At 66.2% G+C, this 164,405-nt stretch carries 158 protein-coding genes, 1 tRNA gene and 3 pseudogenes; 81 read left to right on the top strand and 81 right to left on the bottom strand.

What is annotated here, in order from left to right; genetic code table 11:
- The 8 genes from ACLMAL_RS22480 to ACLMAL_RS22445 all read left to right on the top strand — a co-directional run.
- A partial coding sequence (locus ACLMAL_RS22480) for an FtsK/SpoIIIE domain-containing protein (RefSeq protein ID WP_412000872.1) occupies positions 1-1,187 on the top strand: 1,187 nt, incomplete at its 5' end.
- Positions 1,184-1,507 carry a hypothetical protein gene (locus ACLMAL_RS22475; RefSeq protein WP_412000871.1) on the top strand — a complete coding sequence of 108 codons (324 nt, stop codon included), beginning with the start codon at positions 1,184-1,186 and terminating at the stop codon, positions 1,505-1,507. The genes ACLMAL_RS22480 and ACLMAL_RS22475, both read left to right, overlap by 4 nt.
- Positions 1,504-1,677 (top strand): hypothetical protein, encoded by a 174-nt coding sequence (locus ACLMAL_RS22470; RefSeq protein ID WP_412000870.1) that lies wholly within the window; start codon positions 1,504-1,506, stop codon positions 1,675-1,677. The genes ACLMAL_RS22475 and ACLMAL_RS22470 overlap by 4 nt, the downstream gene beginning before the upstream one ends.
- Before the next feature lie 44 nt (positions 1,678-1,721).
- Positions 1,722-1,982, top strand: coding sequence for a hypothetical protein (locus tag ACLMAL_RS22465; protein ID WP_412000869.1), 261 nt, complete (start codon positions 1,722-1,724; stop codon positions 1,980-1,982).
- Positions 1,979-2,332, top strand: coding sequence for a hypothetical protein (locus tag ACLMAL_RS22460; RefSeq protein ID WP_412000868.1), 354 nt, complete (start codon positions 1,979-1,981; stop codon positions 2,330-2,332). Before ACLMAL_RS22465 ends, ACLMAL_RS22460 begins: the two co-directional genes overlap by 4 nt.
- 100 nt (positions 2,333-2,432) lie before the next feature.
- Positions 2,433-4,163 carry a replication initiator gene (locus tag ACLMAL_RS22455; RefSeq protein WP_412000867.1) on the top strand — a complete coding sequence of 577 codons (1,731 nt, stop codon included), beginning with the start codon at positions 2,433-2,435 and terminating at the stop codon, positions 4,161-4,163.
- Positions 4,164-4,219: 56 nt separating this feature from the next.
- Positions 4,220-4,414, top strand: coding sequence for a DNA-binding protein (locus tag ACLMAL_RS22450; RefSeq protein ID WP_412000866.1), 195 nt, complete (start codon positions 4,220-4,222; stop codon positions 4,412-4,414).
- Positions 4,414-5,712: a hypothetical protein gene (locus ACLMAL_RS22445; RefSeq protein ID WP_412000865.1), complete on the top strand. Its 1,299-nt coding sequence runs from the start codon at positions 4,414-4,416 to the stop codon at positions 5,710-5,712. The genes ACLMAL_RS22450 and ACLMAL_RS22445 overlap by 1 nt, the downstream gene beginning before the upstream one ends.
- 1 nt (position 5,713) lies before the next feature.
- Here ACLMAL_RS22445 and mmsB read toward each other — a convergent pair whose 3' ends face one another.
- Genes mmsB through ACLMAL_RS22425 form a run of 4 tightly spaced genes read right to left on the bottom strand, consistent with a single transcriptional unit; the run spans position 5,714 to position 10,359 of the window.
- Positions 5,714-6,616 carry a 3-hydroxyisobutyrate dehydrogenase gene (gene mmsB, locus ACLMAL_RS22440; protein ID WP_412000864.1) on the bottom strand — a complete coding sequence of 301 codons (903 nt, stop codon included), beginning with the start codon at positions 6,614-6,616 and terminating at the stop codon, positions 5,714-5,716.
- Positions 6,613-7,686, bottom strand: a complete 1,074-nt coding sequence (locus ACLMAL_RS22435; protein ID WP_412000863.1) for an enoyl-CoA hydratase/isomerase family protein — start codon at positions 7,684-7,686, stop codon at positions 6,613-6,615. The genes mmsB and ACLMAL_RS22435 overlap by 4 nt, the downstream gene beginning before the upstream one ends.
- A complete protein-coding gene (locus ACLMAL_RS22430; protein ID WP_412000862.1) occupies positions 7,683-8,822 on the bottom strand; it encodes an acyl-CoA dehydrogenase family protein in 1,140 nt (379 codons plus the stop codon). The genes ACLMAL_RS22435 and ACLMAL_RS22430 overlap by 4 nt, the downstream gene beginning before the upstream one ends.
- Before the next feature lie 4 nt (positions 8,823-8,826).
- Positions 8,827-10,359 carry a CoA-acylating methylmalonate-semialdehyde dehydrogenase gene (locus tag ACLMAL_RS22425; RefSeq protein WP_412000861.1) on the bottom strand — a complete coding sequence of 511 codons (1,533 nt, stop codon included), beginning with the start codon at positions 10,357-10,359 and terminating at the stop codon, positions 8,827-8,829.
- Positions 10,360-10,654: 295 nt separating this feature from the next.
- On the opposite strand from ACLMAL_RS22425, the gene icmF reads away from it, so the two are divergent.
- On the top strand, positions 10,655-13,873 hold the full coding sequence (icmF, locus tag ACLMAL_RS22420; RefSeq protein WP_412000860.1) for a fused isobutyryl-CoA mutase/GTPase IcmF: 3,219 nt from the start codon (positions 10,655-10,657) through the stop codon (positions 13,871-13,873).
- 6 nt (positions 13,874-13,879) lie between these two features.
- Here icmF and ACLMAL_RS22415 read toward each other — a convergent pair whose 3' ends face one another.
- A complete protein-coding gene (locus tag ACLMAL_RS22415) occupies positions 13,880-14,281 on the bottom strand; it encodes a Dabb family protein (RefSeq protein WP_412000859.1) in 402 nt (133 codons plus the stop codon).
- Positions 14,282-14,391: 110 nt separating this feature from the next.
- On the opposite strand from ACLMAL_RS22415, the gene ACLMAL_RS22410 reads away from it, so the two are divergent.
- Entirely contained in the window at positions 14,392-15,018 is a 627-nt protein-coding gene (locus ACLMAL_RS22410) for a TetR/AcrR family transcriptional regulator (RefSeq protein WP_412000858.1), read from the top strand.
- A 272-nt stretch (positions 15,019-15,290) separates the two neighbouring features.
- On the opposite strand, the gene ACLMAL_RS22405 is transcribed toward ACLMAL_RS22410, so the two are convergent.
- Positions 15,291-16,259 (bottom strand): hypothetical protein, encoded by a 969-nt coding sequence (locus tag ACLMAL_RS22405; protein WP_412000857.1) that lies wholly within the window; start codon positions 16,257-16,259, stop codon positions 15,291-15,293.
- An 80-nt stretch (positions 16,260-16,339) separates the two neighbouring features.
- On the opposite strand from ACLMAL_RS22405, the gene ACLMAL_RS22400 reads away from it, so the two are divergent.
- On the top strand, positions 16,340-17,419 hold the full coding sequence (locus tag ACLMAL_RS22400) for an amidohydrolase family protein (RefSeq protein ID WP_412000856.1): 1,080 nt from the start codon (positions 16,340-16,342) through the stop codon (positions 17,417-17,419).
- Between the two features lie 69 nt (positions 17,420-17,488).
- Here ACLMAL_RS22400 and ACLMAL_RS22395 read toward each other — a convergent pair whose 3' ends face one another.
- On the bottom strand, positions 17,489-17,800 hold the full coding sequence (locus ACLMAL_RS22395; protein WP_412000855.1) for a hypothetical protein: 312 nt from the start codon (positions 17,798-17,800) through the stop codon (positions 17,489-17,491).
- 324 nt (positions 17,801-18,124) lie between these two features.
- Between ACLMAL_RS22395 and ACLMAL_RS22390 the strand changes: the two genes are divergently transcribed.
- Both ACLMAL_RS22390 and ACLMAL_RS22385 read left to right on the top strand, forming a co-directional pair.
- Complete coding sequence (locus tag ACLMAL_RS22390) at positions 18,125-19,621, top strand: flavin-containing monooxygenase (protein ID WP_412000854.1); 1,497 nt, start codon at positions 18,125-18,127, stop codon at positions 19,619-19,621.
- 251 nt (positions 19,622-19,872) lie between these two features.
- Entirely contained in the window at positions 19,873-20,280 is a 408-nt protein-coding gene (locus ACLMAL_RS22385; RefSeq protein ID WP_412000853.1) for a DUF3224 domain-containing protein, read from the top strand.
- 109 nt (positions 20,281-20,389) lie between these two features.
- Here the strand turns inward: ACLMAL_RS22385 and ACLMAL_RS22380 are convergent, their stop codons facing one another.
- Both ACLMAL_RS22380 and ACLMAL_RS22375 read right to left on the bottom strand, forming a co-directional pair.
- Entirely contained in the window at positions 20,390-21,154 is a 765-nt protein-coding gene (locus tag ACLMAL_RS22380; RefSeq protein ID WP_412000852.1) for a helical backbone metal receptor, read from the bottom strand.
- Between the two features lie 169 nt (positions 21,155-21,323).
- A complete protein-coding gene (locus ACLMAL_RS22375) occupies positions 21,324-21,854 on the bottom strand; it encodes a TetR/AcrR family transcriptional regulator (protein WP_412000851.1) in 531 nt (176 codons plus the stop codon).
- Between the two features lie 74 nt (positions 21,855-21,928).
- Between ACLMAL_RS22375 and ACLMAL_RS22370 the strand changes: the two genes are divergently transcribed.
- Positions 21,929-22,417, top strand: coding sequence for an LIC_13387 family protein (locus tag ACLMAL_RS22370; protein WP_412000850.1), 489 nt, complete (start codon positions 21,929-21,931; stop codon positions 22,415-22,417).
- 7 nt (positions 22,418-22,424) lie between these two features.
- On the opposite strand, the gene ACLMAL_RS22365 is transcribed toward ACLMAL_RS22370, so the two are convergent.
- Both ACLMAL_RS22365 and ACLMAL_RS22360 read right to left on the bottom strand, forming a co-directional pair.
- The gene (locus tag ACLMAL_RS22365; RefSeq protein WP_412000849.1) at positions 22,425-23,192 is read right to left on the bottom strand and encodes a hypothetical protein; all 768 of its coding nucleotides are present in this window, start codon (positions 23,190-23,192) and stop codon (positions 22,425-22,427) included.
- Positions 23,189-26,113: a DEAD/DEAH box helicase gene (locus ACLMAL_RS22360; RefSeq protein WP_412000848.1), complete on the bottom strand. Its 2,925-nt coding sequence runs from the start codon at positions 26,111-26,113 to the stop codon at positions 23,189-23,191. Before ACLMAL_RS22360 ends, ACLMAL_RS22365 begins: the two co-directional genes overlap by 4 nt.
- Positions 26,114-26,305: 192 nt before the next feature.
- Here ACLMAL_RS22360 and ACLMAL_RS22355 point away from each other — a divergent pair, with 192 nt between their 5' ends.
- The gene (locus ACLMAL_RS22355) at positions 26,306-26,668 is read left to right on the top strand and encodes a hypothetical protein (protein ID WP_412000847.1); all 363 of its coding nucleotides are present in this window, start codon (positions 26,306-26,308) and stop codon (positions 26,666-26,668) included.
- A 254-nt stretch (positions 26,669-26,922) separates the two neighbouring features.
- Here the strand turns inward: ACLMAL_RS22355 and ACLMAL_RS22350 are convergent, their stop codons facing one another.
- Entirely contained in the window at positions 26,923-27,741 is an 819-nt protein-coding gene (locus tag ACLMAL_RS22350; protein WP_412000846.1) for a sulfurtransferase, read from the bottom strand.
- A 373-nt stretch (positions 27,742-28,114) separates the two neighbouring features.
- Here ACLMAL_RS22350 and ACLMAL_RS22345 point away from each other — a divergent pair, with 373 nt between their 5' ends.
- Positions 28,115-29,377 (top strand): benzoate/H(+) symporter BenE family transporter, encoded by a 1,263-nt coding sequence (locus ACLMAL_RS22345; protein WP_412000845.1) that lies wholly within the window; start codon positions 28,115-28,117, stop codon positions 29,375-29,377.
- Between the two features lie 4 nt (positions 29,378-29,381).
- Here the strand turns inward: ACLMAL_RS22345 and ACLMAL_RS22340 are convergent, their stop codons facing one another.
- The 4 genes from ACLMAL_RS22340 to pdhA all read right to left on the bottom strand — a co-directional run bounded on the left by ACLMAL_RS22340 (position 29,382) and on the right by pdhA (position 33,596).
- The gene (locus ACLMAL_RS22340; RefSeq protein WP_412000844.1) at positions 29,382-29,876 is read right to left on the bottom strand and encodes a nucleoside 2-deoxyribosyltransferase domain-containing protein; all 495 of its coding nucleotides are present in this window, start codon (positions 29,874-29,876) and stop codon (positions 29,382-29,384) included.
- A 243-nt stretch (positions 29,877-30,119) separates the two neighbouring features.
- Positions 30,120-31,484 carry a dihydrolipoamide acetyltransferase family protein gene (locus ACLMAL_RS22335; protein ID WP_412000843.1) on the bottom strand — a complete coding sequence of 455 codons (1,365 nt, stop codon included), beginning with the start codon at positions 31,482-31,484 and terminating at the stop codon, positions 30,120-30,122.
- 28 nt (positions 31,485-31,512) lie between these two features.
- Positions 31,513-32,487: an alpha-ketoacid dehydrogenase subunit beta gene (locus ACLMAL_RS22330; RefSeq protein ID WP_412000842.1), complete on the bottom strand. Its 975-nt coding sequence runs from the start codon at positions 32,485-32,487 to the stop codon at positions 31,513-31,515.
- Entirely contained in the window at positions 32,484-33,596 is a 1,113-nt protein-coding gene (gene pdhA / locus ACLMAL_RS22325) for a pyruvate dehydrogenase (acetyl-transferring) E1 component subunit alpha (protein ID WP_328409769.1), read from the bottom strand. Before pdhA ends, ACLMAL_RS22330 begins: the two co-directional genes overlap by 4 nt.
- Before the next feature lie 145 nt (positions 33,597-33,741).
- On the opposite strand from pdhA, the gene ACLMAL_RS22320 reads away from it, so the two are divergent.
- The gene (locus ACLMAL_RS22320; protein WP_412000841.1) at positions 33,742-34,275 is read left to right on the top strand and encodes an Lrp/AsnC family transcriptional regulator; all 534 of its coding nucleotides are present in this window, start codon (positions 33,742-33,744) and stop codon (positions 34,273-34,275) included.
- Positions 34,276-34,432: 157 nt separating this feature from the next.
- A complete protein-coding gene (locus tag ACLMAL_RS22315; protein WP_412000840.1) occupies positions 34,433-35,236 on the top strand; it encodes an SDR family oxidoreductase in 804 nt (267 codons plus the stop codon).
- Positions 35,237-35,333: 97 nt separating this feature from the next.
- Here the strand turns inward: ACLMAL_RS22315 and ACLMAL_RS22310 are convergent, their stop codons facing one another.
- On the bottom strand, positions 35,334-35,756 hold the full coding sequence (locus tag ACLMAL_RS22310) for an acyl-CoA thioesterase (protein WP_412000839.1): 423 nt from the start codon (positions 35,754-35,756) through the stop codon (positions 35,334-35,336).
- Complete coding sequence (locus tag ACLMAL_RS22305; protein WP_412000838.1) at positions 35,753-36,718, bottom strand: AraC family transcriptional regulator; 966 nt, start codon at positions 36,716-36,718, stop codon at positions 35,753-35,755. Before ACLMAL_RS22305 ends, ACLMAL_RS22310 begins: the two co-directional genes overlap by 4 nt.
- Positions 36,719-36,798: 80 nt before the next feature.
- On the opposite strand from ACLMAL_RS22305, the gene ACLMAL_RS22300 reads away from it, so the two are divergent.
- Both ACLMAL_RS22300 and ACLMAL_RS22295 read left to right on the top strand, forming a co-directional pair.
- Entirely contained in the window at positions 36,799-37,647 is an 849-nt protein-coding gene (locus ACLMAL_RS22300) for an SDR family oxidoreductase (protein ID WP_412000837.1), read from the top strand.
- Positions 37,648-37,842: 195 nt separating this feature from the next.
- Positions 37,843-39,078: an MFS transporter gene (locus ACLMAL_RS22295; protein WP_412000836.1), complete on the top strand. Its 1,236-nt coding sequence runs from the start codon at positions 37,843-37,845 to the stop codon at positions 39,076-39,078.
- Positions 39,079-39,102: 24 nt separating this feature from the next.
- On the opposite strand, the gene ACLMAL_RS22290 is transcribed toward ACLMAL_RS22295, so the two are convergent.
- Positions 39,103-40,020 carry a TIGR03620 family F420-dependent LLM class oxidoreductase gene (locus tag ACLMAL_RS22290; protein ID WP_412000835.1) on the bottom strand — a complete coding sequence of 306 codons (918 nt, stop codon included), beginning with the start codon at positions 40,018-40,020 and terminating at the stop codon, positions 39,103-39,105.
- 88 nt (positions 40,021-40,108) lie between these two features.
- Between ACLMAL_RS22290 and ACLMAL_RS22285 the strand changes: the two genes are divergently transcribed.
- Both ACLMAL_RS22285 and ACLMAL_RS22280 read left to right on the top strand, forming a co-directional pair.
- A complete protein-coding gene (locus ACLMAL_RS22285; RefSeq protein ID WP_412000834.1) occupies positions 40,109-40,648 on the top strand; it encodes a TetR/AcrR family transcriptional regulator in 540 nt (179 codons plus the stop codon).
- A gap of 41 nt (positions 40,649-40,689) precedes the next feature.
- The gene (locus ACLMAL_RS22280; RefSeq protein ID WP_328409751.1) at positions 40,690-40,935 is read left to right on the top strand and encodes a hypothetical protein; all 246 of its coding nucleotides are present in this window, start codon (positions 40,690-40,692) and stop codon (positions 40,933-40,935) included.
- Positions 40,936-41,070: 135 nt separating this feature from the next.
- Here the strand turns inward: ACLMAL_RS22280 and ACLMAL_RS22275 are convergent, their stop codons facing one another.
- Genes ACLMAL_RS22275 through ACLMAL_RS22265 form a run of 3 tightly spaced genes read right to left on the bottom strand, consistent with a single transcriptional unit; the run spans position 41,071 to position 43,972 of the window.
- A complete protein-coding gene (locus tag ACLMAL_RS22275) occupies positions 41,071-42,504 on the bottom strand; it encodes an NAD(P)(+) transhydrogenase (Re/Si-specific) subunit beta (protein WP_412000878.1) in 1,434 nt (477 codons plus the stop codon).
- Positions 42,504-42,854, bottom strand: a complete 351-nt coding sequence (locus tag ACLMAL_RS22270) for an NAD(P) transhydrogenase subunit alpha (protein WP_412000833.1) — start codon at positions 42,852-42,854, stop codon at positions 42,504-42,506. The genes ACLMAL_RS22275 and ACLMAL_RS22270 overlap by 1 nt, the downstream gene beginning before the upstream one ends.
- Entirely contained in the window at positions 42,854-43,972 is a 1,119-nt protein-coding gene (locus tag ACLMAL_RS22265; RefSeq protein ID WP_412000832.1) for a Re/Si-specific NAD(P)(+) transhydrogenase subunit alpha, read from the bottom strand. The genes ACLMAL_RS22270 and ACLMAL_RS22265 overlap by 1 nt, the downstream gene beginning before the upstream one ends.
- A gap of 406 nt (positions 43,973-44,378) precedes the next feature.
- Here ACLMAL_RS22265 and ACLMAL_RS22260 point away from each other — a divergent pair, with 406 nt between their 5' ends.
- Genes ACLMAL_RS22260 through ACLMAL_RS22250 form a run of 3 tightly spaced genes read left to right on the top strand, consistent with a single transcriptional unit; the run spans position 44,379 to position 46,351 of the window.
- A complete protein-coding gene (locus tag ACLMAL_RS22260; protein WP_412000831.1) occupies positions 44,379-44,870 on the top strand; it encodes an HIT family protein in 492 nt (163 codons plus the stop codon).
- A complete protein-coding gene (locus ACLMAL_RS22255; RefSeq protein WP_412000830.1) occupies positions 44,867-45,706 on the top strand; it encodes a maleylpyruvate isomerase family mycothiol-dependent enzyme in 840 nt (279 codons plus the stop codon). Before ACLMAL_RS22260 ends, ACLMAL_RS22255 begins: the two co-directional genes overlap by 4 nt.
- Positions 45,707-45,712: 6 nt before the next feature.
- A complete protein-coding gene (locus ACLMAL_RS22250) occupies positions 45,713-46,351 on the top strand; it encodes a Type 1 glutamine amidotransferase-like domain-containing protein (RefSeq protein ID WP_328409743.1) in 639 nt (212 codons plus the stop codon).
- Positions 46,352-46,358: 7 nt separating this feature from the next.
- On the opposite strand, the gene ACLMAL_RS22245 is transcribed toward ACLMAL_RS22250, so the two are convergent.
- Both ACLMAL_RS22245 and ACLMAL_RS22240 read right to left on the bottom strand, forming a co-directional pair.
- Complete coding sequence (locus ACLMAL_RS22245; protein WP_412000829.1) at positions 46,359-46,841, bottom strand: GtrA family protein; 483 nt, start codon at positions 46,839-46,841, stop codon at positions 46,359-46,361.
- A 71-nt stretch (positions 46,842-46,912) separates the two neighbouring features.
- The gene (locus ACLMAL_RS22240; RefSeq protein ID WP_412000828.1) at positions 46,913-47,224 is read right to left on the bottom strand and encodes a hypothetical protein; all 312 of its coding nucleotides are present in this window, start codon (positions 47,222-47,224) and stop codon (positions 46,913-46,915) included.
- A 231-nt stretch (positions 47,225-47,455) separates the two neighbouring features.
- Between ACLMAL_RS22240 and ACLMAL_RS22235 the strand changes: the two genes are divergently transcribed.
- On the top strand, positions 47,456-48,814 hold the full coding sequence (locus ACLMAL_RS22235; RefSeq protein WP_412000827.1) for an FAD-binding oxidoreductase: 1,359 nt from the start codon (positions 47,456-47,458) through the stop codon (positions 48,812-48,814).
- A gap of 61 nt (positions 48,815-48,875) precedes the next feature.
- Positions 48,876-49,163, top strand: coding sequence for a GNAT family N-acetyltransferase (locus ACLMAL_RS22230; protein WP_412000877.1), 288 nt, complete (start codon positions 48,876-48,878; stop codon positions 49,161-49,163).
- A 62-nt stretch (positions 49,164-49,225) separates the two neighbouring features.
- Here the strand turns inward: ACLMAL_RS22230 and ACLMAL_RS22225 are convergent, their stop codons facing one another.
- The 6 genes from ACLMAL_RS22225 to ACLMAL_RS22200 form a co-directional block, all read right to left on the bottom strand.
- Positions 49,226-49,639 (bottom strand): hypothetical protein, encoded by a 414-nt coding sequence (locus ACLMAL_RS22225; protein ID WP_412000826.1) that lies wholly within the window; start codon positions 49,637-49,639, stop codon positions 49,226-49,228.
- A gap of 14 nt (positions 49,640-49,653) precedes the next feature.
- Positions 49,654-50,478 (bottom strand): DUF6875 domain-containing protein, encoded by an 825-nt coding sequence (locus ACLMAL_RS22220; protein ID WP_412000825.1) that lies wholly within the window; start codon positions 50,476-50,478, stop codon positions 49,654-49,656.
- Positions 50,479-50,865: 387 nt separating this feature from the next.
- Positions 50,866-52,026 carry an acyl-CoA dehydrogenase gene (locus ACLMAL_RS22215; RefSeq protein WP_412000824.1) on the bottom strand — a complete coding sequence of 387 codons (1,161 nt, stop codon included), beginning with the start codon at positions 52,024-52,026 and terminating at the stop codon, positions 50,866-50,868.
- 169 nt (positions 52,027-52,195) lie between these two features.
- A complete protein-coding gene (locus ACLMAL_RS22210) occupies positions 52,196-52,858 on the bottom strand; it encodes a TetR family transcriptional regulator (RefSeq protein WP_412000823.1) in 663 nt (220 codons plus the stop codon).
- Positions 52,859-52,888: 30 nt separating this feature from the next.
- A complete protein-coding gene (purE, locus tag ACLMAL_RS22205) occupies positions 52,889-53,392 on the bottom strand; it encodes a 5-(carboxyamino)imidazole ribonucleotide mutase (RefSeq protein WP_328409727.1) in 504 nt (167 codons plus the stop codon).
- The gene (locus ACLMAL_RS22200) at positions 53,382-54,557 is read right to left on the bottom strand and encodes a 5-(carboxyamino)imidazole ribonucleotide synthase (RefSeq protein WP_412000876.1); all 1,176 of its coding nucleotides are present in this window, start codon (positions 54,555-54,557) and stop codon (positions 53,382-53,384) included. The genes purE and ACLMAL_RS22200 overlap by 11 nt, the downstream gene beginning before the upstream one ends.
- A gap of 232 nt (positions 54,558-54,789) precedes the next feature.
- Between ACLMAL_RS22200 and ACLMAL_RS22195 the strand changes: the two genes are divergently transcribed.
- Positions 54,790-55,332 (top strand): GtrA family protein, encoded by a 543-nt coding sequence (locus ACLMAL_RS22195; protein WP_328409724.1) that lies wholly within the window; start codon positions 54,790-54,792, stop codon positions 55,330-55,332.
- Between the two features lies 1 nt (position 55,333).
- On the opposite strand, the gene ACLMAL_RS22190 is transcribed toward ACLMAL_RS22195, so the two are convergent.
- From ACLMAL_RS22190 to ACLMAL_RS22180, 3 genes are read right to left on the bottom strand one after another with little or no spacing between them, the layout of a single operon-like run.
- Positions 55,334-56,641, bottom strand: coding sequence for an ATP-binding protein (locus ACLMAL_RS22190; RefSeq protein WP_412000822.1), 1,308 nt, complete (start codon positions 56,639-56,641; stop codon positions 55,334-55,336).
- Position 56,642: 1 nt separating this feature from the next.
- The gene (locus ACLMAL_RS22185; RefSeq protein WP_328409720.1) at positions 56,643-57,320 is read right to left on the bottom strand and encodes a response regulator transcription factor; all 678 of its coding nucleotides are present in this window, start codon (positions 57,318-57,320) and stop codon (positions 56,643-56,645) included.
- Between the two features lie 40 nt (positions 57,321-57,360).
- Positions 57,361-57,918, bottom strand: a complete 558-nt coding sequence (locus ACLMAL_RS22180) for a PH domain-containing protein (protein ID WP_412000821.1) — start codon at positions 57,916-57,918, stop codon at positions 57,361-57,363.
- Positions 57,919-58,123: 205 nt separating this feature from the next.
- Here ACLMAL_RS22180 and ACLMAL_RS22175 point away from each other — a divergent pair, with 205 nt between their 5' ends.
- The gene (locus ACLMAL_RS22175) at positions 58,124-59,077 is read left to right on the top strand and encodes an acyl-ACP desaturase (RefSeq protein WP_328409716.1); all 954 of its coding nucleotides are present in this window, start codon (positions 58,124-58,126) and stop codon (positions 59,075-59,077) included.
- Positions 59,078-59,131: 54 nt separating this feature from the next.
- Here ACLMAL_RS22175 and ACLMAL_RS22170 read toward each other — a convergent pair whose 3' ends face one another.
- Positions 59,132-59,932, bottom strand: coding sequence for a biotin--[acetyl-CoA-carboxylase] ligase (locus ACLMAL_RS22170; RefSeq protein WP_412000820.1), 801 nt, complete (start codon positions 59,930-59,932; stop codon positions 59,132-59,134).
- Between the two features lie 85 nt (positions 59,933-60,017).
- Positions 60,018-60,206 carry a hypothetical protein gene (locus tag ACLMAL_RS22165; protein ID WP_412000819.1) on the bottom strand — a complete coding sequence of 63 codons (189 nt, stop codon included), beginning with the start codon at positions 60,204-60,206 and terminating at the stop codon, positions 60,018-60,020.
- A gap of 216 nt (positions 60,207-60,422) precedes the next feature.
- Here ACLMAL_RS22165 and ACLMAL_RS22160 point away from each other — a divergent pair, with 216 nt between their 5' ends.
- The 3 genes from ACLMAL_RS22160 (at position 60,423) to ACLMAL_RS22150 (ending at position 63,243) form a co-directional block, all read left to right on the top strand.
- A complete protein-coding gene (locus ACLMAL_RS22160; protein ID WP_412000818.1) occupies positions 60,423-62,063 on the top strand; it encodes an acyl-CoA carboxylase subunit beta in 1,641 nt (546 codons plus the stop codon).
- A gap of 139 nt (positions 62,064-62,202) precedes the next feature.
- Positions 62,203-62,529, top strand: a complete 327-nt coding sequence (locus ACLMAL_RS22155; protein WP_412000817.1) for an acyl-CoA carboxylase subunit epsilon — start codon at positions 62,203-62,205, stop codon at positions 62,527-62,529.
- 78 nt (positions 62,530-62,607) lie between these two features.
- Positions 62,608-63,243, top strand: a complete 636-nt coding sequence (locus ACLMAL_RS22150; RefSeq protein WP_328409706.1) for a nucleoside triphosphate pyrophosphatase — start codon at positions 62,608-62,610, stop codon at positions 63,241-63,243.
- On the opposite strand, the gene ACLMAL_RS22145 is transcribed toward ACLMAL_RS22150, so the two are convergent.
- A complete protein-coding gene (locus ACLMAL_RS22145) occupies positions 63,169-63,984 on the bottom strand; it encodes a helix-turn-helix transcriptional regulator (protein WP_412000816.1) in 816 nt (271 codons plus the stop codon). The two genes, ACLMAL_RS22150 and ACLMAL_RS22145, sit on opposite strands and share 75 nt — an antisense overlap.
- 166 nt (positions 63,985-64,150) lie before the next feature.
- Between ACLMAL_RS22145 and ACLMAL_RS22140 the strand changes: the two genes are divergently transcribed.
- The 3 genes from ACLMAL_RS22140 to ACLMAL_RS22130 all read left to right on the top strand — a co-directional run bounded on the left by ACLMAL_RS22140 (position 64,151) and on the right by ACLMAL_RS22130 (position 68,087).
- Positions 64,151-65,065 carry a sulfurtransferase gene (locus tag ACLMAL_RS22140; RefSeq protein WP_412000815.1) on the top strand — a complete coding sequence of 305 codons (915 nt, stop codon included), beginning with the start codon at positions 64,151-64,153 and terminating at the stop codon, positions 65,063-65,065.
- A 155-nt stretch (positions 65,066-65,220) separates the two neighbouring features.
- On the top strand, positions 65,221-67,029 hold the full coding sequence (locus ACLMAL_RS22135; RefSeq protein WP_412000814.1) for an acetyl/propionyl/methylcrotonyl-CoA carboxylase subunit alpha: 1,809 nt from the start codon (positions 65,221-65,223) through the stop codon (positions 67,027-67,029).
- 107 nt (positions 67,030-67,136) lie between these two features.
- Entirely contained in the window at positions 67,137-68,087 is a 951-nt protein-coding gene (locus tag ACLMAL_RS22130) for a patatin family protein (RefSeq protein ID WP_412000813.1), read from the top strand.
- Positions 68,088-68,198: 111 nt separating this feature from the next.
- Here the strand turns inward: ACLMAL_RS22130 and ACLMAL_RS22125 are convergent, their stop codons facing one another.
- Both ACLMAL_RS22125 and ACLMAL_RS22120 read right to left on the bottom strand, forming a co-directional pair.
- A complete protein-coding gene (locus ACLMAL_RS22125) occupies positions 68,199-70,307 on the bottom strand; it encodes a protein kinase domain-containing protein (RefSeq protein ID WP_412000812.1) in 2,109 nt (702 codons plus the stop codon).
- Positions 70,308-70,571: 264 nt separating this feature from the next.
- A complete protein-coding gene (locus tag ACLMAL_RS22120) occupies positions 70,572-72,143 on the bottom strand; it encodes a protein kinase domain-containing protein (protein ID WP_412000811.1) in 1,572 nt (523 codons plus the stop codon).
- 323 nt (positions 72,144-72,466) lie between these two features.
- Here ACLMAL_RS22120 and ACLMAL_RS22115 point away from each other — a divergent pair, with 323 nt between their 5' ends.
- Both ACLMAL_RS22115 and ACLMAL_RS22110 read left to right on the top strand, forming a co-directional pair.
- Complete coding sequence (locus ACLMAL_RS22115; protein WP_412000810.1) at positions 72,467-72,892, top strand: DUF1707 domain-containing protein; 426 nt, start codon at positions 72,467-72,469, stop codon at positions 72,890-72,892.
- On the top strand, positions 72,892-73,260 hold the full coding sequence (locus ACLMAL_RS22110; protein WP_328409692.1) for a hypothetical protein: 369 nt from the start codon (positions 72,892-72,894) through the stop codon (positions 73,258-73,260). The genes ACLMAL_RS22115 and ACLMAL_RS22110 overlap by 1 nt, the downstream gene beginning before the upstream one ends.
- A gap of 1 nt (position 73,261) precedes the next feature.
- Here the strand turns inward: ACLMAL_RS22110 and ACLMAL_RS22105 are convergent, their stop codons facing one another.
- From ACLMAL_RS22105 to ACLMAL_RS22095, 3 genes are all read right to left on the bottom strand, one after another.
- Positions 73,262-74,323, bottom strand: a complete 1,062-nt coding sequence (locus ACLMAL_RS22105; RefSeq protein ID WP_412000809.1) for a hypothetical protein — start codon at positions 74,321-74,323, stop codon at positions 73,262-73,264.
- Between the two features lie 591 nt (positions 74,324-74,914).
- Positions 74,915-76,264 carry an L-lysine 6-transaminase gene (gene lat / locus ACLMAL_RS22100; protein WP_412000808.1) on the bottom strand — a complete coding sequence of 450 codons (1,350 nt, stop codon included), beginning with the start codon at positions 76,262-76,264 and terminating at the stop codon, positions 74,915-74,917.
- A gap of 65 nt (positions 76,265-76,329) precedes the next feature.
- The gene (locus ACLMAL_RS22095; RefSeq protein WP_040732134.1) at positions 76,330-76,782 is read right to left on the bottom strand and encodes an Lrp/AsnC family transcriptional regulator; all 453 of its coding nucleotides are present in this window, start codon (positions 76,780-76,782) and stop codon (positions 76,330-76,332) included.
- A 110-nt stretch (positions 76,783-76,892) separates the two neighbouring features.
- On the opposite strand from ACLMAL_RS22095, the gene ACLMAL_RS22090 reads away from it, so the two are divergent.
- On the top strand, positions 76,893-78,422 hold the full coding sequence (locus ACLMAL_RS22090) for an aldehyde dehydrogenase family protein (protein ID WP_412000807.1): 1,530 nt from the start codon (positions 76,893-76,895) through the stop codon (positions 78,420-78,422).
- A 63-nt stretch (positions 78,423-78,485) separates the two neighbouring features.
- Positions 78,486-78,559: transfer RNA gene (locus tag ACLMAL_RS22085), tRNA-Met, on the top strand.
- Between the two features lie 230 nt (positions 78,560-78,789).
- Here the strand turns inward: ACLMAL_RS22085 and ACLMAL_RS22080 are convergent.
- From ACLMAL_RS22080 to ACLMAL_RS22050, 7 genes are all read right to left on the bottom strand, one after another.
- Positions 78,790-80,028, bottom strand: a complete 1,239-nt coding sequence (locus ACLMAL_RS22080; protein WP_412000806.1) for an amidohydrolase — start codon at positions 80,026-80,028, stop codon at positions 78,790-78,792.
- A 6-nt stretch (positions 80,029-80,034) separates the two neighbouring features.
- A complete protein-coding gene (locus ACLMAL_RS22075) occupies positions 80,035-81,969 on the bottom strand; it encodes an alpha/beta fold hydrolase (protein ID WP_412000805.1) in 1,935 nt (644 codons plus the stop codon).
- A 62-nt stretch (positions 81,970-82,031) separates the two neighbouring features.
- Complete coding sequence (locus ACLMAL_RS22070; protein WP_412000804.1) at positions 82,032-82,574, bottom strand: TetR/AcrR family transcriptional regulator; 543 nt, start codon at positions 82,572-82,574, stop codon at positions 82,032-82,034.
- A 261-nt stretch (positions 82,575-82,835) separates the two neighbouring features.
- Positions 82,836-84,017, bottom strand: coding sequence for a flavin monoamine oxidase family protein (locus ACLMAL_RS22065; RefSeq protein ID WP_412000803.1), 1,182 nt, complete (start codon positions 84,015-84,017; stop codon positions 82,836-82,838).
- The gene (locus tag ACLMAL_RS22060; protein WP_412000802.1) at positions 83,975-84,439 is read right to left on the bottom strand and encodes an SAM-dependent methyltransferase; all 465 of its coding nucleotides are present in this window, start codon (positions 84,437-84,439) and stop codon (positions 83,975-83,977) included. The genes ACLMAL_RS22065 and ACLMAL_RS22060 overlap by 43 nt, the downstream gene beginning before the upstream one ends.
- Positions 84,440-84,707: 268 nt before the next feature.
- Entirely contained in the window at positions 84,708-85,835 is a 1,128-nt protein-coding gene (locus ACLMAL_RS22055) for an acyl-CoA dehydrogenase family protein (protein ID WP_412000801.1), read from the bottom strand.
- Positions 85,836-86,078: 243 nt separating this feature from the next.
- A complete protein-coding gene (locus ACLMAL_RS22050) occupies positions 86,079-89,552 on the bottom strand; it encodes an indolepyruvate ferredoxin oxidoreductase family protein (RefSeq protein WP_412000800.1) in 3,474 nt (1,157 codons plus the stop codon).
- A 771-nt stretch (positions 89,553-90,323) separates the two neighbouring features.
- Here ACLMAL_RS22050 and ACLMAL_RS22045 point away from each other — a divergent pair.
- Both ACLMAL_RS22045 and ACLMAL_RS22040 read left to right on the top strand, forming a co-directional pair.
- Positions 90,324-91,481: a lipase family protein gene (locus ACLMAL_RS22045; protein ID WP_412000875.1), complete on the top strand. Its 1,158-nt coding sequence runs from the start codon at positions 90,324-90,326 to the stop codon at positions 91,479-91,481.
- A gap of 140 nt (positions 91,482-91,621) precedes the next feature.
- Positions 91,622-92,101 (top strand): DUF3761 domain-containing protein, encoded by a 480-nt coding sequence (locus ACLMAL_RS22040; protein ID WP_412000799.1) that lies wholly within the window; start codon positions 91,622-91,624, stop codon positions 92,099-92,101.
- A 23-nt stretch (positions 92,102-92,124) separates the two neighbouring features.
- On the opposite strand, the gene ACLMAL_RS22035 is transcribed toward ACLMAL_RS22040, so the two are convergent.
- Positions 92,125-92,964, bottom strand: a complete 840-nt coding sequence (locus ACLMAL_RS22035; protein ID WP_412000798.1) for an SDR family oxidoreductase — start codon at positions 92,962-92,964, stop codon at positions 92,125-92,127.
- Positions 92,961-93,908 (bottom strand): patatin-like phospholipase family protein, encoded by a 948-nt coding sequence (locus tag ACLMAL_RS22030; protein WP_412000797.1) that lies wholly within the window; start codon positions 93,906-93,908, stop codon positions 92,961-92,963. The genes ACLMAL_RS22035 and ACLMAL_RS22030 overlap by 4 nt, the downstream gene beginning before the upstream one ends.
- A 69-nt stretch (positions 93,909-93,977) precedes the next feature.
- Here ACLMAL_RS22030 and ACLMAL_RS22025 point away from each other — a divergent pair, with 69 nt between their 5' ends.
- Positions 93,978-94,607, top strand: coding sequence for a TetR/AcrR family transcriptional regulator (locus tag ACLMAL_RS22025; protein ID WP_412000796.1), 630 nt, complete (start codon positions 93,978-93,980; stop codon positions 94,605-94,607).
- Here the strand turns inward: ACLMAL_RS22025 and ACLMAL_RS22020 are convergent.
- Positions 94,597-95,142: a histidine phosphatase family protein gene (locus tag ACLMAL_RS22020; RefSeq protein WP_328409656.1), complete on the bottom strand. Its 546-nt coding sequence runs from the start codon at positions 95,140-95,142 to the stop codon at positions 94,597-94,599. The genes ACLMAL_RS22025 and ACLMAL_RS22020 overlap by 11 nt on opposite strands.
- 142 nt (positions 95,143-95,284) lie before the next feature.
- On the opposite strand from ACLMAL_RS22020, the gene ACLMAL_RS22015 reads away from it, so the two are divergent.
- The 10 genes and pseudogenes from ACLMAL_RS22015 to ACLMAL_RS21970 all read left to right on the top strand — a co-directional run bounded on the left by ACLMAL_RS22015 (position 95,285) and on the right by ACLMAL_RS21970 (position 107,236).
- A complete protein-coding gene (locus ACLMAL_RS22015) occupies positions 95,285-100,126 on the top strand; it encodes an ATP-dependent helicase (RefSeq protein ID WP_412000795.1) in 4,842 nt (1,613 codons plus the stop codon).
- 99 nt (positions 100,127-100,225) lie between these two features.
- Positions 100,226-101,002, top strand: a complete 777-nt coding sequence (locus ACLMAL_RS22010) for a DNA-formamidopyrimidine glycosylase family protein (protein WP_412000794.1) — start codon at positions 100,226-100,228, stop codon at positions 101,000-101,002.
- Between the two features lie 12 nt (positions 101,003-101,014).
- Positions 101,015-101,335 carry a hypothetical protein gene (locus ACLMAL_RS22005; protein WP_412000793.1) on the top strand — a complete coding sequence of 107 codons (321 nt, stop codon included), beginning with the start codon at positions 101,015-101,017 and terminating at the stop codon, positions 101,333-101,335.
- 41 nt (positions 101,336-101,376) lie between these two features.
- Positions 101,377-101,936, top strand: a pseudogene (locus ACLMAL_RS22000) (TetR/AcrR family transcriptional regulator).
- On the top strand, positions 101,936-102,769 hold the full coding sequence (locus ACLMAL_RS21995) for an MBL fold metallo-hydrolase (RefSeq protein WP_412000792.1): 834 nt from the start codon (positions 101,936-101,938) through the stop codon (positions 102,767-102,769). The pseudogene ACLMAL_RS22000 and the gene ACLMAL_RS21995 overlap by 1 nt, the downstream one beginning before the upstream one ends.
- 70 nt (positions 102,770-102,839) lie before the next feature.
- Complete coding sequence (gene hpnE / locus ACLMAL_RS21990) at positions 102,840-104,201, top strand: hydroxysqualene dehydroxylase HpnE (RefSeq protein ID WP_412000791.1); 1,362 nt, start codon at positions 102,840-102,842, stop codon at positions 104,199-104,201.
- Complete coding sequence (locus tag ACLMAL_RS21985) at positions 104,198-104,860, top strand: TetR/AcrR family transcriptional regulator (RefSeq protein WP_412000790.1); 663 nt, start codon at positions 104,198-104,200, stop codon at positions 104,858-104,860. The genes hpnE and ACLMAL_RS21985 overlap by 4 nt, the downstream gene beginning before the upstream one ends.
- Before the next feature lie 98 nt (positions 104,861-104,958).
- Positions 104,959-105,159 carry a hypothetical protein gene (locus ACLMAL_RS21980; RefSeq protein ID WP_328409643.1) on the top strand — a complete coding sequence of 67 codons (201 nt, stop codon included), beginning with the start codon at positions 104,959-104,961 and terminating at the stop codon, positions 105,157-105,159.
- A 95-nt stretch (positions 105,160-105,254) separates the two neighbouring features.
- The gene (locus tag ACLMAL_RS21975; protein WP_328409641.1) at positions 105,255-105,929 is read left to right on the top strand and encodes a response regulator transcription factor; all 675 of its coding nucleotides are present in this window, start codon (positions 105,255-105,257) and stop codon (positions 105,927-105,929) included.
- Complete coding sequence (locus tag ACLMAL_RS21970) at positions 105,926-107,236, top strand: sensor histidine kinase (protein WP_412000789.1); 1,311 nt, start codon at positions 105,926-105,928, stop codon at positions 107,234-107,236. Before ACLMAL_RS21975 ends, ACLMAL_RS21970 begins: the two co-directional genes overlap by 4 nt.
- A 4-nt stretch (positions 107,237-107,240) precedes the next feature.
- Here the strand turns inward: ACLMAL_RS21970 and ACLMAL_RS21965 are convergent, their stop codons facing one another.
- Entirely contained in the window at positions 107,241-108,974 is a 1,734-nt protein-coding gene (locus ACLMAL_RS21965) for a glycerol-3-phosphate dehydrogenase/oxidase (protein WP_412000788.1), read from the bottom strand.
- Positions 108,975-109,250: 276 nt separating this feature from the next.
- On the opposite strand from ACLMAL_RS21965, the gene glpK reads away from it, so the two are divergent.
- Positions 109,251-110,750, top strand: a complete 1,500-nt coding sequence (glpK, locus tag ACLMAL_RS21960) for a glycerol kinase GlpK (protein WP_412000787.1) — start codon at positions 109,251-109,253, stop codon at positions 110,748-110,750.
- Between the two features lie 429 nt (positions 110,751-111,179).
- Here the strand turns inward: glpK and ACLMAL_RS21955 are convergent, their stop codons facing one another.
- The 4 genes from ACLMAL_RS21955 to ACLMAL_RS21940 all read right to left on the bottom strand — a co-directional run bounded on the left by ACLMAL_RS21955 (position 111,180) and on the right by ACLMAL_RS21940 (position 116,336).
- A complete protein-coding gene (locus ACLMAL_RS21955) occupies positions 111,180-112,361 on the bottom strand; it encodes a PLP-dependent aminotransferase family protein (protein ID WP_412000874.1) in 1,182 nt (393 codons plus the stop codon).
- 91 nt (positions 112,362-112,452) lie between these two features.
- On the bottom strand, positions 112,453-113,538 hold the full coding sequence (locus ACLMAL_RS21950; protein ID WP_412000786.1) for a hypothetical protein: 1,086 nt from the start codon (positions 113,536-113,538) through the stop codon (positions 112,453-112,455).
- Between the two features lie 73 nt (positions 113,539-113,611).
- Complete coding sequence (locus ACLMAL_RS21945; RefSeq protein WP_412000785.1) at positions 113,612-114,610, bottom strand: hypothetical protein; 999 nt, start codon at positions 114,608-114,610, stop codon at positions 113,612-113,614.
- 325 nt (positions 114,611-114,935) lie between these two features.
- On the bottom strand, positions 114,936-116,336 hold the full coding sequence (locus ACLMAL_RS21940) for an NAD(P)H-quinone dehydrogenase (protein ID WP_412000784.1): 1,401 nt from the start codon (positions 116,334-116,336) through the stop codon (positions 114,936-114,938).
- Between the two features lie 169 nt (positions 116,337-116,505).
- Between ACLMAL_RS21940 and ACLMAL_RS21935 the strand changes: the two genes are divergently transcribed.
- The gene (locus tag ACLMAL_RS21935) at positions 116,506-116,982 is read left to right on the top strand and encodes a gamma-glutamylcyclotransferase (protein ID WP_328409628.1); all 477 of its coding nucleotides are present in this window, start codon (positions 116,506-116,508) and stop codon (positions 116,980-116,982) included.
- Between the two features lie 79 nt (positions 116,983-117,061).
- Here ACLMAL_RS21935 and ACLMAL_RS21930 read toward each other — a convergent pair whose 3' ends face one another.
- The 3 genes from ACLMAL_RS21930 to ACLMAL_RS21920 form a co-directional block, all read right to left on the bottom strand.
- Positions 117,062-118,222 (bottom strand): M20 family metallopeptidase, encoded by a 1,161-nt coding sequence (locus ACLMAL_RS21930; RefSeq protein ID WP_328412760.1) that lies wholly within the window; start codon positions 118,220-118,222, stop codon positions 117,062-117,064.
- 95 nt (positions 118,223-118,317) lie between these two features.
- Positions 118,318-119,499: a M20 family metallopeptidase gene (locus ACLMAL_RS21925; RefSeq protein ID WP_412000783.1), complete on the bottom strand. Its 1,182-nt coding sequence runs from the start codon at positions 119,497-119,499 to the stop codon at positions 118,318-118,320.
- A 137-nt stretch (positions 119,500-119,636) separates the two neighbouring features.
- Positions 119,637-120,341, bottom strand: a complete 705-nt coding sequence (locus ACLMAL_RS21920; RefSeq protein WP_412000782.1) for an enoyl-CoA hydratase-related protein — start codon at positions 120,339-120,341, stop codon at positions 119,637-119,639.
- Positions 120,342-120,760: 419 nt separating this feature from the next.
- On the opposite strand from ACLMAL_RS21920, the gene ACLMAL_RS21915 reads away from it, so the two are divergent.
- Together ACLMAL_RS21915 and ACLMAL_RS21910 are read left to right on the top strand one after the other, a co-directional pair.
- Positions 120,761-121,540 carry a purine-nucleoside phosphorylase gene (locus tag ACLMAL_RS21915; protein WP_412000781.1) on the top strand — a complete coding sequence of 260 codons (780 nt, stop codon included), beginning with the start codon at positions 120,761-120,763 and terminating at the stop codon, positions 121,538-121,540.
- On the top strand, positions 121,541-123,043 hold the full coding sequence (locus ACLMAL_RS21910; protein WP_412000780.1) for a phospho-sugar mutase: 1,503 nt from the start codon (positions 121,541-121,543) through the stop codon (positions 123,041-123,043).
- 311 nt (positions 123,044-123,354) lie between these two features.
- On the opposite strand, the gene upp is transcribed toward ACLMAL_RS21910, so the two are convergent.
- Positions 123,355-123,978, bottom strand: coding sequence for a uracil phosphoribosyltransferase (gene upp, locus ACLMAL_RS21905; protein ID WP_412000779.1), 624 nt, complete (start codon positions 123,976-123,978; stop codon positions 123,355-123,357).
- 149 nt (positions 123,979-124,127) lie between these two features.
- On the opposite strand from upp, the gene ACLMAL_RS21900 reads away from it, so the two are divergent.
- From ACLMAL_RS21900 to ACLMAL_RS21875, 6 genes are all read left to right on the top strand, one after another.
- On the top strand, positions 124,128-124,451 hold the full coding sequence (locus ACLMAL_RS21900; protein ID WP_412000778.1) for a hypothetical protein: 324 nt from the start codon (positions 124,128-124,130) through the stop codon (positions 124,449-124,451).
- A 4-nt stretch (positions 124,452-124,455) separates the two neighbouring features.
- Positions 124,456-125,604, top strand: a complete 1,149-nt coding sequence (locus ACLMAL_RS21895; RefSeq protein WP_328409614.1) for an NlpC/P60 family protein — start codon at positions 124,456-124,458, stop codon at positions 125,602-125,604.
- A 73-nt stretch (positions 125,605-125,677) separates the two neighbouring features.
- Positions 125,678-126,028 carry a hypothetical protein gene (locus tag ACLMAL_RS21890; protein WP_328409612.1) on the top strand — a complete coding sequence of 117 codons (351 nt, stop codon included), beginning with the start codon at positions 125,678-125,680 and terminating at the stop codon, positions 126,026-126,028.
- A 67-nt stretch (positions 126,029-126,095) separates the two neighbouring features.
- Entirely contained in the window at positions 126,096-126,443 is a 348-nt protein-coding gene (locus tag ACLMAL_RS21885; RefSeq protein ID WP_328409610.1) for a YbaB/EbfC family nucleoid-associated protein, read from the top strand.
- A 26-nt stretch (positions 126,444-126,469) separates the two neighbouring features.
- Positions 126,470-127,738, top strand: coding sequence for a primosomal protein (locus ACLMAL_RS21880; protein WP_412000777.1), 1,269 nt, complete (start codon positions 126,470-126,472; stop codon positions 127,736-127,738).
- Positions 127,735-128,397, top strand: a complete 663-nt coding sequence (locus ACLMAL_RS21875) for a hypothetical protein (protein ID WP_412000776.1) — start codon at positions 127,735-127,737, stop codon at positions 128,395-128,397. Before ACLMAL_RS21880 ends, ACLMAL_RS21875 begins: the two co-directional genes overlap by 4 nt.
- Before the next feature lie 56 nt (positions 128,398-128,453).
- On the opposite strand, the gene ACLMAL_RS21870 is transcribed toward ACLMAL_RS21875, so the two are convergent.
- The 3 genes from ACLMAL_RS21870 to ACLMAL_RS21860 form a co-directional block, all read right to left on the bottom strand.
- Entirely contained in the window at positions 128,454-129,551 is a 1,098-nt protein-coding gene (locus tag ACLMAL_RS21870) for an adenosine deaminase (protein WP_328409604.1), read from the bottom strand.
- A 478-nt stretch (positions 129,552-130,029) separates the two neighbouring features.
- Positions 130,030-131,319: a thymidine phosphorylase gene (locus tag ACLMAL_RS21865; RefSeq protein ID WP_412000775.1), complete on the bottom strand. Its 1,290-nt coding sequence runs from the start codon at positions 131,317-131,319 to the stop codon at positions 130,030-130,032.
- 97 nt (positions 131,320-131,416) lie between these two features.
- Entirely contained in the window at positions 131,417-131,818 is a 402-nt protein-coding gene (locus ACLMAL_RS21860) for a cytidine deaminase (RefSeq protein ID WP_328409600.1), read from the bottom strand.
- 302 nt (positions 131,819-132,120) lie between these two features.
- Here ACLMAL_RS21860 and sdhC point away from each other — a divergent pair, with 302 nt between their 5' ends.
- From sdhC to ACLMAL_RS21840, 4 genes are all read left to right on the top strand, one after another.
- Complete coding sequence (sdhC, locus tag ACLMAL_RS21855) at positions 132,121-132,519, top strand: succinate dehydrogenase, cytochrome b556 subunit (protein ID WP_328409598.1); 399 nt, start codon at positions 132,121-132,123, stop codon at positions 132,517-132,519.
- A 5-nt stretch (positions 132,520-132,524) separates the two neighbouring features.
- Positions 132,525-132,956, top strand: coding sequence for a succinate dehydrogenase hydrophobic membrane anchor subunit (locus tag ACLMAL_RS21850; protein ID WP_364906174.1), 432 nt, complete (start codon positions 132,525-132,527; stop codon positions 132,954-132,956).
- 93 nt (positions 132,957-133,049) lie between these two features.
- Entirely contained in the window at positions 133,050-134,816 is a 1,767-nt protein-coding gene (gene sdhA / locus ACLMAL_RS21845) for a succinate dehydrogenase flavoprotein subunit (RefSeq protein WP_328409594.1), read from the top strand.
- A complete protein-coding gene (locus ACLMAL_RS21840) occupies positions 134,816-135,589 on the top strand; it encodes a succinate dehydrogenase iron-sulfur subunit (RefSeq protein WP_328409593.1) in 774 nt (257 codons plus the stop codon). Before sdhA ends, ACLMAL_RS21840 begins: the two co-directional genes overlap by 1 nt.
- Before the next feature lie 151 nt (positions 135,590-135,740).
- Here the strand turns inward: ACLMAL_RS21840 and ACLMAL_RS21835 are convergent, their stop codons facing one another.
- Genes ACLMAL_RS21835 through ACLMAL_RS21825 form a run of 3 tightly spaced genes read right to left on the bottom strand, consistent with a single transcriptional unit; the run spans position 135,741 to position 137,681 of the window.
- On the bottom strand, positions 135,741-136,487 hold the full coding sequence (locus ACLMAL_RS21835; protein ID WP_412000774.1) for an SDR family NAD(P)-dependent oxidoreductase: 747 nt from the start codon (positions 136,485-136,487) through the stop codon (positions 135,741-135,743).
- Positions 136,480-136,923: an SRPBCC family protein gene (locus ACLMAL_RS21830; RefSeq protein ID WP_412000773.1), complete on the bottom strand. Its 444-nt coding sequence runs from the start codon at positions 136,921-136,923 to the stop codon at positions 136,480-136,482. The genes ACLMAL_RS21835 and ACLMAL_RS21830 overlap by 8 nt, the downstream gene beginning before the upstream one ends.
- Positions 136,924-136,958: 35 nt before the next feature.
- Positions 136,959-137,681: an SDR family NAD(P)-dependent oxidoreductase gene (locus ACLMAL_RS21825; protein ID WP_412000772.1), complete on the bottom strand. Its 723-nt coding sequence runs from the start codon at positions 137,679-137,681 to the stop codon at positions 136,959-136,961.
- Positions 137,682-137,843: 162 nt separating this feature from the next.
- On the opposite strand from ACLMAL_RS21825, the gene ACLMAL_RS21820 reads away from it, so the two are divergent.
- On the top strand, positions 137,844-138,845 hold the full coding sequence (locus ACLMAL_RS21820; RefSeq protein ID WP_412000771.1) for a sigma-70 family RNA polymerase sigma factor: 1,002 nt from the start codon (positions 137,844-137,846) through the stop codon (positions 138,843-138,845).
- Positions 138,846-139,001: 156 nt separating this feature from the next.
- On the opposite strand, the gene ACLMAL_RS21815 is transcribed toward ACLMAL_RS21820, so the two are convergent.
- Positions 139,002-139,586, bottom strand: a complete 585-nt coding sequence (locus tag ACLMAL_RS21815; RefSeq protein WP_412000770.1) for a TetR/AcrR family transcriptional regulator — start codon at positions 139,584-139,586, stop codon at positions 139,002-139,004.
- 126 nt (positions 139,587-139,712) lie between these two features.
- On the opposite strand from ACLMAL_RS21815, the gene ACLMAL_RS21810 reads away from it, so the two are divergent.
- The gene (locus ACLMAL_RS21810) at positions 139,713-141,143 is read left to right on the top strand and encodes an MFS transporter (RefSeq protein ID WP_412000769.1); all 1,431 of its coding nucleotides are present in this window, start codon (positions 139,713-139,715) and stop codon (positions 141,141-141,143) included.
- 66 nt (positions 141,144-141,209) lie between these two features.
- Here the strand turns inward: ACLMAL_RS21810 and trpB are convergent, their stop codons facing one another.
- From trpB to ACLMAL_RS21795, 3 genes are all read right to left on the bottom strand, one after another.
- Complete coding sequence (gene trpB, locus ACLMAL_RS21805) at positions 141,210-142,454, bottom strand: tryptophan synthase subunit beta (protein ID WP_412000768.1); 1,245 nt, start codon at positions 142,452-142,454, stop codon at positions 141,210-141,212.
- Between the two features lie 143 nt (positions 142,455-142,597).
- Positions 142,598-143,275, bottom strand: a complete 678-nt coding sequence (locus ACLMAL_RS21800; protein ID WP_412000767.1) for a JAB domain-containing protein — start codon at positions 143,273-143,275, stop codon at positions 142,598-142,600.
- Positions 143,276-143,460: 185 nt separating this feature from the next.
- Complete coding sequence (locus ACLMAL_RS21795; RefSeq protein ID WP_412000766.1) at positions 143,461-143,667, bottom strand: type II toxin-antitoxin system VapB family antitoxin; 207 nt, start codon at positions 143,665-143,667, stop codon at positions 143,461-143,463.
- A gap of 261 nt (positions 143,668-143,928) precedes the next feature.
- On the opposite strand from ACLMAL_RS21795, the gene ACLMAL_RS21790 reads away from it, so the two are divergent.
- Together ACLMAL_RS21790 and ACLMAL_RS21785 are read left to right on the top strand one after the other, a co-directional pair.
- Positions 143,929-144,816, top strand: a complete 888-nt coding sequence (locus ACLMAL_RS21790; RefSeq protein ID WP_412000765.1) for a phenylalanine 4-monooxygenase — start codon at positions 143,929-143,931, stop codon at positions 144,814-144,816.
- Between the two features lie 261 nt (positions 144,817-145,077).
- Entirely contained in the window at positions 145,078-145,725 is a 648-nt protein-coding gene (locus tag ACLMAL_RS21785) for an ester cyclase (RefSeq protein ID WP_412000764.1), read from the top strand.
- A 15-nt stretch (positions 145,726-145,740) separates the two neighbouring features.
- Here the strand turns inward: ACLMAL_RS21785 and ACLMAL_RS21780 are convergent, their stop codons facing one another.
- Both ACLMAL_RS21780 and ACLMAL_RS21775 read right to left on the bottom strand, forming a co-directional pair.
- Complete coding sequence (locus tag ACLMAL_RS21780) at positions 145,741-146,364, bottom strand: TetR family transcriptional regulator (RefSeq protein ID WP_412000763.1); 624 nt, start codon at positions 146,362-146,364, stop codon at positions 145,741-145,743.
- Positions 146,354-147,895 (bottom strand): MFS transporter, encoded by a 1,542-nt coding sequence (locus tag ACLMAL_RS21775; protein WP_412000762.1) that lies wholly within the window; start codon positions 147,893-147,895, stop codon positions 146,354-146,356. The genes ACLMAL_RS21780 and ACLMAL_RS21775 overlap by 11 nt, the downstream gene beginning before the upstream one ends.
- Before the next feature lie 153 nt (positions 147,896-148,048).
- Here ACLMAL_RS21775 and ACLMAL_RS21770 point away from each other — a divergent pair, with 153 nt between their 5' ends.
- The 5 genes from ACLMAL_RS21770 to ACLMAL_RS21750 all read left to right on the top strand — a co-directional run bounded on the left by ACLMAL_RS21770 (position 148,049) and on the right by ACLMAL_RS21750 (position 152,283).
- On the top strand, positions 148,049-149,347 hold the full coding sequence (locus ACLMAL_RS21770; protein ID WP_412000761.1) for a D-alanyl-D-alanine carboxypeptidase family protein: 1,299 nt from the start codon (positions 148,049-148,051) through the stop codon (positions 149,345-149,347).
- 824 nt (positions 149,348-150,171) lie between these two features.
- Entirely contained in the window at positions 150,172-150,765 is a 594-nt protein-coding gene (locus ACLMAL_RS21765) for a hypothetical protein (RefSeq protein ID WP_412000760.1), read from the top strand.
- Positions 150,765-151,076 (top strand): hypothetical protein, encoded by a 312-nt coding sequence (locus ACLMAL_RS21760; protein WP_412000759.1) that lies wholly within the window; start codon positions 150,765-150,767, stop codon positions 151,074-151,076. Before ACLMAL_RS21765 ends, ACLMAL_RS21760 begins: the two co-directional genes overlap by 1 nt.
- 14 nt (positions 151,077-151,090) lie before the next feature.
- Complete coding sequence (locus tag ACLMAL_RS21755; protein ID WP_412000758.1) at positions 151,091-151,870, top strand: hypothetical protein; 780 nt, start codon at positions 151,091-151,093, stop codon at positions 151,868-151,870.
- Between the two features lie 2 nt (positions 151,871-151,872).
- A complete protein-coding gene (locus tag ACLMAL_RS21750; RefSeq protein ID WP_412000757.1) occupies positions 151,873-152,283 on the top strand; it encodes a hypothetical protein in 411 nt (136 codons plus the stop codon).
- Between the two features lie 10 nt (positions 152,284-152,293).
- On the opposite strand, the pseudogene ACLMAL_RS21745 reads toward ACLMAL_RS21750, so the two are convergent.
- The 3 genes and pseudogenes from ACLMAL_RS21745 to ACLMAL_RS21735 form a co-directional block, all read right to left on the bottom strand.
- A pseudogene (locus ACLMAL_RS21745) lies at positions 152,294-152,977 on the bottom strand (SDR family NAD(P)-dependent oxidoreductase).
- Positions 152,978-153,686: 709 nt separating this feature from the next.
- Positions 153,687-153,887 (bottom strand): DUF397 domain-containing protein, encoded by a 201-nt coding sequence (locus ACLMAL_RS21740; protein WP_412000756.1) that lies wholly within the window; start codon positions 153,885-153,887, stop codon positions 153,687-153,689.
- Positions 153,887-154,768, bottom strand: a complete 882-nt coding sequence (locus ACLMAL_RS21735; protein WP_412000755.1) for a helix-turn-helix domain-containing protein — start codon at positions 154,766-154,768, stop codon at positions 153,887-153,889. The genes ACLMAL_RS21740 and ACLMAL_RS21735 overlap by 1 nt, the downstream gene beginning before the upstream one ends.
- Positions 154,769-155,124: 356 nt before the next feature.
- On the opposite strand from ACLMAL_RS21735, the gene ACLMAL_RS21730 reads away from it, so the two are divergent.
- The 4 genes from ACLMAL_RS21730 to ACLMAL_RS21715 are packed head-to-tail and all read left to right on the top strand — an operon-like array spanning position 155,125 to position 158,241.
- A complete protein-coding gene (locus ACLMAL_RS21730) occupies positions 155,125-155,493 on the top strand; it encodes a hypothetical protein (protein WP_412000754.1) in 369 nt (122 codons plus the stop codon).
- Between the two features lie 2 nt (positions 155,494-155,495).
- Positions 155,496-156,137, top strand: a complete 642-nt coding sequence (locus tag ACLMAL_RS21725) for a DUF3558 domain-containing protein (protein WP_412000753.1) — start codon at positions 155,496-155,498, stop codon at positions 156,135-156,137.
- A 2-nt stretch (positions 156,138-156,139) separates the two neighbouring features.
- Complete coding sequence (locus ACLMAL_RS21720; protein WP_412000752.1) at positions 156,140-157,534, top strand: hypothetical protein; 1,395 nt, start codon at positions 156,140-156,142, stop codon at positions 157,532-157,534.
- Positions 157,531-158,241, top strand: a complete 711-nt coding sequence (locus tag ACLMAL_RS21715) for an ESX secretion-associated protein EspG (protein WP_412000751.1) — start codon at positions 157,531-157,533, stop codon at positions 158,239-158,241. The genes ACLMAL_RS21720 and ACLMAL_RS21715 overlap by 4 nt, the downstream gene beginning before the upstream one ends.
- A 125-nt stretch (positions 158,242-158,366) precedes the next feature.
- Here ACLMAL_RS21715 and yhjD read toward each other — a convergent pair whose 3' ends face one another.
- From yhjD to ACLMAL_RS21700, 3 genes are all read right to left on the bottom strand, one after another.
- The gene (gene yhjD, locus ACLMAL_RS21710) at positions 158,367-159,401 is read right to left on the bottom strand and encodes an inner membrane protein YhjD (protein ID WP_412000873.1); all 1,035 of its coding nucleotides are present in this window, start codon (positions 159,399-159,401) and stop codon (positions 158,367-158,369) included.
- 66 nt (positions 159,402-159,467) lie between these two features.
- Positions 159,468-160,502, bottom strand: coding sequence for a tryptophan--tRNA ligase (trpS, locus tag ACLMAL_RS21705; RefSeq protein ID WP_412000750.1), 1,035 nt, complete (start codon positions 160,500-160,502; stop codon positions 159,468-159,470).
- A gap of 21 nt (positions 160,503-160,523) precedes the next feature.
- Positions 160,524-161,492, bottom strand: coding sequence for an oxygenase MpaB family protein (locus ACLMAL_RS21700; protein WP_412000749.1), 969 nt, complete (start codon positions 161,490-161,492; stop codon positions 160,524-160,526).
- Positions 161,493-161,599: 107 nt separating this feature from the next.
- On the opposite strand from ACLMAL_RS21700, the gene ACLMAL_RS21695 reads away from it, so the two are divergent.
- Positions 161,600-162,229 carry a TetR/AcrR family transcriptional regulator gene (locus tag ACLMAL_RS21695; protein ID WP_412000748.1) on the top strand — a complete coding sequence of 210 codons (630 nt, stop codon included), beginning with the start codon at positions 161,600-161,602 and terminating at the stop codon, positions 162,227-162,229.
- A 66-nt stretch (positions 162,230-162,295) separates the two neighbouring features.
- Here ACLMAL_RS21695 and ACLMAL_RS21690 read toward each other — a convergent pair whose 3' ends face one another.
- The 3 genes and pseudogenes from ACLMAL_RS21690 to ACLMAL_RS21680 all read right to left on the bottom strand — a co-directional run.
- Positions 162,296-162,802 (bottom strand): barstar family protein, encoded by a 507-nt coding sequence (locus ACLMAL_RS21690; RefSeq protein WP_412000747.1) that lies wholly within the window; start codon positions 162,800-162,802, stop codon positions 162,296-162,298.
- Positions 162,802-163,314, bottom strand: coding sequence for a ribonuclease domain-containing protein (locus tag ACLMAL_RS21685; protein ID WP_412000746.1), 513 nt, complete (start codon positions 163,312-163,314; stop codon positions 162,802-162,804). Before ACLMAL_RS21685 ends, ACLMAL_RS21690 begins: the two co-directional genes overlap by 1 nt.
- 58 nt (positions 163,315-163,372) lie before the next feature.
- A pseudogene (locus ACLMAL_RS21680) lies at positions 163,373-163,498 on the bottom strand (exodeoxyribonuclease III); the annotation flags it as partial.
- Between the two features lie 106 nt (positions 163,499-163,604).
- Here ACLMAL_RS21680 and ACLMAL_RS21675 point away from each other — a divergent pair.
- Positions 163,605-164,405, top strand: an 801-nt coding sequence (locus ACLMAL_RS21675) for a recombinase family protein (RefSeq protein ID WP_412000745.1), incomplete at its 3' end; no start/stop codon positions are given.

Genomic DNA, 164,405 nt, shown 5'->3' with positions numbered 1-164,405 from the left:
AGCCAGTTCCGCGCGTGGAGACGGTCGCGGATTGGGTGGCTGCGGCACCGGCCGAATTGAAAGCTTCGATCCTGGTGTTCTGCGATCGCCAGCAAGAGCTGATGCTGTGGCGTGAACTGGATCTCGGGTCCGAAGATGACGGATTCCCCACGGTCCTGGGTGTCGAGTACACCGCCTACGGGCTGGATGTGGACGTGCAGATGCGCGGTGGACACAAACTGTCCGACTGGACCGATCAGAACACCCTGGACGCGTTCGCCCAGTACATCGGCGTCCCCGAAGTCACCGCGGCCTCGTCGTCTCCCGGATTCGTCCGTATCCAGGTCAGAGTCCACGACACCCTCGCTGCTGATGTGCCGGTGCCGACCGAAGTGCCTGATCACGTTGATTTGGAAGCGGTCACCGCAGGAGTGTTCGAGGACGGCCAGAGCTGGACTGTTCCGATCCAGGGCCGTCACGTCCTGATCGCCGGCGGAACGGGTTCGGGTAAGTCGAGCGTGTTGTGGTCGCTGGTCAACGGCATGGGTCCGGCGATCCGCTCCGGGCGGGTGGAGTTGCGGGTGATCGACCCGAAGGGCGGCATGGAGCTGGGGTACCTGGAACCACTGTGCACCCGGTTCGCCTGCACCGGCGAAGAGGAAATGGTCGGACTGCTCGAGGAGACCGTCAAAGACCTTCAAGAAGCCACGCAACGCTACCGCGGCAAGGTCCGCAAACCCGTTCCTACACCGCAGAACCCCTTGGTTGTCACGATCATCGATGAGGCGGCGACGCTCTCGGCGTTCTCGGACCCGAAAAAGCAGGCGCGGTTCGAACGCGCTCACGGTCTGCTGCTCTCGCAGGGACGCGCACCGCTGTATTCGGTGATCGAAACGGTCATCGACCCGTCGAAAGAGAACGTGCCACAACGGCAACTGTTGCCATACCGGGTCGGTATGCGGATGGACGAAGCCGCCCAGGTCGCCATGATCCACGGTCAGGGCGCCCGTAACCGCGGCTCCTACTGCGACCGGATCCCGCATACGACACCGGGCGTTTGCTATGTGCAGGAGGACGGTAAGGCTGGTTTCCAGCGGGCTCGGGCGTTCATGGTCACCGACGCCGATGTGGACCGGATCGTGGCGCAGTACAAGCCGATCCCTCGCCCGGTCGACCTGGACGCGTTCGCCCAGGGGCGTGCGGCATGAGGACAGGGTTTGTCATGGAGTGCCACGTGGTCATCTACTGCGACGGCTGCGGCGACACCTACACCGAGAACACCGGTGAGGGCATCTGTTTCGACACGGTCAATCAGGCTGTCGGCTACCTCAACGCCCGACCTTCGGGTGTCGGCTGGGCCTATGACGGCGACAAGGTTCTCTGCGACGGCTGCCAAGCATTGGCCCGCTGCACCGAACACGGTCACACCTTCCCCGAACGCCGTGTCTCCCTGCGGCGGCTCACCAAAACCACCCATTCCCGCACCTGCACCGTGTGCGGCATCTCCGAAACCGAGGTCCTGCCATGAACACCAGCCGTTACGACGACAACGTCATCGACCTGCAAGCCCGTCGCCGCTGCCAGCTGCAAGCACGTGGCCTCGACTCTGTCACGGTCGCGGTTCACGTACTCGCCGAAACCGGGACACTGCCGGCCTGGGGCAGCGATGACTACGACGGTGGGGACTGGGCGGCATGACCGGCCACGAGTCTTCACAGGGCTATTGGAAGCCGGAGCGGGGCATGGACTTTCACCGAGTGTTGGTCTCCGCCGATCGTGGGCATCTGCGCGAATCGTGTGAGGTGTTCGCCAACTACCTTCCCAGCGCTACGCAGGATCGGCAGATCCAGGTGACTCTGCACAAGGAGCACAACTTCGCCGCTGTGCTGCATCTGGCCATGACTGTGGACGACGCCATCGCGGTAGTTGGTGTGCTGCAAGCCGTCATCCAGGAAGCGACAGGCGGCGAGTACGCATTACCCGAGACAGGGACACCGAAATGATCCTCTCCCTGGTCCGTGCCCGCTATCTCGCCTGGTTTCGCTACCGGCGCCGTTGGACCCGCCTCATGACCACCGCCCGCCTCACCCGCACTACCGATGACGGCACCATCCGTGTTCCACGCTTGCTGTCGGTCCGTATCGGTGAGACCACCGACCGGGTTCGGGTGCGGATGCTCGACGGGCACTGCCCCGCCGACTACGAAAACCGCACCACCCAGCTCGCCGACACCTTCGGTGTCCACGGTTGCGATGCCGCCTTGATCGGCCCAGGAACGGTGGAAATCGTTCTCCACCAACAAGATTCACCAGAGATCGCCGCGCTATCGAACGACTTGGACGACGTGGCATGACCGACATGCTCGACGGAGGCCGGACCGGGGACACCACCCCTGATCCGGCCTCCGGGCACTGATCAGTCGAAGTACGAAACACGAAGGGGGACAACACGTTATGACCGCACCGATCATCGGCATCGCCCCCAACCGGGAAACAGCTGCCGACCGACGCGCGATGCCCGACATCAACGACATCGCCGAATCCGCCGCCGAGAAAGAAGGCGTCTGCGCTCGTGTGGTGCCTATGCGGGCGTTCGATCCGATCACCTCCCGCACCTCCTACGTCGGCGCCCCCTGCAAGTCCACCAACGGCACGACCTGTCCGGCGTGTGCCAAAGCCAACCGTTATCTGCGTATGACTCAGCTGCGCGAAGGGTGGTGCGCAGAGCGTGAACCTGTCGACGCCACGACTGAACCGACCGAAGCGCAGCAGGAAATATTGGCTGGTCGGGCAATGTTTTTCACTGACTATCACGAGGCTCGAGGCGAAGGTGATGACGAACTCGCCGATGCGATCAAAGCGTTGGTGGCCGATATGGATGTCGAGCTGCGTGCACTCGGTGTCCGGGGCAAACTCCCACCCCTGGACGCCAAACCCCGCCGCAAAGCCAAGTCCACCCGTCGCCGTGATGACGTGCCCGATCTGCCACGCAAGAAGGTCAACAAGGCGCTGACAGTGGGTGCCGCCTATGCGGACGGCAAGTATCGGCCCTCGACGTTCTTCACCCTCACCCTGGACTCCTACGGGCATATCAACCGCGTCTGGGACCCGACAGGGGGCAAGGACAAGAAGGGGGCGATGGTCTCCGATGGTTCCCCGCGTGACCCGCAGGCCTACGACTACACCCGTCAAGCCCGCGACACCATCCACCTCGCCCGGTTGTTCGACCGGTTCATGCAGAACCTGCGCCGGGCTGTGGGCTGGAACGTCCAATACTTCGCGACGGTGGAACCGCAGAAACGTGGTGCCCCGCACCTGCACATCGCTATCCGGGGTTCGATCCCCTCGCAGTTGCTGTATCAGGTCACCGCGGCGACTTACGTCAACATTTGGTGGCCGCACTTCGACACCCCCGTGTACACCGACGCGAACATGCCGCAGTGGGACTACAAGGCCGGCACTTTTACCGACACCCGCACCCACAAGCCGCTCACCTATTGGGATGACGCGCTGGAAACGATGGATTCGGTCGATGACCTCGAACCAGCCCACACCCTGAAGTTCGGTGGTCAGTCCAAGGCGGTGCAGATCCTCGGCGGCACGGAAGAGATGGACATCAAGGTTCGGTATCTGACGAAGTACCTGACCAAGTCCATCGGGGAAGTCCTCGAGACCGACTCGACTCGCGTTGCGGTGCATTACGACCGGCTCCATGCCGAGCTGCAGCAGACTCCGTGCTCGCCTCGGTGTGGTGTGTGGTTGCGCTACGGCATCGTCCCCAAGGGCGCCAACGAGAAGACCCAGCCGGGCAAATGCAAAGGCAAAGCACACCGCCGCGACACTCTCGGCCTGCCCGGTCGACGCTGTTTGAACTCGGGCAAGTGGTCAGGCAAGACAGTCCCCGATCACAAAGCTGATCGCCTCGACTTCGTCCGCGCCGAGCTCGCCCGCGTCGGGATCCTCAAGCCAGATACCTCGCACCTGCGGATCACCCCGGTCGGGCCTGCCGACAAGGACGCACCACCGCGGTCGCATCTGGTCATGGCGTTGGTCGCTGCCCGGATCAACCAACGCGCCGAGTACACGAAAGCTCGCCTCGCCATGACCGAGGGACCACCGGGCCATGTCCAAGGAACCGGTGTGTCACAGCATCTTTCAACCGTTCAGCAATCCGCAGCAGCATAGGGAGGAACCCATCATGTCCAAGCTTCTCGACAAGCAGGAAGGGAGGAAGGGTAGCGATGAGTGATGACCGAGTTTGGCTGACTCGCGACGAGCTCGGCGAACGGTGGAGGATCAAGCCGAAGACCTTGGCGAACTGGGCTGCATCGGTGCCGCTCAAGGGGCCGCGTTTTGTGAAAGTCGGTGGCTATGTACGGTATTCGCTGGCCGATGTCGTCGCGTACGAGGATGCACTGTTGGCGGAGGCGGCGTAATGCCTCGTGAAGCGCTGGAACCCGGTGGCTATCCGCCGAAGGACAAGCTCCAGCCGGTGAAGGGCACCGATGGCATCTGGCGACTGAGCGAGGTGCGTCATCGCGCAATCAACGGTGAGTATGTGCGTTCGTCCGGCAGCGGCCCGACGCGTGACCTGTGCATGGCAGCGTTCTGGGAGAACTTCGAGAAGAACCGCTTCAAAGGATCGGTGCGGCGCAAGCGGCGGACTCGAAAGTCCGTGTTGTTCAAGCCGACCGACAAGATGAGCGCTGTCTTCAAGCATCATGCGGATGTTCTGCGAGAGCGATTCGAGAAGGGAGAGCTCAAGGAGCGCAGTTATTACCTCTACCGAGCGGCGATCTACCCGAGTGACAGTCCACGAGCAAAGGAGGATGCGATCAAGCTCGACAACGAGCTCGGTGCGTTCACGATCGCTGAGGTTGGTCGTCCTTCCGAGTTGGCTTCGTATGTAGCGGATATCGCGGATATCGCTCCGGGTATGGCGTTGCGGCATCACACGATCCTCACCGCCGTGTTCACAATGCTGACCTTGCAGGGCCTCTACGACGATTCACCGATGCGGTTGGTGCCGCGGCCGGATTTGAACGGTGGCGGGCAACGCGCACTCGATGAAGACAACCGCGCCGGGTTCGTAAAACTGTTGTGCGACAAGGGAAGAACGCCGCGTAATCATGACTACGTGCTGCCGTTCGGTCTGACCGTACTGGGTACCGGTGTGCGTCCGGGTGAGGGCCTCGCGTTGCGTTGGATGGACATTCCGGACCTGGACGATGAGGCCGTGGAAAGAGTAGTGGCCCATATCTGCGGCACGATCGTGAAACCGGTCGGCAGGAAGCCCTATAGGCAGGATGGCCGCAAGGCTGGTGACTCGTACTACGTCACGTTTCCGCGATGGCTCACAAGTGAACTGAGGGCGTGGAAACGGGTGTGTGCGCCGACCGATGAGACCGTGCTGATATTCACGCTCAACAGTGAGCCGATCGCACCGGATGTTGCAGGTTACGCGCTGGGATGCCTGCGCGTTGGGACGGCCCTGGAGTGGATGACGTGGGGCAATCTGCGTGACACGGTAGCCACCGAGGTGAAGGGCAAGACCGGCGACAGTAAGCGTGCCAGTGCCCAGCTGGGTCACTCGGAGGGGTCCTCGATGGCTACCCGTCACTACATCGACCGTCAAGGGTACAAGCGTGCAGCGGTCGACAACACCGAGGCGCTAGAGGCCCTGTACCCGGAAAATGACGGTGATCTGACGGTTTCGGCCCGGTTCGGCCAATAGCCTAGGCTTCTGACCTGCCGTTATTGGTCCTATCACGGATATCGGTGACGATAGCCGAGAAGTCCTTTCCGGCCTCGGCCTGGTTGAACCTGGTGTAGATCTCGGCGGCGAGCATGCCGAGCCGGCCGTCGATGCCGTTGTCGCGCAGGGCGTTCGCGGCGAGACCGAGGTCCTTGGTCATCAGCGCGGTGGCGAAACCGGGCTGGTAGTCGTTGTTGGCCGGGCTGGTCGGCACCGGACCGGGGACCGGACAGTAGTTGGTCAGCGCCCAACTCTGGCCCGACGCGGTGGAGACGACATCGAAGAACGACTGGTGGCTCAGGCCCAGCTTCTCACCGAGCACCAGTGCCTCGGACAAACCGATCATCGAGATACCGAGCAGCATGTTGTTGCAGATCTTCGCGGCCTGGCCGACACCGGGGCCACCACAGTGCACGACCTTGCCGCCCATGACCTCGAGCACCGGCAGCGCGTCGGCGAAGTCCGCGGCACCGCCGCCGACCATAAAGGTCAGCGTGCCGGCGGCAGCGCCTGCGACACCGCCGGACACCGGGGCATCCAGTGCGCGATGACCTGCGCCGACGGCGAGCACGGCCGCGGCTTTGGCGTCGGCGACATCGATGGTCGAGGAGTCGATGAACAGCGTGCCCGGTGCGGCGGCGGGGAGCAGATCCGCGTAGACGTCGAGGACCAGTTTGCCGTTGGGCAGCATGGTGATCACGACATCGCGGTCGGCGGCTGCCGTGGCGGCGGTGTCCACCACGGTGGCGCCGTCTTTGCGCGCCTGCTCCTGCGCGGCGGGGACCGGGTCGAAGGCGATGACGTCGTAGCCCGCCCGCACCAGGTTGGCGGCCATGGGTCCGCCCATGTGGCCGAGGCCGAGGAAGCCGATCTTCTTACTCACTGTTGTCCCTCCGGAATCGTCGCACCCAGTTCGTACTCGCCCAATTGGGCGAAGTATGCGTCGACCTGCGCCGCCGTGACGTCGGCGAGCGTCGCGGGCGACCACTGCGGGTTTCGGTCCTTATCGATCACCTGCGCACGGATGCCCTCGACCAGATCATGCGAGGCCAACGAGGCGACCGAAACGCGGTACTCCTCGTTCAGCACTGCCTCCAGGCTCGACGCGGCGCGGGCCGCACGCAGTGAGCGCAGCGTAACCTTCAGCGCGACAGGTGATTTGGCGAGCACATCGGCAGCGGCCTTGACCGCAGCAGGGGAATCACTCGCGTGCAGTCGGGCCACGATCTCCTCGACGGAGTCCGCGCTGTAGCAGGTATCGATCCAGTCCTGCTGGGCGACCAACTCGGATTCCGGTGCGTCCGTGGCGAACTTGGCGATCGCGATCTCGGCCGTCTCCGAGCGCAGCGTTTCCAGCAGTGCCGGAATGTTTTCCGAGTGCACGTAGTAGTCGGCGAAGCCGGTGGCGATGGCGTCGCCCGCACTCATCCGTGCGGTGGTCAGCGCGACGTGCGTGCCGATCTCGCCGGGGGTGCGAGCCAAGAGGTAGGTGCCGCCCACGTCGGGGATGAAACCGATGCCGACCTCCGGCATGCCGATCTTGGAGCGTTCGGTGACGATGCGATGGCTGCCGTGGCCGGAAATGCCGACACCACCGCCCATCACGATGCCATCCATGACAACGACGTAGGGCTTGGTGTAGCGGCCGATCAGCGCGTTGAGGATGTACTCGTCGCGCCAGAAGGCGGCCGTCGCGCTGGTGGCGGCATCGCCGCCGGCCTTCGCGTCGTGGTGAATGGCGACGATGTCGCCGCCCGCACACAGCCCGCGCTCCCCCGCGCCGGTGACGACGACGGTGCGCACCTCGTCGTCCTCGGCCCACTCGCGCAGTGCGCGCGACATGGCAAGCACCATCTCGTGATTCAGCGCATTGATAGCCCTGGGCCGGTTCAGCGTGATCAGGCCGAGGCCGTCGCGCTTGTCGATCAGGATGTCGGGTTCCGTTTCGGTCATGCCGCTCCTACCACCGAGCGGGCGACAACCACCCGCATAATTTCGTTCGTGCCCTCGAGAATCTGGTGCACCCGCAGATCGCGGACGATCTTCTCGACGCCGTATTCGGCCAGGTAGCCGTAGCCGCCGTGCAGCTGAAGCGCTTTGTTGGCAACATCGAAACCGGCGTCGGTCGCGAATCGCTTTGCCATGGCGCACAACTCGACCTTGTCGTCGGAATCGGCATCCAGTGCCGCCGCAGCACGCCACAGTAGCGTGCGAGCCGCTTCCAACGAGGTGCGCATATCCGCCAGCTCGAATTGCAGAGCGGTGTTGTCCAACAGTCGGGCGCCGAAGGCTTTGCGCTCGCCCAGGTAGGCAACCGCCTTGTCCAGTGCCGCGCGACCTCCGCCGAGCGAGCAGGCGGCGATGTTCAATCGTCCGCCGTTGAGCCCGTTCATGGCAATCCGAAAACCGTTGCCCTCCAGGCCGAGTCGATTCGCAGCCGGCACCCTGACCTCGTCGAGGATCACCTGTCGGGTGGGCTGTGCGTGCCAGCCCATCTTCTTCTCGTTGGCGCCGAAGGAGATTCCCGGTGTGTCCGCGGGGACGATGAACGCCGAGATGCCACGCGCACCCGTATCACCGGTGCGCGCCATCACGACGTACACGTCGGTGCTGCCCGCGCCGGAAATGAATTGCTTCACCCCGGTGAGCAGATAGTCGTCACCGTCGCGAACGGCCTTGGTACTCAAGGCGGCCGCGTCGGATCCGGCGCCGGGCTCGGTCAGCGCGTAGCTGCCGAGCCATTCCATCGAGGCGAGCCGGGGCAGCCAGCGGTGGCGCTGCTGCTCGTTGCCGTAACTGTCGATCATCCACGAAACCATGTTGTGGATAGAGATATAGGCGGCGATGGCCGGGCAGCCGGTGGAGAGCTGCTCGAAGATGCGTACGGCATCGAGCCTGCGCAGCCCGGAGCCGCCGACATCCTCGCCCACGTAGATGCCGCCCATGCCCAACGAGCCTGCCTTGCGCACCACATCGACCGGGAAGTGTTTCTGCTCATCCCATTCGAGGGCATTCGGGGCGAGTAGCTCGTCGGCAAAGGAGCGGGCGGTCTCGGAGATCGCCTTCTCGTCGGCGTCGAGTACGAACATGACCTCAGTCCATCGTCGGGATGACGAAGGCGTTGGGCGTGGAGCCTGCGGAACGCCCAACCGGCCCAAGCTCCTTGAGTCCGGAAGGCCAACGCTGCGTCACCGTCTTCGTCTTGGTGTAGAAGCGGATCGAATCGGGGCCGTGCTGGTTCAGGTCGCCGAAGCCGGAACGCTTCCAGCCGCCGAAGGTGTAGTAGGCGATCGGGACCGGGATCGGGACATTGATGCCGACCATGCCCACCTGGACGCGGGCGGCGAAATCGCGGGCGGTGTCGCCGTCGCGGGTGAAAATCGCTACGCCATTGCCGTATTCGTGCTCGTTGGCCAGGCGCAGGCCCTCTTCGTAATCCTTGGCGCGCACCACGCTGACCACCGGACCGAAGATCTCTTCTTTGTAGATCCGCATCTCCGGGGTGACCTTGTCGAACAGGGTGGCGCCGACGAAGTAGCCGTTCTCACCGCCTTCCACAGTCAGCCCGCGGCCGTCGACGACCAGTTCCGCGCCCTCGTCGATGCCGATCTGGACGTAGTTGTTCACCCGGTTCACGCCGTCCTGGCCGACCAGCGGACCGAGGTCGGCGCCGGGATCGTCGGAGCGACCGATATTGAGCTTGTGCACCCGCTCGGTGAGCTTGGCGACCAGGCGATCCGCGGTCTCCTCGCCGACTGGCACCGCGACCGAGATGGCCATGCAGCGCTCGCCCGCGGAACCGTAACCGGCGCCGATCAATTGGTCTGCGACGTCGTCGAGGTCGGCGTCGGGCATCACGATCGCGTGGTTCTTCGCGCCGCCGAAGCACTGCGCGCGCTTGCCGTTCGCGGTCGCGGTCTCGTAGATGTACTGCGCGATCGGCGTAGAACCGACGAACCCGACGGCCTTGATCCTCGGATCGTGCAGCAGTGCGTCGACGGCCTCCTTGTCGCCGTTGACCACATTGAACACACCCGCAGGCAGCCCCGCCTCCAGGAACAACTCGGCCAAGCGCAGCGGCACCGAGGGGTCGCGCTCGGAAGGCTTGAGCACGAACGCGTTCCCACATGCCAGCGCCGGGCCGGCCTTCCACAACGGGATCATGGCCGGGAAGTTGAACGGGGTGATGCCCGCGACGACACCGAGCGGCTGCCGCATCGAGTAGACGTCGATACCGGTGCCCGCACCCTCGGTGTACTCGCCCTTGAGTAGGTGCGGGATACCGGTGGCGAATTCGATCACCTCGAGGCCGCGCTGAATATCGCCCTTGGCGTCCGGGATGGTCTTGCCGTGCTCGCTCGACAGCAACGCGGCCAGCGAATCCATCTCGTCCTGCACCAAGGTCAGGAACTTCATCAACACCCGCGCCCGCTTCTGCGGATTGAACGCGGCCCACACCTGCTGCGCCTCGGCGGCGTCGGCGATGACCGCCTCGACCTCCGACTTGCTCGCCAGCGGCACCCGCGCCTGCACCGCCCCGATGTTCGGATCGAAGACATCGCCGAACCTGCCCGACGTGCCGGCAACGTGCTGCCCGCCGATGAAGTGTGTGAGTTCGCGAACCATGCCAGTCCTCAGGTGTCGACAGCGGCGGCGTGGAATCCACGCCAGATTTAAGGTCATCCTATAGTTGGATGTCCAAGTAAATCCAGGCAAGGGTACAGATGTGGGATTTGCCACTCTACAAAAGCGCAGGTCAGACACAGAAGGGCCGGCACAGGGGTTCAGAGCGAGTACCGCGGGCGCAGGGGCACGCCACACAGGCCACCATGCGAGCTACATGACATCGTGACCGGCATCACCGTAGAATTAGTTTGACGTCCTAGTATCGGGCGCCAAAAGGACTCGACGGAGGACCACCGTGGCAGATAGCAGCGCGCTTCACACGCCCGCCAACCCCGTCCGACTCGTGACGTCCGCCGCCCTGTTCGACGGGCACGACGCGGCGATCAACATCATGCGGCGCATCCTGCAATCACAGGGCGCCGAGGTGATTCATCTCGGCCACAACCGAGCGGTGCACGAGGTCGTCGCCGCGGTGGTCGAGGAAGACGTGCAGGGCGTTGCGGTCAGCTCGTATCAGGGCGGGCACCTCGAGTACTTCGAATACCTGGCCACCGCGCTACGCGAGGCCGGGGCGGGGCAGGTGCGGATCTTCGGCGGTGGCGGCGGCGTGATCGTCCCCGAGGAGATCGCGCGGCTCGCCGAATCCGGCGTGACGATCTTCTCGCCCGAGGACGGACAGCGGCTCGGCCTACCCGGCATGATCAACGAACTGGTGCGACAGTGCGATGTCGATCTGTCGACCGACCGGCCTTCGATCGATGCGGTGCTCGCGGGCGAACGCACTGCGCTGGCCAGGGCCATCACCTGCCTGCAACAGGACAGCCTCACTCCTGCCGAACGCGACGCGCTGACCACGGCGGCAGCTGCGCGGGCCGTACCGGTGCTGGGCACTACCGGCACGGGCGGCTCCGGAAAGTCTTCTCTCACAGATGAATTGGTTCGCCGACTGCGCTCGGATCAGCAAGACAAGGTCCGCGTCGCGATCCTCGCTGTCGATCCGACTCGACGCCGCGGCGGCGGCGCACTGCTGGGCGACCGCATTCGGATGAACGCCTTGGACGGCGACCACATCTTCTTCCGGTCGCTGGCCACGCGCGGCAATCACGAACTGCCGCAGAATATCGACGTGATCATCGCGGCCTGCCGAGCCGCCGGGTACGACCTGGTGATTCTGGAGACGCCGGGCATCGGCCAGGGCGACGCCGCGATCGTCGACCACGTGGACGTGTCGATGTATGTGATGACACCGGAATTCGGCGCCGCCTCCCAGCTGGAGAAGATCGACATGCTGGACTACGCGGATGTGGTGGCGATCAACAAGTTCGAACGCCGCGGCGGCGCCGACGCACTGCGCGATGTCTCGCGCCAGCTGATGCGCAATCGTGAGGCGTTCGGGGCAAGCCCGGACGATATGCCGGTATTCGGCACCAGCGCTGCGACATTCAACGACGACGGCGTGACCGCGCTGTACCAGCACCTGACCGCGCGACTGGGCGAGCACGGCCTGCGACTGGAACCCGGGACGCTGCCCAGGGTCGAGACCCGAGCATCGACCCGCTTCGCCCAGATCATCCCGCCGGCCCGGGTGCGCTACCTCGCCGAGATCGCCGAAACAGTACGCGCTTATCACGCCGACACCGAGCAGCAGGTGCGTGCCGCGCAACGGGTTCAGCGCTTCGAACAGGTGCTGGCGGAACTCCCCGACGACACAGCGGTCGCCGCATTGCTCGACAACGCCCGTTCGGAACTGTCCACCGAGAACGCGGCTCTGCTCGCCGACTGGCCCGCCGTCGCCGAAAGTTACCGCGGCGCCGAGCAGGTGGTGCGGGTGCGCGATCGAGAGATTCGGACGCCATTGCGTCGGGAATCATTGTCGGGCAGCAGCATTGCCCGGGTCGCGTTGCCGCGCTACACCGATCATGGTGAGCTGCTGCGCTTCCTGCGCTCGGAGAACCTGCCCGGCCGCTTCCCGTTCACCGCGGGCGTGTTCCCGTTCAAGCGCGACAACGAAGATCCAGCCCGCATGTTCGCGGGCGAGGGCGATCCGTTCCGCACCAACCGCCGCTTCAAGGTGCTCTCCGAACATGCCGAGGCGACCCGGCTTTCCACCGCCTTCGACTCGGTGACCCTCTACGGCCGCGACCCCGACGAACGCCCCGACGTCTACGGCAAGGTCGGCACCTCGGGGGTGTCGATCGCCTCGGTCGACGATATGCAGGTCCTCTACGACGGATTCGATCTCACCGCACCGACCACCTCGGTGTCGATGACCATCAACGGACCCGCGCCGACCATCCTCGCCTACTTCCTCAACACCGCCATCGACCAAGCGCTGGCACGGTTCTCGGCTGCCGAGGGGCGCCGACCCACCGCCGACGAGGCCGCCGATATCCGGGGCAGGACCCTTGCCACGGTGCGCGGCACGGTGCAAGCCGACATCCTCAAGGAAGACCAGGGCCAGAACACCTGCATCTTCTCCACCGAATTCAGCTTGCGCATGATGGCCGATATTCAGGAGTGGTTCGTGCGCAACGGAGTTCGCAACTTCTACTCGGTCTCGATCTCCGGCTATCACATCGCCGAGGCGGGCGCGAACCCGATCAGCCAATTGGCCTTCACCCTCGCCAACGGCTTCACCTATGTGGAGGCCTACCTCGCGCGCGGCATGCGGATAGATAAGTTCGCGCCGAACCTGTCGTTCTTCTTCTCCAATGGCATGGACCCGGAGTATTCGGTGATCGGCCGTGTCGCACGGCGCATCTGGGCCGTGGCCATGCGCGACAAGTACGGCGCCGACGACCGCTCACAGAAGCTGAAATATCACATTCAAACCTCGGGCCGCTCATTGCACGCGCAGGAGATGAACTTCAACGACATTCGCACCACGTTGCAGGCCCTCATCGCCATCTACGACAACTGCAACAGCCTGCACACCAACGCCTACGACGAAGCGGTCACCACCCCCACCGAGGAATCGGTGCGCCGCGCGCTGGCCATCCAGCTGATCATCAACCGCGAGTGGGGCCTCGCGATGAACGAAAACCCGCTGCAGGGCAGCTTCATCATCGATGAACTCACCGACCTGGTCGAGGAGGCGGTGCTCACCGAGTTCGAACGGATCAGCGAGCGCGGCGGCGTGCTCGGCGCGATGGAGACCGGCTACCAGCGCGGCCGCATCCAAGACGAATCCATGCTCTACGAGCGCCGTAAGCACGACGGCTCGCTGCCGATCGTCGGTGTCAACACCTTCCGCAATCCGAACGGCGAACCGCACCGTGAACTCGAACTCGCCCGCGGCACCGAAACGGAGAAGAAGTCGCAACTCGATCGGGTCCGCGAGTTCCAGCAGCGTCATCGCGACGAGGCCCACGACGCCCTTGCACGCCTGGACGCCGTGGCCCGCACCGATGACAACATCTTCGAGGTCCTGATGGACGCGGCCCGGGTCTGCACGTTGCAGCAGATCACCGACACCTTCTTCACCGTCGGCGGCCAATACCGCCGCAACGTGTAGGACCGTTCAGAAGATTCGCACCTCGGGGACCGACTCCATGAGTCGCGCCCATTCCGGATACTTCGCGACCTTCGCCGCGTTCAGCGCCATGATCTTGTCGCGTAGTTCGGGATCTGTGTCATCCGAAACATCCGGCCCGATCGCGATTTTCGCGAGGTGCGGGATGATCTGCGGATCACCGTCGAGGTGCACCGGGTCGTGCATATAGCGCTCCAGTGCGTCGAGATCCTCGATGCCGACGCAGTAGGCATGGGTGAACCCGTCGGCGCCATCCCCCAGGTTCTGCCCCACCGACGAGAACGACACCGACTCCACGGCGGCGGTCCGCTTCATCAGAGCCAGCACCGCTGCCCGATCCGCGTCTGTGGCCTCGTCCCAGAATCCGAAACGCAACAGGTGAACGATCACGACCATCTCCTCACTTGAACCAACTAGTTCAAATTAATAAACGAACTAGTAGATGCACAAGTCTGAACCCATGAGTTCATTCGGGAGAGCGCGGGCGATACCATGCAGGAGTGACGCGAGCAACGGCCGCGCGGGGCCGCATCGACAAGCGGCAGGCCATCCTGAATGTGGCGTTCACTGTCTTCGCCCGGCGCGGGTACGAGAAGGCCTGTGTGCAGGAGATCGCCGACGAGGCGGGCGTCGCCAAACCGACGGTGTACAACCACCTCACCGACAAGGAGACGCTCTTTCGGCACGCCATTCTCGCGGCGGCCGACGCGGTGTCGGCCGAGATCCTCGCCATCGTCGAACGATTGCGCGATCCGGGCGAGGACCTGCCCGCGGCCCTCAGCGACACCGCGTATCGACTGCTCGAGGTTTGCGCGGGCGAGCGCGCCCGCGACCTGCGACGGCTCACCTACGCGCAGCACGCCAACCTGCCCGACCTGACGACAACCGTGCTGGAACGCACGGCACAGGGCGTCGCAGAGGCACTGGCCGACCGGCTGGCCCGACTGGCGTTGGCAGGCAGACTGCGCCCGTGCGACCCCACCGTCGCCGCCGAACAACTGCTCGCACTGCTCACCGGCCCACTGGAGCGGCGCTCGCAACTCGGTGCCCGAGTCGTGCCGGACACTGAATTGCGCGCCGTCGCCGAAGCCGCCGTGCGCACCTTCTCGGCTGCCTACGGCACCTGAGTGTGCTGCAGCCGAAACTACTGCACCACACCACTTCAGTGACCTACGACAGCCGAGAGCACCGAACCGAAACCACCGAACCCCCACCTCGACAGCCCGCAACACCGAACCGAAACCACGGAACCCACCACCTCAGCGACGTACAACGGCCGAGTGCGCGGTGGCCGAAACCACCGAACCACGCCGGCTCAGCGACCACCGCACATGAGTACGCCGCAGCCGAGGCCACCGTGCGCACTGCGCGGGCGACCTACCGCGCTGAGCAGCGACGGCTACGAGGACGTTTTCGACGCGCGCGCGAGCAGTACCGCGCCGATGATGAGAACTATTGCGCCGACGGCCAATACCGAACCCGCAGCGCCGACTGCTCCGTCGGTCCACTGCCATACCGCCTCCGCCGCGGCCAGGGCAACCGCGACGCCGCCCCCGATGACCAGAACGGCCGAGCGCTGCGCGGCATAGAGCGCGAAGCAGGCGACGGCCACCATGGCGGTGAGTGAGTAGGCCGGGGTCAGATTGTGGTCCCCGGTCAGTTGAGCGCCGAGCAGCGAGATCAGGATCGCCACCGAGTAGCCGGCCCAGAGCTCGGCGAATGCGCCTATTCGGGTGAGCGCGAACCAGATTCCGCCGAGCCCGAACAAGCCGACGCCGATCCACGGCTCGTCGATGCCGAAGGTTACATCGAGCACCGCAGGGACCATGCAGGCACTGAAAACAGCGCAGGTGAGCAAGCCGGTCAGCGAAGGAAGCGCGAGGTAGCCGAGGATGGCCGCCAGTGTCCCCGCGACGGTCGCACCGACCCACCCGGCGGCGCTGTCGCCGTTACCTATCGCGGTGCCCACCGTCACGGTCACTGCCCCCGCGGCAAGGGCGAACAACACTGTCGCGAGCCGAAGCCGCGCGGTGCTTCCGTCGACCGCGCGGTGGAACAGCGTGCAGAATCCACCGGCCACGGCGATCCCACCGGCCGTGAGCCCGCTCGTCACCACCGCGAAGGTGACAATCCGGGCGGCACGCGCCATGTCCTCCCAGGATCCGGCGAGCACGAGCCCGCCGCCGCCGAAGAGCAAGCCGGCACCGATATAGGCGGCGATCTCGGCGAGCAGCTTGCCCGGCGGCGGCCTATTGCCGGATTCCTCGGCAGCCAGCGCCGCTGCGACCGCCTCGAGCTGGGCCGCGGTCAACACCCCCTCGTCGACCAGCCGCTGCAAAGCGGCGGACGTCGGATGCTCTGCTTGCACCCGGTGATTATCGCCCCCGCTCCCGCGGTGACATGTGACAATCGCCGGAGCGGACGGTCGGCGTCGACGGGACGGGCACCATGGACCTCACAGGCATTCGCATCATCGATGCGCACATCCACCAGTGGGATCCGCTGACGACGCCACGAGACTTCAGCGCCATGGCGCGGCTGTTCAAGTATTTGCCGCTGCCGATCGAGATCGCGATCCGGCTCGCGCCGCGGCGGGACCGCGAATTCGTCGGTGATCCAATATTTTTCGCGCATCCCTACCTGCCGGCGGACTATCGCGCGGATGCGGAGGCGACCCCGGTCGAGGCGATCGTGCACATCGAGGTCGGGTGGTCGGGAGCGGGACCGCTGGCCGCGGCCGACGAAACCCGTTGGGTCGCAGAGCTACCGTTCGGCGGCGTGAATCCCGCGCTCGGCGCGATCCTGGGCCACGCGAATCCCGCAGCACCGAATTTCGCCGAGCTGCTCGACGCGCATCGCGCCGCGTCTCCCCTGCTGCGCGGCATTCGCGCCATGGTCGCCCACCACCCCGACCGTGATGTGCGCTCGTTCACCAAGACCGAAAGCGCCCTCACCACGAAGGCATTCCTGGACAGCTTCGCGGCGCTGGCAGAGCGCGGTCTCTGCTTCGAGGCGTGGGTGTATTCGCACGCACTGCCGGATGTCACTGCGTTGGCCGCACGATATCCCGAGGTGCCCATCGTGCTGAACCATCTCGGCACTCCCGCAGGCATTTTCGGCCCCGTCGGCAAGCACACCGGCACGAATCCGAGCCTGCGCCGCGAACTGTTCATCCGCTGGCGCGACAATCTCTCCGCGCTTGCCGCGAATCCGAACGTGTTCGCGAAGATCAGCGGCCTGATGATGCCCGTTCTCGGCCATCCCGTCCCCCGTCGGGGTCACCCGACACCGGTCCCCGCACTCCTGGACCGGATCGGCCCACTCGTCGAACACACACTCGACGTCTTCGGCGCCGACCGACTCCTGTGGGGCTCCAATTTCCCAGTAGACAAACCGATTACAAGTATCGGCAACAGTGTGGAGGTGATAGCCGCCGCAATCACCGGCCACGGCGGCGGCAGACCCGAACTCGAACAGATCTTCCGAACGACCGCGCTACAGCTGTACCGAATCGATACCGCAACCTGAGTTCCCAACCCCAACAGGAAATCGGCCCTCACGAGGATCTTTGTGACGGCCGATTCGGTGTGTCGGGGATCAGGCGGGGTGGGGTGCGCCCCAGCTGACATGGGCTGCGAAGGCGGGCATGTGGCGCAGTGCGAGCACTGATACCCAGCCCCAGCTGATGAGGGAGGCCACCGCGAGCAGCAGTCCGCCCTGGTCGGGGTTGACGAAGGGCAGGATCGGTTTCACCCAACTGACAGAGCGCGGATTGCCGTGGAAGGCATCGGACTCGATGTCGGTGGCAGCCCCGCGGACCTGCCGCCGGGCTACGCCGATCGCGTGCACGCAGCCCACCCACGGCTCGGCGGCACCCGTGCGCTCACCACCTCCATTGGAAACCAGCACTTGCCGACCTCCGGAAGGCACTCCCTGGCACGCTGGCGGGCGAGATAGTCCACCAACGTCATCCCGAACTCCCCTACATGACCTGGGACTCGATTCTCGACTCGAGCGGCTGGCGAGACTAGGAGGCGAGGGGCACGGCTGCGGCAAACATCGAGAAAGCTGCACGCTGAGGTCCTGCTCGTCGAGTGATCAGCCGGCCGATCGCCTGGTTGACCGTGGGCGCAGGCCGTACCGTGGATGGCATCGAGCACGGCGTCGACTGCGCCGAGGATTCGGACCGTGTGACGCGGGGGCGAGGTGAGCTTGCAGGCCAAAGGAGGTCGCATGAGCAGCAACGCGATCGATCACGAGGTGATCGTCGTCGGGGCCGGGTTCTCCGGGATCGGCGCGGCGATAAAGCTACGGGAGGCGGGGTTCGAGGACTTCCTGATCGTGGATGAAGCCGATGGGGTCGGCGGGACGTGGCACTGGAATACCTACCCCGGTGTCGCCGTCGACATACCGTCGTTCAGCTACCAGTTCTCCTTCGATCAGCGGGCGAGCTGGTCACGGGTGTACGCGCCGGGGCGGGAACTGAAGGCGTACGCCGAATCGTGCGTGGACAAATACGAGCTGCGGTCCCGGATCCGGTTCGGCACCACGATTACCGAGGCCGAGTTCGATGAAGACCGGCACTGCTGGCGATTGCACACCGGGGATGGCACCGAGCTCACCGCACGCTTCCTCATCAGCGCGACCGGCGTGCTGACCAGGCCGAAGCTGCCCGATATCCCAGGCGTCGCCGATTTCGACGGTGTCACCATGCACACCTCGCGCTGGGATCACGGACAGGATCTGCGCGGCAAGCGTGTCGCGATCATCGGGACCGGCGCGTCGGCGGTCCAGGTGATTCCCGAGATCGCACCGGCGGTCGACCGGCTGACGGTGTTTCAGCGCACCCCGATCTGGTGTTTGCCCAGACCGGATCTGCCGCTACCGAAGCCGGTCCGGTTGGCGCTACGCGTACCGGGTGGACGGACGCTGACCCGACTGGTCAGCCAGACCTATGTGGAGTTCACCTTCCCGATCTCGGCGCACTATTACGGCACGCTACCGATGGCCAAGCTCGCCGAGCGGGCGGGGCTCGCGCACCTGCGGCGCCAGGTCGCCGATCCCGTCATCCGTGAAAAGCTCACGCCGCGTTACGGTCTCGGCTGCAAACGGCCCGGCTTCTCCAACGACTACCTGGCCACCTTCAACCGCAACAATGTCCTGCTGGAAACCGACCCGATCCAGGAGATCATCGCCACCGGCGTCCGCACGTCGAGCGGCATCGAGCACCCAGCGGACGTGCTCATTCTGGCGACCGGCTTCAAGGTGATGGAATCGGGCAATATGCCGACTTACGATCTGCGCGGCGTCGGCGGCCGCGATCTCGAAAAGTGGTGGGACGACAATAGATTGCAGGCCTACGAGGGCGTCAGCGTGCCCGGCTTTCCGAACTTCTTCTCCATCATCGGACCCTACGGCTACAACGGCTCGTCGTATTTTGCACTGATCGAGTATCAGGTCAGGCACATCCTGCGCTGCCTGCGACAGGCCCGTGCGGCCAACGCCACCCTCGTGGAGGTCACCAAGGCAGCCAACGACCGCTTCTTCCAGGAAATGCTGGCGCGTCGCGACGGCCAGGTCTTCTGGCAGGACAGCTGTGCGCTGGCCAACAGCTATTACTTCGACGCGCACGGCGACGTCCCGCTGCGTCCGTCCACCACCGTCGAGGCCGCCTGGCGCAGCGGCCACTTCGACATGGCCGATTACCGATTCGCCACGGGTGGCCGATAAGTCCCGCAGATGGGGTTCGCCTTTCGGTGTGCGTCGAGCTGGGGCTCAGGCGTCTGCAGCCGGCCCATCGATAGTCGACAGGATCGGACCTTTTCTGGGTGCGACCAGCCGTGGACAATTCGCCGGCGATCCTGATCCGAGCCCTCGCCCCCGCAGCGGCCACTAGGTCTGTTCTGGGACCAGCGCATGCGAGGGCACGGACGGCCCGAGCAGCCCGGCACTTGTCGGTGCCGGTCGCTACCATCTGCCGCATGAAAGCAACCGGCACTTTTTCCGTCTCGTCCTTCGTACCGACCGATGTCGTACCCGACCCGGCCATCACCACCGCGCTACCAGTCGGCATCGCGCACATCCAGAAAGATTTCGAGGGTGAGATCAAGGGGCGCTCGGCAACGTTGTTCACCGCCGCGTTCGACCAGGCCACCGGTGCCGGCACCTATGTTGCGATGGAGTCCTTCGAAGGCACTCTGAACGGCGCGGCGGGGACATTCAACTTCGCCCACTCGGCAACCACACTCGGGACCGATCGCGGGGCCGAGTTTTTCATCATCGTCCCCGCCAGCGGCACCGGCGACCTGGCAGGAATCAAGGGCACCGGCGGCCTGACCGTGGACGAAGACGGCACTCATCATCTCTGGTTCGACTACGAGCTCGGCTGAGACACCCTACCGCCGCCGCGGTCACCGCTCGACGTTCAGCACACGCAGCGTTGATCGCACGGTACCCAGCGCACCGCCGCCAGCCGCCGGCGATCACCTCGCACAGCCGTCAACGCGCGCGGTCTATTCGATCGGCGAGCACAGCGCGGGCGGTGGCGAGAGAGGGTCCGTACCAGGTGAGTGCGCGACCTTCGACCAAGGCCACAGGGATGCCGGGGAAGGCGTCGGGGCCGTCGGTTTGAGTGAAGACGTATGGCTCGTCGGGGAGTACGGCCAGGTCGATGTCGGCGGTCAGTTCGTCGTCGGTGAGGCGTGGATAGCGGTCGGGGCGGTCGGCGTGCACCAGGTTCAGGCCGAGGCGGCGGGCGAGGTCGCCGGTGAAGGTGTCGCGGCCGACTACCATCCACGGGTTGCGCCAGATGGGGATCACGGCGTTACGGGCGGGCGCGGGTGGCATTGCGGCCCAGGAAGATTCGGCCTCGGTAAGCCAGCTCGGCACCGCGTCGCCGAGAGCAACGGTGAAAAGCCTGGTCAGCGAGGTGATGGCCGCGGGCACCGTCTCGATCCTGGTGACCCACACCGGGATTCCGGCGCTGCGCAGACGTTCGACATCGATGCGGCGGTTCTCCTCCTGATTACACAGCACCAAGTCGGGGGTCAGCTCGACAATGCGGCGAACGTTCGGGTTCTTGGTTCCTCGGACACGCTCGACATTCAGATCGGCCGGGTGGCTGCACCAATCGGTCGCCGCGACAAGGGTTTCCGGGCAGGTGGCTGCCACCGCCTCGGTCAGCGAGGGCACCAGGGACACTACCCGCCGTACCCGTCCGGCGAGCACGACTTCGACCCCGAGGTCGTCTGCAACCGACGTCATCGAATCACCGCCCGCTGCCACCGAAACAACGTCCGGGCCGGCCACGCCCGAGGCGACCTGAACACCCCCCGCCGCCACCCGATCGCGCCCGGGTTGTCCACGCCCGAGATCACCGCCCCCGAACCGGTTGCGCCACAGCCTGATTCGCGGCCGACCCGCCGGTCGATGCTCATCCCACGATCCGACGACAGAGCTCGCGAAGCTGCTCCGGTGGCACTGCGGGGAGCACACTGCCTGCTCCGAGCACGAGCAGGTAGAGGATCTGCGCGATGTCGTGTGCATCGGTCTCCGCATATCCGGACTCCATCAGAAGAATCCGCAGGAAACCGAGCCGAGCGTTGTCTACGCGTTCCTTGGCCGCGGCGGCGATCGGGTCGTTGAGTGCCCATGCCCGCACGGCCATTTCTACGTTGGCCGGCTCATCGTCTTCGAGCACCAAGTCGATCAACAGCTCGAGGCGGCCGCGTCCATCGAGCCGCTCGGCGGCCGCCCGCACCTCGCGCAGGTAGCGGGTGGTGTGCATTTCCTCGAAGTACGCGAGCAGCGCGGTCTTATAGCCGGACATGCCCGAAAAGTGGTGGTAGAAGGACCCGGTGCTGAGCCCGGTCGCCGCGACCAACTTGTCGATGGTGAGGCCGGTCGGCCCCGCTGTGCCAAGAATCACCAGCCCCGATTCCAACCATGAACTCTTGCCTGCCACGTCGCTCAGCCTATAACATAACTTTTGTTCTGTTTCTGGGAGCACCCCGAGTTTCCGCGTTTATGGAGGTCGCGATGACCGCGATAACAACCTCGTCCGCATCGAGCAGCACTACTTCCGCACGATGGGCCGCATCGGTCCATTTCACCGGCGCCGCACTGCTCGGTGCGATCGGCCTAGCGCACCTGCTCGTGGTGCATGCCTTCGGCGGCGCGGATACGCCGGCGGAGGAAGCAATCAACGAACTGTCGGCGCGGACCACAACGACCTTGATCGAAGGTGGCCGACAGCTCAGCGTGTTCGACCTGAACACCGGCTACAGCGTCGGAATGGGGCTGCTCGGTATGCTTTTCGGGCTAGTGGTGATCTTCGCCGTCCGCGCCGCCCCGCAATTGATTGCCCGCTGGTCACTGTTCAACGGCGTCTGCGTCGTCGCGGCAGCAGGCGTCTTCTGGATCGCCCTGCTGCATTTCCCCGAACCGGTCATCGTGATATCCGCCCTGGCCACCCTGTGCTTCGCCGCGGTGTTCGTGGCCGGGAGCCGGAGCGTTCGATCGCGGTGATGCGCCGTCAGCGACCGAGCTCGTCGTAGAGCGTGCGCAGATCACGCAGCCCGGCGGCGGCGATCTGTTCGTCCTCCGCGGTCATGCGCAATGCTCGTCGCAACAGCACCGGATCCAAATCATCCATGGCCGAATGGAATTCGATCTTCGGGAGCTTCGGCAGCTCGGCCCGGTCGCCGTAGGGATCATCGGACTGCGCCGGATTCGGGTCCCGTTCGATGCCCGCGATGAGCGTATCCAGATCGAGCCCACGCAGCGTCAGGATCTCGCGCGGGCGCTCGTCGAGCCGTTCGGCGAGCAGGTAGCAGGTCGCGGCGACGTGCTTACACGGCCAGCCGGGGTCCGGGCAGGTGCAGGCGAAATCCAGATCCGCGGCCGTGGTCGGCAATAGATGCGGGCCTAGTCCCGTCGGCAAGGCGCCGGAAGCGATCTCGGCGAGCATTCCCGGTGCCGTGCGGATGGTCTCGATGAGCAGCGCCAGTTCCTCGTCCCGCAGCGGTCGGACGGTGAACACTGCCGTGAACGGACGGGGCTGGCTGCCCTGCACTTCGGCGGTCACCGCGCCCGGCTCGATCCGATAGCTCACCACCTGCCCGGATCTGGCGTAGGTGCGGCCGCGGGCCAGCCGACCCGGCTCCGACATCGCTTCCACCGCCTCGATCAGTGCCTTCCCCCACCACGTGTGCCCGAATGCGCCACGGCGGCTGCGCGCCTCGACCCCGCCCGACACCGGGCGGCGCTTGCCGTACTTGCTGTAGTCGGTGTAGGGACTCAATCGCCCACCGCCTCCGACCCGAGGGCGAACAGATCACGCAATTCGTCGGTGCTCAGCTCGGTGATCCAGTTCTCCCCCGCCTCGATAGCCAGATCAGCGAGTTGCCGCTTGCCGCTGATCATTTCGTCGATCCGCTCCTCGATGGTGTCGACGCAGATCAGCTTGCGCACCTGCACATTGCGCTGCTGACCGATGCGGAACGCACGGTCGGTGGCCTGGTTCTCCACCGCCGGATTCCACCAGCGGTCCAGGTGCACCACGTGATTGGCCGCGGTGAGGTTCAGTCCGGTGCCGCCTGCTTTGAGCGACAACAGCATCAACGGCGGGCCGCCGGGCTCCTGGAACCGGGTCACCATGGTGTCGCGACGCTTCTTCGGCACACCGCCGTGCAGGAAAGGGATCTCGGTGCCGAAACGCTCGACGAGGTAGGGCGCGACGAGGTCGCCGAATTCGCGGAACTGGGTGAACAGCAATGCCTTCTCGCCGTCGGCGAGCACGGCGTCGAGCACGTCCTCCACCAGGGCCAGCTTGCCCGAGCGATGGCTGCCGCGATGCAGCACGCCGGAACCGTCGCCGAGGAAATGCGCCGGATGGTTGCACACCTGCTTGAGGCGGGTCAGCGCCCCGAGCACAGCGCCCTTGCGCGCCATGCCCTTCGCGTCCCTGATCTTGTCGATCATGTCGTCGACCACCGCTTGATACAGCGCCGCCTGCTCCACCGTCAGGTTGGCCCGCACCGTCATTTCCAGCTTCTCCGGCAGGTCGCTGATCACGGTGGGATCGGTCTTCACCCGGCGCAGCACGAACGGCTGGGTGATCATGCGCAGGCGGCTGACCGCGTTCTCGTCACGCTCCCGTTCGATGGGCACGGCGAACCGCGCACGGAAGGACTGCGGTGTGCCCAGCAGCTTCGGGTTCGCGTAATCCATGATCGACCGCAGCTCCTCCAGCCGGTTTTCCACCGGAGTTCCGGTGAGCGCCAGCCGATGCCGCGCCCGCAACGACCGTGCCGCCCGCGCCTGCCTGGTCGCCGCATTCTTGATGTGCTGCGCCTCGTCGAGCACGATCCGATCCCACTGCCTGCGACCCAGCTCCGTGGCATCCCGCGCCAGCAGCGCGTAGGTCGTGATCACCAGATCCGCGTCCGCCACCGCCGTGTCCAACTCCTCGCCCGCCAGTCGCCCGACCCCGTGATGCACCCACACCCGCAGATCCGGCGCGAACCGCTCGGTCTCGCGCTGCCAGTTACCCACCACCGACATCGGGCACACCAGCAGGGTCGGACCGGGCGAACCGTCGCCCGACTCTCCACCATCGCCAGGCCACCCGCCCGCCGCTTCGCGCTCATGCACCAGCAGGGCGAGTACCTGCACCGTCTTGCCCAGCCCCATGTCATCGGCAAGGATTGCACCGCAACCCAACCGGCTCATGGTGGCCAACCAGGAAAGGCCGCGCTCCTGGTAGGGCCGCAGTTGCGCCTTCAGTCCGATCGGCGTTGGCACCGGTTCGGGTTCGCGCGCCTGATCGAGCAGTTCCGCGGCCCAGCCGGTCGCGGTGACTTCGGTGATCGGCACCTTCGCGACATGGCCCGCGCCGAGTTCGCCGATCAGATCGGCGAAGGTGAGTTCGGTGTCGTCGGTGTGGGCGGCGACGTAGCGGGCCGCGGCGGCGAGCACCTTGTGGTCGGCCTGCACCCACTCGCCGCGCAGCTGCACCAGGTCGGATTTGGCGGTGATCAGTCGTTGCATCTCGGCCTTGGTCAGCACGGTGTCGCCGAGCGCGAGTTCCCAACGGTAGGAGACGAGTCCGCGCATACCGACCGTGCTCTCGGCGGCAGGCACGGCGCTGTCCACCCGCATGCGCATGGTCGGGGACGAAATGTTCCAGGCCCGCGGCAGCATCAGTCGAATGCCGTCCGCCCGCAGCGCGTGCGCACCATGGGCGACCAGGTCGACGACCACCTCGGTCGGCAGCAGCAGATCCAGCGCACGGGGGTCACTCGGCAGGTCGCGCAGCCGCGGATAGGCGCGTTGCGCGACCCCCAGCTTTTCCACCGCGGTGCGAACCAGACTCGGATCACCATGGAGCGGTACAGGACTCGGGGCCTCGCCCTCGGTCTGCAGGCACACCTCCAAGCGCCACAGGGCCACCGCCTCGTCCTCGGTGCCGAGTTCGCCGTCCGGCTCCAGTAGCCGCAACACCAGATTCGGCTCATCACCGGTCAGGCTCGCGCGCCACCGTTCGAGTGCCTCGGCCAGCCGGTGACTTCCGCCGTCCAGCGCCACATCACCGAGCAGCGCGGCCACCAGCGGATGGGTGGACTCCCCGAGGTCGAGCAGTTCTCTGGCAATGGGATCGGTGAGTTCGGCGACCATGTCGTCGAGCACTGCACCGGGCCGACCGGCAACGCGAAGGGCGGCGGGCATGGCCACGGCAAGTTCGGCGAGCCAGGCGCGTTGCCGCTCGCCGCCGACCAGCCGCCAGCGCACCCACCATTGGCCATCGTCGCGGCGCAGCTCCGGCACGATCCGGCCGGCCCGCGCCCAGCGTTCGATGCCGTGCGCGACATGGGCGAGGAAGCGCAGATCCCCCGCGACCGCCTCGGCGGGCAACCGCTGCCGCAACCCGACCGCCGCTGCGACCGGCGCCATGGCGTGCGCGCGCACCTGCTGGGTCGGCGCCTCGTGCGCACGCAAGTGCGCCGCCGTGTGTCCACCCGCTTGCCCGGTGGCCACCCCATGTGCGCGCTCGGCCGGCACTCCGGGCGTTTGCTCCGCATCCGACCCGATCACCAGCACCTCGGCCCGATGCCGGAATCGCGACGTCCGCAGCACACTGCCCAGCGGATCGGGTAGCGCGACGACCGGCGAGCGCTGCCAGAGCAGCAACCCCGATCCCGGCGACCACAGACCGTGCAGCATCAATCTATCCAAGCAGGCGGGTCCGACACTCCTGCGCCGGCCGTCGCGCCGGATTCCTGGATTTCTGAGCGCGGTCGGAACATACTGGGATATCCCCTGGTCATTGCGGCTGAATCGGAACTAGGTGCCAGCGGGAAGCTTAGGTATCTACCACAGAGTTTTAGGTATCTATGAAAAGCGGAGGGCAGCAGCATGACGATTCTGCTCCAGGCACTCGAGCAGAGCTTCACGCCTACGACGCCGTGGGAACGACGCAGATTCACCTTCGTGAATACCGCCAAGATCGTCGGTATGCGACTGGACGGACAGTGCGGCGTGTGGCTCGACCTGTCCCGTGCCGGTGAATCACAGCGCTTGGCCCGCACACTGGATCCGCGTGACGCGATCACCTTCCTGCTCACCGCCTTCGCCAAGATCGCGGAGTGCGAGGAACGCGGCGGATCGTGGCTTATCGGGCATGACGGCGTGCGCGTCGAATCCATCGCGGCCACCAGATTCCCGCCACGCTCGAGCGAGGTCACCGACGACGAGTTACTGGCTCGCGCCTGGTTATGAGGTCCGCCCGCGGCAATTTTTTGCCGGGCGCACGATCTCCGGATTCTACGAATGTCGGTTCGCGCGGGTAGATCCGACGCCCTGCCGACATTCGGCGATGGCTGCTGCTCTCAGCGCATGGCTGCCACCCGCCCGTGCAGGCAACTGTCTACGCAGGCAAATACAACACCGTCGCCATCCGATACAACCTGCCGGTGACCACCACCGACAACGCGCATTGAACGACGTCGCCTGCACCTGCCCGTGATCGAACCTCAGCTACCGGTGGCGACCGGGCGCTTGGGGTCGTTCGACCATTGCGACCACGAACCCGGATAGAGGGCGGCCTGCACACCGGCGACCGCGAGTGCCGCAACCTGATGGGCCGCGGTGACGCCGGAACCGCAATACACGGCGACCGGCCCGGAACCGAATTGGGCGAAGCGGCTGCGCAATTCGTCCGCAGCGCGGAAGCGGCCGGCGGCATCCAGGTTTGCCGAGGTCGGCGCGCTGTGCGCGCCGGGGATATGTCCCGCCTGCGGATCGATCGGCTCCACCTCGCCGCGAAAGCGCTCGCCTGCGCGCGCATCGAGCAGCACGCCGTCCCATTTGGCCGCCGCGTCGGCGTCGATGGTCGGCAGGTGCCCTGGGCTGAGCTGCACATCGCCGGGTTCGGGATCCGGCTCGCTGCCGGCGGCGATCGCACCGCCTGCACTCGTCCACGCGGGCAGTCCGCCGTCGAGGATCCGCACATCGGCGATCCCGGCCCAGCGCAGCAGCCACCAGGCCCGCGCCGCCGCCATGCCGCCGGTCGCGTCGTAGACGACGACGGGATCACCGGTCCGCACCCCCCAGCTGCACGCACACTTCTCCAGCTGCGCGACCTCGGGGAGCGGATGACGTCCACGCGCCGGCGAAGGCGGCGCGGCCAGTTCGGTCTCCAAGTCGACGAACACTGCGCCGGGAATGTGGCCGTCGAGATAATGCTGCGGGCCGTCCGGGTCACCCAATGCCCAGCGCACATCGAGCAGGCGAACCTGCTTGTCCGCCAAGGCTTCCCGCAACTCCCCTGCCGAGATAAGTACCGCGCCCACCACAGCTCCTTGTTCGGAATCCGTACCCTCGAGCACCGACTTTTCCCACCCTACGCAGTTGCGGGCGGCGGTGTCCGCGCGGATCGAAAGTACTCGGCGGTAGTACCGATCTGCCCCGCATCCGTAGTCTTGCCCACATCGCGGCCGGAATTCAGTCCAGTTCCGGACCACTGGCTGGTGACATGCGGTGGCGGGTGACGGCAGTATCCCGGAGATGCCCCAGGTTTCCCCGGCGTCCGAAACGACCGATCCGATGCCGGATTCAACGATGCCGCACGAACCTGCGGCACTTCCCGGATCAACGCTTTCGCCGGACCCGACCGACTCATATGAGCACCCAGCGCCGAGTTCGAGCGTTTCACCGGAGCCGACGATGCCGACCGCTTCGAGCGTGTCACCCGAGCCGACCAGTTCGAGCGTTTCACCCGAGCCGATCGGGTGGCCCGAGGCCGAGGGAGGGTCCACTGAAACAGGGCTCGCACACCCGCTCGGGGCCGGGGTGGTCACGGCTCTGGTCGGGTTCACCAGTTCGTTCGCGGTCGTGCTCGGTGGTTTGACCGCAGTCGGGGCCACCTCGGCGCAGGCGGCGTCGGGACTGCTCGCGATCTGTGTCACCCAAGCCGTCGGCATGATGTTGCTGAGCTATCGGTATCGAATGCCGATCACGCTGGCGTGGTCGACGCCGGGGGCCGCGCTGCTCGCGAGCACCGGCGCGGTGGCGGGCGGCTGGGCCGCGGCGGTCGGCGCGTTCGCCCTCGCCGGTGTGCTGATCGTGATCACGGGGTTGTGGCAGCGGCTCGGCCGGCTGGTTGCCGCGATTCCGGTGGAGATCGCACAGGCCATGCTGGCGGGGGTGCTCTTGCCCCTGTGCCTGGCTCCCGTGAAAGCGGTGCAGACCAGTCCGGCGGTGGTGGTTCCGGTGATCGTTGTCTGGCTGGTGCTGCAACGCGTGGCCAAGCGGTGGGCGGTGATCGCAGCGTTCGCTACCGCGGCCGTGGGTGCGGGGATCAGCATCACGGTGCAGCACAAGCACCTCGATCTCGCCGCGATGGCGCCCTCGATCGAACTGACACTGCCGCACTGGAATTGGCAGGCGATGATCGGCGTCGCGATCCCGCTCTACATCGTCACCATGGCCTCGCAGAACCTTCCCGGCATCGCGGTGATGAGTTCCTTCGGCTACAAAGTGCCATGGCGCGCGGCCATGAGCGTGACCGGCATCGGCACCATCCTCGGCGCTCCCGCCGGCGGCCACGCGATCAACCTGGCCGCGATCAGCGCCGCCCTGTCGGCCGCACCCGCGGCGCACCCGGACCCCAAACGACGCTGGATCGTGGCCTTCACCGCGGGCGTCACCTACCTGATCCTCGCGCTCGGCTCGGCCGCACTGGTCACCCTGATCGCGACCGCACCGAAGGGCACCCTGGAAACCGTTGCGGGCCTGGCTCTGCTTGCCACCCTGGCCGCGGCATTGGCAGGCGCACTGAAGTCGGAGCAGCACCGCGAAGCAGGCGTTGTCACCTTCTTGATCGCTGCGTCCGGCGTCGGCTTCCTCGGCATCGGCGCGGCCTTCTGGGCGCTGATCGCCGGACTGGTGGTCCGGCAGGTCCTCACCCGCCGCACGGCTCGGTCCTGAACCCTCAGCGTGCGGATGCGGCGCCGACCACTGCGAGCGCCGAAGTGACTGTGTCCGTGAGGTTTTCGATCACGGGCACCCCATAACGCCGCGCGGTCGACACCAGGTAGCGGTTGCGCTCCGGGTTCGGGCAATCCGGCGGACACCCGAGGACGACCCGGCCCGAGCGGGCATACAGGCCGAACTCCACGTTGGTCGTGAAGCCCGGCAGCCGCCGAATATCCCGCGGGATCCAGAACAGGATCGCGCTGGCGCTGTCGAGTCCGGCGACCTCCCAGTCGACCTGATCGTCGTAGTCCGATTCCCGCAGCCCGCCCCCGGTTTCCGGAGCAAGCACCAGCAGCGGTCCAGGACCTTGCCAGTGCGCTTCGATGGCGGCTATGGCAGCCGGACGCCAGGAAGGCGTGTCGGCGTCCCGTGGCGTCGGACCGGCGAGGAACACACTCGGCCCGGCCGGGATGGGCTCGCGCGCCCAGATCACAGTGACTCGGTCGTTCATGCGCGTTCCGCCTCCATGCCTTACTTTCGGGGACCGGTCCTATGAGACCACAGACCTGATCAGCGAGCGGGTAAGTGGTTGCGGCTCAGGCGGAGACGGGCACCGGGTCGGATTTCGCGGTCGGTACGCCGCCGGTGAGCAGATCCGTCCGAAACGCGGCAGCATGCCGAGCACCACCAGGATTACCCCCGCTCGTCCCGGTGACGTGGCGGCCGTGCACCCGTTGCATCGGCGAATGTGTGACTACATGCGGCCGAGGAGAGTGAGCGGGTCCTCGAGAAGACCCGCGACGGTCGCGAGGAATCGGGAGGCGAGCTCACCGTCGATCATGCGGTGATCGAAGCTGATGCCGAGGGTGGTGACCCAGCGGACAGCCACCTCGTCGCGCAACACCCAGGGCCGCTTGCGGATCGAGCCGAGGCACAGGATCGCCGCCTCACCGGGATTGACCAGCGGTACCCCGATATCGACACCGAACACTCCGACATTGGTGATGGTGAAGGTGCCGCCACGCAGATCGGTGGGCGTCGCGCTGCCCGACCGGGCCGTTTCGGCCAGCCAGCCGATCTCCTGGCACAGCTCGCGCAGACTCAGTGCCTGAGCTTCCTTGAGATTGGGCACCAGCAGGCCGCGGTCGGTGGCTACCGCGATGCCCAGATTCACATAGTGCTTGGTGACGATCTCCTGCTTCGCTTCGTCCCACCATGCATTGATATCGGGGAATTCCGCGAGGGCGGCGAGAACGGACTTGGCGATCAGCGCGAGCGGAGTCAGCGTCAGCCCCTGGAACGACTTCGTGGTGCGCAAGTGGTCGAGCAACTCCATCGATGCGGTGAAGTCGAGGCTGACGAAGGTGCTCGCCTGCGGGATGGTGCGAGCGCTCGCGACCATGGCCGCCGCGGTGCGCTTGCGGATGCCGCTGATCGGGGTGCGTTCCTCGCGGGCGGCGGGCCGGATCAGGCCGCCGTGCTGATCGCTGTCCGACCGCGGAGCCGCCGCTGCCCGAGCCGGGGCGCGGGTGGCCGCCGGGCGCGGCTGGGAGACCGGGACGGCGTCGCGGACATCCTCGACGGTCACCGCGCCGTCAGGTCCGGAACCCGCGACATACCAGAGGTCTATCCCGAGTTCGCGGGCGAGCCTGCGGGCCGCTGGTGTCGCCGCGGCTCGGGCGGTCTGCGGCACCGGTGCGACCGTATTATCCTGCGGCGCATCGGGTTCCACTGCGGCCGGAGCAGGCCTGCGGCGACGGGAAGCTGTCTCCCCTTCGGGACCGTAGCCGACGAGCACGGCGGTGCGTCCGGTGCCGTTCGCCGAACTGTCCGGCACCGAGTTGTCTTGTTCTGCGGCGGTCGGCGCGGGGGCATCCGCCTCGGTGCGCACGCGGATCAGTGGCGCGCCCACCAGCACGGTGTCGCCCGGCTGGGCGAGCAGCTCGACGACCGTCCCCGCGAACGGCGACGGCAACGCGACGACGGCCTTGGCAGTCTCGACCTCCGCGATCGTCTGATTCAACTCCACCGTGTCGCCGATGCCCACCGACCAGGACACCAGTTCGGCGTCCGCGAGCCCTTCGCCGAGGTCGGGTAGCCGGAATTCCAGATCTGCCACGGAGGCACCTCTCACTGAGCGGGCGAGGTCAGGCGGCGAGCGAGCGATCGACCGCCGCCAGGATGCGGTCGGGGTCGGGCAGGTGGTGCTTTTCGAGCTTAGCCGGGGGGTAGGGGATGTCGAACCCGCCGACGCGCAATACCGGCGCCTCCAGGTGATAGAAACAGCGCTCGGTGATGCGCGCGGCGATTTCGGCGCCGAGCCCCGCGAAAACCGGCGCCTCGTGCACCACGACCAGCCGGCCGGTCTTGGTGACCGACGCCTCGATGGTGTCGAAGTCGATCGGCGAGAGGCTGCGCAAATCGATTACCTCGAGCGAATGCCCCTCCTCGGCAGCGATTTTCGCCGCGGTCAGCGCGGTCCCCACGGTGCCGCCGTAGGCGACAACAGTCACGTCGGCGCCGAGTACGCACACTCGCGCCCGGTCCAGCGGGATGTCGTCGATCGCAGCGAAGTCGACGTCGGCCTTGTCCCAGTAGCGCCGCTTGGGTTCGAAGAAGATCACCGGGTCGTCCAGCGCGATCGCCTGGCGGATCATGAGATACGCATCGGCCGGGTTGCTCGGTGTCACCACCCGCAGTCCGGCGGTGTGCGCGAAATAGGCCTCCGGCGACTCCGAATGGTGTTCCACCGAACCGATCCCGCCGCCGAACGGAATGCGAATCGTGAGGGGCGCGATCACCTTGCCCTGTGTCCGAAAGTGAATCTTGGCAACATGCGAGACGATCTGGTCGAACGCCGGATACACGAAGCCGTCGAACTGGATCTCGCAGACCGGCCGAAAGCCGCGCAGCGCCATGCCGAAAGCCGTTCCGATGATGCCGGATTCGGCGAGCGGAGTGTCAACGACGCGGTTGTTGCCGAAGTCCTTTTGCAAGGTGTCGGTCACCCGGAACACGCCCCCGAGGTGGCCGATGTCCTCGCCCATCAGCACGACCTTCGGGTCGTCTTCCAGCGCCCGCCGCAACCCGGCGTTGAGGGCGGCCGCGAAGGTGGTGATCATGAGTGGACTCCTTCCTGGTGCACCGCAGCATCGCCGGGATCGCCGGCCAGATACTGCGCGTACTCGCTCCGCTCCTGAGTGATCAGCGGATGCGGGGTGGCATAGACGTGCTCGAACAGCTCCATCGGCGCCGGATCGGGCATATCGATCGTTGCGGATCGCACTTGATGCGCGACCTCGTCGGCATGGGCGGCAACTCGCCGCTCGAATGCCTCGTCCCACAGCGACTCCCGTTCCAGCAGCTTGCGCAGCCGGTCGATCGGATCGCGGCGCTTCCACTCCTCGGTCTCGGCGGCGGAGCGGTAGCGGGTGGGATCGTCGGCGGTGGTGTGCGGGCCGATTCGATAGGTGATGGCCTCGATGAACGACGGGCCGCCGCCCGACCTGGCCCGTGCGATGGCCTGCCTGGTCACCGCCAGCACCGCGAGCACATCGTTGCCGTCGACCTGGAGTCCGGGAATGCCGTAACCGTAGGCGCGGCGCGCGATCGGCGTCGCGCTCTGGATGCGCACCGGGGAGCTGATCGCCCAGTGGTTGTTCTGGCAGAAGAACACCACCGCCGCGCTCCAGCTCGCGGCGAAGCCGAGCGCCTCGGCGAGATCGCCCTGGCTCGTTGCACCGTCGCCGAAATAGGCGATGGTCGCGATTTCCGCGCCCTCGAGGTGGGCGGCGTAGGCGTAGCCGGTCGCGTGCAGACCCTGTGAGCCGACGATGATGTTCGGGTTGGTCATGTTCACTGCGTGCGGATCCCAGCACGAGTGCGCGACGCCGCGCCACAGCCGGGTCAGTTCGGTGGGATGGACGCCGCGGCAGTAGGCGACGGCATGCTCGCGGTAGCTGCAGAACGCGTAGTCGTCGGGGTGCAGTGCGCGCGCCGAGCCGATCTGGGCGGCCTCCTGGCCGAGCATCGGGGCCCACAGTCCGAGTTGGCCCTGGCGTTGCAGTGCGGTGGCCTCGATATCGATCCTGCGGGTGACGACCAGATCTTCGTACAGGTCGCGCAGCTGCTCGGGCCCGATATCGGCGACCAGCGCGGCATACTCCCTGTCGAACACGCGACGGCCGTCGGGCTGGATCAATTGGATGGGATACGCAGACTTGTCTGGCATCGTGATCGCCTCCTCACCACGGGCGCCGAGCGCGTGTGTCCTATATCACTCAGCATGCCTCAGATGTCGATCTGCGCAAGCGTTCGACACACGAGTGAGCAGAATGCCCAATTCGAGCGGGGCAAGCAATGTCATACTGCGTTGTATGTCCAGTAGAGAACCCGTCGACACCACCCTGGACGCCACCGATGCGCGGCTGCTGCTGGAGCTCGTCGCCAATCCACGCGCGACCGGTGTGGAGCTGGCCACCCGGCTCGGGCTGTCCCGCAATACCGTGCAGGCTCGGCTGTCGCGCTGGGAGGCGAGCGGTGTGCTCGGCAGCTTCGAGCGGCGGGTCCACGCGCGAGCTCTCGGCTATCCGCTGTCGGCCTTCGTCGCGGTCGTCGTCGATCAGCACCAGCTGGATTCAGTGGTCGACGAACTTGCCGAGGTGCCGGAGGTGACCGAGGTGTGCGGCATGACCGGGCCGACCGACCTGACCGTCCGGGTGGTCGCCCAGGACGCGGACGACCTGTACCGGATCGCCGGGCAAATCCTGAAGATCCCCGGCGTGGAACGGACCAATATGGCCTTGGTGATGCGGGAATTGGTCGGGCCGCGTACCGCTCCGCTGCTCGACCGGCTGGCCGGGTCGGGCTCCTACCCGCGGTCGGCGCTGGAACCCGGCATCCGTCCGTAACGACGACGCGCCCGGGTGACGCAGTGGGACAGCGCCGAGGCGTGGCGGGCGGCCCGGGACGAATCCCGCTTTCCAGCAGCGCCTTGCCGCGGCGCCGACCTACGCCACCGCCAATCCCGCGCTGTACGAGGTGGTCGCCGAGTTCTAGGGTGCGGGCATGGAGATTTCGGGCAAGGTTGCGATCGTCACCGGTGCAGGTGCGGGCATCGGGGCTGCGCTGGGGCGAGGGCTGGCCGCGAACGGTGCGCGGGTGGTGCTCGCCGACCTGGATACGGACGCCGTCGCGGGCGTCGCCGATTCGATCGGCGCGAGCGCGGTGGCGGTCGGCGGCGATGTTGCCGACGAGCAGACGATCCAGGGGTTGATCGATCGCGCCGCCGCCGAATTCGGCCCGGTGGACCTGTATTTCGCCAACGCCGGAATCGGCGGCGGACCAGGGCTCGACAGCACCGATGCGCAGTGGTCGGCCGCGCTGGAAGTCAATGTGCTCGCCCATGTGCGGGCCGCGCGACTGCTGATGCCCGGCTGGCTGGAGCGCGGCAGCGGCTATTTCGTCAGCACCGCGTCGGCGGCCGGACTACTCACCCAAATCGGCTCCGCACCCTATTCGGTGACCAAGCACGCCGCCGTCGGCTTCGCCGAATGGTTGTCGGTCACCTACGGAGACAAAGGGATCCGTGTCAGCTGCGTATGCCCGATGGGCGTCGACACCCAGCTACTCCGCGGCGGGCTCATCCCCGAAGACGCCGCCGCCGGCGAACTCGCCATCAAAGCCGTCACCACCGCAGGTGCCGTGCTGACACCCGAGCAGGTCGCCGAGGTCATCCTCGCAGGCGTCGACGCCGAACACTTCCTGATCCTCCCCCACCCCGAGGTCCTGAAAATGTACCGCCACAAGGGCGCCGACTACGACCGCTGGCTCGAAGGCATGCGCCGCTTCCAATCCGCCCTACAGAGCTAGCCGGTATCGAGGGCAGTCGAATGGCGCCCCCGGAGACCTGCCCCAACCACCATTTCACTACCGCCGATAACCTGACGGCCCGCGCCTGCCGGGAGGCCTACTCGGTGACGAGCGTGGCGGCAGCAGTGCGGATGACCTCGGGAATCTCTACCGGTTTGCGGGTCTCGGCGTCGACGTAGACATGCACGAAGCTGCCCGTGGCGGCAAGCTCGAGAGCGTCGCCGTCTTCGCGGAAGATCGCCAGGTCGTAGGTGATGCTGGAGCGCCCGAGCCGGGAAATGCGCAAGCCGACCTGGAGTCGGTCGGGAAAGCTCAGCGACCCGAGGTACTGGCAGGAAGTCTGGGCGACCACACCGAGCGCGGGCAGCTCCCGAATATCGGTGCCGGTGGCCTGAATCAGCCACGCATTGACCGCAGTGTCGAAATACGAGTAGTACGTCACGTTGTTCACGTGCCCGTAGTGGTCGTTATCGGCCCACCGGGTCGGCACCGGCCAAAGGACTGGATACTGCTGCGTCACCCAGCCGACGATAGCTCAGCCGGGGTCGCGCCCTGACGGTGGTCGCGAGGGCTGACGCCGAAGTGGCGTTTGAACGCGGTGCTCAGCGCGAAGGCGCTGCCGTAGCCAACTTGGCGGGCGATCGATTCGATGGTGGCGTCGGACTCCTGGAGATAGTCGGCGGCGAGTGCGAGACGCCATTCGGTGAGGAATGCCATCGGCGGTTCGCCGACCAGGTCGGTGAAGCGGCGAGCCAGTGCGGCTCGTGAGACGCCGACCGCCTCGGCCAGGCTGGCGACCGTCCAACCGTGCGCCGGGTTGTGTTGCAGGAGCCGCAGCGCCTTGCCGACCAGCGGGTCGCTGTAGGCGTGGTACCACGCGGGTGCGTCGTTGCGGGCGAACCAGGCGCGCAGCGCGGTGATCAGGACCAGGTCCAGCAATCGGTCCAGGACCGCGGTCTGGGCGGGCTCGTCCTTGGCGGCTTCGTCGACGAGCAGGTCGAGCAGCCGGTTGTCGAGATCGCCGCGCGACAGTACGACGACGGGCGGCAGGGCACGCAGTAGGCGCTGGCTGGCCGCACCCGCGGACTCATAGGTGCCGGTCACCATGGCGGTCGTGCCGTCCGCATCGGTTCCCCATTGACGCGTGCCGAGACTCAAAGTCTCGCACAGGATTTCACCGTCGGGAGTCTTGGTGACATTGCCGGGATCGATATAGATCTGCGGTTCGGTGGCGGGGTCGTCGGCGAGTGTGTAGTGGTCGGGTCCTCGGAATATGGCGACATCACCCGCACTCAGCTTCCGGGGCGCGGCAGCCTTTCTACCCGGCTCGGTCATCACCCACGCGGTGCCCCGGATCATCGAGACCACCGTCAGCGGGGCCTGGTCTTGAATACGCAGCGACCACGGCGGGTCGAGCAGCGAGCACATGACGAACGCACCTCTGGCGCGTGGACCTTCGAGCAGACTGGCGAGCGCATCCACACGACAACAGTAGACGAATACACATGATCATGAGCCGCTGAACTATGTCCCGTCTCGCGCTCGGCCGATGTACTCGAACCATGACAAACAGCACCGCTCACCAGCACCTCATCCTCGTAACCGGCGGCACGGGCAAGACCGGCAGCCGCATCGTGACCCGACTGCGTGCGGCCGGTCATCCGGTCCGGATCGGCTCCCGCACCGCGGATGTTCCGTTCGATTGGGAAGACCGCGCCACCTGGACTCCGGCATTGACCGGTGTCGACGCGGTGTACATCGCCTACCAGCCCGACCTCGCCGTACCCGGCGCACCGGTGGCCATTCGCTCGTTCGCCACCGCGGCCAGGGCCGCCGGCGTCAGAAAGCTCGTGCTGCTGTCCGGCCGCGGCGAACCGGAGGCACTGGAATGCGAGCAGATCGTGCAGGATTCCCGCCTCGACTGGACCGTTGTGCGCTGCAGCTTCTTCGCCCAGAACTTCAGCGAGGGCGCCTTCACCGACTATGTACTCGCCGGTGAGGTCGCGCTGCCCAACGGTGACGTTCCCGAGCCGTTCGTGCACGCCGACGATATTGCCGACGTGGCTGTCGCCGCGCTCACCGAGGACGGGCACAAGGGCGAGGTCTACGAGCTGACCGGACCGCGCGCGCTGACCTTCGCGGAGGCCGTCGCCGAGATCGCGGCGGCGACCGAGCGCGAGATCGCCTATATCCCGCTGTCCCGGACCGATTTCATTGCGGCACTGACCGAATACCAAGTTCCCGCCGATGTGGTCAGCCTGCTCGACTACCTGTTCGGCACGGTGCTGGACGGCAGGAACTCCGCAACCACGGACGGCGTGCACCGCGCGCTCGGCAGGCAGCCGAAGGATTTCTCCGAGTACGTCCGGGATGCGGCGGTCTCCGGGGTCTGGAACACACCGGGCCAGTAGGGAATTGGGAAGTCGGTTACCGGGTGGGCGGACGGCGCGATCCATCCACCCGGACCGTAGCGAGCCGACAGTGTCTGGTTCCGACCGGGCTCTACAGCCTGGGCGCGGCGAGTGTGTTGTTGTGGGAACAGCCCGCGACCACGGCCGCGACGCGACCGCTCGCCCCTCGGAACTATCGTCGGTACCGTCGAATCGGTGACAACCTCGACGATCGACCCTGCGACCCGTATCGCTCGTGTCGCAGTATTCGTAGTGTTCGCACTGAACGGTTTCCTGCTGGCCATGTGGGTGGTCCACATTCCGGCCGTCACCGATCACACCGGCGTTTCGAAGTCGACGCTTGGCATGTTCATCCTGCTGATGGCAGGCACGGGCATCGTCGGCATGCGGATCGCCGGCCCGCTCGCGGACCGCTTCGGCAGTCGCACCCTGGTCGGTGTAGCCGCGGCCATCGCGTCGGTCGCGGTGCTCGGCCCCGGCCTTGCCAACGGCCCTGTCACGCTGGCTATTGCGCTGGCCTGCTTCGGTTTCGGCAACGGAGCGCTGGACGTGTCGATGAATACCCAAGCGGTACACGTGGAACGCAGCTATGGACGTCCGATCATGTCCGCATTCCACGCGTTGTTCTCCGGCGGCGGACTCCTCGGATCACTGATCGGTGCGGCGGCATTGCGCGCAGGTTGGGACGCGCGACCGACCTTGACGCTCGCGGCGATCGCCGGCTTGATCGTCACCGCCGCGGTTGTCCCGCAACTGCTCCGCGATACCCGATCCGAATCGAGGACTCCCGAACCGTCCACCGCACCGCCCGACGGCGGCAGCCGAACGGACCCGATCGACGGTCCCGGAGCGCAGGCTGGGCAGCAGCCCAGTCGTGCAGATCAGCGCCGAAAGGTGCTGGCGCTGGCAGCTATAGCCTTCGGCGTGCTGCTCGCCGAGGGCGTGGCCAACGACTGGAGCACGCTGCAGATGCGCGAGCACCTCGGTGTCGACGAGGCCACCGCGGCGCTGGCCTACAGCGCCTTCTCGATCACCATGACCGCGGGCCGATTCACCGCGGACCGCATCAGCGGCGCGTTCGGCCGTGTCACGTTGGTCCGCTACGGCAGCGCACTCGCCGCCCTCGGCATGGGCCTGATCATGGTGTCCGGCTGGGTGCCGCTGTCCTTGCTCGGCTGGGCGATCGCCGGACTCGGCCTGTCCGGCACCGTCCCCCAAATCTTCACCGCGGCAGGCAATCTCGGTACCGACACCGCCGCCACCGACATGTCCCGCGTCTTCAGCCTCGGCTACTTCGGCCTGCTCGCCGGCCCCGCGGTGATCGGCTGGCTCACCGCCCTGGTGCCCCTCACGGTCGCGATGGCCGTCCCATTCATCGCGGTACTCCTATGCTGCCGCTACGCGGGTGTTGTTGCTCCGCAACGGAACTGAGTGCATCGGCGACAACCTGGCCGGTCACCCGAGAGCTGTCGGTCGAGCAAGCGCGGCCAGCTCCCGCCACTGCGGCAGTGGCAATACCGAGGGATCTGTCGAAAGCACTTGCAGGCATACGTGATCGGCCCCCGCGTCCAGATGTCCGCGCACCCGGTCGGCGATCGTGTCCACATCGCCGTACGCCACGATCGCGTCGACGAGGCGTGAGCTCGGGCCGCCCAGGATGTCCGCGTCACCGAAACCCAGCCGCCGGACATTGGCCACCTGGTGTGGCGCCGAATCGAGATAGCCCGCGATATGCGCCTGGGCGACCGCACGGGCCCGCATCCGATCGGTGTCGAGGACGACGACCTGCTCGACGCCGAGGAACGCATCCGACCCGATGATCCGCCGCGCCTCAGCGGTGTGCTCTACGGGCGCGTGGTACGGGTGCGCGCCCCAGGTACGTTCGGCCGCCAACGCCAGCATCTTGGGCCCCAAAGCGGCGAGTACCCGTCGCGGCGGCGGGTCGGGTGTCGGCCCGTACTGCGGAACAGCATCCATCGCGTCGAGATATCCGCGCATCAGCGCCAACGGTTGGCCGCCCGAGGGAATCGTGTATCCGCCGGCGTCGATCGAACGCCCACCGACCCGCTGGCCGCCGAGCCCGAGCAGGTATCGGCCGGGAAACGCCTCGCCGAGCGCGCGCTCGGCGGTGGCCAGCGCCATCGGATCACGCAGTGCCACATTGGCTATGCCCGCGGCGATCACCATCTTTTCGGTCGCACCGAGCAACAGCCACGCCTGCCCCACGGTGTCACGGCCGAACGCTTCGCCGAACCAGAGGGCCCCGTAGCCCAGTTCCTCGATCTCCGCGGCGGCGTCTCGGACCAGTCCCGCCGGTTGCCCGTCGAAGGCGAAGGTCCAGATACCAACCCTGCCGAGTGCCCGTTCCACCATCATCGTCTCCTACACAATCAAACGGAGAGGTTCTCCATTTACTGCACGGTACGATACGGAGAACTTCTCCGAATCACCAGGGGTGTGCATGCGAGTCGACGCACAACGGAACTACGAGCGGGTGCTCGCCGCGGCAGGCCGCGCGTTCGCCGAAGAGGGCCCCGAGGCATCGCTCAACGACATCGCCCGCCGCGCCGGGGTCGGCCCAGGAACCCTCTACCGGCACTTCCCCAACCGCCAGACGCTGCAGGCGGCCGTGCTGCGCGAGCGGATCGACACGCTGTGCGGATACGCCGAGGAACTGAGTTCGAGCGAGCCGACCTCCGCGCTCACCAGCTGGCTGCGCGCCCTGCTGATCCATGCCCGCACCGATCACGGCCTCGGCGGCGCGGTCCTGGCCGGGCCGGTCGAGCTGGGCTTCGACTGCCAGCTGGCCATCCACCAGGCCGGTGCGGTATTGCTTGCCAAGGCCGAGGCAGCCGGTGGAATCCGCACGGATGTCACCATCGACGATGTGATCCAGCTGATTGCGGGCATCGCCTTGGCGGCCCGGCACAGCACCGACCCCGACCAACCCGATCGACTACTCCAGCTCGTACTGGACGCACTGCGGCGACCGCGCGAATAGTGTTGCGCCGCAGCCGGCGGCGACCTCGGTATGTTCGTGGCATGTTCGACAACAACAGACTCGAGCGCAAGATCGAACGGCTCGAACGCAAGCTCGATCTGATCATGAAGCATCTGGGCATCCCCGACCCTGCCGCGACGCTCGGAAACACCGAGATCGATGAACTCATCCTGCAGGGCAAGAAGATCCAGGCCATCAAGCGCTATCGGGAACTCGACCCGAGCGCCGGGTTGAAGGAAGCCAAGGAGGCGGTCGAGGCGCGCGAACACCAGCTCCGGCACCGCTGACGCCGCAGCAAAGTCCATGACGCCGGGAAAGCCCGTCTCCGCGAACGGAAACGGGCTTTCCCGATCCCGGTGCGGCCTGAGAGAGCTTGTGCACCAGGGGTTCGGAGCAGTGCGAATGCTGCGCTTTTGCCGTCTTTACAGCGCCTTCAGTTCCTCGGTCACCGCGCCGACGGACTTCTTGGCGTCGCCGAAAAGCATGGAGGTGGTATCGGCGTAGAACAGCGGATTGTCGATACCGGCGAAACCGGAGTTCATCGAACGCTTGAGCACGATGACGCTCTTGGCCTGGTCGACATTCAGCACCGGCATGCCGTAGATCGGCGAGGACGAGTCCTCCCGCGCAGCCGGGTTGGTGACATCGTTCGCACCGATCACAAGGGCGACATCGGTACGGCCGAATTCGCCGTTGATGTCGTCCATTTCCTTCATGGCGTCATACGAGACTTCAGCCTCCGCCAGGAGCACGTTCATGTGGCCGGGCATGCGTCCCGCCACCGGATGGATGGCGTACTTGACTTCGACGCCCTTGGCCTCGAGCAGCTCCGCCATCTCCTTGACCGCGTGCTGCGCCTGGGCGACGGCCATACCGTAACCGGGCACCACGATGACCTGGTTGGCATACGCCATCTGGATCGCGGCATCGGCGGCCGAGGTGGCCTTGGCCTGCTTGGCCTCGCCGTCGCCACTCGCGCCCGGAGCCGTTGCGCCGCCACCGAATCCACCGGCGACGATGGCCGGGATGGACCGGTTCATCGCCTTGGCCATCAGGTTGGTGAGGATGGTGCCGGACGCGCCGACGATCATGCCCGCCACGATCATCGCGGTGTTGTTCAGCGCGAGACCCGCTGCGGCAGCCGACAATCCGGTGAGCGCGTTGAGCAGCGAGATGACCACGGGCATGTCCGCGCCACCGATCGGGAGCACGACCGCGAGGCCGAGCACGCCGGCGAGCACGAGCAGCGCGATCATCCACAGCTGCGACACACCGTCATCGGTGGCGCCGATACCGATCACCACGGCCGCCGTGATCGCGCCGAGCAGCAGCAACAGGTTCAGCGGTTGCTGAAGCTTGCCGAGGCCGATCGGACGGCCGGGCAGAATCTCCTGCAGCTTGCCGAAGGCGATCAGCGAGCCCCAGAACGAGATCGAGCCGATGATCGCCGCGAACAGCGAACCGACCACGATGTGCACGGTCGGCTCTTCATCGAAGCTCGAAAAGCCTTGGCTGTTGATAAATTCCGACCACGCGATCAGCGCGACCGTGCCACCGCCGACACCGTTGAACGCGGCGACCAACTGCGGCATCGCGGTCATTTTGGTGAACTTCGCGGGCGGCACACCGAGGGCGATACCGACCACGAGCCCGGCGATGATCAAGATCCAGTTACTGGTGTGGCGTACCGAGATCAGGGTCGCGACAACCGCAATGAACATGCCGACCGCGGCGATCAGGTTGCCGCGCACCGCGGTCTTCGGACCGGTCAGGCCCATCAGTCCGTAGATGAACATGCCGAAGGCCACGATGTAGAGGCCGTTGACCAGGTAGGTCACATTGTCGAAGGTGTGCATCACTTATCCGCCTTTACCGGCGCAGAGTCCCCGGGTCGCTCCGCAGGCTGCGCTCCCGCGGCCTTCTTGCCCTTGAACATGCCGAGCATCCGGTCGGTGACCACGAAACCACCGATGACGTTCAGCGTTCCGAACACGACGGCGACGAACAGAATGATCTGCGTCAGGATCGAGGGATCGGCCACATTGCCGAGGGTGACCAGCGCACCGAGCACGACGATGCCGTGAATGGCGTTGGTGCCCGACATGAGTGGGGTGTGCAGAGTATTGGGCACCTTGGAGATGACGGCGAAACCGACGAACCCGGACAGCACCAGGATCGCGATGTTCGCGAGCAGTTCGGTGTACATCAGGCATCACCCTCACGTGTCACGCAGGAATCGGCGAGCACCTGATCGTGGAAGTCGGGCGCGAGCTTGCCGTCGACCAGCATCAGTTCCAGCAGTGCCGCAATGTTCTTCGAGTACAGCTCGCTGGCGTGCTCGGGCATGGTGGCGGGCAGGTTCAGCGGTGAGGCGATGGTGACCTCGTGGGTGACCACAACCTCACCCGGCTCGGTGAGCTCGCAGTTGCCGCCGGTCTCACCGGCCAGGTCGACGATCACGCTGCCAGGCTTCATGCCCTCGACTGCCGCGGCGGTGACCAGGCGCGGTGCCGGGCGGCCGGGCACGAGCGCGGTGGTGATCACCACGTCGAAGCCCTTGATGGCGTCTTCCAAAGCCTGCTGCTGGGTGGCCTTTTCCTCGTCGGTGAGCTCGCGGGCGTACCCGCCTTCACCGGCGGCGTCGATGCCGAGGTCGAGCCACTGCGCACCGACCGAGCGCACCTGATCGGCGACCTCGGGCCGCACGTCGTAGCCGGTGGTGCGGCCGCCGAGGCGCTTGGCCGTGGCCAGCGCCTGCAGTCCGGCGACACCGACGCCGAGCACCAGCACGGTTGCGGGCTTCACGGTGCCCGCCGCGGTGGTGAGCATCGGAAAGAAGCGCGTCGATTCCGACGCCGCGAGCAGCACAGCCTTATAACCGGCGACGTTGGCCTGCGAGGACAGCGCATCCATCACCTGGGCACGCGAGATGCGCGGGATGGCCTCGACCGCGAAGGCCTGCACCCCAGCGGACTTCAGCGCACCGATCTGGTTCTCGGCGTTGCGCGGGGCGAGGAAGCCGATGAGGGTCTGTCCGCTGGACAGCTTCCCCACCTCGGCGTCGCTCGGCGGGGCCACCTTCACGACCACCTCGGCCGACCACGGGTCGCCGATCGTCGCGCCTGCCTCGACATAGGCGGCGTCGGGAATGAGCGCGCCAAGACCGGCGCCCGATTCGACCACCACGTCCACGCCGTGCTTGCGCAGGCTGGGGATAATCTTCGGCACCAATGCGACACGCCGTTCGCCCGCGTTAGACTCGCGAACGACTCCGACCCGCGCGCCACGTGGCGACTGATCGCCTACGCTCTGCGTTGTCTCCACTTGTCAGACTTCCTTCTCGTGCTGAGCTTCAAGCAACCGGACGACGGCCGGACGATGTTACTTCAGAGTAAGTTCGTCCAAATCCTCGCAACTGTACCCGGCTCGCGGTGAGCGTAGCTGAGATGCCCGTCACATATTGTTGCCGGATTCCACCGGTTTGCCGGTTTCGGGGTGTTGGGGCGGACATGGTCGGTACCTCCGGCACTGGCGATTGATCAGGACTTACCGCGCTCTGATAGTTGTCGCCGCAGGTGAACGCGACAAGACCGTACATAGAAGTCCTTTACTTACCCCGAGGTTCGAGAACTGGTCAGCAGCTCGACACACCGACCGACAGTGACGTGCATCACGCCGAATGCCGCATTCGGGGTATGCCGCGCTCGTCGTACGCCGTATGGTCGGCGATGTGAACGACTGCGTCTTCTGCCGCATCGCGGCGGGCGAAGCCCCGGCGACGAAGGTCTACGAGGACGACACACTGTGCGCCTTCCTCGACATCCGTCCCATCGCCCGCGGCCACACGCTGGTGATCCCGAAGCGCCACGCCACCGAGCTGGAGGACCTGGACGCCGAGCTCGGCGCACACATCTTCCGGGCCGGACACCGCCTGGCCCTGGCGATTCGCCGCAGCAGCCTGGCCGCCGACGGCGCCAATCTCGTCCTCAACGACGGCACCGCGGCCTTCCAAACCGTGCCGCATGTGCATCTGCACGTGATACCGCGCAGACACGGCGACAAGCTGCGCTTCGCGGCCGGACTGCTACTGCGCCGACCGCATGACCCCGCGACCACCGCCGTGGCCATCCAGGGCGGGATCGCGGCACTGGACAACGCAGAAGAGCCGAGCACCGACGAGGCAGCGCCGACCGGCCGCGCCGAGAAAGGACCACAACGATGACCGACCCGACCCTGGACCGGACCGAGCTGATCGGCACGCTGTCCGACCAGTGGGATGCCATCGCGACGCTGGTCTCGGATCTCGACGACGACCGCTGGCGTACACCGTCTGCGCTGCCGGGCTGGACGGTGTTCGATGTGGTCGCCCATGTCATCGGCACCGAATCGTGGCTGCTCGGCGAGCGCCCGCCCGCGCACGATCCGACCAGGGAGAAGACCGACGTGCGCGCGCTCCCCTACGTGCGCAACGAGACCGCCGTCCTCAATGAGATCTGGGTCGACCGGTTGCGCCCGCTGTCGGGTCCCCGGCTGCTCGGGCTCTACCACCATGTCATCGACCGCAGGCGCGCGGCGCTCGCGGCGCTCGGCGACCCCGAATGGCAGGCCGAAACCCCCTCCCCGATCGGCCAGGTCAGCTACAGCCGTTTCATGCGGGTGCGGCTGTTCGACTGCTGGATGCACGAATTCGATATCGCCGACGCGCTCGGCGTGTCCGTCGAGGAGGGCGGCAGGCGCGGCGAACTGGCGTTCGCAGAGTTCGCCGGTGCGATCCCGCGAGTGGTCGTCAAGCGCGGCAAGGCACAGGACGGTGCGCGGATCACCTTCGAGCTGACCGGCCCGCTGGCCAGGACGCTGCACATCCAGGTGGCGGGCCGGGCGGCGTACGTGGACGCGTTCGACACCCCCGCGGACGTCGAGATCCGCTTGGACTCCGGGCTTTTCGTCCGCCTCGGCGGCGGAAGGACCACCGCCGACAAGCACCTCGACGCGATCGCCATCAGCGGCGACGAACAGCTCGGCGGGCAACTGGTGCACAATCTGGCCTTCACGCTCTGAGACGCGGTGCGACTGTTCCTGTCGAGCTACCGATTCGGGGCGCACTACGACCGGCTCGCCGAGCTCGTCGGCAAGCCGGGCCGGGTTGCGGTGATTCCCAACGCCTGTGATGCCTGGCCCGCGGCATGGGCGGGCGCGGTCACCAGCGACACGGTGCCGCTACGCAAGCTGGGCTATACGCCGGAGACGCTCGACCTGCGCGATTACGTCGGACGCGCAACGGAATTGGAGCGGACGCTGGCCGAATACCCACTGGTGTGGGTACGCGGCGGCAATACTTTTGTGCTGCGCGCCCAATTCGCCCGCAGCGGAGCCGATCTGGCGCTGCGGAAGTTACTGGCCGCCGACGCGCTCGTGTACGCGGGATACAGCGCGGGGGCGTGCATCATGGCCCCGGATCTGCACGGCCTCGACGAGATGGACGATCCCGCCGAAGTGGCACCGACCTGCGGTGTCGAACCCCGGTGGGACGGTATGGGATTGGTCGATCGCCGGATCGTGCCGCACATCGACTCCGCGACGGACCCGGACGGTTACGGCAACCGGCTCGCCGCGCGCTACCGGGCCGAGGGCACTGCGCACTGGGCGCTCGCCGATGACGATGTCGTAGTTATCGATGGCGACAAGACCGAGGTGCTGCGCTAGTTGGACGTTAGGGCGCCTCCGTGCGGCGGAACACCACCCAGCGCATTGCGCTGTACATATAGACCGCTTCGCAACCACCTGCCAGCAGCCTCGACAGGTGGTACTCGAGGCCGAGGGCGGTCAGCCCACTGCCGACACCGAGGATGAACGCGACGTAGTTGATCGCGACAACCACCGTATACACCACCGCCTGCCTGCCGACCGGTGCATGCGAATGGAAATTGAAGGTGCGATTGAGCACGAAGCTCAATCCGAAGGCGCACACGTAGGCCACCGTCACCGACAGCCAGACCGGAAGCCCCCACCAACCGTGGAACACCGTCAGCAACACCAGGTCGACGCCGAAGGTGCAGCCGTTGATCAGCGCGAAGCCGAGGAAGGTCGGGGCGACAAGACCATCCAGGCCCCAGGGCAGGCGCACGACAACGGCCACGCACCAGCGGGTGAACCTATCGGCAACGGTGTCGGTGGTCGTGGCAAGGCCTGGCACGCCGCCAGCATGGCAGCGGCAGGTGTCCACGAAGTGATCGCCGGGCAAACCGGCAGGTCGAACGGCCGCAATCAGCCGATCTGGGTGAGCGGAGGCCGGCGGTCGAGCGCCGACCACGCGGCCAGACAGCGCTTGCGAGTCACGTCGTCGGCCTCCTCCAGCAGTGCGTCGAGCAGGACGAGCGGGTCTTGCCGCCATTGCTCGGCGACGGTCTTCAACGCCGCTTTGCCGAAGACCCCGGAACGATCCAGCGCGGTGAGCCATTCGCCGAACTGGCCGGCATGGATTCGGCTCAGCACGCTGGCATCGATGCCACCGTCGACGAACTCGTGCGAGAACATCGCCGCGACCAGCTCGCGGTAGTCCGGTGAAACGACCTGCATCAGTGCCTCCTCCAAACGCCCAACGCTCCCTCGCCTGGATTCTTACCACCACTGGGCCCGAGCACCACTCCCCACCGGCGAGGGCACCACCGCTAGCCGGCCCGGCCCGAGCCGATGCGCAGGTCTGCCCGGCACGGCGCGGGCCGCAAACCCGGCCGGCCGAAGATGCCGCGCGCTGCCTGAGCGCACGGCGCCGGGTCCGGCCACGGTCGAGCAGATACCGTGACCTGTGTGGAACTGGATGACCTGATCGCTCGGCTGCCCGACGGTGCGGTGCTTACCGACGCCGATCTGCTCGAAGGCTATCGACAGGACTGGGCGCGCGAGCCCGATGCCGGCGTTCCGCTGGCCGTCGTGCGCGCCACCAGCACCGACGATGTCGCCGCGACGCTGCGTTTCGCACACGAGCACAAGATCGCGGTGGTCCCGCGCGGCGCCGGGTCCGGACTATCCGGCGGCGCGACGGCCGTCGAGGGTGGCATCGTGCTGAGCACCGAGCGCATGCGTGCCATCGCCATCGACCCGGTCACCCGCACCGCGGTGGTGCAGCCCGGACTGCTCAATGCCGAGGTCAAGCGCGCGGTCGCCGAGGAAGGACTGTGGTATCCACCGGACCCCTCATCGTTCGAGATATGTTCGATCGGCGGCAACGCCGCCACCAACGCCGGTGGTCTGTGCTGCGTGAAGTACGGCGTGACAACCGATTACGTGCTCGGCATGGAGGTGGTGCTCGCCGACGGCACCGTAGTGCGTCTGGGTGGTCCCCGACTCAAGGACTCGGCCGGACTGTCGCTGACCAAATTGTTCGTCGGCAGCGAGGGCACCCTCGGCGTGATCACCGAACTGACACTGCGGCTGCTGCCCGCGCAACCGCCGCAGAGCACAGTGGTCGCCTCGTTCGCGACGCTGACCGCCGCCACCGACGCCATTCTCGGCATCACCGGAAAGCTGCGGCCATCCATGCTCGAGTTCATGGACGCGGTGGCGATCAACGCGGTCGAGGACGAGATGCGGATGGGATTGGACCGCAACGCGGCGGCCCTGCTGGTCGCGCGCTCGGACGCACCGGGCGAATTCGCCCGCCACGAGGCCGAAATCATGGTGGCCGTGTGCCAGCAGGCGGGCGCCACCGAGGTCTTCCACACCGAGGACCCCGAGGAGGGCGAAGCCTTCACCGCCGCACGACGTTTCGCCATTCCGGCGGTGGAGAAGCTGGGACCGCTGCTGCTGGAGGACGTCGGAGTGCCGCTGCCGCGCCTCGGTGACCTGATCAACGGCGTCGCGGCGATCGCGGCACACAACGACGTGATCATCTCGGTGATCGCGCACGCGGGCGATGGCAACACCCACCCGCTGATCGTGCACGACCCGACCGACGCCGCCATGACCGAACGCGCACACCGCGCCTTCGGCGAGATCATGAATCTGGCGATCGCGCTCGGCGGCACCATCACCGGCGAGCACGGAGTCGGCAGGCTGAAGAAGGCGTGGCTGCCCGATCAGCTCGGCCCCGACGTGATGGCGCTGACCCGGCGTATCAAGGACGCGCTCGACCCGCATGGCATTCTCAATCCCGGCTCGATTCTGTAGACCAGGCCAGACCCACACCACAGCCGCAGGAACATTCCCGGCCGAGAAGGAGTTTCACCAGATCATGACCACCAGGCTCGAGCACAACGCCGCCGATACCCGCTTCGAGATCTATATCGACGACACCCTCGCCGGGTACGCCGACTACGCCGAGGCCGAGGACACCAAGGTCCGCGACTTCCACCACACCATGACCTTCCCCGAATTCCGCGGCCGCGGCGTGGCCGCCCAGGTGGTCGAGTACGCGCTGAACGAGTCGCGCGATGCGGGCTTCACGGTCATCCCCACCTGCTGGTATGTCGAGAAGTACATCGCCGAGCATCGCGAATACGCCGACCTGGTCGCCTAGTTCCCGGCGCGCCCGACGGCCGACGCCTACTCCCCGCATATACCCCGCGAGGATCGGACCGATCACCTCGAGGCCCTGCGGGCTGTACCGGGCCGCACGCCCGGCCAGCGGACCGGCGGCCAGTTTGCCGTCCGCAACACCGGGTGATTGCAGGCCGTAGATGCCGCGACCTCCGGGCCCGCACCCGATTCGATCAGTCCGTGTGCCAAGCGATTCGACAGTCGGTCCAGTTCCCCGTAGGTCAGCGTGCGAGCACCACACACCACCGCAGAGGCTGCTGGACCGGCCGCGCGCTGCCCGGTGTCGAGCACATCGGACAGCAATCGCAGTGTGGGAACCTCCGGCCCGTGCACGCCATTGTGCAGCCGCCGCTCATCGTCGAGGAAATATTCGAGGTCCCGCACCGCCGTCTCCGAGTCGGCGGAGCCGAGCCGATCTACCAGTGCGGCCGCCGCGATCGAAGATCCGAGCGTCATAGCAGTTTCTCCGGTCAGGAGGCCGGACTCGGCCCAGTGGACACGGACTTGCCGTTGGCCCTGCCATTGGTCCTGCTGTCCGACGCCCCGCTGGACGTCACTGTCCGGTCCGTTGCCGGCCGGTCCACTACCGTCGTGCTGCCGTCGGATCCGGCGGCAGGCGCTGCCTCGAACTGGCACGTCAGGACATCGGTGCTCGAACTTGCGGTCAACCGGCTCACCACCGTCTCCCGCACGTAGGCGGGCAGCGCGGGCGCGAACTTATTGACGTAGGCAGCCATCCACTCCGGCCGCTCCAGCAGGAACGGAAAATCGGTGGCCACCATGCTGCGCACGACAAATATCGGAATCGGAGCGTCGAGCGGGCGGTTCCCGTTCCACAGGCCGGGCTGGTCGCATCCCGGATAGAACTGCCCGAGCATCGTGCCGCGTTCGACGAATGCCGACCTGAGCTCGTCGTGCAGGTCATCGATCAGGGCGTAGTCCCGCACGTCCGGCAGCACGATGAGCAGCGTGCGCAGCACCGCCGCGGGGCCTTCGGTGGGCGGCAGGGTGGGGAGCAGCTCCATCGCTTCCAATAGCACCGATCGAACGAACGACGGCCGCGGCAGCGTGCCGGATATTCGGCCGACCCACATCAGATCGCTGCGGAAGGATGGCCCGACAGAGGGGCACACCGGGCCGTCGCGACCGGGCTCAGGATGCGTCACGGTCAAATGACCTTGTGCCCAGGTCTTGACGACGTCCATGGTGGACCTCGCGAACGGGCATGCAATTTCGCCAGTGGACAGCTGGATCCAATTCATCCCCGACCGCGGTCCGATAACGATCTTTGTCATAAGTTCACCTCCTCACGTCACGAGGTCCAGTCTGCACCTTTCCTACAAGTTTTTACTAGGTATTGGATACAAAAAATTTCCGAGACACCGGGGACGCGTAATCAAGTGAAAGAACCGATAACGCCGCTCGGACCTGCGGCGATATAGATAGATGGCGCCTTTCCGCCAGCGCGACCAAAGATCGCGAGTGTTCAAGCGCAAATCAGCGCGACCGGTCCGAATTCAGTTTCGAACTATCTGTGCTCCGAATATGTTTCAAATAGCTCTTGCCGAGGATACAAGTCGACAACCGATCGGCGTCGAAATTATTTCGATGGGGGATCATGTCCCGAAAAACAGGGCGGCCCGAGGCCAACGCCCCGGGCCACTCCCAATGAATGCGGCTACTCAGCCACGCAGCAGCGCGCGCGACATCACGACGCGCTGGATCTGGTTGGTGCCCTCATAGATTTGCGTAATCTTGGCGTCGCGCATCATCCGCTCGACCGGGAAGTCGGTGGTGTAGCCCGCGCCGCCGAAGAGCTGAACGGCGTTGGTGGTGACCTCCATGGCCACGTCGGAGGCGAAGCACTTGGCAGCCGCGGAGATGAAGCCGAGGTTCTTCTCACCACGCTCGGCGCGGGCGGCCGAGGTGTAGACCATGAGGCGGGCTGCCTCGATCTTCATCGCCATGTCAGCGAGCATGAACTGGGTGTTCTGGAAGTCGGCGATAGCGGTGCCGAACTGCTTGCGGTCCTTGGTGTAGGCGATCGCGGCGTCCAGAGCGCCCTGCGCGAGGCCGACGGCCTGCGCGCCGATGGTGGGACGGGTGTGATCGAGAGTCTGCAGCGCGGTCTTGAAGCCGGTGCCCGGCTCGCCGACGATGCGGTCACCCGGCACCCGGCAGTTCTCGAAGTACAACTCCGCGGTGGGCGAGCCCTTGATGCCGAGCTTGTGCTCGAGCGGGCCGACCACGAAGCCCTCGTCGTCCTTGTGCACCAGGAATGCCGAGATGCCGTTGGCGCCCTTGTCCGCGTCGGTGACCGCCATGACGGTGTACCAGGAAGACTTGCCGCCGTTCGTGATCCAACACTTGGAGCCGTTGAGCACCCAGTCGTCGCCGTCCTGCTTGGCACGGGTGCGCATGCTCGCGGCATCGGAGCCCGCCTCACGCTCCGACAGCGCATAGGAGGCCATCTCGCCATCGACGATGTCCGACAGCACCTTCTGCTTGAGTTCCTCGGAACCGTTGAGGATCAAGCCCATGGTTCCGAGCTTGTTGACGGCCGGGATCAGCGACGACGAACCACAAACGCGCGCAACCTCTTCGATCACGATGCAGGTCGCGACTGAGTCCGCACCCTGGCCGCCGTAGGCCTCCGGCACGTGCACCGCATTGAAGCCCGAGGCGTTGAGCGCGGTCAGTGCCTCCTCGGGGAAGCGGGAGTTGGCATCGACATCCTTGGCGTACGGGGCGATTTCCTTCTCCGCGAGCCCACGGATGGCCGCGCGCAGCTCGTCGTGGAAGTCCTCGAGCTTGAACAGGTCGAAATCGGGGTTTCCCGCCATGGGGCACACTCCTGGTCGTCGGTCGTGATCACTGCGTCCCGAAGCAATACGGGACGTCCAGCTCCTCGGCACTCAGTGCCAGATTATTGTCGAGTATACGCCCAAGCTCCACGCCAAATGCAGCTACTCGGTGGCACTGAGTGTCATCATTTGCATACTGTGATTCCCATCACAGGCTACTCAGCCGGCGGGTCACGAGATCGGCGACCTGTCGCGGCGGCATGTCACGCGGAAACACCGCGATCACCATGTCCTCGGCGCCCGTCGCACGCCCCGCACCCCGGGGAATCGCCGCCAGCTCCACCCGCAGGTCCACGGCGCCCGCGTCGGACTCCCCACGGACCATCCGCCGCAAGAGATAGTTGTGCGTCGCCGTGACCGTCGCCGCGAACTGCACCCGCATCAGATCAGGCACTTCGGGCAACCGCTCCCGCAGATAGTCCGTGAACAGCCGCTCGTAACGGAACACCGTCACGATCTCCCGCTCGCGCAGCGCGGGCACCCGCCGCACCACTCGATACCGCCGCTCCGCGATCTCCCGCCACTGCGTGAACCGCTCGAACACCTGGACCACCGCGGCACCCACCGCCTCCCACGGATCCCCCTGTGCGGCGGCGAGGAACTCCGCCGCCTGCGCCAACTGCGACTCGTGATCGGCGAAGATCACGTCTTCCTTCGACCGGAACTGCCGAAAGAACGTCCGCCGCGAAATCCCCGCCGCCTCGGCGATCTCGTCCACCGACGTCGCCTCGTACCCCTGCTCGGCGAACAGCCGCAGAGCATGATCAACCACCGTCAGCCGGAACCTGGCCGTATCGTCGTCGTTTGCCACCGGACCACCGTAGTCAGGCGGGTCGACCGACTACCCGAGCAGCTTGGTGCGCAGTGCCTCGTCCTTCTGCAGGACCATCTCTTCCAGACCGGCCTGGAACTGTGCCATGCGGGCCCGCAGGGCCGGGTCGGCGGCGGCGAGGATGCGGACAGCGAGCAGCCCGGCATTGCGGGCGCCGCCGATGGAGACGGTGGCCACCGGGACGCCTGCAGGCATCTGGACGATCGACAGCAGGGAGTCCATGCCGTCGAGGTACTTCAAGGGGACAGGGACGCCGATCACCGGGAGAGGGGTCGCCGAAGCGACCATGCCGGGCAGGTGGGCCGCGCCGCCCGCGCCCGCGATGATGACCCGAAGACCGCGGCCCGCCGCGTCACGGGCGTAGTCGAGCATGCGCTGGGGCGTGCGGTGCGCGGAAACGACGCCGACCTCGAAGCGAATACCGAACTCCGCCAAGGCTTCCGCCGCGGCCTCCATGGTCGGCCAATCGGAGTCGCTGCCCATGATCAGGCCTACTTGTGGTTCATTCGCCATGGGGATCCCATCCGTCGGTCCACATCGCGTGCGACATCCACCGTGCCGCGCGCTCAGCCTTTTCCCGCACCACCGCGACGTCGTCGCCGAGCACGTTGATATGCCCGATCTTGCGGTCCTCGCGTTCACCCTTGCCGTACAGGTGCACTTTCGCATCGGGCATCCGCGCGAACAGGTGGTGCAGACGCTCGTCCATCGACATCGTCGGCGCCTCGGGGGCGCCGAGAATATTCGCCATCACGGTGACCGGGGCCAGCGGGCTGGTATCGCCGAGCGGATAGTCGAGCACGGCGCGCAGGTGTTGTTCGAACTGGCCGGTGCGGGCGCCGTCCATGCCCCAGTGCCCGGAGTTGTGCGGGCGCATGGCCAATTCGTTCACCAGCAGGGTGCCGTCGTGGGTCTCGAACAGTTCGACGGCCATGGCGCCGACCACCCCGAGTGCCTTCGCGAGGTTCAGTGCCAGCGTCTCCGCCTCGGCCGCCAGATCCTCCGCGAGCTCCTGCGCGGGTGCGATCACCACCGCGCACTGTCCGTTGCGCTGCACCGTCTCCACCACTGGCCAGGTCGCCGCCTGACCGTAGGGTGAGCGCGCCACCATGGCCGACAGTTCTCGCTTCAGGTCCACCCGAGCCTCGGCGAGCAGGTGCACCCCGTGCACGAGCTGGTCGTCGACGATCGCCTCTGCCTCCGCCGCCGTCTCGGGCATCCAGACACCGCGGCCGTCGTAGCCACCGCGCACCGCCTTGAGCACCATCGGCCAGCCGTGCTCGGCACCGAAGCGCACCGCGTCGGCCGCCGTGGTCACCGGCGTGAACGCGGGCACCGGCAGCCCCAGCTCGGACAACTTGGTGCGCATGGCCAGCTTGTCCTGCGCATAGATCAACGCCTGCGGCGGCGGCTGCACATTCACGCCCTCGGCGACCAGCGCCTCCAGGTGCGCGGTCGGCACGTGCTCGTGGTCGAAGGTCAGCGCGTGCGAGCCGACAGCGGCCTTGCGCAGCGCAGCCAGATCGGTGTGGCTGCCGAGCACGACCTCCGGGCTCACCTGCGCAGCCGGATCGTCCTGGCGCTCGGCGAGCACGCGTAGACGCTGCCCCAGGGCAATGGCCGCCTGGTGGGTCATGCGCGCAAGTTGGCCGCCACCGATCATGGTGACGGTGGGCATGACAGACGGATCGAAGGAACGTGGGCTCACGACTGCGCCTCGCTGACGCTCGGCTCCGTCGTGCGCCCGCGCGCTGCATCCAGGGTTCGCTCGCTGCGCTCGCTCACGACTGCGCCTCGCTGACGCTCGGCTCCGTCATGAGCCGGGCTGCTGTGTCGATGGTTCGCTCCCTCACGTCTGACAATCTTGTCACGTCGAGCCCGAATAACCGCTACCGGTACACTCGGGCCTTGTGTCATTCGTCGACGACGTGGTCAACGTCCTCCCCCAACCGCTGCGGGAGATCGCGTACCGCCACCATGAGCTGATCAAATTCGCCATCGTCGGCGCTACCACTTTCGTGATCGACAGCGGTATTTTCTATGCGCTGAAGTGGACGGTCCTGGATACCAAGCCGGTCACCGCCAAGATCATTTCCGGCGTCATCGCCGTGATCGCGTCCTACATCCTCAACCGCGAATGGTCGTTCAAGAATCGCGGCGGGCGTGAGCGCCATCACGAGGCGCTGCTGTTCTTCGGTGTCAGCGGTGTCGGCGTCGTGCTCGCCTTCCTGCCGCTGTGGGTGTCGAGCTATGTCTTCGATCTGCGCCAGCCCGAGGTGAGTTTCACCGTCGAGAACATCGCGGACTTCATCAGCGCCTTCATCATCGGCAATCTGCTACAGATGGCCTTCCGCTTCTGGGCAATGCGCCGCTGGGTTTTCCCCGACGAAATGCAGGAGATCGTCGAGGAATTCGAGGATCTGCTCGAGGAAGAGCAGCTCGGCCACAGCTGATTCAGCGCGGTTCGGGCACTCCGCTCGCCGACCGGATGGGCGTGGTCGCCCCGAGGAACACCGCGAATAATGCGGGCCTGCGCCGCTGCAACTCCAAGCGCCCGCCGTCGGCCTCGATCAGCGCCCGTGCCAAGGCCAGCCCGACACCGGTCGATCCGCCTGCCGAGAATCCCCGATCGAAGATGTGCGGCGCGAGTTCGTCACGCACACCTTCGCCCTCGTCGGCCACTTCGACACACACCAGCGGCTCCCGATCCCGCCCTGGGCGCACCGTGCGCACCGACACCGTGCAGGTGCCGCCGCCGTGCATGAGGGCGTTGTCGACGAGCACCGCGACCGCCTCGCGCAACCGCGACCCGGTGATCGGCGCGCACAGCGACTCGTCACCGATCAGCGACAGCGTCCGGCCCGCCTCGCTGAACGGGTGCGTCCATTCGGTGACGACACCGCGCAACTCGGCCATCACCGGCACCGGATCACGGTCCGCCGCGTCCTCGTCCCGCGACGCGCGGACCAGGTCGTCGATCGCCTCGGTCAGCCGGTCGACCTGCGCCATCGCCTCCTCGGCCTCGTGCACGACATCGGGATCGGTGTGGGCGGACAACTCGTCCAAGCGCAGCCGCACCGCGGTCAACCGGCTGCGCAGCTGATGCGACACGTCCGCGACCAGGGCATGCTCGCGTTGCAGCCGGCCCGCGATCTCGACGGTGGCCGAATCGAGCACATCGGAGACCCGGTCGAGTTCGGAAATGCCGTGCCTGCGCGGATCGGGCCGGAAGTCGCCCTTGGCCAGCCGTGCGGCCCGTGCCGCCACGTCGCGCAGCGGATCGGCCACCCGACCCGCGGTGACCATCGCGACCGACACCGCCGCACCGAGCGAAGCGAGCACCGCAAGCGCCACCACAGCAACGGCCTGTCGCTGCCTGACGTGCATCGGCCCCGACGGCACCTCCAGGCGCAGCGAGCCCGCGGTTCCCATCGACAGCGACTCCACCAGCGGGTCGGAGACCCGGTCCACGCCGATGTCCAGGCGCGAGGCGTTGTCCTTGGGGGCCGGATAGACGATGGTCAGCCTGCCGCCCGCGGGGACGAGCGGGCGCACCGATCGCTCGTCGAACTGGCTGGTCACCATGCCGTCGCTGTGCTCCTGCACGATGACCTCCGCGGCGATCCGCTCCAGCCTGCTCTGCAGATCGTTGCGGGTGATGTCCTCGACCCACAGCCAGGCTGTGTAGATCAGCGGAACGCCGAGCACCACCGTGGTGATGGTCAGCACCGTGAGGATGGATCGCAGAATTCTGCGGCGCATGTCAGTCGGTGTTCAGCCGGAAGCCGACGCCGCGGACGGTGACGATGCGCCGCTCGGCCATCGGGCCCTCGTCGCCGATCTTGCGACGCAGCCACGACATGTGCATGTCCAAGGTCTTGGAACCGCGCAGCTCGGCGTCGCCCCAGACCTCTCGCAGGATGGTCTCGCGCGGCACCACCTGGCCTGCGCGATCGATCAGCACCTTGAGCAGTTCGTATTCCTTGTTGGCCAAACCGATCTCGACACCGTTCACCAGCACCCTGCGGGCCGCCGGCTCCAGCCTGATACCGCCGACCTCGACGACGTCGTCACCGATTCCGCTGCGCCGCAACAAGGCTCGCACGCGAGCCAACAGCTCGGCGAGGCGGAACGGTTTGCCGACGTAGTCGTCGGCACCCGCATCGAGTCCGACGACGAAATCCACCTCGTCGGTGCGCGCGGTGAGCATCAGCACGGCCAGATCCGCGCCGCGAGCGCGCACCTGGCGGCACACCTCCAGCCCGTCCATACCGGGCAGGCCGAGGTCGAGGATGAGCAGATCGTGGTTGCCCTCCAACGCGCGCTTCAGCACGGCGGGCCCGAAGCGCTCGACCGTCACCGAATACCCCTCGCGCCCAAGAGCTCGGGACAGCGGCGCGGCAATGGCCTCGTCGTCTTCGGCCAGGAGTACGGCGGTCATGACCCCAGATTACGGATCGGCGCGACAGCGACCGGGCATCTCATCGGTAGCCGCCGCCGGGTGTGCCGTGGCGACCGCGATCGTCCCACCGGTCCCCATGGGCCTGCGACTCCTCGAACGCCTGGCGATACAGCAGCGCATGCACCTGTTGCACCTGCGGGATGTCGTCGTATTCCAGTGGTTCTTCCGAGGAAGAGCCGATGATCAGCGTGCCGGTGCCGAGCAGCCGGTCGAAAAGACCGTGCCGGAACTGCACGCTGGAGATACGACTCATCGGAATATCGATGCCGGTGTGCGTGATCACGCCCTGACGAATGAGGACCCGTCGGTCGGTCACGATGAAATGGGTCGATTTCCAACTCAGAACCGGTGCGACACAACGCCATCCGAGGATGCCGAGCCAGGCGACCAGGATGACGCCGAGCAGGATCGACCGCGTGGTGGCTTCGGTGTTCCGCCAGGCGAGGCCACCGAGAAAGCCGGCCACCGCAGTGGCAACGATCAACGTCACCGCCGGCCAGAACAGCATTTTCCAATGCGGATGACGATGGAGTATCAACTGCTCGTCCGGCGCGAGCACCTCCTCCGGATAACCCATGCCGGAACCCTACCGTGGCAGATGGCAGAATGCCTGGACACCGGGGCGCGCCGTCCTGCACAATCGTCACCTCGCACAGCCGCCGTCGCGCCCGAGATTCTCCCGTTCGCTCAAGTGATGTCCGCTCGACCTAGCTATGAACGCTCTACCTGCGGAAAAGCCAAGTCCTGCTAGACAAACTGTCGATACGACCGTGGAGGCGTCAGTGACCAAGAATCTGAGTCAGCTGGAAATCCTGACCGAACTCGAACCGGTAGCCGAAGCGAACCTGAACCGGCACCTGTCGATGGCGAAGGATTGGCACCCGCACGACTATGTCCCGTGGGACGAGGGCCGCAACTTCGCGGCGATGGGTGGGAAGGACTGGGCGCCGGAGCAGTCCAAGCTGAACGAGGTCGCCAAGGCCGCGATGATCACCAATTTGCTCACCGAGGACAATCTGCCCTCCTACCACCGCGAGATCTCCGAGCACTTCTCCGCCGACGGCGCATGGGGCACCTGGGTCGGCCGCTGGACCGCCGAGGAGAACCGGCACGGCATCGTCATGCGCGACTACCTGGTCGTCACCCGCGGCGTGGACCCGGTCGCGCTCGAAGAGGCCAGGATGATCCATATGACCAAGGGTGTGCACTCCCCCGAGTACTGGAGCGGGTTCCTGGTGAACGTCGCGTATGTGACCTTCCAGGAATTGGCCACCCGGGTCAGCCACCGCAACACCGGCCGGGTCTGCAACGACCCGATCGCCGACCGCATGCTGCAGCGCATCGCCACCGACGAGAACCTGCACATGATCTTCTATCGCAACCTGTGCGGCGCGGGCCTGGATCTGGTCCCCGACCAGGCCATGGAGGCGATCACCGGGATCCTCGCCAATTTCGTCATGCCCGGCCACGGCATGCCGAACTTCCGCCGCAACGGCGTGCTGATGGCCAAGCACGGCATCTACGACCTGCGCCAGCACCTCGAGGAAGTGGTGCAGCCGGTGCTGAAGAAGTGGAACATCTTCGAGCGCAACGACTTCGGTCCGCGCGGCGAGGCCGCCAGGGAATGGCTCGGCGAATACCTGGAGAAGCTGGCGGGCGATGTACTCAAGTTCGAGGAGCAGCGCGATCGAATGTTCGCGCGGGAAGCCGCCAAAGGCATCATGCAGCCGGTGTGAGTTCACTGTTCGCGGCCCCGGCGAAAGCCGGGGTCCCACAGTGGGACGGAAGGCTCAGGCCTCGGCGCGCAGGTGGGTGACGTCGCCTGCGGACACCGCCTGATCGCCGATCAGCAAGCGCCCGGTGGCGTCGACGTCGGTGGCCGTGCCGGTCAGCGTTTCCCCGCCGGGCAGCTCCGCGCGCACCCGCGCGCCCAGCGTGGAACACCGCTCCCGGTAGGCGGCGATCAGATCGGTTGTCGCCCAGTTCGCGTCCTGCCACGCCGTGAAGCGCCGAGCGAATTCGGTGAGCAGCGACCGCACCAGCAGCGTGCGGTCGGTGTCGGCGGCACCGGCCAGCGTCAGTGAAGTGGCGTGCGGCACCGGCAGTTCCGCCTCGGTGAGGCTCACATTCAGGCCGATGCCGATCACCACGGTGGGTGCGCCGTCGCCCGCCGCGACCTCGGCCAGAATGCCCGCGACCTTACGGCCGTCGATCAATACATCGTTGGGCCACTTGAGAGTTGCGGCCACGCCCGACGTCGAGCGCAACGCATCGACCACCACGACCCCGGTGAGCAGCGGCAGCCAGCCGAGTGCTGCCGGGGCAACACCGGGCAAGCGCACCAACAGCGACATCGACAGCTGCGCCCGTGGCGGGCTCACCCAGGATCTGGCATGCCTGCCGCGGCCGTGCTCCTGAGTTTCCGCCAAGAGCACACTGCGATCCGCATCCGGCTCCCCGGCTCGCGCAATCAGGTCGGCATTGGTGGACCCGGTCGCCTCCAGCACATCGATGCGGGAGAAGAACGACAGCTCGGGCGAGTCGGTGAGACTGCGCCGCAACTGTTCTGCATCCAACGGTGGCCTGTGCACATCGGCAGGCTACTCGGTGCCGATCGGCTTACCCCGATAGGTCGGCAGAGCTGTCACCATCGAGGTAAGCCGACGCATGCTGCGGTCAGCAGACGAGGTCATACTCGCGAATCGGTGCTCGCATACCGGAGACATTCGCCTCGTCGCCTTCCCCTTCGTCCGCCTCGGCCCAGAATTCCGGGTCGACGACGGTCGGTTGCGGAGGCGTGGTCTGCCAGCTCGTCCAGGTCGCCGCGGTGGCATATTCGGCGACGGTCCTACCCCATTCCCACATTGTTTTGCTCCTCCCCTGAGCCGAAAACCGGACGCCTTCAGGCTATCTGGGCATCCACACGCGGCACCAATTATTTTCTTGTAGGGAAACGCGGTAATCGACCAGGAATTTTCTGTCCGATGTCACAACTCAACGTGATCTAGCTGCGGTTTTCTACTCACTGGTAGCCGGTGCTCGTTTCGTACAAGCCAGTGGTACTCGTTACACTCCGGAGCCATGACGAGTGTCCAGCAGCAGCCCTCCTCGGAATCGGCGGGCTCCCCCGATATCCACACCACCGCTGGGAAGCTGGCTGACCTGCGGAATCGACTGGAAGAAGCTAACCACCCGATGGGTGAGGCCGCAGTCGACAAGGTGCACGCCAAGGGCAAGATGACCGCCCGCGAGCGCATCCTCGCACTGCTGGACGAGGGCTCCTTCGTCGAGCTCGACGCGTTGGCCCGCCACCGCAGCGTGAACTTCGGCCTGGAGAACAACCGTCCGCTCGGCGACGGTGTCGTCACCGGCTACGGCACCATCGACGGCCGCGACGTCTGTATCTTCAGCCAGGACGTCACCGTATTCGGTGGCAGCCTCGGCGAGGTCTACGGCGAGAAGATCGTCAAGGTGATGGATCTGGCGCTGAAGACCGGCCGCCCGCTCGTCGGTATCAACGAAGGCGCCGGCGCGCGTATCCAAGAGGGCGTCGTCTCCCTCGGCCTCTACGGCGAGATTTTCCACCGCAATATCCAGGCCTCCGGCGTGATCCCGCAGATCTCGCTGATCATGGGCCCGGCCGCGGGTGGTCACGTGTACTCCCCCGCACTCACCGACTTCGTGGTGATGGTGGACGGCACCAGCCAGATGTTCGTCACCGGCCCCGACGTCATCAAGACGGTCACCGGCGAAGACGTCACCATGGAGGACCTCGGCGGCGCGCACACGCACATGACCAAGTCCGGTGTGGCGCACTACGTCGCCTCCGGCGAGCAGGACGCGCTCGACTACGTCAAGGATCTGCTGTCCTACCTGCCGAGCAACAACCGCGCCGAGGCGCCGCGCACGGCGCCGACCGACCCGATCGACGGCGCCATCGAGGACTCGCTCACCGACGAGGACCGCGAACTGGACACGATCATCCCGGACTCGCCGAACCAGCCCTACGACATGCACGAGGTCATCCGTCGCCTGCTCGACGACGACGAGTTCCTCGAGGTGCAGGCCGAGCGTGCGATGAACGTCATCTGCGGTTTCGGACGCGTCGACGGCCGCAGCGTCGGCATCGTGGCCAACCAGCCCACCCAGTTCGCGGGCTGCCTCGACATCGACGCCTCCGAGAAGGCCGCGCGCTTCGTGCGCACCTGCGACGCCTTCAACGTCCCGATCATCACTCTGGTGGATGTGCCGGGCTTCCTGCCCGGCACCGGCCAGGAATACAACGGCATCATCCGGCGTGGCGCGAAGCTGCTCTACGCCTACGGCGAGGCCACTGTGGGAAAGATCACGATCATCACTCGTAAGGCCTACGGCGGCGCCTACGACGTCATGGGTTCCAAGCACATGGGCGCCGATGTGAACCTGGCCTGGCCGACTGCTCAGATCGCCGTGATGGGCGCCTCCGGCGCCGTCGGCTTCGTCTATCGCAAGCAGCTGCAAGAGGCCGCCAAGAACGGAAACGACGTCGATGCGCTGCGGCTCGAGCTGCAAAACGAGTACGAGGACACTTTGGTGAACCCCTACATCGCCGCCGAGCGCGGCTATGTGGACGCGGTCATCCCGCCCTCGCACACCCGCGGTCAGATCGTCTCCGCGCTGCGCCTGCTCGAGCGCAAAATGGTCACCTTGCCGCCGAAGAAACACGGCAACATTCCGCTGTGATGAAGCGATAAACCGTCAAGGGCCGCGCACACTGGATGATAGAGCTGCAATTCAGTCGCTTCCAGAGGAAGATCATTTCATCGGTTCGACATCGAGTTGGGGAATAGGCCCGACCGATATAGAGAAAGGATCTGGCACTGTGACGACCGTGGCAGAGGAAGATGTGTTGACCGCAGTCGAACTGGAGCTCACAGTCGACCCGATCACCGACGAGATCGAGGTGGCCGTGGATCTGGTCGCTCCGGCCGCCGAATCGGGCGGACAGCCGTTCATTCGCATCGTCAAGGGTTCGCCGAGCGACGAGGAGGTCGCGGCACTGGTCTGCGTGCTGACCGCGGCCGCCAACAGCGCCGCCGCCCGCTCGACCGGCCCGGCCGACAACTGGGGCCGACCAAACTTCATGCATCGCGGCAGTTCACCGTTCTCGCCCTACGCTTTCCCACAGCTGTCGCACCTGCGCGACTGACGTGCATCGACGCACCGAGCCGACCATCGACACCACCGCTTCGAAGCATGTCGCGACCGAACGCAACAGAGCGCGGTCGTGACCCGGCTGGTTCTCGCGTCCGCCTCGCCCGCCCGCCGCGAAGTGCTGCGCTCGGCGGGCATCGACCCGATCGTGCGAGTGTCGGATGTGGACGAGGACGCTGTCGCCGCGGCGCTGCCGGACAACACGCGACCGCAGGTCGTCGTGGTCGAGCTGGCCAGGGCGAAGGCCATGTCGGTTGCCGCCGTGATTCCCGAATTCGCCACCGATTGTGTGGTGGTCGGCTGCGATTCGATGCTGCTGGTCAATGGCGAACTACAGGGCAAGCCACACACTCCCGAGGTCGCACGGACCCGTTGGGCCGAGATGGCCGGGCGAAGTGCGGATCTCATCACCGGACATTGCGTCCTGCGCATGCGGGACGGAGCGGTCGTCGCCGAGGCTGTCGACTGCAGTTCCACTACAGTGCATTTCGCCAAGCCCGAACCCGAGGAACTGGACGCCTACATCGCGACCGGTGAGCCACTCCAGGTGGCGGGCGCGTTCACCCTCGATGGCAGAGGCGGCTGGTTCGTCGATCGCATCGACGGCGATCCGTCCAGCGTGATCGGGATCGGTCTACCACTGCTGCGCCGACTGCTTGGCGACATTGGGATCGGCATTGCGCAGTTGTGGGGCCACGCGGCCCGCTGACGGTGTCGCGATCCGCGGCTCGGCGGCGGTGGCCTCGGCACCGACCGGCACCGTCGTCGCAACCACGGACGCGTCCCGGCCGGTGTCGGGCTCCCGTCGCATCTCCTGCGCCATGAGCTCCAGTCCCACTACACAGAGCTCCGGCTCGACGAACGGGTGCAGCCGCACATTCACCGCACCGCGGTCCCCGCCACGATCGAGCACCTCTTTGATCAGGCCGAGATGCACTCCGCACACCACCTCGGAGTGCGTGCGTGCGAGTTCGCGCAGTGGGCAGGCCGTCAGTCTGATCGGCGCCTGCTCGTCGGCCTCGGTGGCCTGTTCGCGTTCCGGCGCGAAGCCGAGCTCCGAAAGCAGCGTCATCGCGAGGTCTTTGGCCTCCTCCAGCGTTTCGATGTGCTGGTCACCGACATCCAGCTTGGCGCCCCATGCACGCCCGGCGGCGATGGCCGCCTCCGAACGACGTCGCGGATCGGGGCCGAGCTGGTCGGCGAGTACCTGCGCGAGTTCCTGATAGCCGACCGATCGCTGCACCGCGCTGTATCCGATACGCGGGCGCCCGCGGCCACGGGGTGGCTGCTGGAATTGCCGCACCAGGGATTCCTTGGTGAGTACGTCCAGATGAAACCGAACCGTGGTGACGTGCTGTCCGGTGATTCTGGCCAGTTCCTGGGCGTCGAGAGGCTCACTGGCGCCACGTAGGATCGCGAGCAGTCGCCGCCGCGGCCAAGAATCGGACATAGCTCACCCCTCCTCCTGGGAGACTTTATCGGATGTGGGTGCGATTTATTCGCCCATTAAGCCGATTTGTGATCTGAAACGAGAGTCACTATCGCCTCACACCTACCATCGCTGTGAGACCCGAACCGCTGTAACCACCGTCTACCACGCGTGAAGGACCCACACCGTGCCCGTTGCCAAGGATCCTCATCCCTCATTCGGTTCCTACGCTCAGCCTCACCGACTGGTAACCACGGAGTGGCTGTCGGCAAACCTGGGCACCCGCGGACTCAAGATCGTCGAGTCCAACGAGGACATACTGCTCTACGACATCGGACACGTACCCGGCGCCACCAAGATCGACTGGCGTGGCGACCTGAATGATCCGGTCACGCGTGACTATATCGACGGTGTCCGTTTTACCGAGCTTATGCGCGCAAAAGGAATCGAGCGCGACGACACGGTGGTGATCTACGGAGACCGGGGCAATGCGCAGGCGGCGCACACCGCGTGGCTGTTCACACTCTTCGGGCACGAGGATGTCAGGCTGCTGGACGGCGGACGCGACGCTTGGATTTCCGAGGAACGCGACACCACCTTCGATCTGCCATATCTCACGCGCAGCGAATACCCCACCGTGCGCCGCGACGACAGCACCGCGCGCGCCTTCCGCGAGGACGTGCTCGGCCACCTCGGCAGGCCGCTGATCGACGTGCGCTCCCCGGAGGAATACTCCGGCGAACTCATCCAGCCACCGATCAATCCCGAGGATGCCGCGCTGCGGGGTGGACATATCCCGACCGCTGTGAATATCCCGTGGACCGAGACTTTCAATTCCGGCGGCCGATTCCGTTCCCGCACCGAACTCGACGAGGTCTACGGCGCGCTGGCCGCACCAGACGAGCTGATCGTTTACAGCCGGGTCGGCGAGCGGTCCAGCCATACCTGGTTCGCACTGACGTTCCTGCTCGGATTCGGCACGGTGCGCAATTACGATGGCTCGTGGACCGAATGGGGCAACTCGGTGCGAGTGCCGATTGCCAAGGGAGCTGAACCAGGCGAGGCTCCGGCCGGTACATCACGTAAGACCCGCAGCAGATAAGGCCTACGCCACACCCGACGCCCTGGTGTGATGTGCGACCTACTGTTCAGTAGGGCTATCCGAGTGCAGTGTCTGTTGGCAGACTGCCTACACTCGCCCGAGACGTAAGTTTGATCGACCACGGGGCGACCAAAAGATTGCACACAGGAGGCTCAGTGCCCAGCCATGCCAGCGCGCGGATAACGAAGGTACTCGTAGCTAACCGAGGCGAGATCGCCGTGCGCGTGATCCGGGCGGCCAAAGATGCCGGAATCGGCAGCGTCGCGGTGTACGCGGAGCCGGACGCCGACGCCCCATTCGTGAAGCTCGCCGACGAGGCCTTCGCCCTCGGCGGTCAGACCTCGGCCGAGTCGTACCTCGTGTTCGACAAGATCCTCGACGCGGCGGCCAAGTCCGGCGCCGACGCCATTCACCCCGGCTACGGATTCCTCTCCGAGAACGCCGACTTCGCCCAGGCCGTCATCGACGCCGGGCTCATCTGGATCGGCCCGTCGCCCCAGTCGATCCGCGACCTCGGTGACAAGGTAACCGCGCGCCACATCGCCGAGCGCGCGAACGCGCCGATGGCCGCGGGCACCAAGGACCCGGTCAAGAACGCCGACGAGATCGTCGAGTTCGCCAAGCAGTACGGCGTGCCGGTCGCGATCAAGGCCGCCTTCGGTGGCGGTGGCCGCGGCATGAAGGTCGCGTACTCCATCGAGGAGATCCCCGAACTGTTCGCGTCGGCGACCCGCGAGGCGGTCGCCGCCTTCGGACGCGGCGAGTGCTTCGTCGAGCAGTACCTCGACAAGGCCCGCCACGTCGAGGCGCAGGTCATCGCCGATCAGCACGGCAACGTGGTCGTAGCGGGCACCCGTGACTGCTCGCTGCAGCGTCGCTTCCAGAAGCTGGTCGAGGAGGCTCCGGCCCCGTTCCTCACCGACGACCAGCGGGCGCGGATCCACGCCTCCGCCAAGGCCATCTGCAAGGAGGCCGGCTACTACGGTGCGGGCACCGTCGAGTACCTGGTGCAGGGCGACACCGTCTCGTTCCTCGAAGTGAACACCCGTCTGCAGGTCGAGCACCCGGTCACCGAGGAGACCGCAGGCATCGACCTGGTGCGCCAGCAGTTCCGCATCGCCAACGGCGAAGAGTTGGAGCTCAAGGAAGATCCGGCCCCGCGTGGCCACTCTTTCGAGTTCCGCATCAACGGTGAGGATGCCGGTCGCGGCTTCCTGCCCGCGCCCGGCCCGGTCTCGGTGTACAAGGAGCCGAGCGGCCCCGGCGTGCGCGTGGACTCCGGCGTGGTCGAAGGCAGCGTGATCGGTGGACAGTTCGACTCGATGCTGGCCAAGCTGATCGTTACCGGCGAGAACCGCACCCAGGCGCTGCAGCGGGCGCGGCGCGCGCTTGCCGAGTTCCATGTCGACGGTCTTGCCACCGTCATCCCGTTCCACCGCGCGATCGTCGAAGACCCGGCGTTCATCGGGGACGGCGAGAAGTTCGACGTCTACACCAAGTGGATCGAAACCGAGTGGGTCAATAACGTCGAGCCGTTCACCCCGGGTGGCGCCGCTGCCGATGAGGACGAGGAGCTGCCACGGCAGAAGGTCGTCGTCGAGGTCGGTGGGCGTCGGGTCGAGGTGTCGCTGCCCGGTCAGTTCAGCCTCGGTGGCAGTGGCGGTGGCTCGACCGGGGGCAACGGCGCCGGTGTGGTGCGCAAGAAGCCCAAGCCGCGCAAGCGTGGTGGCACCGGTGCCGGTGCGGCCTCCGGTGACGCGGTCACTGCGCCGATGCAGGGCACCGTGGTCAAGGTCGCGGTCGAGGAAGGCCAGTCCGTCGAGGCCGGCGACCTGATCGTGGTGCTCGAGGCCATGAAGATGGAGAACCCGGTCAACGCGCACAAGGCAGGCGTCGTCACCGGTCTTTCGGTCGAGGCGGGCGCCGCCATCACCCAAGGCACTGTGCTCGCCGAGATCAAGTAAACGGCTGCGCACAGCCGAGGTTGTGTCCCGTTAACTGCACATGAGCAACCGCTGGAGCGGGCGCTGGACCCAGACGTCCACGCCCGCTCTGTCGTATGGTGGATCGGGTGACCAGTTCGCCCGTTGCAGCTACCGTCGCCGAGGTCATCCGCGGCCGTCGTGAGTCCGCGAGCCGCAGCGACGGGCATCGCCTCGCACTGGTCATCGAGGGCGGGGGCAGCCGCGGCGTCTATTCCAGCGGCATGGTGCAGGCGTTGGAGGAGCTCGGTCTCGCCTCGATCTTCGATGCCGTCTACGGCACCTCCGCGGGCGCGATCAACGGCGCATGGCTGCTGTGCGGGCGGGCGCTGCCCGGTATGCGGTCGTGGACCGATCCAGCCATCATGCGACGCGCTGTCGATCCGGCTCGGCTGCTGCGCGGACGACCCGCGTTCGACCTGAACTACCTGGTCCATCAGGTGTACGACGGCGTCGAACCGATGGACTTCCCTGCGATCCTGGCCAACCCCACCACCTTCCACCCGATCGGCACCGATATCCGCACCGGCTTCGCGGTCGACCTGCGCCGCCACATCGTCGATAAGCGGACGTTGATGACCGCGCTGCGCGCCTCGGCCGGGCTGCCGATTCTGGCCGGACCTCCCGTCCCGCTCGGCGACTCTCACTACCTCGACGGCGGGCTCGCCGAAACCGTGCCCATCCGTACCGCAGTCCGTGACGGCGCCACCCACGCGCTCGTCCTGCGCACCCGCCGCACCGACGAACAGCGCCCGCCCGCCTCCCGGCTACATCAGATCGTCGGCAGCAGCTACCTGCGCGTCCGCGCCCCGGGCGCCTACCGGGCCTGGTTGCAGCGCCCACTCCAGCAACACGTCGAAGACCGATTCCTCACCGGCCTCGGCCACACCGCCCTCCAAATCCACCCCCCGCTCGGCTCCCCCGACATCGACAGCGCGGCCCGGGACACCACCCTCCTGGCCCGAGCACTCGAGATCGGCCGACGGGCCGTCCACTCCAGCCTCGCCGCCGCCCTGGACATCAGCAGCGAAACCGCCTGACAGAGGTCTGCTCTGGTCGAGCAGTACGAATAGGCCACTGTGCCCACCTCGGACCAAACCGCGAGCACAGCGACCGCGACGATGTGCGACCGTCCCGCGCGGCCGCCGTGGTCAACCCACCATCACTGCGACGCCCTGGGAGAGCGGGAAGTCGTGCAGGTCGAGGTGACTCGGGGTGGAGTCGGGGGCGACGTCGAAAACCATTTGGGTGGTGGCGGATTGGCCGGGGTGCAGTTCGAAGGAGTAGTTGTGGCGGCCTTGGGTGGTCTGCCACATGGTGGCGGCGGGGTCGTGGTCGATCACGCGGCCCCGGGTATCGATGAGGTGTTGACCGAATGGCAGGAACCACTTCGACTGGTCGGAGATGTTGTTCACCGTGACTGTGACGATCGTGAAAGAACCACGGGCCGATTGGAATCCGACGCGGGAGATGCCGGAATCGGCACTGGTGACCACGAATTCGAACTTCCCGTCGCGCACCGCTGACTGCGCAGGCGCGGGGCCGGCCGGACCGGGATCCGGCGGGGGTGCGGGATGTTCTTCGGCCGCCGCCGTCGGCCGTGCGGCGCCCGAACCACCGCTCGAATCGCCGACCCGGCTGCCCGAGGCCAACAGCGCGACGCACCCGGCCGCGAGCACGAACGGCGTCAGGAACACCACGACGAGCGCGCCGATTACCTTGGTGAGCACGCCACCCGACCGTCGACGGCCTCGACGTGGGGCCGCGGGCGGCGGCGCGATCCACGGACGCCCCCGCGACATCGACCATCGCAGCGGCGCAACCGACGCACCACGCTGCCGCTTCGACTTCGGCTGATAGGCAGGCCGTTTCGCCGGGACCGGCGGCGGGAAAGTCGCACCGGGCCGAGCAGGCGCAAACGGCGCGTATCGCGAATTCTGCTGCGGGACAGCACCTCTTACCGGCGCCGGCACAAGCGGCGGCGCGAGCCGAGTCACCACCAACGTCGGTGTCGGCCCCGGCTCCGGCATCACCTTCGTCGGCACAGGATGTTTCGGCGCGGGGACCGATGATCGCGCATCGACCGCCGAGTTCGGCGACTTGCTCGAAGCAGCAGGTGCTTTCCACGGCGACGGAGATGACGACGGTTGCCCCGTCGCCACCAACGTCGGTGTCGGGCCCGGCTCCGGCATCACCTTCGTCGGTGTCGGATGTCGAGGCGCGGGCGGTATCGGCGGCTGCGCACCGGCCACCAACGACGGATCCGGCGTCGGACCGTCCGATGCAGCAGGCGGTGGCAGCGGTGCCGACGGTTCCGATCGACCCGTCGCCACCATTGTCGGCGTCGGTCCCGGCTGCTCGAGCAGCTTCGTAGGAGGCTTCGGTGTTGCCGACTGCGGCGGCACCAGCGGAGTAACCAACCGATTCCCGGCGCGCGGATTCGAGCGTTGCGAGCCGACGGCGGCGCGGGCGGCGTCCGCGAAGTCACGGGCGCTCGAGTAGCGCCTGGCCTGATCCTTGGCCATGCCGCAGGCGATGACCGCGTCCAACGCCGCTGGTACCGACGGATTCACCGAGGCCGCGCACGGCGGCGTGGCCATCAGGTGGTCGTGCATCTGGCGGGGTGGGTCGGTGTCGCCGTACGGGCGACGGCCGGTCAAGCATTCGTACAGTACGCAGGCCAGCGAGTAGATGTCGGAGCGCGCGTCGACCGTCCCGTTGAAGCGCTCCGGTGCCATATAGGGCCAGCTGCCGATCGCCATACCCGTTGCGGTGACGGCGGTCTGCCCCATGCCCTTGGCGATCCCGAAATCGATCAGGTACGCGTGCCCGCCGTTGTCGATCAGAATGTTGGACGGTTTGACGTCACGATGGATCAGCCCCGCCCGATGCGCGGCATCCAGCCCGGAGGCCACCTGCGTCACGAAGTCGACGGCCGCGGCCGGGGCCAGTGTGCGAACCCGGCCGAGCATTTCGGCCAGATCGATGCCGTCGATGTAATCCATCGCGATGAACAGTCGGCCGCCCTGCTCGCCGAAGCCGTGAATGCGCACGATGTGAGGGTTGCGCAGGGTAGAACCGAGCCTGGCCTCCCGCTCGAACCGCCGCCGATACTCCCCATCGGTAGCCAGGTTCGCCGACAACACCTTCAGCGCAACCTCGCGCCCGCCATCGGTGTCGCGCGCGAGCCACACTTCCCCCATCCCGCCCCGACCGAGCAAACGGTCGAGCCGGTAGTTCCCGAACTGTTCCTCCCCCATCGCTGACCTCCCGGTAACCGCGCCGCTGCGGGTGGGGCGGCAACCCGGCGACCCCGAATTGCCCGAACCTGCTCCGACCCTAGCCCCGCCACCCACCCCCGCACAGTGTGATGTCCCCTACGTAGCACTACCTCACCGCCGAATCCGCCGACACCCCTACGAATGCGCTCACTGCGGAGTACCACCGAGCACTACTTGCCGGGTTTGCCGTGGCCGGGTTTGTCGTTGTGCGGCTTGTGGTTGCCGTGACCGGCGTTGCCAGAGTTACCGCTGCTGGCTGTCGTAGTTGCTGCCGGCGTCGGAGTTGTCGCTGCCCAGGGGGCTGTCGCTGCCCGGCGTCTGCTGGCTGTTGCCAGAGTTCTCCATGGCCGGTTGGTCGTTGGCCGGCTTCGGCGCGTCGACATGGGGCTGGGCTGGAATCCAGGTGGCGAGGTGGCCGTCGGCGGGCAGGCAGGCGAGCGGGGTGCCGTCACCTCCGACCGTGCTGTCGTCGACGGCGGGGTTGCATGGCTGCCCGGCGGCCGGGACGAACGCGATCGGTGGCTGTGCTGATGTCGGTCCGATCGGCGCTTGTGGCCGCGGCGTCGGACTCGCCGAGGTCGGTGTGGATGACGGTGCGGCGGAATCGGTCTCGGTGCCCTGCGGGCGCCCGAGCCACAGCGCCATCCCGACCATCGCAAGGAGGGTCGAAAGGGCCGCGGCAGCGAGACCTGTGCCCAGAATCCGCGACGGCTCGTGATCACCCGGCGGTTGCGCTGCACGCACCGATCCGGCCATACGCAACGGCTCGATCCCGCGCAACGAGTCAGCCCCACCGGACGACTCCACTCCACGCAACGACCCGATTCTGCGCGGCGAGCCGGCCGCACCCGACCACCCCACTCCACGCATCGATCCGGCTGCACGCACCGAATCGACCCCGTGCTGTGAGCCGGCCGCACGCCACGATTCCGGCAGCACTGCTTGCGTGGCCACGCTCGCCGCAGTGATCTCGACCGTCGCTGTCTCCCGACCCGTGACCGCGGCATACGCATCGGAGGCCATTTCGCCTGCGCTGGACCAGCGCTGGTCCGGGTCCTTGGACATGCCGCGGGCGACGACGGCATCCAATGCCGCGGGCACGGTGGGATTCACGGCGGTGACTCGTGGTGGATCGGTCATCAGGTTCGCGCGCAATTGCTGTGTGGAATCGACGGTGCCGAAGGGGCGCTGCCCGGTGAGGCATTCGTAGAGCACGCAGGCCAGTGAGTATTGGTCGGCGCGGCCGTCGCAGGTGCCGGTGAACCGCTCCGGCGCCATATACGCGAGGGTGCCGACCACGTTGGTACTGGCCGTGATCGTGGGCTGGTCGATCCGGTGGGCGGTGCCGAAATCGATCAGATGGACGAATCCGCTGGGGCTCACCATGATGTTGGACGGTTTGACGTCGCGGTGCACCAGCCCGGCCCGATGGGCGAGGTCGAGCGCCGCCGCGGTCTGCGCGACGATCTCCACTGCCCTGGCCGGCGACATCGACCCGTCGCGTCGGAGTAGACCAGAGACATTGGTGCCCTCGATGAACTCCATGTCGATATATAGGCGACCGTCGAGTTCGCCGAACGTGTGGATCGGCACTAGGTGCGGACCACGAACCTGGGCGGCCAGCCGGGCCTCCCTGGTGAACCGCTGCCGGGATATCGCGTCGACGGCATGCACCGCGGCCAACAGCTTCAGCGCGACGTCACGCTGTGTGACGCTGTCGTGCGCGAGCCAAACCTGCCCGGTGCCCCCACTGCCGAGCAACCGGTCGAGGCGGTAGTGGCCGAACCACACCTCGCCCATATCGAAACCTCTCACTAGCCTGCTCTCCCTCGAACAGGTACCCGAAATCCTCACCGGCACTACAAAATCGAGAACCCAACGCGACAGCCATCCATCATTTCGCAACCCACCACCTTCGGGGCACGGAATTCTTCGACCACCCCGCACCGGATCCATCGACGTACTTCGGTCCGTCAACACACAGGTGCCACGTCGGTCCCGACAGCCCACATCCGGTCAACCCGGCCGGCCACCAACAGACACCGGTGCGGCGGCCCGCCCGAGCCGGCACCCGACCCAGGTCGATGAGCAACGGCGGGGCGGCCGCATCGTCATCGACAGCCGCTAGCCTTGCTGGTATGAGTGACGTGCCCGAGATCCGCATCGGCACCGCGGAGCGTGAGCAGGCGATGCAACGGCTATCCGACCATTTCGCCGCCGGTCGGCTGAGCGTCGCCGAGTTCGACGAGCGCAGCGCGGTGGTCGCGGCGGCGATGACCCGCGGTGATCTGGACACGGTGTTCGTGGATCTTCCCGAGCCCGTCGCGGCTACCGCGGTGCCCGCGAAGCACGACACGGGGTTCATGGCCGAATGGCCGGAGCGAGTGATGGCGGTCATTCCGATCGTCGCTGTCATCCTGTTCTTCCTCACGCATAGCTGGCTGTGGTTTCTGGCGATTCCGCTGATGGGCGCGCTGCTGTACGGCAATCGGCACGATCGCGGGCGGGACCGGCGTCGGGATCGGGGTCGGGGTCGGGGTCGGCGCGCGGAGGACAAGGACTGATGGAACCGGTCGAGATCAACGCGGGCACGTGGTACCTGCGCGCACTGCGTGCCGACGAACGCATCGACGACCGTCCGGCCCTCGCCGAGGGCGGCATCGATGACCCCGACTATGTCTCACTGCGTACGACGCAGTGGGACAACGAAACCCATTATTCGTGGGCGGTCTGCGAACCTACTACCGCGGAGATGGTCGCCGAAATAGGCGTGACCCCCGGGACCGATGACACGGCCGACATCACCGGGTGGGCCCGGCCCGGCTACGAAGCCGCGCTCGAGTCCGGCCTGACCTCCGTCCGGCGATTCGTCGAGGGCGGGCTCGGATTGCGGCCGAACACCCACTCCAGGAGTGATCCGGCCGCTTCCTGAGCTAACGCATCACGCCGGTATGCCCGGTGGAGTAGCGGCCGGGTTGTGGCCAGACGGTCAACCCGTGTGCCCCTCGGCCAACCGGTATGCGAGCCAACAGGTTCCAATTGACGATATCTACGGCGTAAACCTCGCCGTGATGGCGGCCAGAGACCCAGAAGACCCGGCCGTCAGCGGAGATATTGCCCATGTCGGGGCTGCCGCCTCCTGGGATGTACCACTTGTTGACCAGCTTGTTCGCCGCGAAATCCCACACCGAGATGCTGCCCTCGTGACGGTTGGTGATGAGCATCTGCTGGGAGTCGCGGGTGACGTAGAGGCCGTGCGCGCCCTTGCCGGTGGGGATGAAGCCGGTGTTCTCGAAGCGGAGGGCGTCGACGGTGTAGACACCGTTGGCGGCCATATCGGCGATGAAGAAGGTACGTCCGTCCGGCGAGAGCTTGACGTCCTGCGGCATACCGGAGCGCCCGCCGGGCAGGTCGATGGTCTTGACCTCGGTGCGCGCCGCAACGTCGAAAACCAGCATGCGCCCGGCGAATTCGCAACTGGCCAGCGCGAACCGGCCGTCGGCTGTGAAGTCCATGTGATCGATGCCGGCGCACGTGGGCACTGCCATCGAGTGCAGCTTCTGCCAGGTGTACGGATCGTAGAAATCCAGCGACTTGTCCGCTTCCGCGACGACGAGCGCGAACTGGCCGTCCGGCGTGTAATACATGTTGTAGGGGTCGCGCACCGGAAACGCCGAACCAGGCCGACCGGTCTTCGGATCGATGGCCAGCAGGCTGCCGGCGCCGATCGGCAGATCGTTGGTGACATACAGCGTCTGCATGTCGTAGGAAGGCACCACATGCTGCGGTTCCGAGCCGCCCGACCGGAAGGTGTCGATCACCTGGAAGCTGGCCTGGTCGATCACCGAGACTGTGTTGGATTGACTATTGGGCACGTACACCAGCGCCCGGTGGTCGGTCACCGCCGGGCTGAGCTCGCGGTTCGCGGCGTACACATCGGTCGATGACAGCGGCGGCGGCATACCCGGTAGCAGGTTCTGTAGATCCGGAGCCACCGCACTCGTAGTCGGCGCAGCAACAACCACGCTCGGTGCTGGCGACACGCCTGCCGAACCCGCGCCACTGGAGGCGCACCCCGCCACGGCCGCTACTACGGCTAGGGATGCGATGAATTGATAGGGGGCCGCGGCCGGACGTCGGTCCGGTCGAGCGGATGGTGCGCAGCTGCGGAACATGCGCTGCCGGTTCACGCGCTGCACCATGCCAGGGGGTGGTGAAGACGAGATGACATGGGTGCGAAGCCTAGGTGGTGGGGCGCGGATTCTGCGGTAATCCGCGCCGAATCCACCGAAGCAGATTCTGCCACCCGGACATTCGCGACAGAACTCTTCCGAGGCTGGTCGGAGTCCCGGTCCGCGGTGTCCGCCGCCGCACCGGACAAAGGCGCGTAGCCAGGTCCGTGGCGGCGCGGATTCCGCAGCAATCCGCGCCGGATCCACTGAAGCAGGTTCCGACCGTCCGGACATCGGCGGCTGGACTAACCGAGGCCCGTCGAACCTCGAGCCACAGCGTCGACCGTCTGGCCGAATGCAATCCGCGCGACGGTCGGTCGAAGCCGGTCCTGCCATCCGGACATCAATGGCGAACTACCCGAGGCCGGTGAGAACCCGATCCAGGGCGTCGACCGCCGCATCCAATTCGGCATCGCTGACGGTGAGCGGCGGCCGGAAGCGGATGCCCCGTTCACCGGTGCCGAGTATCAGCACATGCTCGTCCGCCCACAGCTTGGCCAGCACTTGGTCGCGCAGCTGCGCCGAAGCGACTGTGACCGCGCACATCAGGCCGCGCCCACGGGGTTCGGTGATGCTCGGGTGCACCTCGGCGAGCCCTTCCAGTCGCCGCAACAGATGCGTGCCGAGCTCTCGAGACCCCTCTATCAATTGGTCCTGCTCGAGCACCTCGAGAATCCGCCTGGTGCGCACCATGTCGGTAAGGTTGCCGCCCCAGGTGGAATTGATCCGGGAGCTGACGGCGAACACATTGTCGGGCACCTCGTCGATACGCCCACCCGCCATCACGCCGCACACCTGGGTCTTCTTCCCGAACGCGACCACGTCCGGCTCGAGCCCGAGTTGCTGGTAGGCCCAGGTGGTTCCGGTCATGCCGACCCCGGTCTGCACCTCGTCGAGCACGAACAGCGCGTCGTTCTCGTGACACAGTCGCTGTACGGCCTGCAGGAACTGCGGCCGCAGGTGCCGGTCACCGCCCTCGCCTTGGATCGGCTCGGCGATGAAACATGCTATGTCGTGCGGGTTTTCGTCGAAGGCGCGCCGCGCCTGGGCCAACGCGTTCGCCTCGGCAACGTCGATGTCGAGGTCGTCGCACAGATACGGTGCCTCGATGCGGGGCCAGTCGAACTTCGGGAAGCGCGCGACCTTCACCGGATCGGTGTTGGTCAGCGACATGGTGTAGCCGGTGCGGCCGTGGAATGCTCCGGTCAGGTGCAGCACCTTGGTGCCGAGTTCCGGTGCGCGGCCATGGGATTCGTTGTGCCTGCTCTTCCAGTCGAAGGCCGCCTTCAGCGCATTCTCCACGGCGAGTCCGCCACCGTCGATGAAGAACAAATGCGGTAGCCGTGGATCACCGAGCACCCGTGCGAATGTCTCTACGAACCGGGCCATTTCGACTGTGTAGATGTCGGAGTTGCTCGGTTTGTTGAGGGCGGCTGCGGCGAGTTCGGCGCGGAAGACTTCGTCCTCGGCCAGCGCGGGATGGTTCATCCCTAGCGCGTTCGAGGCGAAGAAGCCGAACATGTCGAGGTAGGAGCTGCCGTCTCGTTCGTCGACGATCCGGCAGCCACGCGAATTTCGGAGGTCGAGCACCAAGTCGAATCCGTCGGCCAGCAGGTGCGCCGACAAGATCTCGTGTACCCGGGTTGCGGGGGTGACCGGTGCTATGTCACCGTCCGTGCGGGTGCGGTCCAGTTCGAGGGTCACACCGGTCAGGGTACGGAAATATTTACGGAATCTCTACATCTCTTCGTACTAATTACGGCCAATTGTTATCTGTCATAGAATGTCTGCAAGATGATGGTGCTTCGGGTCCTGACGTTGGCGGTCGCTCTGATCTCCTGCAGCAGCTGCTCGAGGTGCCGTGGCGAGGCCACTCGCACCAACAACACGTAGCTCTCGTCACCGGCCACCGAATGGCATGCCTCGATACCGGGGATATGTTGCAGAACGGCAGGCGCGTCATCCGGTTGCGAGGGGTCGAGAGGAGTGATCGCGACGAATGCCGACAGCAGTTGACCGAGTGCCTCGGGGTCGACATGAGCCGTGTAGCCCCGGATCACCCCACGCGCCTCTAACCTGCGTACCCGCGATTGCACCGCGGAGACCGATAGGCTCGCCTTCTCTGCCAGGTTCGATAACGTGGCCCGACCGTCGGCCATCAGTTCCCGAATCAGCAGGCGATCGATGTCATCGAGCGCGGGTCTTGCCGGTGTATCCGCCATCAGCGAAGGCTAACTCAGCAAGCGCGACTCGTGGCGGAAACCTCTACTCGTTCACTTCCCGTAACAGCACAGCCATTGTGCGAATGCCCAAAGCGACAGCGGAGCAATCGATGACACATACGCTCGACGATCACCTCACCATGGACCTGGCAGCCCGTGCGGCGGCGCTGTTGCGCGAGCTCGGCGCCGAGCCGCCGGTAGCGGGCGCATTGCCTGCCCGCACACCGATTACCGGCGGTCAGCTCCTGACGCTGGCCGTCGACTCCCTCGACGACGTCGACGCCGCGATCGACCGTGCCGCCCTGGCATTCCGCGGGTGGCGTACCGTCCCCGCACCCGTGCGGGCCGCGGTGGTACGGCGGCTGGCCGAACTGCTCACTGTGCACAAGTCCCAACTCGGCGAGTTGGTCACGCTGGAGGCCGGGAAGATCGGCCCGGAGGCACTTGGCGAAGTCCAGGAAATGATCGACATCTGCGAGTTCGCGATCGGACTTTCGCGACAGCTGTACGGCAAGACCATGCCCTCGGAGCGGCCGGGGCATCGACTGCTGGAGACCTGGCATCCGCTGGGTGTGGTCGGGGTGATCTCCGCGTTCAACTTCCCGGTCGCGGTGTGGGCGTGGAATACCGCCGTCGCCTTGGTCTGCGGTGACACGGTGGTGTGGAAGCCGTCGGAGACGACGCCGTTGACGGCGCTGGCCTGCCATACCCTGCTGCGCCGCGCTGCGGCCGATGTCGGCATGGATCCCGAAGTGCACCAACTGATCCAGGGTGGCGCCGAGGTCGGTTCACGGCTGGTCGACGACGAGCGCGTCGCGCTGGTGAGCGCCACCGGTTCGGTGCGGATGGGGCGCATCGTTGCACCGCGGGTGGCCGCGCGCTTCGGTCGGTGTCTGCTGGAGTTGGGCGGCAACAACGGCGCGATCGTCACGCCGTCGGCGGATCTGGAACTGGCGGCGCGCGGCATCGTGTTCGCCGCAGCGGGCACGGCAGGCCAACGCTGCACGACGCTGCGACGGCTGATCGTGCACGCCGATGTCGTCGGACCACTGCTCGAACGCGTGGCGGGTGCGTATCGGCAACTGCGCGTGGGCAATCCGCTCGAGGACGGGGTGCTGGTCGGCCCGCTGATCGACGGGCGGGCCTACCAGGGGATGCGTGCCGCGCTGGATCGGGCACTCGCCGACGGCGGCGAGCTGGTGTGCGGCGGGGAACGGGTGGACGGTTTCGGCGACGATGCGTTCTATGTGCGTCCGGCGATCGTGCGGATGCCCGCACAGACCGCGGTAGTGCGCGAGGAGACCTTCGCCCCGATCCTCTACGTGCTGACCTATCACGACTTCGACGCCGCGATCACGTTGCACAACGCAGTGCCGCAAGGACTTTCGTCCGCCGTTTTCACCGCCGACCAACGCGAGGCCGAGCGCTTCCTCGCCGCCGACGGCTCCGACTGCGGCATCGCCAACGTCAATATCGGCACCTCCGGCGCCGAGATCGGCGGCGCCTTCGGCGGCGAGAAGCAGACCGGCGGCGGCCGCGAATCCGGTTCGGACTCGTGGAAGGCCTACATGCGCCGCGCAACCAACACCATCAATTACTCCGACCAACTCCCCCTCGCACAAGGCATCCAGTTCGGCTGACAGACCTCTGACCTCGCGATTAGGTCGGACAGCCACCCCATGCGTAGTCTTATGGCTACCCAACGCGGGGTGGAGCAGCTCGGTAGCTCGCTGGGCTCATAACCCAGAGGTCGCAGGTTCAAATCCTGTCCCCGCTACAAGCGGCCCAGGCCGGAGAGATTTTCGATCTCTCTGGCCTGGGCCATTTTTCGGCATCCTGGATGCTTTGGTTCGGGAACACGGCGTTCTGGATGACTTCGGCCGGCTTCGAATCGTCGGGGTTGTCCTGGTTGCTTTCTCGCACCAGCCCGACTCCGGTCACGCGGATGACGTGCCCGGTCACCAGGATGATTCCTGTTGCAGAATCCGATCCGGTTGGTCACCGCGATCAAGACGGGCGTTTGTCTGCGGGCTCGAGTTCCGCGCATGCCGCGCTCACCAAGGCCGCGACAGCCGCAGGCAACGCATGCCGAGGGTCCGGGGCGAAGCGTGGCGAGTGGTTGACGGGCATCCGCGACGGCAGACTCCCCTCAGTAAGTAGCAATTCTTGGTCTTCCGAGGTGAACCGGCTGGGATCGGCGCCGCCGATATGCCAGAACACCGACGGACAGCCCGCCGCCGCGCCGAGCAGGCCGAAGTCTTCGCTCCCGGTGATCGGCTCGGGCAATGGAAATACTGTCAGTCCGCCTGCGGTGAGCTCCGTCATGACGCGCTCGGTGGCGCCGGGGGTGTTAACGGTCAATGGGAAACTGTCGAAGACCTCCACTACCGGCTCACGTTGTGCGCCGGCGGCTGTGGCTTCCGCTGTGACAATTCGGTCGATCGCCTCCAGCATGTCCCGACGTGAGCCAGGAGTAAACGTCCGCAAGCTCAGTAGTAGTTCTGCACTGTCGGCGATGATGTTGGCGCGTTGTCCAGCATGCAGCGCCGCAGCAGTGAGGACTGGAGCTGCCGACCGCGAGGTCTGCCGGGCAGTCAACGCCTGCAGCCGCAGCACCAGAGAGGCCGCCATCGCGAGTGAATCGACGGCCAGGTGTGGAGTCGAGGCATGCCCGCCCACGCCGGTCAGCGACACCCGCACCGAATCGGCGGCAGCCATCAATGGACCACCTCGGGTCAAAATCAGCCCGGCAGGCAACGGGCTCACATGCTGCCCGAGGCAGATCCAGGGTCGCGGAACCTTTTCCAGCAAACCGTCGTCGAGCATCGCCGTGGCTCCGGAGCCGGTTTCCTCGGCGGGTTGAAAGATCGCAACGACTGTGCCGGGTAACGCGTCCGAGGCTCCCAACTCGGCACAGGCGGCCAGCAGTGCGGCGACATGGAAGTCGTGGCCACATGCGTGCATGACCCCGGGCACGGTTGAGGCGTATTGGAGATCGGTGTCCTCTTGGACCGGTAACGCATCCATATCGGCCCGCAGCCAGACCACCGGTCCAGGGGCTCCTCGAAGAACACCAACCACTCCCGTGCCGCCCACACCGGCCGTCACCTCCCAGCCGGGCAGTGACCGCAGCTCCTGGGCCACCAGGTCCGCAGTAGCGTCTTCGACCCCCGATAACTCGGGGTGCGCGTGCAGGTGCCGGTAGACCTGCTGCCAGTGTTCGTCCACGACAACCGTTCGTGTCATGTCGGTCTAATCCTGCGATTCGACGGGGATTGATCTACTTGGGCTGGACGCAGAACTGCGGATCGAGCGGTCGGCAATGCTCCGCATCGTGGCAACAATGTCTGAGGGGTGCGTGAGTTGCGGGTAATGCCCGCTGTCGGTGACGGTCACGACGGTGGCCTCGCTGGAATCACCGATCAGCGGATCAAGAGATCCGGCAACGATGTGGACAGGGACAGGGAACGGTTCGGTTCCGTCGATTAGTGCCTGGAGAGCAGCGCGTTCCGGGCGTTGGTTCGCAGCCCGGAGCCAGTCGGCTACTCGGCGGGCGACGCCAGGTCGTTGCAGTTGCTTTTGCGCGCTTTCGATGGCCCGACGAATGTGTTCTGAGGAAAGGGCACCGCTGTCGCCGAGCAGAGTGCTCGCCAAACTGTCGGCTGACATCCTCCTGAGGAGTGGTGCGGCGAGCACTGGTGTACGGAGCAACCAGTTGGGCCGCGCTTGGAGGAAGTACGGGGAGATAACGAGCACGGCCGTGATGCGTTCGGGATGGGCGGCGGCATAGCGCAGTGCCGGTGCGGCGGCCGCTGAGTGTGCGACAAGAATGGGGCGGGTTCGTACCGGCTTCAGCAGATCGGTAACCCACTCCAGCGGTGTCGCCGCTGTGGCGGTCGAACGGCCGAGTCCAGGCAGATCGGCGACGAGAACGCGCTCGTTGTCCAATTCGCGGATCACTCCCTGCCATGAATCACCGTCAAGGGGAATTCCATGCAGGAGAACGAAATCGGGCGAATTTCTGTCTCCGGCGACAAAAGTCCGAGATCCGCCGACTTCATGGAAGCCGCCGGGAAAATCCGTCGGCGCCGCCCCGAAGCCATCCGATACCAACCGGTCGGCCCAGCGGCGCAGGACGGTCTCGACTCGAGGCTGCTGGAGTCCTGCGGCTCGGGCGACCTTATCGGTCGAGGTCGTGTCGTAACGGTCCTCGGAGAGGAATGAAAGTGTTTCGGGGTTTGCGCCGGTCAATGCGGTTGGCAGGCGGCGGATCAGCCCGACTGGCACTTGCATTTTGGGTGCACGCAAGCCCAGATGGCCGGCCAGCAGCCGCACCATATCGGGCAGGTTGGGCGTGTTCGCATCGAGCACCCAGTGCAGACCGCCGGGCTCCGGATCGTAATCGGGAATCGCGGCCATGAACTTTGCGAAATGATCGACGGCGACCACGGGCACGAAGGTACGGGCGGTTCCCGGAAGCGCTGGGAGTTTCCCCATCCACAGATCGCGGACCACTTCAGCCAAACCAAGGTACTGACCGACCTCGCCGGTCTCTGAATGACCGATCACGCTGCTGGGATTCACCACAGTCAGTGGGACACCCGATTGCGCCGCGATCACCCGCATGGCCGCATCCGCTTCGGTCTTGGAACCTTCATAGGCTCCTTTGCCCTGGTAGAGCTTCGCCAATTCGTCTTCGGGAAGCGGATACCGCGGTTCAGGGTCAGATCCGACTCGATAACCGGACACATGGATCAGTCGACGGAGGGCACGACGGGTCGCGGACCAGTACAACACGTTGAGAGCACCCGCGACATTTACAGCACTTGCCTCCTCACGTTGCAGCCCGAACCGATATATACCGGCAACGTTGAAAACATCCCGGATACCAGCCAGTCGATCGTCATCCGCCTGACTCAGTCCCAGGTCTGTGCCTTTGGTGAAATCGCCGGACACAACCGTCAGTCGATCGGCGGCCACGCCGCGATCGCCTAGCCACACGCGCAATTCGCCCTCCCGGCTTCCTGTCGGCTCGCCCTCGGCGTTCGTGCGTCTCTGAGCCGGATTGCGAATAACGGCAGCGACCGCACGGCCCTGATCCAGGAGATGTAGCACTGTCCACTTGCCGATAAGGCCCGTCGCGCCGAATACCACCGCGTCTGGAGCGCTATTCAAGGTCTCTTCCATCTCATTCCTATCTAGACCGATCTACATATAATATTGAAACGTCTCCGCATTTGGTGCGATCGTCAGTCTTTGGTGAGTAGCCTGGCGATGCGCCGCCCGACCTGCTCAACGGGGATCCGGCTGCGGCCGGCACGAGCTAGCACCAGCGCACCTTCGATCAAGGCGAGCGCCGTCGTCGCAAGTTCATCCGCTTCGGCCGGGGCGTGGCCGTCAGCACGCAGGGCATCTGCCAGCGTTCGCTGCCAGCCTGCATAGATGCCGCCGCAGATCGGTTGCAGGGCGTCGTTGGTGGCAGCTACCTCCAGCGCCACAGTGGCCACTGGGCAGCCTTTGCTGTAGTCGGCGGCGACCATCCTGTCTGCCAGTGTTTCCAGCAGCGCTCGCACGAGATCGCCGAGGGTGGGCGCCTGTAGGGCCAACTCCTTGACCATGCGATCGACATCCCTGCCCGCCACAGCGAGGGCTTCGCCGACCAGCTCGTCCTTACCGCCGGGAAAGTGGTGGTAGAGCGAGCCTCTGGGAGCCTCGGCCAGCTCGAGCACCTGCTTCAGTCCGGTGCCGTGGTATCCATTCGCCTCGACCATCAATCGAGTCGCTTCAACCATCCGCGCTCGCGTCGTATCTCCCTTTGTGGCCATGCAACACGCTAGACCGGTCTGCATAATTATGTCAACCACCCACGATGTGGCCGAGGGATAGAGCATCAGTCGGCTGTCGGCGTCGCCCTGTGGGCGTTGTTGCTGGAGCAGCACCGTGGTCGGCATCGGCTGCAAGGTGTCCGCTCAGGCGTCATTGGTATCGACTTGTTGGTGAAACCGATTGACTTGTCGGTGAATTGCGGTGGCCGTTCGATCGGCCGGGGATGCTCACGGATTGGTTGCGGTGAGAATTTCGCGCGCAGCGCGCTGCCCGGATTCGACCGCGCCGTCGATGTATCCGGCCCAGCGGGTCGCCGTTTCGGTGCCGGCCCAGTGCAGCGAGCCGGTCGGGCGGCGCAACTCCGGTCCGAAGCGTGTCAAAGTCGATGGGGTCGCGAAGGCGCCGTAACAGCCGCGGCTGTAGGTTTCGGTGGCCCAGTCCTGCTCGATGTAGTGGACCGGACTGCGCGCCTTGGGGCCGAAATATGCTGCGAGGTCGTCGAGAACCGCGTCGCGGCGTTCTTTCGGCGCCAGGCGAGCCGCGGCTTGGGCATGGGTGGCTTCGAGGAATCCGACCAGGACCGCTGGGTCGACGCCGGGCGGACCGGCATCGAAGACCGTGCCGAGCGCGCGCCGGTCGCTGTTGGCCTGCCCGGACAGACCCTGTACGCGCCAGAACGGCTCGTCGTAGACCGCGTTGACCTTGATCGTCCAGCCCATCGGCAGACGTTGGAGCAGTTGGGCGCGCTCGGCGGGCAGGTCCGGCGTGAATCGGATTCGGCTCACCAGCGGAGGCGGGACCGCGATGATCGCGTGCCGTGCCCGCCACTGCCGCCGCCCGGCCCGCACCCGAACCTCGTCGTCGCTCCAGTCGATCTCGGTCACCGCGGCGCCGAGGACGACCCGGTCGCCCAACTCCTCGGCCATGGCGATCGACAGTCGCTGTGTGCCGCCGACGACCCGGTCCTGCTGTGCACCGCCGGTCGTGTTGATCAATGAGTCGACGCCGCCGCCCGAATGGATGTAGAACTGCGCCCACAGAGCCGACATTTCGTCCGGTTCGGCGCACCAGACCGCCTGGGTGACCAGCCGGAAGAACGCGCGTCCGGTGGCGGTGTGCGAGTGCTTGCGCAGCCACGTGTCGAAGGTCTGACCGTCGAGTTGCCGGGCATGGGGCGCCGTCCACGGTGCCTGCAGGGGTACGCGGCGAGCCGAGCGATCGAGTCGCAGCTGCGTGAGGCCGATATCGGCGAGCACGAGCGGGTTCAGCCGGGGCATTCGCCCCCGGAAGCGGCTGACGCGACCGCCGAAGTCGCCGATGTTCGCGCCCTGATCGTGCGTCGGGTACGTGGCGAACCCGAGTTCGGTCAGCAATGCCAGTACCCGGTCCTGGCCGGGGCCGACCCACATGCCGCCGACTTCCACGTACGTGTCACTGCCCGGTACCTCGACGTTGCGGGTTCGTCCGGCACACCGGCCAACAGCGCGTTGCCGTGCGCGTACACAACCGGGTCGTAGTCGATCGACACCACGCGTGCCGATGCATCGACCTGCTGGGCTACCTCGTGCACATTGGGTGAAATCGGGATACCTGCACCGATATCGATGAATTGTCGAACACCGGCCTCGGCAGCCAACTGGACGGAGTGCAGCAGAAACTGACGACAGAACCAGGCCAGCGTCCTGGTGTCCGGCGCAACTGCGAGCATGCGATGGGCGACCATCTGGTCCACCTCGTAGTTGTCCTTGCCGCCCAGCATGTAGTTGTACACCCGGGCCGCATTCGGCTTGGTGGGGTCGGCACCCGACGGCACTCGCTCAGCCTCCGGCACAGCACCTCCCTCGATATCTCGACGAGCGCTACCGCGGACCCGGAATGCTCTGTGAGCCGACACTACCTTCGCCACGTCACGAGGTGCGCCGCATCCACCGAATACCGGAAACCATCCCGAAACAGCAAGCAGTGGTGAACATTCGAGCAACTTCCACCCAGAATAAGGAGCTGTCTCAGCGGCCTGCGGGTCCTCTCCGCCTGCACAGCAACGGGCGGACCCTCAGCACCCGGCGGGCAGACATTCCGCGACTGTGACGCACACATACTCACTCGTCTTCGGCCACTCCGAGAATCTGTTTTCCCACCACCCCCGCGAGGACCTCGGTCGAGTAGGCCATCAGCTGGCCTGCTTCGGCATCTCGCAGATGGCGTTGGATCGGAGACTGTTTGAGGTAACCGGAAGCGCCACCGATACGGACGCCCAGTTGCGCGACGTCCACCGCCACCTTGTTGGCGAGATATTTGGCGCGGGCCAAGTTCGGGAAGAAGGCAGGGACGCCGTTGTCGGCCTCCCAGAGGGCACGGTCGTAGAGCGCGTGTGCGGCGGCGAGCCGGATCTCGACGTCGGCCACGTCGAACTGCACCCACTGCTGGTGCGACAGTGGCCTGCCCATGATCACTCGCGACCGTGCGTGCGCGATCAACGCGTCCAGCGCGGCGTCGGCGATGCCGAGGGAGATCGCGGGCAGTCCCGCCGGGATGACCGCGAAATCGCCGGGACCCGGTGCGCGGCCACGATATTCGGCGCGCAGCACGGTGTTGTCGAAGGAGAGCAGTTGGCTGCGGGTCGCGCGCAGACCCAAGGTGTCCCAGATCGGGATGACCGACACCGTGGCGTCGGGGATCACGCCGAAGAAGGTCGGCACATCGTCGACACGCGCATTGACCAGCAGATAATCGGCGATCTCGCTGGCCGAGACGAAGCGCTTGGCGCCGGTGATCGACCAGCCACCGTCGACAGGGACGGCCTCCTGTTGCGGATTGAGGAAACGGTTTCCACTCGCCGGCTCCGACAACGCGTTCGCGAACCGCTTGCCGGCGAGGAATTCGTCGGCAAAGAACGAGCCCAATGAATCCCGGGTGAACTCGGCGAGCGCGACACCCGCTCCGGCGTGCATTACCCAGATCGTCGCCGTGGAAGGATCGGCCTTGGCGAGTATGCGCACCAACTGCCCGAAAGCCAGGTAGCTCAGGCCGAGACCCCCCACCTGCTCGGGCAACACCGCCCGATCGACGTCGGCGTCGTGGAGTGCGTCCAGATGCTCGACCGCGATCACGGCGCGCTCGTCGTAGTCCGCGGCGGCGGCATCGAAATCGGCGGCCAGCTCGACGACCCGGTCGAGGATCTTGCGCTCGACATCGCGCAGTGGGCCTGGGAATTGCGCAGTGGTCACGAAACACTCTCCGGTAGTAAGGGTTCCGCGATCGCGCGGCGATTCGTCGATCAGGGTACGCAGCGCAAGTGCACCGGAGAGCGGGAAATCGAGAAACCCGGCGCTTGTCCGCCGGGCCGACACCCGCGGAGCTCCGCTACCGTGACGGCCCAGGCGAGACGGCTGCACACCGCCCGGCCTGGGCCGTTACCTGCTCGCCTCGGACCGGCCGTCAACGGTCGGAGGGGAGCAGTTCGTTGCCGACTACACCTGCGGCGGCTCGATGCCGATTTCGCGCAGGCTATTTCGATACAGCTCGACATTGGCGAGCTTGATGTCCTCATAGCCGCGAACGATGTCGGTCAGGGCGGCCGCTTCGACGGCCCGGTCGTAGCCGGTCGCGTCGAGGTCGGCGGCCAGCGCCGTCACCATCTCGGTGTAGTGGGCGAGCAGGGCGCGTTCCACTCGGCGGACGTGGGCATAGCCGAAAGGATCGAACTTGGTGCCGCGCAGCCGCTTTCCCTTGGCGAGCGCACGCAGCACCAGGTGACTACGTGGCCCGAGGCCGATCTTCTTCTTACGGCCCATGGCGCGCAGCACCGGCGGGTGCAGGCGGTAGGTGAGGTTGGCACCTTCGGGAAGCTGGTCGGCCACATCGTCGAGGAACGCCGGGTCGGTGAGGCGGCGGGCGACCTCGTATTCATCCTTGTAAGCGGTGAATTTGTACAGGCCGCGGGCAACTTGCTCGCTGAATTCGGTGCGGTCGGTGACGCGGTGCTGCGCGTCCCAGATGTCTTGTACCGTTCGCACATAGGCACGGGCGACGCGGACACCTTGGAAACCGATCAGCTCGACGGCGCGCAGCTCGAGCAGACGCCTGGTCTCCCCCGTCGCGGTCACGCCGTCGAAAAGATCTGCGGGGATATCGATCTCGGCACGCTTGCGCTGCTTGCGAGTGGTGGCGGCCGTGAAAACATCCGGGCGCTCCACCGCAACCCGACCCCAGCGGAATGCCGCGATGTTGGCGGCCACGGCGACGCCGTTGATCTCGATGGCCTCCTCGATCGCCGTAGCGGGCAGGCGCAGGCCGCCGATCTGATAGGCGGCGCCGACCATCAGGAAGTTCGCAGCGGAGGTGTTGCCGAAAAGCACCTCCGCAGCGGCGAGTGCGTCGAAAGCACGCACCGAGCGCGACACCTGCTCGAGCCGCGCCAGCAGCGTGCCCTCATCGGGGTACGCGACGGACTTGTCGTAGACCATGTCGCCCGTCGGAGTCTTGCTCGTCGAAGCGACCGACATGGTGGTCGCCTTCGAGCCATAGGCCAGGTTCTTGTTGTCCGTGGCGGTGAGCAGGTCGAAAGCCACGATGCAGTCCGCGGAACCGGGGGTCAGCCGGTTCGCGGGCTCCAGCTCGCCGAACGCGAACCGCAGGTGTGACACGACAGGTCCGGCCTTCTGGCTCAGACCGATCTGGTCCAGGCTCGCCACCTCGTAGCCTGCGCGCAGCGCGGCGGTCGCGAGCACCTGGTTGACCGTGACGATGCCGGTGCCGCCGATGCCGGCCAGGAAGACATTCTGGGTCGTCGTCGGTGTCGTGTCCCGGAGTTCGGGCAGCACCGGCGGCTCGGCGCGCTTGGTCTCGGCACGCTTCTTCGCTTTCGTCGGCTCCGGGAGCTCGACGGTGACGAACGAAGGGCAGTCGCCGTCCATGCAGCTATAATCGGTATTGCAGGAGGTCTGATCGATTGTGGTCTTACGGCCGAATTCGGTGTCGACCGGCTGGACCGACAGACAGTTGCTCTTGACGCCGCAGTCGCCACAGCCCTCGCAGACCGCCTCGTTGATGACCACCCGAGTGCGGCGAACCGGCAGGGTGCCGCGCTTGCGCCGGCGGCGCGCGTCGGCAGCGCAGTGCTGGTCGTAGATGAGCACCGTGACGCCGGGGACTTCCCGCAGCGTGCGCTGTGCTTCGTCGAGCCGATCGCGGTGCCACAGCAGGGTGCCCGCGGCGAGATCGCGCTTGCGGTACTTCTTCGGCTGGTCGGCGCAGATGATGATCTGCCGCACGCCCTCGGTACGGAGCTTGTGGGTCAGCATCGGCACCGCGAGCGCGCCCTCCGCGTCCTGCGCACCGGTCATCGCGACGACGTCGTTGTAGAGCAGCTTGTAGGTGATGTTGACACCCGCGGCGATGCAGGCTTGCACGGCGAGCTGCCCGGAGTGGAAATACGTGCCGTCGCCAATGTTCTGGAACAGGTGCGGCACGTCGGTGAACGGCGCCTGGCCGATCCATTGCGAGCCTTCGCCGCCCATCTGCGTCAGCCCGGTGACCTTGCTGTCGTCGCGACCCGACATGGTCACCATGGTGTGGCAGCCGATGCCGCCACCGGCCAGTGAGCCCTCCGGCACCGCGGTGGATCGGTTGTGCGGGCAGCCGCTGCAGAAGTAGGCGGCCCGCTTGGCGGGCAGCACCGACAGCGACAGTGGTTGCGGCAGTGGTCGTTTCATATCGAGCTGCCCCTGCAGCGCACGGCGCAGTGGCGCAACGATGCGGCCGGTGGTGAGTTCTCCGTCCTGGCTGAACAGCGGCCGGTTATCGGCATCGCGCTTGCCGATGATCTGCGGCGCGTCCGGTGTGCCGTACAGGATCTCCCGGATCTGAGTTTCGATGAAGGCGGTCTTGTCCTCGACGACCACGATGCGCGAAAGACCATCGGCGAACTGCCGGACCCGTTCGGGCGCAATCGGATACGGCATTCCGATGCGCAGCAGCCGGACGCCGGCATGCTGTAGCGCGGCATCGTCGACGCCGAGGTCGACGAGGGCCTGACGCACCGCGTCGAAGGTGGTTCCCGTTGCGGCAATGCCGAGGGTGGCGCGGGCCGGGTTCACCTCGATGACGTCCAGCTCGTTGAGTGCACTGTAGGCCTTGACGATTTCCCAGCGCGGGCCGTACAGATCTGCCTCGGCGATCACGCTGTCCGCCGGTGCCGCCATCGGCCGCTGCAGATAGGTGAACGGCCTACCCTCCCAGTCGATTTCCGGCACGGTGATAGCGATATCGCCCACCGAGCCGTCGACCGTCCACGCACCGTCGGCCACATCCGCCACGATCTTCAGCGCCACTAGGCATCCCGAAGCGCGGGACAGTGCGACACCGTGCAGACCCATGGTGACGATCTCGCGCGCATTGCGCGGGAACAGCACCGGGATATTCAGCGCTGCCAGCGAGCGTTCGCTGACCGCGGGCACGGTCGACGATTTGGAGGCGGGGTCGTCGCCGACCAGCAGCAGCACGCCGCCGCGCGGATTCACCCCGTACATATTCGCGTGCCGCAACGCATCCGTGGCCCGGTCGAGCCCGGGCCCCTTGCCGTACCAGACCCCGACTACGCCGTCATGCGTCGCGGTGCCCGCGGGCAGATCGGCCTGGCTCCCCCACACGGAGGTGGCGGCGATTTCCTCGTTCAACCCCGGCACAAAGGAAATATCGTGCTCGGCAAGAACGTTCGGCATGCCGTTCAACATCTTGTCGACGCCGCCGAGCGGGCTGCCCTGATACCCCGAGACGAAGGTGCCGACCCGCTGCCCGGCGCGCAGATCGCGCACATGCTGTTCGACCAGCTGTCTGGCAATCGCCTGGACGCCGGTGAGGACGACGGTTCCGGCGCCGACCCGGTAGCGGTCGGCGAGGTCGTACGGGGCTGAGATCAGTTCGCGGTCAGCGAGCTCGGTCATGCAGTCCACCCATCCGCTCAGCGCCGATCAGGCGCATCGCTTCGTTGAGCACTTGGTGCCGTCATCCTGTCTTCGAAGGCTCAAACGCACAATAGTGGTGAAAAAAGTTGAGCAAAGTGCGCAATCTCACCAATACAGAGTGGGCACGGCCTATGCAGGATGTGAGGTATGTGTGACCGTGACCACGCTACGCACGGGCCGCGGATTTTCGTCGCAGCCGCCTGCAAACCCGCGCTTGGCCGACCGCCGTCCGTGGCGGCCGATCTCGAGCCGCAGCCCACACTCGGCTATCTCAGGGACACCGCACGCTGATTTCGTCGGCGCTGCGCGGTCGGTTCGACCGACCATCCCGGCTTCGAGCGGAACTCGGCCACGGCAGCCACAACTAGGCAACTATTCGGCCTCCATGTGATCTTGACCGAGCTCACATGGGTTAAGTTGTGAAACTGACAGTTTCAGCAGGACGGTGTGGTCGTTTTCGTCGGGTCGACGATAACTTGTCGCATCGGATGGTGTCGCCTATGGCGGACACCGGCAGCCCACGAGCCGAAGGAGGTGCGACAGCCTGCCGCGATCGGCTCGTTCGGTCCGGCTGCCGGTTCCTCCTTTCCGTCTATGCAGTGAACGCAGAGGTTCGCTGCGTTTCCCCGTGTAATGCCGGTCCGTCCGATGCGCTGAGCCCTGGGGCGTTGCTGCCTGAGGTCTGCTTCGCCGCGGCGGCTGCCCCATCGAAGGAATGCCTTGTCCAGAGTTCCCTTCAGGATTGCGGTCCTGTTGTTGAGTATCGTTTCGCTCGGCCTGCTCGGTGTGCCCGCAAATGCCCAGCCGTTGTATCCCACCCCTGATCCCGATCCCTTCTACGCGGCGCCATCCGAACTGGAGGCGCTGCGCCCGGGCGACGTGGTCCGGACCCGCAAGATCGACACCGCGTTCTACATCGGAACCGAGGGCTGGCAGGTCGCGTTCCGCTCCACGAACTCGCAGGGCGGCCCCGTCATGGGGGTGACCACCGTCCTGCTTCCCGTCGGTATAAAGAACCCGCCGCTGGTCTCCTACCAGGCGTTGATCAACTCCCTCGGCACCCAGTGCAACCCGTCGCGATCGCTGTTCAACGGCGAATTACAGGACGCGCCCGGCGCCATGCTCCCCATCGGTCGCGGGTGGGCGGTCTCGCTGCCCGACTACCTCGGCCCCACCTCGGCCTACGGCGCCGCGAAGCTCAGCGGCATGATGACCTTGGACAGCGTCCGCGCGGTGCAGAAAGTGACCGAACTCGGTCTGTCCACCTCACCGGTCGCCATCGCGGGCTACTCCGGCGGCGGCATGGCCACCGCGTGGGCGGCGGCACTGCAGCCCACCTACGCCCCCGACCTGAAACTCACCGCCGCGGTCGCGGGCGGCATCCCCGCCGACCTCGAAGAGATGGCGCTGTCACTCGGCTTCAATCCGCACCCCGGATTCGGCCTGGCCTTCGCCGCGGCCATGGGCCTGGAACGCGAATACCCGAACCGGTTGCCGATCTCCGATCAGCTCAACCCGAACGGCCTGTGGTTCCGGGAATTCACCCACGACGCCTGCCGCCGATTCCTGCTCTTCCACGGCGCGTTCCGCAGCGCCGAGCAGATGGCGGCGTCCAAGAGCCTGATGGACAGCCCCGAAGCGCGGGAGGTCCTGCGCGAGAACAGCTTGCGCCACTTCCCCGGCATCCCGACGGTTCCGACGTACATATGGCAGGGCCGCTTCGACGAGCTCACCTTCTTCAACCCGGTGGCCGAGGTAGCCGACCGATACTGTCGCGCCGGCGCCCCGGTCGAGTTCCGCCCCTACGACATCGCCGAACACATGACCACGGCCGTCGCCGGTTTCCTCGACGCATGGAACTACGTGGAAGCCCGTTTCCGCGGCGACCCGGTACCGACCAGCTGCTGAGCACTCACCACGAGGCGGCCTCGGAGACGTTCTCCGGGGCCGCTTTTCGTTGGTAACGAGCCGTCGTCCAGGTCGATGAAGCAGGTACCCCAGGCATCGCAGCATTCGTCGACCGGCCTGGAGTTCCTAGTAGAGAAGACATGTCGCACAGTTTTCGCACGCTCGTGTTCGCGAGTGTCACCGTCGCCGGGTCGTTCGCGCTCTTGCTGGGCGGTTGTTCGTCTCCCCCGACCTCGACAAGCGGCGTGACGACCGCTCCGTCTGCCGGCGTCGCGCCGCAGACAACCACTGCCGCACCGACTACTACGGCAACCGCCGCGGTGACGTCGCCGACCGTTCCCACAGCGCCTCGCCCGGTGGATTCGACACAGCCGACCACGCCACCCGCAACCACGGACTACATCCCGCCCGCGGCGATCATGCCCGCGCCGCAGCACGGTCCGGCCGCGTGCGGGCCGAATTCCTACCTCAATTCCTACGACCAGTGCGTGCACCGCCCGGAATCGGCTGCCGCCCCACCACCGGGAGCGACGGCACGGTGCAAGGACGGCACCTACAGCTTCAGCAAGAACCGCTCCGGGACCTGCTCGGGCCACGGCGGGGTTGCGACCTGGCTCTGACCGCGTCCAGGCCGGCAGGCGGGTCATTCGATGATCGAGCGGACCTGCTCCTCGTACTCGGCACGGGTCTCGTTGTCGGCGGGGTGCAGGGCGCGGTCGCCGTCGAAGAGCTTGCGCACCAAGCGGACTGCGCGTTCGGGGGCGGCCGCGAGGGCGACGTCGATGGGACCGAGGTAATTGGGGACCGCGACCTCGGCTTTGCGGGTGTGGACGGTGTGCACGATGGCGGCGGCGACATCTTCGGGGTCGACGGTCGGCATGCCCTTGCCGAGGGTCAAACCCGACGACAGACGCGTGCGGACCGCCGAGGGCAGCACACAGCTCACACTGACGCCGTGCGGCGTGAACTCCAAACGCGTTGCCGCCGAGAGACCTACGGCGGCGAACTTGCTCGCGTTGTAGACGGCGAGACCGGCCACCGGGATCTTGCCCGCCAGCGAGGCCACATTGACGACGTGGCCGTGGCCGCACTCGATCATGCCGGGGACCACGGCGCGCATGCCGTTGATCAGGCCCCACACATTGATATCCATGGTGGCACGGCCGACGGCGTCCGGTTCGTCGAGAAAGGCGCCCGCAGGCATGACGCCCGCATTGTTGACCAGGATGTCGATGCGACCGAAGTCGGCGACCGCCTTGTCCCATTGGTCGCGTGCCCGTACATCGAGTTCGTAGGCGCGCGCGCCGATGGCGGCCGCGGCGGATTCGGCTGCGGCGGTGTCGACGTCGGCGATCGCAATCTCGGCGCCCTTGGCGGCGAACAGTTCTGCCGCGGATCGGCCGATGCCGCGGCCCGCCCCAGTAATGAGCACCCGGGCGCCCTTCAGGTCGAAGTCGGGGTAACCATGTCCGAGAATGCTCATGCGAAAGCTCCTTGTTCCAGCGCCCGGCGGGTGCTGCGCAGACTGTGTTCGAAGGTGTCGAGACGGCGGCGGCCGTCCATGAAATTGGGGCCCATCACCGCGAGATCCTCGGCGGTGGCGTCGATACGCAGCACCGTAGTTCCCGCCGCGCGCAATGCCGCGACCTCGGCATCGAGTTGGGCGCTCATGCGGTTTCGCAGCTGCCGCTCGAGGAAGTGACCGGGTCCGGTTGCCGGAATCTTCCCGCTCGAGGCCATGGGGGCGAGTACAACAACCTCGTCCAGCTTGTCGGGGATGAGCAGGTCCACCGACGCCGTCGAGCCCGCGCCGCCATCGATGAAGCGGCGACCCGCGATCGGGACCGGCGGGAACCAGCCGGGCACGGCCCACGACGCCCGCAACGCCTCGCCCAGCGTGGCTTCGGGCGCGTCGGGCGACCCGAACGCGACGCGTTCCCCGGTGGCGTAATCCATGGCGACCAGCCGGGTCGCGGGGTGCGGCACCCAGGTGCGGCCCGGGTTCAACCGCTCGGCGAGTTGCTGCAACCAACTCGGGTCACCGGCACCGACCGGCAGCAGGCCACTGCCCACGGTGAGCAACGCCTGCCCGGACTCGCTGCGGCGCAAGGGTAGTCGCAGCGAGCCGAGCCGCGGGCGCGGCAGCGGCGGAAAACATCCCGGTTCGGACCGCATGTGCGCCAACAGAATCGGATTCGTCGAGGTGCCGCGTTGCATCGCGACCAGCTCGTCGACCCCGATGCCGCTACCGAGCATGGTCATCATCTCCGCGCCCGCGGACGTGCCGATCAGCACGTCCGCCTCGCGCGGATCCCAGTCCAGTACGTCACGGGTCGCGGCGAGCGCGGCGACGATCCAGGCGGCGCCGAGTGTGCCACCGCATCCGATGGCCAGGCCACGCCGCTGTGACCCGTTTTTGTTACCCATAGTTCCAAACACTAGCAGAATCCAAATACCTGCGGTATCCGAAATCCATCGGTACGTAGAATCATCCGCATGGCACGTCTGACCCGGTCCGAGAGCCAGGCCCGCACCCGCGCGGACCTGATCGCCACGGCACGCGACCTCTTCCTGGCCGAGGGCTACGCGAAGACCAGCCTGGAGCGGGTTGCCGAGGAAGCGGGCTATTCGAAGGGCGCGGTCTACTCGAACTTCCGCACCAAGAAGGAACTCGGCCTCGAAGTGCTCGGGCTCATCCATGCCACCAAATTCCAAGAGGTCACCGACCTGATCGCGGCGGGCAACACATTGGATGATCAGCTGGAGCGCTTCCAGGAATGGGCCGAACGGACCATTGGCGACGTCGGCTGGACCCTGCTGGAATTCGAGTTCGCCACGGTCGCTCGCGACGATCCCGAGCTGCAGGCCGCGCTGGTGTCCAGCCTCGCCATGGTGCGCGGCGCCGTCGCCACGCAAGTGCAGAGTCTGTCCGACACGGTCGGAATTCCGCTGCCGATGCCCGTGGAAGAAGCCGCGAGCGCGATCCTCAGCATGGGTATCGGCCTCGGCATGCAGCGCGCCATCGATCCATCGATCCCGGCCCGACTGATCACCGACGCCGTGCGGCTACTGGTGACCTCCGGCGGCGGGGCGCTGCGTGCGCAACCGCGCACGCTCACGCGGTGAAGTGCAGCGTCCACTCACCGCGGTAGTGCAGCCGGGTGACGCTGCCCGGCGGAATGTCGATCCGCCAGAACGATTTCGGCGGCGCGTCGAGGGCGACGAGCAAAGCCGCCCTGATCACCGCCGGATGGGTGATCGCGATGGTGGACATGCCCTCGGAGGCGATCTCGGCCATCCAGTATCTGGTCCGCTCGACCACGTCCACCACGGATTCACCACCGTGGCCGCGGAACTGCGGGTCGGTGAGCCAGGCATATAGCTCGTCCTGTGGCACCGACATCAACTCGCCACCGCGCCACGCCCCCGCGTCGAGGTCGCGCAGCCGGGTGTCCTCCTCGCCGGGCAGTCCCATCAGGGCCGCGGTTTCCACGGCCCTGCGTTCGGGGCCGGTGAGGACTCGGGCGGCGGTGAGCGGCCCGCACGCGGCAATCGCCCTGCGGCCCGCCTCGGTGAGCGACTCGTCGACTGGAAAACGTGCCTTTCGCATCGCCTCGGTCATACCATGGCTGACCAGGTCGAGTCTGAGCACCTTTTGCACGGATGGAAGCGTACGGCGCGGCGGAGGTGGCCGTTATTCGATTGCTCTGCCTTCGCTCGGACAGTTGGCAGGACGGGGACGCCGCCGCCGGGTTACCTGTACGGCCGGATGAGTTGTCGGTGCCCGGGTGCAGACTGGTGCCATGGCTCAGTTCTCCACCGCGACCCAGGAGTGGTTCGACGGGGCCTTTCCCGCGCCGACCGCCGCTCAGCTGGGCGCATGGAAGGCCATCGCGGCAGGTGAGCACACGTTGGTGGTGGCGCCGACCGGGTCCGGGAAGACGTTGTCGGCGTTTCTGTGGGCGATCGATCAGCTCGCGAGCCGGCCGAAACCCGAAGGCAAGCCCGCTGGCCGCGGCACCTCGGTGCTCTATGTATCACCGCTCAAAGCACTGGCGGTCGATGTGGAACGCAACCTGCGCGCGCCGCTGGTCGGTGTCACGCAGACGGCCGGACGGCTCGGCCTCGACCCGCCTGCCATCACGGTCGGGGTCAGGTCGGGCGACACCAGCGCGGCAGACCGGCGGTCGATGCAGCGCACACCACCGGACATCCTGATCACCACACCGGAATCCTTGTTCCTCATGCTGACTTCCGCGGCGCGGGAAACTCTCAGCGATGTCCACACGGTGATAGTGGACGAGGTGCACGCCATTGCGGGTGGGAAACGTGGCGCGCATCTGGCGTTGTCGCTGGCCCGGCTGGATCTGATGACCGAGCGCCCGGTGCAGCGGATCGGTCTCTCGGCGACCGTGCGGCCGCCCGAGGAGGTCGGGCGATTCTTGGTCGGCAATGCGCCGATCACCATCGTGTCGCCGCCCGCGCCGAAGACCTTCGATCTGTCGGTGCGCGTACCGGTGGCGGACATGACCGAGCCGGGCGACTCCGATCAGCCGGGTTCCATCTGGCCACATGTGGACGACGCGATCGTGGACCTGGTGCTCGAGCACCACTCCTCCATCGTCTTCGCGAACTCCCGGCGCCTGGCCGAACGACTCACCGCGCGGCTCAACGAAACCTACGCGGCGCGCATCGACGAGCCCGTCGAAACCGAGCACAAGCCGCCCGCGCTGCTCGGGGCGTCCACGGAAGTGATCCATGGCGCCCGGCAACTACTTGCGCGGGCGCACCACGGTTCGGTGAGCAAGGAGCAACGCGCGCTCATCGAAGACGACCTCAAGAGCGGCCGACTGCGCTGCGTGGTGGCCACCAGCAGTCTCGAGCTCGGCATCGACATGGGCGCAGTCGATCTGGTGGTGCAGGTGGAGGCGCCCCCCTCGGTGGCAAGCGGCTTGCAGCGGATCGGGCGCGCCGGACACCAGGTCGGGGAGATCTCCCGCGGCGTGCTGTTCCCGAAGCATCGCACCGACGTGATCCACTGCGCGGTCGCCTCGCAACGCATGACCGCAGGACAGATCGAGGCGATCCAGATCCCAGCGCATCCGCTGGACATTCTGGCGCAGCAGACGGTCGCCGCGTGCGCGCTCGAATCGATCGACGTCGACGGGTGGTTCGAAACAGTGCGTGGCACCGGCAGTTACGCGGCGCTGCCGCGCTCGGCCTATGAATCGGTTCTGGATCTGCTGTCCGGCCGCTACCCCTCCGACGAGTTCGCCGAGCTGCGACCGCGAGTGGTGTGGGATCGGGACGCAGGCACACTGACCGGGCGGCCGGGCGCGCAACGACTCGCGGTGACCTCTGGTGGCGCGATCCCCGACCGTGGCATGTTCGCGGTGTACATGGTCGGCGAAAAGGCCTCCCGGGTCGGCGAACTCGACGAGGAGATGGTGTATGAATCCCGCGTCGGCGATGTCTTCGCCCTCGGTGCGACCAGCTGGCGGATCGAGGAGATCACCTTCGACCGGGTATTGGTGACCCCCGCGTTCGGGCAGCCGGGCCGCCTGCCGTTCTGGCACGGCGACGGACTCGGCCGCCCTGCGGAACTCGGCGCGGCATTGGGCGAATTCATCCGCAAAGCCGGACAAGACTCCACCGCGGCCCTTGCACAGCGCAGCACCGCTACTGCCGACGCGCCTCGGAAACGACCGCCGCGCAGTAAGATCGGTGTCTCGGCGACGGCGACGGGTGTGGCCGATTCGTCGCACAATGGCGCAGGCGCAGGCTTCGCACAGATCGTGCAGGGCGCGGGCCTCGACGACAACGCAGCGACCAACCTGCTCGCCCTGCTCGAGGAGCAGCGCACCGCCACCGGTCAACTGCCCACCGATCGAACGTTGATCGTGGAACGCTTCCGCGACGAGCTCGGGGACTGGCGGCTGGTGCTGCACTCGCCCTATGGGCAGCCGGTGCACGCGCCATGGGCATTGGCCATCGGCGCGAGGCTGCGCGAGCGATTCGGTGTCGACGCCAGCCCGACCTCCTCCGACGACGGCATCGTGGTGCGGCTGCCCGACACCACCGATGATCCGCCCGGCGCAGAGCTTTTCGTGTTCGAGCCCGACGAGATCGATGAGATCGTCACCGAGCAGGTCGGCGGTTCCGCGCTGTTCGCCTCCCGCTTCCGGGAGTGCGCCGCGCGGGCGCTGCTGCTGCCACGGCGCGATCCCGGCAAGCGGGCCCCGCTGTGGCAGCAGCGTCAGCGTTCGGCGCAGCTGCTGGATGTGGCCCGCAAGTTCCCCGACTTCCCGATCCTGTTGGAGACGGTGCGTGAATGCCTGCGTGACGTCTACGATCTGCCGTCACTGCGCGATCTGCTCGGCCGGGTGGCGCGCCGCCAACTGCGGCTGGTGGAGGTGGAGACCGCGACGCCGTCGCCGTTTGCCAACGCCCTCTTGTTCGACTACATCGGGCAGTTCATGTACGACGGCGACAGCCCGCTCGCCGAGCGCCGCGCCGCGGCACTGTCCTTGGACTCCAGCCTGCTCGCGGAACTGCTCGGCCGGGTGGAGCTGCGCGAACTATTGGACGCGGCGATCATCGAGCAGACCGAGCGGGAACTGCAACGGCTGACCCCGGAACGCCGAGCCCGCGATGCCGAAGGTTTGGCCGACCTGTTGCGCCTGCTCGGGCCGCTCACCGCCGACGAGGCGACCGCGCGGTGCGTCCGCGCAGACGACACCGATCCGGATACCGATCCGGACCGAGCGAGCAGCCCTCGCGCCGATGACGCCCGATCGGATACCGACCCCGCCGAATGGTTCGCCGAACTGGTGAAAGCGCGTCGGGCGCTGGAGGTTACCTTCGCGGGCCGCACCTGGTGGGTGGCGGTGGAGGACGCCGCTCGGCTGCGCGACGCGCTCGGGGTCCCACTGCCGATCGGCACGCCCGCGGCCTTCATCGAACCGGTCGCCGACCCGCTCGGCGACCTGGTCGGGCGCTACGCACGCACCCACGGGCCGTTCGGCACCGAGGCGGTGGCCGCCCGATTCGGCATCGGCACCGCCGTGGCCGCCACCGCCCTGCATCGCCTCGTTGCCGAAAAGCGTGTGGTGGAAGGTGAATTCACCCCGGCGGCCAACGGCTCGGAATGGTGCGACACCCAGGTCCTTCGCCGCTTGCGTCGCCGCTCACTGGCGGCAGCACGGCACGAGGTCGAGCCGGTCGCCACCGCGGCCTTCGGACGTTTCCTACCGGCCTGGCAGCACATCGGCACCGGCGAACTGCGCGGTGTGGACGGCGTCGCCGGCGTGGTGGAACAACTGGCGGGCGTGCCGATCCCCGCCTCGGCCTGGGAATCGCTGATCCTGCCCGCCCGGGTCCGCGACTACTCCCCCGCCATGCTCGACGAACTGATGGCCGCCGGCGAAGTGATCTGGTCCGGTCACGGCGCCATCACCGCGAAGGACGGCTGGATCGCCCTGCACCTGGCCGAACAAGCACCCTTCACACTGCCGCCCACCGACGACATCGAGCTGTCCGAGGTACATCTGCGCCTGCTCACCGCACTCGGCGCATCGATCGCACCATGGCCGCCGATCGAGGCCACAGCGTCGGTCGAACCAACGGTATCGGCCGATGACACGGCCGCCGGACATCGTTCAGTGGCCGACGGCAGCTCGCCGTCACTGCGACTGCCACCGATACCACAGGGCGGCGGCGCGTATTTCTTCCGCCACCTCTCCGACTCGACCGGGCTGCTGGATGACGCGAAAGTGGCTGCCGCACTGTGGGAGCTGGTGTGGGCCGGCGTCGTCGCGGGTGACACTTTCGCGCCGGTCCGCGCACTACTGTCCGGCACCGCACGCACGACTACCGCGCACCGCATGCCACGCCGCGCGCCCCGGGGCCGCGTCTACCTGCCACGACCGAGCACGCCGACGCGGTCCGGGCCACCCGCGGTCGCGGGCCGGTGGTCGCTGCTGCCGGATCGAGTGTCGGACAACACCGTTCGCGCGCATGCGACGGCGGACATGTTGTTGGAGCGTTACGGCGTGCTGACCCGTGGTTCGGTCCAGAACGAAGGTGTGCCCGGCGGATTCGCGCTCATGTATCGGGTGCTCACCGAGTTCGAGGACCGTGGACGTTGTCGCCGCGGCTATTTCATCGATTCGCTGGGCGGCGCGCAGTTCTCCACCACCGATGTCGTCGACCGGCTGCGCTCGTTCGACACCGACCGTTCGCACACCACCAAGGACCGGCAGCACACCGGCTCCGCGCTCGCGCTGGCGGCCAGCGATCCGGCCAATCCCTACGGCGCAGCTTTGCCATGGCCCAAGGGATCGGCCGAAGGCGCGGGCCACCGGCCCGGCCGGAAGGCGGGCGCGATCGTCGTACTGATCGATGGCGAGCTGACGCTCTACCTGGAACGCGGCGGCAAGACGCTGCTCACGTTCACCGAGGATCCGAACGCGCGCCAGGCCGCCGCCACCGCGCTGGCCGGTCTGGTCCGCGACCGCCGCGTCGACTCGCTGGTGATCGACAAGGTCGACGGAGAATCTGTGCACGGCAACACCTTCGCCGGCTTTCTCGCCGAGGCAGGCTTCGCACAAACACCACGCGGTCTCCGCCTGCGGAGGCAACCATGACCCACTACGTCGTGACCAGCTCCAGCCACTGCGCACCCGCCCATTCCGTAACCGACCAGTCCGCGACCCACCGCGCGTCGACCGCCCGACCGTCCGCCCATGCCTGAAGGCGACACGGTTTTCCTGACCGCGAGCAGGCTGCGCCTCGCGCTCGACGGAAAGACGCTGACCCGCAGTGATTTCCGAGTGCCCCGCTACGCCACCGTCGACCTGCGCGGACAACAGATCGAGAGCATCGGCAGCTACGGCAAGCACCTGTTCATCAGGACACCGGAGGTCAGCGTCCACACCCACCTGAAAATGGAGGGCGAATGGCGCACCTACTGCATCGGGGAACGTTGGACCCGGCCGCGGGTGACCGCACGCCTGGTACTCGGCACCGAGGACACCGAGGCGGTCGGCTTCGCCCTGGGCACTGTCGAGGTGCTGCGCCGTGCGGACGAGCACACCACCATTGATCACCTCGGTCCCGATCTGCTCGGCGCGAACTGGGACGTCGCCGAAGCGATGTGGCGGCTGACCGAGCACCCCGCGCAACCGATCGGACTCGCGCTGCTCGACCAGCGGAACCTGGCGGGCATCGGCAATATCTACCGCAGCGAGATCTGCTTCCTGCGCCGGGTGCACCCGGCCACCGCCGTCGCCGATGTTCCCGATCTGCTGGCACTGGTCAACGAGGCGCATCGGGTGCTCACCAAGGCCGCCACCGAACCGCCGTGGCGCCCGCTGGCCTATGGCCGCACCCGCCGCCCCTGCCAACGCTGCGGCACCCCGATCGTGGTCCACCTGCTCGGCGAAACCGGGCCGGGCGACCGCATCACCCAACGAGAGCGCGGTATCTACTTCTGCCCGCGCTGCCAGCCGCCACCTGCCTGACGGATCCGCCGAGTGCGCACCGACACGCAGAAAGCCCTGCTGCCGGTGCTATTTGCCATTTCATTGCTAATACTTCTCTACCGCCGCGCGACAACTCCATCGGAAGGCGTCCGCGAGCACCATGAGAGCAGGCAAATGATGAGTGGGCCGACCAGAAGGTCGCAGCTGTTCGCGATTGCCGTTCGTCTGCTCTTTGCTGCCGCGGCCATCGCCGCCACCGTGGCGTTGACCTACTGCCTGCTGCATTCGACCGCGCCGACGGGCGATTCGACCACACCTGACCCACGGCCGCCCTCGATCTCCACCGAGGATCTCGGCGAGCGCCTTCCTTGATTCACTAGACCGGTCGTCATAATTACTGCTACCGTCGGAGCATGGCACCACGCACCGGCTCGCGACAGCGCTTCCTCGATGCCGCCGCCGACCTCTTCTATACGCAGAGTTATCACGCCACCAGCTTGAACCAGCTCGTCGCCGCGGGCGGCGCCCCGAAGGGCTCGTTCTACTTCCACTTCCCCGGCGGCAAGGAACAACTCGCAGCCGAGGCGCCCACCCAGTCCGGCGACCGCCTGCGCGAAGCCGTCGACACCATCCTCGGCGGCGACCTGACCACCGTCTTCGACGCGCTGACCGCAATCCTGGTCGACTCCGGCTTCGAGCGCGGCTACCCCATCGCGACCATCGCGCTGGACGCCTCGGCCGACAGCGAACCGATCCGACAAGCCTGTGTCGCCGGTTTCGAGCCCTGGCGCGCAACAGTCGAAAGTTCCTGCGGGACAAGGACATCGAAGCCGAGCGGGCGGCCAGTCTTGCCACCGTCGCGCTCGCCATGATCGAGGGCGCCTTGCTGCTCGCCAAGACCCAACGTGACCCCGCGCCTTTGCATGCGGTCGCCGACCATCTCCGCACCACCTTCGAACGAGAGCTCTCCTGATGCGAATCCATCACCTCAACGGCGGCACCATGCGCCCACTCGGCGGCCGACTCGTCGACGGCACCGGCGGCCTGCTGCGCCGCGCCGAAATGGTCTGCCACTGCCTGCTGATCGAGCTCGATTCCGGGCTTGTTCTGGTCGAGACGGGAATCGGCGAACAGTCGGTGCGCCACCCCAAGGAATGGCTGGGCAGCAAGTTCCTGCTCCTTACCAACCCGGTCCTCGAACTCGAGCAGACGACGGCATACCAGGTAGAGGCACTGGGCTTCCGCCGCGAGGATGTCCGCGACATCGTGCTCACCCACCTCGATCTCGATCATGCCGGCGGCCTCGCCGACTTCCCGAATGCGCGGGTGCACGTGTATGCCGAGGAACTGCGCTCACTCGAAGGCACCCATGGACCCGAGGAGCGCCTCCGCTACAAGGCCCCGCAGTTCAGGCACGGCCCGCACTGGGAAGCGTATTCCGACCTCGGGGAAAGCTGGTTCGGATTCGACGCGGTGCGACAGTTGACCGGACTACCTCCGGAGATTCTGCTGATCCCGCTGTCCGGGCACACCAGAGGACACGCGGGCGTCGCGGTCGACACCGGCAACGGCTGGCTGCTCTCGGCGGGCGACTCGTATTTCCATCCCGGCACGCTGGACTCCGTTCGTCCACGACAGCCGATCGGCGTCTCGATCTTCGAACGCAGCGTGCAGACGCTGCCCGGTCCCCGCATCGAAAACCAGCAGCGCCTGCGCGAGTTGGTGCGCGACCACGGCGACGAGGTGACCACCTTCTCCGCGCACAACGCCGCCGAACTGCGCGCCCTCCAGAACGTGCCGGCCTGACTCGAAACCCTTGACGCTGCACACCCTTCCGATTAACTTACATTTTGTAAGTTAATCGAGGGAGTGCACCGTGAACGATCCGCGACGGTATGTGGTCATCGGAGGCGGGCTGGCCGGGCTCGCCTCCGCCGTCTGGCTGGCCGAGGCAGGCAAGCAGGTCACCCTGCTGGAGCGTCGAGGCAGGCTCGGCGGCCGAACCCACGCCATGAGGGTCGATGCGGTCGACGATCTCCCCGACAATGGCCAGCATGTGATCGCCAGCGGCTACGACCACCTCTTCCGGTATCTGACCAGCATCGGAACCCGCGAGTTCGTCGCCTTCCCGCACCACGCCACGCTGCGCTGGCCCGATGGTCGCCACGCGACCATGGCAACGAAGGGCATCGGCGCACTGCGCACCCTGTTCGGCGCCCACCCCGACGCGAGCCTGCTCGACCGGCTGCGTGCGGCGCGCGCCACCCTGCGCCTCGGCTGGCAATGCCTACACCAGCCTGCCGATCTCGCCGATCTCACCACCGAGCAGTGGTTCCAACGGATCGGCATGCCCGCCACCGCACGCGAGGCGCTGTGGGACTGGCTCGCACTCGGCGTTGCGGCCGAGCCCGTCCAGCAGGAATCGGCGAAAGTACTCGCCGACGTGATGGCCACCGGAATCCGGCTCGGCATCAAACATCGGCAACCTGCCACCATCGGCTATCCGACCACCGACCTGGACACACTCTTCATCACCGGCGCCGAAAAGGTCTTCCAGCGGCACGGAGTCGAAGTCCGCCGACGCGCGGTGGCCCGGCGAATCCACATCGTGGACGGCGTGGTGACCGGCGTTGCGCTGGCCGACGGCACCGTGGTGCCCGCCGACGCGGTGGTGTGCGCGGTCCCCAACTCCAACGTGGGCGGCCTGCTGGAAGAATTACCGGAGCACGCCGAGATCTACGCGGCCGCAGACAAACTCGGCTACACCCCGATCGTGAGCACCAATCTCTACCTGGACCGCCCGCTGGGCACCACGTCGCAGTTCGAGGCGCTGATCGGCGGCACCGGCGTCATCGACGAGGTCTTCGATCGGCAGCGGATGACCGGCCGCAACACCGACAAGGCCTGGCTGTACTGCCTGACCACCAGCGGCGCCTACCAGCAGATCCACAAGACCAACGAAGCAATCGTCGCCGAGCAGATGGAGCTGCTGCGCCGCTACTACCCCGCTGCCGCGGACGCGAAAGTGATTCAGGGCCATGTGGTTCGGATGCCCAAGGCCACCTTTTCCCAAGTGATCGGCACCCATGGGCTGCGGCCGGACCAGCGGACATCGGTGCCGACACTGGTGCTCGCCGGCGACTGGACGGCCACCGACTGGTCGGCCACCATGGAAAGCGCCGTCCAGAGCGCCGCGAAGGCCGTGGACCAGCTGCTTGCGCTACCGTCTGTGTTGTGACCACGGAGCGCTCCACATCCGAGCACCGCGCGGCCCGGGCACGCACCGCAGAGCCCGACACCGCGCCGAAGCGCCGCATGTCCGCGGCCGACCGGCGCACGCAGTTACTGGATGTGGCGCGCGACATCGTGGCCGCCGACGGATTCGGCGCGGTGAGTATCGATCGCGTGGCACGGGAGAGCCAGGTGGCCCGCGCTCTGGTGTATCAGCAGTTCACCGACCTGTCGGGCCTGATGACCGCGCTGCTGGAACGTGAGACGGCCGTCGCGCTGGCCGGCGTCAGCAGCGTCGACTGGTCGGGCACCGACTACGACATCGACGAGGTCGGCCGAGGCGTGCTCGCCTATCTACACGCCGCACCGACCAGCTGGCAGATCATCCTGAGCCCGCCCGACGGCGGTCCGCCCGATCTGCGCGAACGGCTCGAGCTCGGCCGCGCCTATGCGCGCGCGATCGGTGCGCGTCATCTGTCGCGCTTCACCGGAGTCACCGTCGACCCGGACGGCGCGACCGAGCGGATCATGTTGGCGGCCTTGGAAGAACTGGCTCGGCTGCATCTGACCGACCGGGATCGGTACCCGGACACCATGGTGCTGCGTTATCTGCGCTCGCTCGTGGCATGGGCCGCGGACGTCGAAGTGCCTAACAAGACCCGCTGACCTGCGGTTTCGTCATCATCACGAAATCCTCACAGTGCGATTGGTTTTCTTGTTCCAGCGCGGAGAACCGCGCGGGGAAACGAGAGGAAATCCAAACCATGAAGACCAAGACCGCCATTGCCGCAGGAATTTTCGCCCTCGGCGCCATCGCCGCCGGCTCCGGCGTCGCCAACGCCGAGTTCATCGGAAACTACGCGACCTATGAGGCCTGCGCGGCCGACGGCAACTCCCCCAAGACCGGTGGCACCCAGTGGCAGTGCGTCGAGGTCGCCGAAGGCTGGGATCTGCACACCTTCTGATCGATCGAGTTCCGACTACCGACCGGCCCGGAGGGGTCGGGCCGGTCGGACTCCGGCCCGCACGCGGTGTCTGAAGTGCCTTATTCTCAGACCTCGTGCGGGTTTTGGTGATCGAGGACGATGAGGGTCTCGGCAATGAGGTGGCAGCGGGACTACGGTCGGCGGGCTTTGCGGTGGACCTCGCACACCACCTGGCCGACGCCGATCTCAAGATCACCGTCAACACCTACGATTGCCTCGTCGTCGACCGCGGGCTGCCCGACGGTGACGGCCTGCACCTCGTCGCCGCCCAGCGCGCCGTGGGCCTGCGCGTGCCGGTGCTGATACTGACCGCGCGCGACGGGCTCGCGGACCGGATCGCGGGCTTCGACAACGGCGCCGACGACTACCTCGTCAAGCCCTTCGCGCTGGCCGAACTCGCCGCGCGGGTGCGCGCCCTGTGTCGTCGGCGCGAGCAGCCCGCGCCCGCACGGATCGTGCTCGGCGACATCGACATCGATCTGCCGCGCCGCCGCGTGCAGCGCGCGGGCATCCTGCGCTCGCTGACCCCCAAGGAATTCGCCGTGCTCGAACTGCTCGCCACCCGCGCGGGCAGCGTTGTGTCCCGCTCCGAGCTCATCGAATGCTGTTGGGACGAAATGGCCGAACCCGCGTCCAACGTGGTCGACGTGGTGGTCGCGCAATTGCGCCGCAAGCTCGGGGCACCACCGGTGATCGAGACCGTTCGCGGCACCGGCTTCCTGATCGGAAGTGCACCATTCGCACCGTGAGTTCGCTGCCCGCAACCCTCGGCGGCAGGTCCATCGGCTCGGCCGCCGACCGGCCCGCGGTGGCCAGGCTGCGCCGGACCCGCTGGCAGCTGACGGCGCTGATCACCGCGATCACCGCGACGTCGCTGATCATCCTCGGGCTGGTCGCAGCGACGATCGACTCGCGGTCACGCGATCACGCCATCGACAATTCCCTCGACCGCGTGGTGACCGGGCTGTACCGAGCCGTCAACCTGCCGCCCGGCGAGGACATTATCGACCTGAGCCAGCTCGAGAACGACGCCCTCGCCAACGGCGAAACCGCGGTCATGATCGTCAGCTCCGACGGCGACGGCAAGTGGACAGAGAGCTATGCGCACCTGCGCACCTGGTTGCCCGCGGACGACGGTGCCGCCGCCCTGGCCGACGACGCCGTCTTCGCGGGGGAGACGGTGTTCCGCAACGGCTTCGACAATATGGGCCGACCCGTCCGTATCGCAGCGACGCCGATCTCGTGGGAGGATTCCCGAATCCAGGCGGTCGTCATCGCGGGCACGAATCCTGGCCTGTGGGACCGTGATCGAGCGCTGCTGATCTGGGGACTCGTCGTCGGCGGCGCCACGCTCGTCGCACTCTCGGCCATCGCGGGACACCTGCTTTCGGGCCGCAGCATGCGTCAGGCCATGGTGATGGTCGAGGAGCAGGAGCGGTTCCTCGGCGATGCGGCCCACGAACTGCGCACCCCGCTGACCACGCTGCGGCTGGTCACCGAGCCACGCGAACGCGCGCCGCAGGAGAATCAGCGGGCGCTGACCGACGCGCGGGCCCTCGGGGACAGGATGGAGCGCATCGTCGCCGGTCTGCTCGCCAGGGCGCGCATGCAGGCAGGCGTCACCACGATGGAGAAGATACAGCTGCTGCTCGATCAGCTCACCGAATCGGTCGTCGAGGAGTTTCCGAAGGCGAATATCGTTGTCCAGGCCCATCCAACGGTGGTGATCGGCGACCCAGGCCTCCTGAGCCTCGCAGTACGCAATCTGATCGAGAATGCGATCGTGCACGGCGCGGTGAACCGCAGCGCGCCGATCGAGGTGCACGTGGCAGACGGTCGCGTCAGCGTCCGCGATCATGGTGCAGGCATCAATCCGCAGCTGTCGAGCAATCCGTTCCAGCGCGGCGTGACCGCGGGACGCGGCAGCGGCATCGGCCTGGCGCTGGTGGCCTGGATCGCGGACCTGCACGGCGGCAACGCATCGATGGAACCGGCCGCCGGTGGCGGCACCATCGTCTCGATCGCTCTGCCGCCGCCGTCGCTCGGCCACGCCTGACGGCTCAGCTGTCCAGCGGTACCGGTTCCAGAATCTCCGGGCGTGGCTCAGGAGCGGCGACGCGCAGTGCGTCGGCGGAGGCGTCGTCGGGCTGGGTCTGCGAGCGGATCTCGGCCTCGACCCTGGCCTGGTAGGTCTTCACCTCGCGGTCGATGTCGTCGTCGTCCCAGTCGAGTATCGGCGCGACGAGCCCGGCCACCTGTTCGGCGCAGTTCGCGCCGCGGTGCGAATACTCGATGGAGATCCTGGTCCGCCTGGCCAGGATGTCCTCCAGGTGCAGCGCGCCCTCTGCCGCCGCCGCGTAGACGGCCTCCACTTGCAGATACGACGGCGCGTCCGTAATCGGTTGCAGTAGTTCGGGTTTGCCGTCGGCAATGGCCATCACCTCGTCGATGAGCGAGCCGTAGCGGTCCAGCAGGTGCTCGATCCGGTATGGGTGCACGCCGTAGGCCTCGGCCAGCTGCACCGTTTGGTTGATCAGCGCGAAATAGCCGTCGGCGCCCAGCAACGGGACCTTCTCGGTGATCGATGGTGCCACCCGGGCCGGAATATCGTGCGCCGCTTCGTCGACCGCGTCGTAGGCCATCACCCGATAGGTGGTGTACTTGCCGCCCGCGATGCCGACGAGTCCCGGCGCAACCCGCGCGACTGCGTGCTCACGGGAGAGCTTCGAGGTCGAATCACTCTCTCCCGCAAGCAAAGGCCGCAGACCCGCATACACGCCATCGATGTCGGCGGGGGTGAGCGGTGTGACCAGCACCCGGTTCACCCGGTCGAGCAGGTAGTCGATGTCCGCCTTGGTCGCCGCGGGATGCGCGAGGTCCAGATTCCAGTCGGTGTCGGTGGTTCCGATGATCCAATGCGCGCCCCACGGAATCACGAACAGCACCGAAGTGGTGGTCCGCAGGATAATGGCGGAATCGCTGACAATGCGGTCGCGGGGCACCACGATGTGCACGCCTTTGGAGGCGCGCACGTGAAATCGGCCGCGATTGTGCGAGAGCGCCTGCACCTCGTCGGTCCACACACCCGTCGCGTTGATCACCACATGGCCGCGGACTTCGCCGGTGCGGCCGTCATCGCTGTCGCGGACCTTCACTCCGACGACGCGGTCGGCCTCGCGAAGGAAGCCGACGACCTGGGTGGAGGTGCGGATGACCGCACCGTAATGCGCGGCGGTCCGGGCGACGGTCATCGTGTGCCTGGCGTCGTCGACGACGGTGTCGTAGTAGCTGACGCCGCCGATCAGCGAATCGGGCCGCAGGCCCGGCGCCAACCGCAGTGCGCCGTGACGAGACAGATGACGTTGCCCTGGAACGGATTTGGAGCCACCCATGGTGTCGTAGAGCACCAGACCGGCCGCCACATACGGGCGCTCCCAGGCACGGTGGGTCAGCGGGTAGAGGAAGCACAGCGGTTTCACCAGGTGCGGCGCCAGCGTGGACAGCGCGAGTTCGCGCTCGCGCAGCGCCTCACGCACCAGCCCGAACTCCAACTGCTCCAGATACCGCAGGCCGCCGTGGAACATCTTCGAGGACCGACTGGAGGTACCGGAGGCGAGGTCACGCGCCTCGACCAGGGCAACACTGAGGCCGCGGGTCGCCGCGTCCAGCGCGATTCCGGCCCCGACCACGCCACCGCCCACCACGACGACATCGAAGTGATCCTTGCCGAACCGCTCCCATGCCGCCGCGCGCTGCTGGGGGCCGAGAAACTGCGATTGCGGATTCTTGGTCATTGCTCGACTCCTCCAGCCGACGACGGCGTCGGGTGTAGACGACGTTGTGGGTGTTCACGGGCACACGATCGAGCTGCTCCGGGTACAGGCTATGCGAGTCGAGGACGAATCCTCGGCCGTGGTGCCGGCCGTGTCGCCGGGGAGCTACCCGCCGGTAACCGAGGTCCACAGTAGTCCGGCGACACCCACCGCGCGAGGCGATGCGCAGCGCGCTCGACACCCACCGTGTCGCGTCGTTCGACCCGCAGCGCGCACCGCATTTAGTAGCCTGCACGAATGCGTCGCTATGTGGCCGCCATTGATCAAGGCACGACGTCGAGTCGGTGCATCGTGTTCGACAGGCAGGGCCGCGTGGTCGGCGTCGCCCAACGGGAGCACGAGCAGATCTTCCCGCGGCCGGGCTGGGTCGAACACGATCCGGAAACCATCTGGCGCAATACCGCATTCGTCCTCGGTGAGGTTTTGCAGACCACCGGTCTCGGCGCGGACGACATCGCGGCGGTCGGCGTGACGAATCAGCGCGAGACAACGGTGGTGTGGGAACGCGCCACCGGCAAGCCGATCTACAACGCCATCGTCTGGCAGGACACCCGCACCGACCGGCTGGTGACCGAACTGGGCGGCGAGTACGGCGCGACCCGCTATCAGGACCGCACCGGCCTGCCGCTGTCCACCTACTTCGCCGGACCGAAGCTGCGCTGGATCCTCGATCATGTCGAGGGCGCGGCAGCACGCGCCGAGGCCGGCGAGCTGTGTTTCGGCACCATCGACAGCTGGGTGCTGTGGAACCTCACCGGCGAGCACATCACCGACGTGACCAATGCGTCGCGCACCATGCTGATGGATCTTCGCACGCTGCAATGGGATCCACAGATCTGCGCGGAATTCGCCGTGCCGCAGGCGATGCTGCCGCAGATCCGCAGTTCGTCGGAGGTGTACGCGGCGATCACGGCGGGCCCACTGGCCGGTATTCCGGTCGCAGGCATCCTCGGCGATCAGCAGGCGGCAACCTTCGGCCAGGCCTGCCTGGCCCCCGGCGAGGCCAAGAACACCTATGGCACCGGCAATTTCATGCTCTTGAACACCGGGACGACGCCGGTGGTCAGCAAGCACGGACTGCTCACCACCGCGTGCTACCGGCTCGGCAACGAGCCCGCGGTGTACGCGCTGGAGGGCTCGATCGCAGTCACCGGCTCACTGGTGCAGTGGTTCCGGGACAACCTCGGCATTATCTCCGCGGCCGAGGAGATCGAACCGCTGGCCCGCAGCGTCGACGACAACGGCGGCGCCTATATCGTGCCCGCGTTTTCCGGGCTGTTCGCGCCGCGCTGGCGGCCGGATGCTCGCGGCGTGATCGCCGGCCTCACCCGCTTCGTCAACAAAGGCCACCTGGCGCGAGCAGTGCTGGAGTCCACCGCATTTCAGACCCGCGAGGTGGTGGACGCCATGCGCGCGGATGCCGAATCCGAACAGCTCGACCTGGAACTGACGACACTGAAGGTGGACGGTGGCATGGTCGGCAACGACCTGCTGATGCAGTTCCAATCCGACATTCTCGACGTCCCGGTCGTCCGCCCGGTGGTCAACGAAACCACCGCTCTCGGTGCGGCCTACGCCGCCGGACTCGCGGTCGGCTACTGGCCGAATACCGATGACATCCGCGCCAATTGGGCGGCCGACAAGACCTGGGAACCGACGATGTCTGCCGAGGACCGCGACCATCACCTGGCAGAGTGGAACAAGGCTGTGGAACGAACCTACAACTGGGCCTCTTGAGCGACCCGAACCGCCAGTGGCACAGCCTATTCGGCGGCGAGCAAGCTAATCCAGCCATGGCATTTCAGATGCAGGAGCCGTGGGCTACCTCGCGCTCTGCGAGGCAACCCACGGCTACGCCGCGGTGATTCGCGCTGATCGTGGACTAGAACTCGGACAACGGCAGAGCGGCGGGCTGGCACCACGTCGTCACCGGCTGGCAGGGCGGCGGCGGAGGCGGACAGTCGGTTGTCACAGGCTGACAAGGACCCGCCGTGGCAATGCTCGGCGCAAGAAACACCATGCCGCCGGCAATCAGCGCACCCGTAATGAATTTCGCGATCATGAATTGATTCCCTCCCGTTGAGATCCAATACGGACGCTACCGCGGCGGTTAACTCCACAGCGAGAGGATCGATCAGCTTGGCAGTCCGAAAGACGATGTGGCAGTCACTGATTCACGACAGCACGCGCCAAGCGGTCGATAGCCTCGGTCAGCGTCGTGGCATCCGAGGTGGTGAAGCACATGCGCATCGAGTTGCGGTAGCCGCCGTCGACAGCGAAGGCGGAGCCGGGGACGTAGGCGACACCTTCGGCCAGTGCGCGCGGGAGGAGCGCCTGGGTGTCGGTGTCGTCGGTGAAGTCGGCCCAGACGAACATGCCACCGGTCGCGTCGGTGCAGACGATCCGATCGCCGAATCGGTTGCGCACGGCGTGCACCAGGGCCTTGGCCCGGGTGCCGTAGGCGGTGCGGACGTTGTCGACGTGGGCGGTGAGCCAGGTCTCGTCGGCGAGTAGCTCGGCGGCGATCTGCTGGGTGAGTGCCGAACCGCACAGGTCCGCCCCCTGTTTCAGCAATTCCACCCCGCGGCAGACCTGGTCCGGTGCAACCATCCAGCCGACGCGCAGGCTGGGCGAGAGGATCTTCGAGGCGCTGGAGAGCCGAATCACGTTGCCCGAGTACGTGGCAACCGGTTCGGGGGCGGGGCTGTCGAACCACAACTCGCCATATGGATCGTCCTCGATCACCCAGAAGCCGTGCGCATCGGCCAGTTCCGCCAGCTCGCGACGACGCTGTTGGCTCATCGTCACCCCGCCGGGGTTGTGGAAGTTGCTGACGGTGTGCACGAACGCGGGACGTTCGCCGCGCCCGAGTAGCTCCGCGAGCACGTCGACCCGCATACCCTCGGCATCCAGCGGCACCGCGATGATCCGCGCCCCAGCTGCCCGGAACACTTGTAGCGCACCGACATACGCCGGATCTTCGACAACTACCAGTGCGCCGGGATCCAGCAGTACCTCGGCAAGCAGCGAAAGCGCCTGTTGCGAGCCGTGGGTGACGAACACCTCGTCGACCGGGACGACGCGGCCGAGCCGGGCCGACTCCCGCTCGGCGAGTACGGCGCGCAGCGGCGCCCAGCCGGGCGATTCGGTGTACTGCAGGCAGCTCGAATCGCTCAGCGCAGTCTCCGCAGCGGCGGCGATCCGCTCGCGCGGCATCAGCGCGGCATCGGGCAGGCCACCTGCCAGGCCGATCACGTCGGCTCGGGTGGTGAGCTTCAGCAGATCGCGGATCGCTGAGCTCTGCAGACTGCCGAGCTTGCCTGCGAGCGGTGGGATAGTCGGCGGCATGCGCACCTCCGGGGACACCATGGACACGTGACCCAACTGTCCCAGATCAAGTACCAGAATATGAAACTGCTTCCCATATTATGGGAATTAATCAACGTTCCCGGACCGCGAAGATCAACTTCTTGCCGTCCCGGTCGACCGTGGTGACCGTTTGCGGGTACACGATGGTCGTGCCGTTGGCACGGTGCTCGGTCAGGTCCACATCGTAGGCATCCGGGGCCGCCTCGGTGATCCGCACGCAATGCGTGGTGCCCACCGGGATCTCCTCGTTGATGGCCTTCTGCAGGATTTCCGCGGGTGACAAGTACTCCGCATCCGGCGCGAGGTAGCTGCGGGCCCGCTCGCCACTGCGCTCGACGTAGTAGGCGTACTGGAAACCGAGAATCGCGCCTGCTCCGCTATTGGTATCACCGGCACCATTGCCGACGGTCACCTTGCCGTCCTTGCTTGCCGGGCAGCTCAACGCGGCTGTCGGCGTAACAGGCGGCGGCGCCGCGGACCCGCCGCCGCTATCGCGGTTCACCGCAATGATGGTCGCCACCAGCGCGCCCACGACCGCCGCCGCGGCGACCGAGCCGAGCGCGATCCAGCGGCCGCGCGAACCCTTCTTCTGCCGATTCGTGGTGAACACCGGGGTCGGGATGGCGCTGGGAGCCAGGCGCTTGGCAATGGGATCGTCCGACCACGACAGGCCGGGCCCGGAAGCCGGCGGTGGCGTCGGGACACCGCCGCCGTCGGCGGGCCGATTCCACCACGTATCGCGTTCGACACCGGGCGACGCCGCCTGTGGACCGGGAACGGTGAGATCTTCGTCCGCATCGACCGGAGGCTGCGGCGACGGCTGGACCGGCGGCACGGGCGGCGGCGCATCGGAAAAGACCGTAGTGTCGGGCGCTCGATACTGCGCGGGCGGGGGCGGCATCGCCGGCGGTTCGTCCGCCGGACGCCAGATCAGCTCGGGATGATCGGCCGCGGGCTCCGACCACTGCGGCGGTTGACCACTCGTCGGCGGACCGAAATCGTCCACGGGCGGACCGAAGTCACCCATGGGAGGGCCGAATTCGCCGACCGGCGGCCCGAATTCCGATACCGGCGGGCCGAACTCGCCCATCGGTGGACCGAATTCCGACCTGGGCTGGCCGGATTCTCTGCCCTTCGCATCGTCCTCGGAACCCACACCAAATCCTTTCCCCAGGACACACGTGTGGGGCGGTCGCGAACGACCGCCCCACCCGTCGAATCAGCTCGTGTCAGTACTGGAGCGAGCCACCCCACTGAGTCGTGACACCAGCAATGTTGACCGTCTGCGGAAGCAGTTCACCCGGCTGCACCGGAAGTTTAACCTGCGCTGCCGCCTCGAGGGCAGCCGCGCCACCGGGCTGTGCCGCGATCCAGTGCTCGACGGCCGCCTTCGCCTTGTTCAGCTCGGTGGTGTCGAGAACGACGGTGTTCTTGTTGTCGGCCAAGCCCTCGCCACCGGTGTAGCTGGTGAGCTTGATGGTGTTGGCATCGACGTACTCGACCGAAACGCCGGCCTCGCCCGCACCGGTCGGGGTGTGGTAGCCGACGGTGCCGACATAGCCCGCCGCGTTGTTGAAGTGGTGGGTGTTGGCCGCGAAGCCGGGCAGCGCGCCACCACCGTCGATGTTCGCGCCGAGCTCCGCGTGCGGACCGGTCATCTCGACGACCGGAGCTGCAGGCGCGGCCTGCAGACGCGGCGCCTGCCAGCGCGGCGGCTGCTGCACCAGGGTCTGCGATTCGGGCTGTGCCGCCTCGGCATTCGCCTCGCTGCCCGGTGCGGCGCCGGGGGCGCCCGGCTGGGTCGCGCCCGGCTGGACCGGCTTCGCGTCGGTGCCGGCGGGATCCGGCACGACAACAGGCTGAGCGGGCGGCTGCTGACCGGGAACCGGTAGCGGCGCAACCCGCGGGGTGGTCACACCCGGCTGGGTCGGCGCGGCGAGCTTCGGATCCTTCGGATTCGGCATCACCTGGTTGGGGTCCGGCGTGGTGACACCCGGCTGGCTCGGCGTCGGCTTGGACTCCGGCTTACCAGGTTCCGGCTTGGTCTCCGGCTTGTTCGGCTCCGGCTTGGTGGTTTCCGGCCCCTGGTCCGCAGGCGCATCGGTGCCCGGCTGTGCCGGTGCAGGTGTGGTCGGTGTGGTCGGCTCATTGGGAACTGCCCCCGCCGGCGCCGCGAAGAGAGTGGCCACAGCGGCCGCAGTGGCCAGCGGCAACGATGTACTCGCCATCGCTCGCTGCGCCCGACTCGGCTTACGATGTTTCACTTTTCGCAAATCCCTTTCCCGGGTGCGACCGAACCGACCGCACTCAGTTGTCTCTGGTGAGACGCACGGCCGCCGAACGGCTTCAGGGCCGCTCGCCGTATCCCGTTTGGAAAGGAGCAAGCCCCCCATACAGAAAACCTCGCGACCGCCCGCCGATCGCATCTCTGCGGGAAGTGAACCACATGTGAGCCGCACTGGCAATGCAATGAAATATGCCCAACGCCAGGAACACTCACGCAGCCGCGATCAGCGCCCCCAACGCGACCGATCCGGGGCCGAGAACCGGCTGTCAGTCCAAGTCGTCGTGGCGCATCAGCAGGCGTGCGGCCTCGGTAACCGAGCCGGTCAGGGACGGGTACACCGAGAAGGTCTGGGCGAGATCGTTGACGGTCAAATTGTTCTGCACCGCAAGGGCAATCGGCAGAATGAGCTCCGAAGCGATGGGGGCCACCACCACGCCGCCGATGACCACGCCGGTCGCGGGCCTGCAGAAGATCTTGACGAAACCTCGTCGCAAACCCGACATCTTGGCGCGCGGGTTGGTGTTCAGGGGCAACATCACCGTGCGGGCGGGCGTCTCACCATTGTCGATGGCGGTCTGGCTCACGCCGACCGTCGCGATTTCCGGGCGCGTGAACACCGCGGAAGCCACAGTCTTCAAGCGAATCGGGCTCACGCCCTCACCCAGTGCGTGATACATCGCGATGCGACCCTGCATCGCGGCCACCGAGGCCAGCGGCAGCAGGCCGGTGCAGTCACCCGCGGCATAGATGCCGGGCACCGAGGTACGCGACACCCGATCCACCCGCAGATACCCGCGGTCGAGCTCGATGCCGACCCGCTCCAGACCGAGACCATCGGTATTGGGCGTCGAACCAACGGTCATCAACGCATGGGTGCCGGTGACGGTCCTGCCGTCGGACAGCTTGACCACGATGCCGTCGGCGGTGCGCTCCACCGCGTCGGCGCGCGCGTGCTTGACCAGCTCGACGCCGCGCTCGGCGAGCGCGTCCTCCAGCACGAGCGCGGCGTCCGCGTCCTCGCCGGGCAGCACCCGGTCGCGGCTGGACACCAGCTTCACATGCACACCCATTTCGGTGTACGCGGAGACGAATTCGGCGCCTGTGACACCGGAACCGACCACGACCAGCGTCTCCGGCAGCTCCTGCAGGTCGTAGAGCTGACGCCAGTTCAGGATGCGCTCACCGTCCGGCTCGGCGCCGGGCAACACGCGCGGGCTCGCACCGGTGGCGATCAACACCACCTCGGCCTCGACGATCCGCTCCTCACCGCTGTCGAGAATCGCGCGCACCTGATGCGCGGCGAGACCGGTCGCGGCATCGATCAGCTGCCCGTGTCCTGCGAGCACCGTCACCCCGACGGTCTGCAGCTTCGACCGAATATCCGAAGACTGTGCGAGCGCAAGCGCTTTCACACGGCCGTTCACCTCGGGCAGCTGGATGGTCGCCTGGCTCGGATCCAGGGTGATGCCCAGGTCACGGGCGCGCCGCAGGTCAGTGCGCACGCCGGTCGATGCGATGAAGGTCTTCGAGGGCACACAGTCCCACAGCACGCACGCGCCGCCGATGCCATCGGAATCGATCAGGGTCACCGATGCGCCGTGCTGCGCCGCAACGAGCGCCGCTTCGTAGCCGGCCGGCCCGCCACCGATGATCGCTATGCGGGTCATGGATACCTCCGCTCGAGCAGTTCGACCGGGATCTCCGGTACCTCGGACAACGTTAGCTGGGGCAGTTTGCCGCTGCTACGCGTGGTTGCGGCCGTAGTGGCGGCGCGCACAACACGGACATCTGCCGGGATAGAGTCGATGTGCGGCGGTTATTGGATACCCTTTGCTGGTGCCGATCTACGCCGCCTACGGGTCGAACATGGACTCGTCTCAGATGCTCGAGCGCTGTCCGCACTCCCCCATGTCCGGTACGGGCTGGTTGGAGGGCTGGCGTCTGACCTTCAGTGGCGACGACATCGGCTGGGAGGGGCCGCTGGCCACCGTCGTCGAAGAGCCGGGGTCCCGGGTCTTCGTCGTGCTCTACGACGTCTCACCGGAGGACGAGCAGCGGCTGGACCGTTGGGAGGGCTCCGACTTCGGAATCCATCGCAAGGTCCGGCTACGCGTCTCGCCGAATCCGGGTAGTGGCGCCCAGCCGATCCTCGCCTGGCTGTACGTACTCGACGCCTACGAGGGCGGCCTGCCCTCCGCGCGATATATCGGTGTGATCGCGGACGCGGCCGAGAAAGCAGGCGCGCCCGAGGACTACGTGCATTCCTTGCGCACCCGCAACAGCCGCAATGTCGGTCCCGGCAATTTCGGCTGACCCCACGCGCTCTCCGACAAAAGCAGCTGCGGCCGGACCCATTGGTCCGGCCGCAGCTGTCTGCGCAATGTCCGGTCGCTCAGCCCGCTTGCAGCACGATGTTGCTCAGCACGCGGACTCCGACCGCAAGCGCCCGCTCGTCGAGGTCGAACGTCGGCTGGTGCAGGTCGAGCTGTTCGCCGTGACCCGACCAGACGCCGAGCCGCGCCATCGCGCCGGGCACTTCCTCCAGATACCAGGAGAAGTCCTCGCCGCCGCCGGACTGCATGGTGTCGGCGAGCGCGTCCGGACCGATCTCGCGGATCGCGTCCTCGAACATCCGCGTCGACTGCTCGTCGTTGACCACCGGTGGCACCCCACGCTTGTAGTTCAGCTGGTACCGCACGCCGGTCGGGGCGAGCAGGCCGTCCACGATCTCGCGCACCATCGGCTCCAGTAGCGACCAGGTCGCGTGGTCGCCGGTGCGAACGGTGCCGGTGAGCATGCCGGTCTGCGGAATCGCGTTGGGCGCCTTGCCTGCGCTGACCGCGCCCCACACCATAACGGTGCTGGTGCGTGGATCGATGCGACGGCTCAGCAGCCCGGGCAACCCGGTGATCACGGTGCCGATCGCATAGACCAGATCACTGGTCAGATGCGGACGCGACGTGTGGCCGCCCGGCGAATCGAGCACCAGCTCGATCGTGTCGGCAGCCGAGGTGATCGCCCCGACGCGGATTCCGATGCGCCCGACTTCCAGCCGCGGATCGCAGTGCAGCGCGAAGATCCGCTCCACACCCTCCATCGCACCGGTGGCCACCACGTCGATCGCGCCGCCCGGCATAACCTCCTCGGCGGGCTGGAACACCAGCCGCACGCCCTGCGGCAGATCGGCGTCGGCGAGCGCGAGCGCGGTGCCGAGCAGAATCGTGGTGTGTGCGTCGTGCCCACAGGCATGCGACACGCCCGGCACAGTCGAGGCGAAGCTGAGCCCGGTGAACTCCTGTAGCGGGAGTGCGTCCATATCGGCGCGCAATCCGATCCGCGGTCCATCCGGTCCGATGTCACAGATGAGCCCGGTGCCGCCCGGAAGCCGTCGGGGCGAAAGCCCAGCCTTCGTCAGCCACGCCGAGACGAACTCGGTGGTGGCGAACTCGGTACGAGAAAGCTCCGGGTTGGCGTGGATATGCCTGCGCCATTGGACGAGGTCGACCGTGTGCTCGGCCAACCATGTCTCGACCGCTTCCTGCCCGGTTCGCACGGTGTCCGACGATGCGACGCTCGCCGAACTCTCCGTGGTTGCCGGGGCCACCGCTTGCGGGCCCGACGCCGGGGCCGCCAAACGGCTGGTATTGCTCACCGGATGTCCTCCTGTCGTTGAACGAGCCGTTGCAACAACCTGTCTCTATCTACATCATCGCGAGCGACGGCAATAGCGGTACGCGCGAGCGCTAGTGCGCCGTCGGTGACCGCACGATCCGCCGAGGCGTTGATACTCGCCGCGGCGAAGCCGGGCTGATGTGTCACCGCCCCACCGGCGTCTATGCCGATGACCGGATGGATGCCCGGAATGACGTTGGTGACGTTGCCCATGTCCGTACTCCCGAGCGGTCGCTGCGCCTCGAGCTCCGGTGCGATCGGCACCCGGCCCAATTCGACGATCTGCTCGCGATAGGCAAACAGTAATCCCGGATCGGGAGTTAGCTCGGTATATGTCGGCGCAACCGTCCGTATTTCGTGCGTGCAGCCGGTCGCCAGAGCGCCCGCCTCGAAACAATCCGCTGCTCGTTGCATCAAATTGTCGAGAGATGCGGAGTCGGCTGCACGTAGGTAATACAGCAATTCCGCACGTCCGGGCACAATGTTGGGGGCTACGCCACCGTCGCTGACTATACCGTGCAGTTGCTGACCAGGCAGAAGATGCTGCCTCAGCAACCCGAGGGCTACCTGTGCGACCGTCACCGCATCACCGGCGTTGCGACCCAATTCCGGCGCGGCGCTCGCATGCGCCTCGCGCCCGTGGAAGGTCACCGACAGATCCGCAAGGGCCAGCGAGCGCGCGCCGACGATGTCGAACGGGCCGGGGTGCACCATCATCGCCATCGCGATGTCGTCGAAGACGCCGCGTTGCAGCATCAGCACCTTGCCGCCGCCACTCTCCTCGGCGGGCGTCCCGAACACCACGACGGTGATCCCGAGCGCATCGGCGACCTCGGCGAGACCGATCGCAGCGCCGACCGCCGACGCCGCAATGATGTTGTGTCCGCAGGCGTGTCCGATCTCCGGTAGCGCGTCGTATTCAGCGCAGATGCCGATCGTCAGCTCGCCGCTGCCGTAGGTGGCACGGAAGGCGGTCGGCAGGTCGGCAACGCCGGTCTCGATCTCGAAACCGCGCTCGGCAAGCGGCGCGATGGTCTTGGCGGCGCTTCTGGTTTCCTCGAACGCCAACTCCGGTTCGGCATGGATCGCGTGCGACAGGCCGATCAGCTCGGCGGCCGCGGCATAGATCGCGGCATCCGCCGCCTCGACCGCACCCATCCGCCCAGCGTGGTGGTCGCTGCGCGATTCAGGGAGCCCGCTACGCGGTGGTGGCATGGAACACAGTGTCGCACTGCGCCGGTTATAGGGCGCAGGCCACGTCAGTCCGACTGCTCACATCAGGGCGTGATCACGGGTTATCCGGCGGCGAATGCCAGATTCTCCGGGGTGGTCGGGGTAGCGAGGCCGGCAAGCGCGTTGGCGTGCAGTGCACGCTTGATCACCGGCAGGTTCGGTTTGCGGTTGCCCGCCAGTGCCGCGGCCCGCGCGATGGCAGCCCCCAGCAACGCCTCGGCGTCGGCCTTGTCGTCGACGATGCCCGCGGCGATCGCCTGATCCGCCGAGTAGCGGTGGCCAGTGGTCATGGCCTGCAAGGCGACCTGGTTGGAAAGCCGCTCGGTGAGCAGTGCATTCATGCCGACGGTGAACGGCATCCCGAGGTGGACCTCGGGCAGGCAGTAGAAGCCGCGGTCGGCGCGCATCACGCGGAAGTCGTGCGAGGTGGCAAGCATCGCACCCGCACCGAAAGCGTGACCGTTGATCGCGGCCACCGTCGGCATCGGGAAGGCGAGCAGCCGGGTGTAGAGCGAGTGCACACGGTCGAGGTAGCCGTGGATCTTGTCCAGATTGCCGAACAACCAGTCGGTGTCGAGACCGTTGCTGTAGAACTTCCCGGTCGCGGTGGTCACCAGCGCGGCAGGCCCCTCGGACGCTTCGACCTCGTCGAGCAGGCCGTGGAATTCGTCGATCCAATCAGGATGGAAGCGGTTCTCGCTATCGGCCTGACCCTCGTTCCCGAGGTAGACCACGAACACATCTCCTTCACGTGACAGATACGCCATGCGTGCAGCGTATCGGGTGCGGAGCACCAGCCCTACTCGCGGGTAGCTTGCGCCGGCGAGGTGCGTGGACACCCGCACAGCGCCCAGTTGCGAGCATCACATGAGCACCCTCGGCGGAGCCGCTCTACAAGCCGAGCTCGCGGCCCGCCCCGGGTACCGAAGCGGTGCACCGATGTCGCGAGCGCCCCGCCGCCCGCACCCACGTGATCCGAGCGACGCGCCGAAGTCACGAGCGTCCCCGCCAAAGCACCCACCACGGAGCGAGTCTTACGAGCGACCGTTCGCGGCCGGCTCGCGTCCGAGCGGCCGAAGCGCATGTGACGAAGTCGCGAGTCTCGGCCGCTCGGACGCGAGCCTTCGGGGCCGCAACCACGCAGCGCCGCAGGCGCTGCAAATCAAACCCAGCTATCGTGACCTTCATGCTTGCCGAACAGGCCGCCGAGGCGATCGCCGAACGTACGGGAGTCAAGCGTCACCGAGTTGCGGTGGTGCTGGGGTCGGGGTGGCAGGAGGCGGCCGCGGAGATCGGGGCGGCGACTACGTCGGTGCCGATGCCGGAGCTGCCCGGGTTTGGGACGCCGAGTGCGCAGGGGCATGTCGGCATGGTTCATTCCGTTGCGGTCGGCGAGACGCCGGTGCTGCTGTTGATGGGCCGCCAGCATCTGTACGAGGGCTATCAGCCTGCTGAGGTCGTGCATCCGGTGACCGCGGCCATTGCCGCCGGTGCGGAGACGGTGGTGTTGACGAATGCAGCCGGCGGCATCCGTGACGGATTGCGTGTCGGTGAGCCCGTGCTGATCGGCGACCATCTGAACCTGACCGGTCGCACGCCGCTGACCGGTGCGACCTTCGTCGATCTCGTGGATACTTGGGATCCCGAATTGCGTGCGCTGGCAAGAGAAATCGACCCGAGCCTGACCGAGGGTGTGTATGCGGGACTGACCGGGCCGCAGTACGAGACGCCCGCCGAGATTCGGATGCTGCGCACGATCGGTGCGGATCTGGTCGGCATGTCGACGGTGCTCGAGGCCATTGCGTGCCGCGCGCTCGGCGCACGGGTACTCGGCATCTCGCTGGTCACCAATCTGGCCGCCGGTGTCACGGGTGCGCACCTTTCGCATGCCGAGGTGCTCGCCGAAGGGCATGCGGCCGCGCCGCGCCTCGGCAAGCTGCTGCGTGGCGTGCTGGAACGGCTGTAGATGCTGCGCTTCGGCACGGCCGGGCTGCGCGGGCCATTGCAGGATGGGCCCGATGGCATGAATCCGACGACCGTCAGCAGGGCGACGGCCGGTCTCACCGCATGGTTGCGCGACCGTTGTCTCGGTGGCGGTGCGGTGGTGGTCGGTCGCGATGCCCGTCACGGCTCGGCCGAATTCGCGATCGCGACAGCGGAGATCTTTGCCGCCGCCGGCTTTCCGGTGACGCTGCTGCCGCGCCCGCTGCCGACGCCGGTCGTCGCATACGCGGTTCGGGAGCTGGGAGCCGTTGCCGGAGTGCAGATCACCGCATCGCACAACCCGGCGACCGACAACGGCTACAAGGTGTATCTGGACGGTGGCTCGCAACTGATCTCCCCGGCCGACACCGAGATCGAACGCTGCATCGAGGCGGTCACCGAACCGATTGCCAGGACCTCGGTCACCCCCGCCGATGATGATCTTGTGCGCCGATACCTCGATCGGGTGGCCCAGTTGCCGAAACTCATCGGCGGTCCCGGTGAGCGCTCCGATATCCGGATCGTGCTGACCCCGTTGCACGGTGTCGGCGGCGATACCGTGGTGAAAGCCTTGGCGGACGCCGGATTTGCCCACGTGCACGTCGTCGGCGAGCAATTCGCGCCCGACGCCGACTTCCCCACCGTCGCGTTCCCGAACCCCGAAGAGCCGGGCGCCACCGACCTTTTGCTCGCCACCGCCGAGCGGATCGGCGCGGACATCGCCATTGCCCTCGACCCGGATGCCGACCGCTGTGCCGTCGGCATCCCCGATGGCAGCGGCGGCTGGCGCATGCTGCGCGGCGACGAAACCGGAGTGCTGCTAGGGGATTACGTGCTGCGCACCGCACCGCCGGACTCGCTGGTGGCCACCACCATTGTCTCCTCGCGACTACTTTCGAAGCTCGCCGCCGCCCGCGGCGCACGCTATGCGGAAACCCTGACCGGCTTCAAGTGGTTGGCCCGAGCAGGAGACGGCCTGGTCTACGCCTACGAAGAGGCCATCGGCCATTGCGTCGACCCGGCCACGGTGCGGGACAAGGACGGCATCTCCGCGGCCGTCCTCGCCGTCGACCTGGCCGCCCGATTGAAGGCCGTCGGCCGCACCCTGGCCGACGAACTCGACGACTACGCGCTCGAATTCGGCGTACACGCGGTCGATCAGGTGTCGCTGCGCCTTCTTGACGCGGCCGCAGCCGCCGCCGTCGTCGACCGCTTACGCGCCGCCCCGCCCGGCGAGGTCGCGGGCGACCCGATGGAATACACCGACCTGCTACAGGCCCGCGGCCGAATGCGTACCGACGCACTGATCTTCGAGAGCGCCACCGCACGCATCGTCGTCCGCCCCTCCGGCACAGAGCCCAAACTCAAGTGCTACCTCGAAGTAGTCCACCCCGCCCCCACCCGCCAAACCTTGCCCGCCGCCAAAACCGCCGCAGCCCAACACCTCTCCACCCTCCGAACCTTCTGCGAACAGCTCGCCCACTAGCGCCACGCGAGCGCAGTGAAAGGGTGGCTCCCACCCCCGAACCACCCACCATTCCACTACGCTCGCCGCCGAGACTGCGTGGAACGCAACCACAGCCAGTCCTCACGCTGGAAGCCGCTGCCTGTCTACCCAGGCTGCGGAAGCAGAAAGTCGGGTACGGCACATGACGTGCCCAGCACTGCCCGGAACACCGCCGGGACGTGAGTTCACATGTCGAGCCGGGCACGCTACCCAGCTTCGGCTGACCAGTTCACGGTGTCGCACTGGGAGGTGAACTGGGCGAACTGTTCCGCGCGCTCGATGGGGAGGGGTCAGCGCGGGCCGAATTGGCGGTCGCCTGCGTCGCCGAGGCCGGGCACGATGTAGGCGTCGGCGTTCAGGCCTGCGTCTACGGCAGCGGTGACGAGACGGACCGGGAACCCTGAATCTTCCAGTGCGGCAACGCCTTCAGGTGCAGCTACGACGCAGACTGCGGTGATGTCGGTGGCGCCGCGAGCGGCGAGCAACCCCAGGGTGTGGCACATCGAGCCGCCGGTGGCCAGCATCGGGTCGAGCACGTAGACCGGGAGCTCGGAGAGGTCCTCTGGTAACGACTCCATGTAAGGGACGGGCTGGTGGGTCTGTTCGTCGCGGGCGATGCCGACGAAGCCGACCCTGGCATCCGGAATCAGTTCGGCGGCCGCGTCGATCATGCCGAGGCCCGCGCGCAGGACCGGCACCAGCAGTGGCGGTTTCGCCAAGCGCACGCCCTCGACCGGCGCCACCGGGGTGGCCACCTCGAATCGGGCGACGGGGGCTTCGCGCAGCGCCTCGTAGATCAGGATTCCGGTGAGATCGCGCAGTGCGGCGCGGAAGGCCGGGTTGGCCGTCCTGGCATCGCGCATCGTGGTCAGCAGGGCGGCGGCGAGTGGGTGGTCCACGGTGTGCGTGTGCATGAGTGAACGATAAGGTTGGCAACGAGTTCGACGTCGAACCTCCGGCGGGGGAATTTTTTCGATGGGGCTGGAACCGATCCGGAAGGCAGCGCGTCGAACTAGGTGGATGACGTACTCTGCCTGGGAAGAAAACAGATGGGGGAAGCACTATGCGAAAGATGTCGGCCGACACCGAGGGCATCGCAGCCTATGGTGCGTCCGCCCACACCATGGCCGCGGAGATGGCGGCGGCCAGTGCGGGCGCGGCGGGCGCCGATCCCGCCTTACTCGGTCCCATCATGGGCTTGATCGGCGGTGATTTCATGGCCGCCTATGCCGCTGCCCATGCCGGGCACGTCGCGGCGATCGGCCAACTGTCGGCCGTGCTGACGACCGTGGGTGGGGCCGCGACCGGCGCTGCTGTCGTCCTCGGCGAAACCGACCAGACCAATGCCGCCGCGATCGACAGCGCAGATTCCGGACTGGGCGAGTGACCCGATGATCGATATCAGCGTGCTGGCCAAGCCACTGCTCGACCTGCTCTCCAGCTTCGGCTCGGGAGTCCTGCCCACCGACGGCCCCTCCGGTCAGCTGCAGTCCACCTCGAGCATCATCGACCAGATCCACGCGTTCGGCCGCAACAGCATCAACAGCATGAACGAGGCGTGGGACGGTCGGGCTGCCGATTCCGCCACCGCGAAGGCGTTGCGTGTGCAGACCTCCGCCGCGACCATCTCCGATCGCGGCAACGACATGGCCACGGTGGTCGATCAGGCTGCCGCCCAGGTCGAGACCGGGCAGAAGGAACTGAGCGCAATCGTCGAGTCGTTCGTGAACACGGCGTCCGCTCTCGGTCCGACCATCGCGACGCCGGAAGGTCTCGCGGTGCTCGTCGGCTCCGCGATCGACCATCTCGGCCAGGGCTTGAACGTGGTCGGGCGGGTGCGCAGCGAACTCGATACCCAGACCGCGAGCATGACCGAATTGACCCCGCCACCGTCGACGGCGCCCGCGACGCTGCCCGCCGGTCTGGCAGGCGGTGCGAGTGCGCTGGCCAGCGGTGCGAGTTCGGGAGCGCAGCAACTGCTCTCGACGCTGACCAGTGTCGGCGGTTCCGCGGGCAGCATGCTCACCAGCATGGCGACCCCGTCGATGTCCGGCTCGACACCATCCAAATCCGGCTCGTCGCCCAGCACACCTGGCCAGCAGAAACCCAACAGTGGTTCGGCGGGCCAGACGCCGGACGGCAAGGGCGTGAAGGTCACGCTGCCGGACGGCAGCGTCGTCGAGGCGCCGAACGAGCAGGCCGCGCAGGCGGTTCGCTCCGCGCTCGGCGCCGTCGGCACGCCATATGTGTGGGGCGGCACCAGCCCGGGCGGCGGGCTGGACTGCAGCGGGCTCACCCAATATGCATACGGCGAGGCAGGCGTCGAGCTGCCCCGACTTGCCCAAGAACAGGGCAATGGGCACATGGGGGTCTCCCCCGGTGACCTCATGCCCGGCGACCTGGCCGTGTGGGACGGCCATGTCGCCATGGTGATCGGCAACGGGCAGTTCGTCGAGGCGGGTGACCCGGTCCAGATCAGCTCGATTCGAACGGAGAACATAGGCATGGACTTCTACGGCTTCTACAGGCCGACCACATGAGTGAGCGCAGCGAGCAAATCAATGACACAGCGCCATCGGGCATGACGGAGACGATCGCCGGCGAGGCGCAGTCATGACCGAACCGAAGCCCCCGGCCGTCCCCAATGTCACGGTGGCGGCGAGCACCAACCGGTCCGGCACCATCTCGGTGCGCGCCACCGATCAGGGCATGCCGGTGGAGATCAAGTTCGAGCGCAGCGAATACCGTTACGGCGCACAGACTCTGGCGGACGAAATCCTGCGGCTGACGAAGCGCTCCACCGTCGCTGCCCGCGCCCGCAGGCGCGAAGTACTCGCCGAGGCCGGCCTGCCCGCCGACATTCTGGACCGGCTCAACCTGCCGACCCGCCAGGCTGCGGTGGACGAACTGGACCGGATCGATGACGCCGACACGGGACCCACGAGCTGGATGAGGCCGGTATGAGTGAGCGAAGCATCGACACCGTCGCCCCTGCGATCATGACGGAACCGAGCGCCGGGGAGGCGCAGTCATGAGCGCGGAGATGGACGCTCTCGTCGCCAACGCGACGCAGAAGTTGGAGGCATTGGAGGCCGCGCTCTACGGCCTCAAGCAGGTGCGCGGCCGGTTCCGCACCGAGGACGGCGCGGTCAGCGCCGAGGTCGACAGCGATGGCGCGCTGGTCGCGCTGACCCTGTCGGAATCGGTCACCACGCTGCCTCCCGCCGAGGTCGGCCAGCTCATTGTCTGGGCCTGTAAGCAGGCCGCGGAGGACGCGGGCACCCAGCGCTCGAAGGTCGTTGCGACACTGAACGAGTCGTTTGTCCCGGCCGCCGAGGGGGCTCAGGGAACAATTGGGGGCGGGCCGGATAGTGCCTGACGCGGAAGGTCGATAGGCTTCCGCTCATGGCTTCTGGAGACATCGTCCCGATCGAGCTCGGCCTGACCGACGGCGATCTCGTCACCCTGTGGGCACCGCGCTGGCGCGATGGTGACGACGAGTGGGAGGCGTTCCTCGGACACGAGGACTCCCTCTACGGTTTCGAAACCGTCGCGGAGCTGGCCGCCTTTATCCGGACCAACTCCGACAACGACCTCATCGACCATCCGTCGTGGAAGGTCGTCGCCGGTCTTTCTGCGGTGGAGCTGGAGCCGGAGGAGAACTTCACCTTCGATCTGGTCGCGGTGCCGGAGCTGGCCGCGGGCGATCCCGATGTCGATACCATCGCGGAGCTGGAAGACACCCTCGCCATGGTGCGCAACATCGGCGAGGTGTGCGAACTGGAGACGGTGACCAAGTTCTTCGGTTCGCACCCCGTCCTCGGCGCGCTGCCAGGTGGGGTGAGCGCCTTCGTCGGACGCGACGGCGAAGACCTGTGGGATCAGATCGGCGCCGCCATCGCCAAGGGCTGGGACGACGTCCTCGATGCCATCGACTCCGTGGTGCAGACCCCGGATGTCGACCCCGAGGCCGTCGCGGTCGCGGAGGCGGAGCTGCTCGCGGCCGAGGAGAACGTCGTCGACGCCGACGACGCGGCCGACAGCGAGGAAGAGGAAGAGTTCGAAACCGTCGACCTCGACGCGGACGACGAAGACGAAGACGAAGAGGACGAAGACGAAGAGGACGAGTCGTTCTGGCACGAGGTCGGCATCGACCCGGTCAAGATCGTCACCGCCGACGGCAACTACTTCACGCTGCGCTGTTACCTCGACGACGAGCCGATCTTCCTCGGCAAGAACGGCTCGATCACCGTCTTCGGCTCCGAGCGGGCGCTGGCTCGCTACCTGGCCGATGACCACGAGCACGATCTGTCGCGGGTGAGCACCTACACCGATGTGCAGACCGCCGCCGTCGACGGCTCGCTCGAGGTCGAGGTCACCGACGAGAATGTCTACGTGCTGCCCGGCCTGGCCGACGATCTGGCCGAGGGCCCGGAGGCGGTCGATGTCGAGCAGCTCGATCTCGCGGTCGAACTGTTCACCGACGCCGCCGACTATGCCGACGACGACACCGTGGAGCAGGCGCTCGCCCAGTCCAACCCGCTCGGCTGGTACGTCTCCTACCTGCTGAACCCGGACCCGAACCGGATGGCCCCCAACCCACCGTTCACCGCCGAAGCCCAGAGCTGGCGGGAGCTGGAGCGCAACTTCGAGAGTCGGCTCGCACCGCAGTGACTGTTCGAACGCTCCAAATTCCCGCTCGATTCAACGGCCCGCCCGGCTCCGGCAACGGTGGCTATGTGGGTGGGCTGCTCGCCGCGCAGCGCGACGATGCCGCGGTGACGGTGATCCTGCGCGGCCCGCCGCCGTTGGACACCGCGCTGCAGATGCGTGCGGGCCGGTTGTACGACGGCGACACCCTGCTCGCCGAATCGCGAGCGGGTGAGTTCGAACGGGACGCCCCGCAGCGCGTGTCGTTCGACGACGCCGAGGCCGCCGCCAGCTCCTACCAGAGCAACGAACTGTTCGCGCACTGCTTCGTCTGCGGCAGCGCTCGCACCGATGGCCTGCGGATTCAGGCGGGCGTTGTCGGCGACAGATTGGTCGCCGCACCATGGGTTCCCGACGATTCGCTGCCGCTGGAGACCGCCGTGCTGTGGGCCGCGATGGACTGCCCGGGCGGCTGGTCGCTGCCGGGGATGTTCGAGCGGCCCGCCGTGCTCGGCTCGATGACCGCCACCGTGCACGCACTGCCCGAGGTCGGCGAGCGGTGTGTGGCCGTCGGCGAGAATCACGGCGAACAAGGCCGCAAGTCCTTCGCTTCGACGGCCGTGTACGGTGCCGACGATCGACTACTCGGCCGGGCCGAGCAGATCTGGATCCGCCTCAACTGAGCCGGACCACGCGCACCCGGCAAGCCGGACACGCGCGAAAGCCCTTGCCACCCTGGCTATCCGAGCAAAACTGCGTAACCCGGCTTGATGATGTCGTCGATAATGCGCAGACGTTCCGGGAACGGGATGAAGGCCGACTTCATGGCGTTGATGGTGAAACGTTCCAGGTCGCTCCAGCCGTAGCCGAAGGTGTCGACCAGCTTCGCCATCTCCTTGCTCATGCTGGTGTCGCTCATCAGCCGGTTGTCGGTGTTGACGGTGACGCGGAAACGCAGTCGGGCAAGCAGGTCGAAGGGATGCTTGTCCAGCGAGGGGACCGCACCGGTCTGCACGTTCGACGACGGACACAACTCGAGCGGAATCCGCATATCGCGCACATAGTTTGCAACCAGGCCGAGGCTGGCGTCCTCGATCGCGCCCGGCACAGCGATGTCGTCGGTGATCCGCACGCCGTGGCCCAGCCGGTCGCAACCACAGAAGGCGAGGGCCTCGTGGATCGAGGGCAGACCGAAGGCCTCACCCGCGTGAATGGTGAAGTGCGCACTGTTGGCGCGCATGTATTCGAAAGCATCGAGATGTCTGCTCGGCGGGAAACCCGCTTCCGCGCCCGCGATATCGAAACCGCCGACGCCACGATCACGGAAACGCACGGTGAGCTCGGCGATCTCCCGCGAGCGCGCCGCGTGCCGCATGGCGGTGAGCAGGCAGATCACCACGATCGGGCGGCCCTCCGCCGCGGCCGCCGCCTCGCCCTCGCGGAAGCCGGCCAGGGTGTGCTCGACCACCTCGTCCAGGGTCAGGCCGCGCTCCAGGTGCTGTTCGGGCGCGAAGCGTACCTCGGCGTACACCACGCCGTCGGCGGCCAGGTCTTCCGCGCATTCGCGAGCGACCCGGCGCAAACCCTCCGGTGTCTGCATCACCGCGACGGTGTGGGCGAAGGTTTCCAGATAGAGCTCCAACGAACCGCTGTCGGCCGCGTCGCGGAACCACGCGGCCAGCGCCGTCTCGTCGGAGGCGGGTAGGTCGTCGTAACCGCAATCGGCGGCGAGCTCCAGAACCGTTGCGGGTCGCAGGCCACCGTCGAGGTGGTCGTGCAGCAGCGCTTTGGGAGCTTGGCGGATCGAGGCAAGGGTCAAAGGCATCGGTCCTGTCATGACCACACGTTAGCTGCATGTCACCGCCGCGGCAGCGCACTTGGTGCGCGTCATCACTTGTGATTGCCCTCTCGGGCGCGCCGCGTCGAGACGTCGACCTCATCCGCATTGCTCGAGTGGCCGTTCGCCGCCGGATGCAGTAATCGGGGCCACGCACCGAAACCGCCGCCGACGTGCTGGCGTTCCCGACCGGCCGCATCGGGCATCCGATTGCGGTGGCGACGGGTTCCCTTGGCAGCCAAGGCATTCGACCGATGTGCGTGCCAACATCGGCACATCAGGAGGCCGCCGATGATCATGATGGCGGAGGAGACTTGTTGCTACGAGACAAGTCAGGCAGGCAGCCACGGTGGGCAGCCCGGCAAGCGCAACCATGTGGTCGGCGGCATGGCGATGCCCACGTCGGCGCGCGGGCGCGGCAAGGCTGGTAGCCCCATTCAGTACCGGATCACGGTCGGCCCCGGAGATGCCGACCGAGTCAATGACCGATTCGTCCGAGAATCAACGGCGTGTCCAGCTTCGGTCCCACCTCATCGATCGTGATAGCTCCTTCCAGCGCGGCGACAGCGCCGGAGAACGCCTCCGGAGTATCGGTATGCAGGGTGAGCACGGGTTGGCCCGCGGTGACGGAATCACCCGGCTTGGCATGCATCTCGATGCCCGCACCGGCTTGCACCGGGTCGCCCTGCCTGGCGCGGCCCGCGCCGAGCCGCCATGCGGCAATACCGACACCCATGGCGTCGAGGCCGGTGAGCACCCCGTCGTGCTCGGCGCGCACGATTTCGGTGTGCTTCGCGCGGGGTAGCGGCGCGTCCGGGTCGCCGCCCTGTGCCTGGATCATGGCGCGCCAGTGGTCCATGGCGCGGCCGTCCGCCAGTGCATCGGCGGGATCGACGTCGAGCCCGGCCTGCGCGACCATCTCCCGAGCCAGGGTGAGGGTCAGCTCAACGACATCGGCAGGACCGCCGCCCGCGAGCACCTCCACCGACTCGGCGACCTCGAGCGCATTGCCCGCGGTGCGTCCGAGTGGAGTGTCCATCGCGGTCAGCAGCGCGACCGTTCGCACGCCCGCGTCGGTGCCGAGTTCGACCATCGCCGTCGCCAATTCGCGTGCGCCCTCGATGGTCTTCAAGAACGCGCCCGCGCCGACCTTCACATCCAGCACCAGCGCGGCGGTGCCCTCGGCGATCTTCTTGCTCATGATCGAACTGGCGATCAACGGAATAGATTCGACGGTCCCGGTGACATCGCGCAACGCGTAGAGCCGCTTGTCCGCGGGAGCCAGATCGGCGCCCGCCGCGCACACCACGGCGCCGATGTCAGGATCTGTCAATATCTCGCGCATCCGCGGCACTGTCACATCGGCCCGCCAGCCCGCGATGGCCTCGAGCTTGTCCAACGTGCCGCCGGTGTGGCCGAGCCCACGCCCGGACAGCTGCGGCACCGCCGCACCACAGGCCGCGACCAACGGCGCCAACGGCAGCGTGATCTTGTCCCCGACGCCGCCCGTCGAATGCTTGTCCACCGTCGGCCGCGGCAGATCGGTGAAGTCCATCCGACGGCCGGAGGAAATCATCGCGGCGGTCCAACGCGCGGTCTCGCGCCGCGTCATCCCCCGCCAGACAATGGCCATCGCCAACGCGGCCATCTGCTCGTCGGCCACCGCCCCCTTGGTGAATCCGTCTACCACCCAGTCGATCTGCGCGTCCGACAGCTCCCCGCCGTCCCGCTTGGTGGTGATGATCGAAACCGCGTCCCATGCCGTCACAGCCGCCAGTCTGGCATGGGACACGTTCGAGCCCTGGTTCCTGTCGGTGGCCTCCGATAGCTTCGCCGCATCATTCGTTCGAGGGCTGGGCCGATAGTTACTGCTGCCCGGCGTCCAGGTCGTCGGGACCGAAGGCATCGGGCAGCAAGGTTCGCAGCGCAACGGGTCCGGACTTGTGGTCGATCAAAAGATCGGCGCCGCCGTGCTCGTGGAGCAACTGCCGGCACCGCCCACAGGGCATCAGGATTTCGCCGCGAGAATCGGCCACAGAGACCGCTATCAAGCGGCCGCCACCACCCGAAAATAAGTTACCGATGAGTACGCATTCGGCACACAGGCCCAACCCATATGAGACATTTTCCACATTGCATCCGCTTACAATTCGACCGTCGGCACTGAGCGCCGCCGCGCCGACCGGGAACCGCGAGTACGGCGCATAGGCGTTGCGCATAACTCGAATTGCATTGTCGCGCAATATATTCCAGTCGATTTCCGACATCGACGACCTCCCGTGAACCAGCCCGAATCAGGCCGCGCGAGGGCTGCCGCGCAACCCTTCACACATCAAGAAAGGTAAACCTAACTCTCCGGAATGTCGCGCAACGCACGGCACGCCGAATTAGTTCCGGCATTGCGAGGGGATTAGAGTCCACAACAGATCGGTTCAGGTTCCCGGCGGCGGGCCCCGCGTTAGCTCTTTGGCACAGCAAAACGCAGCCACCTGGGCATTCGCCCCTTTTTGCATGCCGGCGTCGGATCTGTAACCGGGTCCATCAACGACGTTGGAGGCGACCGCACTCTATGACCACGATAGAAGCTCCGGCACAGCCGAAGCGGAAGACGCTGTACCGAGGCGACCCCGGAATGTGGTCCTGGGCGCTGCACCGGATCACCGGTGTCACCATCTTCTTCTTCCTCTTCGTGCACGTCTTGGACACCGCACTGGTTCGGGTCAGCCCCGATACCTACAACGAGGCGATCGAAACCTACAAGAACCCCATCGTCGCGCTGATGGAGATGGGTCTTGTCGTCTGCGTGCTGTTCCACGCGCTCAACGGCGTCCGCGTGATCCTGGTCGACTTCTGGTCCAAGGGACCGAAGTACCAGCGTCTGATGCTCTGGATCATCCTCGCGGTCTGGTTCCTGCTGGCGGTACCCGCGATCGGGCGCCAGTTCTTCTACCTGTTCACGGAGCACTGATCACTATGAGCGCACCCGTTATCGGTAAGTCCTATGACCGGCCTGCGAGCCTCGATCTGCCTCGGTCCCCGCGGTCGCGGTCGAACGGCAACTTCGAGAAGTACGCGTGGCTGTTCATGCGGTTCTCCGGCCTGCTGCTGATCGTGCTCGTGCTCGGCCACATGGCGATCATGCTGCTGCTCGACGGCGGCGTGAAGCGACTGAACTTCGCCTTCGTGGCCGGTCGCTGGTCCAGCCCGTTCTGGCAGTTCTGGGACCTCACCATGCTGTGGCTGGCTCAGCTGCACGGCGGCAACGGCCTGCGCACGGTGATCGCGGACTACTCCCGCAAGGACTCGACCCGGTTCTGGCTGAACACCGCGCTGGCCATCTCGATGGTCCTCGTGGTTGGCGTCGGCACCTACGTCATCTTCACCTTCGACCCCAACATCAGTTAGGAACAGGCCACCTCCGATGAGTGAGCGCAGCGAACGAATCATCGACACGGCGTGTTTCACACATGCCGGAACCGAGCGCAGCGAGGTGCAGGCATGAGTGAATCGCGGATTCAGGAGCATCGCTACGACGTCGTGATCGTCGGTGCCGGTGGCGCCGGCATGCGCGCGGCGATCGAGGCCGGGCCCCGTACACGTACCGCCGTGCTGACCAAGCTGTACCCGACCCGCAGCCACACCGGTGCGGCGCAGGGTGGCATGTGCGCCGCACTGGCCAACGTCGAAGAAGACAACTGGGAATGGCACACCTTCGACACTGTCAAAGGTGGTGACTACCTGGTCGACCAGGACGCCGCGGAGATCATGGCCAAGGAGGCCATCGACGCGGTGATGGACCTGGAAAAGATGGGTCTGCCGTTCAACCGCACGCCCGAGGGCAAGATCGACCAGCGCCGCTTCGGCGGGCACACCCGCGATCACGGCAAGGCCCCGGTCCGCCGCGCGTGCTACGCCGCCGACCGCACCGGTCACATGATCCTGCAGACCCTCTACCAGAACTGCGTCAAGCACGACGTGGAGTTCTACAACGAGTTCTACGTGCTCGACCTGGTGCTGACCGACTCCGACCGCGGCCCCATCGCGACCGGCGTCGTCGCCTACGAGCTGGCCACCGGCGACCTCCACGTCTTCCACGCGAAGTCGATCGTGTTCGCCACCGGCGGTTCGGGCCGGATGTACAAGACCACCTCGAACGCGCACACGCTGACCGGTGACGGCATGGCGATCGTGTTCCGCAAGGGTCTGCCGCTGGAGGACATGGAGTTCCACCAGTTCCATCCCACAGGTCTGGCCGGACTCGGCATCCTCATCTCCGAAGCCGTCCGCGGTGAGGGCGGCATCCTGCGCAACGCCAGCGGTGAGCGCTTCATGGAGCGCTACGCCCCCACCATCAAGGACCTCGCGCCACGTGACATCGTCGCCCGCTCGATGGTGCTCGAAGTGCTCGAGGGCCGCGGCGCGGGACCGAACAAGGATTACGTCTACATCGACGTGACCCACCTCGGCGAGGACGTGCTCGAGGAGAAGCTGCCCGACATCACCGAGTTCGCCCGCACCTACCTGGGTGTCGACCCGGTGACCGAGCTGGTGCCGGTCATGCCGACCTGTCACTACGTGATGGGTGGCATCCCGACCAAGATCCGCGGCGAGGTGCTGCGCAACAACACCGACGTGGTGCCTGGCCTGTACGCGGCGGGCGAGTGCGCGTGCGTCTCGGTGCACGGCTCCAACCGTCTCGGCACCAATTCGCTGCTGGACATCAATGTGTTCGGCCGCCGCGCGGGCATCGCCGCCGCGGAGTACGCGCAGCGCTCCGAATTCGTGGACATGCCGGAGAACCCGGCGCAGATGGTGCAGGACTGGCTCGCATTGATCCTGTCGGACCACGGCAACGAGCGCGTCGCCGACATCCGCACCGAGCTGCAGTACACGATGGACATGAATGCCGCCGTGTTCCGCACCGAGGACACCCTCAAGCAGGCCCTCACCGATATCCATGCACTCAAGGATCGCTACAAGCGGATCACGGTGCAGGACAAGGGCAAGCGCTACAACAGCGACCTGCTCGAGGCCGTCGAGCTGGGCTTCCTGCTCGAGCTGGCCGAGGTCACCGTGGTCGGTGCGCTCAACCGCAAGGAATCACGCGGCGGCCACGCCCGCGAGGACTACCCGGACCGCGACGACGTGAACTTCATGCGGCACACGATGGCCTACAAGGAGGGCGCGGAGCTCATCTCCGATATCCGCCTGGACTTCAAGCCGGTAGTGCAGACCCGCTACGAGCCGATGGAGCGTAAGTACTGATGACTGCTGTAGCCGAAGCACCCTCATCACAGAAGCCCGCGCCGATCCCCGAGGGTTCGGTCATGGTCACCGTCAAGGTTGCCCGGTTCAACCCGGAGGACGACAAGGGCGCGCACTGGGAGTCGTTCCAGGTGCCGGTCCTGTCGACCGACCGCTTCCTGAACGTGCTGATCTACATCAAGTCCTACCTGGACGGCACGCTCACCTTCCGGCGCTCCTGTGCGCACGGTGTGTGCGGCTCCGACGCCATGCGGATCAACGGTGTGAACCGGCTGGCCTGCAAGGTGCTGATGAAGGACATGCTGCCCAAGGACGGCAAGTCCATCACCCTCACCGTCGAGCCCATCCGCGGCCTGCCCGTGGAGAAGGACCTCGTGGTGAACATGGAGCCGTTCTTCGACGCGTTCCGCGCGGTGAAGCCCTACCTGATCACCTCGGGTAACGAGCCGACCCGCGAACGCATCCAGAGCCAGGCCGACCGCGCCAGGTTCGACGACACCACCAAGTGCATCCTCTGCGCCTGCTGCACCACCTCCTGCCCCGTGTACTGGACCGACGGCAGCTACTTCGGCCCGGCCGCGATCGTGAACGCCCACCGCTTCATCTTCGACAGCCGCGACGAAGCCGCCCGCGAGCGTCTCGACATCCTCAACGACGTCGAAGGGGTCTGGCGCTGCCGCACCACCTTCAACTGCACCGACGCCTGCCCCCGCGGCATCGAGGTCACCAAGGCCATCCAGGAAGTCAAGCGCGCACTGCTGTTCGCCCGCTAGTCCTTTCCGACCCGGTTCCGTAAAACGAAGGCCGCCTCCATCGAAAGATGAAGGCGGCCTTCGTCGTTCCCGTAAGCGGGCCGCTCTCCACATCTGGCACAAGGGATTCGGGCGGCGCGGAACCGACGGGTATCGCCTCCCGCGCCGCCGGTCACGGCAACTGCTGTAGCCCGGCGGCGGTGAGCAGGTACTCGGGGGCGCTGGTCTCGGGGTCGGCCCGAACCAGTTCCACCAGGGCGAATCCCGCTATCTCAGGGGTCAACAGGTCGCCTGATGCCTGCAGGAATTCCTCTTCGGTGCGACCGCTGCGGGCCGCGTAGGCCCGAAAGCCTCGTCTGCCCACGTCTCCGTGTGGAGTCATCCTGGGCATGATCGTCGTCACGGTGATGTCCAGGCCGCCGCGGCGCGATTCATCTTGTGTGTACGCCGCGATGAAACGCTGAGTGGCCTTGGACCCGGCGTAACCACCGCTGGCAGGTGATCCGTTGATGGCGGCCCCGCTGCTCACCACCACCACCCTGCTGCCAGGCGGCAGTGGCTTCAGCAGTGCCTCCCGAAGCCAGGTGAACGCGATCTTGACGTCGGAATGCCAGTTCACGGAGAAGGTTTCCCACGTCTGGTGCTGGAGCGGACGCATGACCGGGTTGGCGCCGGCGATCAGGATGAGGACCTCCGGCTCGTATCGGTCCAGCAAGCTCCATGCCACCGTTGCGTCTGCCGCATCCGCGGTTTCGGTCCGAACGCCGGCATTGGTCGCCGCCAGCTCGGCGAGTTCAGAGCCGGTCCTGGCGACGGCAACCACGGGAGCACCCGCCTCGGCGAATGCTGCAGCGATCCCTCGACCCAGGCCGCGACCGGCGCCGACGACGAGTGTGGTCCGGCTCGACAGGTCACTCATGGCCCGACCGCCCAGTCCCGGCCACGATCAGGTTCCGCAAACTGCCGTTGATATAGGAGCCCCACGCATCTGAACAGGCATCGAAGCACTCGTACTCCGGGACCAAACCGACGTGCGTGAAGCGAACCTGTGTCCCTTCATCTTTCTCGGACAGCTCGAAAGAAATACTTGTGCCCTTCCACTCGGTTCTGTCTTCGACAAAATTTGGGCCACCTTCGACAACAAGCCACACGACCCGTTCGCCGGGGATGGCTTCCGTTATCCGCTGCTTGGAATGGTGTAAATCTTGGTAGCGGTAGGTGAACTCATCACCGAGTTCGCTGGTACCGCCTTCGATCTCCCCCGACCACCAGCCGCGAACGTTGGTGATGGCACTGAATACTTCTTCCGGCGTTCGATCGACCGTGAAGGTGGTTGTGTAGCTTTCTGCATTCATGGTTCGCTCCATTTCCTGGTGGTGCCGGGTGTTGTTCATGCCACAACAGGTGTTGCGACAAAAGACGCGTTCTGGCGCTCGAGCGCTTTGGCGGCACCGCCGAGCCAACCCTCGGCCACGGACGCCGACATCGGATCGGGGAAGATGTCCTCCTCGCCCTTCTCCAGTCCGTCGAAGATGCCTCGTGCCGCGGACTCCGGCGCAGCCTTCGGAATGTCGAAGGCCGCGTTCATTTCCGTGTCGACGGGGCCGGTCAGGACGGCATGAACGCGCACGCCCTGACCTGCCAGCAGGGCGCGCAACGATTGCGACAGGGAGAACGCGGCCGCCTTGGAGATCGAGTAGGCCGGAATCACCGGCAACGGGGCCAAGGCGGCCAGCGAAAGACCATTGACGATGGCGCCGCCAGAACGGGTGAGCAGGGGCAGGAAGGCCAGGGTCACGTCATACATGCCGTAGAAGTTGACGGCGAGGGACTGGTCGATCGCGGCACGATCGCTCACGTCGTCGTACAAACACATGCCCGCGTTGTTGATGAGAATGTCGAGGGATTCGACGCTCTCGACAGCTGCCCGAATCTGCTCGGCGTCTGTCACGTCGAGCGTCAGCGGTGTGACGCGCGCGTCCGGGTGGTCCATGGGCTGGCGTGTCCCCGCGTACACCCGCCGGGCACCTCTGCGCAGGGCCTCCTCGACCAGCGCCTTTCCGATACCGCGGTTGGCACCGGTCACCAGAACCACTTTGTCGGCGATTGTCATACACACTCCTAGCAACGAATCACACTGTCGAAGAGGTAGACACCGAGCCGTCGAGAAACTGGGCGCACAGCCACCGCCCAGTTCGCGGCTCGGCCGGTGTCTATACAGAGGTCGACTAGGAGAGCTGGAGAAAGACGTGACGCGAGGGTGGAGTGATGGCACGTGGTGAGCGCCGACTTGATCGCCAGGGCGCGGGCCGGAGACGGCGCCGCGTTCCGAGAGCTGACCGAACCACACCGTCGCGAACTACAGGTGCACTGTTACCGCATGCTCGGGTCCTTCCAGGACGCCGAGGACGCACTGCAGGACACGCTGCTGGCCGCCTGGCAGGGCCTCGACGGGTTTGCGGGACGCGCCTCGATCCGCACCTGGCTCTACCGGATCGCCACCAACCGCTGCCTCAACGCGTTGCGCTCGGCAAGCCGACGCCCGGCCAAGGAGTGGGACATCCCCGGAGTTGAGCCGCCGGAGCCGAATCGGCTCGGCGAAGTCGTCTGGCTGGAGCCGTATCCCGATGCCCTCCTCGAGGGTGGGATCGACGTGCCCCTCGGCCCCGAGGCGCGCTACGAACAGACCGAATCGATATCCCTGGCCTTCGTGACCGCGCTACAGATCCTGCCTGCCCGCCAGCGGGCCGTCCTCATTTTGCGAGAGGTCCTCGGATACCACGCCGACGAGGTGGCCGACATGCTCGATGTGACCGTCAGTTCGGTCAACAGCCTCCTCAAACGAGCCCGCGCCGGCCTTCAGCAGCGGCTGCCGCCGAGCGAGGACCCGGCGCCCGCGCCGCACTCACCTGCCGAGCAAGCACTCGCGGCAAAGTTCGTCAGCGCCTACCAGGCCGGCGATATCGAAGCGCTTGTCGCACTGCTCACCACCGATGTTCGCGTCTCCATGCCGCCGATTTCCCTCGAATACCACGGCCGTGACGCCGTGGCCCGCTTCTACGCCAGCATCATCGGCCAGGGCCGGACCTATGACTTCGTGCCGACGCGGGCGAATGGTCAGCCTGCCTTCGGGGCCTACCTCCGCGCTCCCGACGGCATCCGCCACGCGACCGGCATCATCGTCCTCACCCTCACCGGCGACCGGATTCGCGCCATCACCCGATTCGACAACAGCGTGCTCTCACGGTTCGGGTTGCCTCGATCACTCCCCGACTGATGCTCGGGATTCACCTGAGGCCGTCGCTCACCACCGTTGAAGCGCAAATCCCCTGGGCTACATCTGGTTTCCCGTCGATCCCGCGATCGACGGAATAGATCCCAGCGATGGGGACCACTCGACTACGCCTGCCTAACCGCGACTACTTCTGGCGGGTCAACCCCGGACGCTGGTACCGGGAGTGCGCAGGCCGTCGAAGGTCACGGCGAGCAGGCGTTCGGCGGCCTCAGGGGTGGTTTCGCACGCGACGCCGATACCGTGACCGAACCTGAGCAGGTCGCGCGGTTCGATGTCGGGGCGGATGTCGCCCGTGTCCTGCGCCGCGACCAAGAGTGCGGATGCCGCGTCGATGACCAGTTCCCTGCACAGCGTGAACGTCGGTGAGCCGTGGTCCATACCGGCCTTCAGTGTGGTCGCGAGGCTGCGGTTGGCCATCACCCATTGCACCTGTTCGCGCAGCCACTGCTCGAAAGCCTCAGCGGGCGAATGGGTTTCGAGTAGCTCATGGGCACGCTGACTGAGGCGTTCGATGCTGGAGCGGTAGACGGCTTCGATCAGGACGTCACGACTCGGGAAGTGGCGGTAGAGGGTGCCGATGCCGACGCCGGTGCGGCGGGCGATCTCTTCCAGTGGCGCGTCGGGGCCGTGCTCGGCGAACGCCTCTTGGGCGGACGCCACGATCCGCTCATAGTTGCGTCGCGCGTCAGCGCGCATCGGCCGCCCGGTCGATGGTGCCTCCATGAACCCTCCACTAGAAAACGGATGAACCCTCCGTATAGGCTTGCGCAAGTGGAGGATCCCTCCATATGATAGCTCCATCAGAAACGGAGGCTTCCTCCGCTTGATTCCCCTTCGATGGAGTGTTCTTTGTCCACCACCATTTCCGCGGACACCCGTGCGTCCGCCACCCCCGGCGTCCGTCGCCTCCGATCCGGCATCGTGCTGGCCACGCTGCTGACCTGCCAATTGATGATCGTCCTCGATATCACGGTGATGAACGTGGCGCTGCCGCGAATCCGCACTGATCTGAACTTCAGCGCGACCGGCCTGTCCTGGGTGATGAACGCCTACACGCTGGTCTTCGGTGGACTGCTGCTACTCGGCGGCCGCGCAGGCGATCTCTTCGGTCGCCGCACCCTGTTCATCGCCGGAACGACACTGTTCACGCTGGCCTCACTTGCGGGCGGACTGGCCCCGTCTGCCACCTGGCTGCTCATCGCCAGGGTCCTACAGGGCGTCGGCGCGGCCATGGCAGGGCCGAGCACCCTTGCACTGCTGACCACCACATTCAGCGAACCGAAGGCCCGAATGCGCGTGCTCGCGCTGTTCTCCGGGATGTCGAGTGCGGGCTTCGCGATCGGCCTCATCGTCGGTGGTCTGCTGACCGAGTGGCTGAGCTGGCGCTCTGCGCTGTTCATCAACGTGCCCTTCGGGCTGGCGGTCGCGGTGCTCGCGCTGCGCTACCTGCCGGACGCAGAGCGCCAGCCCGCCCGCCTCGACCTGCCCGGCGCGGTGACCGCGACCACCGGTGTCGCAGCCCTGGTCTACGGCTTCATCAGCGCCGCGTCGAACGGCTGGGGCAACGCGACGACCGACATTTGGCTGGCGGTCGGTGCAGTTTTGCTCGCCACCTTCCTGACCATCGAGTCGCGGACCGCGCAGCCCCTGCTGCCGTTGGGACTGTTCGCCGATCGCAATCGCGCCGCGGCCTATGCCAACATGTTCCTCGGCCCGATGGCAGGCATGTCGATGTTCTTCTTCCTCACCCAGTACCTTCAGGAAGTGCGTGGATTGAGCGCGCTGGCAACCGGTTTCGCCTTCCTGCCGACCGCGCTGCTGATGTTCACCATGATCCGTCTGATCCCCCGCCTGCTGCCGCGTTTCGGCCCGAAACCGGTGACGATGGCCGGCACCGTATCGATGGCGGCGGGGCTGGTTCTGCTGACCCAGCTGACGGTCGACAGCGACTACTTCCCACTACTGTTCGTAGCGATGCTGCTGATGGGATGTGGTATCGGCCTTGCATTTTCGCCGCTGAACGTCATCATCATGTCCAGTGTGTCGCCACGTGAGGCCGGTGCGGCGGGCGGCACATTACAGACCCTCCAGCAGACCGGCGCCTCCCTTGGCCTTGCCATCCTGGTCACGATCTTCGGCACTGCGTCCCACAATGCAGGCGGCTCGGCACAACACGCCTTGGTCAGCGGTATCACTGCTGCCTTCGGCGCGGCAGTCGGGATTGCCGTGCTGACCTTCCTCGTCGCGCTGACCTTCCGCAACCCGCGCCCGGCGGACTGATCTCCGCGCCAATCACAGGCCCGAGAAACAAGGCAGGCCGACAACGACAGGCGGCATACACCGCCGTCAGGCTCCGACACCCAATCGCTGTACCGCGATCGCCAGATCCTTGTCACCACGACCGGACAGGCCGAGCACGATCACCGAATCCGCAGGCAGCTCGCCGTCCTCGGCCATTTCCATCAAATACCCCACGGCATGGGCGGATTCGAGGGCGGCGATGATGCCTTCGCTGCGACTGAGTGCCTGCATGCCCCGCAGCGCGGCTTCGTCGTTCGCGGCTCGGCAGGTGACACGGCCGGTGTCCTTGAGGTAGCTGAGTTCGGGGCCGACGCCCGGGTAGTCGAGGCCCGCCGCGATGCTGTGGGTTCGGCTGATCTGACCGTCTTCGTCCTGGAGGAGATAGCTGTAGGCGCCGTCCATTTCACCGGGGCTGCCCGCGCCGAGGCTGGCCGCGTGTTCGCCGGTCTCGATGCCCCGGCCTGCGGCCTCGACACCGATCAACCGGACCTGCGGATCGTCGGCGAACGAGTGGAACAGACCGATGGCGTTGCTGCCGCCGCCGACGCAGGCCATGACGTAGTCGGGCAGTTGCCCTTCCGATTTCAAGATCTGAGCCCTGGCCTCGATGCCGATCACCGTTTGAAAATCGCGCACGATCTTCGGGTACGGCGCCGGGCCCGCCGCCGTACCGAACAGGTAGTAGGTGGTCTCCACGTTCGCCACCCAGTCGCGGACCGATTCGCTGATCGCGTCTTTGAGCCTGCGGCTGCCGGTGTGCACCGCGCGCACCTCGGCGCCGAGCATGCTCATCCGCACCACATTGGATGCCTGTCGTCTCATATCGTCGGCGCCCATGTAGATCACGCAGGTCAGGCCGAGCATCGAGCACACCGTCGCGACCGCGACACCGTGCTGGCCCGCACCGGTCTCCGCGATGACCCGACTCTTGCCCATCCGTTTGGCCAGCAGTACCTGCCCCAGCGCATTGTTGATCTTGTGTGCGCCGGTGTGTGCCATGTCTTCGCGTTTCAGATAGACCCGCAGCCCCGGCACCGCAAGCGATTCGGCAAATCGCGGCACCTGGTGAAACAGCGTCGGGCGGCCGACCCGGTCGCGCAGCAAAGCCGCGAGCTCGTCGATGAAGCCGGGATCGATGCGAGCAAGACTGTAGGCCTCGTCCAACTCCAGCAACGCGGCCATCAGACCTTCCGGAACGTACCTACCGCCGAATTCACCGAACCTGCCGTGATCGTCCGGAAATACCCCATGCTGATAGGCGTTTCGTGCCGCGAAGTGGTCAATAGTCATCAGCACCAACGCTTTCGCTGTCGAGGATCCGGCACCGAGTCTGTGCTACTGAGACGAGCGTTCGGCAACGGCCTGGTAAACACTCGGTCTAACCCAGATCCTCCAGCTGAGCAACCGACCGGTTTACCGGGACTGGGAAGCCCTCAGCTGCGAGTGAGCGCCGGAACGCTCGCCCACCGCTCCCCCGCGATCACCACGTGCGCCAGAAATCGCAAGCCGACAGTCGCGGCGGCTTCGGCGAGCAACGTCGTGGCACGCCGGTCGTCGAAGCTCGGCGTCGGGTCGCCGGAGGGGTGATTGTGCACGAGGGCGAACGCTCGACCGTCGTGACGCAGCACAGTATTGAGGATTTCGCGGACCGGGACAGCCACCTGGTCGATGGCGCCCTCTGCGACGAATACCTTCTGCCGCAATCGATTCTGGACATCGCAGACGAGCACGAGGAGCCGCTCGACGCGGGCGCCCGCAAACAGCGGCCCGGCGACCCGGACGACATCCGCAGCGCCGTCCAAACGGCATGCGACCTCAGGGCTGTTCCGCGCTCGCGAGCCGAGGTGGAAAGCGGCAACCACCGCAGCGGCCTTTGCCACGCCCACTCCGGTGCGGCGGGACAGTTCCTCGGGGCGCGCTCCGGCCAGGCCGGTCAGTCCGCCGTATTCGGCGAGCAGATCGATGGCCATTTCCAGCGCACTTTCACCGCGCCGACCCTGGCGAAGCAACAACGCGAGCAGCTCGCCGTCGCTGAGTGCCTGCGGACCGAGCGCGAGCAGCCGCTCGCGTGGTCGTTGACCATAGGGCAGGTTGGCAATGGGTACCGACATCAGATCCCCCTCGAATGCGGTGCGATCCTCGGATCATGCCAGTGCTCACCGACATGTTGCCCGCTGTCGATACCTGCCGGGATGCGGGGAGGACACTCACTCCCTGATCGATCCGGTACCGCCCGCCACACCGGCCGGACGTCTACTTTCTTCGCGGCGACCGAACTCCGCCGCACGCGCCCGGGCTAGCTGTCGGCCACAGTGATGACTTCCGGTCCTGGCAGCGCGGACAACACACCCGCAGCCAGCCGCTCCAGATGATGAAGCTGTCGCTCGTGCACCACAATTCGGCGCAGGGCCTCGTTGATGGTGGCGTTGCTGGATGAGGTGCCCATGATAGAGGCGGCCGCGGCCAACAACTTCTGGTCGAGATCGATCCGCACGGTTCTCATGCGTCCTCCTTCGTACATTCGCCATCTTGCGTCATAAAGGATGATCATGTCCGGTGAATCGCACATAGTCATCTGCCGCGTCAGCCCGCAGGGCCGGTCCGTGCACGAGCAATCGCGGCTCCGGTCACTACTGATCAGAAACACCTCCCGATGCCGCCATCGGCGCCGGGAAGAGCGCCCAAAAGCCCCTCCAGCTAGGCAATTTGCGCATCTGCATGGGCTTTTGTTGTCGGCGGGCCCAAGCAGTGATTGCCTGGAGGCATGTTCACCGAGGCTCAGCTGTATTCGCCCGTGACCCGCAGCGGCGCGGGCGACGTAACGGTGCACCTGAGCGATGAGCACCCCGGCGTGCACGACCCGGACTACCGGGCACGCCGGAATGCGATCGCCGCGCAGGCGCTGGACTACGCACCCGGCAAGCCGGTGCCGCGGGTCGACTACACCGCAGAAGAACAGGAAGTGTGGCGCATCGTCTCGGCCGAACTGGCCCGCAAGCACGAGCGGTACGCCTGCACGGAAGTCCTGGAGGCCTCGGCTCGGCTCGGGCTCCCGGCGGACCGCATCCCCCAACTCGACGAGGTCTCCGCGGCGCTGACCCCGCTGACCGGCTTCCGCTACGTCCCGGCCGCAGGGCTGGTGCCGCTGCGCGAGTTCTTCGGCTCCTTCGCCGATCGCACCTTCCACTCCACCCAGTACATTCGGCACCACTCGGCTCCGCTGTACACCCCGGAGCCGGACACCATCCATGAGATCATCGGTCACGCCAACCAGATCGCCAGCCCGCGTTTCGCCGCGATCTACGAGGCGGTCGGCGCGGCCGTCGCCCGGCTCGGCACCGATACCGCGTTGAAGTTCCTCGCCGATGTCTTCTGGTTCTCGATGGAGTTCGGCGTGGTCCGCGAGCACGGCGAAGTCCGGTGCTACGGAGCCGGACTGCTGTCGTCCTACGGCGAGATCGAAGAGTTCCGCCATGCTGATCTGCGCCCGCTCGACGTGGTCGCGATGGGCACCGCGACCTACGACATCACCCACTATCAGCCGGTGCTGTACTGCGCCGAATCGGTGTCCGAGATCGAGGATGTCATCGGCGGCTTCTTCGCCACCATGGACGACGACACTCCGTTGCGAGCCGCGGCCCATTCCCGTTGAAATCAGCGGGTCGGTGTCGGTCCCGAACCCGCCGACACATAGAAAGCATTCACCCCCAACGGTTTTCCACCGATGACACTGTGACATTACACAAGCCGTGACATCGTCCCTGGCCACCGCTGCGCGCCAGGGCTCATCGCCGTCGCACGCCCCGAAACATGCCGAGACAACCGGCCGAGCGGCTGTTACCTTCGACGCGTTGATCGCACGCGAAAGGGGCGGGAAGCCGAAATGTCCGTTGATACAACAGATTCCACACCTGTGGCAGAAACACCACTGTGGCTCCAAGGCCGCGATGCCGTGGTCGCGGCGACGCCCGCCGAAGACTGGCGCGGCGCGCCGCCGGACTACCACCTGACCAATCAGATCGTGCCGCGCGAGCGCACCACCAATCACGAGGCGGGCTCGCTGGAGGCCATCGTCGAGGACCTGGTGCGGGTGTTCGAGATGGAGGTCTCGCACAAGAAGGATCCGGCGACCTGGGTTTCTCTGGTGGCAGCGCACTACCGCGGCCGGGTGAACGGCGGCCCATGGCAGAACGCCGAGGAGTTCGCCAGGATCGGCAGCTACAACATCCTCATCGGCGACAACCCGTACTACGAGGTGGATGCCGAGACCTTCGAGTCCTCGCACCAGACGTTCCACACCGCATTCCCGAACGGCTTCTTCTGGGAGGTCCTCGAGGTACTGGCGGGCCCGCCCGCCGTCACCTTCCGCTGGCGCCACTGGGGCAACTACGACGGCGCCTACAAAGACCACCAGCCGACCGGCAAACAGATCGAGATGTTCGGCGTGACCATCGCCAGGGTCTCCGACGATCTGCGCATCCTCGAGCTGGAGCACTTCTACGACAACAACAAGCTGCTCGGCCCCCTGGCCCACGGCTGCCCGGTGACGAAGTCCTCCTAGTTCCGCCCAGGCACGTCAGGGCCGCTCGGTCGGCTGATCCTTGCCGAGCGGCAGCCCTGCCTCGAGGAAATCCAGTGCGCGAGTGATGTTCTCGGCGTTGAGGGGCGAGGTGGTCCCGATCGCCAATGCGGCGCCCGCGATCGCACCCGTCGCCACCCGCACCTCGAAGTCCATCGGATCCCTGCCCATCCGCTCGGCCAACATGCCCGCCATCAACTCGATACTGCGCTCGAACTCGGCTCCGATGGCCGAACGCAATTCGGGCACGTGATAGAGCAGCGCCTGCCGCTCTTGCTCGAACGCCACCTCGGCCGCGGGCAGATTCGCGAAGACCCCGGCGGCCGCATTACGGAAGGCGGTCAGCGGCGCAACGTCCAGCGGCTGCGCTCGCAGCGCCTCGATCATCAGTGGATCGAGGTCGTCGGCGAGCACCAGCTGATCCTTGGTCGGGAAATAGCGGAAGAAGGTGCTCGGCGAGACCTCGGCCGCCGCGGCGATCTGCTCGATCGTGGTCTCGCCGTAGCCCTGCTCACGGAACAGCCGGAACGCTTCGACACGAATCGTCCGGCGGGTCCGTTCCTTCTTCCGCTCCCGCAGTCCGGGCACAGCGGGCCCGTCACCGGGTAGTTCAACCGACATGTGTCGATTCTGTCGCATCGACGTCGGCGAACGCCGAGGGCACCGCTTCGGCGGCTGGGACCGCGACCGATCGACGCGGCAGCACCCAGAGTGCCAGCGGGACCGCGACGGCACTGATGGCCGCGCACACCCACAGCATCGCTCCCATGCCACTGACGAATGCCGACTGCACGTGTTCGAGCATGGCCGCTTCGCCGGTCGACTTTGCCACGGCAACACCGGAATTCACGCTGTCGCTGATCGGGTCGACGTTCAGGTCGCCGAGTTCGCTGCGGTAGACGGTGGCCAGCACCGTGCCGAGCAGCGCCACCGCGATCGTGCCCGCCGCTTGCCGCAACGCTTGCAACAGTGCCGAGCCCATGCCCGCGCGGGCCACCTCGAGGTCGTCCATCGCGACCGCCATGCTCACCGGCAGACCGAGCCCCATACCCGCACCGACCAGGCCGATCCAGACGGCGGTGAACCAGTACTCGGTGCCGACCGAGGTCAGCGCGCCGAGACCGAGGCCGAGCGCGAGCACCACCATGCCCGCCGCCACCATCAGTCGCACACCGAGCTTCGGCAGCAGCCGGTCACTGAGCCGCGACCCGACCAGCAGGCCGCCGATCAGGGGCAGCAATCGCAGTCCGCTGCCGAGCGCGTCGGTGCCGAGCACGGCCTGGTAGTACTGCGGCACGGTGAAGAACAGGCCGAACATCCCGAAGGTGATGAGCACGGCGAACACCGCGCCCCAGCGGAAGCCACGGCTGGTGAACAGGCCGAGATCGATCAGCGGGAAGGCCGTCCTGCGCTGCCATCCGATGAACAGCGCGAGCACAATCGCGCCGGCGATCAGCGCACCCCAGCCGAGCCCGTTGCCCCAGCCCTCGTCGCCGAGACGAATGAATCCGTAAGTCACACCGAGCATTCCGGCCACGGACAACACCGTGCCCGGCAGATCCAGCGGGCGCCGGTCGGGATTGCGTGACTCCGGAACCAGACCAGCGACCGCGACCGCGCCGAGCACGACCATCGGGACATTGATCAGGAAGACCGAGCCCCACCAGAAGTTGTCGATCAGCCAGCCGCCCAGGATCGGACCGAGCGGCAACCCCAAAGCCGTCGAGGTGATCCAGATATTCATGGCCCGCGCCCGCTCGGCGGGGTTCGGGAACAGCACCGGCAGCACGGCCAACGACAGCGGCATCATGGCCGCCGCCGCGACACCGAGCACCACCCGCGCCGCGATGAGCTGACCGGCGGTCGCGGCGAACGCGCAGGCCAGCGAGGCCGCACCGAACAGGACCAGCGCCCCGAGCAGGATCTTCTTGCGGCCGTACCGATCCCCGAGCGCGCCGGCGGGCAGCATCACCGCGGCGAGCGCCAGCGTGTAGGAGGTGCTGAACCATTGCAGCGCACCGTTATTCGCATTCAGGTCTACAGCCAGCGTGGGTAACGCGACGGTCAGCACCGTGATGTCGAGGCCGATGGTCAGCATGGCGACCGCCAGCGCACCGAGCGCCAGCCAGCGGCGGGTCGAGTCCGTATTCATAAGCGCTCCATTAAATGGTAGTTACATCTTTTTGATAGTAGCTCTCATTTACTAGTGTCTGTCAATACCTGGGGCGGCACGCTGACACACTCCGCGCGGTCCGGCGAGTCATAGCCGAACCGAGCCCGCCTGCGCCCATTAGGCTCTCTGCCGATGAGCATCCGGGACTTTCACCTCCGCACCGCGCTGTGCCTCGGCGCCGCACTGACCATTGCGGCCGTGACCGGGGGCGCCACCGCGGCTCCGGCGCCCGCGACACCGCCGAGCAGCACGACGACCACGCCGTTCAGCACCCCGAACACCGACGGCTGCCCGCAGAAGATCAGACCGCCCGCGCCGATCGACGAGTCCGAGGTGCCCTCGCCCGGCGAGCCGACGCCGTCGGCATTGCCCGTGCCCTCCCCTCCGCTCGGCGGCGCGCGGATGGGCGAATGCGGTGTGGTGATCCCCAAGGGCGCGCCGCCGGTGCCACAAGATATTTCGGCGACGGCCTGGCTGGTCTCGGATCTGGACACCGGCGAGGTGCTCGCTGCCAAGGATCCACACGGCCGCTACCGCCCGGCCAGCACCATCAAGGTGCTGCTCGCGACGGTGGCGCTGCGCAAACTCGATCTGAACAAGGTGGTCACCGGCACTCAGGAAGACGCCAACGTCGACGGCACCAAGGTCGGCATCGGTCCCGGCGGCCGCTACACCAACCGGCAGCTGATGCAGGCGCTGATCATGGCGTCCGGCAATGACGCCGCGCACGCCATCGCGGCTCAGCTCGGCGGGGATGCGGGCGCGGTGGCGCAGATGAACGAACTGGCAAAGTCTTTGCACGCCTTGGACACCCGCACCGCGAGCCCATCCGGCCTCGACGGCCCCGGGATGAGTACCTCCGCCTACGACCTGACGGTGCTGTTCCGTGAGGCCATGTCGATCCCGCTGTTCGCCGAGCTCGTCCACACCGAGGAGGTCGACTTCCCCGGCTACCCCAAGAGCCCGGAGAACCCCGACGACAAGGACCACCCGGGCTTCCCCATCGGCAACGACAATCACCTGCTGTACGAATACGAGGGCGCGATCGGCGGCAAGACCGGCTTCACCGACGACGCCAGGCAGACCTTCGTCGCCGCCGCCGAACGCGACGGCCGCAGGCTCGCGGTGACGCTGCTGAAGGCCGACGTCAAGCCGCTACGCCCCTTCCTCCAGGCCGCCCGCCTCCTCGACTACGGCTTCGCCCTCCCCAAGGGCGCCGACGTCGGTCAACTCCCCGACAGCAGCACCAAGCCGTCGAAAACCGGTGCGGTGCTGGCGTCCCCACCGCCGAAGGACACCGATCAGGAGGTACAGGCCAGTGCCGAGGACAACGACCGTTCGGGCACCAGAACACTGCTCGTGGTCGGCGGCATCGTGCTCGTTCTTGCCCTGCTCCTCGGCGCCCGCCGCCGGAACAAGTCGCGGTACTGACCGATGCCGGTACTGGTGCCACCCCTCTGGGCACCAGTAGCAGCGGATTAGATCGGTAATTTTCTTGTTCGTTGGTTTCGACGCGCGAACAACGATCTTGGTTCCATCGATTCAGCGATCTGCTGCGATGCGGGCCAGCGACGGCGACCGGGCACCTTGCACAGTTCCGACGACGTCAGCCAGCCACCACCCGCAACAACACGAAAAACCAGCAGATTCCGCACAAGCTAAGGCTCACAAAGGCTTTCGTGCAGCGGCACCGCGTAGGCACGTTTGACAAACCGAACGACGCTGACGAGGGTGGTAGCGTCCGCCGGATTGGCGGCAGGTATCGCGAGTGGGGGTTTGATGCCGATTCCAGAGAAGAGAACGCTGTCCGCGTCGACGGCCAGCGGTTGCCGTGAGGTGCACTGATGGCAGGCCAAGGGTTCTACAACCACTACGACGACCCCGACGAGTACTGGGACGATGCCCCCCTCGAACGGAAGCCCAAAGCCTCTCCTGCGGCCTCGGCTCCACACCGTCCGGTCAGCCCGCCCCCTCCGGCGACGCCCCCTCGTCCCGCTGCCCCGCCGCCCCCGTTCAGCCCGCCTCCTTTTACCACCCCCGCGGGTCCTGCTCCTTCGATGACATCGAGTTCGTCGGGCTCCCCCTTTTCCGCACCCGGTACGACACCTCCTCAAACACCAGATTTAGTAGGAGTCGACAAGCTGCTCAACGAACTTGCTCAGTTCCACGGGTTTACCACAGCAGTATCCAGTCTTATGCAGGAGGTCTTTTCCGCGGGGCCGTCCCACGTTACAAGTCGCGATAGCACAGGAACGGTGGAGGTCACTGTCACGGACACAGGAGAACTGGTCCGTATTATCGTTTCAGACAATTGGCGCCGATACCTCGATCAAGGTGGTATCGGTCCAGCCGTTGTCAACGCCTTCAAGAACGCCGAGCAGCAACGTTTCGAATCGACGTGCACTACTGCGGTCGAAAACGGCACTATCGATAGACTCGAAGCGTTGAGCATGGACGACGTCGTACCGACAAAGTTCGCTCCACCAGAGCCCACGCCTTCCCCCACAGTCGCCACCGAGCAACTGCTGGAGGAGGCGCTTCAAATGCTGAACAGCAATCCCGACGAAGCAAAGTTCGGCGAATTCGTAGGTGCGACCGGTTCGGATGACGAACTCTACGCGTCGGTCACGTTGAGCCGAAACAGTATTGTCGACTGCATAGTCCGAATTCCATGGGGAATGGAGGTCGGAGGCGGCGCGATAGCGTGGGCAGTCAAAGAATCATACGACCAGGCCAATCGTCGCCGCCTCACATCTGGAAACGATGGCGCCAAAAACGCATTCGGGCTAGCCACTGATGCTATTCAGGCGCTGCTGAACATGCAAAATCATTCGAAGAGGGGAAGCTAGTGGGTGCCGATCCACAGAAACTCAAGGTTGCCACCGACTCATTGCGTAACGATGCGCATGTTTGGGAGGAAAAGTCAACCGCCATGTCGAGTCTAGCGACAAAGATACAGATGCTGACGTTCACCCACCTTGAAGCGGGATTGTTCCAGGTTATCGTCGGCGCGAACGATGACCTTGTCACGAACTTGGCCAGTCGATCGGGCGAAGCTTCCCAGCGCTTCACCGACGTAGCTGGCGTGCTGCGCGTTTGCGCAGATACTTACGAGGCCGAGGACGCCGCGGGCAAGCATCGCATCGATAATATTTGGTAACCAGGAAGCTGATTATGAGTTTTGATGTTTCTCAATACAATTCAGTTCTCGATGGGTTGGACAAGTTCCTCGACAAGGTCGATAAGGCGATTAAAGTTGATGTTCCGAACGCCAGAGAGGATGCCCTTGATCTCCCTTATGTGAGGTTAATTCCCGCGCTTCAGCGAGTCATCAAGGCCTGTGCGGACAAGATTATCGAAATTAGCAAATGGATATGGGAGAAAATTACAGAGATATACCATGGGGTGCGCGCACCGTACGAAATGTACCTGCGAGGCAAGGACTGGGCGGATGTGCGGGATGCAGCAAACGGAGTCAAGCAAGGGCTCGATCCGAACAATGTGCAAGCCCTTCGGAGCTGGGAAGGTACTGCGCGAACATCGTATATGCAGACATGCACCAGCCAGAGTGGCGCTGCGGGAACATTTTCGGACATCGCCGAGAAAGCGAGGGCTGCGATGATGGAGTCCGCGACCGGGGGCCTCGCCTTTTATGCGGGGGTGGTGCTGATTTGTGCGGAATTTCTTGCGGGTCTCGCTCGGGCGATCGGTGAGCTACTCTCCGGCGTTGGAGCAGGTATCAGCATCGCCGATATCGCCGCCACGTCAGGGATATCCACAGGAGCGCTTTGGGCCGCGATCGGCGCGCTGGTTACCTTTCTCGGCTCACAGGCAAAAGCCCTTGGCGAGCTCGATAGAACCTTCCCGGATGGGAAGTGGCCGGACTCGCAGGCGTCGAGTTTCAGTGATGCATCGGTTGATGGGGACAACAAGTCCAACTGGAAGATCGTGTAATCGTGTCCATTGAAGGCTTCCGCAGCGTCGCCGCCTGGGAACAGGTGCTGCGCCTGTTCGAGCTCGTTCTCGGAGCGATCCCGCCCACCCTGCTCGGGTGGGGACTCCTATCACCGCTCGGTGATTGGATGGGGGTCAGTCCAGTCCAGCGAGTTGCGCTCTGGTTAGCGCTGGTAGTGCAGCCGATTGCGATCGTGATCAGCAGACGAGAGCCTCCGCAGGGACGACTCCTTGTCGCACTTCGCAGCACTTTTTTCGCTACATATGCGGCGGTGGTAGTAGGTGTGGCTCTCAAGCTACCGGATGAGAACCTGGAAATCCTGTCAATCCCGCTCTACTTCGCGCTGATCGGCAGTCTCCACGTTCTGTATGAACGCTGTGTCAAACCGACTAAGCCGCTCGGTAGCAGGTGAGCCTTACAGGCTAAGTGGTTGCGCTGGAAGTCCTTCGGGGGTTGATCAGGCGGCCAGGGCGACGGAGGATTCTCGGTGTCGGTCGGTGAGTGTGTGCTGGTCGAGACGGGCCAGCAGATCGTCCAGGTCGGAGGTGGTGAACTTCCGATGGGTCGTTCTGCGGTCCGAACTCCGCTGCCCAGGCCCGGGTCAGGGTTTCCACGGCTCCCTTGGCGGAGCTGTAGAGGGCGCTGACCGGAATGCCCAAGCGCGCGATCCACGAGCCCAGGTTGATGATCGATCCGCCGCCGGCCTCCACCATGGCGGGTGCGACTGCCGCAGTGAGGAAGAATGGGGCCTTCACGTTGACCGCGTAGACCTGGTCGAAGGTCTTCTCGTCGGTAGCCGCCGTGGTGTCGCTCGGTTAGATGCCTGCGTTGTTGACCAAGACGTCGATGCCACCGCCGAGGACCCGCATCGCCTCCCTGGCCAGTGCCTGCGAGGCGGCGGCGCTGCCGTCCAGGGCGGCCTGCACGAAGTCAGCGCGGCCGCCTCGGGTGCGGATGCCGTCGACGACCTCCTTGCCGCGTCCGGCGCTGCGGCCCGAGACGACGACGTGCGCCCCCTCGGCGGCGAACGCCTCCGCGATGGCCCGTCCGATATTGCTGGTTGCTCCGGTCACCAGAGCAGTCTTGCCCCCGAGGCGCGTCGACATGGTCCACTCCGTTGCTTCGGTCTCCGCTACGAACCGCAGAACCTCACGGCGTTCGACCGGTCGGGGCCCTGGAAAGCCAGGGCGTAGTGCCACTGTGCGACAAACAAATTGGACCTGCAAGTCCAAAATATGTGATGTTCCGGCGCTGCGAAATGGTCCAGCCCCAACATCCGACCGGCGAAAACACCCGCGACCGGCTCCGAAGTCAACCCCCGAGAGACTTCCGGAACCACACACCAAGCCGCTCGGTAGCAGATGAGCCTTTTCATCCTGCCCTCAGAACAAATTGTCGCAGCGACTCGCTGGGCGGCGGGTCGTTGCGAGGATGAGTAAATCCTATGGTGAACGGCGTTTCTTCCTACCACTACCAGAGACAACAGTGGGTCTCAGTGAGGATGTCAAGCCGAAGGTCGTTGGGCAGGACTCGATCGCTGGTAGGTGAAGTGCCGTCCCTTGCACAGCAGAACCGACAGCTTGTCGATCACGTGGCAGGTCAGCGCCAACCCGAGCCTTGGCATCTTCTTGCGGTTCAACTCGCTTGTGCCGGTAGAGAGTTCGCGACCATACCAGCGGCCATTCGCCCGAAGCCACCGACTCGCTGGTATGCGACGTACGGCCGATGGTGTTGCGCCACAGCCGAAAGCTTGGGCTTGGGTCAGGGTTCAATGGACTCGAAGCCATCAATCTCAGCAGAACGCGGACAGTGCTGTCACCTATCGAACTCGCCGCGCGTTGCCGCGCTTGTGAAGGCCGACCACTCGACAGCGGTGAACGTCAGCGCCGGGCCGGAGGGGTTCTTCGAATCACGCACGCCGACAAGGCTGTTCGGGAGGAAGGCGACTTCGACACAGTTCCTGGAGCCATCGCTGCGACTGCTCTTGAACCACACCAGATTTGATCGTTCATCCATCAGGACTCGTACTCCTTTGCCACCTGCCGCAACAGATTTCGACTGGCTATAGTGTCCAAAGAGCTTCGCTGAAGGCAACTGTACGCCTGATGGTATTGGCGAACGATATGAGGTTTCGAGAGATACAACTCGCCCAGGTAGGATTCCGAATAGACAACCGGCGGTTCGATCTCCCTCCCGGTCCGGTCGGCACCGAACTCGAGGACAACAAAAGGTCCAACCTGCTCTCCCAACGGGAGCCCAACACTGAACGGCAGTACCCGCACACTGACGTTGGGCCGAGTTCCCATGTCCGACAAATGTTTCAGCTGGGTGGCCATGACCCTGGGGCCACCGACCACGCCCCTGAGTACCGACTCTCGCACGATGACGTCAAGTGTTGTTGGCCTGTATTTCCGAGTGATACGGGCCTGCCGCCGCATACGGAACTGAACCCGACGTGCGTGCTCCTCCGCATCGCCCTCCGGATGCGCGGCACGTATCACCCCACTGGCATATGCGGAAGTCTGTAGCAAGCCCGGCACGAATTCGGGCTCATAGGTCGTCAGCTTGCACGCCGCGGCTTCCAGACCCGCGTAGATATGGAAGCCCTTCGGAATCACGTCGCCGTACTCACGCCACCAGCTCTGCTCGTTTGCCTGTGCCGCAAGGCCATTCATCGCCGCTGCGTGGTCCGCGTCGAACTGGTAGATCTTGCTCAGCGCCTCGAGATCGGCACCGCGCAGACGCGACACCACACCCTTCTCGATACGTTGCAGCGTGCTGGCACTGCGCTCGATCAATTCGGCCGCCTGCTGAAGCGTGAGCCCGCACTCCTCGCGCCCACTGCGCAGATACTTCCCCAGCTGTCGCCGTGCCAGGGTCGATCCGTCCTCCGACATGCCCGCCTCCAATCAGGTTTCATCGCTCGCACCAGCAGACCACGCCGCAATCCCGCAGAGTGGCAACACCGCGAATTCGCATGCAATCAGGACATAACCCCAGGAAGAATTGCATTTCACAGCGATCCGCAGCCCAGTTGGGCACCAGCACAGTCCCATTCGATGCCCCGGTCCGATCCGCTACGAGCCCGATTCACGCACGTGGTCCCAGTTGGCATCGGCGTACTGAGCGGCGACACGCGACAAAACCGCAGGACCGGACCCAGTTGAACCGACCCCCGCGTCCCGAGGGAACCGATCGCCTATCTCGTGCGTCCAGTAAAGTGACCGGGCAGATGCCAAGGGAGGGCCAGGCGATGGAAGTGGGGCAGTCGGCGGCGAACGCGCTGTACCAGCAGGCCGTAGGGGGAACATTCCGGATGGAGGCCGATGCCGCCCGACGGTGCGCGGAGGTCTACACCAGATTGGTCGACACGACCCTGAGCCCGCAGATCAAGCGGTCATTTGATTTGCATCGACTCAATGGCTTTGGTGGATTCGACTCAGCCCAGCAACTGCAATCAGGGTTCTCCGACAAGGCAGCGAAGATGACGGAGGCACTCAACGGAATGAGAGAAGCAGCCCTCAAGATGGCGGCGGCCTACCTGCGAGCCGGTCAGTTAGTAGAGGAAGCCGACGCTATGTACGCGAACTCGATCAACACCGCTACCTCGGAGGCGCAGTAGCCATGACAGGAATCCGCAAGGCTTCACTGACGCTGGCGACAATAGCGGTGACCTCGCTGGTAGCGAGCTGTTCAGCTGACAACGGCGCGGCACAACCTACCGCCGACTCAACGCAGGCAACCGCGTCGTCCACCGGCGAGCCATCGACCCGGCCGACGCTCACGGCCCTGAAGCTCCAGCCGCCACCGCAGGACAACAAGTACACCGCTAGCACAGGACGCCCCAAGGTCGTCTTCGATCCCTGCACATGGATCAGTGATGAAACCATTCAAAAGGCTGGATTCGATTCCGCCTCCCGGAAACGCGCCGATGACCTGGTTGCCGAGTACAGCTTCCTGACCTGCGACTTCTCTTCGCCCACAAGAGACCTGAGTTTGAACTCAGGAAACGCGACCTGGGAGGAAAACGCCAGAAAGGTCGGCTCATACAGCGAGCAGACCACCGTCAACGGCCGCGAAGCCTTGTTGGTCCGGGATCCAGCCACGGCCCTACGGCGCAGCTGCCAGATCGACGTACGAACCAAGGTGGGTTTCGTGCAGGTCGCCGTCGATCTGACCGAGCGGGCCCCACGAGGTACCGACCCCTGTGACGGCCTGCTCGACATCGCCACCACCATCGAGCCGGAAATCGGCAAGGGCAACTAACCATGACCGGACCTGTCTACATCAATATCAATGACAATCCGGCCGCACTGAGCACCTTCGGTGCAGGCACCAAACCCGATGTCGCCCAGCCGAGTTCGCGATCGCGTGCCCAGCAGCAGGGCGCGGAGGGGGCTCAGCAGTCGGTTTCCGACAACGGTGCCGATCCGGCGTATATCGCCCGGATGGAGCAGTTCGAGGGACACACGCACGAGGAGATCTACCGCAACGTCACGCAGATGAGTCCAGGTGTCATGCATCAGCAGGCCGACACATGGATCAGCATCGCCGACACGCTGAGCGGCGGACTGCTCGGCATGCATATCGCGATCCAGAAGGCCCTGGCCGACGGTGTGGAGGGACAGATGGCCGACGCGGCTCTCGCCGCCGCGCAGAAGTTCTACCAGCAGGCCAGCGACGTCCAGCAGGTGATCAGTACCTGCGGGCACCGGGTAAAGGGAGTCGCGCACGCCGCCGAGGTCGTCAAGATGTCGGTGCCGCCGCCGAGCGCGGCGCAAGGGCAGGCGGGCTCACCGACCACGCTGGACCCGGCGCAGGTGATCATCTCCGCGGTGGGTGCGGGGCTGGTAGGTGACGGAGACAGCTCTGAGGTTGCCTATCAACGCGGTGTGGAGGCGCTTTACCGCACGGCGATCGACACCATGAACAACAGCTACAAACCGTCCTATGGGCCTGCCGGGACCGGAGTCCCAACCTTCGTGCCCGTCGCGCTGCCGGGTGACGGTGGAGGCGGCGGCGATCCCGGCGGTGGCAATGGCAATGGCGGCGGTGGCGGTAATGGCAGCGGTGGCGGCAACCCGGGCGATCAACCGACATCGGAGCCCCCGACCTCGGTGGAACCCGCCGGGTCCGGCCAGAATTCGAGCGCTGAGCAGCAATCGGCGCAGACCCCCACCACCCCCAGTGCCAGTACCGCGCCCGCCGCGGCGACCGTTCCCGACGCGGGAGCGCTCGGTTCGGGGCAGCCGGGCAGCCCCGGCACGTCCCCACCCGGCGGCCCCGGCACATCCCCACCCGGAGGTGGCGGCCCATCCAAACCCGGCACACCCGGGCCCGGTGGGATCGGCACTCCGAGCCCAGGACGCAGCATCAGCGGCCTACCGACCGCTGGAAGTCCAGCCGCGGCAACGGCTTCCGCGGCCAATCGCGCGGGGGCAGCCGGTCGGCCCGGCATGTCCGGCATGCCGTCGGCCGGTGCGGGGAAAAAGCAAGACGACTCCGAGTCGGCTCGCAAAACCCCCGACTACCTGATCGTGAATCGTGAAGAAGAACTACTCGGCGCACCCCAGCGAATGGTGCCGCCGACGATCGGCGATGACGCGCCGGCAGCCCAGCAAAGTCCGCCGCAGCGCTCGAGCAACGAAGACCGCTACCAATGATGTGGGAGTTCACGTCCGACGAGTTCATGCATATCTGGCGGGAGACGGGAACGGACCGGTATCCGTTCCCGCTGCGCCTGATCGCGTCGACGCGGTGGGAAGACGAACACGAACAGCTCACCCGCCAACTCGACCAACGTCTCCCGCCGCACGGCGACCCGGACCTATCGGCCGTGTTGCGGGTGGCGGCTGATCCCGAAACATCGTTGGCGCTCACCGGAACCCGGACCCGTCCGATACGGGCATACGGCGCGATCGACGCCGACGTCGGCGTCACACTGGTCCAACGCCCCGGCCCCACAAAAGATTTCGGCGGCAATGTCGTCATCGAGGTCGGCACCTCGGCGATCGTGCCCAAGGTGTTCACCGCCGTGCTCGGCAACGTGTCGCCCGGTCGCCATCGCGCCATCGCCGAAGACCTCGAGCTTCTGCGCGTGGGCCTCGAATCCTGGACCGGCACAAAGGAAACCGCGGCCGACCGCATCTGCCGCCTGCTTCGCGCCCCCCGATCCGGGTCCGGAACCCTGGAAGCCCTCCGCGACTTGCGCGGTGCGCGACCGTCCGCACCGGAGTACCTGAACTGGTTCGATGTCGACGGCGACGGGCGTTATCTCTACCGCCGCCAGTACAACGAATTCCACATCGTGCCCTGCGACCAGGCCACGATAGGTCGCGAAATAAGCCGCCTGGCACACGCCGTTCGGTAGTGCCAACCACCTATCCACCGAATACCTACCCGCACAAAAGCTATCCGCCCAGCCGTATCCGGCGCACAAACATCTCTCGCGCACCTACTGACCGTCCGCTACGACCAAAAGGCGTGCAGAGCGGGTCAGCGACGGCGGCCGGAAACCTTGCGCAGTTCCGAAAGGGCGAGGGCGGCAAGGGCACCGGCACCGAAAGAAGCAGCGACAGTGCTCATCGATGAGCCCGGCCCTGCCATCCGTGGTGCGATCACCGCGGGTGCGGGCGGGGCGATCTCCGCGTCCCGCAGATTATCCGACGCGGTCGCGGCCCATGCCGTGGCGAACAGGATGATCCGATAGGTGACGTAACTGAAGACCATCAGACCGATGATCGAACCGAAGGCGGCGCCCGCGGGGCTGCTCAGCACTTTTTGCAGGTAGATGGATGCTACGTATTTGAAGATCTCGAAGACCACGGCCCCCAGCGCCGCCGCCTTGGCCGCGCTCTTCAGCGTGACCGGCTCCCGTGGCAGGCGCGCGATGATCCAGGCGAAAACCGCCCAGGACGCCAGGAATCCGAGCAGGATCGACGCGAGGATCAGCAACAGCCGAGCACCGGGCAGATGGGAAAGACCGAGACTGATCAGCAACCGCGCACCGAGCGTGCTGGAGCCGAGTGCGGAAAGGCCGATCGACACCACGAAGGCGAGACCGAGCCCGACGAGCGCACGGAGGTCCGACAGCTTGGTCAGGAACCAATTGCTGTCCGGGCTCTTCTGATCCCATTGCTCGGTCAGCGCCGCCCGCAGATGGGCCATCCAGCCGAGTCCGGTGTAAAAACCGGCGAGCAGGCCGAGCGTGCCGACGGTCCCCCTGGAACGAACCGCCTGATCGATCAGATCGTTGAGCTGGGTGCCGAGCGAGCCCGGCATGTTCTCCACGATCTTGTCCTGCAATTCGGTGAGCAGTTCCTGGTGGCTGGACAACACGAACCCCGCGACCGCGAAGGCGACCATCAATAGCGGAATCAGCGACAGCACCGTGAAATACGTGATGCCCGCCGCGTAGAAGTCACCCCGCTGCCGCTGGTATCGCCCACCCGCTCGGACCAGATGGTCCAGCCAGGGGCGCCGCTGGATCCGCCGCTCGAGCCACGCCTTGATGTTGTCGATCGCCTGCACCAGTTGCCCCTTCACAGAGACCCCGCCGGGTTGTTTTCGACCGACTTGCGAGCAGTCGCCAGCGGACTAGCGGGGCAGCAGCCCCACCCGGTCGTATACCTGTGCGAGGGTGTTGCCGGCGATCTCACGCGCCCGCTCGGCACCGGCGGAGAGGATGCGGTCGAGTTCGCCCTGATCTGCCAAGTACTCTCCCACCTTCGCCCGCAGCGGCGTGACAAATTCGACCAGCGCGTCGGCGACGTCGGACTTCAGATCGCCGTAGCCCTTGCCCGCGTAATCCTGTTCCAGCGTGACGATCGGCGTGCCACTCAGCGAGTTCAGAATCACCAACAGGTTGCTGACGCCCGGCTTCTGCTCCGGGTCGTAGCGGATCTCACGCTCGGTGTCGGTGACCGCGGAGCGGATCTTCTTGGCGGTGACCTTCGGGTCGTCGAGCAGATTGATCAGCCCGGCGTCGGAGGAGGCCGACTTGCTCATCTTCGCGGTGGGGTCCTGCAGGTCGTAGATCTTGGCGGTGCCCTTGGTGATGTGCGCCTCCGGCACCACGAAGGTCTTCTTGAACCGAGTGTTGAAGCGCTGGGCCAGGTTTCGGGTCAGCTCCAGATGCTGGCGCTGATCCTCGCCGACCGGCACCTGGTGCGCGCGGTAGAGCAGGATGTCCGAGGCCATCAGCACCGGATAGGTGAACAGCCCGACGGTCGCGTTCTCCGCGCCCTGTTTGACCGACTTGTCCTTGAACTGGGTCATCCGGCTCGCCTCACCGAAGCCGGTGATGCAGCTGAGCACCCAGGCCAGCTCGGCGTGCTCAGGCACCTGACTCTGCACGAACAAGGTGGAACGCTTGGGATCGATGCCGAGCGCGAGCAGCTGCGCTGCCGCGCCCCGCGTCCGTGCGCGCAGTTCCTTGGGATCTTGCGGCACGGTGATGGCGTGCAGGTCCGGGATGAAGTACAGCGCGTCGTAGTCGTCCTGCATGGTCACCCAGTACTGCAGCGCCCCAAGGTAGTTGCCGAGATGGAAGGACGAGCTGGTCGGCTGGATCCCGGACAGCACCCGCTGTTTACGTTCAGCGGCCGGGGTCGTCTGAGCAGGACTGGACATACTGCGATCTTCGCACGGCGCTCAAGCGGAATTTCGCGCCGCCCAGTTGCGCGGGTCGACGCCGGGCATGCTCGGGCGTCCGGTACGCGCCAGTTCGTGTTCGCGCCGAGACACCAGCCGGTAGACCGGCGCACTCGGACCGGCCAACGTGCCGCGCAGCACCGGCGGCACCAACGGTGGAGCAATGTGCGCCGTGCGGACGGCCGTGGCGAGTGCGCCGTAGGCGATCTGCTCGGCGATCCCCCACCGCATGCCGTACATATCGCGGATGCGCGCAGGCAGGCTGCCCTGCACCAGCAGGAAGAACGCGGAGGTGACCTGCTGTAACGGCATTCGCTGCGGATAGGGCACTCGCTGCCCGGCCAGGTAGGAGCCGACCAGTCTGGCCTCGTCGGTGAGGAACAGCTCGTCGGAGCGGAGGTAGGCGTCGAAATACTTGCGGAACATCGGGTAGCTGCCCGGCGCTGCCTCGCGCGGCATGCCGAACAGTTCCGCCCAACGCACGTAGTCCTGGTACAGCGCTTCGCGTTCGCCATCGGTCAGCGGCCGGACCAGCAGGTCGTACATGACCTCGGCGGAATCGAAGGCGAATGCCATGGTCATGAACATCAGGTGGGGATCGGACGCGGAGTAGCCGGTGCCCGCCGGATGGTGCGAACCCGCGTCTTCGGGCAGCGCCCCGCGCACCTTGCTGTGCTTGTTGCGGGTGAACGCCAGCGCCCGATCGGCCTCGTCCTTGCTACCGAGGAACACCGCCTCGAACAGCTTGCCGGTGAGTGCGAGCCGGGTGTAGGGCGTCATCCGATGCTCGGTGTTCTCGGCGGTCCCGACATAGAGCAGCGGGTGCACGGCCCCGATCACCAGGGCACGCTGCCCATAGGTGAGCCCGACCGCTCGCTTGCTCATGACCCGCCGTGCCATGGAATTGTCGGCGAAATAACCGGGTGCGGACATTGCTGCCTCCTCGTCGAGCGCATCTGGCAACAGCATCCACCAGAATCTCAATTCTGGCAATGGGTCATGCCAGAATTGCGACCACACCAATCCCATACCGGCGCGTTGCAGCGCGGCCGATCCGGCGCTGTCAGAATCGAGCAGTGGCACAGCGGACCTACGGCGGAATTTCCGCAGACGAGCGGCGGGCGCAACGGCGCGCGGCACTGTTGGACGCCGCGCTGGAGATCATCGGCACCGATGGCCTCGCCAAGCTGACCGTCTCCGGACTGTGTGCGCAGGCCGGGCTCAACGAGCGGTACTACTACGAGAGCTTCGACAGCCGTGACGCGGTGCTGAGCGCGCTGGTCGACGGGATCGCCGAGGAATTGGCGGGCGCGATCGTCGCAGCATTGCACGCCGCGCCCGACGACACGCGCGCCAAGGCGCACGCCGCGATCACCGCGGGCATCCATCTACTCACCGACGACCCGCGCAAGGCCAAGGTCGCGCTGGTCGCGGGCATGGCGACGCCGGAACTGCGCGCACGCACGAATCAGACGGTGCGCGCTTTCGCCCGGCTCGTGGCCGCGGAGGGCATCGATTTCTACGGTGTCGCCGACCCGCCGGACCCCTCGATCGACTTCCGCGCCACCTATCTCGTCGGTGGGCTCGTCCAGACCCTGACCGCCTGGCTACAGAATGATCTGCCGCTGACACGCGACGAACTCATCGAGCACACGACCGATGTCTTCGTGCTGCTCGGCGAGGATCTCGCGCGCCGACTGACCTGACCGGGGCGCGGGTCCCGCACCGAAGTCACCGAATGGGACAAGGGCCGGTGCCGAGGCGTCGACTTGTCAGAGCGTCGCGATATCGGAGATCAGCGCAACGGCCTTCGGAAGCATCGGTTCGCCTTGGAGAACGACACGGAAGACGATGTCCCTCCTCGACCAGTAACCGGCGCAGTCGTCGAGGGCCTCGGCGAACCACTCACGCTCGTCCGGCTGCTCGATGAGTATCGAGGACGAATTCCGAATCACAGCAACGTATCCGGCTGCCTCGCCGACAAAATCATCCAGGTCGCGCAGGCATTCGTCGAAGGCGTCCTTGTTCTCGCCGAAGTAGTAGGGGAATTGGAACGCGGCGGCGAACTCATCGAAAACGCCCATGGTGGTGTGCATCTTCGGTCCGCGCAGTTCGCGCACCACATAGCCGGAGGGAGCGCGATAGCGCAGTGCGCTCAGCTCCGCGGCGTCGATGGCGAGCGCGCCGAGTGCGGGCGCGGCGACCGGACCGGCGGCGGGACCGGATTCGGCGTCGCCGGGACGGGCGAGGAACTGCGACAACGGGATCGGCTCGGCCATCAGCGCATCCTCGCGAAGGTCTCGTAGTGGTCACCGGTGTACCAAGCGGAGCCGTCGCTACCGGTGACGATCCGTTCGGCATCCCGGGATCGGTTGCGTTGCTTGGGATTCACATCCCATTCCTGATAGGTGATCGGCTTGCCTGCGGAATCCCTGGCGGCCAGGGTGCCCGCACGATTCATCCACCGATCACCGCCCTTGGTGCCGGGTGCGTTCGCGGAGTCCGGCCAGCGGCCCGCGTCGATCTCGGCCAGGGTCGCGTACGCGCGGTCGGGCACACCGGGGGCACGGGACGCGGCCGGTGCGGTGGTGCCCGCGAGTAGCGGTGTCGTGGTACCGCCCGCGGCAGGTGGTTTGGCCTGCGTCGTAGGCGCACTGCGGGCACTCGAGGTCGCCGAGCCGAGGACCGAGCCGCCGTCGCCGCCACGATTGAGCGCGATGAGTCCGACGACCGCGATCAGTACGGCCAGGACGCCGAGCACCGTGTACGTGCCACGCTTTCCTGCGATCATCGCAACCACCTACCGACCGTACCGATGACAAGAGTGTGGGGGCACATATTTCGGTCGCTCATCGGTACTGCACCGTGACCGGAGCGTGGTCCGACCAGCGCTGATCGTAGGCGGCGGCGCGCTCGACGACGGCTTGCTCGGCTCGGGCTGCCAGGTCGCCACGGGCGAGTTGATAGTCGATGCGCCCACGAATCGAATCAGTTCTACAACCCATAGAATCACCCTTGAACAGGAAAGGAACCGAGATGCAGACCCCGTTACGCGCCTTGCTGGTAGCGCGGCTATCCGTCATGACAGACGAATCTACGTCACCCGCCCGGCAGCTGGAGCACGGCAGGAACACCGCGCAGGCGCGCGGATGGACAGAGGCAGGCGTAGCGACCGACCTTGACGTGTCGGCCACCAAGTACTCACCGTTCGACCGGCCGGAGCTAGGCAACTGGTTGAAGAACCGAGCGCATGAGTTCGACGTGATCGTAGCGTGGAGGCTTGACCGCCTGGTGCGCTCGTCCAAGGATCTAGCCGACCTTATCGCGTGGTGCGAGGACAACGGCAAATCGTTGGTTTCAGCTACCGAAGGTTTCGACCTGGGCACACCGTTCGGCAAAGCGATGGTGGCAATCATTGCCGCACTGGCAGAGCTGGAAGCGGGCACACTCTCTACCCGCGTCAAAGACTCACACACTGCACTGCGGAAGATGGACCGTTGGCCCGGAGGCCAACCACCGTACGGCTACCGAATCGTTGACCACCCTCGGGCAGGTAAGACCCTGGAGATTGACCCTGTTTCATCCAAGGCTGTGCGGATCATGGGGGAAATGACGATGCAGGGCAAGTCTCAGATTGAGATAGCCGCACGGCTTACAGCTGATGGGTTCCCTACACCCGCCCGGTACTACCACAAAGAAGGCGCTAGCCGGAAAACTCAGGTGTCCGACACTTGGAATCAGTCGAGTGTCGGGAATGTCAACGGAACGCGAATCATGACCACTTTCCGGAATCCGAATCCTGACCCCCTGGCCGGTGGGTTGATGGTTCATTCTTCTGTTGTTCCGGCAGCGGGAACGCGGCCGAGGTCGCGGTCTTTGAGC

It is taken from the genome of Nocardia sp. CWNU-33, from assembly GCF_046764895.1.
In the GTDB taxonomy this organism is placed as follows: domain Bacteria; phylum Actinomycetota; class Actinomycetes; order Mycobacteriales; family Mycobacteriaceae; genus Nocardia.
This window is presented reverse-complemented; position numbering and strand designations above follow the sequence as displayed.

Coding starts and splice junctions, on each gene's coding strand:
- ACLMAL_RS22095 (WP_040732134.1), bottom strand. CDS start 76,782: ATGGCGGATACACCGGCAAGACCCGCGCTCGATGACATCGATCGCCTG.
- trpB (WP_412000768.1), bottom strand. CDS start 142,454: ATGACTATTGACCACTTCGCGGCACGAAACGCCTATCAGCATGGGGTA.
- ACLMAL_RS21995 (WP_412000792.1), top strand. CDS start 101,936: ATGCGAATCCATCACCTCAACGGCGGCACCATGCGCCCACTCGGCGGC.
- ACLMAL_RS22370 (WP_412000850.1), top strand. CDS start 21,929: ATGACCGCGATAACAACCTCGTCCGCATCGAGCAGCACTACTTCCGCA.
- ACLMAL_RS21815 (WP_412000770.1), bottom strand. CDS start 139,586: ATGGAGGCACCATCGACCGGGCGGCCGATGCGCGCTGACGCGCGACGC.
- ACLMAL_RS21840 (WP_328409593.1), top strand. CDS start 134,816: ATGACTGCTGTAGCCGAAGCACCCTCATCACAGAAGCCCGCGCCGATC.
- ACLMAL_RS22300 (WP_412000837.1), top strand. CDS start 36,799: ATGACAAACAGCACCGCTCACCAGCACCTCATCCTCGTAACCGGCGGC.
- ACLMAL_RS22280 (WP_328409751.1), top strand. CDS start 40,690: ATGTTCGACAACAACAGACTCGAGCGCAAGATCGAACGGCTCGAACGC.
- ACLMAL_RS22080 (WP_412000806.1), bottom strand. CDS start 80,028: ATGACACGAACGGTTGTCGTGGACGAACACTGGCAGCAGGTCTACCGG.
- ACLMAL_RS21940 (WP_412000784.1), bottom strand. CDS start 116,336: ATGACCCGCATAGCGATCATCGGTGGCGGGCCGGCCGGCTACGAAGCG.
- ACLMAL_RS22090 (WP_412000807.1), top strand. CDS start 76,893: ATGACACATACGCTCGACGATCACCTCACCATGGACCTGGCAGCCCGT.
- purE (WP_328409727.1), bottom strand. CDS start 53,392: ATGGCGAATGAACCACAAGTAGGCCTGATCATGGGCAGCGACTCCGAT.
- ACLMAL_RS21900 (WP_412000778.1), top strand. CDS start 124,128: ATGCGAAAGATGTCGGCCGACACCGAGGGCATCGCAGCCTATGGTGCG.
- ACLMAL_RS21890 (WP_328409612.1), top strand. CDS start 125,678: ATGACCGAACCGAAGCCCCCGGCCGTCCCCAATGTCACGGTGGCGGCG.
- ACLMAL_RS22225 (WP_412000826.1), bottom strand. CDS start 49,639: ATGACGCTCGGATCTTCGATCGCGGCGGCCGCACTGGTAGATCGGCTC.
- ACLMAL_RS21830 (WP_412000773.1), bottom strand. CDS start 136,923: ATGAATGCAGAAAGCTACACAACCACCTTCACGGTCGATCGAACGCCG.
- ACLMAL_RS21825 (WP_412000772.1), bottom strand. CDS start 137,681: ATGACAATCGCCGACAAAGTGGTTCTGGTGACCGGTGCCAACCGCGGT.
- ACLMAL_RS21780 (WP_412000763.1), bottom strand. CDS start 146,364: ATGTCGGTTGAACTACCCGGTGACGGGCCCGCTGTGCCCGGACTGCGG.
- ACLMAL_RS21915 (WP_412000781.1), top strand. CDS start 120,761: ATGCTTGCCGAACAGGCCGCCGAGGCGATCGCCGAACGTACGGGAGTC.
- ACLMAL_RS21925 (WP_412000783.1), bottom strand. CDS start 119,499: ATGGGTGCGGTCGAGGCGGCGGATGCCGCGATCTATGCCGCGGCCGCC.
- ACLMAL_RS22425 (WP_412000861.1), bottom strand. CDS start 10,359: ATGGTTCGCGAACTCACACACTTCATCGGCGGGCAGCACGTTGCCGGC.
- ACLMAL_RS22070 (WP_412000804.1), bottom strand. CDS start 82,574: ATGGTTGAAGCGACTCGATTGATGGTCGAGGCGAATGGATACCACGGC.
- ACLMAL_RS21920 (WP_412000782.1), bottom strand. CDS start 120,341: ATGGCGTATCTGTCACGTGAAGGAGATGTGTTCGTGGTCTACCTCGGG.
- upp (WP_412000779.1), bottom strand. CDS start 123,978: ATGCACACGCACACCGTGGACCACCCACTCGCCGCCGCCCTGCTGACC.
- ACLMAL_RS22035 (WP_412000798.1), bottom strand. CDS start 92,964: ATGAGCATTCTCGGACATGGTTACCCCGACTTCGACCTGAAGGGCGCC.
- ACLMAL_RS22320 (WP_412000841.1), top strand. CDS start 33,742: ATGTCCAGTAGAGAACCCGTCGACACCACCCTGGACGCCACCGATGCG.
- ACLMAL_RS21755 (WP_412000758.1), top strand. CDS start 151,091: ATGAGTTTTGATGTTTCTCAATACAATTCAGTTCTCGATGGGTTGGAC.
- ACLMAL_RS22030 (WP_412000797.1), bottom strand. CDS start 93,908: ATGGGTAACAAAAACGGGTCACAGCGGCGTGGCCTGGCCATCGGATGC.
- ACLMAL_RS21730 (WP_412000754.1), top strand. CDS start 155,125: ATGGAAGTGGGGCAGTCGGCGGCGAACGCGCTGTACCAGCAGGCCGTA.
- ACLMAL_RS22345 (WP_412000845.1), top strand. CDS start 28,115: ATGCCGACCGCTTCGAGCGTGTCACCCGAGCCGACCAGTTCGAGCGTT.
- ACLMAL_RS22380 (WP_412000852.1), bottom strand. CDS start 21,154: ATGACGTCGGTTGCAGACGACCTCGGGGTCGAAGTCGTGCTCGCCGGA.
- ACLMAL_RS22450 (WP_412000866.1), top strand. CDS start 4,220: ATGAGTGATGACCGAGTTTGGCTGACTCGCGACGAGCTCGGCGAACGG.
- ACLMAL_RS22160 (WP_412000818.1), top strand. CDS start 60,423: ATGACGAGTGTCCAGCAGCAGCCCTCCTCGGAATCGGCGGGCTCCCCC.
- ACLMAL_RS22075 (WP_412000805.1), bottom strand. CDS start 81,969: ATGGAAGAGACCTTGAATAGCGCTCCAGACGCGGTGGTATTCGGCGCG.
- ACLMAL_RS21885 (WP_328409610.1), top strand. CDS start 126,096: ATGAGCGCGGAGATGGACGCTCTCGTCGCCAACGCGACGCAGAAGTTG.
- ACLMAL_RS22215 (WP_412000824.1), bottom strand. CDS start 52,026: ATGGCGGGAAACCCCGATTTCGACCTGTTCAAGCTCGAGGACTTCCAC.
- ACLMAL_RS21835 (WP_412000774.1), bottom strand. CDS start 136,487: ATGAGTGACCTGTCGAGCCGGACCACACTCGTCGTCGGCGCCGGTCGC.
- ACLMAL_RS21980 (WP_328409643.1), top strand. CDS start 104,959: ATGAAGACCAAGACCGCCATTGCCGCAGGAATTTTCGCCCTCGGCGCC.
- ACLMAL_RS21700 (WP_412000749.1), bottom strand. CDS start 161,492: ATGCTGTTGCCAGATGCGCTCGACGAGGAGGCAGCAATGTCCGCACCC.
- ACLMAL_RS22255 (WP_412000830.1), top strand. CDS start 44,867: ATGACCGACCCGACCCTGGACCGGACCGAGCTGATCGGCACGCTGTCC.
- ACLMAL_RS21740 (WP_412000756.1), bottom strand. CDS start 153,887: ATGGATGAACGATCAAATCTGGTGTGGTTCAAGAGCAGTCGCAGCGAT.
- ACLMAL_RS22475 (WP_412000871.1), top strand. CDS start 1,184: ATGAGGACAGGGTTTGTCATGGAGTGCCACGTGGTCATCTACTGCGAC.
- ACLMAL_RS21690 (WP_412000747.1), bottom strand. CDS start 162,802: ATGGCCGAGCCGATCCCGTTGTCGCAGTTCCTCGCCCGTCCCGGCGAC.
- ACLMAL_RS22355 (WP_412000847.1), top strand. CDS start 26,306: ATGACGATTCTGCTCCAGGCACTCGAGCAGAGCTTCACGCCTACGACG.
- ACLMAL_RS22465 (WP_412000869.1), top strand. CDS start 1,722: ATGGACTTTCACCGAGTGTTGGTCTCCGCCGATCGTGGGCATCTGCGC.
- ACLMAL_RS22065 (WP_412000803.1), bottom strand. CDS start 84,017: ATGTGGGTCGGCCCCGGCCAGGACCGGGTACTGGCATTGCTGACCGAA.
- ACLMAL_RS22270 (WP_412000833.1), bottom strand. CDS start 42,854: ATGTACACCGAACTGCTCGCGAACATCGCGATCCTGGTGCTGTCCGGG.
- glpK (WP_412000787.1), top strand. CDS start 109,251: ATGCGTCGCTATGTGGCCGCCATTGATCAAGGCACGACGTCGAGTCGG.
- ACLMAL_RS22115 (WP_412000810.1), top strand. CDS start 72,467: ATGAGTGACGTGCCCGAGATCCGCATCGGCACCGCGGAGCGTGAGCAG.
- ACLMAL_RS22050 (WP_412000800.1), bottom strand. CDS start 89,552: ATGACCGAGCTCGCTGACCGCGAACTGATCTCAGCCCCGTACGACCTC.
- ACLMAL_RS22190 (WP_412000822.1), bottom strand. CDS start 56,641: ATGCGCCGCAGAATTCTGCGATCCATCCTCACGGTGCTGACCATCACC.
- ACLMAL_RS22315 (WP_412000840.1), top strand. CDS start 34,433: ATGGAGATTTCGGGCAAGGTTGCGATCGTCACCGGTGCAGGTGCGGGC.
- ACLMAL_RS21880 (WP_412000777.1), top strand. CDS start 126,470: ATGGCTTCTGGAGACATCGTCCCGATCGAGCTCGGCCTGACCGACGGC.
- ACLMAL_RS21910 (WP_412000780.1), top strand. CDS start 121,541: ATGCTGCGCTTCGGCACGGCCGGGCTGCGCGGGCCATTGCAGGATGGG.
- pdhA (WP_328409769.1), bottom strand. CDS start 33,596: ATGCCAGACAAGTCTGCGTATCCCATCCAATTGATCCAGCCCGACGGC.
- sdhC (WP_328409598.1), top strand. CDS start 132,121: ATGACCACGATAGAAGCTCCGGCACAGCCGAAGCGGAAGACGCTGTAC.
- ACLMAL_RS22360 (WP_412000848.1), bottom strand. CDS start 26,113: ATGCTGCACGGTCTGTGGTCGCCGGGATCGGGGTTGCTGCTCTGGCAG.
- ACLMAL_RS22435 (WP_412000863.1), bottom strand. CDS start 7,686: ATGACCGAAACGGAACCCGACATCCTGATCGACAAGCGCGACGGCCTC.
- sdhA (WP_328409594.1), top strand. CDS start 133,050: ATGAGTGAATCGCGGATTCAGGAGCATCGCTACGACGTCGTGATCGTC.
- ACLMAL_RS22385 (WP_412000853.1), top strand. CDS start 19,873: ATGAAAGCAACCGGCACTTTTTCCGTCTCGTCCTTCGTACCGACCGAT.
- ACLMAL_RS22010 (WP_412000794.1), top strand. CDS start 100,226: ATGCCTGAAGGCGACACGGTTTTCCTGACCGCGAGCAGGCTGCGCCTC.
- ACLMAL_RS21850 (WP_364906174.1), top strand. CDS start 132,525: ATGAGCGCACCCGTTATCGGTAAGTCCTATGACCGGCCTGCGAGCCTC.
- ACLMAL_RS22220 (WP_412000825.1), bottom strand. CDS start 50,478: ATGACAAAGATCGTTATCGGACCGCGGTCGGGGATGAATTGGATCCAG.
- ACLMAL_RS22015 (WP_412000795.1), top strand. CDS start 95,285: ATGGCTCAGTTCTCCACCGCGACCCAGGAGTGGTTCGACGGGGCCTTT.
- trpS (WP_412000750.1), bottom strand. CDS start 160,502: ATGTCCAGTCCTGCTCAGACGACCCCGGCCGCTGAACGTAAACAGCGG.
- ACLMAL_RS22125 (WP_412000812.1), bottom strand. CDS start 70,307: ATGGGGGAGGAACAGTTCGGGAACTACCGGCTCGACCGTTTGCTCGGT.
- ACLMAL_RS22340 (WP_412000844.1), bottom strand. CDS start 29,876: ATGAACGACCGAGTCACTGTGATCTGGGCGCGCGAGCCCATCCCGGCC.
- ACLMAL_RS22025 (WP_412000796.1), top strand. CDS start 93,978: ATGGCACGTCTGACCCGGTCCGAGAGCCAGGCCCGCACCCGCGCGGAC.
- ACLMAL_RS22390 (WP_412000854.1), top strand. CDS start 18,125: ATGAGCAGCAACGCGATCGATCACGAGGTGATCGTCGTCGGGGCCGGG.
- ACLMAL_RS22200 (WP_412000876.1), bottom strand. CDS start 54,557: ATGCCCACCGTCACCATGATCGGTGGCGGCCAACTTGCGCGCATGACC.
- ACLMAL_RS22455 (WP_412000867.1), top strand. CDS start 2,433: ATGACCGCACCGATCATCGGCATCGCCCCCAACCGGGAAACAGCTGCC.
- ACLMAL_RS21870 (WP_328409604.1), bottom strand. CDS start 129,551: ATGACAGGACCGATGCCTTTGACCCTTGCCTCGATCCGCCAAGCTCCC.
- ACLMAL_RS21685 (WP_412000746.1), bottom strand. CDS start 163,314: ATGATCGCAGGAAAGCGTGGCACGTACACGGTGCTCGGCGTCCTGGCC.
- ACLMAL_RS22145 (WP_412000816.1), bottom strand. CDS start 63,984: ATGTCCGATTCTTGGCCGCGGCGGCGACTGCTCGCGATCCTACGTGGC.
- ACLMAL_RS22185 (WP_328409720.1), bottom strand. CDS start 57,320: ATGACCGCCGTACTCCTGGCCGAAGACGACGAGGCCATTGCCGCGCCG.
- ACLMAL_RS22445 (WP_412000865.1), top strand. CDS start 4,414: ATGCCTCGTGAAGCGCTGGAACCCGGTGGCTATCCGCCGAAGGACAAG.
- ACLMAL_RS22400 (WP_412000856.1), top strand. CDS start 16,340: ATGGACCTCACAGGCATTCGCATCATCGATGCGCACATCCACCAGTGG.
- ACLMAL_RS21895 (WP_328409614.1), top strand. CDS start 124,456: ATGATCGATATCAGCGTGCTGGCCAAGCCACTGCTCGACCTGCTCTCC.
- ACLMAL_RS22285 (WP_412000834.1), top strand. CDS start 40,109: ATGCGAGTCGACGCACAACGGAACTACGAGCGGGTGCTCGCCGCGGCA.
- ACLMAL_RS21735 (WP_412000755.1), bottom strand. CDS start 154,768: ATGTCGGAGGACGGATCGACCCTGGCACGGCGACAGCTGGGGAAGTAT.
- ACLMAL_RS21945 (WP_412000785.1), bottom strand. CDS start 114,610: ATGGCGAGTACATCGTTGCCGCTGGCCACTGCGGCCGCTGTGGCCACT.
- ACLMAL_RS22290 (WP_412000835.1), bottom strand. CDS start 40,020: ATGGTGGAACGGGCACTCGGCAGGGTTGGTATCTGGACCTTCGCCTTC.
- ACLMAL_RS22470 (WP_412000870.1), top strand. CDS start 1,504: ATGAACACCAGCCGTTACGACGACAACGTCATCGACCTGCAAGCCCGT.
- ACLMAL_RS22430 (WP_412000862.1), bottom strand. CDS start 8,822: ATGTTCGTACTCGACGCCGACGAGAAGGCGATCTCCGAGACCGCCCGC.
- ACLMAL_RS21770 (WP_412000761.1), top strand. CDS start 148,049: ATGAGCATCCGGGACTTTCACCTCCGCACCGCGCTGTGCCTCGGCGCC.
- ACLMAL_RS21790 (WP_412000765.1), top strand. CDS start 143,929: ATGTTCACCGAGGCTCAGCTGTATTCGCCCGTGACCCGCAGCGGCGCG.
- ACLMAL_RS21965 (WP_412000788.1), bottom strand. CDS start 108,974: ATGACCAAGAATCCGCAATCGCAGTTTCTCGGCCCCCAGCAGCGCGCG.
- ACLMAL_RS21715 (WP_412000751.1), top strand. CDS start 157,531: ATGATGTGGGAGTTCACGTCCGACGAGTTCATGCATATCTGGCGGGAG.
- ACLMAL_RS22240 (WP_412000828.1), bottom strand. CDS start 47,224: ATGCAGGTCGTTTCACCGGACTACCGCGAGCTGGTCGCGGCGATGTTC.
- ACLMAL_RS22330 (WP_412000842.1), bottom strand. CDS start 32,487: ATGATCACCACCTTCGCGGCCGCCCTCAACGCCGGGTTGCGGCGGGCG.
- ACLMAL_RS22110 (WP_328409692.1), top strand. CDS start 72,892: ATGGAACCGGTCGAGATCAACGCGGGCACGTGGTACCTGCGCGCACTG.
- ACLMAL_RS21720 (WP_412000752.1), top strand. CDS start 156,140: ATGACCGGACCTGTCTACATCAATATCAATGACAATCCGGCCGCACTG.
- ACLMAL_RS21860 (WP_328409600.1), bottom strand. CDS start 131,818: ATGTCGGAAATCGACTGGAATATATTGCGCGACAATGCAATTCGAGTT.
- ACLMAL_RS22165 (WP_412000819.1), bottom strand. CDS start 60,206: ATGTGGGAATGGGGTAGGACCGTCGCCGAATATGCCACCGCGGCGACC.
- ACLMAL_RS22275 (WP_412000878.1), bottom strand. CDS start 42,504: ATGCACACCTTCGACAATGTGACCTACCTGGTCAACGGCCTCTACATC.
- ACLMAL_RS21800 (WP_412000767.1), bottom strand. CDS start 143,275: ATGTCGGTACCCATTGCCAACCTGCCCTATGGTCAACGACCACGCGAG.
- ACLMAL_RS22460 (WP_412000868.1), top strand. CDS start 1,979: ATGATCCTCTCCCTGGTCCGTGCCCGCTATCTCGCCTGGTTTCGCTAC.
- ACLMAL_RS21795 (WP_412000766.1), bottom strand. CDS start 143,667: ATGAGAACCGTGCGGATCGATCTCGACCAGAAGTTGTTGGCCGCGGCC.
- ACLMAL_RS22180 (WP_412000821.1), bottom strand. CDS start 57,918: ATGGGTTATCCGGAGGAGGTGCTCGCGCCGGACGAGCAGTTGATACTC.
- ACLMAL_RS21725 (WP_412000753.1), top strand. CDS start 155,496: ATGACAGGAATCCGCAAGGCTTCACTGACGCTGGCGACAATAGCGGTG.
- ACLMAL_RS21775 (WP_412000762.1), bottom strand. CDS start 147,895: ATGAATACGGACTCGACCCGCCGCTGGCTGGCGCTCGGTGCGCTGGCG.
- ACLMAL_RS21955 (WP_412000874.1), bottom strand. CDS start 112,361: ATGCCGCCGACTATCCCACCGCTCGCAGGCAAGCTCGGCAGTCTGCAG.
- ACLMAL_RS22040 (WP_412000799.1), top strand. CDS start 91,622: ATGTCGCACAGTTTTCGCACGCTCGTGTTCGCGAGTGTCACCGTCGCC.